204 protein-coding genes, 1 tRNA gene, 4 pseudogenes and 1 riboswitch (2 of these 210 only partly in view) are annotated in these 230686 nt (G+C 63.5%); of the genes and pseudogenes, 130 read left to right on the top strand and 79 right to left on the bottom strand.

Annotation, left to right across the window (positions count from 1 at the left end; all coding sequences use genetic code 11):
- The 3 genes from SBP01_RS13860 to SBP01_RS13850 form a co-directional block, all read left to right on the top strand.
- Positions 1 to 1592, top strand: the 3' portion of a protein-coding gene (locus SBP01_RS13860; RefSeq protein ID WP_320536170.1) for an acyltransferase family protein. Its footprint begins 475 nt before the window's first position; only the last 1592 of its 2067 coding nucleotides appear in the window; its start codon lies off the left edge, out of view; the stop codon is at positions 1590 to 1592.
- A 267-nt stretch (positions 1593 to 1859) separates the two neighbouring features.
- The gene (gene guaB / locus SBP01_RS13855; RefSeq protein WP_275212307.1) at positions 1860 to 3371 is read left to right on the top strand and encodes an IMP dehydrogenase; all 1512 of its coding nucleotides are present in this window, start codon (positions 1860 to 1862) and stop codon (positions 3369 to 3371) included.
- A gap of 74 nt (positions 3372 to 3445) precedes the next feature.
- The gene (locus tag SBP01_RS13850; RefSeq protein ID WP_320536169.1) at positions 3446 to 5287 is read left to right on the top strand and encodes an ABC transporter ATP-binding protein; all 1842 of its coding nucleotides are present in this window, start codon (positions 3446 to 3448) and stop codon (positions 5285 to 5287) included.
- 59 nt (positions 5288 to 5346) lie between these two features.
- On the opposite strand, the gene SBP01_RS13845 is transcribed toward SBP01_RS13850, so the two are convergent.
- On the bottom strand, positions 5347 to 5967 hold the full coding sequence (locus SBP01_RS13845) for a hypothetical protein (RefSeq protein WP_320536168.1): 621 nt from the start codon (positions 5965 to 5967) through the stop codon (positions 5347 to 5349).
- A 56-nt stretch (positions 5968 to 6023) separates the two neighbouring features.
- Here SBP01_RS13845 and SBP01_RS13840 point away from each other — a divergent pair, with 56 nt between their 5' ends.
- The 7 genes from SBP01_RS13840 (at position 6024) to SBP01_RS13810 (ending at position 16843) form a co-directional block, all read left to right on the top strand.
- Positions 6024 to 7160, top strand: coding sequence for a GuaB3 family IMP dehydrogenase-related protein (locus SBP01_RS13840; protein WP_320536167.1), 1137 nt, complete (start codon positions 6024 to 6026; stop codon positions 7158 to 7160).
- An 83-nt stretch (positions 7161 to 7243) separates the two neighbouring features.
- Positions 7244 to 8983 (top strand): glycerol-3-phosphate dehydrogenase/oxidase, encoded by a 1740-nt coding sequence (locus tag SBP01_RS13835; protein ID WP_320536166.1) that lies wholly within the window; start codon positions 7244 to 7246, stop codon positions 8981 to 8983.
- A gap of 42 nt (positions 8984 to 9025) precedes the next feature.
- Positions 9026 to 9514, top strand: a complete 489-nt coding sequence (locus tag SBP01_RS13830) for a PTS sugar transporter subunit IIA (RefSeq protein WP_275212313.1) — start codon at positions 9026 to 9028, stop codon at positions 9512 to 9514.
- A 54-nt stretch (positions 9515 to 9568) separates the two neighbouring features.
- Complete coding sequence (locus SBP01_RS13825) at positions 9569 to 10429, top strand: SURF1 family protein (RefSeq protein WP_320536165.1); 861 nt, start codon at positions 9569 to 9571, stop codon at positions 10427 to 10429.
- On the top strand, positions 10426 to 10926 hold the full coding sequence (locus SBP01_RS13820) for a DUF3817 domain-containing protein (protein WP_275212315.1): 501 nt from the start codon (positions 10426 to 10428) through the stop codon (positions 10924 to 10926). The genes SBP01_RS13825 and SBP01_RS13820 overlap by 4 nt, the downstream gene beginning before the upstream one ends.
- 101 nt (positions 10927 to 11027) lie before the next feature.
- Positions 11028 to 12617 (top strand): glutamine-hydrolyzing GMP synthase, encoded by a 1590-nt coding sequence (gene guaA / locus SBP01_RS13815; protein WP_275212316.1) that lies wholly within the window; start codon positions 11028 to 11030, stop codon positions 12615 to 12617.
- A gap of 128 nt (positions 12618 to 12745) precedes the next feature.
- A complete protein-coding gene (locus SBP01_RS13810; RefSeq protein WP_320536164.1) occupies positions 12746 to 16843 on the top strand; it encodes an AAA family ATPase in 4098 nt (1365 codons plus the stop codon).
- Positions 16844 to 16886: 43 nt separating this feature from the next.
- Here SBP01_RS13810 and SBP01_RS13805 read toward each other — a convergent pair whose 3' ends face one another.
- The 3 genes from SBP01_RS13805 to SBP01_RS13795 form a co-directional block, all read right to left on the bottom strand.
- Positions 16887 to 17633, bottom strand: a complete 747-nt coding sequence (locus SBP01_RS13805) for an RcpC/CpaB family pilus assembly protein (RefSeq protein WP_320536163.1) — start codon at positions 17631 to 17633, stop codon at positions 16887 to 16889.
- A 122-nt stretch (positions 17634 to 17755) separates the two neighbouring features.
- A complete protein-coding gene (locus SBP01_RS13800) occupies positions 17756 to 18028 on the bottom strand; it encodes an FmdB family zinc ribbon protein (protein WP_275212319.1) in 273 nt (90 codons plus the stop codon).
- A gap of 132 nt (positions 18029 to 18160) precedes the next feature.
- Positions 18161 to 18784, bottom strand: coding sequence for a 5-formyltetrahydrofolate cyclo-ligase (locus SBP01_RS13795; RefSeq protein ID WP_320536162.1), 624 nt, complete (start codon positions 18782 to 18784; stop codon positions 18161 to 18163).
- A gap of 100 nt (positions 18785 to 18884) precedes the next feature.
- Here SBP01_RS13795 and galU point away from each other — a divergent pair, with 100 nt between their 5' ends.
- The 5 genes from galU (at position 18885) to SBP01_RS13770 (ending at position 23240) form a co-directional block, all read left to right on the top strand.
- On the top strand, positions 18885 to 19790 hold the full coding sequence (gene galU, locus SBP01_RS13790; RefSeq protein ID WP_275212321.1) for a UTP--glucose-1-phosphate uridylyltransferase GalU: 906 nt from the start codon (positions 18885 to 18887) through the stop codon (positions 19788 to 19790).
- A gap of 5 nt (positions 19791 to 19795) precedes the next feature.
- Positions 19796 to 20413, top strand: coding sequence for a GNAT family protein (locus SBP01_RS13785; RefSeq protein ID WP_320536161.1), 618 nt, complete (start codon positions 19796 to 19798; stop codon positions 20411 to 20413).
- 108 nt (positions 20414 to 20521) lie between these two features.
- Complete coding sequence (locus tag SBP01_RS13780; protein ID WP_320536160.1) at positions 20522 to 21445, top strand: hypothetical protein; 924 nt, start codon at positions 20522 to 20524, stop codon at positions 21443 to 21445.
- 80 nt (positions 21446 to 21525) lie between these two features.
- A tRNA-Ala gene (locus tag SBP01_RS13775) sits at positions 21526 to 21598 on the top strand.
- Positions 21599 to 22787: 1189 nt separating this feature from the next.
- On the top strand, positions 22788 to 23240 hold the full coding sequence (locus SBP01_RS13770; RefSeq protein ID WP_320536159.1) for a hypothetical protein: 453 nt from the start codon (positions 22788 to 22790) through the stop codon (positions 23238 to 23240).
- 429 nt (positions 23241 to 23669) lie between these two features.
- Here SBP01_RS13770 and SBP01_RS13765 read toward each other — a convergent pair whose 3' ends face one another.
- The 3 genes from SBP01_RS13765 to SBP01_RS19820 form a co-directional block, all read right to left on the bottom strand.
- Positions 23670 to 24677: a site-specific integrase gene (locus SBP01_RS13765; RefSeq protein WP_320538351.1), complete on the bottom strand. Its 1008-nt coding sequence runs from the start codon at positions 24675 to 24677 to the stop codon at positions 23670 to 23672.
- A 170-nt stretch (positions 24678 to 24847) separates the two neighbouring features.
- Positions 24848 to 25063, bottom strand: a complete 216-nt coding sequence (locus SBP01_RS13760; protein ID WP_320536158.1) for a helix-turn-helix domain-containing protein — start codon at positions 25061 to 25063, stop codon at positions 24848 to 24850.
- Complete coding sequence (locus tag SBP01_RS19820; protein WP_414004304.1) at positions 25060 to 25368, bottom strand: winged helix-turn-helix domain-containing protein; 309 nt, start codon at positions 25366 to 25368, stop codon at positions 25060 to 25062. The genes SBP01_RS13760 and SBP01_RS19820 overlap by 4 nt, the downstream gene beginning before the upstream one ends.
- 109 nt (positions 25369 to 25477) lie before the next feature.
- On the opposite strand from SBP01_RS19820, the gene SBP01_RS13755 reads away from it, so the two are divergent.
- The gene (locus SBP01_RS13755) at positions 25478 to 25846 is read left to right on the top strand and encodes a hypothetical protein (RefSeq protein WP_320536157.1); all 369 of its coding nucleotides are present in this window, start codon (positions 25478 to 25480) and stop codon (positions 25844 to 25846) included.
- Between the two features lie 50 nt (positions 25847 to 25896).
- The gene (locus SBP01_RS13750) at positions 25897 to 26400 is read left to right on the top strand and encodes a hypothetical protein (protein WP_320536156.1); all 504 of its coding nucleotides are present in this window, start codon (positions 25897 to 25899) and stop codon (positions 26398 to 26400) included.
- Here SBP01_RS13750 and SBP01_RS13745 read toward each other — a convergent pair.
- A complete protein-coding gene (locus SBP01_RS13745) occupies positions 26354 to 26677 on the bottom strand; it encodes an ArsR/SmtB family transcription factor (RefSeq protein ID WP_320536155.1) in 324 nt (107 codons plus the stop codon). The genes SBP01_RS13750 and SBP01_RS13745 overlap by 47 nt on opposite strands.
- A gap of 281 nt (positions 26678 to 26958) precedes the next feature.
- On the opposite strand from SBP01_RS13745, the gene SBP01_RS13740 reads away from it, so the two are divergent.
- The 13 genes from SBP01_RS13740 to SBP01_RS13680 all read left to right on the top strand — a co-directional run bounded on the left by SBP01_RS13740 (position 26959) and on the right by SBP01_RS13680 (position 41822).
- Positions 26959 to 27768, top strand: coding sequence for a hypothetical protein (locus tag SBP01_RS13740; protein ID WP_320536154.1), 810 nt, complete (start codon positions 26959 to 26961; stop codon positions 27766 to 27768).
- A 115-nt stretch (positions 27769 to 27883) separates the two neighbouring features.
- Positions 27884 to 28543, top strand: coding sequence for a hypothetical protein (locus tag SBP01_RS13735; RefSeq protein ID WP_320536153.1), 660 nt, complete (start codon positions 27884 to 27886; stop codon positions 28541 to 28543).
- The gene (locus tag SBP01_RS13730; RefSeq protein ID WP_320536152.1) at positions 28543 to 29655 is read left to right on the top strand and encodes a C40 family peptidase; all 1113 of its coding nucleotides are present in this window, start codon (positions 28543 to 28545) and stop codon (positions 29653 to 29655) included. Before SBP01_RS13735 ends, SBP01_RS13730 begins: the two co-directional genes overlap by 1 nt.
- Before the next feature lie 219 nt (positions 29656 to 29874).
- Entirely contained in the window at positions 29875 to 31983 is a 2109-nt protein-coding gene (locus SBP01_RS13725; RefSeq protein WP_320536151.1) for an AAA family ATPase, read from the top strand.
- Positions 31984 to 32565: 582 nt separating this feature from the next.
- A complete protein-coding gene (locus SBP01_RS13720) occupies positions 32566 to 32853 on the top strand; it encodes a hypothetical protein (protein WP_320536150.1) in 288 nt (95 codons plus the stop codon).
- A gap of 63 nt (positions 32854 to 32916) precedes the next feature.
- The gene (locus SBP01_RS13715) at positions 32917 to 34266 is read left to right on the top strand and encodes a type IV secretion system protein (protein ID WP_320536149.1); all 1350 of its coding nucleotides are present in this window, start codon (positions 32917 to 32919) and stop codon (positions 34264 to 34266) included.
- Positions 34259 to 35740 carry an SCO6880 family protein gene (locus tag SBP01_RS13710; protein WP_320536148.1) on the top strand — a complete coding sequence of 494 codons (1482 nt, stop codon included), beginning with the start codon at positions 34259 to 34261 and terminating at the stop codon, positions 35738 to 35740. Before SBP01_RS13715 ends, SBP01_RS13710 begins: the two co-directional genes overlap by 8 nt.
- A 119-nt stretch (positions 35741 to 35859) precedes the next feature.
- A complete protein-coding gene (locus SBP01_RS13705) occupies positions 35860 to 37194 on the top strand; it encodes an ATP-binding protein (protein WP_320536147.1) in 1335 nt (444 codons plus the stop codon).
- A gap of 7 nt (positions 37195 to 37201) precedes the next feature.
- Entirely contained in the window at positions 37202 to 39010 is a 1809-nt protein-coding gene (locus tag SBP01_RS13700; protein WP_320536146.1) for a type IV secretory system conjugative DNA transfer family protein, read from the top strand.
- Positions 38997 to 39506 (top strand): hypothetical protein, encoded by a 510-nt coding sequence (locus SBP01_RS13695; RefSeq protein WP_320536145.1) that lies wholly within the window; start codon positions 38997 to 38999, stop codon positions 39504 to 39506. The genes SBP01_RS13700 and SBP01_RS13695 overlap by 14 nt, the downstream gene beginning before the upstream one ends.
- A gap of 85 nt (positions 39507 to 39591) precedes the next feature.
- The gene (locus SBP01_RS13690; RefSeq protein ID WP_320536144.1) at positions 39592 to 40758 is read left to right on the top strand and encodes an ArdC-like ssDNA-binding domain-containing protein; all 1167 of its coding nucleotides are present in this window, start codon (positions 39592 to 39594) and stop codon (positions 40756 to 40758) included.
- 60 nt (positions 40759 to 40818) lie between these two features.
- Complete coding sequence (locus tag SBP01_RS13685) at positions 40819 to 41331, top strand: single-stranded DNA-binding protein (protein WP_320536143.1); 513 nt, start codon at positions 40819 to 40821, stop codon at positions 41329 to 41331.
- Positions 41332 to 41477: 146 nt separating this feature from the next.
- Positions 41478 to 41822, top strand: coding sequence for a hypothetical protein (locus SBP01_RS13680; RefSeq protein ID WP_320536142.1), 345 nt, complete (start codon positions 41478 to 41480; stop codon positions 41820 to 41822).
- Positions 41823 to 41856: 34 nt separating this feature from the next.
- Here SBP01_RS13680 and SBP01_RS13675 read toward each other — a convergent pair whose 3' ends face one another.
- The 7 genes from SBP01_RS13675 to SBP01_RS13645 form a co-directional block, all read right to left on the bottom strand.
- Entirely contained in the window at positions 41857 to 43989 is a 2133-nt protein-coding gene (locus SBP01_RS13675; protein ID WP_320536141.1) for a DEAD/DEAH box helicase, read from the bottom strand.
- The gene (gene brxD, locus SBP01_RS13670; protein ID WP_320536140.1) at positions 43986 to 45338 is read right to left on the bottom strand and encodes a BREX system ATP-binding protein BrxD; all 1353 of its coding nucleotides are present in this window, start codon (positions 45336 to 45338) and stop codon (positions 43986 to 43988) included. Before brxD ends, SBP01_RS13675 begins: the two co-directional genes overlap by 4 nt.
- The gene (gene pglZ, locus SBP01_RS13665; protein ID WP_320536139.1) at positions 45331 to 48087 is read right to left on the bottom strand and encodes a BREX-2 system phosphatase PglZ; all 2757 of its coding nucleotides are present in this window, start codon (positions 48085 to 48087) and stop codon (positions 45331 to 45333) included. Before pglZ ends, brxD begins: the two co-directional genes overlap by 8 nt.
- On the bottom strand, positions 48084 to 51863 hold the full coding sequence (locus tag SBP01_RS13660) for a DUF6079 family protein (protein ID WP_320536138.1): 3780 nt from the start codon (positions 51861 to 51863) through the stop codon (positions 48084 to 48086). Before SBP01_RS13660 ends, pglZ begins: the two co-directional genes overlap by 4 nt.
- On the bottom strand, positions 51860 to 55417 hold the full coding sequence (gene pglX, locus SBP01_RS13655) for a BREX-2 system adenine-specific DNA-methyltransferase PglX (RefSeq protein WP_320536137.1): 3558 nt from the start codon (positions 55415 to 55417) through the stop codon (positions 51860 to 51862). Before pglX ends, SBP01_RS13660 begins: the two co-directional genes overlap by 4 nt.
- Complete coding sequence (pglW, locus tag SBP01_RS13650) at positions 55414 to 59634, bottom strand: BREX system serine/threonine kinase PglW (protein WP_320536136.1); 4221 nt, start codon at positions 59632 to 59634, stop codon at positions 55414 to 55416. The genes pglX and pglW overlap by 4 nt, the downstream gene beginning before the upstream one ends.
- 131 nt (positions 59635 to 59765) lie before the next feature.
- Positions 59766 to 60086 (bottom strand): hypothetical protein, encoded by a 321-nt coding sequence (locus SBP01_RS13645; protein WP_320536135.1) that lies wholly within the window; start codon positions 60084 to 60086, stop codon positions 59766 to 59768.
- Between the two features lie 413 nt (positions 60087 to 60499).
- On the opposite strand from SBP01_RS13645, the gene SBP01_RS13640 reads away from it, so the two are divergent.
- On the top strand, positions 60500 to 61282 hold the full coding sequence (locus tag SBP01_RS13640) for a hypothetical protein (protein ID WP_320536134.1): 783 nt from the start codon (positions 60500 to 60502) through the stop codon (positions 61280 to 61282).
- A 111-nt stretch (positions 61283 to 61393) separates the two neighbouring features.
- Here the strand turns inward: SBP01_RS13640 and SBP01_RS13635 are convergent, their stop codons facing one another.
- The 3 genes from SBP01_RS13635 to SBP01_RS13625 all read right to left on the bottom strand — a co-directional run bounded on the left by SBP01_RS13635 (position 61394) and on the right by SBP01_RS13625 (position 68162).
- A complete protein-coding gene (locus SBP01_RS13635; RefSeq protein ID WP_320536133.1) occupies positions 61394 to 61909 on the bottom strand; it encodes a hypothetical protein in 516 nt (171 codons plus the stop codon).
- Between the two features lie 20 nt (positions 61910 to 61929).
- Entirely contained in the window at positions 61930 to 65505 is a 3576-nt protein-coding gene (gene mobF, locus SBP01_RS13630) for a MobF family relaxase (protein ID WP_320536132.1), read from the bottom strand.
- Positions 65506 to 66230: 725 nt separating this feature from the next.
- Complete coding sequence (locus tag SBP01_RS13625) at positions 66231 to 68162, bottom strand: DUF262 domain-containing protein (RefSeq protein ID WP_320536131.1); 1932 nt, start codon at positions 68160 to 68162, stop codon at positions 66231 to 66233.
- A 407-nt stretch (positions 68163 to 68569) separates the two neighbouring features.
- Here SBP01_RS13625 and SBP01_RS13620 point away from each other — a divergent pair, with 407 nt between their 5' ends.
- From SBP01_RS13620 to SBP01_RS13605, 4 genes are read left to right on the top strand one after another with little or no spacing between them, the layout of a single operon-like run.
- On the top strand, positions 68570 to 69130 hold the full coding sequence (locus tag SBP01_RS13620) for a hypothetical protein (protein ID WP_320536130.1): 561 nt from the start codon (positions 68570 to 68572) through the stop codon (positions 69128 to 69130).
- Complete coding sequence (locus tag SBP01_RS13615) at positions 69127 to 70155, top strand: hypothetical protein (protein ID WP_320536129.1); 1029 nt, start codon at positions 69127 to 69129, stop codon at positions 70153 to 70155. The genes SBP01_RS13620 and SBP01_RS13615 overlap by 4 nt, the downstream gene beginning before the upstream one ends.
- Complete coding sequence (locus SBP01_RS13610) at positions 70152 to 70601, top strand: hypothetical protein (protein ID WP_320536128.1); 450 nt, start codon at positions 70152 to 70154, stop codon at positions 70599 to 70601. Before SBP01_RS13615 ends, SBP01_RS13610 begins: the two co-directional genes overlap by 4 nt.
- A complete protein-coding gene (locus SBP01_RS13605; RefSeq protein WP_320536127.1) occupies positions 70594 to 71778 on the top strand; it encodes an alpha/beta hydrolase in 1185 nt (394 codons plus the stop codon). The genes SBP01_RS13610 and SBP01_RS13605 overlap by 8 nt, the downstream gene beginning before the upstream one ends.
- Positions 71779 to 71787: 9 nt before the next feature.
- On the opposite strand, the gene SBP01_RS13600 is transcribed toward SBP01_RS13605, so the two are convergent.
- Both SBP01_RS13600 and SBP01_RS13595 read right to left on the bottom strand, forming a co-directional pair.
- On the bottom strand, positions 71788 to 72816 hold the full coding sequence (locus SBP01_RS13600) for a DUF4192 domain-containing protein (RefSeq protein WP_320536126.1): 1029 nt from the start codon (positions 72814 to 72816) through the stop codon (positions 71788 to 71790).
- A 967-nt stretch (positions 72817 to 73783) separates the two neighbouring features.
- Positions 73784 to 74068: a hypothetical protein gene (locus tag SBP01_RS13595; RefSeq protein WP_320536125.1), complete on the bottom strand. Its 285-nt coding sequence runs from the start codon at positions 74066 to 74068 to the stop codon at positions 73784 to 73786.
- 233 nt (positions 74069 to 74301) lie between these two features.
- On the opposite strand from SBP01_RS13595, the gene SBP01_RS13590 reads away from it, so the two are divergent.
- The 6 genes and pseudogenes from SBP01_RS13590 to SBP01_RS19815 all read left to right on the top strand — a co-directional run bounded on the left by SBP01_RS13590 (position 74302) and on the right by SBP01_RS19815 (position 79022).
- Entirely contained in the window at positions 74302 to 74619 is a 318-nt protein-coding gene (locus tag SBP01_RS13590) for a hypothetical protein (protein ID WP_320536124.1), read from the top strand.
- A 179-nt stretch (positions 74620 to 74798) separates the two neighbouring features.
- Entirely contained in the window at positions 74799 to 75569 is a 771-nt protein-coding gene (locus SBP01_RS13585; protein ID WP_320536123.1) for a glucose 1-dehydrogenase, read from the top strand.
- A gap of 722 nt (positions 75570 to 76291) precedes the next feature.
- Complete coding sequence (locus tag SBP01_RS13580; protein WP_320536122.1) at positions 76292 to 76564, top strand: SDR family oxidoreductase; 273 nt, start codon at positions 76292 to 76294, stop codon at positions 76562 to 76564.
- Positions 76565 to 76650: 86 nt separating this feature from the next.
- A protein-coding gene (locus tag SBP01_RS13575) for an IS5 family transposase (protein WP_275216659.1) occupies positions 76651 to 77533 on the top strand; the annotation gives its coding sequence in 2 pieces (ribosomal slippage) (positions 76651 to 77013 and positions 77015 to 77533; 882 coding nt in all).
- A 293-nt stretch (positions 77534 to 77826) separates the two neighbouring features.
- A pseudogene (locus tag SBP01_RS13570) lies at positions 77827 to 78638 on the top strand (ATP-binding protein).
- Between the two features lie 273 nt (positions 78639 to 78911).
- Positions 78912 to 79022 carry an IS3 family transposase gene (locus SBP01_RS19815; RefSeq protein ID WP_414004231.1) on the top strand — a complete coding sequence of 37 codons (111 nt, stop codon included), beginning with the start codon at positions 78912 to 78914 and terminating at the stop codon, positions 79020 to 79022.
- 152 nt (positions 79023 to 79174) lie between these two features.
- Here the strand turns inward: SBP01_RS19815 and SBP01_RS13560 are convergent, their stop codons facing one another.
- Positions 79175 to 79933: an SDR family NAD(P)-dependent oxidoreductase gene (locus tag SBP01_RS13560; protein ID WP_320536120.1), complete on the bottom strand. Its 759-nt coding sequence runs from the start codon at positions 79931 to 79933 to the stop codon at positions 79175 to 79177.
- Position 79934: 1 nt separating this feature from the next.
- Positions 79935 to 80741, bottom strand: coding sequence for an alpha/beta hydrolase (locus tag SBP01_RS13555; protein WP_320536119.1), 807 nt, complete (start codon positions 80739 to 80741; stop codon positions 79935 to 79937).
- Positions 80742 to 82091: 1350 nt separating this feature from the next.
- Between SBP01_RS13555 and SBP01_RS13550 the strand changes: the two genes are divergently transcribed.
- Together SBP01_RS13550 and SBP01_RS13545 are read left to right on the top strand one after the other, a co-directional pair.
- Positions 82092 to 82640 carry an IS110 family transposase gene (locus SBP01_RS13550; protein WP_320538350.1) on the top strand — a complete coding sequence of 183 codons (549 nt, stop codon included), beginning with the start codon at positions 82092 to 82094 and terminating at the stop codon, positions 82638 to 82640.
- A 187-nt stretch (positions 82641 to 82827) separates the two neighbouring features.
- Positions 82828 to 83034 carry a hypothetical protein gene (locus tag SBP01_RS13545; protein WP_320536118.1) on the top strand — a complete coding sequence of 69 codons (207 nt, stop codon included), beginning with the start codon at positions 82828 to 82830 and terminating at the stop codon, positions 83032 to 83034.
- Here the strand turns inward: SBP01_RS13545 and SBP01_RS13540 are convergent.
- Positions 83031 to 84209: an LLM class flavin-dependent oxidoreductase gene (locus SBP01_RS13540; RefSeq protein ID WP_320536117.1), complete on the bottom strand. Its 1179-nt coding sequence runs from the start codon at positions 84207 to 84209 to the stop codon at positions 83031 to 83033. The two genes, SBP01_RS13545 and SBP01_RS13540, sit on opposite strands and share 4 nt — an antisense overlap.
- A gap of 496 nt (positions 84210 to 84705) precedes the next feature.
- On the opposite strand from SBP01_RS13540, the gene SBP01_RS13535 reads away from it, so the two are divergent.
- The 4 genes from SBP01_RS13535 (at position 84706) to SBP01_RS13520 (ending at position 90568) form a co-directional block, all read left to right on the top strand.
- On the top strand, positions 84706 to 85908 hold the full coding sequence (locus SBP01_RS13535; RefSeq protein ID WP_320536116.1) for a substrate-binding domain-containing protein: 1203 nt from the start codon (positions 84706 to 84708) through the stop codon (positions 85906 to 85908).
- Between the two features lie 140 nt (positions 85909 to 86048).
- On the top strand, positions 86049 to 88562 hold the full coding sequence (locus SBP01_RS13530; RefSeq protein ID WP_320536115.1) for an ATP-binding cassette domain-containing protein: 2514 nt from the start codon (positions 86049 to 86051) through the stop codon (positions 88560 to 88562).
- A gap of 12 nt (positions 88563 to 88574) precedes the next feature.
- Positions 88575 to 89615, top strand: coding sequence for an ABC transporter permease (locus tag SBP01_RS13525; protein WP_320536114.1), 1041 nt, complete (start codon positions 88575 to 88577; stop codon positions 89613 to 89615).
- A 62-nt stretch (positions 89616 to 89677) separates the two neighbouring features.
- Positions 89678 to 90568 carry an SDR family NAD(P)-dependent oxidoreductase gene (locus SBP01_RS13520; protein WP_320536113.1) on the top strand — a complete coding sequence of 297 codons (891 nt, stop codon included), beginning with the start codon at positions 89678 to 89680 and terminating at the stop codon, positions 90566 to 90568.
- 11 nt (positions 90569 to 90579) lie between these two features.
- Here the strand turns inward: SBP01_RS13520 and SBP01_RS13515 are convergent, their stop codons facing one another.
- Entirely contained in the window at positions 90580 to 90705 is a 126-nt protein-coding gene (locus SBP01_RS13515; protein WP_320536112.1) for a hypothetical protein, read from the bottom strand.
- A 144-nt stretch (positions 90706 to 90849) separates the two neighbouring features.
- Between SBP01_RS13515 and SBP01_RS13510 the strand changes: the two genes are divergently transcribed.
- Positions 90850 to 91722 carry an SDR family NAD(P)-dependent oxidoreductase gene (locus SBP01_RS13510; protein WP_320536111.1) on the top strand — a complete coding sequence of 291 codons (873 nt, stop codon included), beginning with the start codon at positions 90850 to 90852 and terminating at the stop codon, positions 91720 to 91722.
- Between the two features lie 180 nt (positions 91723 to 91902).
- The gene (locus SBP01_RS13505) at positions 91903 to 92700 is read left to right on the top strand and encodes an enoyl-CoA hydratase/isomerase family protein (RefSeq protein WP_320536110.1); all 798 of its coding nucleotides are present in this window, start codon (positions 91903 to 91905) and stop codon (positions 92698 to 92700) included.
- Positions 92701 to 92915: 215 nt separating this feature from the next.
- Here SBP01_RS13505 and SBP01_RS13500 read toward each other — a convergent pair whose 3' ends face one another.
- A complete protein-coding gene (locus SBP01_RS13500) occupies positions 92916 to 93227 on the bottom strand; it encodes a hypothetical protein (RefSeq protein WP_320536109.1) in 312 nt (103 codons plus the stop codon).
- Between the two features lie 120 nt (positions 93228 to 93347).
- On the opposite strand from SBP01_RS13500, the gene SBP01_RS13495 reads away from it, so the two are divergent.
- A protein-coding gene (locus SBP01_RS13495; RefSeq protein ID WP_320536108.1) for an IS3 family transposase occupies positions 93348 to 94501 on the top strand; the annotation gives its coding sequence in 2 pieces (ribosomal slippage) (positions 93348 to 93627 and positions 93627 to 94501; 1155 coding nt in all).
- A 142-nt stretch (positions 94502 to 94643) separates the two neighbouring features.
- Here the strand turns inward: SBP01_RS13495 and SBP01_RS13490 are convergent.
- From SBP01_RS13490 to SBP01_RS13475, 4 genes are all read right to left on the bottom strand, one after another.
- Positions 94644 to 95390 (bottom strand): SDR family NAD(P)-dependent oxidoreductase, encoded by a 747-nt coding sequence (locus tag SBP01_RS13490; protein WP_320536107.1) that lies wholly within the window; start codon positions 95388 to 95390, stop codon positions 94644 to 94646.
- Positions 95391 to 95574: 184 nt separating this feature from the next.
- Positions 95575 to 95832, bottom strand: coding sequence for a hypothetical protein (locus tag SBP01_RS13485; protein WP_320536106.1), 258 nt, complete (start codon positions 95830 to 95832; stop codon positions 95575 to 95577).
- A 214-nt stretch (positions 95833 to 96046) separates the two neighbouring features.
- On the bottom strand, positions 96047 to 97234 hold the full coding sequence (locus tag SBP01_RS13480; protein WP_320536105.1) for an NADH:flavin oxidoreductase/NADH oxidase: 1188 nt from the start codon (positions 97232 to 97234) through the stop codon (positions 96047 to 96049).
- Positions 97235 to 97781: 547 nt separating this feature from the next.
- Positions 97782 to 98096: a hypothetical protein gene (locus SBP01_RS13475; protein ID WP_320536104.1), complete on the bottom strand. Its 315-nt coding sequence runs from the start codon at positions 98094 to 98096 to the stop codon at positions 97782 to 97784.
- A 285-nt stretch (positions 98097 to 98381) separates the two neighbouring features.
- Here SBP01_RS13475 and SBP01_RS13470 point away from each other — a divergent pair, with 285 nt between their 5' ends.
- The 6 genes and pseudogenes from SBP01_RS13470 (at position 98382) to SBP01_RS13455 (ending at position 102706) form a co-directional block, all read left to right on the top strand.
- Complete coding sequence (locus SBP01_RS13470) at positions 98382 to 99611, top strand: acetyl-CoA C-acyltransferase (RefSeq protein WP_320536103.1); 1230 nt, start codon at positions 98382 to 98384, stop codon at positions 99609 to 99611.
- Positions 99608 to 100399, top strand: a complete 792-nt coding sequence (locus SBP01_RS13465) for an enoyl-CoA hydratase/isomerase family protein (protein WP_320538349.1) — start codon at positions 99608 to 99610, stop codon at positions 100397 to 100399. The genes SBP01_RS13470 and SBP01_RS13465 overlap by 4 nt, the downstream gene beginning before the upstream one ends.
- Positions 100396 to 101268, top strand: a complete 873-nt coding sequence (locus SBP01_RS13460; protein WP_320536102.1) for a 3-hydroxyacyl-CoA dehydrogenase family protein — start codon at positions 100396 to 100398, stop codon at positions 101266 to 101268. The genes SBP01_RS13465 and SBP01_RS13460 overlap by 4 nt, the downstream gene beginning before the upstream one ends.
- Before the next feature lie 77 nt (positions 101269 to 101345).
- A pseudogene (locus SBP01_RS19810) lies at positions 101346 to 101614 on the top strand (acyl-CoA thioesterase); the annotation flags it as partial.
- 178 nt (positions 101615 to 101792) lie between these two features.
- Complete coding sequence (locus SBP01_RS19805; protein WP_414004230.1) at positions 101793 to 102230, top strand: acyl-CoA thioesterase; 438 nt, start codon at positions 101793 to 101795, stop codon at positions 102228 to 102230.
- 41 nt (positions 102231 to 102271) lie between these two features.
- Positions 102272 to 102706, top strand: a complete 435-nt coding sequence (locus SBP01_RS13455; RefSeq protein ID WP_320536101.1) for an enoyl-CoA hydratase-related protein — start codon at positions 102272 to 102274, stop codon at positions 102704 to 102706.
- 405 nt (positions 102707 to 103111) lie between these two features.
- On the opposite strand, the gene SBP01_RS13450 is transcribed toward SBP01_RS13455, so the two are convergent.
- Genes SBP01_RS13450 through SBP01_RS13430 form a run of 5 tightly spaced genes read right to left on the bottom strand, consistent with a single transcriptional unit; the run spans position 103112 to position 108270 of the window.
- Positions 103112 to 104038: a cyclase family protein gene (locus tag SBP01_RS13450; protein ID WP_320536100.1), complete on the bottom strand. Its 927-nt coding sequence runs from the start codon at positions 104036 to 104038 to the stop codon at positions 103112 to 103114.
- Positions 104038 to 104862: an enoyl-CoA hydratase-related protein gene (locus tag SBP01_RS13445; protein ID WP_320536099.1), complete on the bottom strand. Its 825-nt coding sequence runs from the start codon at positions 104860 to 104862 to the stop codon at positions 104038 to 104040. The genes SBP01_RS13450 and SBP01_RS13445 overlap by 1 nt, the downstream gene beginning before the upstream one ends.
- Before the next feature lies 1 nt (position 104863).
- Entirely contained in the window at positions 104864 to 106336 is a 1473-nt protein-coding gene (locus tag SBP01_RS13440; RefSeq protein ID WP_320536098.1) for a hypothetical protein, read from the bottom strand.
- A gap of 55 nt (positions 106337 to 106391) precedes the next feature.
- Entirely contained in the window at positions 106392 to 107741 is a 1350-nt protein-coding gene (locus tag SBP01_RS13435) for an acetyl/propionyl/methylcrotonyl-CoA carboxylase subunit alpha (protein ID WP_320536097.1), read from the bottom strand.
- Between the two features lie 4 nt (positions 107742 to 107745).
- Positions 107746 to 108270, bottom strand: a complete 525-nt coding sequence (locus SBP01_RS13430) for an acetyl-CoA carboxylase biotin carboxyl carrier protein (RefSeq protein ID WP_320536096.1) — start codon at positions 108268 to 108270, stop codon at positions 107746 to 107748.
- Positions 108271 to 108598: 328 nt separating this feature from the next.
- Between SBP01_RS13430 and SBP01_RS13425 the strand changes: the two genes are divergently transcribed.
- Genes SBP01_RS13425 through SBP01_RS13415 form a run of 3 tightly spaced genes read left to right on the top strand, consistent with a single transcriptional unit; the run spans position 108599 to position 110636 of the window.
- A complete protein-coding gene (locus SBP01_RS13425) occupies positions 108599 to 109291 on the top strand; it encodes a 3-oxoacid CoA-transferase subunit A (RefSeq protein ID WP_320536095.1) in 693 nt (230 codons plus the stop codon).
- Entirely contained in the window at positions 109292 to 109951 is a 660-nt protein-coding gene (locus SBP01_RS13420; RefSeq protein WP_320536094.1) for a 3-oxoacid CoA-transferase subunit B, read from the top strand. It begins immediately after the preceding gene.
- Between the two features lie 43 nt (positions 109952 to 109994).
- The gene (locus SBP01_RS13415; RefSeq protein ID WP_320536093.1) at positions 109995 to 110636 is read left to right on the top strand and encodes a TetR/AcrR family transcriptional regulator; all 642 of its coding nucleotides are present in this window, start codon (positions 109995 to 109997) and stop codon (positions 110634 to 110636) included.
- 274 nt (positions 110637 to 110910) lie between these two features.
- Here the strand turns inward: SBP01_RS13415 and SBP01_RS13410 are convergent, their stop codons facing one another.
- Positions 110911 to 112140: an MFS transporter gene (locus tag SBP01_RS13410; RefSeq protein ID WP_320536092.1), complete on the bottom strand. Its 1230-nt coding sequence runs from the start codon at positions 112138 to 112140 to the stop codon at positions 110911 to 110913.
- A 235-nt stretch (positions 112141 to 112375) separates the two neighbouring features.
- On the opposite strand from SBP01_RS13410, the gene SBP01_RS13405 reads away from it, so the two are divergent.
- The 7 genes from SBP01_RS13405 (at position 112376) to SBP01_RS13375 (ending at position 119433) form a co-directional block, all read left to right on the top strand.
- Positions 112376 to 113203, top strand: a complete 828-nt coding sequence (locus SBP01_RS13405; RefSeq protein WP_320536091.1) for a cyclase family protein — start codon at positions 112376 to 112378, stop codon at positions 113201 to 113203.
- 95 nt (positions 113204 to 113298) lie between these two features.
- The gene (locus SBP01_RS13400) at positions 113299 to 114426 is read left to right on the top strand and encodes an acyl-CoA dehydrogenase family protein (protein WP_320536090.1); all 1128 of its coding nucleotides are present in this window, start codon (positions 113299 to 113301) and stop codon (positions 114424 to 114426) included.
- A gap of 2 nt (positions 114427 to 114428) precedes the next feature.
- Positions 114429 to 115313, top strand: coding sequence for an acyl-CoA dehydrogenase family protein (locus tag SBP01_RS13395; protein ID WP_320536089.1), 885 nt, complete (start codon positions 114429 to 114431; stop codon positions 115311 to 115313).
- Complete coding sequence (locus tag SBP01_RS13390; protein WP_320536088.1) at positions 115306 to 116502, top strand: acetyl-CoA C-acetyltransferase; 1197 nt, start codon at positions 115306 to 115308, stop codon at positions 116500 to 116502. The genes SBP01_RS13395 and SBP01_RS13390 overlap by 8 nt, the downstream gene beginning before the upstream one ends.
- A 204-nt stretch (positions 116503 to 116706) precedes the next feature.
- Positions 116707 to 117477, top strand: coding sequence for an electron transfer flavoprotein subunit beta/FixA family protein (locus tag SBP01_RS13385; protein ID WP_320536087.1), 771 nt, complete (start codon positions 116707 to 116709; stop codon positions 117475 to 117477).
- Positions 117478 to 117495: 18 nt separating this feature from the next.
- Positions 117496 to 118482, top strand: a complete 987-nt coding sequence (locus tag SBP01_RS13380) for an electron transfer flavoprotein subunit alpha/FixB family protein (protein ID WP_320536086.1) — start codon at positions 117496 to 117498, stop codon at positions 118480 to 118482.
- A gap of 12 nt (positions 118483 to 118494) precedes the next feature.
- On the top strand, positions 118495 to 119433 hold the full coding sequence (locus tag SBP01_RS13375; protein ID WP_414004229.1) for a cytochrome b/b6 domain-containing protein: 939 nt from the start codon (positions 118495 to 118497) through the stop codon (positions 119431 to 119433).
- 366 nt (positions 119434 to 119799) lie between these two features.
- On the opposite strand, the gene SBP01_RS13370 is transcribed toward SBP01_RS13375, so the two are convergent.
- The 3 genes from SBP01_RS13370 to SBP01_RS13360 all read right to left on the bottom strand — a co-directional run bounded on the left by SBP01_RS13370 (position 119800) and on the right by SBP01_RS13360 (position 123259).
- The gene (locus SBP01_RS13370; protein WP_320536084.1) at positions 119800 to 120519 is read right to left on the bottom strand and encodes an EthD domain-containing protein; all 720 of its coding nucleotides are present in this window, start codon (positions 120517 to 120519) and stop codon (positions 119800 to 119802) included.
- Positions 120520 to 120793: 274 nt separating this feature from the next.
- Positions 120794 to 121738 (bottom strand): SDR family NAD(P)-dependent oxidoreductase, encoded by a 945-nt coding sequence (locus tag SBP01_RS13365; protein ID WP_320536083.1) that lies wholly within the window; start codon positions 121736 to 121738, stop codon positions 120794 to 120796.
- A 333-nt stretch (positions 121739 to 122071) separates the two neighbouring features.
- Positions 122072 to 123259 carry a flavin reductase gene (locus SBP01_RS13360; RefSeq protein WP_320536082.1) on the bottom strand — a complete coding sequence of 396 codons (1188 nt, stop codon included), beginning with the start codon at positions 123257 to 123259 and terminating at the stop codon, positions 122072 to 122074.
- A gap of 498 nt (positions 123260 to 123757) precedes the next feature.
- Here SBP01_RS13360 and SBP01_RS13355 point away from each other — a divergent pair, with 498 nt between their 5' ends.
- From SBP01_RS13355 to SBP01_RS19790, 8 genes are all read left to right on the top strand, one after another.
- Positions 123758 to 124828, top strand: a complete 1071-nt coding sequence (locus SBP01_RS13355; protein WP_320536081.1) for an LLM class flavin-dependent oxidoreductase — start codon at positions 123758 to 123760, stop codon at positions 124826 to 124828.
- A gap of 47 nt (positions 124829 to 124875) precedes the next feature.
- Complete coding sequence (locus tag SBP01_RS13350) at positions 124876 to 125247, top strand: nuclear transport factor 2 family protein (protein ID WP_320536080.1); 372 nt, start codon at positions 124876 to 124878, stop codon at positions 125245 to 125247.
- A gap of 683 nt (positions 125248 to 125930) precedes the next feature.
- Positions 125931 to 126287, top strand: a complete 357-nt coding sequence (locus tag SBP01_RS13345) for an SDR family oxidoreductase (protein WP_320536079.1) — start codon at positions 125931 to 125933, stop codon at positions 126285 to 126287.
- Complete coding sequence (locus tag SBP01_RS19800; protein ID WP_414004303.1) at positions 126284 to 126577, top strand: SDR family oxidoreductase; 294 nt, start codon at positions 126284 to 126286, stop codon at positions 126575 to 126577. Before SBP01_RS13345 ends, SBP01_RS19800 begins: the two co-directional genes overlap by 4 nt.
- A gap of 408 nt (positions 126578 to 126985) precedes the next feature.
- Positions 126986 to 127609, top strand: coding sequence for a hypothetical protein (locus SBP01_RS13340; RefSeq protein ID WP_320536078.1), 624 nt, complete (start codon positions 126986 to 126988; stop codon positions 127607 to 127609).
- A gap of 590 nt (positions 127610 to 128199) precedes the next feature.
- Positions 128200 to 128409 (top strand): dodecin, encoded by a 210-nt coding sequence (locus tag SBP01_RS13335; protein WP_320536077.1) that lies wholly within the window; start codon positions 128200 to 128202, stop codon positions 128407 to 128409.
- Positions 128410 to 128725: 316 nt separating this feature from the next.
- On the top strand, positions 128726 to 128992 hold the full coding sequence (locus SBP01_RS19795; RefSeq protein WP_414004228.1) for a transposase: 267 nt from the start codon (positions 128726 to 128728) through the stop codon (positions 128990 to 128992).
- Positions 128965 to 129132 carry a transposase gene (locus SBP01_RS19790; protein WP_414004227.1) on the top strand — a complete coding sequence of 56 codons (168 nt, stop codon included), beginning with the start codon at positions 128965 to 128967 and terminating at the stop codon, positions 129130 to 129132. Before SBP01_RS19795 ends, SBP01_RS19790 begins: the two co-directional genes overlap by 28 nt.
- A 1241-nt stretch (positions 129133 to 130373) precedes the next feature.
- Here SBP01_RS19790 and SBP01_RS13325 read toward each other — a convergent pair.
- A complete protein-coding gene (locus tag SBP01_RS13325) occupies positions 130374 to 131483 on the bottom strand; it encodes a cytochrome P450 (protein WP_320536075.1) in 1110 nt (369 codons plus the stop codon).
- Positions 131484 to 131815: 332 nt separating this feature from the next.
- Here SBP01_RS13325 and SBP01_RS13320 point away from each other — a divergent pair, with 332 nt between their 5' ends.
- Positions 131816 to 132397 carry a hypothetical protein gene (locus SBP01_RS13320; protein ID WP_320536074.1) on the top strand — a complete coding sequence of 194 codons (582 nt, stop codon included), beginning with the start codon at positions 131816 to 131818 and terminating at the stop codon, positions 132395 to 132397.
- Positions 132398 to 132559: 162 nt separating this feature from the next.
- Positions 132560 to 134155, top strand: a complete 1596-nt coding sequence (locus SBP01_RS13315) for an ABC-F family ATP-binding cassette domain-containing protein (protein ID WP_320536073.1) — start codon at positions 132560 to 132562, stop codon at positions 134153 to 134155.
- Positions 134156 to 134167: 12 nt separating this feature from the next.
- On the opposite strand, the gene corA is transcribed toward SBP01_RS13315, so the two are convergent.
- Positions 134168 to 135163, bottom strand: coding sequence for a magnesium/cobalt transporter CorA (gene corA / locus SBP01_RS13310; RefSeq protein WP_320536072.1), 996 nt, complete (start codon positions 135161 to 135163; stop codon positions 134168 to 134170).
- Positions 135160 to 135690, bottom strand: a complete 531-nt coding sequence (locus tag SBP01_RS13305) for an Lrp/AsnC family transcriptional regulator (RefSeq protein WP_320536071.1) — start codon at positions 135688 to 135690, stop codon at positions 135160 to 135162. Before SBP01_RS13305 ends, corA begins: the two co-directional genes overlap by 4 nt.
- 152 nt (positions 135691 to 135842) lie before the next feature.
- Between SBP01_RS13305 and SBP01_RS13300 the strand changes: the two are divergent.
- Positions 135843 to 137072 (top strand): annotated as a pseudogene (locus SBP01_RS13300) (MFS transporter); the annotation flags it as partial.
- 24 nt (positions 137073 to 137096) lie between these two features.
- Here SBP01_RS13300 and SBP01_RS13295 read toward each other — a convergent pair.
- Positions 137097 to 137600, bottom strand: coding sequence for an Lrp/AsnC family transcriptional regulator (locus tag SBP01_RS13295; RefSeq protein WP_320536070.1), 504 nt, complete (start codon positions 137598 to 137600; stop codon positions 137097 to 137099).
- A 160-nt stretch (positions 137601 to 137760) separates the two neighbouring features.
- A complete protein-coding gene (locus SBP01_RS13290) occupies positions 137761 to 139029 on the bottom strand; it encodes an MFS transporter (RefSeq protein ID WP_320536069.1) in 1269 nt (422 codons plus the stop codon).
- A 101-nt stretch (positions 139030 to 139130) separates the two neighbouring features.
- Here SBP01_RS13290 and SBP01_RS13285 point away from each other — a divergent pair, with 101 nt between their 5' ends.
- Together SBP01_RS13285 and SBP01_RS13280 are read left to right on the top strand one after the other, a co-directional pair.
- The gene (locus SBP01_RS13285; RefSeq protein ID WP_320536068.1) at positions 139131 to 140117 is read left to right on the top strand and encodes a LysR substrate-binding domain-containing protein; all 987 of its coding nucleotides are present in this window, start codon (positions 139131 to 139133) and stop codon (positions 140115 to 140117) included.
- 137 nt (positions 140118 to 140254) lie between these two features.
- Positions 140255 to 141148, top strand: coding sequence for an N-acetylglucosamine kinase (locus SBP01_RS13280; RefSeq protein ID WP_320538348.1), 894 nt, complete (start codon positions 140255 to 140257; stop codon positions 141146 to 141148).
- Between the two features lie 39 nt (positions 141149 to 141187).
- On the opposite strand, the gene SBP01_RS13275 is transcribed toward SBP01_RS13280, so the two are convergent.
- Positions 141188 to 142216: a pirin family protein gene (locus tag SBP01_RS13275; protein WP_320536067.1), complete on the bottom strand. Its 1029-nt coding sequence runs from the start codon at positions 142214 to 142216 to the stop codon at positions 141188 to 141190.
- Between the two features lie 248 nt (positions 142217 to 142464).
- Here SBP01_RS13275 and SBP01_RS13270 point away from each other — a divergent pair, with 248 nt between their 5' ends.
- The 6 genes from SBP01_RS13270 to SBP01_RS13245 all read left to right on the top strand — a co-directional run bounded on the left by SBP01_RS13270 (position 142465) and on the right by SBP01_RS13245 (position 148232).
- Positions 142465 to 143565 (top strand): ABC transporter ATP-binding protein, encoded by a 1101-nt coding sequence (locus SBP01_RS13270; protein ID WP_275212334.1) that lies wholly within the window; start codon positions 142465 to 142467, stop codon positions 143563 to 143565.
- Entirely contained in the window at positions 143565 to 144275 is a 711-nt protein-coding gene (locus tag SBP01_RS13265; RefSeq protein ID WP_320536066.1) for an ABC transporter permease, read from the top strand. The genes SBP01_RS13270 and SBP01_RS13265 overlap by 1 nt, the downstream gene beginning before the upstream one ends.
- The gene (locus SBP01_RS13260) at positions 144272 to 145024 is read left to right on the top strand and encodes an ABC transporter permease (RefSeq protein ID WP_320536065.1); all 753 of its coding nucleotides are present in this window, start codon (positions 144272 to 144274) and stop codon (positions 145022 to 145024) included. The genes SBP01_RS13265 and SBP01_RS13260 overlap by 4 nt, the downstream gene beginning before the upstream one ends.
- Positions 145014 to 145973: an ABC transporter substrate-binding protein gene (locus SBP01_RS13255; RefSeq protein ID WP_320536064.1), complete on the top strand. Its 960-nt coding sequence runs from the start codon at positions 145014 to 145016 to the stop codon at positions 145971 to 145973. The genes SBP01_RS13260 and SBP01_RS13255 overlap by 11 nt, the downstream gene beginning before the upstream one ends.
- A gap of 134 nt (positions 145974 to 146107) precedes the next feature.
- The gene (locus SBP01_RS13250) at positions 146108 to 147328 is read left to right on the top strand and encodes a pyridoxal phosphate-dependent aminotransferase (protein ID WP_275212338.1); all 1221 of its coding nucleotides are present in this window, start codon (positions 146108 to 146110) and stop codon (positions 147326 to 147328) included.
- 49 nt (positions 147329 to 147377) lie between these two features.
- Positions 147378 to 148232, top strand: a complete 855-nt coding sequence (locus tag SBP01_RS13245; protein ID WP_275212339.1) for a polyphosphate kinase 2 family protein — start codon at positions 147378 to 147380, stop codon at positions 148230 to 148232.
- Here SBP01_RS13245 and SBP01_RS13240 read toward each other — a convergent pair.
- Both SBP01_RS13240 and xseA read right to left on the bottom strand, forming a co-directional pair.
- Positions 148229 to 148447 (bottom strand): exodeoxyribonuclease VII small subunit, encoded by a 219-nt coding sequence (locus tag SBP01_RS13240; protein WP_275212340.1) that lies wholly within the window; start codon positions 148445 to 148447, stop codon positions 148229 to 148231. The genes SBP01_RS13245 and SBP01_RS13240 overlap by 4 nt on opposite strands.
- Positions 148428 to 149753: an exodeoxyribonuclease VII large subunit gene (xseA, locus tag SBP01_RS13235; RefSeq protein ID WP_320536063.1), complete on the bottom strand. Its 1326-nt coding sequence runs from the start codon at positions 149751 to 149753 to the stop codon at positions 148428 to 148430. Before xseA ends, SBP01_RS13240 begins: the two co-directional genes overlap by 20 nt.
- Before the next feature lie 194 nt (positions 149754 to 149947).
- Between xseA and SBP01_RS13230 the strand changes: the two genes are divergently transcribed.
- The gene (locus tag SBP01_RS13230) at positions 149948 to 150799 is read left to right on the top strand and encodes a hypothetical protein (protein WP_320536062.1); all 852 of its coding nucleotides are present in this window, start codon (positions 149948 to 149950) and stop codon (positions 150797 to 150799) included.
- A 9-nt stretch (positions 150800 to 150808) separates the two neighbouring features.
- Positions 150809 to 151885 (top strand): 4-hydroxy-3-methylbut-2-enyl diphosphate reductase, encoded by a 1077-nt coding sequence (locus tag SBP01_RS13225; RefSeq protein WP_275212343.1) that lies wholly within the window; start codon positions 150809 to 150811, stop codon positions 151883 to 151885.
- A 115-nt stretch (positions 151886 to 152000) separates the two neighbouring features.
- Here SBP01_RS13225 and SBP01_RS13220 read toward each other — a convergent pair whose 3' ends face one another.
- Positions 152001 to 153230, bottom strand: coding sequence for a DNA recombination protein RmuC (locus tag SBP01_RS13220; RefSeq protein ID WP_320536061.1), 1230 nt, complete (start codon positions 153228 to 153230; stop codon positions 152001 to 152003).
- A 129-nt stretch (positions 153231 to 153359) separates the two neighbouring features.
- Here SBP01_RS13220 and ychF point away from each other — a divergent pair, with 129 nt between their 5' ends.
- Complete coding sequence (ychF, locus tag SBP01_RS13215) at positions 153360 to 154445, top strand: redox-regulated ATPase YchF (RefSeq protein ID WP_275212345.1); 1086 nt, start codon at positions 153360 to 153362, stop codon at positions 154443 to 154445.
- Between the two features lie 99 nt (positions 154446 to 154544).
- Here ychF and SBP01_RS13210 read toward each other — a convergent pair whose 3' ends face one another.
- Positions 154545 to 155129 carry a DapH/DapD/GlmU-related protein gene (locus SBP01_RS13210; protein ID WP_320536060.1) on the bottom strand — a complete coding sequence of 195 codons (585 nt, stop codon included), beginning with the start codon at positions 155127 to 155129 and terminating at the stop codon, positions 154545 to 154547.
- Positions 155130 to 155233: 104 nt separating this feature from the next.
- Between SBP01_RS13210 and SBP01_RS13205 the strand changes: the two genes are divergently transcribed.
- Together SBP01_RS13205 and SBP01_RS13200 are read left to right on the top strand one after the other, a co-directional pair.
- Complete coding sequence (locus SBP01_RS13205; protein ID WP_320536059.1) at positions 155234 to 155887, top strand: SDR family NAD(P)-dependent oxidoreductase; 654 nt, start codon at positions 155234 to 155236, stop codon at positions 155885 to 155887.
- Between the two features lie 20 nt (positions 155888 to 155907).
- On the top strand, positions 155908 to 156258 hold the full coding sequence (locus tag SBP01_RS13200; RefSeq protein WP_320536058.1) for a DUF1877 family protein: 351 nt from the start codon (positions 155908 to 155910) through the stop codon (positions 156256 to 156258).
- Between the two features lie 56 nt (positions 156259 to 156314).
- Here SBP01_RS13200 and SBP01_RS13195 read toward each other — a convergent pair whose 3' ends face one another.
- The gene (locus tag SBP01_RS13195; RefSeq protein WP_320536057.1) at positions 156315 to 157355 is read right to left on the bottom strand and encodes an LLM class flavin-dependent oxidoreductase; all 1041 of its coding nucleotides are present in this window, start codon (positions 157353 to 157355) and stop codon (positions 156315 to 156317) included.
- Between the two features lie 172 nt (positions 157356 to 157527).
- Here SBP01_RS13195 and SBP01_RS13190 point away from each other — a divergent pair, with 172 nt between their 5' ends.
- The 5 genes from SBP01_RS13190 to SBP01_RS13170 all read left to right on the top strand — a co-directional run bounded on the left by SBP01_RS13190 (position 157528) and on the right by SBP01_RS13170 (position 164953).
- Positions 157528 to 159285, top strand: coding sequence for an ABC transporter family substrate-binding protein (locus tag SBP01_RS13190; protein WP_320536056.1), 1758 nt, complete (start codon positions 157528 to 157530; stop codon positions 159283 to 159285).
- Positions 159286 to 159560: 275 nt separating this feature from the next.
- A complete protein-coding gene (locus tag SBP01_RS13185) occupies positions 159561 to 161246 on the top strand; it encodes a peptide ABC transporter substrate-binding protein (RefSeq protein ID WP_275212351.1) in 1686 nt (561 codons plus the stop codon).
- Between the two features lie 125 nt (positions 161247 to 161371).
- Entirely contained in the window at positions 161372 to 162301 is a 930-nt protein-coding gene (locus SBP01_RS13180; protein ID WP_275212352.1) for an ABC transporter permease, read from the top strand.
- Complete coding sequence (locus SBP01_RS13175) at positions 162291 to 163235, top strand: ABC transporter permease (protein WP_275212353.1); 945 nt, start codon at positions 162291 to 162293, stop codon at positions 163233 to 163235. The genes SBP01_RS13180 and SBP01_RS13175 overlap by 11 nt, the downstream gene beginning before the upstream one ends.
- Positions 163236 to 163246: 11 nt before the next feature.
- The gene (locus tag SBP01_RS13170; protein ID WP_320536055.1) at positions 163247 to 164953 is read left to right on the top strand and encodes an ABC transporter ATP-binding protein; all 1707 of its coding nucleotides are present in this window, start codon (positions 163247 to 163249) and stop codon (positions 164951 to 164953) included.
- 78 nt (positions 164954 to 165031) lie between these two features.
- Here SBP01_RS13170 and SBP01_RS13165 read toward each other — a convergent pair whose 3' ends face one another.
- On the bottom strand, positions 165032 to 165868 hold the full coding sequence (locus SBP01_RS13165) for an SGNH/GDSL hydrolase family protein (RefSeq protein ID WP_320536054.1): 837 nt from the start codon (positions 165866 to 165868) through the stop codon (positions 165032 to 165034).
- A 370-nt stretch (positions 165869 to 166238) separates the two neighbouring features.
- Here SBP01_RS13165 and typA point away from each other — a divergent pair, with 370 nt between their 5' ends.
- Complete coding sequence (gene typA / locus SBP01_RS13160) at positions 166239 to 168167, top strand: translational GTPase TypA (protein ID WP_320536053.1); 1929 nt, start codon at positions 166239 to 166241, stop codon at positions 168165 to 168167.
- Between the two features lie 101 nt (positions 168168 to 168268).
- Here typA and SBP01_RS13155 read toward each other — a convergent pair whose 3' ends face one another.
- Complete coding sequence (locus tag SBP01_RS13155; protein WP_320536052.1) at positions 168269 to 168514, bottom strand: hypothetical protein; 246 nt, start codon at positions 168512 to 168514, stop codon at positions 168269 to 168271.
- A 135-nt stretch (positions 168515 to 168649) separates the two neighbouring features.
- Between SBP01_RS13155 and fdxA the strand changes: the two genes are divergently transcribed.
- From fdxA to SBP01_RS13140, 3 genes are all read left to right on the top strand, one after another.
- Complete coding sequence (fdxA, locus tag SBP01_RS13150) at positions 168650 to 168976, top strand: ferredoxin (protein WP_190989300.1); 327 nt, start codon at positions 168650 to 168652, stop codon at positions 168974 to 168976.
- Positions 168977 to 168990: 14 nt separating this feature from the next.
- Entirely contained in the window at positions 168991 to 170139 is a 1149-nt protein-coding gene (gene dapC, locus SBP01_RS13145) for a succinyldiaminopimelate transaminase (RefSeq protein ID WP_320536051.1), read from the top strand.
- 228 nt (positions 170140 to 170367) lie between these two features.
- Positions 170368 to 171651: a citrate synthase gene (locus tag SBP01_RS13140; RefSeq protein WP_275212360.1), complete on the top strand. Its 1284-nt coding sequence runs from the start codon at positions 170368 to 170370 to the stop codon at positions 171649 to 171651.
- A 141-nt stretch (positions 171652 to 171792) separates the two neighbouring features.
- On the opposite strand, the gene galE is transcribed toward SBP01_RS13140, so the two are convergent.
- Positions 171793 to 172806 carry a UDP-glucose 4-epimerase GalE gene (gene galE / locus SBP01_RS13135; RefSeq protein ID WP_320536050.1) on the bottom strand — a complete coding sequence of 338 codons (1014 nt, stop codon included), beginning with the start codon at positions 172804 to 172806 and terminating at the stop codon, positions 171793 to 171795.
- 64 nt (positions 172807 to 172870) lie between these two features.
- Between galE and SBP01_RS13130 the strand changes: the two genes are divergently transcribed.
- Complete coding sequence (locus tag SBP01_RS13130; RefSeq protein ID WP_320536049.1) at positions 172871 to 173482, top strand: TetR/AcrR family transcriptional regulator; 612 nt, start codon at positions 172871 to 172873, stop codon at positions 173480 to 173482.
- Between the two features lie 91 nt (positions 173483 to 173573).
- Positions 173574 to 174185: a hypothetical protein gene (locus tag SBP01_RS13125; protein ID WP_275212363.1), complete on the top strand. Its 612-nt coding sequence runs from the start codon at positions 173574 to 173576 to the stop codon at positions 174183 to 174185.
- Between the two features lie 22 nt (positions 174186 to 174207).
- On the opposite strand, the pseudogene SBP01_RS13120 reads toward SBP01_RS13125, so the two are convergent.
- Positions 174208 to 174330: pseudogene (locus SBP01_RS13120) on the bottom strand (transcriptional regulator); the annotation flags it as partial.
- 150 nt (positions 174331 to 174480) lie between these two features.
- Here SBP01_RS13120 and SBP01_RS13115 point away from each other — a divergent pair.
- Entirely contained in the window at positions 174481 to 175854 is a 1374-nt protein-coding gene (locus tag SBP01_RS13115) for an NAD(P)-binding protein (RefSeq protein WP_320536048.1), read from the top strand.
- An 8-nt stretch (positions 175855 to 175862) separates the two neighbouring features.
- Here SBP01_RS13115 and SBP01_RS13110 read toward each other — a convergent pair whose 3' ends face one another.
- Together SBP01_RS13110 and dapD are read right to left on the bottom strand one after the other, a co-directional pair.
- The gene (locus SBP01_RS13110; RefSeq protein WP_275212365.1) at positions 175863 to 176693 is read right to left on the bottom strand and encodes a hypothetical protein; all 831 of its coding nucleotides are present in this window, start codon (positions 176691 to 176693) and stop codon (positions 175863 to 175865) included.
- Between the two features lie 25 nt (positions 176694 to 176718).
- The gene (gene dapD, locus SBP01_RS13105; protein ID WP_275212366.1) at positions 176719 to 177747 is read right to left on the bottom strand and encodes a 2,3,4,5-tetrahydropyridine-2,6-dicarboxylate N-succinyltransferase; all 1029 of its coding nucleotides are present in this window, start codon (positions 177745 to 177747) and stop codon (positions 176719 to 176721) included.
- A gap of 50 nt (positions 177748 to 177797) precedes the next feature.
- Here dapD and dapE point away from each other — a divergent pair, with 50 nt between their 5' ends.
- Entirely contained in the window at positions 177798 to 178934 is a 1137-nt protein-coding gene (dapE, locus tag SBP01_RS13100) for a succinyl-diaminopimelate desuccinylase (protein WP_275212367.1), read from the top strand.
- Positions 178935 to 179019: 85 nt separating this feature from the next.
- On the opposite strand, the gene SBP01_RS13095 is transcribed toward dapE, so the two are convergent.
- The 4 genes from SBP01_RS13095 to SBP01_RS13080 form a co-directional block, all read right to left on the bottom strand.
- The gene (locus tag SBP01_RS13095) at positions 179020 to 179859 is read right to left on the bottom strand and encodes an amino acid ABC transporter permease (RefSeq protein WP_275212368.1); all 840 of its coding nucleotides are present in this window, start codon (positions 179857 to 179859) and stop codon (positions 179020 to 179022) included.
- A complete protein-coding gene (locus SBP01_RS13090) occupies positions 179856 to 180506 on the bottom strand; it encodes an amino acid ABC transporter permease (protein WP_275212369.1) in 651 nt (216 codons plus the stop codon). The genes SBP01_RS13095 and SBP01_RS13090 overlap by 4 nt, the downstream gene beginning before the upstream one ends.
- 113 nt (positions 180507 to 180619) lie before the next feature.
- Complete coding sequence (locus SBP01_RS13085) at positions 180620 to 181507, bottom strand: glutamate ABC transporter substrate-binding protein (RefSeq protein WP_275212370.1); 888 nt, start codon at positions 181505 to 181507, stop codon at positions 180620 to 180622.
- A gap of 74 nt (positions 181508 to 181581) precedes the next feature.
- Positions 181582 to 182337, bottom strand: coding sequence for an amino acid ABC transporter ATP-binding protein (locus tag SBP01_RS13080; RefSeq protein WP_275212371.1), 756 nt, complete (start codon positions 182335 to 182337; stop codon positions 181582 to 181584).
- Positions 182338 to 182453: 116 nt separating this feature from the next.
- Between SBP01_RS13080 and SBP01_RS13075 the strand changes: the two genes are divergently transcribed.
- From SBP01_RS13075 to SBP01_RS13060, 4 genes are all read left to right on the top strand, one after another.
- Positions 182454 to 183239 (top strand): TIGR00730 family Rossman fold protein, encoded by a 786-nt coding sequence (locus SBP01_RS13075; RefSeq protein WP_275212372.1) that lies wholly within the window; start codon positions 182454 to 182456, stop codon positions 183237 to 183239.
- 23 nt (positions 183240 to 183262) lie between these two features.
- A complete protein-coding gene (locus SBP01_RS13070) occupies positions 183263 to 183673 on the top strand; it encodes a DivIVA domain-containing protein (protein WP_320536047.1) in 411 nt (136 codons plus the stop codon).
- Positions 183670 to 184917 carry a hypothetical protein gene (locus SBP01_RS13065; protein ID WP_414004226.1) on the top strand — a complete coding sequence of 416 codons (1248 nt, stop codon included), beginning with the start codon at positions 183670 to 183672 and terminating at the stop codon, positions 184915 to 184917. The genes SBP01_RS13070 and SBP01_RS13065 overlap by 4 nt, the downstream gene beginning before the upstream one ends.
- Before the next feature lie 233 nt (positions 184918 to 185150).
- Positions 185151 to 185318 (top strand): DUF3117 domain-containing protein, encoded by a 168-nt coding sequence (locus tag SBP01_RS13060; protein ID WP_009357720.1) that lies wholly within the window; start codon positions 185151 to 185153, stop codon positions 185316 to 185318.
- A 108-nt stretch (positions 185319 to 185426) separates the two neighbouring features.
- On the opposite strand, the gene SBP01_RS13055 is transcribed toward SBP01_RS13060, so the two are convergent.
- Positions 185427 to 186059 (bottom strand): O-methyltransferase, encoded by a 633-nt coding sequence (locus SBP01_RS13055; protein ID WP_320536046.1) that lies wholly within the window; start codon positions 186057 to 186059, stop codon positions 185427 to 185429.
- 228 nt (positions 186060 to 186287) lie between these two features.
- On the opposite strand from SBP01_RS13055, the gene sigE reads away from it, so the two are divergent.
- The 3 genes from sigE (at position 186288) to SBP01_RS13040 (ending at position 188233) form a co-directional block, all read left to right on the top strand.
- On the top strand, positions 186288 to 186902 hold the full coding sequence (gene sigE, locus SBP01_RS13050; protein ID WP_275212376.1) for an RNA polymerase sigma factor SigE: 615 nt from the start codon (positions 186288 to 186290) through the stop codon (positions 186900 to 186902).
- Between the two features lie 8 nt (positions 186903 to 186910).
- Entirely contained in the window at positions 186911 to 187756 is an 846-nt protein-coding gene (locus SBP01_RS13045; protein WP_320536045.1) for an anti-sigma factor, read from the top strand.
- 69 nt (positions 187757 to 187825) lie between these two features.
- A complete protein-coding gene (locus tag SBP01_RS13040; RefSeq protein WP_320536044.1) occupies positions 187826 to 188233 on the top strand; it encodes a Sec-independent protein translocase TatB in 408 nt (135 codons plus the stop codon).
- Between the two features lie 20 nt (positions 188234 to 188253).
- Here SBP01_RS13040 and SBP01_RS13035 read toward each other — a convergent pair whose 3' ends face one another.
- From SBP01_RS13035 to SBP01_RS13025, 3 genes are all read right to left on the bottom strand, one after another.
- Positions 188254 to 189381 (bottom strand): Mrp/NBP35 family ATP-binding protein, encoded by a 1128-nt coding sequence (locus SBP01_RS13035; RefSeq protein WP_320536043.1) that lies wholly within the window; start codon positions 189379 to 189381, stop codon positions 188254 to 188256.
- A gap of 11 nt (positions 189382 to 189392) precedes the next feature.
- The gene (locus SBP01_RS13030) at positions 189393 to 190046 is read right to left on the bottom strand and encodes a DUF1003 domain-containing protein (RefSeq protein WP_414004302.1); all 654 of its coding nucleotides are present in this window, start codon (positions 190044 to 190046) and stop codon (positions 189393 to 189395) included.
- A 109-nt stretch (positions 190047 to 190155) separates the two neighbouring features.
- Positions 190156 to 191439: a magnesium transporter MgtE N-terminal domain-containing protein gene (locus SBP01_RS13025; protein WP_275212381.1), complete on the bottom strand. Its 1284-nt coding sequence runs from the start codon at positions 191437 to 191439 to the stop codon at positions 190156 to 190158.
- 76 nt (positions 191440 to 191515) lie between these two features.
- On the opposite strand from SBP01_RS13025, the gene SBP01_RS13020 reads away from it, so the two are divergent.
- The gene (locus SBP01_RS13020; RefSeq protein ID WP_275212382.1) at positions 191516 to 192436 is read left to right on the top strand and encodes a general stress protein; all 921 of its coding nucleotides are present in this window, start codon (positions 191516 to 191518) and stop codon (positions 192434 to 192436) included.
- Between the two features lie 193 nt (positions 192437 to 192629).
- Here the strand turns inward: SBP01_RS13020 and SBP01_RS13015 are convergent, their stop codons facing one another.
- From SBP01_RS13015 to SBP01_RS13000, 4 genes are all read right to left on the bottom strand, one after another.
- The gene (locus tag SBP01_RS13015) at positions 192630 to 193463 is read right to left on the bottom strand and encodes a carbohydrate ABC transporter permease (RefSeq protein ID WP_275212486.1); all 834 of its coding nucleotides are present in this window, start codon (positions 193461 to 193463) and stop codon (positions 192630 to 192632) included.
- Between the two features lie 80 nt (positions 193464 to 193543).
- On the bottom strand, positions 193544 to 194530 hold the full coding sequence (locus SBP01_RS13010) for a carbohydrate ABC transporter permease (protein WP_275212383.1): 987 nt from the start codon (positions 194528 to 194530) through the stop codon (positions 193544 to 193546).
- A 33-nt stretch (positions 194531 to 194563) separates the two neighbouring features.
- Positions 194564 to 195934 carry an ABC transporter substrate-binding protein gene (locus SBP01_RS13005; RefSeq protein WP_414004225.1) on the bottom strand — a complete coding sequence of 457 codons (1371 nt, stop codon included), beginning with the start codon at positions 195932 to 195934 and terminating at the stop codon, positions 194564 to 194566.
- Positions 195935 to 196126: 192 nt separating this feature from the next.
- The gene (locus SBP01_RS13000) at positions 196127 to 197722 is read right to left on the bottom strand and encodes an aminopeptidase P family protein (protein ID WP_320536041.1); all 1596 of its coding nucleotides are present in this window, start codon (positions 197720 to 197722) and stop codon (positions 196127 to 196129) included.
- Positions 197723 to 197804: 82 nt separating this feature from the next.
- Between SBP01_RS13000 and SBP01_RS12995 the strand changes: the two genes are divergently transcribed.
- Positions 197805 to 198680 carry a PHP domain-containing protein gene (locus SBP01_RS12995; protein ID WP_320536040.1) on the top strand — a complete coding sequence of 292 codons (876 nt, stop codon included), beginning with the start codon at positions 197805 to 197807 and terminating at the stop codon, positions 198678 to 198680.
- A 48-nt stretch (positions 198681 to 198728) separates the two neighbouring features.
- Here the strand turns inward: SBP01_RS12995 and SBP01_RS12990 are convergent, their stop codons facing one another.
- From SBP01_RS12990 to SBP01_RS12975, 4 genes are all read right to left on the bottom strand, one after another.
- Positions 198729 to 199601, bottom strand: a complete 873-nt coding sequence (locus tag SBP01_RS12990) for a DNA-methyltransferase (RefSeq protein ID WP_275212387.1) — start codon at positions 199599 to 199601, stop codon at positions 198729 to 198731.
- 8 nt (positions 199602 to 199609) lie between these two features.
- The gene (locus SBP01_RS12985) at positions 199610 to 201304 is read right to left on the bottom strand and encodes a DEAD/DEAH box helicase (RefSeq protein WP_320536039.1); all 1695 of its coding nucleotides are present in this window, start codon (positions 201302 to 201304) and stop codon (positions 199610 to 199612) included.
- Positions 201305 to 201594: 290 nt separating this feature from the next.
- Positions 201595 to 203097 (bottom strand): RNB domain-containing ribonuclease, encoded by a 1503-nt coding sequence (locus tag SBP01_RS12980; RefSeq protein WP_320536038.1) that lies wholly within the window; start codon positions 203095 to 203097, stop codon positions 201595 to 201597.
- A 105-nt stretch (positions 203098 to 203202) separates the two neighbouring features.
- A complete protein-coding gene (locus SBP01_RS12975) occupies positions 203203 to 203970 on the bottom strand; it encodes a thiamine phosphate synthase (protein WP_320536037.1) in 768 nt (255 codons plus the stop codon).
- 27 nt (positions 203971 to 203997) lie between these two features.
- A riboswitch (TPP riboswitch) is annotated at positions 203998 to 204117 on the top strand.
- A gap of 52 nt (positions 204118 to 204169) precedes the next feature.
- Here SBP01_RS12975 and thiO point away from each other — a divergent pair.
- Genes thiO through SBP01_RS12955 form a run of 4 tightly spaced genes read left to right on the top strand, consistent with a single transcriptional unit; the run spans position 204170 to position 207216 of the window.
- A complete protein-coding gene (gene thiO, locus SBP01_RS12970) occupies positions 204170 to 205435 on the top strand; it encodes a glycine oxidase ThiO (RefSeq protein ID WP_320538346.1) in 1266 nt (421 codons plus the stop codon).
- Entirely contained in the window at positions 205432 to 205668 is a 237-nt protein-coding gene (gene thiS / locus SBP01_RS12965) for a sulfur carrier protein ThiS (protein WP_275212391.1), read from the top strand. Before thiO ends, thiS begins: the two co-directional genes overlap by 4 nt.
- Before the next feature lie 4 nt (positions 205669 to 205672).
- Positions 205673 to 206479 carry a thiazole synthase gene (locus tag SBP01_RS12960; RefSeq protein WP_275212392.1) on the top strand — a complete coding sequence of 269 codons (807 nt, stop codon included), beginning with the start codon at positions 205673 to 205675 and terminating at the stop codon, positions 206477 to 206479.
- A gap of 59 nt (positions 206480 to 206538) precedes the next feature.
- Entirely contained in the window at positions 206539 to 207216 is a 678-nt protein-coding gene (locus SBP01_RS12955; protein WP_320536036.1) for a 4a-hydroxytetrahydrobiopterin dehydratase, read from the top strand.
- A 32-nt stretch (positions 207217 to 207248) separates the two neighbouring features.
- Here the strand turns inward: SBP01_RS12955 and SBP01_RS12950 are convergent, their stop codons facing one another.
- The 3 genes from SBP01_RS12950 to SBP01_RS12940 form a co-directional block, all read right to left on the bottom strand.
- On the bottom strand, positions 207249 to 207551 hold the full coding sequence (locus tag SBP01_RS12950) for a hypothetical protein (protein ID WP_320536035.1): 303 nt from the start codon (positions 207549 to 207551) through the stop codon (positions 207249 to 207251).
- Positions 207552 to 207622: 71 nt separating this feature from the next.
- Positions 207623 to 207847 carry a DUF3107 domain-containing protein gene (locus SBP01_RS12945; protein ID WP_056343932.1) on the bottom strand — a complete coding sequence of 75 codons (225 nt, stop codon included), beginning with the start codon at positions 207845 to 207847 and terminating at the stop codon, positions 207623 to 207625.
- Positions 207848 to 207898: 51 nt separating this feature from the next.
- Positions 207899 to 208564 (bottom strand): TetR/AcrR family transcriptional regulator, encoded by a 666-nt coding sequence (locus tag SBP01_RS12940; RefSeq protein WP_320536034.1) that lies wholly within the window; start codon positions 208562 to 208564, stop codon positions 207899 to 207901.
- Positions 208565 to 208649: 85 nt separating this feature from the next.
- Between SBP01_RS12940 and moeB the strand changes: the two genes are divergently transcribed.
- Positions 208650 to 209849 (top strand): molybdopterin-synthase adenylyltransferase MoeB, encoded by a 1200-nt coding sequence (gene moeB / locus SBP01_RS12935; RefSeq protein ID WP_320536033.1) that lies wholly within the window; start codon positions 208650 to 208652, stop codon positions 209847 to 209849.
- 123 nt (positions 209850 to 209972) lie between these two features.
- On the opposite strand, the gene SBP01_RS12930 is transcribed toward moeB, so the two are convergent.
- Complete coding sequence (locus tag SBP01_RS12930; protein ID WP_320536032.1) at positions 209973 to 211301, bottom strand: glutamyl-tRNA reductase; 1329 nt, start codon at positions 211299 to 211301, stop codon at positions 209973 to 209975.
- Between the two features lie 159 nt (positions 211302 to 211460).
- On the opposite strand from SBP01_RS12930, the gene hemE reads away from it, so the two are divergent.
- From hemE to hemL, 10 genes are all read left to right on the top strand, one after another.
- Positions 211461 to 212579 (top strand): uroporphyrinogen decarboxylase, encoded by a 1119-nt coding sequence (gene hemE, locus SBP01_RS12925; RefSeq protein WP_275212398.1) that lies wholly within the window; start codon positions 211461 to 211463, stop codon positions 212577 to 212579.
- 4 nt (positions 212580 to 212583) lie between these two features.
- Positions 212584 to 214038, top strand: a complete 1455-nt coding sequence (locus SBP01_RS12920; protein WP_320536031.1) for a protoporphyrinogen/coproporphyrinogen oxidase — start codon at positions 212584 to 212586, stop codon at positions 214036 to 214038.
- Between the two features lie 749 nt (positions 214039 to 214787).
- Complete coding sequence (locus SBP01_RS12915) at positions 214788 to 215099, top strand: hypothetical protein (RefSeq protein ID WP_275212400.1); 312 nt, start codon at positions 214788 to 214790, stop codon at positions 215097 to 215099.
- Between the two features lie 89 nt (positions 215100 to 215188).
- The gene (hemQ, locus tag SBP01_RS12910; protein ID WP_320536030.1) at positions 215189 to 215890 is read left to right on the top strand and encodes a hydrogen peroxide-dependent heme synthase; all 702 of its coding nucleotides are present in this window, start codon (positions 215189 to 215191) and stop codon (positions 215888 to 215890) included.
- Entirely contained in the window at positions 215887 to 217152 is a 1266-nt protein-coding gene (locus SBP01_RS12905) for a ferrochelatase (protein WP_320536029.1), read from the top strand. The genes hemQ and SBP01_RS12905 overlap by 4 nt, the downstream gene beginning before the upstream one ends.
- Positions 217149 to 218132: a hydroxymethylbilane synthase gene (gene hemC, locus SBP01_RS12900; RefSeq protein ID WP_320536028.1), complete on the top strand. Its 984-nt coding sequence runs from the start codon at positions 217149 to 217151 to the stop codon at positions 218130 to 218132. Before SBP01_RS12905 ends, hemC begins: the two co-directional genes overlap by 4 nt.
- On the top strand, positions 218119 to 219006 hold the full coding sequence (locus tag SBP01_RS12895) for a uroporphyrinogen-III synthase (RefSeq protein WP_320536027.1): 888 nt from the start codon (positions 218119 to 218121) through the stop codon (positions 219004 to 219006). The genes hemC and SBP01_RS12895 overlap by 14 nt, the downstream gene beginning before the upstream one ends.
- Positions 219003 to 219983, top strand: a complete 981-nt coding sequence (hemB, locus tag SBP01_RS12890) for a porphobilinogen synthase (protein ID WP_320536026.1) — start codon at positions 219003 to 219005, stop codon at positions 219981 to 219983. The genes SBP01_RS12895 and hemB overlap by 4 nt, the downstream gene beginning before the upstream one ends.
- Before the next feature lie 42 nt (positions 219984 to 220025).
- Positions 220026 to 221141: an LLM class flavin-dependent oxidoreductase gene (locus tag SBP01_RS12885; protein ID WP_320536025.1), complete on the top strand. Its 1116-nt coding sequence runs from the start codon at positions 220026 to 220028 to the stop codon at positions 221139 to 221141.
- Between the two features lie 99 nt (positions 221142 to 221240).
- Positions 221241 to 222560, top strand: coding sequence for a glutamate-1-semialdehyde 2,1-aminomutase (hemL, locus tag SBP01_RS12880; RefSeq protein ID WP_275212407.1), 1320 nt, complete (start codon positions 221241 to 221243; stop codon positions 222558 to 222560).
- 116 nt (positions 222561 to 222676) lie between these two features.
- Here hemL and SBP01_RS12875 read toward each other — a convergent pair whose 3' ends face one another.
- The 4 genes from SBP01_RS12875 to SBP01_RS12860 form a co-directional block, all read right to left on the bottom strand.
- Positions 222677 to 223414, bottom strand: coding sequence for an amino acid ABC transporter ATP-binding protein (locus SBP01_RS12875; RefSeq protein WP_275212408.1), 738 nt, complete (start codon positions 223412 to 223414; stop codon positions 222677 to 222679).
- Positions 223411 to 224106, bottom strand: a complete 696-nt coding sequence (locus tag SBP01_RS12870; RefSeq protein WP_414004301.1) for an amino acid ABC transporter permease — start codon at positions 224104 to 224106, stop codon at positions 223411 to 223413. The genes SBP01_RS12875 and SBP01_RS12870 overlap by 4 nt, the downstream gene beginning before the upstream one ends.
- An 82-nt stretch (positions 224107 to 224188) precedes the next feature.
- On the bottom strand, positions 224189 to 225139 hold the full coding sequence (locus tag SBP01_RS12865) for an ABC transporter substrate-binding protein (RefSeq protein WP_275212410.1): 951 nt from the start codon (positions 225137 to 225139) through the stop codon (positions 224189 to 224191).
- 306 nt (positions 225140 to 225445) lie between these two features.
- Positions 225446 to 226156 (bottom strand): 3'-5' exonuclease, encoded by a 711-nt coding sequence (locus SBP01_RS12860; protein WP_320536024.1) that lies wholly within the window; start codon positions 226154 to 226156, stop codon positions 225446 to 225448.
- Positions 226157 to 226219: 63 nt separating this feature from the next.
- Here SBP01_RS12860 and SBP01_RS12855 point away from each other — a divergent pair, with 63 nt between their 5' ends.
- The 3 genes from SBP01_RS12855 to SBP01_RS12845 form a co-directional block, all read left to right on the top strand.
- Positions 226220 to 226636, top strand: coding sequence for an MGMT family protein (locus SBP01_RS12855; protein ID WP_275212412.1), 417 nt, complete (start codon positions 226220 to 226222; stop codon positions 226634 to 226636).
- Between the two features lie 134 nt (positions 226637 to 226770).
- Positions 226771 to 230001 (top strand): ATP-dependent DNA helicase, encoded by a 3231-nt coding sequence (locus SBP01_RS12850; protein ID WP_320538345.1) that lies wholly within the window; start codon positions 226771 to 226773, stop codon positions 229999 to 230001.
- On the top strand, positions 229998 to 230686 hold the start of the coding sequence (locus SBP01_RS12845; protein WP_320536023.1) for an ATP-dependent DNA helicase. 2836 nt of this gene lie beyond the right edge of the window; only the first 689 of its 3525 coding nucleotides appear in the window; the start codon lies at positions 229998 to 230000; its stop codon lies off the right edge, out of view. The genes SBP01_RS12850 and SBP01_RS12845 overlap by 4 nt, the downstream gene beginning before the upstream one ends.

Genomic DNA, 230686 nt, shown 5'->3' with positions numbered 1-230686 from the left:
CCATCCAGGGGCAGGTCTTTATCCTGTGGCCGCTCGTTTTCGCCGGGTCCGCCGTGGTGTGGCGGCTCCTCCGCCGGCGGTTCAACACCAGCTACCGCGCCGTCCTGGCCTGTGCGTTCGCAGCCATCCTTGCCGCCTCGCTCACGTTCTCGATTGACCAGACCGCCACAAACCAGGCCTACGCCTACTTCGACACCCGGACCCGGCTGTGGGAATTTGCCCTGGGCTCCCTTCTCGCGCTGGGCCTGCCCCTGCTGAACCCCGGCAGGATGCTCCGCCTGGTCCTCGGCTGGGCAGGGCTTGCAGCCATGGTCTCCTGCGGGCTGGTCCTGACCGTGGACCGGGCCTTTCCCGGGTTCGTGGCACTCTGGCCCACGATCGCCGCGGCAGCGATCATCGTGGCCGGCCAGAGCGGCAGCCGCTTCGGCGTGGACCGCCTCCTGAGCTGGAAGCCGCTGGTTTCGCTGGGCGATAACTCCTATGCCCTCTACCTGTGGCACTGGCCGGTCCTGGTACTGGCCCTGGCGGCCACCGGCGTCGAGTCACCCAACCTCAGCCAGGGCGGGGCGATTATCGGGGCATCCGTGATCCTGGCCGTCCTGACCACCCGCTTTGTCGAAAAGCCGCTCCGCGAGTGGCGCTGGCCGCAGGTGCGCAGCTGGCGCACCGCCGTCGTTATCGCTGCCTGCTGCGCCGTCCTGGCCGGCCCCGTTGCGGTCTGGCAGACAACCCTCACCTCCGAGGAAGCCGCCACCGCAGCGCAGCCCCGGGAGCTGGCACCCGGCGCTGCCCAGCTCGCGCCGGGGAACGGCGGAACGCCTGCGCCGGCGGCACGAATTATTCCTGCCCCCGCGGCCCTGGACAATGACTGGGCCGGGATCCATGAGCCCTGTGCCGGCATGAATGCGACGCCGGACCCGGTGCTGGAAGGCTGCCGGCAGGCGGTGCCGCCCGGTGAAATCTCCAAGCGGATCGTGGTGCTGGGGGACTCGCACGCCCAGCAATACCTCGCTGCCCTGGCTCCCATTGCGGAAGCCCGCGGCTGGGAGCTGGTCACACTGCTCATGCCCGCCTGCCGCTTCGGGGCGGAGTCAGAAACCCGGAACGCCGAATGCAACGCCTACAACCGCGCCAGCACGGCGTACGTGCTCGAACACCGGCCCGATGCCGTCTTTACGGTGGCCACCCTGACCCATGAGGAGGCGCCGTTCGAAACCGAGGTCCCCGCCTATCTCGACGGAATCCAGCCGATCGCCGATGCCGGCATCGAGATCGTCGGAATCCGGGACAACCCCCGGTTCACCTTCAGCATGCCCGAGTGCGTTCAGCGCTACTCGGCGGACGCCCCGGCGTGCAACCCGCCGCTGAGCGAGTCCCTGGTGGATCCCTCGCCGCTGGAGGGCTACCGCGGCAAAGTGGACGGCCTGCACCTGATGGACCTGAGCGATTTCATCTGCGCCGGCGGCAGCTGCCCGGCAGTGGTGGGGAACGTGTACGTCTACAAGGACGACAACCATCTGAGCCGGACGTACGTTGAAAGCATGACTCCCATGTTTGAGGAACGCCTGCTGGCAGCCACAGGCTGGACCTGACACGCCGGCTGGGCCCACGCCCGCCGGGTTCCCTGGCCGAGCTTGCGAGGGCAGCGGGCGGGCCGAGAGTGCCCTTGCTCACAATGCGCTCCCGGAATAGGGGGATCGGCTGCGAGGTTCTAATATTTACTCAAAGCTTTGCGCATGGCTTCCGTGCACGAGGCAGAAACTTATTAGGCCCCTGCACCGACCAGTCCCGTAATGACGGGCTGGTCATTAGCTGCAACCCCTACCCGAGAACCCAAGACCAAGGTAAGAGGCGCACTCATGACCCAGCCCGAGCACAACCCCTTCGGCTTCATCGGCCTGACCTACGACGACGTCCTGCTCCTGCCGGGTCATACGGACGTCATCCCCTCCGAAGCGGACACGTCCTCGCGGATCTCCAAGCGGATCTCCGTCCGCACGCCGCTGCTGTCCGCCGCCATGGACACCGTCACCGAATCGCGGATGGCCATCGCCATGGCCCGCCAGGGCGGCCTGGGCGTCATCCACCGCAACCTTTCCATCCAGGACCAGGCCGACCAGGTGGACCGGGTCAAGCGCAGCGAGTCCGGGATGATCACCAACCCGCTGACCATCGGACCCGAAGCGACCCTCGCCGAGTTGGGCGAGATCTGCTCCCACTACCGGGTGTCCGGCCTTCCCGTGGTGGACGAGGGGATGCGCCTGCTGGGCATTGTCACGAACCGCGACACCCGTTTTGTGCCGGAGGCGGACTTCCCGCTCCGGATGGTGAGCGACGTCATGACCAAGATGCCGCTGGTCACCGGGCACGTCGGCATCAGCCGCGAAGAGGCCTCGCACAAACTGGCCACGAACAAGATCGAGAAACTGCCGCTCGTTGACGAGCAGGGCCGGCTGAAGGGCCTGATCACCACCAAGGACTTCACCAAGGCCGAGCAGTACCCGCTGGCCACCAAGGATGACGAGGGCCGGCTGCGCGTTGGTGCCGCCATCGGGTTCTTCGGTGACGGCTGGGAACGTGCCATGGCGCTGATCGACGCCGGCGTGGACGCCCTGTTCGTGGACACGGCCAACGGCCACTCGCAGGGTGTGCTGGACATGATCCGCCGCCTTAAGTCTGATCCCGTGGCAGCCCATGTGGACATCATCGGCGGCCAGGCGGCCACCCGTGAAGGAGCGCAGGCGCTGATCGACGCCGGTGCCGATGGCATCAAGGTGGGCGTCGGTCCGGGCTCCATCTGCACCACCCGCGTGGTGGCCGGCGTGGGCGTCCCGCAGATCACCGCCATCTACGAATCCGCCAAGGCAGCCATCCCTGCCGGGGTTCCCCTGATCGCCGACGGCGGCCTGCAGTACTCGGGCGACATCGGCAAGGCGCTGGTCGCCGGAGCCGACACCGTGATGCTGGGGTCCCTCCTCGCCGGCTGCGACGAGTCCCCGGGTGACCTGATCTTCGTCAACGGCAAGCAGTTCAAGCTCTACCGCGGCATGGGTTCCCTCGGAGCCATGCAGACCCGGGGCCAGAACACGTCCTACTCCAAGGACCGCTATTTCCAGGCGGACGTCTCCGGTGACGACAAGCTGATCCCCGAAGGAATCGAAGGCCGGGTGGCCTACCGCGGCCCGCTCGCTTCGGTGGCCTACCAGCTGGTGGGCGGCCTCCGCCAGACCATGTTCTACACCGGTGCACCCACCGTCCCGGAACTGAAGGCGCGTGGCAAGTTCGTCCGGATCACGGCGGCCGGCCTGAAGGAATCCCACCCGCACGACATCCAGATGACGGTGGAAGCGCCGAACTACGGCACGCGCTAAGGTTCACCAAAAGAGGCCGCGGGGGCAGAGCCCCCGCGGCCTTTTGCGTCCATGCGCGGGATTAGGCTAAATCCATGGCCGAACTCCTTCCCGCGCGTGAGCCGAAGCGCAAACTCGCCCTGCGGCCGTACGCCCGGGCCGTGGCGCAGGTGCTGCGCGTCAGCTTCCGCGCCTCGCCCGCCGCCGTCGTCATGAAGGTTGTGGGCTCGCTGATCTCCGCGACGCTGCCGCTGGTGACCACCTACTTCGCCGCGCTGACCACCACGGCCCTGGCAGCCGCCTACGCCGGCAACGCCGCGGCGGGCCAGCAGGCCATCGTCTACGTCATCATCACCGCAGCCCTGGGCCTGTTTTGGGGCGCATTCAGCAGCGTGGACCGCTACATCCAGCAGCTGATGAGCTTCAAAGTGGGCGCCATCGTGGGTGACCAGATGTACGAGCGCTTCCTGGCCCTGGAGTTCTGGCGCTACGACGACAAGGAGACCGTGGACCTGTACGACCGCGCCAAGCGGTTCTCCGACTCCTACGCCCGGGTCCTGGACCGGATCGCCGCCATCTTCACCCAGCTCGTTTCGGTGATCCTTGCCGTGGGTGCCCTGCTGCTGGTCAGTTGGTGGATCGCCGTCATTGTCCTGGTGGCCATCGTGCCCAGCGTCTACCTGCAGTTCAGGCTGTCCCGGGAACAGATCGCGCACTGGAACACCCAGGTGGATTCGCGCCGGCAGCGCCGGATGATCGAAACCAACCTGCTCCGGCCGCAGCACATCGCCGAGATGCGGCTGTACGGGATCGTGGGCTACCTCATGGACCTCCGCTCCCGGCTGCGGGACGCTGACGAGCGCCGCCGCCTCGACTTCCAAAGGCGCTACATCCCTAAACAGCTCGCCGCCGACGCGCTGCAGTACGGCGCCGAGGTGGTCTCGCTGATCTGGGTGGTGGGGCAGATCATCGCCCGGGCGCAGCCGGTGGGCCAGTTCCTGTACGTCCAGCAGATTGTCAGCCGGGCCCTGTCCACGGCCAACAACCTGGTGTCGTCGCTGAGTTCCATCGACGAGGACCTGGCGAACCTCAAAGATTATGAACTGTTCATGGCACTTCCGGTCCACTCCGGCCACGCCCCGCCGCTGCTGCAGTCGCCCGGGGTTGTGGAGCTGAGGGACATCCGCTTTACCTACACGGGCAGCGACCTCGAGGTGATCCGGGGGATCAGCATGACCATCCGGGAGGGACAGCACGTTGCCATCGTGGGGGAGAACGGTGCAGGAAAGTCCACGCTGATCCGGATCCTGGCCGGGCTGTACGCCCCGGACTCCGGGCAGGTATTGCTCGACGGCGTGGACCTCGCCGCCGTCGACGTCACCTCCTGGCACCGCCACCTGGCGGTGCTGAGCCAGGAGTTCCTGAAGTATGAGTTTGCAACCGCAGCGGACAACATCCGCTTCGGCGATGTCGACTCGCCGCGGGATGACGTCCGGATCCGCCGGGCCGCGGCCGACGCCGAAGCGCTGGACTTCATCAACAAGCTGCCCAACGGCCTGGACAACCACGTCAGCAACTGGATGGAGGATCCGCGCGGGCGGAAGGGCAGCGGACTTTCCGGCGGCCAGTGGCAGCGGCTCGCGATGGCCCGGAACTTCTACCGGAACGCCGAGTTCATGGTGATGGACGAACCCACCTCAGCCATTGACGCCCTCGCGGAGCACAGGATCTTCACCCGGCTGTTCGCCGAACGGAGCAGCACCATCATCGCCATCAGCCACCGGCTTGCCACCATTGAGAAGGCTGACATCGTCTACATGCTCGAGGACGGGCAGATCGTGGAACAGGGCACCCACAAGGAACTGGTTGCCCTGCGTGGCCGCTACTTCAGGATGTTCGAGTCGCAGCTGAGCCTGGACCCTCAAAGCGGGCCGTAACCCGGGTTGCCGTGAGGTTCGCGCCGCGTGGGCAGATCCCCTCCACGGCGGTACGGGGCTCAGGGTCCGGCTGTGGGCGCGTCCACCACGGTGGTGCGGACCCTCGCCAGGCTGGGCCGGGCGGGAACGCTGCTGAAGCCGAAGGTCACCGGAGGCGTGATCGGGGCCAACTCCCCGGCGTGCACCCCGTTCCAACGCACGACGGCGGACCTGATGTGGTGCAGGTCGCTCACCCCGTAATACTCCAGCCGGCCGCTTCCGGCGGTTCCCGAGGTCCGGGCCCCGGGACTGAGCAACCCGGCAACGGGGCTGATTGCCTGCAGCCAGACGGTGTCCACGGCAAGGCGCCGTGGAACTGCCTGCAGCGCCCTCCCCAGGACGGTCCTGCGGCCCACCCCGGCACTCAGCTGCAGCGGGCCGGCGTCCACCGTGATGCGCTGGTCTGCGAACACCGCGTTCACCTCCACCACCTGCACCGAATCAAAGCTGTACGTGGCGGCGATGAAGCTGGCCACTTCCCGGGTGGGGGCCAGCAGCAGGCGGTGCCCGGACGGATGCTGGACCATAACGTCGGCGAAGGACCCGAACGGTGACTGCTGCCAGAGGCCCACAACGGCCCGCAGCCCTGACCCGGTGCCAAGGCCGGCGATGTGCCCGTCGAAGATCCAGCGCTTACCCATCCCCAGCATCGTAGCCCCGGCCATGGATAACGCCGGGGCTGGGATAACCTAGAGCAGTGACTTACGAGATCGAGATCGGCCGTGGCAAGCGTGGGCGTCGTGCCTACTCCCTGGATGACATTGCGATCGTCCCTAACCGTCGTACCCGCGACCCCAAGGACGTGTCTGTCTCCTGGCAGATCGATGCGTACAAGTTCGAGATGCCCGTCATCGCGGCGCCGATGGATTCGGCGATGTCCCCGGAGACGGCCATCGCCCTGGGCCGCCTGGGCGGTCTGGGTGTCCTGGACCTTGAGGGCCTGTGGACCCGCTACGAGGACCCGCAGTCCATCCTGGATGAGATCGCCGCCCTCGAGGACGAGGTCAACAGCCCCGCCGTGACCGGCCGCATGCAGGAGCTGTACCGCGCCCCCATCCAGCCTGAACTCATCACCTCCCGCCTCGCCGAGATCCGCGCCGCCGGAGTGACCGTGGCCGGATCCCTGACGCCCCAGCGCACCCAGGAACACTACAAAACCGTGGTGGCCGCCGGCGTCGACATCTTTGTGATCCGCGGAACCACGGTGTCAGCCGAACACGTCTCCAAGGACCATGAACCGCTGAACCTCAAGCAGTTCATCTATGAACTCGACGTCCCGGTGATTGTGGGCGGCGCGGCCGGCTACACGCCCGCGCTGCACCTGATGCGCACCGGCGCCGCCGGTGTCCTGGTCGGCTTCGGCGGCGGGGCCACCGCCACCACGCGCCGCGCGCTGGGCATCCACTCACCCATGGCATCCGCCATTTCCGACGTCGCGGCCGCCCGCCGTGACTACATGGACGAATCCGGCGGACGCTACGTCCATGTCATCGCCGACGGCGGCATGGGCACCTCGGGTGACATCGTCAAGGCCATCGCCATGGGCGCCGACGCCGTGATGCTCGGCAGCGCCCTCGCGAGGGCCGAGGAAGCCCCCGGCAAGGGCTGGCACTGGGGCCAGGAGGCCCACCACCTGGAACTGCCGCGCGGGGACCGGGCCAATGTGGGCACTGTCGGGTCGCTCGAAGAGGTGCTTTTCGGCCCGGGCCACCACACCAACGGCACGTCCAACCTGATCGGAGCCCTGCGGCGGTCAATGGCTACCACCGGGTACTCGGACCTCAAGGAATTCCAGCGCGTCGACGTCGTGGTCTCCCCGTACGCCGGTAACTAAGGGCCCTCAAACGCCTGCCCAACTGCGCGGCAACGAAGTAGTGTGGGGTTACTACCGGCAGCAGCGGCAAGGGGAGGCGTTCCATGAACAGTGTTCCAAACGAAGGCGGTGCCCTGGGGCCCGAGGCCCGGGAGGCATCGATTGCCCGGCTGAGGGCCACAACCGAACCGGGCAACGAACTGGACATCCTCATTGTCGGCGGCGGGATCGTCGGCACCGGCTCGGCCCTGGACGCGGTGACCCGTGGACTGAGCGTGGGCATCGTGGAGGCCAACGACTGGGCGGCCGGCACGTCCTCGCGGTCGTCCAAGCTGATCCACGGCGGCCTGCGCTACCTGGAGATGCTGGACTTCGGGCTGGTCAAGGAAGCCCTGCAGGAGCGCGGCCTGCTGCTTTCGGAGCTCGCCCCGCACCTGGCGCGCCCGGTGCCGTTCCTGTACCCGCTGACCAAACCCTTCCTCGAGCGTCCCTATGTGGGGGCAGGCATTGCCCTGTATGACCTGATGTCCGTCTCCAACGGGCACCGCCGGGGTGTGCCCTTCCACAAGCACCTCAGCAGGCGCGGTACCCTCCGGGCGGCGCCAAGCCTCAAAAAGGATGCCTTTGTGGGGTCCATCCGCTACTACGACGGCCAGGTGGACGACGCAAAGTACTGCGCCAACCTGATCCGGACGGCGGCCCACTACGGCGCCCACGCGGTGAACCAGATGGCCGTGGTTGATTTCCTCCGGGAGGGCGAACGCGTGGTGGGGGCCAAGGTGGTCAACCACGAGGACGGTTCGCAGTTCGACATCCGCGCCAAGCAGGTCATCAATGCCACCGGTGTGTGGACTGACGAAACCCAGGCCATGGTCACCGACCGCGGACAGTTGAAGGTCCGGGCTTCCAAGGGCATTCACCTTGTGGTGCCCCGCGACCGCTTCCAGTCCACTGTTGGCCTGATCCTGCGGACCGAAAAATCGGTACTCTTTGTGATCCCGTGGGGCCGGCACTGGATCATCGGCACCACCGATACCGACTGGCACCTGGACAAGGCCCACCCGGCAGCATCCAGCAAGGACATCGACTACATCCTCGAACACGTCAACAAGGTGCTGAAGCGCCCGCTGACCCGGGAAGACGTCGAAGGCGTCTACGCCGGCCTGCGCCCCCTGCTAGCCGGTGAAAACGACTCCACCGCCAAACTCTCCCGTGAACACGTGGTGGCCCACCCCGTGCCCGGCCTGGTGGTGGTGGCCGGCGGCAAATGGACCACCTACCGGGTGATGGCCAAGGACGCAGTGGACGAGGCCACCCGGACCATGGACGAGCGCGTCCCGCCGAGCTGCACCGAAACCATCCCGCTGCTGGGGGCGAGCGGCTTCAAAGCCGCCTGGAACCGCAGGAGCAGGACAGCCGAGGAATACGGCGTCCACGTGGCCAGGGTGGAGCACCTGCTCAACCGCTACGGCTCCATGACCCCCGAAGTGCTCGCCATCATCAAGGAACGGCCCGAACTCGCCGAGCCGCTGCCCGGCGCAGACGACTACCTGCAGGCGGAGGCTGTCTACGCGGCAACCCACGAAGGTGCCCGGCACGTCCATGACGTCCTGACCCGGCGGACCCGCATTTCCATCGAAGCGTGGGACCGCGGCGTGTCCGCGGTGCCCGTAGTCGCTAAACTGATGGGCGAAGTCCTTGGCTGGAGCGATGCGCAGCGCGAAAGCGAAATTAAGCACTACATCGCCCGTGTTGAGGCTGAAAGGCTGAGCCAGCAGCAGCCGGATGACGAATCAGCCGACGCCGCCCGACTCGGTGTGGAGGACATCGTCCCGTTGCGCTGACATGCCGTTAGCCCGCTTCTGACCTGACCGAAGGAACACGCCTTGGCCGAACCACTTGACCGGTATGATGCCGATCTGACCACCTCCGAACTGGTGATTTTGGAGTTGGAGGCAAAGGACAAGGCAGACGCTGCGGCTCAACTCGCGGAACGACTTTACGCGGCCGGCCGGATCACGGACCTGCAGGGCTTTCTGGAGCACGTCAACGCCCGGGAACACCAGCTCGCCACCGGCCTGCCGGGCGGAATCGGGCTCCCGCACGCGCGCAGCGAGTACGTCTCGCGGACGTCCATCGCCGTCGGCATCACCAAGTACGGCCACGCGCTGGACTTCGGCGCCGCCGACGGCCCTGCCACCGTCATCCTGCTGATCGCCACCCCGGCCAGTTCCTTCTCCGATCACCTCGAAGTGCTGGCCACCCTGGCGCGTTCGTTGTCGAAGGAGTCCTTCCGGGAGTCCCTGCGGCGGGCCTACGACGCCGAAGTCATCGCCGAGCTGATCAACTCGAGCCTGGTGTTCTTCGACCATTAGGGCGGGAACCTGCCCGTTTAGCTGTTCTACAGCGGAACGAAGTACGGTTAAGGGGTGTGGAAAACAGCCCTTAAGCCCCGATGGATCGCAGGCCTGGTGTTTGCGATCGTCGTCTCCGGGGTGTTTGTCCTGCTCAGCCAGTGGCAGTTCGGCCGATCCGTGCAACCCGAGGTTCCGGTCAGCCCGGCCACTGAAGAAACCAAGGCGCTCACGGAGACCCTTGAGCCCGGACACTTCTTCCCGGGGTCCGTCTCCGACCAAATGGTTTCAGCAGAGGGCACCTACGACCCCGCGAAACAGGTCCTGGTTCCGGGGCGCCTCAAGGACGGAAAGACCGGCTACTGGGTGGTTTCCGCCTTCGCCGTGAAGGGCGCCCCGGTTCTCACCGGTGTGGCTGCCTCCCCCCAGATGTGGATTCCGGTGGCCCGCGGCTGGGTGTCCGATCCGAAGGATGCCGTGGCGCCGCCGCCGGGGACAGTCGACCTGACCGGACGGCTCATTCCCTCCGAATCGCCGCTGCCGGAGACCGCGCCGGAAGCAGGACACGCCTCCGCCGTTTCGGTCGCCGAACTCATCAACTACTGGGACGTCAGCAGCTACCCGGGATTTGTCGCCGCCACCGCCGAAATGGTGGACGGGACCGACGTGAGCGCGGCGGCGGTCAGCGGAGATCTGAAGCCCCTGAACATCGGCCCGCAGCCGCCAGCCCAAAAGGTCAACTGGCTCAACCTCTTCTACTCCCTGGAGTGGGTGGTGTTCGCCGGGTTCGCGCTGTTTATCTGGTGGCGGCTGGTGAAGGATGACTACCGCCGGGGCCTCGAAGAGGACCTCGACGACGACGCCCACGACGATGCGCCGCCTACGCCGCCCAGCTCCGCAACTTCTGAACAGCTCCAACAAAAGGTAAAGCCATGATTGAACCGAAACCGGCCGTCCAGCAGGGTTCTGCCCAGGGTAAGCCCAAGAAGCGCCGCTTCGGCGGTACCGAAGCCCAGATCCGTTCCGCGCTGAAATTTTACAAGGTCATGGCCTACCTGACCGGCGGGATGCTGCTCCTGCTGTGCGCTGAACTGATCGCACGCTACGCGTTTGGCCAGTACCTCTTCGCGGGCGGAACGAACGCCGTCACCGGGCAGCCCTTCGGATTCGGTTTTGCCGAAGCCGACCCCCAAGGCGTGGTGGGTGGATTCAACCTTTCCGTCGCTGTGCTGATCGTGCATGGCTGGATGTACGTGGTGTACCTGATCTCCAACTTCCGGTTGTGGACGCTGATGCGCTGGCCGTTCCTGAAGCTCATCCTGTTGGCGTTGGGTGGTGTGGTCCCGTTCCTGTCCTTCTTCGTGGAGAAGAAGTTCCACGCCGAGGTCGAAGCGGAGCTCGCCGCGCACCCGCAGGCGGCCCAGCGGTACTGACGCGCCGCGGCGGCAGGTGAGTCCCGCCGTCGTACGTTCCTTCCGTCACACCACCGGCCATGAATGTGCGGCGGGGCAACTGCGCAAAGTAGGCTAGGACGGTGACTACTCCCTCTGCACCCCAGACTTCCCAGAAGCCGGTGCTGGTTGTTGACTACGGTGCCCAGTACGCGCAGCTGATTGCCCGCCGCGTCCGGGAAGCGAACGTGTATTCGGAAGTGGTTCCGCATACCTACAGCACCGAGCAGCTCCTGGCCAAAAACCCCGCTGCCATCATTCTCTCGGGTGGCCCGTCCAGCGTGTACGCGGACGGTGCCCCGTCCGTCGGCGCCGATCTCTTTGAGGCCGGGGTTCCCGTGTTCGGCATCTGCTACGGCTTCCAGGCCATGGCCAACGCCCTGGGCGGCAAGGTGGATAAGACCGGCCTGCGCGAGTACGGCTCCACCCAGACCACCATCCTCGGCGAAGGCCGCTCCGTGCTCGAGGGGATGCCGCAGCACCAGAACACCTGGATGAGCCACGGCGACTCCGTGCACACCGCCCCTGAAGGCTTCGAAGTGCTGGCGACGACGGCGGGCGCCGAAGTTGCCGCGTTCGCCAACGAGGAAAAGGGCCTGTACGGCGTGCAGTGGCACCCGGAGGTGAAGCACTCGGCCTACGGCCAGCAGGTGCTGGAGAACTTCCTGTTCAAGGGCGCCAAGCTCGAGCCCAACTGGACCACGGGGAACATCCTCGAAGAGCAGGTGGACCGGATCCGTCAGCAGATCGGCGACGCCCGGGTCATCTGCGGCCTCTCCGGCGGCGTTGATTCCGCGGTCGCCGCCGCGCTCGTCCAGCGGGCCGTCGGCGACCAGCTCACGTGCGTCTTCGTGGACCACGGACTGCTGCGTGAAGGCGAAGCCGAACAGGTGGAGCGCGACTTCGTGGCCGCCACCGGCGTGAAGCTGTACGTGGCCAATGAGCAGGAGCGTTTTCAGGACGCCCTGACCGGTGTCAGCGACCCCGAAACCAAGCGCAAAATCATCGGCCGCGAGTTCATCCGCGCGTTCGAGGAAGCCGAACTGGCCATCATCGCCGAAGCGGCGGCCCACGGCGAGAAGATCAAGTTCCTGGTCCAGGGCACGCTGTACCCGGACGTCGTCGAATCAGGCGGCGGCGAAGGTGCAGCCAACATCAAGAGCCACCACAACGTGGGCGGCCTTCCCGAGGACCTGCAGTTCGAACTCGTGGAACCGCTGCGCGCACTCTTCAAGGACGAGGTCCGTGCCGTGGGGGCCCAGCTGGGGCTCCCGCAGGAAATCGTGGGACGCCAGCCGTTCCCCGGGCCCGGCCTCGCCATCCGCATTGTCGGCGAGGTCACCAAGGAACGCCTGGACCTGCTGCGCAAGGCGGACGCCATTGCCCGCGCCGAACTCACCGCAGCCGGCCTGGACAACGAGGTATGGCAGATGCCGGTGGTCCTGCTCGCCGATGTCCGCAGCGTTGGGGTCATGGGCGACGGCCGGACCTACGGCCACCCGATTGTCCTCCGCCCGGTGTCCTCCGAGGACGCCATGACGGCCGACTGGTCCCGCCTGCCGTACGATCTCCTGGCCCGGATCTCCAACCGGATCACCAACGAGGTGGAAGGCGTGAACCGGGTGGTGCTGGACGTGACCAGCAAGCCGCCGGGAACCATCGAGTGGGAATAACAGTGTGAGTGGCCGGTCTCCGTCAGCGGAGGCCGGCCATTGCTCTTATCCGTTCAAATCCCCTAATTTGGCCTGACCCCGTGTTGCGGTCTCTCATCCCGGCTCCTTTTGCGGCTACGCTCGAATCTATGCCGGTATGGTCCAGGGCGTCACGTGTAAACGCAGAAAAGAAGGCAGTAGTGTCAGTTGGTCAAGGCCACCCGGAGGGTTCTGAGGAGCTCGGAAAATGGCTGTCCGGGCTTAAACCCGTCACCGGGGCAGACACCATGCTGCGTTTCACCAAGACCCCGGAAGGCTCCATTGACCTGACCCACGCCCACCCCTCGGGGCTGGCGCAGCTGATGGCGGGCCGCCGCACCCGGCTGTCCACCCTGATCCGGGACCAGCAGCAGTACGTGGTGGCGGCCCGGGCCTCGCGGAATATCCGCTCAAAAATCTTTGAACTCGCAAACGACCGCGGGATCGACGCCGGGTATTTCTCCGCCGGCACTGTGGTGTGGACATCCGCCGTCGGAGGCAAGCCGCAGCGGATTTCCGCCCCGGTCATGCTCACAGCGATTTCGCTCACGGTCCGTCCCGGCGAGGACGATTACGAGCTGCAGCTCACGGAGCAGGCCCACATCAACCCGGCCCTGGTCCGGCACCTGAAGAACATTCACGGGATCGTGTTCGACGTCAATGCCGTCACCCGCCTCGCCTACAGCACCGCCCGCTTCGATCCGCAGCCGGTCCTGGACCGGCTGGCCACGCTGATCAGGCCCATCCACGGTGCCGAAGCCCAGCACAACCTGCTCGTCTCCACCTTTGCCGATCTGTCCGGCAACCTCGATGACCCCTGGATCAACGACGGCAACCCGCTGATCACTGCCCTGGCCAAGGCCGGCGGCGGCGAAGTGGTGGATGTCGAGGAACCGGACCCTTCGCGCTTTCCGAGCGTGGACGACCGCCACCCCGGCGACGAACTCCTGCTCCTTGACGCCGACCCGGACCAGCAGTACGTCATCGACGCTGCGCGGGCCGGTGACTCGCTGGTGGTCAGCACCCCGCCGGGCACGGGCCAGACCCAAACCGCGATCAACACCATCGGCGCACTCGTGGACGCGGGACGGTCAGTCCTGGTGGTCGGGGACCGCCGTGCCAGCCTGAACGAAGTATCCGGACAGCTGGAAGCCCTGGGCCTGGAGTCCATCCTCTTCCAGCTTTCCGGCACCGCCACACCCCAGCAGCTCAAGGCCCAGCTGGTGCGCGCCATTGTGCGCAACGAGAAATCTCTCGAGCCGCAGCTGGGAAACCTGCACAAGACCCTCACCGAACACCGCCACGCCCTGATGGACCATGTGGCCTCCCTGCACAACGTCCGCCAGCGCTGGGGCTGCTCGCCGTACCAGGCCATGCAGTCGCTCGCCGAACTGACCTCCATCCATCCGGCCCCGGCAACCACGGTGCGGCTCAAGCGCAGCGTGCTGGACAGCATCCGCGACCGCAACGAACTGGCCGGCCGGCTCCGGCGGGCAGCCGAGCTTGGCAGCTTCAGCCGGGCGTCCACCACCAGTCCATGGCACGGTGCCAGGCTCCTCACCCGCAAAGAGACCGAGGAAGCGCAGGACCTGGCCCGCTCCGTCGCGAAGAACCTTCCGGTCCTCCGCGACCGGATGCACAGCGTGGCCGAGCACGCCGAGATCCGGCTGGGCAGTTCTTTTGCGGAATGGGGCGAGCAGCTCGAACTGCTGGTGGCGGTCCGCGAAAGCCTGGACAAGTTCACGCCCGACATCTTCGACCGGCCCGTCCATGACCTGATCTCGGCCACCGCCACCTCGGCCTGGCGCCGCGAGCGGAACATTGATATGGCGTCCATGCAGCGGTCCCGCCTGCGCCGGGTCGCCAAGGAGTACGTGCGGCCCGGTGTCCACATCGCTGACCTCCACAGTTCACTGGTGCTGGTCCAGGAACAGCGGGCGCTGTGGTCCGGCTACGCCACGACCCAGCGCCACCCGGCCGTTCCCTCAGGCCTCGCCGAAATGAACGTTCTGTACCGGTCACTGGACCGCGAGCTGACTGAACTGGGGGAGGCCCTCCGGCACACCCCGGCCGGCGGCTCGCTGGCCACTGCCCGCTATGAGGAACTCATGGAGCGGCTTGAGCGGCTGGTAGCGGACACCGACACGCTGAAGACCCTGCCCGAGCGCACCCTGCTGGTGGAAAACATGCGTGAGCATGGCCTGGGTGAACTCCTCTCCGACCTGGCGGACCGGGAAGTTCCGGCGGAGTCCGTGGCCGCCGAGCTTGAACTTGCCTGGTGGCAGTCGGCCCTGGAAGCCATGATCAGCGGCGATGATTACCTGGCCATGTCCGACGGCGACGCCCTCCGCCAGCTGGAGGCCGAATACCGGCTCGCGGACAACGCCCACATTGCCAGCGGTGCCGCGCGCCTGCGCTGGGACCTTTCCGAGCGGTGGAGCGCCGCGTTGGCGGAGCACCCGCGCCAGGCCCAGCTGCTCCGCAGCCTGCTCAAGGACGGCCGCGTGACACTGGCCGCCCTGACCGCCCAGGCGCCGGACCTCGTACCGATGCTGGTTCCGGTCTGGTCGGTCAGCCCGTACCTGATGACCGGTCTCCTGCCGGCTGAGCAGCGCTTTGATGCCGTGGTCATCCTGGACGCGGAAGCCACATCGCTGCAGGCCGTCCTGCCATCCATTGCCCGCGCCAAGCAGGTGATTGCCTTCGGCGATGCCAAGATTGCCAGCCCCCGGACCTTTACCGTGGGCGTGGAGCGCCTGGCCGCCGGCGAAGCCGCCCACCAGCGGGTGGAAAGTGCCTACACCGCCCTCTCGGCCGTGCTGCCGGTGTGGCGCCTGAATTTTGTCTACCGTGCCGTCGATGAGGACCTGGTCCTTCAGCTGAGCAAGAATTTCTACGACGACGGTCTCCGCCGGCTGCCCGAGGGCCAGGCTGCCACCGGCCTGGACCGGGCGCTGACGGTTGAGTACCTGCCCGACGGGACGGGACTGCCGAGTGCCGATCACGAGGGCGTGGAGTCCGTGGTGGCCGAGGTCAACCGTGTGGTGCAACTGGTTTTTGAGCACGCACGGCTGCGTTCCCGCACGTCCCTGGCCGTGGTGACCGCAAGCCTCCGGCACGCGGCGCGGATTGGCGAGTCCATCCGGTTGCAGCTTCCCAACCACCCCACACTTGCCGGGTTCTTTGGCGGCGGGGCGGAGTCGTTCCGCGTGGTTGACCTGGAGCGGGCCCAGGGCCTGGTCCGCGACCACATCATCTTCTCGCCCGGCTTCGGCCGGACGCCCCATGGGCGGGCGCTGCATAATTTCGGTCCGCTTTCCGCTGAGGGCGGCCGGGAAAAATTTGCCCTCGCCATGACACGCGCCCGCCGGTCGATCCACGTCCTGACCTGCTTCCAGCCCGAAGACCTGGACCACACGCGGCTTTCGCACGGCGCCGTGGAACTCTACGAGCTGCTGAACCGCGAAATTGCCGGGAAGACAGACCTGGGCACCCCGGCGTCCCGGGCTGCCGCCAGCGAACAGGCCCTCGGCGCTGACCCGCTGGTGGCCGACCTCGGTGACCGGCTGCGGGCCCGCGGCGCACGCGTGTGGCATCAGTACGACGGCGTCATCGATGTGGTGGCGGCGGCTGACCCGCTGAGCACCATGGGTCAGGACGACGCGGATATCCCGTGGCCGGTGGCGATCGAATCCGACGGCACGGAACAGTACCGCACCATGAGTGTGCGCGAGCGGAGCCGTCTCCGTCCGCAGTTGCTCGAACGGATGGGCTGGCGGTACATGCCGCTGTGGACCATCGAGGTCTTCACCGACCCGTCCACCTGCGCTGACCGGATTGCCGGCTACCTGGGACTCGAAAATGTCCTGCCCCCGGGACGGGGCACCGCCTCGGGTGGTTTCTTTGACGAGGACCTGGACTCGCGCCCGGCGGGAACGGCCGGAGATGATAGGAACGATGACCAGGCCCCACGCCTGGAGAGGGAGGCTGTTGTGACCCCGCAGGACCACGGCCAGGACAACACCGAAGACGGCGGCCAGCCGGACAACAACGGCGACGGCCAAGCCGCGCCCGTTGACCCGAAGGCCGGTACCGGGGGAATCCTGCCGAACAAGGCGGCTGAGGACGATCCCCGGAATTGGGGAGACGGCGCCGAAGACGATCATGACTCGTGGCTCAAGGAGAACAAACCGCCGCACTGGGGCTAACCGCGCCAGGTTGCCTGCGGGCCGCGCTGCGCCGCTCACCGCGTCACCCTCCGGCGGCGGGAGGTCCGACGAGGACAAAGAACAGCTTGCCCTGGGTGGACGCGCCGGCCAGGCGGGCGGCCTGTTCCGGGGCGGCCGCCACCACGATCAGCCCGTCCGTTTCAGCGGTCCCGAGCCATTGACCTGTCTTTCCGCCCTGCCCCGATGTCCAGAGGACCGGCACAGAGGAAGCGAGTACTTCGGACGGGGAGTTCTGGTCGTAGCCGTTGGCTCCGGTCAGCACCACGTTGACCAGCTGCCCGGGAGACACCAGCTGGATCGAGGAAGGGTCTGCCATCCTCAGCGGCACGGCGGCGGCACCTGCCGCTGTTCCGGTAAGGAGTCCCGGGCCCAGCAGCTGGGAATCCGTCAGCAGCTGCCCTTTGCGCAGGGGCGCCGCCAGCTGTTTGCCTGTCGCTTCGCCTGGCACGGTGATTGACCCGTCACTCACCAGCTGCGGGGGAATGCGCACAGACGCCAGATCGGCTGCTGCCAGGGCGGTGCCGGCGGGCAGGTCCCGCGCGGCCGCCAGCGTCGTGGCCGTGTCTGCGGGCGGGGGCGTGAGCTGATGGACGGTGATCCCGGCGGCAGCGCACAGCAGGAGGGCGATGGCGAGACGCCGGTTCCGGCTCAGCCACGACAGGAATCTGCGGCGGCCGGGGCGGCGGGTGACTCCGGCCGCCGGCGGGCGGCGTACCGGGCGGACGGCGGATGCGGCTCCGCGTCCCGGACGAAAGAGAGTGGCTGGCATGGCACCCACGCTATGGTCCCGCGACGGCGGGGCACAGGAGCGAAGATGCCTATGTGGATAACTTGGCTGCCGGCGTCGAACGCGGTGCCAAGGTGACTAACGAAGCGCGGTGATGACTACGTTCAGCTGGCTGCGGCTGCGGTTGCGGCGGCCGGGGCCGGTGCAGCTGCCGGGGCAGGCGCTGCCGCAGGAGCTGCAGAAACGGTGCTTCCCTTGGCGTCGCGGGAGTCCGTCCGGTAGAAGCCGGAGCCCTTGAACACCACACCGACGCTATTGAACTTCTTGCGCAAGGCACCCTGGCACTCCGGGCATGACGTCAGGGTGCTGTCGGTAAACGACTGGAAAACGTCGAAGGCGTGGCCGCAATCCTTGCAGGCGTAGGCATAAGTGGGCACTGGTGATCCTCCTCTTGGGCAAACGAGAGGTCCTGCGCTGCCTTGAACGGGCGGGCCGTCCATTAGCAGTCTCAGGGCCTGAGTGCTAATTCTATCACCCCCGGCGGGGAGCTCCTTAGCACGGCGCCGGAGCTATTCAGGAGGGGGCGACAACCGAACCAGTCCGGACGGGGTCAAGGCAACGGGTACTTTGCGGTCGAACGCTTCGGCGGGGATGGTTCCGGCCGGCAGGACTTCAGTATCGAAGACGATGGCCGCCAGCGGGATCTCCAACCCTTCGCTGGCCAGTGAGCCGAGCAGGACGTCGTAGTAGCCGCCGCCCTGGCCGATCCTGTTCCCGCTCAGATCCAGTGCCGTGGCAGGCATCAGGAGGCCGGACACGGAAGCCATGATGGCCAGGCCATGCCGGGGGCCGGCGGGTTCCAGGACAGGGGCAAAGCGGCTGCGGACGAACTCTGTTTCCGGCGTCCACTGCGTCCAACTCAGCTGGCGCCCCGGTTCGCAAACCGGGAGCAGGACCGTGTGTCCGCGGCGGTGGAGTTCGCTGATAAGCGGCAGGGTGGGCGGCTCAGGCACCACGCCCAAATAGGCGCAAAAGGTCGACGGCGCAGCACCTGCCAGCTGCTCGGCCCAGGTTGCGCCGTGGACGGCGATGGCGGCGCCGGCGGCATCCCGCTGGCCCGAGGGCGTGGCCGTGCGCTGCGCCCGGTGGCGTGCCCGGATGCTTTCCTTGACGGCCCTGTCGTGCTCGGACATAGGGTCACCTCTTCCGCGTTGCAGATGTGCCGTCTGCCGGATGCAGGGCACGGGCGGGCAGGAATTATTGAATGGTCTGCCCCTCCGTTAGATTAGTCCAGTGACTACCTCTCAGCAGACTGTACGCAAGGCCGTAATCCCCGCAGCGGGTCTCGGCACCCGGTTCCTGCCGGCCACCAAAGCGATGCCCAAGGAAATGCTTCCGGTGGTGGACAAGCCGGCCATCCAGTACGTGGTTGAAGAGGCTGTCAACGTTGGACTGAACGACATCCTGATGATCACCGGGCGCAACAAACGCGCCCTGGAGGATCACTTCGACAGGGTTCCCTCGTTGGAGGACACGCTGGAAGCCAAAGGCGATATGGCCAAGCTTGAGTCCATTCAGGCCGCCAGCAACCTTGGCGATATCCACTACGTCCGGCAGGGTGACCCCAACGGGCTGGGCCATGCGGTGCTTCGTGCAAGGCAGCACGTCGGCAACGAACCGTTCGCCGTCCTCCTGGGCGATGACCTGATCGATGCCCGGGATGATCTGCTCAGCACCATGATCGAAGTGCAGGCCAAAACCGGCGGATCCGTGGTGGCCCTCATTGAGGTGGAGCCCTCCCAGATCAGTGCCTACGGCTGCGCCGACGTCCAGGCGATTGACGGTGAAGGCTACGTCCGGATCAACAAGCTCGTCGAAAAGCCGGACGTGGACGAGGCTCCATCGAACCTGGCCGTCATTGGCCGCTACGTCCTCCACCCCGAAGTTTTTGACGTGCTGGAACGCACGGGCCCGGGCCGCGGCGGCGAAATCCAGCTGACGGACGCGCTGCAGGAACTGGCCGCCGGCGAAGGCGAAGGCTACGGCGTTTACGGCGTGGTGTTCCGCGGCCGCCGTTACGACACCGGGGACAAGCTCAGCTACCTTAAGGCCTGCGTTCAGCTTGCCATTGACAGCGAAGACCTCGGCCCCGGCCTTCGGGAATGGCTGCCGGGCTTCGCTGCCGGTCTCGCTAAGTAACTGCCGTGCGTCCCGGTCCGATCTGGCCGACCACGCTGGAGTGTGGTGACCTGGTCCTGCGCCCCATCAGGTACCGGGACAAGCGGGAATGGACCGAGGTGAGGTCACGCAACCGGAAGTGGCTGGAGCCCTGGGAGGCTTCCAATCCCGCTCCCGGCGGCCGTCTCCCGGACTACCGGCAGATGGTCAGGTCGCTGAAGATCCAGGCGGCCCAGGGCACCGCCTTGCCGTTCCTGATCACCGAACGCACGCCACGGTCCGCAGCGCCGGCAATCGTTGGCCAGCTGACGGTGTCCTCCATTGTGTGGGGTTCGGCCATGATGGCCACCCTGGGGTACTGGGTTGACCAGGCACGGGCGGGGCATGGCATCGCGCCCACCGCAGTCGCGTTGGCCACCGACCATTGTTTCCAGGTCCTCGGACTGCACCGGATGGAGATCAACATCCGCCCGGAGAACGGCCCCAGCCTGCGGGTGGTGGAAAAGCTTGGCTTCCGCGACGAGGGTTACCGGCCCAGGTTCCTGCACATTAACGGGGCATGGGCTGACCACCGGTCGTTCGCGTTGACGGCGGAAGAAGTACCTGAAGGGCTGCTCAACCGGTGGCTGGCATCCCGGGCCTGACCTGCCAAGGCTCTTCCCGGGTCATAAATCCATTGATTTGCCACGTTGCCCGCGACACACCGAGCCTAATGCGGGAGGCGCTGGCGGAATGCTCATACGGTTTTGATTGTGGACATCCCCCTAAGCAGCTCCGTGATCCTTGTGGTTGCCGTTGTGCTCTGGATCGTATGGGTTGCGCCTTACGTCCTGCGGAACCGGCGGCACCAGGCCCACGCCGCTGCCGAGTTTTTCGCAGATGTTCCAGCTATTGAATCATCCGACCCACGAGCCGGGATGGTCATGAATATCGCCGCCCCGCAGGAGAAAGCCATGGATATCAGGAAGAGCCCCGAAACCGTAGCCGCGCCATCCGGCAGTGCAACGACGGGCGCGTTCCGGATCCGATACGGCCGCACCGCACTTGCCCTCGCCGGTGTGGTTGGGCTGCTGACAGCTTTCATTTCCACCGTGCTGCTCCTCTTCGGGCTGGGAACCGCCCTGCTGCCGGTCGCGGGGATGGCAACCACCGTCGTCGCTGTGGCGCTGCTGCGTTTCCTCGCCGTGCGGGACCGCAAAGCCAAAGTGCAGGCCGCCTTCCGCTCGACCATGAGCGCCCCGGTCCGGGCCCGGGAGGCGGTCTCCGACGCGCCGGACGAGCCACGCCCGGCTGTCCAGCCGGAAAGCCCGCTGTTCGATGCCGAGGCCCACGCGCCTGCGCCGAAACCGCTGACAGCGATGGAGCTCAGGGAAGCCGCCCTCGCCGTGGCTGTCGCCGCGGGAGACGCCAGCGCCGGCGGAGCCGTTAAGCCTGAGCCGGTCGAAACCACCTGGGAACCCGTCGATGTGCCCAAGCCTGTCTATGTGGAGGCCGCAAAGGCTGAGCGTCCTGCTCCCGAACCGCTTGACCTTCCGGAAGCGCCCAAGGCCGTGGGAAAGCCGTCCCTGAAGCAGGGAACCCCCGCTGTTCCGCCCGTGCCGTCAGCCAAGCCGCTCACCAAGGCCCAGAGCGCCCTCAGCAACCTCGACGACGTCCTGCAGCGCCGCCGCGCCTGATCTCAATTGGCAATGCGAAAGGAATATTTGTAGCCTAAGTTCACCGGTACCGTTGCTCCTCCCGGGAGACGGACTGTTCCGGGGCTATAGCTCAGTTGGTAGAGCGCTTCGTTCGCATCGAAGAGGTCAGGAGTTCGAATCTCCTTAGCTCCACATTAGAAGCCCTTTCACCTGCGGAAACGTTGGGTTGGAGGGCTTTTTTCTTGCCCGTTTTCGGGAACAGCCGACGATTACCCGACGTTTTGCGGCTAGAAGCTGTATTGGAGGCGAGGTTGACCGTGGGGGCGCAGCTTCGTTCCTGACCTTCACTGTGCCGCAGCGAGAAGTGCAGGGCTGGCCTGCCGCAACACCCATGACCGCGGACGGAGCCGGCTCCTTGCAATGGAGCTAGCAGAGGGGGCGTTTGTGCCTTCTATTCGGACAAGCCATAGTGGGTACTCGGTACGAGTGCGCATGAGACGGCGCACGAATATTGACTGTTCGGCAAGGAAAGCTCGCTGAGAAAAACCCTTGCGCTAGGTTCAGCGACAGCGCCGGACTGGACATACTTCAATAACACTAAATGAAAACTCTGCTGGAGACCGGAGATGGGTCTTCGGCAGACGTTCACGCGCCTAAAGGCTACTTACTTGGCCGCTTAATCGCGAACAGGAGGACATTGTAGGCCTCGACCACAACGGCCGGACAGGCGTAGCGTGGCATACATGGCTTCAGTTGAATTGCGACGCGCGCTAGAAGAGTGTGTCCAGATCCTCCGTCCTGGAGTTCCGCTGGATGATGTTCGTACGTTTGTAGAGGGTATTGCTAACGGCTTCATCCCGGACGGCACGGCGAGCCTTGACGTGCATACGGGGGAAACAGAGACAGCAATCTCGGACGAAATCGAGACAGCTCATTGGTCAACACGTCGCTAGGTCGGGGCTGAGCTCGGACCGACGCCCCGCGCGGTGAGGGAGGAAATAGACTTGTCGCATCTGCCCTTCAAACACTCGCCCGTGTGGGTTCCAATTTGGATGGCAGGTGGAAGCCTGGGGTTCGCGGCCTGTATATGGGGTCTTGGCGCCGCCTTTTTTGGCCCCGCCGTGGCTTGGGACATACTGGCCGGAATAGCTTCGCCTACCACGGAGGCCGCCAAGGCCGCGACCCCTGTGGCTTGGGCCATTTCAATATCCGGCTACGTTGTCGTTCCTGCCGTCATCGGCTTGATTGTCGCTGGGTTCACGGACATCGCCATGAAAAGCAGGCTGGCTCCGCTCGAGCAGCGCTTGGAAGAGGCGAAGGATATTTTGCAGCCGCCCGCGGGTGTTCTGCCCGCTACCGGGCCGACCCAGGAGGGAACCCGGTGACTGCTTGGAATAGTCTCAGCGTGCAAGAGTATGGGGATGTCAGGGCGCTCATAGAAGAAGTAGCCAACACCAGAGGGACTCATCCAAGGAATGTTTGGCGTGAACTTCACAAGATTCTCTCCAGCGCTCCCGAGTTGGCTCACCTGCCAGAAGAAGATATTTCGGCCAGAGTTATTGTGGTGGCTCGCAGGACCTTGTCCGAATGGCCTGTGGCGAAGCAGGTCGCGTCGGCGGCCATTTCTCGGGTGTGTCATGAGCATGGGTTGGAGCGAAAATCTGTAGTTCTTCGTGGGGTCCACCCTGATGGAAATGGCAGCCACAGGGTTGAGATCGAAAGCACTGATCGCATCTTTACACTCACCTACGAACAACTCGACGGTTTTCTGCGCCTAAAGCAGTTTTCGTATACACCCTTGGCTCCGCGGGATAAGCCTATTCGCGGTCATTAGGTTTGGTCAGGTGAATTCTGTCGCGAAGCGCGCGTTTCTCGGGCTGTTGCACCACACCATCTTAGAACCCGGCGGCAGAGGCGACTTTAGACAAATGGGCAGGGGATGGCTTTCCTTTCGCGAAAGCGCAATGTCTCAAAGCGCCCCAGGCTGAGAGATATACCCGAAGATGGCTAAGCCGTCGCCAACTGAAGTCAGCTTGAGGTTTTGAATGGGATTCCCGAGGGCTAACGAACATTCCGAAAATACAAAGCCAGTGCCTACGCAATGGAGATTCGCAACCTTGTCCCGTATGCGCTGTAAGAATCCCCGGATAGCGGAAGTCACTGATCAAATTCTCAGCCATGTGCTCCCGGGCCAGTTGTCTCGACAACTACCTCGGGGCGGGCTGGAGGCCGTATGGTCCCGATTCGGGGATATGGAGATGAATCAAGCCGACGGTTCCTGGCTCCCGAATCGCTCGAGGGCATCGGTGAGATCGGGGGATTCCGCGGCTTTCGCGATGTAGTGCTTTTCTGTGATGGCTGTACCCGAGTGACCGAGCTGTGCCGCGGCGTGCTTTGAGCTGTACTCCTGGTCAATCAGCGTGGCAACGGATTTCCGGAAGACGTGTGGAGTTACCCAATCAAAGGTGGACCCCGCCCGGGCGTCCCGCCATTGCCTGCGGAAATTGTGTGGGCTGCGCACGGTTCCTGTGGAAGACGGGAACAACATGTCTTCGGGCTTGGGCTGCTCGGCTGCTTGCTTGCGGCGGAGTGTTTGCACAGCAAAAGGTGGCACCTTCATCGTGCGGAAGCCGGCCTTTGTCTTCGGATGGTCTTGCCGGTAGGCGCCGCGGCCTTTCTCCATGACGACAGTTCCCGAGATGGTGATGGTCGGTGGCTCTGCTTGAAGATCAATGTCCTGCCAACGGATGGCGAGCACCTCGCCTATCCGGGCACCCGTGGCAAGGAAGATGTCGAGAACGTCCAGTAGATCTGAGGCGCGCGGGCGTCCTTGGTGTGTGGGATCCTCCTGCCACCGGCCAATGACAGTTCGGAGCTTCTGAACGTCTTTGACCGATAGAGCTTTGACGTCCTTCTTTGCGAGCTTGATGGGTCCGACATCGCGGACTGGATTGCTGTGCAGTGCATCGTGGCGGACGGCTAATCCAATAATTCCGGTGAGGACTATTTTTGAGTGCCGGGCCGTGGCTGGATGATCGATGGCAACGTTTTTCAAGAACCGGTCGAGCCTGCCGGTCGTAAGTTCGTTGAGCCGCAGGCCCGAGAGGGCAGGTGAGATGACTCGTTTGTACGTGTCCTTGTAGCCATCGATGGTCCGGCGGCCAGCCCGGCCGCTGCTTTCGATTTCGGCGAACCAAAGTGCGCTGAGCTCAGAAAGCCGCATGCTCCGGGAAATCTCGGATTGGACCGGAGTTTGACGGTCCTTCAGCATGGTCACCAGGGCGCGCTCTGCGCCGGCCCCGGTGTCACCCCAAGCTTCCGCGGCACGTGTCATGCCGTCAGTATCCCGGTATCTGGCTGTGGCTCGCCACCGGCCGCTTGGGAGTTTCTGACGGCGGATCTTGCCCCATGTGCCGAGCGGCAACGGAGGTCTTGGTGACATCAAGCCTCCAGGCGCGAGGACAGCCAGGAATCGTAGTCGGCCCGGCTGATTCGCAAATGCCTACCGATTCGGTAGGCGCGGGGGCCGAGGTGCTTGACCCGCCATTGGTAGAACGTCTGCTCTGGAATCTGTAGCTGGGTGCAGATGTCCTTCGGGGTCAGCCATTGCTCGTCGGCAGGGTCAGCGGTGCTGCTGCTTTCGGGGGTGGTGGTCATGAGGTTCTCCGTCCTAGTTGTGGGCCAAAGGGCAAGATCTGTTCATGGTTAATGGAAACAGGGCCTTGGGGCGGCATGACGGACACGTGGAATCCGGCCGCCAGTGCTCCGACATAGCGCTGCACGTGTTCTGGGGAAGCGCTGAACTTAGCCGATGAGTGTTGCACCAGCCCGGCGTCCCGAAGCAAGTGGAGGTGCCGGCGGACGTTCGACGGCGACGTGTGGAGATTGGTGCCGATGGTGCCACAGCTCGAGGGACCGTTCCTCAGCAGGAAACGGACGATTCGGCTTCGCGTTTTGTTCATCAAGATGCTCGACATGGAGACCATAACCTGAGGAAAAGAAGAATTGCTTGTAGACGGGTCTACACATGCAGGGTACTCCCGTTGGGTGTCATGTTGGAAGAGTGCGGCCTTGGAAATGATCCTCACAGGACGCGAGGAGTTTGCCATGCAAGATCACCCACAGATCAAGGCCTTTGCCGAAGCGGCTTTGGCTCTCCGAGCCGAACGGTACTGGCACTACGGCTCGCCAGACGAGCGAGTCGAATTTCTGCGGGCCCTTGGAGATGTGCTGACCGAGGTCTCATACCACCTGGACGCGAATGCCGTGGTGCCGCCGGCGGTCCTGGAGGTGTGGCAGGATGCGGCGGTTCCAGGGATCCGGGACCTACCACTGCCGCCGTCGGCCGCGTCAGTTCTGATGTCTTGTCTTGACCGTCGGATTGAGGAACTGATTGCCGCGCCGGAAGACTCACGGAATACTGGGGCGGAGGGAGGCTGAAGCGCCTGGCGGAGCCGTCGGCCCCGAAACTGCTGATCGAGGGGTAGACGATGCGGACTGACGAGACGGGGCGTGGCGACACGTTGTCTCCCCAGGCCCAGCTAGCTCGTCGCCTGAATTTGCTGCTAGACGTCGTCGTTGCTGAACGCGGAAGGCCCGTGACGTTCCGGGAAGTACAGGCCGAGCTCGAGGCTAAGGGCATCAAGTTGTCCCGCGCGCGGTGGTTCTACATGAAAGAGGGGACTGGACGTCTAGTCAGCGATCCGGTGCTATTGGGTGGGCTGTGCAACATCTTCAACGTGGACCCCTCCTACTTGACCGGTGCCGACGCCGAACTGCCCGAGCGGATCGATTCGCAGCTCGAGTTCGTGAAGTCCCTCCGTGCGGCCCGGGTGAAGTCTTTCGCCGCGCGTGCATTGGGTGACGTATCGCCAGAGACGTTGAAAGCCATTTCTGAATACCTCAACAGAGACATTGGACGCCATCCGGGAGCGGAAGCGGCTGCAGTCAGTCCTCCAGAAGATACTGAAGATGAGCCGCCAACAGCTCCTTGATCCTTGCCGAGTTAGCTGAATACCGCGGCGACCGGCCATGCCGCCGGCCCGGTTCCACATCCACCACGATGGCGCCAGACTCCTCCAGCGCAAGAAGGTGTTTCGCTACGCTTGGCTCGCCGGCACTCACTGCTTCCACGATGTCTCCGCGGGTGGCCGGACCGTGCGCTGAAAGATAACGCAGGATCTCATTGCGGGACCTGTTGCCGAAGGTCGCGACGGCAGCTTCGACGTCGGCCGACCATGCGGCGTCGTGAGGTTGCGTAATCCTGGGCATGCCACCATTCTTGCCGAACGCCGATCGAAAAGTAAGACCCGGAACCTTGACGATACTTTAACTATCCTTGACAATAGTTTGCATAGCCTTCGTGTAGTCGTGGTTGGCGCCCTGTGGGTGGCCACTTTTAGCTGTCAGCAATGCTGACCGCGGACATATTGAAATCGCGAGTTGAAGCGGTGAAGACCATGCGAGTCGAAGCCCGGGCGAATCAAGCCCAACAAGAACAAGTCAACCAAGGAATCATAGATATTTACCTGCGCGTTGCCCCAGAGCCCGCCATGCGTTCCATCCCGGTCGATCAGATCATGGTGGCCGTGGACGGCGTGCAGCGCTACGTCGTCTCGCACCTGTCGCGCATCGGGCGTGCGTGCGATGTGGACGACGTCATGCAGGACATCCGCGTGGCCGTCTGGGATGGAGTGACACGAGGTCATTACCGGCAGCTACCCGGGGTACCGTTCGGTGCGTGGGTCCAGGGCGTGTGCGCGAACGTATGCGCGGCCCACATCCGCCGGGAGATGACCCACCAGACGCTACCGCTGCTCCTGGAGCCAGAGGCTGATGATTGTCTGTCACTCGACGCTGTGACGCTGCTTGGTATGGACCGTGGGGCTGATCGAAGCGCTGAGAAGTTTGCTGACCAGCAGTGGGCGCGAACCATTATCGAACTGACCCGTGAGAGCGTTCCTGGGGGAGTGTGGGAACTCGCCGTTGACAGTCTCACCGGGCCGCGGCAGTACGGTCCGCCGTCGCCGCAGGACCGCCGGCGGTGGCACGCGGCGACGGTGGTCCGTCAGACGGCGAGGACTGTTCAAAACGCTCTGGAGGTTGATCATGCCCGCATCCGGAACATCCGGGATGTCTGCGAGCAAGCAGCAGAGTGCTTGCCTACGCCGGTGCTCCGCCGCACGGCGGCAACGATAGTTCGTCCAGACGTCCGCGGCCCGGAACGAACCAGGGCCGTGGCGGCACTGGCCGCCGAGCTTCGCGTCACGGAGCGCTATGTGGCCGTCCAGATCGGCTTTGCCCGGCGGCTGTATCAAACCTCGTGGAGGATTCTCCGGGCCGGAATGCGTTCAGCTCGCTGAGTCACGTCCTTATCGCCCGTTCATGACATGAACGGGCGTGGAGCGTGGAAAAGTGTTCTCTTTGAAAAATGCACTGGCGAGTCTGGGTCGACGCAGGCGATGGTGGTTTCTGGCAATGGTCATGTTGGAAGTGGCCGTGGCGTTGTGGACTCTTGCACGGCCACCATCCGGGCCCGCAGCCGAGTCGGTTGCGTCGCCGTCGAGCGGACCGGCCGGAGATAGTCCGGTTACGTCGACCCCGAGCCCGGAACGGGAAACCCCGACGGCGGCTCCGGCCATTTCGGGGCCCGTTCCGGATGGTGCCCCGCGCACCACCGACTTCCGGCAGCTCGCTTCCGCGGCAGCAACGGCGATTTATTCGTGGGACACCCGATCGGCGTCGTACTCGGAGGTTTACTCGCGGGTCCGGGCCTGGTGGCACGTGCTGCCGGATGGCTCCAATCCGCTGGCGGTGCTGGTGCAGGAGTTCGAAGCGACAGGCGTCAACGCTGGATCATTTGCGTCCTTGGCCAGCCAGCAGGCATACCGCTCGGCCAGCGTCGAGTCGTTGACGTGCGACGCCGAGCTGGCAAAGGTGCGCGAGCAGCCGGCTCCCTGGGAGGGGCTTCATGTGTGCACCGTCTCCCTTCAGGTTCTGGAACAGTCGACGGCAACCCGAAACTCGTACACAGCCTCTGTCAGCGTGATGGTGAACTGCCCGCCAGCCTCTACGGCACCGAGGGATCGCTGTGCCATGGTCGCCTTCTACGCTTCGCCTAGCAGGATCGTGTACTGATGCCTGCCGCTGTTGTGCTCGCGGGGCTTGCTAGGCGACGGGCTATTTGGCGGGCAATGCTGGCGGCGCTCTCAGCGCTGTTTCTGGCGGGTGCTCTTGCGTTCTGCGCCGCGGTGCCGGTGCTCGAGGCCAGTTCAGCAAAAGCCGCGTCTGTCTGCTCACCGACGTCCTTGGGTGGTCCGCCAGCCGGGAGTGCCCCCGCTACGGTTGTCCGCGCCGGCAGTCAGCCTTCCCTGAATCTGACCGCCCGACAAACGGCTGTGGCGCAGGACTATATATCGATCGGGAAGCAGCTGGGAGTACCTCGGGATGGCCGGATCATCGCGCTCATGATGGCTCTCCAAGAATCCAGTCTGAGGGTCCTGGCCAACGCGAACGTGCCTGCTTCGCTGAGTTACCCGCATGACGGTGTCGGTAGCGACCACGATTCACTTGGCAGCGCCCAACAGCGCCCGGCCGCGGGATGGGGGACCATTGAGCAACTGATGGATTCCACCTACATCGTGCGGGCCTTCTACGGCGGCCCCAATGGCCCCAACCACGGGAGTCCAAGGGGGCTGCTTGATATCCGTGGCTGGCAGTCGATGACCAAAGGCCAAGCTGCCCAAGCGGTCCAAGTGTCCGCTTTCCCGGAGCTGTATGCGCGCTGGGAGACTGAAGCGACGGCCATCGTTGATGCTCTCGATGACGGGTCGGCACCGGTTCTGTGCAGGGGAGCGCCGAACCTCGCGCCGGTGATCCCACACCTCGCAGGTCTGAGTGAGATCCGCAAAGACATCTTGCGGTTTACCCTGGAAGGCGTTGGCGGCACGTACGTATGGGGCGGCACCGCATTCAAAGCATGGGACTGCTCCGGCTACGTTCAGTGGATCTATCGGCAAGCCGGCATCGACCTTCCGCGTGTGGAGCAATGGCGCGTCGGTGTGAGAACTGACAATCCCCAGCCAGGAGACCTGGTCGTCCAGAATGCCCAGGGGCCGAACAATTGGGGACACGTTGGCATCTTTGCCGGGGACGGAATGATGTGGAGTGCGCTCAATCCTTCGGTGGGGACGCTGCTGCATCCCATAGCTTGGAATTCGGACACGGCGTACTTTGATCTCTTGCGCTAAGAACGTAACTTACGAGAGTGGCCACGATGGCGACGGGTCCGACGGTTTTCTGCTTGTCGTGAAGAGAACTTAGGGTTGCCGAGAACGCTGGTTACGAAGGCTCGCCACGGTGCGATCCGTGACGAGCCTTTCCTAGCGAAGACTCAGCTAGGATAGGTCGGTTCGCGCTGGGATCAAACTACGATGTGCTGGTCCATTGCCTAAATTTAGGGAGTAGCTATGCCTCTTGATGCCAGTGGATACCAAATTCTCGGTGCTTCAATTTTCGGGCCTGAACCGTTGTCCGGTATCCATCTTGATGTACGACCTGGGTCAACCTTCCTGTACGGAAAGAACGGCACCGGGAAGACTCGACTCCTTGATCAGCTCACCAAAGCACTTGAAGGGGCGGGCCAGCCCAAAAACGGATCGTGGCCGCGGTCTCTAATCCACACCTCTGTTGAAGTTCGACCGGCGACTGGCGACGACGACTTTGTGTCCGCACTCTACGAGTTGCTCGACGTTCCAAAAGAACTTCAAACGGACGATGTTCATCGCGAGGAGTTCCAAACGGCACTCCTTGAAAGAGTCAATCTCTGGGAAGCACTTGACCTCGACGACGCCTTGGCCTTGATCGAGTATCCCGAGCTCAGAACGAGCCAAGGATTCCACCTTTCTCTCATGCCCTCAGGGACCTCCGGATCGGGCCGATGGACCGTTTATTTGTCGGCGATCTTGGGCGCCGATGACATACAGAAGCTTGCGATGTATGGCGCCGCCCTCAGCGAAGCTAGGCGTGCGATGCTTGAGGGCACCTCGCTCGATGAGCAGTCTTCCGTTCAGCGGTTGCCCTTTAAGTTGGCACAGGCAGATGAGTGGTACACCGAGCCGTTCGAAATTCTCCGGGGGGATGGCCGACCGGTTTACTCGCCCACCGGGGCCTCACCGCTGGAAAATTGGCCGCCTAACGTCCCAGTGCCCTTGGCTGCAATCGGCTCCATTTCAAGAGGTCCTGCCCAAGTATTCGTCAACTCGCTGCCACTGGACGTGATCCAGGAGAAGACGCTGTCACTGGTTTCCAGAAGCCAGTGGAAAGCCCCGATCGTGGAAGCCACAGCGGGATCTGAAATGGTGCTGGCAGAAAGTGTTCAGCAGGCCGTCGCACTGGCTGAGACAGAAACGAACCGGATCCTGGATGTGTTGGCTGACTTTCCATTCTGGCTGAAATTCGACACTCGGAGTCCGTCGGACTGGTTCGCTGGCAAACCGCCACGGTGGGTTGCCGTCGCTCGTCATGACCAGGCAACAAAAATGCTGTTGGACGATCTCTCGTTCAGCCAACAAAAGTGGGTCCGGTTCGCGTTGAGCCTATACCTCAGCAAGTCTGACCGTAACAAGCCCCGATTGGTCGTCGTGGACGAACCGGAGCAAGGGCTGCACAGGCAGCTCGAGTCTCGAATCTCCCTCGGGCTTCACCGACTCGTAGCAGAATTCGATGACGTCGCTGTCGTCGGCGCGACTCACTCGCCTGCGTTTTTGGATCCGCGTCTAGGGTCTCACCTACTTCATCTGACTCTGACTGGACTCGGTGGGACTGAGGTGTCCGACCTGGAAGTCGGTCATCTCAGCCTCGATGAAGAATCCAGGCGCCTTGGTGTCGCGCCCAGTGATCTTCTCGCGATGACGAGGGTCGCCCTCGTTGTGGAGGGCACCCATGACCAAATTGTGTTGGAGCAATGTCTATCGGAGGACTTGCACGCGTCCGGAGCTAGGGTTTTCGTGATGCGCGGGACGGATCACGCCGCTGCACTACCCGATATGCAGTTTCTGTTCGACGCTCTGGAGGCGCCTATTGTGGTGGTCTTCGACAATGTCATCCAGGAGAGGGTACTGCCGATCTGGCAGCGAGCTGTTAATGCTTTTCAAGCTAACGATTCCCGGCTAGCTGAGCGAACCATATCGGAACTCGAATCGAATTCGGCAACGAAGGAAGAACGCGCCTTGGCTGAGCTTGGCAGACGCGCCATTCGAGTTGGCAGGCTCAGCCGAATCACTCCCTTTGGGCTTAGGCAGGCAGACATCCTCGATTACTTGGCGCCAAGTCATTTCGGCTTGGAAGACGGCGATTGGCAGACGTACAAGGCCGCATTCAGGGCTCGAAAACGGCTCGGTGAGTCGTTCAAAGATTTCCTTCGACGTGAATATAGGGCCAAGATCAATATTGACGCCGTTCGGCACGCAGCGAAGACCATGGTTGCATTGCCTGGCGATTTAGCGCAGCTTGGCGACTTGATACGGCAGCTCGGGTATCTTGGGGCAATCGACGACCTGGAAACCGCTGTAAACTGACGCCGTACTCTGATCGCCCACGGCGCAGGCAGCCGCCTGTGTCAGGGCCCCGCTGTATGAGCCTTCTTGGGCGCTTTGGGCGCTTTGGGCGCATCGCAGGGCTTGGCCTACCATCTGGGAATGACGATCAGACTGGACGAAGACGGCAACCTCTACTCGATGAATGATTGCTACAGCTGTGACAATGAGGGACCTCACTACTCTTCCTTCGTCGTCAAAGGCAGACCTGCTTTTCAGTGTGCCCGGTGCATGGGCCCGGTCAGCGACAATTCGCCGGTTCCGTCCTCATGGCTACCCGGAAATGCAGGTTAGGGGCGTACTCCCGAAAAACGACTGGACCTTTAGCCTCTATATGGACTGACCATTGCGCCGCCGATGATCGCCAATTCCTCGGTAGGGGGACCAAAGCGCAACTCGGCGATCTGCCCGTTCGACCCTGTAGACCTCCCCTGATCGTAGATCCGGCAGAGAGCCTCCACTTGTAAAGCATCCCGGCAGGTCATGTCGTCCCGCCCCGCAGCCTCCATGAAGTCGTGAACCCAAACCCCTCACGCCCTTCAAAGACAACAAATGGAGCGCCCAATGCTGATGGCAGCCGTAGACCCCGGAATCACCCCCAACGCGAGCTTTCCCTTTCTTGAATCGCTGAAGCAGGTCGGCGGCGGCATTCTGGTCGGCGCATTCATAGTGATCGCGATCGTCGCCATAGTAGGTGCTGCAATGCTTCTGGCAGGGAAGCTGAGCCAATCGTCGCGGCTGGCGTCCGGGGGCGGCATGATCCTGCTCTGGACCGGCCCAGTTGCAGCAATTCTCGGCGGCATCAACGGCTACATTCTCTGGTCCCAGACAGCGTTCAATCTCGGATTTTAGGCCTCGCCTGTCATGCCAGTCCAATGTGATCTGAATGGATGGTGGCCGCCCGGGTGCGGTCTCGTGTCCCAGGCCAACGACGGTGTTCAAAGTTCCATCACGTCGTTCTTCGCGAACATTCTGCAGAACGTCGCCGCCTGGATCTGGTCGTTCATCACGGGCGCCTTCAGCGTCTCCAATGTAGATGATTCGCAATGGACCGCCATCGAAGGGCTGACGAGCTGGTGGGTCGTCGTCATGCTCACGCCGCTCGTCGTCGTCATGATCCTCCAACTGCTCTCCGCGCTCATCAGCCAGCAGCCCCGCCGCCTGGTGCGTGCGCTGGCGGGCGGCGCCTCCGCTATCCCCATGGTCGCGGGCGCCGTCTACCTGGTACGCCAGCTCACCAAGGTCAGCGATGAGGCGTCGACGGCGCTGCTCGGCTCCCTGGGTACGGACCCCTACGTGCTGTTCATGCGGCTCTTCGGCTTCGAGAAAGCTCCCGCCGGCTCTGGCCGGGAGTGGAACGTCGTGGCACTGGCTCCCGGGTCCACTGGCGGCCCAGCTGGGGCGGTCGTCGTCACCGCCTTGGCCGTCATCGTGGTCTGGGCCCTGGCCTTCATTCTGATGTGCTCTATGATCTTCCGGTCGTTCGCGCTCATCGTGCTGGCCGCCGTCGCCCCGGTGGCGCTGATGCTCATGCCATGGGAGAAGACGAAGTCGCTGACGCGCCGGTGGTTAGAGGTCGTGGTCGCTCTACTCTTGGCCAAGCCGCTGGCCGCGACAGTGCTCGCGGTGGCCATCAAACTCTTTGCCGAGTCGAAGTCGTTTGCCGGTTTGGCCGCGGGGACGGTCGGGATGGCTCTGGCGTGCGCCGCGCCCATGATGGCGCTGCGCCTTGTGAGCTTTGCCGGTGGCGAGCTGGCGGCAGCCGCGCAGACCGCGGGCGGCGGCCACGTGCTGTCCCGGAGTTCTAGCTTCGCTGCCCGGCAGATCAGCCGGCAGACGGGCGGCCGCTTCACGCTGGCTGCGCTGGCCAGCCGCTCAGCCATGAACCGCCCCATCCAGTCCAGCAGGCCGGTATTCCCCACCAGGACGCTGCCGCCCCGTGTACCGCTGCCCGGGATCGGGACAGGCCCGACGCCGTCGCAGACTTCCGGCGGTGGAGGCACCGCTGTGATGCTCGACGCCGGGCCGTCGCCTTCGGGCGCCATGTCGCCGCATGCGCAGAAAGAGCAAGAGACAACGCGACCGAATGCGCGCACGTCGCCAAGCGGACCGGTGACCGGCGCGAATCTCGAGCCCGCACGGCCGCCGTCGCCCCAGTCCGCAACTGATCCCACAGCCGTTCCTGCAGCGGCGCCGCCAGTGCGGCCGCTGAAGCCGCGGCAACCAATCGTTCAACCACCCAAGGATGGTGATTCCCGTGTCTGACAACTCTCGGGCCCTGGAGGCAGTCAAATTCCCCAGGTATGAGCGGCGCGGCATGTTCATGGGTCTGAAGTGGTACCAACTGCTCTTCCTCGCTGGAGGTGTCCTGGTGGCCAGCACGGCATCGGCGGTCAGCGGCCCTGCCGGCCTTTTCGCCTCGGGACCGATGTGGCTGGCACTGCTACTCCTTGGGTTGCTGCAGTACTCACGGATTCCCTACCCGGTGTGGGCCAGCCACGCTGCGCTGTTCTTCGTCAGGATGGCCACGAAACAGACCCGCTTTCTGGTTAGGACTGAGCGGGCTGCCCTGGCCGGGCGACTGGCGCTGCCCGGCGGATTGGGGAACCTGGAGGTGCGCCGGACGTCCCGCGGCGAGGCGTTCATCGTGGACGCCCGCGGCAGGGAGGCCATCGCCGTGTTGCGGTGCAGTACAAGATCATTCGCCCTGTTGGACTCTGACGACAAGGCGTGGGCTGTGCAGTCATGGTCTCGAGTGCAGGCAGGCTTGGCTCAGCGCAGCAGTGTCGCGAGAATCGCCGTGCAGGATTACACGGTTCCGTACCCCTCGTCGGCGCTGCGCGACTTCTATGACCGGACCGTCACGAACGCGGACCGCGATGGGGAACTCAACTGGGGTCAGCGAGCTTACGAGGACCTGATCTCCGCAGCTGGCTCGGCGATGAGCCATGATCTCTTGCTTACCCTTGTTGTGGACACTGCCAAGGCCCGACGGCGGATCCGGGAGAGCGGCGGGGGACTGGTCGGCGTCGAACGTGTCCTGCGGCTGGAGGTCGAGGCCATGACCACCGCGCTGGGCACTCACAATGTCAGGGTGGAGGAGTGGCTGCCCGAGGCGGGCATCCTCGACGTCGTCCGTGGTGCCTTCGATCCCGCCGCTGTTCCGGACGGCGTTTCGGCCCCTGACCACCAGAACGACAGCGACCCGAAGGTTCAATTCCGCCCGGCGGGACCAATGGCTGTCGAGGAGCACTGGGCCTATCTGCGCACGGACACGGGCTTTCATCAAACCTTCTGGATCGCCGAGTGGCCCAGGCAGAAAGTCTTCCCTGGATTCTTGCATCCGCTGATCTATGTCGGCGATTTTCGCCACACGGTGACCGAGGTGATCCGGGCCGTACCCACAATTGAGGCACTGCGGGACATCCGATCCGCCCAGGAAGCCCACGAAACCAGGCGACGCATCAACACCCGCTTCGACAGGCCACTCACCCGGGAGCAACGGGCCGAGGAGGAAGAAGTTGCCCAGCGGGAGGAAGAGATCGTCGCCGGCCACGGGGACGTCCGGCCTGCTGCGTATGTCACGATCACGGCGTCCACCCTGGAAGATTTGGCCCGGCACAGGCAGGAACTGGAATCGGCTGCGGCAGGAGCCTTCGTCGAACTGCGGCTGCTATCCGGGCAGCAATGGGCCGCTTTCGTCGCTGGCGCGCTTCCGTTCGGGAGGGGGCTTCGATGACACGAGCACGTCAATCGGTTCAGTTCGTGCCGACCGGTGGAACCAGACAGGAGCGGAAGGAACGACGCCGGCGCTCGGCCGCCGGAGACAGCCAACCGTGGGAGGACGCGCTCCACACGTTGCAAGAGAGAGCAGAATCTGCGCTCGACAGGAACGAAATCGGCGACTGGGGGAGCCGCGAACCCAACTCCCTTCGCGGTCCGCACCGTCTGCGCCCGGCACCGCACCGGGCGTCCACCATGACCTTCGCCGCTGCTTACCCCTTCATAACCGAATCAGGCCTGGGCCACGAAGGAACTTACATTGGCACGGACGTGTTCGGGTCTGGGGCCTTTACCTACGATCCGTGGATTCTCTACGACAAGGGCGTCCTCAGCGGTCCGTCGATCGTCGTTATCGGCACGGTGGGGACTGGGAAGTCCATGTGTGGAAAATCGCTGGTGGCTCGGTCGATCACGCTGGGTCGGAAGGCCGCCGTCGCATCCGATCCCAAGGGTGAGTGGGTCGCCGTCGCCAATGCCGTGGGCGGCAAGGTCATTTCCGTTGGCCCGGGCCGGTCCGCCCGTGTTAACCCCCTCGACGCGGGACCACGCTCCAGCGCCCTTGGCGAGGCGCAATGGCAGGCCGTGGTCCGTCAACGCCGCCGCTATCTGTTGGTGGGACTGGTCTCCCTGATGCGGCAAGGGATGCCGCTAAGCCCCGTCGAGCACACAGCCCTGGACATGGCTCTTATGGAGACCGTTGCCGAGAACTCGAATCCCACGCTGCCTATGGTGCTGGACCACCTACTGAACCCGTCCAAGGAAACCATCGGGCTGGTCGGTAAGGACGGGGGACAGGCAGTCAGCCATTCCCTGCGCCGCACAGTCTCCGGTGATCTGGAGGGAATGTTTGACGCTCCTTCCACCGTTTCGTTCGATGCCGAAGCGCCCATGATGGTTATGGACACGTCCGCGCTGATCGGTGCGTCGGAGCAGGCCCTATCGCTTGCGGCGGCCTGCGGCGCCACGTGGCTCGAGGCCGCCGTCACGAATCCCGACGGCGGCAAACGGCTGGTGGTCTACGACGAAGGCTGGCGAATGTTGGCAGACCCGTACATGCTCGCCAAGATGAGCGAGCAATGGCGCCTTGCTCGTACTTACGGCATCGCCAACCTGCTGATCATGCACAAAGTCGCCGACCTCAACGAAATCGGCGACAGTACCAGCGGTCACCGCCAAAAGGCCCTTGGCCTGCTGACCGAAGCAGACACCAGAATTATCTACCGTCAAAAGCACGACGCCATGCGCTTGACCAAAGAAGCCCTCGGGCTGACGGAGGCTGAGTGCGAGCACGTAGAGAACCTCCCCAAAGGCGTCGGACTCTGGAAGGTCGGGAACCGCTCTTTCATCGTGGCCAACAGAGTCACCACCGACGAACTGGCAGTCTTCGGCACCGACGACCGGATGATCTGAGCCAGGCATGAACCGGCGAAGCACTGACAGTCCATTGGTCACAGCCGGCCTGATTGCGGTAGCCAGCTATGTCTGTCTCTGCGCATTCGTCCAAGCAGTCGCCCAAACCCTGACGCTCTGGCGCTGCGGCGGCAGTCCGCCGTCGCCCTTCAACCCGGCCGCCGCCGTCGGACTCATCATCGGCAGGATCGACTTGATCGTCCGGCAACCACAGGGATGCGATGTCGGCGCCGGCAGCGTCGGGTGGGTGGTCGGCCCTGCGCTGATTCTGGTCGCGGCGCTCGCCGTCGGCTGCTACCTGCTGTGGATGCGGTGGAAGCAATCCGGTGCGTGGCTGCGCCAGGACATCCTGAAGCGTGAGGGGATCGCCCAGCGCGCGGAAATCCTCCAAGATTTCGGAGCCAGAGCCGTCCGGAAACGCGGAAAATATACGCGCCCAGGCTTGGTCAAGCCCCAGATTCAGGACGTGGCGTGGACCCTGGGCCGTTCGCGCGGGGTCACGATCCATGTCTCCACGGAGGAGTCGATGGTAATTCAGGGCGCCCCGCGCTCGGGTAAGGGCCTCTACGTGGTCATCAATGCCATCCTCGATGCGCCCGGGGCAGTGGTCACTACTTCCACCCGAGCCGACAACCTTGTAGTCACCATGACGGCACGCGCCAGTGGCGGTAGACCCGTCACCGTGTTCGACCCGCAGGGCATGTCGGGGCTCCCGTCAACGCTTCGCTGGTCTCCGGTGCGAGGCTGCCAGGACCCTGACATCGCCACCCGCCGTGCGCTCGTCATCACCGCCGACACGGAGATGAAGGGCGAAAACGCCGCGTGGCAAAAGCGCTCGCTGATCATCCTGCAATGCCTTCTCCATGCTGCGGCGTTGTCCGGGGAAGGCGTCCGCGCGTTTCGCCGCTGGTCCTCCAGCCCCGTCTTGGCACGCGAGGCGCTAGATGTGCTCAGCCGGCCTAGCGCTGCACTGGGATGGCAGGCCGATCTGATGGGAATCCTGGAGGACGACCCCAGGAACACGTCCAACTCATGGATTGGAGTCTCGGCCGCCGTCGCGCCGCTGTCATCCCCGCGGGTGCTTGCCGCGCTCGACCCCGAGGATGAGGCGGTGGAGTTCGACCCAAAAACATTCATCCGAGATCGCGGCACCCTGTATCTGATCGGCACCCGCGCCGGAGCAGCCGCCGCGGGGCCTTACCTCTCGGCGTTGATCGACGACATCGACAATGCCGCTCGCGAGATGGCCTTCATCGCACCCGGAGGGCGGCTGGATCCACCGTTGTCCTTGATCCTGGACGAGATTGCCAACCTGGCCCCATGGCCTGGGCTGCCCATCGCACTCTCTGACGGTGGTGGCATCGGCATTTCAACCCTTGTGGTCCTACAGTCCCTGTCCCAGGCCAGGACGGGTTGGTCCATCGATGAGGCCGCCACCATCTGGGATTCGGCCATCATCAAGGTGATTTTCGGTGGAGGTTCCGACGAACGCGACCTTCGGTCGCTGGCCGGACTCCTGGGAGAGCGGAGCCTGACCCTGAACACCCGTTCCTGGTCCGCGCAAGGCCGGCAGGACGGCGAACAGATCAGGGAGAGCCCAGTCCTGCCGCTGCATGAGATCCGGCGCCTACCGGTCGGCACAGCGCTCATGCTGGGGCGCCGCACGCGTCCCATCCTGTTGGATCTGCGGGAATGGCACAAACGAAAGGACGCGGCCGAACTCGGGCGCTCAAAGCTTGAGCTCGAACGGGCCTTGGCCGATGGCCACCGTTCGCGGCAGCAAGCAATCGAGGAGGTCAGCGATGGTCAGCCATGACGACGTCGAACGCTTTGAGATCCCCTCGGCCGGAACGGACGACGACGATTTGACTGCTGAACTCTTCCGTACCGCATTCCGGCCACCGGCCCGGGTAACTGGTGTGACATATCGCTGGCGGGAAATGACGGACGCCCAGGCTGGGAAAGTTTGGAGCGCCCTGGCTATCTGGGTCAGATGGCTTGTCGCCACGTACCAACTGACGACGTCGGTGGTCCCGGATTGCTGGTGGCGGCACTCCGAGATAGTGGCTGAGCTGTATGCCCTGCAGCGGGCGGAACTGGCTTCCTACGCCAGCGACGATCCGGGATTTGGGCCGCTGGCCTTTCACGAAAGGCTGCCACACGCCGTCGAGCGTTTGCGGATGCATACCCGGACTGTCGGCTGCGTCGGCCTGCAAGCGCACAAGGAACCGTTGGTGAGAATCCTGCGGCACGACGACGCGGACTTCGTTGAGTGGCAGGCTGCTTCGCACCAACTCGGGATCGAGTTCTGAGTCATGGTGTTCTCGCTCGCACGGACATGAACAGGTATCCCCAACGAATTCCTGCTGGAACCGAGAAGTATGGAGGGCGGCTGCCGTGGCCCCTGAAACTGAAGACTTATCGAGCGATGTGGCGGCAGTAACTGCGCCTGCCCTGACTGACCCCGGCAATGTCCGCATGACACCGGAAGAGCGCATCGCCGCACTGACGAATGGTCTCCATACGATCCTCGAGCAGGCCGTTGAATCGCCATCGCACTGGCAGGTGCTGCTGGACGCTTCGGCAACGCTTTGGCGCTACTCAGGTGGCAACGTGGCACTGCTCATGATGCAGATGGCCCAGCGCGGCACCGAGGAGCCCACCCTGGTTGCCGGGTACAAGGAGTGGGAACGCCACGGCCGCACGGTGCTGAAGGGTGAGCACGCGCTCTGGGTGATCGCGCCCCGCACTTCACGAGTCCAACAGGTGACGCTTCCTGACGGCACGCGGCAACAGGTTCCTCTCGGCGAGAAGCTGCCGCGCGGTGCTGTCGACGATGGAAAGAAGACGATCATCGTAGGTTGGCGTGGTCAGGCGGTCTTTGACGTCTCGCAGACACGAGGAACCCCGCTGCTGGTACCCGGCACCACCGACGGACCGGAGGCGGACGCCGCTGAGCTCTGGCGGTCCCTCTCAGAAGTGGCGAGCCGGCACGGCTTCAGGGTCGACGTCACGCATGCCCAGTACGGGCTGACCAGCGGCTTTACCGATTTCACGCAGCGCCGGATCCAGGTCGGTGCCTGGCTGGACTCTGAAGAGCGTTCGGCGGTCCTTGCCCACGAGCTTGGGCATGTGCTCCTTCACGGGCCAAACGACGAGGTCGGGCGGTTGTATGGCAGCAGTGCGGACCATCGCGGGCTTGCCGAAATCGAGGCGGAATCTGTCGCCTATACAGTGCTGAGGGCCCATGGGATCGACCGTGGGGAGCAATCGGCGCTGTACCTGTTGGGATGGGCAGACTCTGTAATCCATACGCAGCGTTCCGCATTCGATCAGGACATGTACAGCTCGCACCCAACGTCTCGGGTGGATGTAGCCAAGTCGGTCCTCGGGCGTGTCACCGGAGCTAGCAAAGGAATCCTCGAAATCACTCACCCGCCGGGATTCGGCGGCAAGATTTCCGCTGTTGACGCCGATCCGGGGATGAGTCCATCGGCGGTGGCATATGCGGACTTCGGGCAGCCCACACCGTCCGCGGGCGGGCCAGTGATGGCCGGTCCATAAGGACGCCGCAACTGTCTGTTCGGTGGGAGAGCCCCGCCTGCTAAGGAAAGGGAAAGAACAATGAGCACTAAGATCCCGGTCAGCATTGCCGGCAACCTCGTAGCCGATCCCGAACTGAGTTTCGGCGAGAGCGGAGTTGCTCACGCCAAGCTGCGCGTCGCAGTGAACCAGCGCATCCAGGGAGCCGACGGCACCTGGCACGACGGCGAAGCGGTCTTCCACAACGTCTCGGCATTCCGTGCGCTGGCCGAGAACACGGCGAGCTCCCTGAAGAAGGGCGACGCGGTCACTATCACGGGGGAGCTGGAGTTCCGTTCGTATGAGAAAGACGGCGAACGACGCGAAGCCCGCCGCATCGTCGCCGACACACTCGGCCCGGACCTGCGTTTCGGCACGGCGGTCTACCAGCGTGCTTCGCACGTCGCGGCTGCGGGGCCGGACGCGGAGGTTTCCGCTGGTCCCGAAGGGCCCGTGGCAGCAGAGGCTGCTGGACCGGCGTACAACATCACCACAAGGAGCCCGGTGGCGGTGCACCCTTTCGGGGCAGGGGCGGGGAATGAAATGAGCTACTGAGCTTCAGGTTCAGGTTCACCGCAAAGTGTCGTCAACCGAGTGCTTCCGAGTCCACCTTCACCACGGTAGTGACACTAGCCGGGGCACTGACACCGGGAGTGTCGGTAATGTTTCCGTGGAAGAGCTAATCCACATGGGGGAACGAAATGACTGCAACGCCGACCTGCAAGCCGTGGTGTACCGACCACCAAACCGTGGGCGAAGACGCCTGCTACACGCGTTACGTGATTTACGACAACGGCGAAGTAGGAAAATCGGAGCCGGCCGAAGGATCCATGGCCGCTCAACTAAGGGCCGTTGGCGGATTTCCCGGAGAAATTTCCTGGATAGCTTTCGTCGCCAGTCAGGATGAAGAAGACGAGCACCCGGTAATGGACCTCCAGTTTTACGAGGCCGGCGCAGACGAGGCAAATTGCACGTTGCCCCTGAATGCGAGCGTGCTGACGGAACTCCGTTCGAGTCTGGGATCCATACTCAGTAAATTTTCATAGGGCGAGTGCGCGGATGAGCACAGCGATGCGTTGACTAAACGGTGACCACGGATCTGGCTGATACTTCTACAGCTCCCACGTGGTCGCTGTTCCGTTCGGCGAGGGTGGATAGTGCCAACGAATTAGGCAGAAGTTCCGCAAACTTCAGCGTTCTGAGTGCGCGGTCGTCCACCTGTGGGAGCAGGCTCGGCGGATCGTCCTTGAGCAAGAGCCCGATCTGCTGTTTGGCCTTCGACAGAGCAGGAGCGGTGGTGTCCCCACGCAGCCCGATCTGCCAGTTGTTGAAGGCCCGCGATTCATCCAGCAATTCGGGCGCAACCTCCATGAGGCCAGCGGCCAGGACTGCATTGGCACGAGCTCCAGCCCATGTCCACCAGCGAAGCCTCCCATTCGGCTCACGGGTCATGACGGTGGAATCGCCGGAAACCCGGTGTGCATATTCGTCGCGCAGCTCGCCCATCTTGGTCACAGCTCTTTTGGATAGCAGCACGCTGGCGGGAGTTGCACCGAGCAGCACCCGCCGAGTTGCATCGCTCAGGGCATAGGACTCGGGCTGCGGCATGCTTGACCATTTGGAATCTGCGGCGTTTGCGGATGGCTCAACGTAGGCGCGGTGGCGCTTCCAATCAACGTAGTTCACCTGCCAGGCTCTGCCTCCGAGCGTAAGCAGCCTGGGACCGTCAACTTTGCGCTGCAGCACCATCGGGTCCACGGAGCCGATTTCCTCGCGGCCGTGCAGAATTGCTACCTGCGGGTCCGCTGTGAACACCGCCATTAGGTCCCGGTAGTGGATGCCCCCGTACTTCCGCTCAGCTTCGGGACCCATGAAGAGCATCCCCTGGTCCGAATCGAGGTGTCCAGTTTCCACCAGCCCTGTTGCGATCGCTTGCCACTCGAGTGCAGAGGCGAGCCCGAGCCCAGAGAACCACTCGTCCCAATTATTGGCCCCGATTCGCCGTTCCTGGAGTGTCAGCCCCAAGAGTTGTTGTGCTGCCACGTGCAAAGGAGTCGGCGGAGGAATGACAGGCTCCACATAGCCCTCAGACCAGAGCAACAGCAGGCCACAGGCGCGAAGGAACTGCGCGTCGTCCGTGGACAGAAACAGCATGTTCCGCTCGGTTCCCGGTCGGCGGCCGGTCCGGCCGAGCCGCTGCAATACTGACGCCACGGTGCGCGGTGCACCGATCTGGACGACCCTATCGAGGTCGCCCACGTCGATGCCGAGTTCCAGGGTCGAGGTGGACACAATCACGCAGTTTCGGGCTTGGGAGAATGCGGATTCGGCTTGCCTGCGGGCATCCACGGACAAGGAGGAATGGGAGACGAAAGTCTCCACCTCGAGGTCGCGCAGCCCGAGCGACACCTTTTCCACCGTTCGTCGCGAATCGGCGAAGACGAGCCGTTTCTCGCCGCGATGCAGCGCCGCTATCACTTTGGCTGCATTTAGGTCGCTGCCTACGAAATCGAGCTGCATCTCCGGCACGGCCGGAGAGCCGCCGTCCGGGACGATTACAGAGGCGGGTATCTCCGAGATTCGATTGCTGCCTTGCAGCCAAGTCAAGAGCTCCGGGGCGTTGCCTACCGTCGCGGACAGTCCGATCCGTTGCAGCGGATGACCAGCCAGCTTGGAGATGCGTTCGACAACCCCCAGCAGGTGCCAACCCCGATCGTCACCGGCAAAGGCATGAATCTCATCGACGACGATGGCACGTACATCTGCAAAGAGTTGTCGCGGATCCGCCAGGGTGGAGACCAGCATGGACTCAAGCGATTCCGGGGTGGTCAGCAGTATGTCCGGACGCTCGAGGACCTGGCGTTTGCGGGTGCCTGCAGTGGTGTCGCCGTGCCTGACCGCCGCGGTGCGCCCCAGCCAACCGGCGTAGGAATTGATCCGAGGCTCCAGGTTGTTCAGCAACGCGCGCAGGGGACACACGTAAAGCACAGAGGTCCCTGTCCACGCCTCCTCAGCCATACGGGTCAGCAGCGGAAACAACGCTGCCTCGGTCTTACCGCCGGCAGTGGGAGCCAGGAGCAGGCAATCGTTGCCGCCCAGTACGGGACCAATGGACTCCGACTGCAACGGCCGCAGGCCGTCCCATCCCAGCGTGTTGGCGATGTGGTGCTGGACCACCGTGTGGAGTGCGTCGAACCCCGCGAGCTGGGTCATAGGTTGAGTTCGACGTCGTCCGCGGTCGTCGCGTACCCGCCGGCCACTCCCACGGTGCCGCCAACGGCGTTGCGCTCCTCGGGGCTTAGGTCCTCGCGGGCGAGGGTCAAGGCGTAGTGCTGACGCGGGTCGAAGTCAGCGAACTGGTCAACACGGTCCAACACGTCACCGATGAGCTTCTTCAGGAAGATCCTAGGCGCGATGCCCACCTTGCCGCCCAGACCACCGGTCACCGCGCCGGCCAGATCAGAGACGTAGGGATCGTCAACGAGCTGGCGGATACGGTCAGGAGAGTCGGCGCCGAGAAGGTAAAGGTCCCGTACCTTGATGCCCAAAGCTTCGAGGGCTTCACGGTCGAAGCCGGCCAAACGGATCTGTACGGCCCGGGGGTTGTCGAAGCGCGAATCGGTGCCGAAATCCGTCGCCAGACGCTGTGCCAGGGGCGCCAAGCGGGGCACCCCCGATGGCCCGGTGAAGAATGCCGGTGTTCCGGTCAGCACCAGATACAAGCCCGGGAACCGACCGGAATCCACTTCATCCATGAGCTGGCGCAGCGCGTTGAGGGCTTTGTCCCGCACATCCGATCGCATCCGTTGCAGGGTCTCGACCTCGTCCAAAACCACCAGCAGGCCGGGATGCCCGGCGTCTCGCAGAATCAGCAGCAGACCCTGCAGGAATCCCAGGGCGCCGAAGTGGTCAAGATCGCCGCGGATTCCGGCCCCGCGCTTGGCCGAAGCGCCCACATGGGGCTGGCCACCGAGCCATGCGGCAAGCCCGTCTGCAACAGCAGCATCTCCAGCAGCTACGGCTGCTCGGTAACCGCGGAGTGCCTGGGCGAAGGCAGGGGTCTTGGCACTCACCTCTGCCAAACGCCGGTCCAGCAACACATCCGCGGCGGCCGCCAAGTCATCCGCAGAAGCGGTGGCCAGCGCGGGGTCTGCGGCGATGGCGTCGTCCTCGAGCGTGAACAGCCAGGCATCCAGGACGGAACGGAACGCGCTGGGCGCCACCGAGGCGGTGCGCAGCGATTCGGTAATCCGCCGGTAGACAGTCTCTAGCTTGTGCAACGGCGTCTCGGTCTCGGAAATCTGCACTTCGGCGGCGGCGAAACCCTTTCTGAGGGCTTTCTCCGCAAGATGGCGGGTGTAGAACGTCTTACCCGTGCCGTACTCACCGCGGACTGCCTTGACCAGGGCACCACTACCCGCGACCGACTCGAGTTCCTCGTCGACGGCGCGCTGGAAACGATCCAGACCGACGGCGAGCAGGTCGAGTCCGTTGGAAGGAACCGTGCCGCGCCGCAGGGCGTCGATCACTTCACGGCGCCTGCGCGGCGAGACTTCAGCCACGATCTGTCACCCCGAACTGTTCACGAAGCAGGCGTGCATCCAGGACCAGCATGGAACCGTCGACACGCAACACCCCGTAGCCTTCGACGTTGAGCAGCTTCTGCAGTTGAGCCACCGCCCCATCCATGCGCGTGGGGGCTACCTGAAGGACGACGGCGGCCGTCTCCTTGACCAGCCGCGTCCCTGGCGCAGCGGCCAAGGCATCCAGCAGCCTAGCCACTTGGCTATCGTCGACGGCAAGTCGGCCGGCGATCGCTTTCTGCGCCTTGAACATTCCAGAAGATACGACGACGGCGCCGATCCCCGGCGCGGTGGGTACCGGGTCGGGGGAGTCCAGGATGTCGAGCATTGATGGGGTGTTGTCCTTGGCTGTCTTCGTCAGTCCGGCACGGGGGCTCGCCGGGCTCGCCACAGCGCCGCTGGCAGCGATCGACCACCACAGCGGTTCCTGGGACGGCGCCAGCTTCCACCCGTCGGGGACGTTATCGCCGGGAACCAAGACAACGACCGGAACCACTACCTCGGCGGGGGAAGCGCCTCCGTGGTATCCGGCCTTGATCGGTCCGTAGCGCAGGGTTTCGTCGACGGCGAGCACTGCGCTGCCGCCTTCGGCTAGGACACGGCGGCCCTGGACCAGCACCTCGTCGTCACCGGCGGGGGTTTCCGGTGTCCGGGACCGTGCGCTGCTCGTTTCACCAAACGCGCGCAGCTCCCCGCGGCGGCGCTCCACGATGTGCCCGTGATCGGACGTCATGACCACGGTGCGTCCGGCCGCCATGGCAGCGGATAGCAATGGTCGCAGGTGCCGGATGGTGTCAGGAGTCCATGTGGTTCCGGCCGGGTCGCTCTTGTCTAGGGCGTCGTCGATGGTGTTCAGAACGCAGGCCACGAGTTGTGTCTGCGGGTCGGCGATGGCCACGGAAATGTCGTCCTGCAGAGCCAATCCTGGACGAGACGAGTCCAGGGGGGCCTTGTGGAAGAGCACGGACCGGGCCATCCCGCCGGCGTTCGCCATCGCGGCGAAGCCCGACAATTCACGGGACTGTCCGCCAGAGGTCAGTTCGCCGCTGAATAGGGATGCGCGGCTGAGGTTCGTGAGTGTCGGCAGTACGGCCACGGCAGACCCGCGACGTTCGGCGGCAGCGGGGATGGCTTCGGACCAGCCCTCGTTGCCGTGCAGCACGGTGGAGGTTAGCTCCGTGGCGGTGGCGGCGCTCATGCCGTCGAGGACTAGCAGCAGGGTGTTTTTCGTCCGCGCCAGCGGCAGCACCACCGAAGGCAGTAACCGCTCCAGGTGCCAGACCTGGTCTCCGGCGCCGTCCAAACAGCCCGTCGTCCGGCCCTCGTCCGAGGCGACTGACGCGGCCAGCAGGCGTGCGAAGGCCCGGTCGTGGCCATGGCGTCGTTGCTCCGTAAGTCGCAAGACTGCGCCGAGACCTTCACCCAAAAGCTGGTCGCTGACGCCGCCCACCGCGTCGTTATACGCGGCATCGACCCATGCATGGTCGCGGGCTTGCAGTTGCACCGCGGCGGCGAAACTGTCCGGCAGCACGTCATCGCGGCTGAGCCAGCGGGCCAGCCGGACGGCGGCACGGAACGGATCCACTCGGGGATCCCGGGCGTTCCCTCGTATCGGATAGGCCAGGCGATGGGCTTCCACCCTCGACCAAGCCTCCTCCACGACGTTGATCCCTGACGATGGGAAGGATCGGAGCGATTCCGCGAGCCGGTGCAGCGACGCGGTGAGCCCGGCGGGCAGCAGCTGAGAATCGCTTGCCAAGCTGGCTGCCTGGATTTTGCCCAGCAACCGGTCAGCGGCCTGCAGCGAGGCATGACCTTCCAGCCAGCGCGCGGGATCGTCCAGCTGAGCTTCTACAACGTTGCTCGCAACCTTGCCCAGCGCCGCCAGCATGGGTGGGGTGACCGTTTCGACGGAACCAGTCCACAGGTGTTCGAGACGGGCCATTGCCAGCTGGGTGAGCTGCTGCTCCTGGGGTGTCCGTCCGGCCGTACCGGTCAGCACATTGAGCGCAATTCCGATCGGGACCGCCTCGGCGGCCCTGCCGGAGAGGAGCAACCGCAGCAGCGGTGTGCCCGCCCGCCCCGCACGGTCGGTCAGCCACTGGAGGACGGCGTCAGCGAGTTCAGCACCGCCGAATTCGCGCAGGTCCGCCATGCGGTCCGCGGCATCGGATCTCGTGGTCCAGTCCAGAACGCTGAGGGCGTCCACCGGACCGCGCGGCAGTGCCAGCTGCCGCTCCGCAACGGAGCCGAAGGCATGATCTATGGTCAATACAGCACCCGGGGCGACGGGCCACCCTTCGTCAGGAGTGATGCGCAATAAGCCCTGCGCCACTGGCAACCGTTGCTTCAGCGTGGATAACGCGCGGTCGATCCGGTCGGCGCCGAAACGCTCCTTAAGGGCCTCCCAGGCCCCGGGCGTCTGGAGCCTTTGATGGGCGAAATGCCCCAGGATACCGGCACCCAGGTCTTCCTCCGGCCGGTCGGTCAGGATCACGAGCCATTCCCCAGCGGGACGGTTGCGCAAAGCATCTCGTATGGCCAACGAAGAGACGCAGGGCAGAACGTGGACGGGTTCCCCGGAATCCGCGAAGCGTCGTTCAGCGCCGGGGTCCGGGACGGCACGGAGGCCGATCACTCGCTGGGTGCCGTGCTTGCGGGCAGCGGAGACTAGAGAACGGACGACGGCGGTGCTTATCGTGCCGGCGGCGGTCGCCTGCGCGCTCACTCGACGATCCTCCACTGCACTTCAATTCGTCTCCCGGGGTTTTCCCGCAGGAACTTTTGGAGCTCGCCCACCGCGGTATTGGCATTGGCGGTGCGCCAGTGGCCGCCGGGGTGGTTATCCACGGGCGGGTCAGTCTTTGGAAGCGTGACATCGTCGGGTTTAGTCGGTTCTGGAACGACTACCGGAGGAGTGTCGATAGGATTCGGCTCAACAACCCGGGGCGGAGCCGGCACAGGTGCGCTGGCGAGCCAATCAAATATCGCATCTTCGGCGGTCTTGAGAGCCTTCGCGCATGCGTAGGCGTGCTCATGTCCGTTCAGAGCAGTGGTGAGATTGTCGAGGATGTCTTGCGCGGCATCCGCGCGTTCACTCTGGCCAGCGGCGGCCTCGCGGACAGGCGTCAGCCGGTTCCATGAGAATGCCGCCAGGGCCGCGACAACGTCCTTGGCGCGAATCACGGATGCCGAAGCTTCCTCCGGCGTAGCGCGGAGGTCCAGTCCGGCGAGGGTCTTGATCAGTGTGACGCCATTTTGGTGCTGCAAGGCACCAAGGGCCTTCGCAATCCCGCGGGCGAGCACTAAACGGTTGCCCCCATCTGTTTTGAGCCGCGTGGCGGCAGACTCCAACGCATTGACCAGCGCGTCCGCGTCGACGACGCGCGTGCGGGCAAACGTGCGCGTTGCCTCAGCAAGGGAGGCAACCGCGGCAGGGGTGCGGTACTTGGGGGACTCGATCGCGAACACGCGACCCGCGGTGGCGCGGGCCACCTCCCACTCCTGTTCCGTCGGCATGGGCTGCGGTCGCAGTTCCATGCTTGGCTGGAGCGATCCCGGCGAAGGAGCGGCTGGCAGTGCACCGCCGTGGTTGAACCAGGCGCGCTGGCGCAGTAGACCCCACGCAATCACTATTAGGTCGGAGACTTCATTGCGCAGCCCATGGGCCGGTTCGACCCCGTCGATGATCTCGCGCAATTTTGAAACCGTGACGGCATCGTCGTTGTCGATGCCCGCACGCGAGAGACCTTGCTCAAGCGCGGTGCCCCAGGGACCGAAACGTCCGTCCCCAAAGAGGAAGTGCGTTTCCCCCGCGAGCCCGACCTCGAGCGGGTTGGCGATCCGGCGGACTGTCCGTGCGTCTCCGGGGTAAGGGGCGCGGCCCTCCGGTTCGGCGGCCGCGGCTTCGAGAGCGGCGGCTACGGCCTTGAGGTCGGCAACTCTGAGCTCGGTGTCCTCAGGCTCGAAGCGCGGGTGGCCCGGGTAGGAGGATTCGAACGCACGGTTCACCAGCTGCTTGAAGCCTGCCCCGAGGGTGGCCCCGACCGGGGGCTGGGGAACGTATTCGGGGTCCAGGGAGTACAGGACCTCCACGTGCGCGGGATCCTCGAGCAGGGCGCCGGGGGCGGGGGTCGCTGCTCCATAAGCCTGCTGGATGATACGTAGCAGTCCCTCGCGCAGGGCGGCTTGCTGAGATTCGAGGATGCCGCGGGCCTGTTGGCGGTCGACCTCACTGAGGTGATTGGCGTGGCTGTTCCACCGGTCTCCGGTGCCCTCCAAAAGCCAGTCCAACACTACGAGTCGACGCAGGTCGCGCATGGATTCCGCGGAGAGGAAACGCGGCAACCAGACGACTGTTCGCGAGGTGAAATTGCGGGCGCGCAAATTCTCGATTCGCTCAATGTCTTCGGTGGCGGTGTGCTGCTGTTCATCGAAGGGGTGGTCGATGACGAAGCGCCAAGCGCCAGCCCCGGCGCGGAAATGCTCATCCGTGAGCCAGCCTGCGTCGCGCACGTTGCCGAAGACCAGTTCGACCTCGCGCTTGGAGCCACGCCACACGACGGGATGCCGGTAGGCGTTCCAGGCGTCGGGGTTGCCGAGTTCCAGGCCGAGCCCTTCGGCGACCAGCTTGCGAATCAGTTCGCGTTGACGCCCGGGGTTGTCCTCGCCCTTGGCTTTTTCGACGATTGATTCGTAGTCCACGTTGGACAGCTGGACCCGGATGATAGGGTTCAGCGGTTCGGAGCCCACATGGATTTCGGGAACTTCGCGGGACCAATTTTTCACCTTGGCCAGCACGATGTTGGCCTCGCCTCCGGGCAGCGGGGACGCGATCGAACCATGGTTGAGTGACGCGAGCCGGGTCGCAGTCAGGGCCTTCAGGGCGGGTACGTTGGGGGCGACAGCGGAGAGCAGCAGTGTTTTGGCGAGCCGGTCATCCGCGCGGAATGCGGAGGTCAGCCGGGACGGATTCTGCAGGTCGGAGGCGGCAAGGTGGTGGGTGGAGAGAATCTTGGGCAGCAGCTTGTCCTGGTACAGCTGGGTGGCGGAGCGGAAGAGCGCCGCGGCCTGGGCGTCCAAGGCGGCCCCGGCCTGACCCTTAACGATGTAATCGAAGCTGTCCCCAACGGGGATGACTTCCTGGATGCTCATAGTGTTCCGGCGGTCAACCAACATCTGCTGCATGACCTTCAGTGCGGTGCGGTCGCGCTGCATGACGCTGGCCAGGGAACGCAAGGTGGACACCAAGGCCGGGGCGAACGGGTAGGTGAGCCGGAAGGCTTTCTCATCCGAACCACGGTGCTGGTCATCAGAGTTGACCCCGTCGAGCAGCACGTCCCAGACTTTCGGATTCCGGTCCAGCCGGGTGAAAGCATCGTCTACGGACTGCCTGGCAGTGTCGTCCTTTGGCCGCAGGAGGCGCTTGCTGGCCACGAACGGGAGGTTGTCATCGCCCAGTTCGATCTTTGCGAAGCGTCCCTCCTGGTGCCGGAATGCGGATTCGAGCGCCTCCTGCTGGACACCGTTGGCACCGGCGTCTGCGAACCACTTACGCAGGTCCATCTGCCTGGCCACAAAGGAGACCAGGGGCGCCTCGAGGCTGCCGTAGGAGCCCTCTACCAGTTTGGTCAGTTTCTGGGACTCGCGTCGGAAGAACTCGGGTTCGTGCATGCCGAAGGCGAGCCAGAGGACCAGCTCGTCGAGGAACAGGACGACGGCGTCGTAGCCGAGCGCTTTGGCGTGCGACGACATGGCGGCGAGGCCAGTGTCCAGGTCCACATACGCGCCGGAGCGAACAAACGCTTTGAAGTACGTCCCCACCAGGTCACTGACCAGCGACTGCCGCTCGACGCTCTGCACGGAGGCCGCGCGGGCAGCTTGGTAGCGGTCGAGGCTCCAGCCGCTGGAGCCGAGCAGGCCGGAGAACTCGTCGAACTCGTCGTCTGCCGGCTCGCCTCCAAGTCCCTGGAAGAAGGCGCTATCGCCGATCTGTAGTCTGAGGTTCTCGGCGTCCTCAAGGAGGGCGTCGGAGGCGAAGAGTGCCGGAAGGGAAGCGTCCGGGTGCGCGGCCTGGATATATCGGACGTACGCGTCAAAGATGACCTGTTCCATGGACTGGCCATCCAGGAAATGGAATGCCAACGGCAGTATGTTCCTGCCGGACAGGACAGCGTCGTGCCGGGCGACGGTCTCCTGGAGTTCAGCGACAGATCGGGCCTTTGGATCGTGGCGCAGCAGGGCGTGGAGCACAGCCATAAAGTGGGACTTACCCGAGCCGAAGGACCCGGTCAGAAATGACCCGCGGTTGATTCCTGTGGTCAGTGCATCGCACACCAGCCCCAGCCCGGAATCGAAAGCGTCGACGAGTGAGGGGGTGACCACGTAGTCGTCGAGGGCGTGCCGGGCACCGTCACCACTGACGGCGTCGGTGAGGCGGAGGACGTAGTCCTCGACGCCCGCGCGTTCGGGGATGTCGAAGACGTCGCGAAGCAGGATGGTCATGCGTTCTCCTTGATGGCGCGGCGGCCGCGCGTAGCCGGGGCGGGACGCCAGGCTTTCAGATCGGTGGTCGAGACATTGAGCTGGGTCATTCGTTCCTCCAGCTGGGCTGAACAGAAATCGGCCATGCTCATGCCGAAGGTCGGGTCGAGGTCGGCATGCCACTGCTTGACCCAGGGCAGCACTTCCGCCATGCCCGCCACGAGCGGAACCAGCTGGCTGTCATTGCCACCTTCGCTGATCCGTTCGTCCATGATGGTCGCGAGTACAAGGAACTGTTGGGCGTGGTCCCAGCCGGCCCAGCCCAAGAGCAGGGTCGGGTCGGTGGAACGTCCGGCGTCCGGGTACAGGATGAAGCGTTCCTTGGGTACGTCAAGCTTCCCGCGAGCCTGCCACCAGGAAGCCTTCCGGAAATCGGCGGTGGCGTACTTGGGCGGCACTGGGATCCTACCCACGTCCTCCCCGCTGTCCTCGCGGCGCTGCAGCTCCCACGTTTCCTCCCACGTTTCGCGCTTCCGCAGGCCGGAGTCCTTGAGCCGCTGTGCAGCGAGGTAGGGGACCGCCTCGTCCGTCAACAGCCTGGTGAGGGCCTTGGCGACGTCGACGTCGACAGTTCCGTCCCATATCGCCAGGACGCTCACCAAGTCTGCGTCGCGGGAAACCACGTCAGCGACCTGTGAGATGCTGCGAGCGACCGGGCGGTCGTGTGCATCAAACCAGTACGAGCGGTCCTCGAGTCTGTCCAGGAGCCAGCCACGCAGGGCCTGTTCCTGCTGCTTGTCCCACGGCTCGGTTGCCCACCGTCGTTTGAATTCGGGCTTCTCGAGCAGACGGATGCTCGGATTGGCCTCGATGGCGTCGAGCCGACGTTGGACGAGTGCCCGATAGTCCTGTGGCCATTCGGCGGGGATTTCGGTTACCGGTGTGGAGCCGTGGCGGGTGAACCACGCGGATGAAGTGGTGCCGCTGGTGATCTGTCGTGCCAGCACGATTTCGAAGGCCCGCTGTCCGAGCTCGATCTCGGGCAGCGATTCACTCTTGTACGTAAAGTCCTCATCGAGCAGTCCATAGAGACGGTACGTCTCCCAGTCCAGTTCCTCCTGCGCCGCCACCATCTGACCAAGCAGGTTCTGGGCGAACTTCCGGGCATCCGACAGCGCAGAAGCTGTCGGTGTGGCGCTGTCCAAAACGGAGGCGGGAGACGCTGCGGCCAAGGATCGCCCGAGTGCGTCGAGGTGGCGACCCCGGTTCAGCGGGAGCGATGAAGGCATTGGGAAGTCCTGCAACGTTGTGCCCGTGAACTCATATCGAGGTTCCCACGACTCGTCACCGATGCCGCCGCCAATACCGCCATTTCCCTTGTTGTGGCTGTTCTGCTTGAGCCAGAAACAAGCGGATGAGGAATTGAGCACGCCCAGCAGGGCGAGGTGTTCGTCTTCGGACGCGCCCTCCGGCAGCTTGATGACCGGGGCGGATTGTTTGAAGACCTTCCCACCCCGGTCGAGTACAAAGTGGTTGTGCGTGGCGACGAATGCGAAAGTGATCGACAGGGGCGTCCGCATTTTCGACGAGTAGCACTCGAGGTGGTCGTACCAAGGCCGTTTTCTGTCGGCCAAGGATTGCCCAAAAATGACGCGTTGAGACAAAACCGAGCGCAATGGCCACAAGCAACTCTTTACGACAGGGTGCGTCTCAGGAATCCAGGATGGTTTGAAAACATCGTCGTACGGCCACCATATGAGGGCTCCGCCTGTGAGACCGTAATCTCTAACGTTTTCCCCAACGACAATGCTGCGTACCTGATCAAGCTGGCCGAGTGACCTAGCACGTGAGTCGGTTGTGAACCAGCCATCGTCCTCGCCGACCACGGTCGTCCGACCAATGCTGACGGACCAGTCGGACAGGCGAGCTCTGTTCTTGTTTAGTTCAGTCAAGAGACTAGAAGCACCTCCACCACTAAGGCTCCACGGATGAGTTGCCAGTCGCTGTCGATCGAGGTCAGTGACAGAGATCCATTGGTCGCCGTAGCCAGGCTGATCGAGGCGATCGGCGATCGCCCGCCAGACTAGGCCGGTGGCGGGGTTCTCCGGCCGCCCTGGCTCGCCCTGCACTCCAAGAACGGCGCGGACGGTTTGGCTGGCGGGTCGCTGGTGCTTGCCGATCAGGATGACGGTCGGCGTGCCGTGGCCGGGGATGTAGGCACCCGAAGTGTCGACGACCAGGCGCAGATCTTGACGGGTGAGGTACTCCTCGATGATCTTGGACCCGAACTCGCGCTTCATGAAGGAATTTGAGGTAATCTGCCCGGTCCATCCCGCGGGCTGTGAATCGGTACCGTGTTTCGCCAGACCAAAGAAGCGCTCCATGAACGGCACGGTCAGGGCATACGTTCCCTTGCACGTCTCGTATAGGTTGCGGTACGCGGCATTTAGGGTCTTGTCTTTGACTGTGATGTAGGGCGGGTTCCCGACCACTACATCGTATTGGCCCGGCTTTAGGATGCGCTTGAGCTGCTCAAGGTCTTCGGTGGCATAGGCGAATCCGGACAGCTCCGCATCGGCGTCGAAGCCTTCGAACCGGAACTCGCGCTGCACTTGGCCGTGCAACAGCGAGTCGCCGGCGGCGACGTGGAAGCTGAAGTCGGGGGCGCGTTCCAGGTCCAGCTCTCCCGTGGCCTGGAGCGCGGCGATAGTGAGCCGGAAGCGTGCGATGGCCACTGCGAACGGGTTCAGGTCCACGCCGTGGATCGCGTTGAGGGCCTTCTGAACCCGATCGCGGGCTTCCAAGTTAGGGGCCTTGCTTCTCCATTCGTCCAGCAGCCGCTGGAATCCGCCCAGCAAGAAGTGCCCGGACCCGCAGGTTGGGTCGATTAGCTTGAACCCTTCCAGCGGGCGCTCGGCGAGCGCCGGGGTGAGCGTCTGGTCGAGGATGAACTCCTCGACAAATACGGGGGTCTGAAGGAGCGCGAACGTTTTCTTCGCGTACTCGGAGAGATCCTGATAGAGGTCGCCGAGGAAGCGGGTGGAGAGCCCGCTGTCCTGGAAGTCGTAGAGCGGGACGCCGGCTTCGTCGGTGGCGCGCCAAAAATCCAGGATTTCCTTCGCCATGGCGCCGGACGGGGAGACCTGCCAGAGGGCAGCGTGTTCGTCCACCAGTGCCACGGTGGACGGGAAGGAGCGCAGGTGGGTGATGCCTTCCAGGATCCATTCGCGCCAGGTGTTTTCCGGGTGGGCGCGGAAGTAGGCGGTTTCGGCGTCGAATGCTTCCTGCCGGCGGGCGCCGGGACCGGCGATCCAGACCTTGGAGAGCAGCGCGTTGTCTTCGCAGAAGCGCAGGAACACCGTGGTCAGGACCCAGCCGACAGCGGCCTGTGTGATGCGGTCGTCGCGCCATGTCACCCACGCGGAAGAGGTGCGTTCGGCGCGCAGCGCGTCGGTGTGCTCGGACTGCCACTTAGCCTTGAGCCCCGGATCTTCCTCGAGCCTGGTGCGCAGGTCGTCTTCGACCCGGAGCACAAGCTTCTGCAGTTTGGGGGTGAGGTCCTTGCCAATGGTCATAGGGTGGCTCCTTCGACGGCTGCCGGGATGAGGTTTGTAGGGGCGTCGATCCAAGCGGTGTCGACACGGAGATATTGGTTGGGGGAGGTCTGGACCGAGACGCCGTCGAGCAGTGGCCCCCGGCTCGCGCCGACCTGCGGCAGGATCACCCATACTGCCTGGCCGCGGCCGGTGGCCAGGTCGCTCCAGTGCCGGAGGATGTCCGTGTGTCCGTAGCGGGCCAGTGGGGAAGCCTCGACGATGACGACCGGCCGGACTTCCTGTCCCGTATCTACGGCGGCCGCACTTATGGCAGCCTCGACCACCGGGACGGCCCGCTTGACGGCTGCCGCCACACCGCGGGTGGCCCGGTCGTTTTCCGGCTGCGCGTCGGCACGAACCAGTGCTTCCCAGGACGGGAACCCTGCCTCCAGGCTCAGGGACTTCAATTCGTCCAGCAGCAGGGCGGTTACATCGATCCGCTGGGCGTGAAATTCCGTTTCCAGCCGCACGGCCAGCGTGTCGCAAAGGTCGGCTCGGGCTCCCAAAGCCAGGAAGGACCGCTGGGTAATGCTGTCGCGAAGCTTTGACTCCGGGGTGGCTTCGTTGGCGAACAGGCCGCCGGTGTGCGTTCCCGTAGCCAGACGGGAGGAACTGCCCGGGGACGGCTCCGCGATGGTGGGGGTGCCGTAGGTCCCGGATGCGGGGTCATGGGTCAGATCCAGGCCGGCCTCACGGAGCAGCTCGGCAAGACGCCCAGACGTCGGAAGAGCCGGTACGGCGGGGAAGCGGACGCGGACGCGGTCAACGATTTCGCGGGGCGAGAGGCGCTGCGGGCCCGCCACACCGCGCAGTGCCAGCCCCAGCGCTTCGATCTGAGACAGGTCCCTATCGTGCAGTTCGCCGCTACCGGACGCTGCCGCTTGGCGGGACAACCCGGCGGCCAGACGCGCCAGCCGAACCCGGTCGCGCAGCAAAGGGTCCTCGATGCCCGCGGCGTCGAGGAGCGCGGACAGCCGCTGGTGGACGCGTTCGGCGGGAACTACGGCGGGCTGCGCCGTCGACTCGGCGAGCAGTGAGTCGGCTTCGCGACCCAGTCGTTCCGCCGCATCCAGCAGTGGTGTCTCACGAGCGATCAGCATTACGTTGCCGTCCCGGCGGCGCAGCTCCAGTGGTTCGTCGTTGGAGTCCGCGCGCTTGAGGGCGCGCTGGCGGTCCACGACAATCCGTAGCAGGCCCCGCGCGATGCGTTCATTCTCGCCGGTGCGCTCGGACTCGACCGTGGTCTGGGACAGCACCTCCATGGCGAGTTCGTCGATGGTGGCGGCCCCACCGAGCGCGTTCAGGCGCTGGTTAACCACAGCGGAAAGGTGGAGGAGGAAGCCCAGGACCGGTTTGTCCTCGGCCCAGGCAGTCTGGAGTTTCCCGACGAGCTGGTTGGCGCCCGCGGCGGTGACCGGGTTCGGCAGATGCGCGCCCAGTTGTGCCTGGGTGGCAAAGGCGTCCACGTCGCCGTACGTTCCGAGGATCAGGCCGGCGGCTGCGCGGGACTGTACGGCTTTCCGTGTGCCGGCGGCCTCGACGAGACGTTCGGCGAGGGCAAGGACTGAGGGGAGCGGGGCAGTGCCCGGTGTTCCGTGCTTGGCCTTTTCGCCGAATTTCTCCCGCCACGCCAGAGCCCGGGTGGAAACCTCGCGTTTGGTGGCATGGGCGACCCCCCGCAGGGCGTTCAGCCGGACCGGATCAACCGCCGTGAGTTCCCCGACGGTGCTGACGCCAAGCGGTTCCAGCGCGGAGAGGGCGCGAGCAGACAGGCCGGACTGCTCCAGTGGGGTGGCCGGTGTTGCTACGGCTGCGAGTTCGTCCGAGTTCTCCGGGGCGGTGGTGGCATCCGTCGGGAACGCAGCCCGCCAGTTCTCCAGCATCTCCGTAGCGGTGTCGTAGCGTCGCTTGGCATCGCGAGCCAGCGCCGTGCGGAAGAAGGAGACGAGGCGTGGGGCAATGGCCCGGTCGAAGTCGTGGGCATCGATGCTGACTTCGTCCGGCACGGACGCGGGGTTGGCCAGCGGATCACCGTAGAACGGCGTGTGGCCGGTTGCCATTTCGAACAGCACGACGGCGGCCGAGTATCGTTCCGCGGCCGAATCGAAACGGCTCCGGAGACCGCCGAGGAACGGATCCAGATATGGAGGGGTCCCGGCAGCAATGTCCGACGCCGCAGCCCGGGACAGGGAGAAGTCGAAGAGCACGAGGTGTTTGCCACTGCGCTCCGCACGAACGCCCAGGTTGCCCGGCTTGATGTCCCGGTGATCAACACCATCTTTGTCCAGCTGGACGAGTGCCTCCAGCAGGTCCCGACCCAGCCGTTCCAACAGGTCCAGCGAAAGGCGTTTACGCTCCCGCAGCAGCTCGCTGAGCGTTTGATCGCCGGCGCTCTCCAACAACAGCGCCGAGCGGTCGCCCAAGGGAAGGGGCCCGTCGAGGATCTTGACCAGGCGTGGGCCGGAGAGTGCACGCAATACCGCGGCCTCTTCGTGGAGCCGCTGTGCCGCCTTTGAGTCCACCGCAACCTTCAGGACCCGATGGGCGCCGGCGTCGTCCGCGTCTGTGACCAGCAGCCCGACGGCAGTCGAACCGCGCCCGAGCCGGCGAAGGACAGTAAATCGTCCGTCAGCCAAAACCATGCCAGGAGCAGCGTCGACGGCGTCGACGTCCGCACTGGCCACGGCGGAGGGCGCTGAAGAGTCGAACAATGCGTCCAGGAACTTACCGACGCCGTCGAACCGCTCGCCGGGGGCAGGCCTCGTGGCACCCAGCACGGCTTCGCGAATGCTCGGCGAGATCGAGGGCAGCTCGAGGGACAGGTCCAGGCCACGCTGGTTCCTCAGCCGCTCCGCAAGGACGAGCGACGAATCAGCGGGACGCTGCGCCGCGAGGATGAAGTAAGCCAGGGCGCCAAGAGAAAAGACGTCCACCCGGATACGATCTGCTGATTCCGGCTGCCAGCGCCCCTCTGGGGCTTCAAAGGCTTCGGTCAGCCATGCGTCTGCCTGATTGGGGTCCGGCCTGCGGTCCAGCAGTGAAGTGACGCCGTCGGCGGCGTGGCCGGTGAGGACCTGTCCCGATGCCAAGCCAGCACTTTGCCAGTCGCCGATAAGGACCTTGGGCTGTCCGTGAACCGTCTTGACCCAGACGGCCTTCGGACTCAGACCACGGTGGACCACCTGGTTGCGGTGCGCGTAGTCGAGGGCTTCTGCCAGCTGACGGATGATTGACAAGCGCTGATCGAGGGGCAGCCCGTTAGGCTGCCCGGCGAGCCAGAGGTCGAGACGTTGCATGCCATCGGAATGGTCGTAAACCAATCCGACACCGAGTTCAGAGTCGACCAGGTCTCGGGGTCGCAAGAGGCCGTCGTGGGAGAGCCGGCTCATGAGACGGAACTCGTGTTCGGCGATCTTGTAGTTTCGGCTCGCTACGGACTGCGAAGTTCCCGGGGGCGTGATCTGGAAACGGATGCGGACCGTTTCCTGCTTGGAGACCTTGTGATAGCCGCTCCAGTCTTGCCAGCCCGGGCCCTCGTCAAGGGCCCCATCCGCGATGATCCACGAACCGGCCTCACGTTCACGGCGCTGGACCAAGCCGATGCGAGCCATGAGGTCTACGAGGATAGCTTCTTGGTTCTGGCCGATGGCAGCATTGGCACGTGGTTCCTGGCTGATGAGGTCGCTGATGCCGGGAACATGGCTGACAGCTTCCGCTTCATCGAGTCCATAGAGACCGAGGGACGAGGACGGCGGGAGTTCGCTGACAAACCTTGGGTGGTGAAGGAAGACTGCCTGACTGACGAAGGGGACAAGGCCGCGCACCTCGTCGAATCCAATGCCCTTTTCGCGTGCCCAATCAGCGAGGGCGTCTTTGAGCTTTGAAGCTAGGTACTGGGCCTTGCGCCGGGCTAGCAGAAGCGGAGATGGTTCCGCGCGGCGGCCATCACGGAGCCACTGCGTATCGTTGCCGGTCAGCCGGCCGGAATAGTACTTGAGCTCGAGAAGGTGCAGGCCTCCACGACCGAGCAACAGAGCGTCGACTTCGTGCCAGCCACCGCGGCCGTCCCTGAACTCGAAGTTGCTCCACACCCGGTAGGGGCTCTGCGCCGGGATCTTGCTCTTGAGGTAGGCCAGGCCCTCGATCTCATGCGAGAACTGCGAATCGCTTACTTCGATCCAGCGGTCTTGCTCCACACCAGTTCCCCCATGAGACATGCTTCCCTACATATAGACACCACTGGCTTACATTACCAACGTTTCGGAGGCGTGTTTCGGGTCTGCCGCGCCCTGTGCCGGCGAGTTTTGGGCTTCGGGTCGGGCGGAGCCTACAGCTTGTCGATCCAGGTGTCCTCTTCACGGTTGTCCCACGCTGAGCCCGACGTGGCTGCCTGGGTTCGGCCCCATCCTTCAATGCGTGCCAACACCTGGCGCACGTCGCGTGAATACAGTTCCCTGATGTTGGAGATCTTCCGGACCACGCAGCTCTGAATGACCTCTTGGCGTTCGGCCATGTCGGCGATTCCCGCGGCGTTGAAGGCGTTGCGAATGATCGCGATCTGCTCCGGAGTGATCGTAGGATCTTGGATCACCATTGGCGCTGACTCCTGCGACGGCAAGTCGAAGAGTCCCGGTTCGTCATGTGTCATTTGGGTGCGTGGTCCTTGGTGTGATTCGGAGGGAAGAACCATTTTATCGGGGAACGGCCAGCCGTTTTTATATGCCGCTGCCGTTTGCAATTATTCGGCGGGCACAAAGAGCCAGGGGCTGACAGAGGCTCAGATAGCCACTCCAGGAACACAATTCCTCGGACGCCCAGCGGCAGTGGACAAACCGCAATAAATCCATTCAGTTACGCATGACAGCTCTGTCATGGACGGAATGCGCAGCCAGACGTCAGTGATTCTTGAAGGTTTGCTGGGTTAGTTGCCAGGCCTCGTGCACCAGTCGCGTCAGGATGTGTCCAAAACTTGGAGTTCTTCGGTCCATGCATTTGCGAGAATGCTCATTTGCACGAGTGCCGCCAATCTACTGGGGCGCCCGGAAGTGCGACACTGTGCGCATGAGCAAACCGAACAGCCCACGAGGGGCAGACAGCCACAAGACGCCACCCCAACTCGTAGTCGCCATCGGCACCTGTCTCATTGCAGCCCAAGTTGTCATCCTTGCGGGGTTTATTATGTTGCCCTCGCTCGGCGCGGTACATCAGTCGTTCTGGTCAGGCTTGATCGGCAGCTTCGTCGGCAGTGTCGTCGCGTTCGTCCTCGCGGCGCTCCTGTGGCGAATCGAACGTCATGTCTTGGTTGAGGAGCGGATCCAGGACAGGCGGGACTTGCGACGCGAAGAGCAGTACCGCGGCGACAAACGCGCGCTCCGGGACTGTCTTGCCGCGCTGGGCAACCTTCGGGCCTTGAATTACCACATGGTCAATGAAGGCGAGTTCGACACTGCCCGTGACGAGTACTTGATGGATCTGAAAATCAAGGAAGCCGCGGCTTTGATCGGTGACGACGAGCTGCGAGAGGAAGCACACTTCATCACGCGGCTCGTGGAGGACGACGGGCACTTGGACTACATGATTAGCCCGAAGTTCCAACGGTTCTACCTAGCCAATGACTGGCTCGTCCGCCTGATATCGCTCGACTTGGATGCCAGTCCCACTAGTGCACGGCCGAAAAGCTACGACTCACTGATTGCGGGCCTCGAAGAGTACGACAAGGAGCGAAGGCGGCAGTGGGAAGAAATCGATCTAAGGGAGGAGGAGGAACGAAAACGCCTCCAGCGCGAGAAGCATGAGAAAGAACCCGCGGAGACTGGGACGTCGGAGACCGTTACCGCTACGTGAGCCTGCGAAGGGAACCCACGAAGCTGCTCTTCATTGAACGCACAGAAATGTCGACATGTAGAGGTCATTCGCGGCTTCGCGGTATGAGTTAGCCTCGACCGTTCGACTGGCCTAGCCAGGGGCCCAGGCGAGGCAATCTGAAGCCCGTATGTAGTACGTGGCTGGCCACGGCGCCCCGGGGAATACTTGGATCGGGTCTGGTGAGATCAGCAGAACGGAGCCGGGCCAGATTGGTTCGTTCAACGCTTCGAGCCAGGCGCGTTGGATGTGATCGAAGCGGTTCCAATTGATGGTGATCCAGGAGCCCGTGGGCTCGAGAGCATCAACGCTCAGGACGGTGACCTCTGTCGTGGTCCCGCGCGTTCGCTTCAGGTCACTGAGACGCTTCCGCTTTTCATTTGCGGCTGCCGTCCAAGAGCGAAGTCGACGGGCACGGGCGAACCAGATCGCGCCGAGTGCAGCAGCAAGAATGACGGTCGCCAAAATTGCCAGAACCCGGAACATTGCGGACTGCCCGTAGACGGTCACAGAGCCAACAAGGTAGATGACGCAGGTGAGCGTGGCCACGCTGCTCAGTATCAGCGCAGGTGTCGCAAGCTTCGGCTCCAGAACCGGGTTTTTGTCCATGAATTGCCCCTCTACGCAGTTTAGAGTTGCCAGCCGACATTGATAAGACGTTCTTCCGAGGTGTGCACATCGCCGCGCCATTCCGGGGTCGCCAGCTTGGTGTAGGAGGCCAGAGCAGCCCGATCAACGAGGCGTTCGACATTCGCCCGCTGCTCCTGTTGTCCCCATTCACGGGCGGCGGGAACTGGTCCCAAGGGAAGGGACGAATCGTCGATGCCCCATCTGTCCCTGTAGAGGGCGGCTTGGCAGATGACCCTTGTTGCGTCCTCGGGCAGGGCATTGGGACCCAAGGTCTCCAAAAGGTTCCGCTTCCATTCGGTGTCCTGCATAATCGCCGCTCTCGTGACGTGGTCCATCCTGCTCTGGATGCGGCTCTGTACCTGATTGATCAGGGCAGCGAGATCGGTGCGCGTGGTTTGAATTGGCTCCATCAAGGCATCAAATCCGTCTGTGGGCATGCCGGACAAGAACTGCCGGAGCTGTGTAGGGACGACTGCAGCTAGGTCTAGGTCTCTTGCGCCAGCGTTCCTTACCAAAGCGCCTAGCACGAGCCGTTGTGTGCTCGGGCGGCTGACTCCAACGGAGCGCCGCCAGACTGCGATGGCTGCACCCCAAGACGGTGATTGCCGAAGCTCTGAGGCCCTTCCGGGTGCGTGAGCATCGAGGAACCGTGCCAAGTCCTCCGCCGCTGCGATTTGCGCGAGGTAGTCGTACTCCGCAGAGAGCCGCTCCATGTTGTCTGCTTTGCGCCGCTCCTCGTCGCGGACTTCGTGGGCAGTCCGTTCGGCGCCTTCGGCGGCAAGGACTTCGCCCAGGATCTGGCGCCAGGAAGCCCGCAACGCGGGATCCAATGGCTCGTCGTCGAGCGGGTCGTTTTCGCTAACGTAAGCGCGGTTTCCCGCACGACCCCGGGTCATGCTCACATACAGCAGTTCGCGCGTGAGCCGGCCCTGCGTCACCACGGTGTGTCCGGTGTCCACGGTGATGCCCTGCGAACGGTGCGCCGTCGTCGCATAACCCAGCTCAACCGAGGACTCAACATAGTCGCGATGCAGCGTGACTATCGCGCCGGTATCCCGTCGAACAGCGGTCAGCGAGCCGTTGAGACCGCCTGTACGGACGACGTCGAGCATCGTCCCGTTCCGGATGAAATCGCCGCCGCTATCCGTAATGTGGCGGTTATTCCGGCGGGCAATGACCGTGTCCCCGGTCCCGGCCCGCAATCCGTCGCTAAGAGGAATGGTGTGTTCCGCGTCCACGGCACCTTGGATAGCGCGGTCGGCCTGGGCACGCTCGTTGAGCATGCTGACTGTCTCGTTGTCGGCCGCGATGAGGATGGACGAGCGGCCGGCACTGATGTCTGTCTGCCAGTTCGAGTAGGCATGGTCCACCATGTCGAGGTAGCTGCCGTGGTGGATCCGTCGGTGAGCTTCATACTCAGCGATTGCTCCGACGTCTCCCTCCCGAAGCTTCAGTGATGCGTCCTGTTCCCACGCCTGTTCGAAGCGCCAGATGGTGCGCAACCGCACGGATTTGTTCTCCCGGTCCAGCCATCCGAGGATGCCACCGGCGTCGATGGCGTCCAGCTGCGCAGGGTCTCCCACCAGGAGGACCTTGGCCCCGGCATCCCTGGCTTGCTGCACCAACGCAGACAACTGGAGCGTGGACACCATGGATGCTTCGTCGACGACGACGAGCTGGTTCGGTTGGAAGCGCCACCTGTTCTGCTCGGCCGCCAGGCGTGTGGCTTCCTGGGAGAAGCGGGTGGAGTGTGGACTTCTGCCAGCGGCCTGCCCGCTGAGATGCTGCCCAGTGGCGAAGAACCGCGCAGCCCTGTTGCCAGCGCCCTGGCCGACCGACTCGTACAACCACTTGGCCACGTTCTCTGTGGACATTGCCAACTCCCGGCCCAGCACTTCCGCGCTCGCCGCCGCTGGCGCCAACCCGATGACGGTCCCGACGCCGAACTCCGTTTCCCAAGCGTCTTTGACCGCGCCCAGGGTGGTGGTCTTGCCGGTTCCTGCGGGGCCGACAACGGCGTCAAGTCGGTTGCCGCTAAGGAGGACTTCGGCAGCTGCGGCGCGCTGGTCACCGTGCAGCTCGAAGCGACTCAGGTGTTTGTAGCGGGCGAGTGAGTTCATGGCGACGGTCGCGCTCACGGCCGGTCCGCCGTCGTCGTTCCTTGCCTCCATCACGATGTCCTCATTGGCGAGGGTCGCCGCGTCCGTGTAGAGGCGGGCGCCGTGGAAGTCGAAGACGCTATGATCCGCGAACGTGAAGTCGGGCTGTGCGTCAGCCGGGACTGTGTAGCGGTAGTCGTTGAGGGGGACGGACTGGCTTTCTGCGGCGGTGGCGACGGCGTCGATCATGGCTTTGCGGTCCTGCGGTGCATGGCAGCGGATGTCGGCGCAGACGCGCTCGGCTTCGGCGAGGAGGTTCCACCGGTTCCAGGTGGCGCGTTTGGCGGCGACGCGCTCGCGGGTCAGCGAGCCGACGGCGTCGATCCAGTTGGCGGTGAAGTCACCGGTGCGGAAGGGGGCTGTGCGGGAGCGGCGGATGGTGTTGGCGAGTACGTCGCGGGGTTCGAAGCCTTTGGCGGCCGCGCGTGCTTTCCAATGGGCGGAGAGTTGGTGCAGCGGGACGGCTGTTTCCGTTTTCGCTGTCCGGGTGGAAAGGGTTGCTTGCTGGCGGAGCTTGATGGTGGTCGTGGCGGTTGGGGGAGTGCCGTGGCTTGCCGTCCATTCGGCGACGAGACGGTCGGCTTCCAGATCGATGAGGCGGGACCGGTTGGAGAATTCGCGGATCAGTGCGTCGTCGACGCCGGTGAGTTGCTGGGTGGGGTTGTGAGTGTTGGTGGCGGGTTCGCGGATGTCCGTGTCCGTGCCGAGATTCCGGCGGAGGGCATCGAAGAGGAGGCCGTTGTAGTGCTCGCTGGCAGCGACCGCGGCCTTGTATAGCGTGCGCGAGTCCAGGGTGACCCAGGCGCCGTCGGTGCGCTGGACCCGGTTGGCGATGACCGTATGCGTGTGGAGCTGCGGATCTCCGGCGCGGGACTCCCAATGGTCGAACGCAGCGGCGATGGCCCCCTGGGTGCCGAGGTGGGCGACGCCGTTTCGCCCAGCCCTTGTGTGGATGACGTTCTCTTCGAGCCATTCCAGGGTGGCCTTGATTGCCTGGTGGTGGGTCTCCAGGATCTGGTCCTGGATGCTCCGGGGGCAGAGGGCCCAGAGGACTGACACGGATTTTGGGACACTGAAGGTGAGATCGAAGCCGACGACGGCGTGGCGCGTGTTTGCTTGTCCGTGGCTGTTTTGGACGACAGTGGGTTGGCCGTGGGGGCGGCCCAGGGGAGCACCGGTGTCCGGGTGGGTGGCGTGGTCGAAGACGGCCTTGGCATCGGTTTCGGTGACTTTGTCTTCGGTGCTGCGGTTGATGCCTGGCAGGCCTTGGCCGAGCCAGCGGCCCTGCGGCGTTCCCGCCTTCATGTAGTAAGTGGTGGCGTCCGCGGGCGTGACCGTCAGATCGTCCATCATGGTGGTTTTGAACAGGTACTTCAGGCCGGACTGGGCCGATAGCCTGGCGATGGACATTGTCATGGCTGCGCGGCTTGGGGGTTGCGGCTGGCGGACGACCAGCCGCGACGGCGGAAGAGCGCTTTGGTGGCGTTGTCGAGGTCGACGCCGGTGGCCTGGGAGTGCGCCAGGAGCCAGCCGGCGAGATGGAGCAGGTCCTTCGCGTCTGCTTGCTGGACTGTGTGGAGGCGAACGAAGTCGGCGCGGAGGCTCCTGATGGTTGTCCTCTGGTCAGCGTTCTCGGCTTCGAGGCGGTCGATGTCGGTTGCTTGGGAACGGAGCTGGCCGCGAACGGAGTCCAGTGCCTGGTTACCAGCGGGGCCCGGGGCTGTCGGGGCATTCGTTGAGTTTGCGTCTTGGGGCGGGACCTGGCCGGGGAGGGGTTGACGTCGTCGGGACGTTTGGCGCCGCCGTCGGCGGTCACGCTGTCTGTTGGCGCAGCGCGTGGAACAGAACCGTTGCGACGTGCGCGACGGTACGAAACGTGCTCGACATTCTTCGCAAGTTTTCCCGCTCACGACCGTTCATCAGCGCAGAGCCATCCCGCGACATGACTGGACGTGAGCCGGCGCTCACGGTGACGGCCTTGGATGCCAGAGGTGTGAAGCGACTGGTGGTGCAGGATTGGGCATAGCAAGAGCTGGCCCTAATGGAACGGTTTGAAGCGGGCTGAAGGATGGGGGAGCCCTATTCGCGAGCCTTAGAGCAGCCGTGTCCAAATTCGGGTCAGCGCAAAGTAATTGAACTGACTACGCCAGAGTTTCCGCCGGTTCGTCCATTGCAAGCTCGGGCGTTTGCGTGGGAGATGCTCCGGAGGTAGTGGTAGCCGAAACCGGCCAAATGCGCTGGACGATCTCGCCCAGCAATTCGTGACGTTCGATCAGTTCTTGGGGACCGAAGGATTCCAAAGGCCGGAGATTGAGGCTCTCTTCCCTGATGAAGTCGGCGAAGTCCTTCTTGCTCTTGTACGTGTCAGCCCGCAACGTTTCATTCCAGTACAGGCTGTTGGCATAGGTACTAAGCTTGGCCGCGTACGGCTCGTTATTGCTGGAGATGTTGTCGCGACCGCGTAGGAGGAGGATTCCCCCCAAACGGCCTCGTTCCGCGTCGAATCGTTCCTCATCATCACCATAGAGGGAGCGGTTGCCGTCGTTATAGGACAAAATGTGTTCGATGTGGAAACCTGTCTTGTAGCCGGTCTTGGTAACCAGGTCCTCGAATGGATGCTTCATTTCCTTTTTCATGCCACCGGCGATGTACTTCTCGACCCGTGCAAAGAAGTACCTTGTGAACCGGCTGCCCAGTCGATCCACCGTCATCGTATTGAAAAGCTGGCGATTGAAGGCTCCAGGGTGCTCAATCCCGCGGCGCAGGGCGATTTCCGCCTGGAGGTGTTGTTCGAAGATACCGGGAATGTCGGCTGCGTTTTGACCATGGAGATCGGCAGCAATAAGGAACAACCGGTCTAGAAACTCGTTGGAACTGTATGCGCCTTGGAGCCGAAGAAGAGTTGACAACTTGTCAGTGCCGTCACCGACGGCTGCAATCTTTGCGTCTTCTTCGGGGTCATCGATCGAGCACGCGGCCAACACCAAAGAGACCTGCGAATCAAGCTTATTGATCACTGCGCCGTTGAAGTAAATGCCTTCGTACCCCGCAGTCTCCACCCTCGTGAGGAATTGGACCCTGAGAAACAGTTGGGAATAGTAGGCGAAGTCTTCGAGCAAGAATCTCTTGACGGCAATCGGGTCGTGCTCGAGTTTCAGCACCTGATTCATTTCGTGAGTGAACATTTCACGGTGGTAGTCACCGTCGAACCGCCGCCCAGCGCTACGTGTCGCCGCGAAGCGGCCCTTCAGCCACGTACGAAAGAAGTCGTCGGGGACATCATCGCCGTAGGACGAGAGTTCCTCTATGCGGGAGTCCCACAATTCGTTCAATGCCAGTTGCGAAATCTCCAGTTTGTCGACCTGTCCCAGCAGCTTGCCTTTGAGGATCTCATGAGGCTTGAGCCGGACTCCGCGGTCGTTGATGACTTCGAATACCATTGGGACGTCCGTCGAGCCTACTTCGAGGTTCACAAGGACAAGGCGCTTCAGGAAATAGACCGAGAAGGTCTCGAACCGACGCGATTCGGACAGAGTGTCCTCGAGATAGGCGTCGATTAGACGGTAGTTGTCCACCATGTTAACGGCTGTCACACCAGAATCGGTGTCGATCTCGTCTGCCGGCGTACCCGAATAGAGGGCCCGCAACACACCGAGATGATCTTCATGATTCATCCAGAAGTTCAGCCCGTCACCAGAGTGCCCGACAATTTTGCTTTCGATCCAGCTTCGCCGTTCGGAATCAAATTTGCTGGCAAGGTGATAGAGCTTTATCAGAATGAGTGTCAGGGTGGTAAGTCGCTGCTGCCCATCAACCACGAAGACGCGCCCGTCAATTGTGTTCGTGACATAAGTATTGAGGTAGTACCACGGATAGCGTTCAGTGACGTTTGAGACAGAGGGCTCGAGGGCTGCGTACTTCTTCCACAACTCGTTAAACGGAAAGAACACGTCATCCAGGAGGCGTTGGACGGGTATCTCGCTCCATTTGTAGCTGCGCTGGTAGAAGTCGATATGGAAGACCGTCTGAGAGAATGTACGGTCCAGATTTTCTTTCTCAGGCTGCAATTCCACAGCTACCGCCCCCACTGATCCGAACGACAGGTTGCTGTCGTCGTTGACTGTTATTGTGCCTAACAATACTGGCCGCCTCCGCTAATCCATGATGTGTGTGGCCCCGCTACCGTTGCGTGTTACGCGCGTAGCCCTCAGATCTTAGGCGGTGACTCCCGCGAGCCGGGCTTGGACCGCCCACCGATCGACATTTGCGCGGGGGTATAGCGGCCGGATATCACGTCCCTTTCACGCGCGGCCAGTCTGGATGAGACCCGAATGGTCGGTATCCCGTGCTCTTGTCCATGCTCAAACCGGCAACCATTCCGGCACCGATCATTGGGTGACTGCCTGGAGAGGAGGCAGGCGGGGTCGGCTTCGAGGGCGAGTTCCACGGATTGAATCCATGTGCTCTGGACATGTCCAGAGTGCAAGCGTTCAATAAGAAAGTAAGCAATCATCGCCTGTCCAGGGGGCCGGGCTTATTGATGGGGATTCCGATGGACGGCTCAGCTTCCGCCAAATATTCGCCGGCGCGATCCGCTGCAGAAGGCTTCCTGGCACTCAATCTGCCGAGCCGTCTTTCGTTGGAGCGGCTGATATCGATTGTTGAGAACCTCCGGCATCGGCGGATTGAGATCGACGTTTCCGAGTCCTTGAGCGGGGGATCGGTCTGCGGGTTGTGGTTGTCCACGGACAGCACGGAGGTCATTCTGCACGCGCCGACGCCGTCGGCACTCCACCGGCAGCAGTTCATCCTTCACGAACTGGGCCATATGGTGCTCCGACATGATGAGCTGGTGGTGTCCTCAAACTATGCGGAGACGTTATTTCCCAACTTGTCCGGCGAGCAGGTGTCGCGGATCCTGGGGCGGAGTGACTTTCTGGACCATATCGAGGCCGCTGCCGAAACCTTGGCGGATCTCTTTGCTGCCGCCATCCGGGACAGCAGCCTCGAGCCACGGTCGTTTGAACGGATCTTCGGATGATTCAGGAAATTGCCGCAGCCGTGATCTGGTGTCTGGCGCTGTGCCTCGTGCCGGATCTGAGGCGGCGTAAAGACAAGAGCATCCTCGTGGCAGCCGTAACCATCGCCACGGCACTCACGCTCAACGTCGACCGGATCTACGTCGCGGGGGACCGAGTACTCGGGAGCCGCAATCTCCTGGACCTCATAGCCAATATCTTCATGGTTATCGGTATCTACTTCCTCTCCCGTGCGATCCTCCGCGCCGCCGATGTCAGCGAAACGGGGGACGCGCACAATAGGGCAGGGCTTTGGGTGCTCGCAGCTGTGGTTGGGGCCCTCATCGTCAGCTTCAGCCTGGTTGATGCTTCGCGGACTTCGACCGCCTTCATGAGGGATTTTGGAGGCCAGTGGCCGGCGGCGGCATACTCGGGTGTCCAGTTCCTCTACATCGGCGTGGTGGTGGCCATCACCGGCATTACCTGTTTCAGGTTCCGCGGCGAGATGGCGAGGCCGTACTTCCGCGTTGCTTTTATGTTGATCGGTCTGGGCTGCGCTTTGGCTGTAGTGATGGTCCTTGCCGTGTTGGGGATGGACGTACTACATCTCATGGGGGACCTTGAGGCCATGACGCGTCTCTCCTACATCTACGACTCCGCGCTTGTGGGCGCCATGGTTTTCCTCTGCGCGGGCTTGGCCTTGCCGCCCGTCGCACGTCGGCTGGAGCGCAGGTCTGATGCCCGTGCCGCGGCTGTCCTCGTCGAACGACTGGCTGGGCTTTGGGAACGAAGCACGTCGAGTCGATCCGAGATCCGCCTGGATTCGGCTCAAACTGCGATCGACCGCCACGATGCCCCGAGGCGCCGGCTGCACAGGATGTTGGTCGAGATCCAGGACGCGCTGTTCGTGGACCCTCACCTTGCCCGCTCGCTGAGTCTGAATGATCTGGATGTTCTCCGAGAAGCGGAGCAGCATCTCGGTGCGCGGTTGGCAGTGCCCGGACATCGAGGACCGTGGTTGTCGCGGAAAGGGGACACGACTCCGTGACCGACAGCGAAGCTGGGTTCCCCGAACAGCCGCAGGCGAAACTCGCGCGGAAGCTAAATCTCCTTCTGGATCTTTTTGAGGCCCAGGGTTCAGAGCCCCTGACTTATCCTCAGATCAGCAAGCACATGTCTGACCGCGGAACGCCGTTGTCCCGCTCCCGCTGGGCCTACATGCGTGCCGGCGACAGTTCCATGGCGACGGACCCGCAGCTCCTGCAGAACCTCGCCGAATTCTTCGGCGTTGACCCCAAATACCTATTGGACGACGACGGCGACGTGCCCGACTTGGTGGACGCGCAGCTGCAGCTACTGCGGACACTTCGGGAAAACCGCGTGAGAAACTTTGCTGCAAGGCAACTACAGGGGATTTCTCCGGAGACACTACAGCGCCTGCGCAAAGCCATCGACGAACGCCTGAATTCTCCCGAGGACGACGCCGATGCGTAGTGCCGCTGCAGCTGCCGCCACAGGCTGTGGCATTGTGGGCGCTGCGTCCCTTCTCGCCGCGGCCTACTTTGCCCGGCAAGTGGTGGTGCCCAAAACGGAGCGGAAGGAGGACCTGCAAATCCGTCGTGTGTTCCACGACGACGACGCAACGCTGATGGTGGAGTTGCCGGTATCGGCACGGACGACGGCCCCAGGCCGCTACAGCATCTGGTTTTCCAACGGCACAGGGCATGCCTGCATTGGGGAGGTCGTGTCCTCTGACGATGTTGCGGGGACGGTAACGCGACTCGTTGAGCGGGTCGACTCCGGGGATCTCAGGACTGCCAGGGCCGGCATTTGGAGCGGATACGTCTATCCGACGCCGGAACCATTAGGGCTGCCCTACTCCGAGGTTCAGATTCCCGTAGATAACGGCATGGCGCCCGCCTGGAAGTTCACACCGACGCAACCGTCCGGAGACTCTTCTACATGGGCCATCCATATCCATGGCTTGGGCGGATCGAAAGCCGGCGCTCTCCGCGGCGTGCCCGTTGCGAACCGGCTGGGATACACATCCTTGGTTGTGTCACTCCGCAACGACCGCGATTCCCCTGCATCGTCGGACGGCCGGTATCACCTGGGGCAGACCGAATGGCATGACGTTGAAGCTGCCGTATCGTATGCCGCGGGGCAAGGTGCACGCCGCATTGTTCTTTTCGGCTGGTCCCTCGGTGCCTCAATTGCCCTTCAATTGGCGGCCTCGTCAGAGTTTCGGGACCTCATTTCCCGGCTCGTGCTCAATGCCCCCGTTATCGACTGGAATAGCACGCTGGTGGCCAATGCCCGGTCCAGCATGCTCCCCGGTTGGGTTGCCCGGCTTGGACTACAGATGCTTGAGTCATCCGGAACGCGCTGGATCACAGGCCTGGACGCTCCCTTGAACTTTCCGTCCCTGGACTTCTTAGCCCGGGCGAACGAACTCAGTGTCCCCCTTCTTGTCATCCACAACGAAGGGGACCGTTCGACACCGTTTGCGATTTCGCGGGAGTTCGTCAGCCGGCGCCCGCAGCTGGCAACGCTGCTGACTTTCCCGTCCGCGGAGCACACGCAGGAGTGGAATGCAGACCCGGAGGGGTGGGACGCGGCTGTGGAGAACTGGCTCCGGAACGCCCCGCCGTCGTCGTCCGTATCCCTGTGACTGCGGGGCTTATGACGCTTCGAGTCCCCGATCCCGGTAGGCAGTGCCTTTGTCCATGCTCCAGCCGGCGACCATTCCGGTTCCGATCATTTGGTCGCTGAGCCTGGCGAGGCGATAGTTGGGGTCGGCTTCGAGGGCGAGTTCCAGGAACTGGTGGGCCTTGCTGCCTCTGCCTTCCCACCAGTTGATGAAAGCGATCGCAGTCAGGGACGGAGCAGAGTGAACTGTGGCACTGTGCGTGTAAGCGTGGACCAGTAATTGCTCAGCCCACTCGACCCGGGACCACTGCGGCTTGCCGTGTGTTTGGGCCAGGAGAATTCGGTCCATGGGTTCGTCGATTCCGGGGATGTCGGCCATGAGTTGGTCGCGGATCGCGGGGAACTGGAGGTTCGCGATCAGTCTGATGGTCTGCTCGTCGTCCGGGTATGTCTTCGCTTCGAGCATTTCTGTCCAGAGCGTCCTGGCCTGCGCCATCGCGTCCCAGTGGCTCATGCCTTGAATTGCTGCGACACGGTTCTCAACGGCATCAAGGGTCTGGGATTCTTTGGTCGATGCTGGCAGCAGGATGCGGTTAGTGGGTTCGATGGTGCTGCCGCGGTAGACGAATTCGGCGTTGATCTGGCTGGATTGGGTGGCACTCAAGGGGAGCCGGACGCCATTCTCAGGATCGCCGTCGTACTGTGACACCGTCTGGTCTCCGACGAGGAGTCCTTCCCTGATGGTGAGTCCTCGCTCGGCTAGGGCGCCCGTGAGCGCAGCGATCGTTGCCGCGTGTGGCTTGTGGTCGCCATTCATGGGCTCCGAGGTGTAGACGGCGAAGAGCACACCTTCGGCGCTGGTGTCGTGGCTGAGGTATCCGGCCACCATCTTTGCGTAGCTGATTTCAGTGTCTGGCTTCGGCAAGTCTACGCGGAGAGTTGCTCCTACCTGGTTGTCGGCGAGAGTGATGCAGACAAGGCTTTCTTGGGGCCAAAACCCCAAGGTGTGACCAATGAAACTGAGAACGTCGGCCGGGGTTTTGATGGTGAGCGGTTGCATCGTCCTTCTCCTTCATCGACTGGCGGGCACCGGATGTGTCTGTCAGATTGGTGCGTCTTTCTGATAGCGGAGTCACCGCTGGGTACGAGGGGCCGGAGTGCAACTTGGAGAACCGGGAGTGGGCCAAGATTCCGTGAGGAAATAAGGGACGGAGCGCCCACCGAAATCTTGGCCCGCTCCCGGCGCACCGCGCCCTGGTTGCGGGGAGGACCCGCCCAGCGATGATGGGGATCAGAATGACCAACAGCGAAGTTGCTTTCTGGTTGTTCATTGGGTCGGGGGAGTGGGGCGGCATGACACCGTCGAATCTAGGGGGATTCGTCTGGAATTTGTTAAGCGAGGCTTAGCCGGATTGGCTCGCGAGGGCGACTTTCGCATGTTCGCGCGACGAACTTGGCTCTGAATACAGGAGCGCGGCGCAGCACCCTCATGTCCTGCATTGATCCTGGGCGGAATAGGGATGCCCTGCGATCAGCCTGCGCGGACTGGGCCTGCCGAACTGTGACATCGAGAAGCTGAACGGCTCTGTCGAACACCCGACCATGCGCCTAAAGGAGACGCCCATATCCTGCCAGGTGTCGCGCAGCCGCCAGGGACGAGCCAGGGGTCAGGCCGCGGTCTAAGAGTTGGTCTACCCCTCGTCAGAAAACAAGAATCTAACCCTAATCGGATGACCCCTGGCCATCTGCCTGAGGTCTGGCTGGGGTGTAGATCAATCTGACCGGGTAGGGCTTCGAAGAGCTCCCGTCCGTGCCCGCCAGTAGCCATCTATGATCGGGAGACCGCAAGTTTCTGCGGAAAGCGGCCAAGGAGCACCGAGCGAAAGCCATCACCCAGGTAAAGGGCCAGCCAAAGCCAAAAACGCTAGGTAGCATGTGCCGTTTTGTTGGGTGACCTGAGGGAAACGCTGCGCCTCTGTAGCGGACCGGGTATTCACCATGCCCCAGCAGACGGAGGTCTCGCTCCGTCAGCCGTCGTCCCTGCGTGCGAGAACCCTCTGGTTGTCCAGCTTGGTGATCCAGAGATCGTAGCCGTCGGCTCTGGTCAGAAGCCTGCGCTCCTGCACGCCCTGACGCGAAATCCAAACGATGCCCCCGTCGACCGTGGCCGCGTCTATGACGCCGGTGCGCAGCAGCTGCCGCCCCATGCACACGTCAACCTCACAGCCCACCAGAAACTGCCAATCCTCAACGAGTTGCGTTTTAGCCTCGAATGCTTCCCGAAGAGCAGTCTCAATGATTCCCTCGTTCAAGTCGGACTCCTTGCCCCTGCCTCGTTGCAACAACGGTCGGTACCAGATCGCGAACAGTCTACCAAGCGTTTGTATGACATGCTACTATCGGCTCACGTATAAATTCTTCCCGTATCACATGCAGGTGACCATTCCCGGTGGTGCTGCTGGTCCTATAAAGCAAGGATTGCCGCCGAGGAGCGCTGTCATTTCCTAGTCATTACGTTCAACGACCTAACCCTAAGGATGCCCTGATGATTATCTCTTTGGATACCTCGCTTCCAGATACTGAACCGATCCTCGTCGAGCCAGATAACTTCCGAGCGTTGAAAGCAGTCGTCATGGGTGATTCGGCTTCCACATTTGCGACCTCTGATCGTGCCGGAGAGCTCGGCCGCTGGGAGGGGGACCACCTGTGGGTCAGTCCTGAAAAGATACTTCGCTGGGCTTCGGTGGTTAGGGAACCGGATGAAGCTTGGCGCGGGGACTTCAAGCAGATGCTTTCCTACGCTTACAAGTCAGGCTGGGTCGATGAGGGGGGCAATATCCGTGTGCATGTCGAATATGTCTAGCATTTCCCCCAGCAGCGCCAGCAGCCCCAGCAGGCACAGCGGACATGGCGTAAAGCAGGGCATCTCAGCGGAATTAGAAGTACCCGGCACAATCTGCCAGTCCCAATCCTCGTTAGATGAGGTAAGCGAACGACGACGCCATATGCCCGTTCATCTGCAATCGAGCGATGTGGGCCGCCATGGCGAAGCTTAAGGACTTTTCCGTGTTGATCACTGGAGGTGCAGGTGAAATCGGCGCTGCCACAGCAGCCGCATATCTTTATGCCGGAGCTCGCGTGACTCTTGTCGACATCGACGAAGGAGCGCTCCAGGATACACGTGCCACACTTTCCTCGGCCGGAGACCTGGAAACGATTTGCGCTGATGTTAGCGTCGAGAAGGATGTAGCCGAATACGTACAGCGCACGCTCAATCGAATGGGAAGGATAGATGTTTTTTTCAATAACGCAGGGCTCGAAGGGACCGTCGCCCCTTTGATTGAAACAGAGGTCACCGCGTTTGACCGCATCATGGCAGTCAACGTCCGGGGTGCCTTTCTTGGCTTGAAATATGTCTTACCGCCCATGATTGATGCGGGCCGCGGCAGTATCATCAACACTTCCTCCACTGCCGGCCTAAGCGGAAGCCCAGGCGTGGTCTCGTACGTCGCCTCGAAGCACGCGCTAGTGGGATTGACAAAAGTGGCTGCTTTAGAAGCTGCGCCGTTTGGTGTACGGGTTAATTCCATTCATCCCTCTCCCGTGGACACTCGCATGATGAGGGCTTTGGAAGTAGGGTTCAACCCGGGCAACGCGGACGCCGCCCATTCGTCAATATCTGCGACCATCCCTCTCGGTCACTACGCCACCCCCCGTGACGTTGCCAATCTAGTTCTTTTCCTAGGCTCCGATGACAGCTCCTTCATTACAGGGGCGCAATACCGCATCGACGGAGGCCGGGGCGCCTCCTAGCGACTAACACCGGAAAATCCACAGCCACTCATATCCGGCCCATGCCTGCCACGTTTCCCCAGGACGCGTCCCCGAACTGGTCACCGCGCCAAGTTCCTGGCGCTGAATGGGTGGTCCGTTCAAAGTGGCGCAGGTTTTTCTTCAACTGAAGCGGCTGCCCAAGGGAGGCTCTCACCGGGTTCGATCCGGGCATCATCGCCGAGAGCCTGAACAGGCCGTGCTGCGCTATGCGTTTCTCGACGACGGCAAGCAGGGACGTTCCGATGCCGGGCCGCCCTAGTCAGGCAGGGTTGGATTGCCAAGAATTCAGTTCTGGTCCTGCGCGGAGCGGCCACGGCCGCGCCGGGCCCTGCTCTTCCTGCACTGTCACCACCGCATGTCCTTTTCGCACGAAGCGAGGACTTCAGTTGCCAGCGGTCGGAAGAGTGTCTTGACACATACGGCCCAGGCCACCACAATAAAGCAGACGATTGTTAGATTTGGCCCGGGTTGCTCATCGTTCAAAGCAGCACAATTGCAGGTCGACATGTTTCAGGCACCCTTCCTTCCACCGACCAGGACTCTAAAGGATGTGTTCAAATGGGCCGTGGACTAGGCAATGACCGCCGATCAGGCTGGCTTCACCGAGTACTGGATCGGGGAGCATGCCATGCAGGCGTGGGAGTCGATTCCCAACCCTGAACGGCACTGCAGCCGAACACGGCATCAACAAACTTTGTTGCATGCGCACACTCGACGGCCGTATCGGGTCCATGCCTGTATCAACTCTTACCCCTCTGGCTGCTGCAGCGTTCGCCGATCCGGAGGTCAAGGCCAAGGCCGAGTCTGCACAACCCATAGGACGACTGGGGGAGCCGCATGAAATCGCAGAGATGACGGCGTGGTTGCTTTCGGACGCTTCATCATTCGCCATTGGGTCAGCGTTTTACGTTGACGGCGGCGTAACACGCGGCCTGATTGTTAGGCCCGGGCAGCGCCTGATTGCAATCAACTAGTGCTGAGGTCGCGGTTCCTTCCGGCTTGCACCGAACTAGGGCGTGTCTCCCAAATAGGCTGACCGCCGGCTGGAAAACTTGGGTGCGTGTCTCGTTTCCAAGTCTTTACCGATGATCAGTGGGCCCGCGTTGAGCCGTTGCTGCCCAGTTCCGACGGCCAGCGCGGTCGCCCGTTCCGGAACCACCGCCAAGTCGTGGAGGGCATCGCTTACCGGTACCGGTGCGGGATTGCCTGGCGGGACCTTCCCGCAGAGTTCGGTCCGTGGCAGACGGTGTGGAAGCGGCACCGCCGATACGCGTCTGACGGGACGTGGGACCGGATCCACTCCGTGCTGCTGACCGAAGCCGACGCCGATGGGGAGATCGACTGGACTGTATCGGTGGACTCAACGATCAACCGCGCCCATCAGCACGGAACCAACCTTCCCCGCAACACAGGGGGATCCGCCGAATTACAAGAAACTCTGGGCCGAGCCTGAGGATCACGCAGTTGGGCGTTCCCGGGGCGGCTTGAGCACGAAGATCCACCACGCCTGCGACGGGAAAGGCAGGCCTCTGGCGTTCATCATTGGACCAGGCCAAGGTTCGGACTCACGCTTGTTCCCGCACGTCATCGACGCCATCAACGTCCCGCGCGCCGGGACGGGACGGGCCCGGACCCGCCCCGACGCGGTGATGGGCGACAAAGCCTACTCTTCCAGGGCCAACCGCTCACTCCTGCGGGCCCGGAAGATCAAGGCAGTCATTCCCGAACCCAGAGACCAGATCGCCAACCGCAAACGCAAAGGCGCACGCGGTGGCCGACCCGTGGACTTCGACAGCGAGGCCTACAAAGGCAGGTCCGTCGTCGAGCAGTCCTTCAACATTTTCAAGCAATGGCGCAGCATCGCCACCCGATACGACAAGCTCGCCATCACCTACCGCTCCGGGGTCGCCCTCTACTCCGTCCTCATCTGGCTACGCCAATAAGGAGACACGCCCTAACCGCGACCCTCAGTATCGCACTCGCCGCCAAGTTTCGAACGGCGTCAGCGAGTCCGGTGCCCCCCTTGCCGGCATAAAAGATTGCAGACCTTTTTAGAACGCAGGCGGTGGATAGCTATGAGGCGAAGATGGAACGAGAGCCGAGCAAAACCTCGCCGCTCGGGTCTTCTTGGTCCCATAGGGCTGCAGATGATACTCATGCACCAATTCCCGGATGTCATCATGGGTAAAACCGTGCCTAACGAATGTCACGGTCGGCTCCTTCAATCAAAACGTGAATGACTCACAACCAGCCTGACGTAGAGGGCCAAGCCCGCGAAATGGTTCACTTTTCGACCAGCGCTGACAGCCTGGACACGGAAACCAAACGCAAGCTCCGGGAGATGAACGCGGGCGAGCTGCTGGAGGCCATAGATACCCAAGACGAGACGCTGAGCATCAGCCTGCCGTTCGAAGATCGTCTCCGGCTGGTCGTTGATGACGCCTACGCGTCGTTCACCCATGCCAAAGTCACCGGCCTGATCCGGCGGGCGGGGCTGCGCTACCCGAATGCTGACCTGCGCCGCATCGACCTCCTTGACGAGCGGGGTCTTGACCGGCCGCTGCTGAGCCAGCTCGGCACCTGCTCGTTCGTGGCCCGGCAGGAGAACGTTGTCTTCCAAGGGTTCACCGGGTCGGGGAAGTGTTACCTGGGATGCGCGATTGCTAAACGCGCCTGCGAACACCGCGTCCGCGCGCATTATGTCCGCATGCCCGACCTCGAGGAAGCCTGGGTCGCCGCCCAAGACACCCTTGGCGGATCCGGCAAGTTCCTGCGCAAGTATGCGGCATTCACCCTGCTGGTCATTGATGAGTGGCTGCTGGATCGGCCCACGGAATCGATGCGGACCATGCTGCTGGAACTGATGGAACGCCGCTACGGGAGACGTCAACAGTGTTCTGCACCCAGTATTCGCAGAAGGACTGGCATCAGCGGCTCGGCTCCGGCGTTCACGCCGACGCGATCATGGACCGGATCATCTACAACACGATCTGGGTAGAGACAGGCAGCTACAACATGCGCGAGCACGCAGCGCCCGCAACCGCCTAGCAACCGTCACGGAGGGCGTCAGCGTCGTTAGGCCATGCGACCGCTGGCGATCTCTCGCACGAACCCCGGCGCTGAACCGCACGAACAAGTGGCGCTCAAAGCTTCAAATACTCACTTGCCAACTACATCGCCCGATCACTGCTCGAAGCCGGCGGAATCAGGCCCCGGTTACACCCTCAAATTTCGTCACCATCAAGAATACGAAGCGACACGAGATCACCGGGTACACAGACCCATAGTGTCGGAGGCAATCTGCCAAATTTCTTCGGACGCATGAAGGAAGAAATCTTCCATCACGCCCGGTTAATCAGCAAAGACGCGCTGGAAACAGCACTGCAAGAGTACATCCGCTGGTATAACAACGAAAGGTCTCTACAAAGCTAGAGGGCCTGAGCCCGGTGCAATAGGGGTCAGGCCCTCGCTAGCTATAGGCGCTTACTTAACAAATCCACTTAAGGGACCAGTTCAAACCGGCACAAGAGCCGTTTACCTATGACACTTCTCAACCGAACCTATGTCAGCGTACAGCCGAGTGCTTACTTAGCCGTGTAACCGCCATCTACGGGCAGGTATGCGCCAGTAATAAAGGAGGCTGCTGGGGAAACCATATACGCGACAGCGTCCGCGATCTCGTCCGACTTCGCGATTCGACCGATCGGGTGCCGGCCCTCGACCTCATGGCGCACCTCGGCTGGCTGGTCAGCAAGACGACCGACGAGCATTGGCGTCTCAACATATCCTGGGCCGATAGCGTTAACCCGGATCTTGGCGGGCGCATAATCGAGCGCCGCAGCCTTCGTAAGGCCAACTACTCCGTGCTTACTCGCCACATATGCACCGGCTCCACGAGTTGCGACTACACCCATGACAGATGAAATGTTAACAATTGATCCGCCCCCGGATTTCTTCATCTGCTTCGCCTCCGCAGACACTGACAAGAACACCCCATCAAGGTTGACGGCCATGATACGGCGCCATTCTTCGAGCCCAATATCTCCGATTAGGCTTGAATCCCGGTTTCCGGTTCCGGCATTGTTGACTGCGAAATCAAGTCTGCCGAAGTGCTCAACCGTACGCTGAACCATTCTGAGACAATCCTGCTCGCTAGTGACGTCGGCCTGAACGGCGAGTACACAATCCCCGAGTTCATCTGCTAGCTGTTGAGCATGCTCGAGGGTGTAATCCGCGATCACTATGGAATGCCCCAACTCGGCTAAGCGTCGGACGCAGGCCTCTCCGATACCAGAGGCACCGCCTGTGACGACCCCAATGAGCTGCCCATCAAGACTCACCATGCTACTTGTCCTTATTGAACTCTGTGGTGACCTCATCAACAAACATGCGCGCCGCGGCATTCACTTGCTCTGCATGAGAGAGGTTAATTGCGTGGGGTCCGTTTTCGATGAGCACAGTCCCCCGCGAGTCTGGGACATGATCGCCAACGTATTGGGCAAGCTCGAGCGGGGTAGATACATCTGAAAGGCCATGGATGACGAGAGTCGGCGCCTTCACGCTATGCAACTGATCCTGCACCCCTTCAGCATCGTAAAGCGCGTAAGTCGCGTCATTGAGCTGCTTAGCGGTCATCGTGCTCCAGTAGTGCATCCAGAAGTCTTCATCGACGCCTTCGCCAAGAATCAGCCACCGAAGAAAGTCCTTCGTCTCTTCGGTGAGCCCGGCGTCAGCCCATTTGGTGATCTTTTCCTTGAAGGCTGCGACTGCATCGCCCGAGAGTCCGCTAGCGTGAGTCGAGCACTGGATCAGCCCGATCAAACGGTCCGGGTACCGGATCGCCGCACGCAGCGCTAGGAGACCACCCTGGCTGAATCCGAAATGGATGAACTTGTCGATTCCAAGATGGTCGGCGAGAGCAATGAGATCGTCAGCCGAATCATAATAAGTGAAGTCTCCTTCCCACACTGTCTTTCCGTGGGCCCGCTCGTCCCAAGTAATGCAGCGGTGATCCTTCGAGAATTCCTCGAGCTGCGGCCCGAACATGTCAAGAGTCATAAAGAGTCCGTGGCTGAAGATAATCGGGACACCTGAACCGCCAGTGTCCTCGTAATAAATTTCCGGCCCATTTTCGATCTTAAATGACGGCATTGTCTCTCCTTGGAATCCACAGTAGGTGCTGGGTTCAGCCACACAACCAAACGGTCGTTTGTTGACTATAATCAACCTGATCCCAGCAGTCAATAGCGCGACCCTAGGTTACTCGCGTAATGGGGGTGCGTACCTCATCTGGCATCGACGAGTGGTTACTTGATCGGCCTACGGAATCGATGCGGATGATGCTGCTGGAGTTGATGGAGCGCCGTTACGGCGAGACGTCGACGGTGTTCTGCACCCCGTATCAGCAGAAGGACTGGCATCACCCGCCTCGTTGCCTGCGTCCACGCCGACGCCATCATGGACCGCATCATCCACAACACCACCTGGGTCGACACCGGCACCCTACAACATGAGGGAGCAGAACGCCCTGGCCAGTGCCTAACGATGAGGTCGAGGGCCAATGGCTCCCAAGCACACCACCACTGGCTCTCTTCCGCACGATCGGTGGCTCTGAAGCGCAAGATTGGGTGGCTCTCAAGGCATCAAATACTCACGCCGCCAAGCTGGCTGACTGTTCCGATCACATGGTTCAGCGCTGGGTCGCTGAAGGTGATGCCGGGCGGCCCCTGCCCCGGACGGGGTGACTGATGCTTGGCTGCCCAAGACCGAGGACTGGGTTGATCAGTCCCACGGTCAGATCTGCGCCTCGACGTCCTTAACAGCCGGCCAGGGATCCGGTGTCCAAGGACGGGGTGGAGAGCGCGGTCAAAATCGCAAGGTCGACCCTCGTGCCGAAGGAAGCGAACTGCTGCCGCGAGATTTCGTCCTTCGAAGACTTGGAACATGGTGAACGCGCAGGAGCACACCGTGAACGCAAGATTCGCGACGGCCAGGTCGCGATCCGCCGACCCAGGGCGCCCGGGCGGTCACCGTCGAAGGGACCCGGGACATACTCGGGCTCCGGCTGGCGGGCACGGTGAGGGTGCGAAGTACTGACTGAGGGTGCTGATCGAGACTAAGAATCGCAGCCTCACCGACTGCTGCATCGTTGCCTGCGACGAGCTCAAGGGGTTGCCGGACGCCGTCGCGACGGCGTGCCACAGACCTTCGTGCAGACCTTCTCTGTTCATAATAGTGAGGGCGGGACGGTCCCGTCGGCCACCTGCACCGTCGCAGGGAGAACCTATGCAGACGCGCATCCTTCGAGGACCCCGTGCAGAGCCGTTCCCCCGCGGTGATGGCAGACCGTGAACCAGCCTGCGGGAGCCGCGACACCTGTAGTGGTGATCGCGGAGATAAGGTTCTGGCGCGGGAAGCCAACGCACCCGGTGAACCACAGGTGGTGTCTCCGTAGGAAAGGCCACCGACCATGGCTCATCTTCGAAACGCCGAAAGACCGGCATTTTCGCCGGTATCGACTGGGGCGGATCATTCCACCAGCTCTGCCTCGTTGACGCGGACGGCAATACCATCCTTCAGAAGCGGTTCCAGCACACCGTCACCGGCCTCGGGGAGCTCCAGGCGGCTATGACCAGACACCCCGGCCAGGTCCGGGTCGCCATTGAACGCTCCGAAGGGGTGCTGGTGGAACGGCTGCAGCAGGCCGGGCCGGAGATCTACTGTGTTTCCCCGGAAATCTCGGCCAGGGCCCGGGAGCGCTACCGGTTGGCCACGAGTAAATCCGACGCATTCGTCCTGGCCGACACGCTGCGCCATGAACATGCCCACTGGCGGCCGCTTTCCACCCCGTCCGCCCTGCTGGCGCGGATCAGGGCCCTGAGTCGGGACCGGGAACGGCTGATCATCACCCAGCGCAACACCGAGAACCGGCTCAGTGCCGTCATGGAGTCCGATAACCCTGCCGTGCTGCACCTGTCTCCAGTTTGGACCGGGACATCTCGCCGGCGTTCATCGAGCAATACCCGGCACCGGAACAGGTCCGCCGGCTGACCGTCAGGACCATGGCGCTGTTCTGCGCACGCCGGCACTACTCCGGACGCACCAGCCCCGAAACTCTCACGGAACGGATCCGGCCCCATATGCTCGCCGGCAGCGCCGGGACCAAGGAAGGCAAAGCCCTTACCGCGAAGCTGTTTGCCGCCCAGTTAAGGATGCTTAACAGCCATATCAGAGGCTCATGAACTCCGAACTCGCCAACCTGCTTCAGGACCACCCCGACACCGCTGTTTTTACAAGCTTCCCGAGCATCGGCGACACCGGCGCGGCCGCACTCATGGCCGGCATGCAATTGTCGTTGCAATTACTAACTCAGCCTGGTGACAGCATCAGGGGCCCTCCCGAAATCCCTTCGGAAGGAGCCCCTGATTCTGTCACAGGCTACTAGCCCATAGCAGTGACACTCTTGTCCAAGCCGAGCTGATCCACGACCAGCTGCTGGGCCTCCCAGGTAATGTCCGCACCAACACCACCGTCGTTCATGACCATGTCATATGACTTCAGGGGCTGCTCGATCGTGCCATCGAAATAGGGCATGACTTCCTGAGCAAACAGACGGTGACTGCGCAAGGTTGCATCGTGGTCTGCCCAGTCCACCCCCATCAGCAAATAAGTGCCAAAGCCGCCTGTCTTGTCCAAGAGCCTCCGGATCTGAGCACGGGCCATCTCAGGCGTGCCAACGATCGCGGCGCCGCTCTCATTAAAAATCTTCACGGCGGTTTCAACGTCATGGTAGTCGAGTCCCTGAGCCTGCTTATGAATATTCGCACGGTAGGTCTCGGTAGACGGCATACCCCAACGAATCTCTTCGATAGCCTGTTCCAGGGTCGGCGCCAAGTGCATTGGTCCCATGAGCCGCCACTTTGAACGCTCCGGTGCGGGTTGATTGAATTCAACCGCCGTCTTTTCCATCAGTGCCCACTGCTTATCGAGGACCTTGAAACCGGCAGGGTCGGTCGCGGCCACGGAGATGATGTTGGCGCCGTTCTTGCCGGCCGCATACGGAGCATTTGGAGAAATTACGCTCACGATTTGAACATCGAAGTTGTTGTAAGGCAGCAGCTGGAGTTCAGCGTTCTCAAGGGTGAACCAGTCCGTCTTGTGGGTGACAACCTCACCCTTCAGAAGCCGGATGATGCAGCTCAGCGATTCCTCCATCATCAGACGGTGCTGCTTAACATCAGTACCCATCATCGTCGCGTCCTGCACGAGCTGTCCTGGCGCCACACCAAGGTGCACACGGCCCCGGGTCTGGTGGGAGAGCTGAACGATACGAGAAGCGACCTGGAACGGGTGGTGCCACGGAAGCGATACCGCGCCCGTGCCAAACTTTATACGCTTAGTCCGCTCCGCTGCCGCCGCGATTAGTAGCATTGGGTCATCTACAAGCTCGATCCCGCCTGAATGGTGCTCCCCGACCCAGGCCTCGTCAAAGCCGAGGCGATCCATCTGCTCAATGATCTCGAGATCCTGCTGGATGGAAAGGGTCGGATTGATGCCGGGCTTGTGGTATGGACCGATGAAGATGCCGAACTTGAGCTTGTCCTTCTTACTGAACTCCATGAATCAATTCCTTACCTCTTTGTGAAGAATCACTTGTACTGAACTATGTGCCGTTCGTGTGTTCGGAGCGACCTGACTCAGTGCCGTTGCGAATGAGCTCGCGGCACTATGTGACTTACCATATAGCCTACCGTGCGTTTGGTCGAATGTAGACTCAGCTTTTTTAGCTGATTGAGGCTGGGCCTCGGCCTGCCATGGGCACACTGGAAGCCTTTCGAGGCCTCCGTACCTATCAATAATCGCGAGTACAGGTCAGCGAGGATCGTTGCGGGGACCACACAAACCTGCGTCAGGCCAGTGGTGCGAAGCTCGTTGTGGTGGCTACCAAAAATGCCGCAGAAAATCTTTTCTCCCAGTGGTGATATGCGAGTAAATCGTCAACTCGAGATCAAGTGATGGGGCGAATCATCCAAACGACTGGTTGACAAGACGGGAGGTTGCAGTGTTCACTGGCCACCAGATACGCACCGGTATCGACGCTCCACCCAGTCGGAGCGTGGATGAACTATCCATGCGCTACGGAAGCGCATTGAGTTATAGTGAGGCAATTTCAATGAGGAAATTAATCAGAATCGGTACTGTAGCGACAGTATTTGGACTCGGCGTATCGCTCGTTGCGTGCGCTCCCGCTACGACCGCCGACGGAACTGCAGCAAAGCAGGGTGACAACTCCTACGCGACCACGGGTGTAGCTACGACCTTTAAGTCCGCTAAAGAGCTTGTCGATTCGTTTGACACGTCTAAGCTTTGTGGCGACAAAAAACTTGTGATCGCACATCCCCGAGGACTCGGGGTGGGCTGGCTCCTCACCCAGGATGCCATTCTCAAGGATCACCTTGCTAAGTTCTGCCCGAACGTCACTTTGACGACGACTGACGCGCAAGCAGATCCCGCCAAGGCAAACTCAGATCTCAACTCACTCGTTGCGCAGGGCGTAGACGGTGTCGTCATCGATCCCCTGTTCGGCGAGGCTATGCTCCCAGCGATGCAGGCCGTTAAAGATGCGGGTATCCCGATCGTGACCTACGTATCCTCGTCTGGCGCGACAACTGGTAAGGAAGTTACGGCTGTTGGTGAGGTCTACACAAAGGGCAATGGAGTGCTCTGGGCAGAATTCATGAATCGGGCACTTAAGGGTAAAGGGACCATTGTCTTCCTCGGGGGCGGCCCCGGACAGCCTTCCAGTATCTCCAACATGGAGGCGATTAGGGAGAACCTCAAGCAATACCCCGGTTTGTCCCTCGTTGAGGAGGAATTCCAACCAATTAGCAATGACGCCGCACAAGCACGCACCGTGATGTCTGCCCTCCTCGCAAAGCACGGGCGCATCGACGGCGTGATTGCTGATAACGGTGGAGTCGTTAATACGGTCTTGGAAGCTTATGACGCGTCAGGATTCAAACCGCCTGCGCTTGCCGTTTCCGCTGCAACAAACGGGCTGAACTGTGGATGGGATAAGCGTCGAGATTTTCCTTACTTCTCGACTGATGGTAACCACATGGGTTCAATATCGTCGCTACGCCGTGTGCTTGCGGAGATCAACGGTGTCAAGTTCGACCAGTCACTCACAGTTGCCCCGTGGGCAGTCGTTGACACCCTAACCCCAGGAATGGAACCGACGTGCGATGCTTCCGCCTCGCCTGACGTCGACTGGACGACTTCTCTCTCGGACACAAAGGTTAAGCAGTTGTTCGGATAGCCCCGAACATAACCAAAAGTTAGCCATATTACTGATACATCCAACTCTGCATCCCCTTACTAAAGAAGTGCTTGTAAAGAAGCAGGGGCCCCTGCTTCTTTACAACGCTTCTAGTTGCCATACGAAAGGTCGCCCCCGCTATGTCTGTTGCTGGGATATCAACCGACACCGAAACTTCAAAGATTGCGCTCTCCCTAAAAGGAATTACGAAAGACTTTCCGGGTGTGCGCGCGCTGGACAATGTAAATCTTGAGGTCCGTACCGGTGAGGTTCACGGTGTTGTTGGGGAAAATGGTGCCGGTAAATCAACGTTGATGGCAATCACTTCGGGTGCGCTTCAATCAGATTTAGGTACGGTCACAATTCTCGACGAGAGGCTCGACGAGGCCGATCCTCAGGCTGCGCGTAAACGGGGCATAGCGATTGTCCGCCAGGAGCCGGCACTCATGCCTGACCTGACCGTAGCGGAGAACCTATACCTCGGCGTCACGACGGAGTTTCGTCCACCAGTGCCCGCACTGATGGCTTGGGCGGAACGGGTACTCTCGACGTGGGGGGAAACCTCGATCGATGTCCGGGACCGAGTCGAGCAACTGGGTCCCCAAAATCGTTTCATTGTGGATATTTGTCGCGCGCTTGCACAGAAACCGCGCGTGTTGATTCTCGACGAACCGACCGAGCATCTCGTAGCCGAAGAAGTCGGGGTGCTCTTCCACCACATTCGCCGGTTGGTTGCAAAAGGCACAGCCGTCGTTTACATCTCGCATCGCCTCAACGAGGTGAAGGAGATCGCCGACCGCATCACGGTGTTGCGCAATGGCAAGAGCATCGGCACTCATAAGGCTGCTGATCTCACTGAGGATCAAATTGTGCAGCTTATCATTGGCCGCGAGCTCGATGTGTTTTTCCCAGAAAAAATCGCCTTTCAAGGCGGTGACGACGCTCCCCTCCTAAGCATTTCAAATCTGTCGAATCTAAACCTTAACCAGGTGTCACTCGAAGTTAAGCGCGGCGACGTCATCGGACTCGCTGGTATCGAGGGCAACGGACAAAAGAACCTGCTTCGCGTGCTGGCAGGTCTTGAGAACGCAAGCGGTTCGGTCTCGGTCGGGGGGAAGAAACTACGACTTAACGACCAGCACTCCTCTACGGTCAACGGAATCACCTATCTGACTGGTGATCGCCATAATGAAGGGGTGCTATCTGGGCTCTCGGTGGCCGAGAATACGGTCTTCCGCAACTTACGGTCACTGAGCCAGCGCGGCTGGGCCCGGGAAAAGACACTCCGGAAACATGCCGTGCAGGTGATTCGAGACTTCAATGTAAAGACGCCGTCGCTTGATACACCGATCGAGGCTCTCTCCGGGGGAAATCAACAGAAGGCTCTGCTCGGTAGCGCTCTTGCAAATGAGCCGACCATTTTCCTCGTTGAAGAACCCACGCAGGGTGTTGACGTGGGTGCAAAAAGCGAGATTTACCAGCTACTCCGGGACGCGGCGGCGCGAGGTGCCATAGTCATCATCCACTCCTCCAGCGCACTGGAGTTGGAGGGCGTTGCAGACCGTGTCCTGGTCATGTCTCGAGGGCATGTCATCAACGAGCTTGTCGACGATGAGATCACGGAAGAGGCAATCACCGGATCAGCGCTCAAGGCGGATACCCAACGGGTTCGTGTCGAGCAGAACCAGAGAAGACGCTCGGGATGGCTTGCTGGAGACACCGCCCCAGTTGCTGTCGTCGGCGGACTGATCATGCTGCTGACACTCATCAGCTTCATCGCTAACTCCCGATTTCTTGGAGCGACGAACTTATCTGGAATCCTGATTCTCACAGCCCCTCTGGCACTCATCGCGATGGGCCAACTGTTCGTTCTCCTGACTGGAGGTATAGACCTCTCAATTGGACCCTTGATGGGCTTGGTGCCGGTCATTGCTTCGTTCTATCTAGTGGATGGTGTGACAGGGCCCTCGCAGGCGACGGGCTGGCTATACATGCTTCTGGCAGCGATAGTCGTCGGAGCGATCAACTGGGGCTTCATTGACTTGCTCAAGATGAACCCCATCATTGCGACCCTTATCACCTATATTGCAATACAGGCCGTATCCTTTACGTTACGCCCGACTCGCGGGGGTCGGATCAGTTCCGCGGTAACGGACCCTCTGAAAGCAACAATCGGGTTTATTCCCTTGGCATTCATTGCGGCTCTTATCATGGCGCTTATCCTGGGCTACTTCCTCAAGTACTCCCGCCCGGGCATTGCTCTCCGTGCGGTAGGTTCATTTGAAGAGTCTGCGCGCGTGAACGGTCTTAATCCAAAGGCAACTCGGTTCGCGGCCTATCTGTCTTCAAGCCTTCTGGCTTCACTAGCAGGCGTGCTCTTGATGTCTCAGAACGGAACCGGTGACCCGCAAGCAGGTATTTCATACACCTTGCTTGGCATCACAGCTGCGGTCCTCGGAGGGGCAAGCTTGTTTGGTGGGAGGGGCTCCTTCTTGGGTGTGATCCTCGGCGCGATTCTTATCAATGTTGTGAACGCGATGTCCGTCTTCCTTGGACTCACACCTGACTGGCAGTACTACCTCATCGGTGCCATGACTATCGCATCAGTCGCACTGTATTCAATTGCTCGCAAAAAAGCAGCGGTCGGCCATTAAGGACTAAAAGTCATGACACTCAATCAAATTAAGTCACCCCCGGAAGAGCGGTTTGGCAATCGTGTAGAGAGCCAGCCGAGTGGAAGCGTCTGGCAGCGGATGGGGAGCAAGCAATGGACGCCGGTCGTCATTGCAACCGTTCTGGTGTTCGTGGCATCCGCAATAATCGCACCCAGGTCTTTGCTTCAAGCTTCACTGCTCGCAATGATTGTGCCGACCGCGGTACTCGCTGTGGCAGCGATCGGTCAGACACTCGTGGTACAGCAGAAGGGGATTGATCTGGCAGCACCCGGATATATAACCTTGGCGGCGACCATTACCGTATTCGCCCCAGAAAGACTGGGGACATCGGGTGCCGTCTCAGTTGGATTGGCACTGGTCGTTTCCATTTTGGCTGGGTTGCTCAACGGGTTTTTCATCGCGAAGCTCAACGTCACGCCAATCATCTCTTCGCTTGCACTGAATTCGCTTCTATTGGGTGGGATGTGGACCGTTTCAGCAGGAAGCGCCTTCAATGCGCCCTCGGAATTAACCTGGTTCGCCAAGAATTCCTTGCTAGGGCTGCCACTTATCGTTTGGCTCGCAGTATTGCTGGTTGCCGCGACCGCAATCTTCATGTCGAAGTCCTCGACTGGACGCAGGTTTGTGGGTGTGGGTGCAAACCCATCTACAGCGCGAGCGACGGGCGTCAAGGTTGACCGCTATATCGCTGGCAGTTATGTGGCCTCGGGGTTCTTCGCGGGACTTGCCGGAGTGCTACTCGTCGCCTACCTAGGCAAGTCATCTATTTCGATCGGAACACCCTATCTTTTCCCTATTATCACCGCCGTGATTGTGGGCGGAGCGGTGCTCTCAGGAGGGCGCGGCAGCGTGGTTTCCTCAGCTATCGCCGCCCTCTTCCTTTCTCAGGTTGTGCAGATGGTGCTGACCCTCGGGGCACCCGAGTCGGTCAGGCTTCTGGTTAATGCCATTGCGATAGCAATCGCATCAACGGTAAGAGTGGTGCCTTGGGGAAATGTATTTCGCAGAAAGAATAAAACAGGGACTAATTGATCTTTGACGTATACCCGTGTGCTGCGCGAAAGGCACATACCCGAAACAGAAAGTTGGAACCCATGACCAAATTACTGGCTAATAAGGTCGCCGTCGTTACCGGGGGCACGAGCGGCATCGGTCTCGCGGCTGTGCAACACTTCGTAGCTGAAGGCGCCAGCGTGATAATTGCAGATATTCAAGACAAGCTCGGAGACCAGATCTCTCAGGATCTCGGCGAGCAGGCGGCCTATCTTCATGTGAATGTCACGCAGGAATCAGATGTCGCAGCCGCTGTCGATTTCGCTGTCGAGACGTATGGCAAGCTCGATATCTTCTTCAACAACGCTGGGGCGCAAGGTGATCCCTCGCCCATTATGGAGATCGAATCTGAAGGCGCAGGCCGGACGTTTGAACTCCTGAGCACCTCCGTGCTTTTGGGACATAAGTACGCGGCTCGGCAATTCGTGAAGCAGGGCACTGGCGGTTCAATCATCTCGACTGCTAGTTCAGCCGGGCTCGAGGGTGGCTGGAGCAGCGTTGGGTACACCGCCGCCAAACACGCTGTAGTCGGGGTCGTACGGCAGGCCGCTGCCGAATTGGCTCGACAAGGAATTCGGTCGAATGCTATTGCTCCCGGCGTAGTGATGACGCCGATCATGGCGAAAAGCTACGGTGTTCCTCTCGACCAGGCGGAGGAGTTCGCGGAGTTTCTTGCGGAACGGCTCGGGGGCACCATGCCCTCAGGGCGGGTTGGATTTGCGCCAGACATAGCGAAGGTTGCCGTCTTTCTTGCATCTGATCTCTCAGCCCATGTAAATGGCGTGACCATCCCGGTGGACGGTGGCGCAACAGCCGTTACCCTTAGCTCGTTCGGGCAAGACATCGGTCTGTACGTCGAGCAGTACTGGAGCCAGGCCGGGCTTCGTGGAGGCTCGCGGGAGGCCACGTCCGGGGTGAAGGAGAAGACCTAACAAAACCCGGCCTAGGTCCAGACGTAGGCAAAGTCCGCCACCCAAACAGTGTTTGCCGCCTTGATGTCCCAACGGCGGTTGACCCGGTCCGGGTGACGGGACGCTTCCTTGTCCTTCCAGGACGTCCTGCCTCTCACGGCACCGACTAGACCTGAGCCCTACTGCTGCTACTTGATTCGGCTGGTCATGATTCATTCTCCCCTGAGAACGGAGCCTCGACCAGACAGAGTATGGACAACTGCAACACCGTGCAAGAACTAGACATGAGAACAGGAAAAGCAATGACCCTACGTTTCGATAACCGAACCATCATCATCACTGGTGCCGGTAGCGGCCTTGGTGAAGTGTATGCAAGGCTGCTCGCTAGCCGCGGAGCCGCCGTCGTGATCGTCGATCTTGGCGAAAATGCCGAAAAGGTAGCCGCATCGATTGGTGCAGATGGCGGAAAGGCCGTCTCCGTCATTGGGAGCGTGTCGGATCAAACCACCGCGAAAGCTGCTGTAGATGCAGCGCTATCAAATTACGGCAGTCTTGATGGCCTTATCAATAATGCGGGCGTTGGTTGGGAGCGTCCGTTCATGGAGGACAGCATGGAGGACCTTCGCCTCCTGATGGACGTCCACTACTTCGGGACAGTCAATATGACTCGCGCTGTTTGGCCTGTAATGGAGAAGGCTGGCTATGGTCGCATTCTCAACATAACCTCGGCAAACATTTTTGGGATGGAAGGCTGGGCGGGATACGCTGCAGCGAAGGCCGCGAATTTTAGCCTCGGTCGTTCTCTCGCGCTTGAAGGAAGGGCATCTGGCATTAAGGTAAACAACTTGGCGCCTGCTGCGCTTACCCCGATGCTTGTCGATAACGTCAAGCAGCCAGAAATTTTAGCATCAGTTCAGTTCGCAAAACCGGAGCTAGTTGGCCCAGCTGCTGCATATCTGGTGCATGAATCGGTACCGTTCACTGGTCACACGTTGTTCTCTGCCGCGGGGCTTGTCGCCGACATTCTTATAGGAACCACGCAAGGGCAGACTGATCCTGACCTTACGATCGAAAAGGTCGCGGAGTTCGTAACCGGAACCGAAATGCACGAGAACCTCAAGATCCAGAAGAGCACGATTGAACAGACCACCGAAGGCCTGGTGACGACTAAGTAGCGAGGCTCTGCCAGAGAAGAGTTTCTGAGCTGCGGGTTGTTCGCATAGCCGCGAACAACCCGCAACACCTTCATGGTTGACCTGACGATGAGACGCACGCAACTAATACCCGGAGGACGAAAATGAACTGGCCCGACTCGATTTCAATATCGAATGATTCGGTAGCGTTAGGAGATCAAGATGGATTTCTGGTCGCTAAACACTGACGGGAGCGGAATTGTCACAGCGACGTTCTCGAACTCACCAAGCGGCTATTGCACGGATGCGGCGGTAAGCGAACTGGAGGCGCTCACGCTCGCGTGGAGCGGAGATCAAATTGCGGGGCTGATCCTCAGCGGTCGAGGGAACGGGTCCTTCATCACCCATTTCTCCCCTGACGAAATCCGCGCAGGAATCGAAGGCACCGATGTTCTCGCGATGCTAGGCCCGGCGCGCAACGATCGCGTTAATCGACTGTTCAATCTGATCTCCGCTGCGCCGTACCCAGTTGTTTGCGCACTCAACGGCGACACCATGGGTTTTGGCTACGAGCTAGCGTTGGCGTGCGATATTCGCATTGGTGAGAAGGGTGAGTTCCTCTACGGGCTTCCCGAGACCCGGCTGGGTATTGTCCCCGGGTCCGGCGGCATGCAGCGACTGAGTCGGCTTATCGGTTACGACCGTGCACTCAGCCTCGTGCTGAGTGGCTCAGTCGTCGCGCCCCAGAGGGCGTTGGAACTTGGCATGATCACGGAACTCGCGGATAACGCCCTTGAGAGATCCCGCGCACTCATTGGAGAAATGCTCCGTAATAACAGGCTTGCAGTGGTCTCCGCGAAGCGCGCGATGCAAGCCGGTCGCGAGGCGCCGCTGGGCGTTGCACTGGATCTCGATTCCGGAGCGAGCCTGCGAGTGAAGTTCGGCTCGAAGGCGGTAACCGTGCTCGACAGCTATCTCAGATTGCCCCTTTCTGAGCGCAGGACCTTTCTCGCTGGCTGAGTGAGAAAGGTGCGCGTCGGAGAGGAGGCATGTCATTGATTTGTCTCGGCATAGTTGAGTCTCTTTCCAAAGATCCGAGTTGAGTGGCCCTTCGCAGATGAGCGTGGTTGGGGCGGCCTGTAGCCCCTCTTCTTTGTTGCCCCCGGAGGCCCGGCCAATCCTAGTTCTTTCTCAAGCGGAGTGCGCAAAAAAATGTTGCATCTTTTGACTTTTACTTAGAACCACAGCCGGAGACGGAATCGAAATCTATCTCCCAGAACTTTTTCGAGTTCATCTCGGAGGCGAACCCCTTCCAGGTCAAAGTGTTTGCGGCGTTCCTCACTCCCAAACATCCCTGTCTCTTCATTCGCATGTTCGTTGAAGAATTTCGCCCAGGCCACAAAATCCTCGTACAGAGCCTCTGGTAGTTCGCTCTTCCAATCAGGAACATCTTCTAGCGCCCAGAATATGGTGGACATCGGCCAGGTGTACCCGTAATCGACGTCGATAAGGATCTCGGGTCGAGGATCTTGTGAAGGCGTGGCCACAATACGACTCTATCCTCAGCAGCCGGGCTGGCCGACGGGTATGAGGTTATGATTGGGGCTGCCCCCGGTTTTGTTGACTCCTTGACCTAGCGAGCTTGTGCTCGTGGAAGGATGTTGACCATGCCCACGGCTTATGGGGCGGAGTTCCGCCAGGATGTTATTGATGTGGCCCGCAAGGGCGAGGCGCCGCTGGCGCAGATTGCTAAGGATTTCGGGCTTTCGGTCACGACGTTGAAGCGCTGGATTGCAATCGCCGAACGTAAGGAATCCGGGGCCGCCCCGGCGGCGACGGAGTCGGCCGAGATGCGGGAGCTGAAGAAGCGTAACCGCCTGTTGGAGCAGGAGAATGAGATTCTGCGCCGGGCTGCTGCCTATCTGGCCAGGGACATCAACCCAAAAAGATTTACCCGCTGGTCACGGAGCTTGCCGCCGACGGTGTTCCCGTGGCGGTGACCTGCAGGGTGTTGAAGATCAGCAAGCAAGGCTATTACCGGTGGAGGGCCAGCCCGGTGACGGAACGCGACTGGATCGATGCGCACCTCGTCAACGCCGCCCTGGACATCCACGCCGACGACCCTGCATTCGGGTACCGGTTCATCGCCGACGAACTCCCGGAGAAGGGCATCACGGCGGGTGAGAACAGGGTCCAGCGCTTATGTAGGGACCACGGCATCTGGTCGGTGTTCTCGAAGAAGCGTGGCCTGAACCGCAGACCCGGGCCGCCGGTCCACGACGACCTGGTCGAGCGGGATTTCACCGCCGCGGCGCCGAACGAGCTGTGGCTGACGGACATCACCGAGCACCCAACGGCCGAGGGCAAGCTCTACCTCTGCGCGGTGAAGGACATCTATTCCGGGAGGATCGTCGGCTACTCGATGGACTCGCGGATGAAGTCCTCGCTTGCCGTCGCCGCTTTCATCCAGCCTGCCGGTCTGCCCATCGCTACCTCCAGAATCGAGGCGTTGCGACGACCGGTTGAATCCGTCCAGTTCCGGTCACGCCGGTTCGTCGAGTCCCTCCGGCACCACGGGCTCACCGGATCGATGGGCAGGGTCGGGGCGCGCGCGGACAACGCCGCGATGGAATCGTTCTTCTCGCTGCTGCAGAAGAACGTCCTGGACCGTCAACGGTGGCTCACCAGGCAGGAACTCCGGCTGGCCATCACAACCTGGATCGAGAGAACCTACCATCGCCGGCGACGGCAAAGAAGGCTGGGCAAACTCACGCCCATCGAATATGAAACAATCAACCGGACCGCGCTCACAGCGGCCTAAGACCCCGAGTCAACGGAAGCCGGGGCAGTCCCTCCTTTCCTAGCCCTGTAAGGGCGGTGTGATCGTGCGGGCGGCAGTAGCCCCGTGCCAAGCGGCACGCATTTCTCGCTTTAGTGCAGAGGTCCCGGATTTTCTCGCCTCGTCACAGTGTGAGTCCGCCGTCGATCGTTATTACCTGACCCTGGACCATGGTGAAGCGAGGGTCGACCATCAGCTCGACAATGTTCGCGATGTCGTCGAACGCAAGGCCGCGGCCGGACGGATTGAGGGCAATTTGATCCGCGAGGCGCGTTTTCCAGGTATCGGGAAACATTTGGCGGCGGGCCTCGGTCTCGAGCGGGCCAGGAGAAATGCTGTTTACTCGCACGCCGCGGCCTGCCAGCTCCGTTGCAAGGTAACGCATCATGTGCTCTCCAAGGGCCTTGGGTCCGCCCAGAGCACCGTAGTCCTTAAGCGCGCGCTCGGACCCCTTGCTTGTGACGTAGATGATGCTTGAGCCAGGCCGAAGGAGGGGAAGGGCTTCACGAGCGACATGCACGATTGACGTGCCGTTTCGTGCAATCGCACCGTTGAGTTCTTCTCCGGGAATGTCGATCGTTCTGCCCGAGATGGCAGTTGCTGCTGCGTGCACAATGACGTCCAAGTGGTCTGTGTGCTGCCGAATACGATCGATGATCATGCGGATGTCACCTAGTGAGCCCATGTCCGCTTTTAGCAGGTGTGCAGATGCGCCTCGCTGCCTGATCTTTTCTGCGGCCTCGCTGGCTGCATCGTCATTGGAGTGATATGCGATGAAGACATCGGATCCGGGCTTAGCGAGCCGCTCGGCAATCGCCCGACCGATCCCACTTGACCCACCGGTAACTAGTATCGACAACGTGGCTCTCATTCGCTGATAGGGAGGCAAGAGCTCTGCGCTAGCCTGTGATTATTTGATTTCTTGAACAAACGATTGCAGGACTCAATAAGATGTGCCCATCTGGCGGAGGTACCGTTCGACTTGTCGTCGCAGCGATCAGGGAGCCCCCGCGCCGCCGTCGACGCGGTACTGGGCAGCCGTAATGAAATTGCTTTCATCGCGTGAGCATTTGGCTCAAGGCTTCGTGCCATGCACTGTCGGGTTCGTTAGCGACGGAAGCCAAACGCACCAGCTCTTGGGGTTTGACCCAGACATGATCCCCGTCCCAACGGCCTAGCTCTTTGTTGCGTTCAGAGACAGCAAAGGTTGCTGGTGTAGAGTTCGCGATTACGATCTTGAGTTCGCGAAAGTTGCCAGGATCAATCAGGAGCGGCTCGCGATTCGCCAGGGAGGCGTCAAAGGAGATGATCATTAAGGGTGGTCCTCATTGGGTTGGATGGGAAGCGCTGTCCTGCAAAAGAACAACGCCTGCACTCGCATGATTCAGGCGCTGGGGCCGGAACTGCCGCTTCGTCGGGCCGGCTGCTCGGCTGAATAGCCTCGTGGGCGACCTTCGAGCAGTCCGTGCGTGTTGTCGAGGGGAGAATTTCGATCGCCACTTCGTAAAAATATGAGCGAAAGGGCGCTTACGGTGACAGACTCTCCCGTAGTCCGGGGATCACGTCAGAAGTGTGCGTAGATGGCAGGAATTTCTCCATACCTTGGTTGCGGTAATGGAACCAGAATGCCTGTCGCTTCGGAAGCATACTGAATTCAGGGTCGGCACTAAGCTTGTGCGCCGCATCTATTGGCCAGTGGGGGTTGTAAATAGCCTCCCTCGCGATGCCAATGGTGTCGGCCATGCCTTCCGCGATGAGGTGCTCGGCGTGGTGTGCGTGGACGATCAATCCGACGGCGTTGGTCATGATCATGGCCTCCTTCCTCACGGTCGCCGCGAGCGAAGCCTGATAAGCGTATGCGCTGCGGCGGTCCGTTCCGACGTGCTTGCTGATTCCTCCCATCGAGCAGTCGATCATATCGACGCCCAGGGCCTTCAGCCGCCGGGCCAGCGTGACAGTATCCCCTATGGACCAGTTGGATCCATCAACGCAGGAGAGTCGTACCAGCAACGGCTTGGACTGAGGAAGGACGCTGCGCACGCCTTCGACGATTTCTTCAAGGAAACGGGCTCGGTTTTCGAAGCTTCCCCCATACTCATCAGTGCGGAGATTGGTCGCTTCCGACAGGAACAAATGGATGAGGTATCCGTGAGCTGCATGCAACTCGAGTACTTCGTAGCCGGCTTTGTCTGCCCTGGAGGCTGCCGACACAAAGGCCTCGACTATCCGGCGGATATCTGCCTTGGTCATTTCACGAGGCAACGGGTGCCCGGGTGCAATCGCTAGCGGTGTCACGCTTGGAGCTATCCTGTCCCATTCGTGCGGATCCAGGCCCTCCATTTCCTCCATACTCAGCGGTTCGCTGCCGTCCCATGGGGCCCGTTCCATTACCTTCCGTCCGGGATGCATCAACTGAATGCCAGGCACTGAACCATTGCGTTTGATAAGTTGCACGATGCGCTTGAGGCCAGGAATAAACTCGTCATCCCAGATGCCCAAGTCGCCCGGCGTTCCTCTGCCGCGCTTATCGACCGTGGTGCCCTCCTGCATTACGAGACCGGGGCCGCCTTCGGCGAGTTGTCCGTAGTGCATCAGATGGTAATCAGTTGCGTGACCCTTCTCTCCGCAGTACTGCCACATAGGTGAGATGACGATTCTGTTTTTCAGCGTTACGTCGCGGAGCTGGACGGGGGTAAAGAGCATACTGGGGGACAAATCTATCTCCTCGGTGAGTGATTTCTGGCTTGTAGGTGTGCATGGCCTTGCGGTAGACCACCGTCTGTGTCGGAGACTCATCCTGACCTAGACCCGAATCTGAAAGAGTTGGCACGATAACGTGACAGTAGGTGGTGAACTGCCGTCGTGACATGCATCTCATGGTCGCAAGTTGCAGCTAACCAGTCAAGCGTTTGGTTGGGAGTCTATTTTTTTGACGACTCGCTCGAGAGTGCATACCTTGACTACCAATCAAACGTTTGGGTATCGTGAGCACGCCTCGACACCAAGGACGGTCGAGACAGTGCCCACCGTAGAAATTCCCAATGGTCCACGATCAGTTACACCGCCACCGGCGGTGACCGCAAGTTTCTGCGGAACGCGGCCAAGGAGCACCGAGCGAAAGCCATCACCCGGGTAAAGGGCCAGCCAAAGCCAAAAACGCTAGGTAGCATGTGCCGTTTTGTTGGGTGACCTGAGGGAAGCGCTGCGCCTCTGTAGCGGACCGGGTATTCACCATGCCCCAGCAGACGGAGGTCTCGCTCCGTCAGCCGTCGTCCCTGCGTGCGAGAACCCTCTGGTTGTCCAGTTTGGTGACCCAGAGATCGTAGCCGTCGGCTCTGGTCAGAAGCCTGCGCTCATGGACGCCTTGGCGGGAAAGCCATACGATGTTCCCGTCATCCGTAGCTGCGTCTATAGCGCCGGTGCGCAGCAGGCATCGTCCCCGCCGGACATCGACCTCACATCCCACCAGGAACTGCCAATCCTCCGCGAGTTCTGTTTTAGCCTCAGCCATGGATCCCCGCCATGGCACAGTCTCAATCGCTGCCTCGTTCATATCGAACTCCTGCTCCTGCTCCATGGCAACAACTCAACAACCTTGGGTACTGATTGACGAGTCTACCAAGCGTTTGTATGACATGCTAGGCTCGGTTTACTAGTCGATGGCCTGCTGCTTCTGATCTCCGGCTGCCTTGCCAATGCGGTGAACGTTCCAGCAATCCGACATTGGTGGTCCAGCGACTGGCTCTCTGATTGGCCTGGAGGCGAGTCCTGGAGGCTTTTTGCCGCGCAGCCGTAGGTGGCGGACATCTGGGGGAGTGGCCGTTGACAAAACAATGTTGTTTATCGCGTGAAGGGTGTTTCCATGGTGTCAGCTACCGCAGGACCGCAGGCTTTCCTTGTTGGAGGTGTCCGCACCCCGGTGGGGCGGTACGGCGGGGCGTTGTCCTCGGTCCGGCCGGACGATTTGGCGGCGCTGGTGATCCGGGAGTTGGTGGCCCGTGCGGGGCTGGATCCCGACAGCATCGATGAGGTGATCCTGGGCAACGCCAACGGCGCGGGTGAGGAGAACCGGAATGTGGCCCGGATGGCTACCCTCCTGGCAGGGCTGCCCCTCCATATCCCCGGGATCACGGTCAATAGGCTGTGTGCCTCCGGGCTGAGCGCCATCATCCAGGCCAGTCAGATGATCAAGTCCGGCGCCGCGGACATCGTGATCGCCGGCGGGGTGGAGTCCATGAGCCGAGCCCCCTGGGTCCAGGAAAAGCCCGCCACGGCGTTCGCGAAGCCGGGACAGATTTTCGATACCTCCATCGGTTGGCGGTTCGCCAACCCCAAGTTCCAGAAGGGTGAGCTGGCCAGAGACGGCAAGATGACCTACTCGATGCCCGAAACCGCCGAGGAAGTGGCCCGGGTGGACGGCATCACCCGTGAGGACGCCGACGCGTTCGCGGTCCGCTCCCACGAACGGTCCCTCGCCGCCATCGCCGCGGGACGGTTCGCCGACGAGATCGTGCCCGTGACCGTGAAGACCCGCAAATCCGAGACCGTCGTGGACACCGATGAGGGCCCGCGTGCCGGGACCACCCTGGAGGTCCTCGCCGGCTTACGCCCGGTGGTCTCCGGCGGTTCGGTGGTCACGGCCGGCAATTCCTCCACCCTCAACGACGGTGCGTCCGCGATCATCGTCGCGTCCGAGGCCGCCATTGAACGGCTGGGCCTGACACCCCGGGCCCGGATCATTGACGGTGCTTCGGCCGGCTGCGAACCCGAGATCATGGGCATCGGCCCGGTCCCTGCCACCCAGAAAGTACTCAAGCGCAGCGGCATGAGCGGGGGCGACCTGGGCGTCGTCGAACTCAACGAAGCCTTCGCCACCCAGTCGCTTGCCACCATGCGGCGGCTTGGCCTGGATCCGGAGATCGTGAATAACGACGGCGGCGCCATCAGCCTGGGGCATCCCCTCGGTTCCAGCGGATCACGGATCGCCATCACCCTCCTGGGACGGATGGAACGTGAGGACGCCAAATTCGGCCTCGCCACCATGTGCATCGGCGTGGGCCAGGGCACTGCGATGCTGCTGGAGCGCGTATAGTGTCCGCCCCGGACCTCGCCACCGAACATTTCAGCACCCTCCTGGTCGAAGAACGTGAGGACCGCGTGGTGGTCCTCCTCAACCGGCCGGACGTCCGTAACGCCATCGACCAGCAGATGGTGGATGAACTGCACGTGGTCTGCGCCGCGCTGGAACAGAACCCCAAAATCCTGGTCATCGCCGGCGTGGACGGTGTTTTCGCCTCCGGTGCGGACATCGCCCAGCTGCGCGAGCGGCGCCGGGACGACGCGCTGCAGGGCATCAACTCCACCATTTTCGTGCGGATCGCGAAGCTGCCGATGCCCGTCATCGCGGCGCTGGACGGCTACTGCCTCGGCGGCGGGGCCGAGCTCGCCTGCGCTGCGGACTTCCGGATCGGTACGCCCAGCGTCCGGATCGGCAACCCCGAGACCGGACTGGGCATCCTGGCAGCGTCCGGGGCAACCTGGCGGCTCAGGGAACTGGTGGGCGAACCGCTTGCCAAGCAGCTCCTACTCGCCGGCCTGGTGCTCCGGGCAGAGGATGCACTGGCTGCCAACCTGATCACGGAGATCCATGAGGCGCCGGAGCTGATGGACGCTGCCCACAACCTGGCGGACCGGATCGGCCGCCAGGACCCGCTGGCGGTGAGGATCACCAAGTCCGTGTTCCACGCCCCGGCGGAGGCCCACCCGCTGATCGATCAGCTTGCGCAGGGCATTCTCTTCGAATCCAAGGCCAAATTCGACCGGATGCAAAAGTTCCTCGACAAAAAATCCGACAAGACCACTGGAAAGAAGAACTCATGAACAACACCTTCCCTCCTTCCGGCCTGCCCGCCTTGGTGGGCGTCCTTGGCGGCGGCCGAATGGGCGCGGGCATTGCCCATGCCTTTCTGACAAAAGGCGCTGACGTGCGAATAGTGGAACGCGACGAGGAAGCCGCTTCCGCCGCACGGCAACGCGTCACCGAGGCCGTGGAAAAATCTGCTGCCCGCGGAACCCTCGGGTCGTCGACAGCTGATGTGCTGTCCAGGCTCAGCGTCTCAACGGAGTATTCCTCCTTTGCAGGGTGCAGCCTGGTGATCGAGGCAGTTCCGGAGGACCTTCAACTAAAAGTGCCCGCCCTCCTGGCGGTAGAAGAGCAGTTGGGGGACAACGCCTATCTCGCATCCAACACCTCATCCTTGTCAGTCGACACTTTGGCAGCAGAGCTCAACCGACCGGGAAACTTCCTAGGCATGCACTTTTTCAACCCCGTACCAGCGTCAGCCCTCATCGAAGTGGTTCTGGGCAAGAAGACATCTGCTGAATTGGCAGCCACAGCAAAGGGCTGGGTGGAAGCACTAGGCAAGACTCCCGTTGTCGTTCATGACGCCCCGGGTTTTGCCTCCTCGCGCCTGGGTGTAGCCGTTGCACTGGAGGCCATGCGCATGGTGGAAGAGGGTGTTGCATCTGCCGAGGACATCGATGCAGCAATGGTGCTGGGCTATAAACACGATACCGGGCCGCTCCGGACCACGGACATCGTAGGCCTTGACGTCAGGCTGGGCATCGCGGAATACCTTCAATCCATGCTCGGTGAACGCTTCCGTCCACCTCAGATTTTGGTGGACAAAGTGGCGCGGGGTGAGATTGGGCGAAAGGCTGGCAGGGGCTTCTTCGATTGGGCCTCCTGATTGGTCCGTAAGCCCGCCTGGAGGCCAGCGCCGATCCGGTCGACAGGCATCGCGCTGATGGATGAATTCGAGAATGGATGGACTCAGTGAGTAGTTGTTTGTATCACTTGGTCACAGTGCAGTCGACGCCTTGCGATCCGGATGTCTTTGTCGGCAACGTGGTGCCTGGACGATACGGCAAAATTTTCGGCGGACAACTTTTGGGGCAATCGGTAATGGCGGCATCGGCTACCGTGGACCCCCGGCGCGTTGCCCACTCGCTACATGCCAACTTTGTTCGGCGGGTGATCCCGCTGATCCCGTCCAGTACCGTGTCGAGCGGCTCCGTGATGGCCGATCCTTCTCGGTGCGGGCGATCAGAGCCTGGCAAGGTGACCGCCTCCTGATGACAGAAATCATGTCATTTCATGAGGCCGGCAAAGGCCTGAATCACTCAATGTCGCACGATGACTTGTATCCGGCACCTGAGGATCTGGAGACCTACGCCGCCAGGGCCGGGCTAACAGACCCTGCAGTGGAAAACCTTGCACACCGCGACATACATAGAGTTGCGGCCCGTCGCCGCCGATGGGCCGCAACACGCAAAGGGAGACTATGGGCAGGCGGTTTGGCTTCGTGCCCGGGAGCCCGTAAGGGACCTTTCAGCCACTCAGGCAGCCGTGCACCGGGCAGTACTGGCTCTAGCCAGCGACTTCACCCTTCTGGAACCAGTCGTCCACCACCACGACCTGTCGCTCTCGACGCCTGACGTAGCCATTGCCAGCCTGGATCACTCCCTGTGGTGGCACTCGGACGGACAGCTCGATGACTGGATTCTGTACGTGCAGGAGAGCCCTTGGCCTGGCCGAGGGCGTGGGTTCGCCTGCGGACGACTCTTTAGCATGGACGGACGTCTACTGGCCTCGGTGGCGCAGGAGGGGCTTGTACGCGTACCTGCTGGGGTGGCATCCGATGAAGGCTAAGAGCCGCGCTAAGGTTATTGTCGCTCGGTCCCGTCCTGCTCATGACCCTGAACCGTCCCGAGGTGCTGAATGCAGTCGATGGGGAGCTGAGTGACCAACTCGGAAGTGCGCTGACCCGCCTGGAAGAGCCGAGCAAGCTGCGAGCGGGAGTTAAGAAGGGTTCGGGAAGGGCCTTCTGCGCGGGCCTTGATATGAAAGCGGTTGCTAACGGGGCGGCCGTTGAAGCAACGAGGCATCCCGAATGGGGTTTCGCCGGCATCGCCGAACGTCAGCTTAGGAAGCCATTGATTGCAGCAGTGAACGGCGACGCCGTGGGCGGCGGCTTTGAGATCGTTCTCGCCTGTGACCTTGCCATCACCGTGCCCTCAGCACGGTTCGCTCTGCCAGAGGTTAGGCATGGTCTCATCGCCGCCGGGGCGGTATTTTTCGGGTGTCGCAACAGCTCCCGGGCAAGATCGCTTCAGAACCGCTTCTGACTGGGCGAATCTTTCAGGCGTCCGGGCCGCGCGGTGAGGTCTGGCCAACGGGGTCGTTCCTGAGGCAGTCGTAGGGGAAGCTCTTCGGATGGCAGGGCTCATCGCGGCAAACGGTCCGCTCGCCGTGCAAACAACCAAGGGTATCCACCAGGCCGCCGCTGAGACCTCTGCCGCAGGGATACGCGGCAGCGGTTCCCGCGATCGCGAGGCATCCAAAGTTTTTCGCGCCGTGGGATGCCAGCGAGGCATCACCGCGTTCGTACGAGGTAGTCAGGCAACCTTCACCGGAACCCGACAGATATTCCGACACCTGAATCGTGCGTCCGCACGCCTGTACTCGCCATCAAACTGACTCCATGCGGGCGTTCCCCCTGGGGAAGCCCGCATTGAGTTCATTTCGGCCATTCAGAGGATGGCCAGCGCATTTGCTGTTGAACTTGCTGCCCCGTAAAGGTTCAGGGGCGCTGCGACGAACAGGAAATCGAACCGGCCGCGTGCATGACATGCTTCGGCCAACTTGTCCATGTCGAGCAGTTCCCCGAGGGCGTATCCGAGACCGGGGATCAGCTTGCGGTGCAGTGAGCCGTTTTTGGGATTCCCAGGGGCGCTCTCGACTGCAGGATTATCAGCCATGACTGCTGCAATTTGCGAGTTCCACAGGAAGCGGACCATATCGTCCGTCGAGGCAATTCCCGCGAATTCGTCACCTGCTGACGTCAGGTTTTCTCTGCGGATCTGTCGCGCCCGATATTCGGCAACCCAACCAAAACGCAGACAGAGGATGTCTCCCGGCTCGAGGGTGACATTTTGGGCTTCCAGGATGCTCGTTAATTCCTCGACTCCGAGGGTCCGCTCCTCGAAGGGGTTCCACTCCTGGCCGTAGTGCCCACGGACGTCCACCAGAACCCCGCGGCCAACGATAGCCCGTTGCGCCCAATGGTGCATGCCGAGCGCATCGCGTGCTTCATCATGGTCGGTGATGCCGCCATAGAACCCGTATTCCCGGGCTCTAACGTGCAGCAGTCCATCCAGCTGGGAACTGGATTGAGGATTGAACTGATCGAGTTCATCCTCAAATATGTTTCGTCCGGTTTCACTTACTGTATGGACGGTCGGCCGCCTGCCAAACAAGGGCGGGTCAAGGAGGTCACTCTCAAGAGAGAGGGATAAAACCTGGCCGCTGGCTACCGATTGTGCGGCCTCCCGGACGGCCGTGTCAGCAAGCAGATCCAGGGTTCCAAGTGATCCGTCGAGCTTGCCCCATGAGGTGCGGATACCCAGCGGGGCAAGGAGCGGAAGATCGTCGTATTGGCAGAACTCTGCTTCGGTCATTACAGTCCCACTTCGTTGAAGTGCGAGATGGCACCTTTGAGGCCGCGTTCTTTGATCGATGCCTGCAGCTTCTGGATTTCGGGGGTCAGATGCAACAGGGCGTCCGTTTCGGCTCCCATTCGGCTGATCGCGATAAGCCCCTGCAATTCGGCCACCCGGTTCACGGCCTCCTTCTTCAATTTTAGGATGGAGGCCGGCGTGCGGCTAATTGAGACTGCCAGGTCACGTACGTACTCGTCAAGCTGGTCGGAGGGCACAGCTTCGGTTGCCCATCCCCATTGCGCCGCTGTCCGGCCGTCAATTCGGTGGCCAGCGTCAAAGGACATGAGTTTTGCGCGTTTAGGCCCGACAAGTGTGGCCCAGATTGGAGAAATGAACCCCCCGCCAATCGGTAGGGCTGGGGAAGCGGCGATGACTGCGTCTTCGGCCACGATAGTGATATCGCTGAAGATGCACAGTTGCGTGCCGCCTGCCATGCAGTACCCGTGAACCTGTGTGATGACCGGAAGTGGGTGGCGCCATATCTTGGTGAAAATTTCGATGTTGCGGAGCTGCCGATCACGGTCCTCAACGGCGCTGCGCTCATCGGCGTAGCCTATTTCTTTCGAGTCGGAGCCTGCATCGTAGCCTGCCGAGAAAGCCCTGCCGGCACCCTTGATCACTACTGCCCGGTGCTCGACGCCGGCAAGGTAGTCGAAGGCGGCGTCGAGCTCGTCAAGGAGCTTGTCGTTGAGTGCATTGAGCCGCTCTGGCCGGTTTAGAGTGATTTGCGCGACGTGGCCTTCCAGTTCCAGGACGATCGCGGAGTAAGTGGGAAAGGTCATGCTATATCGTGCCCTTCTTGCGGAGGTTGAGGCTGAAGGGGGGAGTCTCGAGTGAAAGGGACGTAGCGCGGCTCTTCTCGGCGACAAGATCGACAATGTTGGCGACCATTGCGTCTGCTGCACGGCGTGGGTCTTTGCGGACCGGTCCCCGTGCCAGGGTCTTGTCAACCTCATCCTTGGAGTTCATGAACCGAAGGAGAAGTTCTTCATCGGAGATGCCGGAAGGGAAATTGCTTCGGATTTCGCTGAGGCTGGGGTTGGGGCGTTCCCATTTTTCGGCAATTTCGCGGGCACGAGGTGAGGATAGGATGCGGTCCTTGACGTCCTGGTTAACCGGGCCATAGATCGGGCCGTAGTGGCCAAGGAGATAGTGAACGACTTCGTCGGGGCTCATGCTGTAGGGGTCCCCGGTAATGATGTTAAGGACTGCCTGGATTCCGACGAACTGTGAGAAGGGTGTCGCCATGATCGGCTCGCCGAAGTCGATTCGCACTCGGGGGATTTCAGCGAGGACTTCAGGGAACCGGTCTGTCATGCCGTGCTGTCCAAGCTGGCGCAGGAGGGTTCCGGTCATTCCTCCAGGCAGCTGGTGATCATATACCCGGGGGTCGTACTCGGCTGGGACACCGAGCAGGTGGCCACCTTCCTCCGCGGTGCGGGTGAAGTGATCTGCGACCGGCGCAAACTTGCTCTTGTCGAGCGAATGGGTGTGGCCCATGTGTTCGATGATGTTGACCATGGCCTCGGTGGAGGGCAGTGAGACGCCGTTGGCCATGGGCCGCGAAGCGGTGTGAAGAACGTTGATGCCGGCCTCGACGCCAATGATGTAGTTGTGCAGGGCCTGGCCCGTGCTGGCATGGAAGTGTAGTTCGAGAGTCGCGTCCCCGACGGCTTTCTTCAGCGCTGGAAGCAGGGTTTTAGCCCGGTCCGGGGTGAGGATTCCGGGAGCGTCTTCCAGCTCGACGGTTGAGACACCGTTCCAGGACGCCATTTCACGTGCCTTGTCAGCGAAGAAATCATCGCCGTGAACACTGGTCAGCCCGTACATAACGGTAGGAACAGCTTCCCCGCCTTCAGCGACCACCACGTCAACGAGCCGCTTCATCGTGGGCATATCGTAGGCCACATCGTAAAGCCAGAAGCTGGTAACCCCGTGCTTGATCAGGGTCTTGACCCAGAGATCGATGATGGATTCCGGTGCGTGGGCGAACCCCATGACGCTGTAAGTGCGCATGCCGGCCCTGAGGGTGTTCCCCGGAAGTCCCGCGACGAGGAAATCAGTGGTATCCCATGGGTCGTCAAAATAGTCCCGGGTCAGGACGGTGAACATCCCAGGCCCGGTCAGGTCAATGGTTTTGAAGCCGGTGGAGGCCAGATGGGGGAGGGCACCTGCGGCCTCGAAGGCCCGCATGCGCAGACCCCATAGGCTCTGTTGACCGTCCCGCAGGGTCTGGTCGACGAAATCGATGTGCATATTGGTCCAATCAGGGTGCGGTCCCGGGCGGAGAGGCTCTGCGGGGGAGGAGGAACTAGTTGCTGGCCAGGAATGACTCTTCGAGCCATTTGGTGGTAATCGGTTCGGTTCGGAACCGGGTGTCGTTCATAATTTCGAGCTGGAGGGCGAGGGTCGTTGAGATCCCCACCGCCCGCGACTTGCGGAGGACGTTGGCCATTTTGTCGATGGCTTCCTCGCGGGTCCGGCCGTGGACGATGATCTTGGCGATCAGTGAGTCATAAAACGGGGAGACAGTTGCTCCGTCCTGCATGTACGTATCTACCCGCACCCCGGTCCCGGAAGGGACTGTCCACTCAGTAACGAGTCCCGGTGATGGAAGGAATCCATTTCGGGGGTCCTCAGCGTTAATCCGGCACTCGATGGCGTGACCCTGGATTTGGACATCGTCCTGCATAAACGACAACGGCTCCCCCCGGGCGATGCGGATCTGCTCGCGAATAATGTCGATACCAGTCACGGCCTCGCTCACAGGGTGTTCGACCTGGACGCGCGCGTTCACCTCAAGGAAGACGAAGGTATCGCGCTGGACGTCAACGAGAAACTCACATGTGGCAGCGCCGCGATAATCCAAAGCCTTAGCTAGGGAAACCGCCGCGCTCCTGATGCGCTCTACGAGAGCGTCGGGCAGGCCGGCGCTGGGAGCTTCCTCGATAATCTTTTGGTAGCGGCGCTGCGCGGAACAATCGCGCTCTCCGAGGTGGCACACGTTGCCATGGGCATCAGCGAGCAGCTGCACCTCGATGTGCCGCGCCTTCTCAATGTAGGGCTCGAGGTAGACGGTGCCGTCACCGAAGGCCTTCTCCGCTTCGGTGCTCGAGCGGATGAACCCTTCGCGCAGATCTTGAGGGCCGCGCACAATGGTCATGCCGCGACCACCGCCACCGGCGGATGCCTTCAGCAAAAGGGGATAGGCATCAAGGGCATCGGCAGCCCGAATGGCCTCGGCCAGGTCCGTCAAGCCGGGCGTGCCTTTTCCGGTGGGGATCCCAACAGATTCAGCGGCGGCCCGGGCCAGCAGTTTGTCGCCGGATTCCCGCATCACCGATGCCGGCGGACCGATAAAGGTAATTCCATTCTCTTCGCAGGCGTCGACGAGGGTTGCGCGTTCGGACAGGAAGCCATAGCCGGGGTGAATGGCGTCGCAATCACTGTTCAGCGCGGCCTGGATGATACGGGGCACCGAAAGGTAACTCTCGGATGCGGCGCCAGGTCCTATGACCACCACCTGATCAGCCAGTCGGGCTGCGAGCGAATTCCTGTCAGCATCGGAAACCGCCAGGACGCTCTCCATTCCTTCGTCAAAACAGGCGCGGATGATCCGGACCGCAATTTCACCGCGATTGGCAACGAGGATTCTGCGCATCGGTCTAGCCCGCGTCCGGACGGATGCTAAACAGGGGGCTGCCGAACTGGACAGCGTCTCCGGCCTTTGCGTGAACTGCCGTGATGACTCCGGACGTTCCCGCAGCTACGTGAGACATGAGCTTCATGATCTCGACGATGCAGACTACGTCATTCTCAGCCACGGTGCTGCCGATTTCGACAAAGGGAGGAGCGCCTGGCTCAGGAGCACTCCAGAACACTCCAACCGTAGGGGACGTTACCAGCACGTCTGTTTCAGCTGACGACGGAGCCTGGGACGCCGGTATTGCGGCTGGGGCAGCAGGTGCCGCCGGGGCGGCGGGCGCCGGAACAGCGGGAACGGGGGATGACAACGCCGGCGGCTCGCCGGCGGCAACCACAGAATCGACCGGAGCCGGAGGCTGCGTCGCGTGCATGCCGTTGCGGGCAACGGCAATCTTGACGTCCCCCACGACAACCGTGGCCTCGTCCCAATCCGACTCCTGCAGAGCCTTGACGATGCTGTTTATGTCACCTGGCGAGATTGTCATTCAAATGTCTCCTACTTCTCTGTAGTCTTTTGCGTGATCAGGTGCTTCCGTGGGCGGGCGCGCAGACCGGCGTCACGCAGGCCGTTCGCAAGACCTGTGGGCTGGAAAATCTTTATCAAACAATCGATTGGTGGTTTCGAGGCTACCCCCTGTCAACTTGCGGGTCAATCATTCCCCGCCCATTTTCATCCCCATCACCGAAACCCCTACCATCCAAATGTTTGTTTGATACAGTGGAGGACAAGTTAAGTGCCTGACACGCCACGGGTTCTTAAGAGCGATCTGGGCGTGGGGAACAGAAACAGGCCGTGGCCACGAAGGAGTGCCCGTGATAAACAAAGAAGTGACCAGCGCAGAAGCCGCTGTGGCTGGGATTGGCGATGGCGCCACAGTGATGGTCGGTGGCTTCGGCCCCCCCGGGCAGCCTGTGGAACTCATCGAAGCTCTCCTCGAGACAGGAGCCCGGGACCTCACCATTATCAACAACAACGCCGGAGCCGGCGGCGATGCGATCGCGAAGTTGTTCGCAGCCAAGCGGGTAGCAAAAGTCATTTGCTCTTTCCCGAAGGCTATCGGCTCCACTGTCTTTGACGAGCTGTACCTGGCCAAACAAATAGAGCTTGAACTGGTCCCCCAGGGAACCCTTGCCGAAAGAATCCGTGCTGCCGGGGCCGGGATCGCAGCCTTTTACACCCAAACAGGCTATGGCACTGAGCTTGCCGAAGGTAAGCCAGTCCAGCGCTTCGACGGCAAATCGTATGTCCTGGAGGAAGCTCTCCACGCCGATTTTGCTCTCGTACGGGCTTTCAAGGCTGACCGCTGGGGGAATTTGATCTACCGCAAAACTGCCCGGAACTTTGGCCCCCTCATGGTGGCAGCAGCAAAAACTTCCATCGTCGAGGTCAATGAGATAGTTCCGCTTGGAGGCATCGACCCCGAGATCGTTGTAACTCCGGGAATATATGTGGATCGTCTGTTTCAGGTGCCGGCAAGCGGCCAACTCAGTAAGGGAATTGCATAAATGACACTTTCACGCCAGCAGATCGCGGCACGGGTAGCTTTGGATATACCGGACGGCTCCTACGTGAATCTGGGCATCGGGGTACCCACCCTCGTAGCCGACTTCCTTCCCGATGACCGCGAAATCATCCTTCATACCGAAAACGGTTTGCTCGGTATGGGTCCGGCAGCAGCTGGCAATGAGGTGGATGAAGACCTGATCAATGCCGGGAAGATCTACGTGACCGAGGTCCCCGGGTCGTCCTACTTCCACCACGCCGACTCATTCGCCATGATGCGAGGGGGGCACCTCGACTACTGCGTTCTGGGGGCTTTTCAAGTTTCTGTGCGGGGAGATCTCGCCAACTGGCGGACCAACTCACCCACTGCAATCCCAGGAGTAGGCGGCGCCATGGATCTGGCCATGGGAGCCAAGCATGTTTACGTTGTGATGGACCTTCTGACGAAATCCGGTGAGAGCAAGCTGGTCACGGCCTGCGACTACCCGCTGACCGGTGCAGAGTGCGTCGAGCGCGTATATACCGATCATGCCCTCTTTGAACTCGGCGAGGACGGGGTTCGAGTCCTGGATCTTTATGTCGATATGTCCATCCGGGACTTGGAAGCACTGGTCGGCATTCCACTTCTGGATGCAACCGCCGCAAGTATCATGTCAACCTAACAACCGGTAGAATCTGGGTACGCACAGCGAAGGGACAAAGACCATGGCCAAAACTGCCACGGCTAAAACTGCCACGAGCAGTCCGGCGTCGGACGGGATGCGCCGCAACCGTGACGCAAACGTCATGGCGGCCGCCGTTGAGGTGATGTCAGAGCGCGGCTACGCAGCAACCACCATTCAGGAGGTTGCCGATCGTGTCGGGGTCCTGAAGGGAAGCTTGTACCACTACTTCAGCTCCAAGGAAGAGCTGCTGTTCCGGATCCTCGAGGAGTCACACCAGCAGAATGCTGAGATCGTCGCGCGGGTCAAGGCATCGGAGTCGAGCGCACTCGAGGAGCTGCTGGAGTACCTGAAGCAGTCAGCTGCCTGGCACTTGGCCAACGTCGAACGCGCCAACATTTTCTTCACCGAGAGCCGACACCTCACCGGAGCCCGCCGTGAGAAAGCGCGCCAAGACAGCAGGAACTACCTTCACTACATTCAGGAGCTCCTGGAAAAAGCCCGCACCGAGGGTGACGTCCGCGAAGACATCGATGTCAGGCTCGTCACGCGTTTCGTACTGGGCGCCCTGAACAATGTTCGCACCTGGCCGCCGAGATCAGGGAGCCAGATCCCGGCCGAGGATGCCGTCCAGGCGTTTACTGAGATGATCAAGAGTTCGATCCTCCCTCCCCGCAGTACCTAGATGTAAGCGCCGTGCCGTCGCAGCGTCTGCTGCTGGCAGCTACGAGGGTTCTTGCCCATCCCGCCGTCTCCTCTTGTGGCGGGGACCTTGTCCCCGGTCGCCCATTATTCTTGCGCCGAACCCTTGTGGGATGGCGGCAGGAAACTGTCCCCTGGCGGCCGGCGGAATTCGTAACAACTCATCCCTTGTGTCCGAACAAAGCTGGCTATGCCCACATACCCGAAGCAGACCCGTCGGCAAGAACGCATGTGTTCGATAGTCACCGGGGTTTTCTTCAGCCGCTCTTCGAAAGCCGGCGACCTGGCACCATACGCAGTTGGGCTATGCCGCCACCCAGAGCAAGCATGCCGATAGCGAATGCATAAATGATGGTTGCTGTAGCCAGACCCAGAGCGTCGGCCAAGCCACCGGTCAGAGCAACGGGAAGCCCGAAGGCCAGATAGCTCACGACGTACAAGGCTGAGAAGACTTGCACACGTTGTCGTTCCGGTACGCGCGAAACGACCAGCCTGAAGGCCGCTGCATTCCCTGCACCGAACCCTGATGCAGTCAGAAGCGTCGCTGCTGCGAAGAGCGGAAAATCGCTGAAGAGCACCGATGCCGCCAAGGCCAAAGCGCCGCTAGCCATCAATAAGGCACCCCACACAGCTGAGGTGCGCGGACGCATACGCCCACAGAATGCCCCCGCCCCGGCGGCAACAAGACAGAACAGACCTGTGGCCAGTCCACCCATCATGGCAACCTGCCCGCCCAAAGTCGCACGAACGATGACGGGTACCAGACTTAAGTAAAGTGCGCCCAGCATCCAGCCGGAGATCACCAATGGAGCGGCCCGGACAAATTCCGCGCGGGCACACAGCGGAACCGCAACGGACGGGAGCATCGATCTCCATGCCCCTGCGGCTCTTGCTTGAGCCTCTGGCAGCCATACGCACACGACCGCTACCCCGAAGAGCAGGAAGGTATAGGACCCGAAAACGACCGGGGCTGGAGCCGTCGGCAAGGTCAGGGCCACGGCGGCGCCGATAGCCCCAAGTGCTGACCCCAACTGTGGTGCCAGGGCCGCTATGGTAGGCCCCACCGAAGATCTGGAAGAAGGCGCAAAGCGGACTATGCCAGCTCCCAAGGCACTGATGACGGCTCCGGTGGCGGCTCCCTGAACGCCGCGGGCAGCTATGACCGCTCCAATTGAATCCGCAAAACACAGAACGAGCATGGATATGGCGGTTCCGGTGAATCCGAGAACGAGAACCGGTCTGACCCCTACATGGTTCGCGAGACTGCCGGCACACAGTAATGCGAGCAACAGGGTCACTGCATAGATGGAAAAGGCAGCCGTCAGCAGCCCGGAAGGGAACTCCCAGTCCTGCTGCATCCGGTCATAAAGAGGCGTGGGGGCCGCTGCCGCGGCAAATGCGGCGACGCTCCCCAAGACGTAGACGACAAACGAGACACCGGGAGAAAGCCCACGCGGAACCAGCTTCGCGGTCAGCGCGTGGACCACTGGGCGCCCCCGCAGAACTCGGCAATAGGTATGCTGGACATCAAACGAACCTATCAAACGTATGGTAGATTCACAAGGTCCTGCGGCCGCGATGGTCGATTCACCCGCCTGAATACCTACCAAACGCTTGACTGGTTTGAATCGTGGCTGAAGACTTGACGGACATGCCTGGGTCACCACACTGTTGCCGGTAGCTGCTTCGCATCATTACGTATTCACTGCAACGAAAGGAATTATGTTGACTAACTGGTCCGGCGGCTTCGCCGAAATGGAGATTGACATCCAAATCCAGGGACGGGTCCGGGTCTTCGACCTGGCCGTGAAACTGGAAAACGGCATGGCCCGCCATCCGCACCACCCGCCCTACTCGTTTGCCATGGCAAAGACACATGGCGGCCACGGATACCAGGGCGGCGTGTCAGCGGCTATGGAAATGATCTCCATGGGAGCCCATGTGGGCACACACGTTGACGCCCTGGGTCACGTCTCCAAGGACGGCAAAGTGTACGGCGAAAGAAGCGTTGCTACGGGGCCGGACGGCAATGCGGGCCTGGATGTTGGAAGCATTGAGGAAACCTTGCCCATGATTGGGAGGGGCCATCTGGTCAATCTGCCGAAACTGTTCGGCAGGGACCTTACGCCCTCCGACGGTATCGGAGCAGAGGTCTTTGAGCGCTGGTTCGCGGATAAGCCGGCACCCCAGAAGGGATCAATCGTCCTCGTGCGGACGGGTTGGATGAAATACTGGCACGACCCGGAACGCTACATCGGCCTGTCGACAGGATTGCCCGGAGTAACTCTGGACGGTGCTCAATGGCTAAGCCGGCGGGGTATCACCGCCACGGGTTCTGACACCATGAATTACGAGCACAAACCTGATTCAAAGATCATCAACCTTCCCGTGCACGTTCATAACCTGGTGGAGAACGGAATTCCCATCATGGAATCCATGGACCTCGAGGCTTTGGGTGAGGCGGGAATCACCGACTTCACCTTCCTCGCGGTCCCGCTGAGGATAGGCGGGGGGACCGGCTCTCCGGTCCGCCCCCTGGCAATCGTTTAAGCCACCCAGGATGAAGACCAAAGCCTTCCGCTCACCACGCCGCTATGGTAGCGTAAGCAACCAATCGTTTGGTTAGTTCTAACGACAAGGAAGTCATGCCGACAGAAACTGAAACTGCATCGCGGAAGGGCTTCGCTGAGGCCGCCCGTCAATGGCTGGAAGAGAACGTCCCGGAACGCTGGCGCACACACCGCAGCGTCATGACCGAAGAGGAGGGCTACGAGATCCGCCGTGAGTGGGACCGGCAGTTGCACCGCGGAGGGTACGCTGGCCTCTCGCTGCCCAAGGAGTTCGGTGGTCAGGGACTCGACGTAGCCGAAGAAGTGATCTTCGCGGACCTTGCCGGCAGAGCCCAGGCTCCTGACGGACTGGCGCGTATCGGCCGGATTCTTACCGCGCCCACCCTTGTCGCTCACGGGACGCAATACCAGCTCGGGCGCTTCCTTCCCAAGATCCTCAACGGTGACGAAGTGTGGTGCCAGGGATTTTCGGAGCCGGATGCCGGCTCCGACCTTGCAGGTGTCCGGTGCCGTGCGGTCAAAGTGGACGGCGGATACGCTGTCACTGGCCGGAAAATATGGACCAGCTTCGCCAGTGTCGCCGACCGTTGCCTGCTATTGGCCCAGACCGACCCGGCAGCTGCCCGTCACAAGAACCTGACCATGTTCCTGCTGGATATGAAGCAGCCCGGGGTTTCCATCAGCGGGATCCGGCAGTCATCAGGACTGACGCACTTCGCCGAGGTCCAGTTTGACAATGTGTTTGTGGCCGACGAGGACAGGGTTGCCGGTGAAGGCGACGGGTGGAAGGTCGCCATGACCGTTCTCGCCAACGAGCGTGGCGGCGTGGAAGCCGCGAGCCGCTACGTGGAGATCCGCGCTGACATGGATAGCCTCCAGCGGGCCATCGGTCATCTGCCTGAGTACCAGCGGCAGCTCGAAGACTACGACTCCCGCGTCGAGCTCATTCGGTGGCAGGTCATGAAATCGATCGACTACGACAAGGATTCCGCGGAGTTCCTCAAGGCCGCTTCCGTGCTGAAGCTTTGGTGGAGCGAACTGTGGCAACAGATCGCCGAACTAGGACTCGAAACAGCCGACGCCACCAACGTCGAACACTGGCGGCTGCAGTACCTCGAGACACGGGCAGCCTCCATCTACTCCGGCAGCTCGGAAATTCAACGAAACATCATTAGCGAGAGAATTCTGGGGCTGCCACGATGAGCATGGTTAAAACAGCTGCCGGCGAAATCGGTATCGCCGTCGCCGAGGCGATTCGCGATGCGATGACAAAGGCTACGGCCGGCGCCACCATCGCCACGTACATTGAAGGAAAGCCCCCGGTTGCCTGGGAGGTCCTCGGAGACGCTGGGTGGGATCTGGCTGGCGTCATTGAGGACGAGGACTCCACCAGCCTCAGAGACCTCGTTGAGATTGCCGGGGCGTGGGGCGAGACCCTCATTCAGCTTCCACTGGTAACGAGCCTGGCGGTGAAACGGCATTCAGTAGCCGCGGCCGAAGCGGAGGGTCCGGTGACGCTGAGCGTTCCGGTGCGCACCTTGCCAAACGGAACGGGCTTCGTGCCTTTCGGCCAGGTCCCCGGTATCTCAATCATTGATTCAGTCGCCGATGGTTCCCCTGTCCGCGCCTTTGAGGGGGGAAACCCGCTGGACTTCGCACCCAGCTTGCTTGCGGCGTCATCCCCGGGAACGACAAGTCTGAGCGCGGAAGCACGCCGCGAGCTTGCCGTCATCTGGGCCGCTGAGGCGGCCGGCCGGGCAGCGAAGGTGCTTCAGGAGGCTATTGAATTCACAAAACAGCGGCAACAGTTCGGCAAGCCTGTTGGCAGCTTCCAGGCCGTCAAGCACCACTTGGCCAATGCACACATCGCTGCTGAAGTGGCGCAGACCGCGGCCATCTGGGCCAGTCTTGACGACGCCAGCACGCGGCAGGCCGTCGCACAGTCCTTCGCCCAGAGCTTGAAGTCCGTCCAGCTCTCCATCCAGACCTACGGCGGCCTGGGCTTTACCTGGGAAATGGGCCTGCATTTCTCACTTCGGCACATCACAACGCTGCGGGAACTCGCTGCAGGAGTCCTGAACGATGCCTGAAGCCGTCATTGTTTCCGCCGCACGGTCACCTATAGGTCGGGCATTCAAGGGCTCCTTGACCCAAGTCCGCCCCGATGACCTGGCCGCGCATATCCTTCGCAGTGCCCTGGACAAGGTTCCCGCCCTGAACCCGGCATTGATCGAGGACATCCTCGTCGGCTGCGGCCTTCCCGGTGGCGAGCAAGGCTTTAATATCGCACGTGCGGTTGCTGTGCTGCTTGGCCTGGACGGGGTCCCCGGTGCGACAGTCAACCGCTTCTGCGCATCCAGTCTGCAAACGACACGAATGGCATTCCATGCAATCCGGGCGGGAGAAGCCGATGTGATGGTCTCCGCCGGCGTCGAAAGCGTCTCCCGGTTGACTCCCGGGAATCCTGATTCCGAGGCAGCGAGGAACCCCCTCCTAACCGGCCAAGGAATGAGGCAGGACGGCATCTGGCAAGATCCTCGGGACCAGCGCCGCAGCCCCAATCTCTACATGGACATGGGAACAACCGCTGAAAATGTCGCGAGCATGTACGGGGTGACCCGTGAGCATATGGACGAATTCGCCTACTGGTCCCAGCGCAAGGCAGAGGCCAGCAGAGTCGCAGGATTCTGGGAAAAGGACATAACGCAGGTCCCGCTTCCGGGCGGCACCCTCCTTGCAAAGGACGACGCTCCCCGGCCCAGCACGACCCTGGAAGGCCTGGCCGCGCTTGCCCCGATCTTCCGCGAAGATGGACTAGTTACCGCAGGAAACGCGTGCGGCATCAACGACGGTGCAGCAGCTCTGGTACTGATGAGCGACACCAAAGCCAGAGAGCTCGGTATCGTTCCCTTGGCCAGGATCGTCTCCACAGCCGCCTCCGGACTGTCTCCGGAGATCATGGGACTCGGTCCTGTCGAGGCCTCCCGTAAGGCCTTGGCGTTGGCAGGGATGACAATCAACGACATCGACCAGTTCGAGCTGAATGAAGCCTTTGCTGCGCAGGTGCTTCCATCCCAACGCGAACTTGGGATTCCCGACGAAAAGCTGAACGTCAACGGTGGTGCCATCGCACTCGGTCACCCCTACGGCATGACCGGGGCCAGGATCACAACAACGCTGATGAATTCGCTCGTTGCCCGCGACCAGCAGTTCGGTCTTGAAACTATGTGCGTCGCCGGCGGCATGGGGATGGCCATGGTCATCGAACGGCTGTCCTAAGCCCATCAGCATCAGGCTCGCCAGTCGGCGCACCATTGTGTGCCAGCCATCCCCGAACGCTGAATCTACCAAACGGATGGTTGACTAAATGGTGTCCCTGCTGCTTTACTGGTTAGACGAAGCATTGAGACTTCGGGATACCTGCCCGGCGGCTGTCAACAGCCTGAAGGGGCTGCAATCTTCGAGCATAGAAAGGCGGGGACGATGAAGATCCTTGTTCTTGTGAAAGAAGTACCGGACACCTGGGGTGAGCGGAAGTTGGATCCTGCCAGCGGCAGGGTTGACCGGGAGTCCGTCGATCCCGTGCTGGATGAGATTGGCGAACGCGCGATCGAGGCGGCGCTCACTATCAAGGGATCGGACAAGTCGACGGAGGTCATAGTCGTGTCAATGAGCCCGTCCTCCGCGTCCAAGTCGTTGCGCAAGGGGCTGGCCATGGGCGCCACCTCAGCCATTCACTTGGCAGACGAGGCCCTGCGCGGCGCTGACATGCTGCTGACCGCCGAAGCGCTGTCCGTTCTCATCCAGAATGAGGGCTTCGACCTCGTTATTGCCGGTAACGAATCCACCGATGGCAGGGGAGGCATGATCCCAGCCATGGTTGCTGAACACCTCGGTGTTCCCCACGTGACGTTCCTGGAATCCATCGAAATATCCGGGAACCGGGTGTCGGGTGTTCGAGGCGCAGACAGTGGCATGGTGGAGGTCTCAGCGAATCTTCCCGCCGTGGCATCAATTACGGAACGGTTGCCCGATCCAAGATTCCCGAACTTTAAGGGAATTCTGAGTGCAAAAAAGAAGCCCTACACGACAGTTACCCTCGCCGAACTCGGCGTCGATGCCGCACGTCCCGTTTCTTCTGTCATCGTCTCATCCCGTGAACGGCCGGCACGCAGCGGCGGCATCAAGATCGTCGACTCCGGCAACGCCGGCCGCGACCTCGCCGAATTTCTGGCACAGAACCGCCTGCTCTAGGTCCTAAGGAGAACCACCATGTCCCACATTTTGATTCTGGCCGACATCTCTCCCTCGGGGGACGTCCGCGGAGACACGCAAGCACTGATTTCAGCGGCCGCCCAATGGGGAATTCCCGTGGCAGTGGCTACCGTACCGCCAGGCGCCGGGGAGGCAGTGGCAACAAAGCTGGGTGCCCTTGGAGCCGAGAAGGTCTTCATTGCCGAAAATGAACACGCCCACACCGCCTTGACCGCACCCCAACTTGAAGGCCTGACGCAAGCGGCACACCAGTTCGACCCGCAAGCGATTCTGCTCTCACACACTCACGACGGTCAGGATATCGCTGGCCGGGCTGCGGTTCGCCTCGGCGCTGCTGTCAATGCCGATGTCGTTGCGATCACGAAGAGCGACAACGCTTTCACGACGACTCATTCGGTCTTTGGAGGATCTTTCGTTGTGGAGGCCTCTGCAAACGGTGGCGCTCCGATGATCATCACAGTCCGCCCGGGCGCCTTCGAAGCCTCCGCTGTGACCGCTGTGGCCCCGGAGGTGACAACGGCATCCGTGAGCGTTGATCCAGCCGGAGCTGCCGCGCTGGGCAACGTGCACGCCACGGGAGAGACCTCAAGTCGGCCCGACCTTCGGACTGCAAAAAAGGTCGTCTCCGGCGGTAAGGGCCTGGGCTCCAAGGATGACTTCGTCCTCGTCGAACAGCTGGCCGACGCGCTTGGCGCAGCCGTGGGTTCCTCGCGCGCTGCCGTTGATGCCGGCTATGCACCCCAGACTCGACAGGTGGGACAGACGGGCATCACTGTTTCGCCCGACCTCTACATCGCACTTGGGATCTCTGGCGCAATCCAGCACCGGGCCGGGATGCAGACCTCGAAAGTCATTGTCGCCGTCGATAAGGACCAGGATGCGCCGATCTTTGATATCGCCGACTACGGCGTGGTGGGGGATGTCTTCACGATCGTGCCCCAGCTTATTCAAGCAATCGGCGAACGCCAGAGACAACAAGTCTAGACAGGCAGCCTCATGCTCTGGCCCGTAAAGAAAGACACTCAAATGACGAAGAGCAAGTGGTTTCCTCTTGTCTGGATCATCCCCGCCGCGGTGCTCACATTGGCCGCACTCGTGCTGGTTGCGCGGCTCGTAAGAGACTTTCCCGCGGTCCAGGACTTCCTCAGGACTTATCCCGGCGAGACACCGTTGCCGGCCGGATCGCCTGTCGGGATCCCCGCCTGGCTAAATTGGCAGCACTTCCTCAACGCATTCTTCCTTGTCCTCATCATCAAGTCCGGGTGGCGCGTGCGAACGGTCACCCGCCCCCCTGCCTATTGGACCCGTAACAACAAGGGGTTCATACGGACCAAGAACCCGCCGACGAAGATCTCGCTTGACCTTTGGCTCCATCTCACCGTCGACATCCTGTGGCTGCTGAACGGACTGGTCTTTTCTGTACTTTTGGCCGTCAGCGGCCACTGGGTCCGGCTGGTGCCGACCAGCTGGGAAGCGTTTCCCAACGCACTGTCGGCCGCGCTGCAGTACCTTTCCCTGGACTGGCCCACGGAGAACGGCTGGGTCAACTACAACAGTCTCCAAATGCTGGCCTACTTCACCATTGTGTTTCTGGCTGCCCCCCTCGCCGCCCTGACAGGCGTGCGGATGTCCCCGCTGTGGCCAAAGAGCACGGAAAAGCTCAACAGGGCCTACCCAATCGAACTTGCACGGGCCGTCCACCTTCCAGTCATGTTCTTCTTCGTCGGCTTTGTGATCGTGCATGTTGCCCTGGTTCTTACGACAGGGGCGCTGCGAAACCTCAATCACATGTACGCTGCGGAGTCCTCCGCGTCGTCCTGGCTTGGCTTTTGGCTCTTCGCCGCGTCTGTAGTCATCATGGCGATTGCATGGGTAGGTTCGCGGCCGCTCATCCTTCGCCCCATTGCCAATCTCACGGGCAAAGTCAGCAGGTAGCGTGTAGTGCCAGGGCAGGGCCCTGGCGCTCTACATTCGAGACCGAACAACGAAGAAGGAGCCGGTCGACTCAGAATCATAGGCTCTTTGTCACCAAAGTCGCTTGCGGGATCCCACGCCATTTCGATGCCAGACTCCGGCTCATTAATCGCCCACCGATTGTCACGCAGGCCTTTGGCGGTCCCAGTGTGCAGTGTCGGGCTCAAATTAGCCACCCGCTCCAGCAGGCACTCCTCCGCTCTTTGACTATACAGGCAGGCTGCGGGCCCTGCGGTAAAAATGCCTCGATCGGGCGTCAGCAGACCGGGGCAGACGACCATGCATGGAGAGGCCGGCAACAAACGGACGACGGCCGCCAACATCTGCTCATGCTATTTCGGTTGGCTTACCGTCGCGAAAGAACACGTACTCACGAGATACGAACGATGAGGAGGCCTCCTCTGAAAACATCCGACGACGAACGACGGACGCAGGGCCCGAGGTCAGTTCCGAACCCCAGGCCATCATCGCTTGGCGAGTCGCAAACCAGACTTCTTCAACACAGATGAAGGATTCTAGGATGCTGGTTTGGGTCCCGTCCATGCTGGCTAGCGGGCTGGTGACGAAACCGACCGTCCAGCCGGCCACCTGGGCGGCCAAAAGCCGATTTCCGCCGGCTTCGGGCAGGTAATGCTGCAGGTACTCAAAGCGGATCTCCTCCGTACCGAGGCCGGAACCAGGAGCCGATAGCATGACCACCTTGTGGGCTCCGTGACCTTGCGTGAGTTGAACCTGATCAACAGCGAAGGCCACGCTGATTTGCCTGTTCAAGAACTTTTGTTCGTCGGGCAGGATTCGGTCGCGAAACTGCGGTGTCTCCGAGAAGCTGGGCGGGACTTCGGCCGTTGCGGGAGCCAGGACCTGGGCGAGTCCCGCATAGCTGAAAGGCCCGCCCCAGGGTCCCTGTGCGTGCACATGATCCTGGGAATAGTGAATGCGATAGCGGCCGTACCCTGGGGTCCTTGCTACGAGCGGACCATGCCGGCGCAGCCAATACTCTTCGAACTCGTTCCGACTCAACCCTTCACGCGGCGAAAGCAACGCCATTCTGCAGCACTCCAAAATAGGGATCCTTCCTTCGGCACGTCGGATTCGGTGACATTTTCTGATCAGGCTCTGCCGGAGTCAGAGAGGTCGAGCGGGCGAGCGGGATGGGCACGAACGTCTGATATCGGGCGCATCCATCCGCTTGCAGAATGCGGCGTCCAGCGTCGAGCGTCGAGCGTCCAGCGTCGATGGAGCAGTGGAGCGGCCCTGCGGAGAGCCCCGGGGCACAGTGGTGGTCGCGGGTATCGGGGGCGGTTGGAGGGACGTGAGGCACTCAGATGATCGGTTTAGAAGAGAACGGATTTTCGGTGACTGGCGTCCCGCTTCCTCGGGCGTCGGCCACGACGAGCCCCATCGGAGCAGACTCCGTTTCGTCCCAAATCTTAGGGAAGCTCTCGATGATCGTCTCAGGTGAAACGGAGGCGTCCAGTTGAACCCCTCGGGTTTGCGTGACGTAAATGCGGCTGACATGCCCTCCTGCTGCGCCGATGACCTCACCGGTGAAGGGTACGGAACGGTGAGCCAAGGCGACCACCACTGGTGCAACCCGGTCAGGCTGGAAGTCATCCTCGAGCATCTTCCGCCGTTCCGGCGAAACGTCAGGGGCGCGCGAGTACAGCGGGGTCCACGCCGTGGGGGAGATGGCGTTGACCTTGATGCCGTGGGATTGTCCTTCAACCGCGAGAGCGCGTGTCAAACCGTATACGCCCCCTTTGCTGGCCGCATATGCAGCACCCTGTGGGTCACCAAAGAAGGCGGCACGCGATACGGTATTTACCACTCGGCCATAATTTTGGTCGCAGAAGTGGGGCCATGCGGCCTGAGTGATATGCCAGGTGGATTCGAACTGTATCGCGAGCATCTCGCGGTACTCCTCCAGGGGATAGTTTTCGAAATGCTGGAAGTGAACGATGCCGGCGTTGTTGATGAGAATATCGATCCTGCCAAAGGCTTCCAACGCGGACTCGATCACCGAAGCGGCTCCGGTTTGCGTGCCGATGTCAGCGGTATTCGCCACAGCGGAACCACCCTTGAGGCATATCGCTTCGGCCGCAATCTCTGCTACCGGACGTTCGCTCTCAGTCCCTAAACGTATCCGGTTGTTCACAACTACTTGTGCCCCTCGTGCCGCGAGCAGGTCGGCATAGGCACGGCCCAGGCCGCGGGCGCCGCCTGTGACGACAGCGACCTGACCGTCGAGTCGAACATCGTTTTTCATGAGTCTCTTTCCCATATGAGGACCTTTGTACTTACGGACTGTGCAAGTTGCCCGCCGGGTACATCGTTCATTCATTTACTCGGAGACACCGCGGACCGGACCCGAATCGGAAGCATGCGTCTTGAGAGAGGGGAACGTCGGGCTTCGAGCCCGAGTTGCGCTTATGAGCGGCGGGCAGCGGGGAGGCCATCAGATTGGCAGCGTAAGCGCTATCAACTCCCTGCTGGGGAGGGGCTGGCTGCTGCTGGTCATCGGCCCACAGATGGTGACTGGGGCCGTGGGTCCAGTGCCCGCGGTGCCGTGCGCAAGGTGTCTAGACCACGCGCCAGGACGTCATTCGAAACCCGGTGCACCTGAACTGAGCTTGGCAGTAACGGCTTGCGCGCCCTCGACGAGGCGGTCCCGATAGCGGGCGATTTCCCGACCGGACAGCCGGTTGGGCAGCTGGTACAAGCTGAGCATAAGCACCACGTCCCCGTCGGCGCCGAACACGGGCGCACTGATGTATCGAACCCGGTACTCTTCGTCGTCGCGAATGTCGGTCGGTTCGTACCCTTCCAGGTTCAGTGCCTGCACCGCCGCGAGGAGCTCATCGGTTTGTTCGCGCGTTGCACCCTTGAGGGGTAGGTCGTTGATCGCACGTTCGAATCGCACTTGCTCGTCGCTGCGCAAGACCACGGACCAGCCACGGGAACGGACCCGTTGGGTCATTTCTCGAATGCCGGCTTGGTCAAAATTACCGTTGCTCCGGGCGCTCCATTCCTTGATCTGTTCATCATCGCTCCACGCGATAATGGGCAATCCCAATGGAGCATTGAAGGGCATGCGCTGGCCAAGGCGTTGGTGGCTTGGAGCGTCCAGCGACCGAGCAACCGCGTTGCCCAAGAGGACAAGTTGCGTGCCGATCGCCGCCGAGGTGAAGCACTCTACGCCGAGGTCCTCAGCGATTGTCGACATCTCTTCCCGGGCCTGATCCACCAGTCGTAGCGGCTGGAGAAGGTCAGCTTCAGCGGGGGCTGTGAGGGAGATGGAAGCAAATCGGCCGTAGCCACCCTGGAAGAACAACAGCGGGGGCCGTGAATCGGCTGAATCAAGCTCCTTGACCGCGCCGATTACGATGTAGTGGTCGCCTGCCTCGTAGACCTCTACGATGTCGCACTCAATCCAGGCGATCGATCCCTGAATACGCGGGGTCTGGAACTCGGATTCCACCCAATCTATAGATGTGAACTTCTCGGCACCCTTTCGGGCGAGGCTCCGGCAAACAGACTCTTGGTGCGCGCCAAGGATATTGGCGCAGAAGTACCCTGCCTCCCGGATCTTGGGAAAAGTGGTCGACTTCTTGTCCGGCAAGAACGCCACGAGCGGTGGGTCTAGTGACACCGAGGTGAAGGTTCCCACTGTCATCCCAACGGGTTGCCCTTCTCTATCGAGCGAAGTAATTGAGGTCACTCCGGTCGGATAATTGCCCATTACCGATCGAAACCGAAGTGGGTCGATCGTTGCCACTGAATTTTCCATGACTCTAGTCCTCCTTGACTGAGATTGAACCTGATATAGAGGGGGCAGTTTCAGATGAAGAATTCTGTCGCGGCCTTATAGCCCGATTCACCTGATGGTTATTGCGACCGCCGGCAAGGTTTCGACTTCCACCAAACAATCGGTTGGAAGATTAGTGTATGTGGCGCGGGTCGTGACAGTCAATGCCCCATTCTGCCAGCCCTCCGGGGCCAGGAGTGTCGAGCTTCTGCTCGGAGCGGGAATTCAACGGTGCAGACCGTGTGGCTCCCCGCCCCGATGGGTAAGTGAGCTCGACGGACGGCACGAGGCCCCACCTTGGGTCGCGAACCAGGCGCCTACCGCAGCGTGCCAACCGCATGGATGCCGCGTCGCGCATGCTGCGGAGAGACCTCTAGCAGGCCGCGGCAGGCGCCTTGACACATGTGGCCCAAGCCACAACAATAAAACAGACGGTCGTTAGATTTGGTCCAAGTTACTCATTCGTTCAAAGGAGCTCAAATGCAGGTCGCCATGTTTCAGACTCCCTTCGTTCCACCGTCCCGAACGCCCAAGGAGGTGTTCAAGTGGGCCGTGGACCAGGCAGTGACCGCCGACCAGGCTGGCTTCAGCGAGTACTGGATCGGGGAGCACGCCATGCAGGCGTGGGAGTCGATTCCCAACCCTGAACTCGTCATTGCAGCGGCCGCTCTGGAAACCGAAGAGATCCGTCTTGGTCCCGGAGCGCATTTGCTGCCTTACCACCAGCCCGGAAGCCTGGCACTGCAGGTCTCCTTTTTGACCCATGTAACCGAGGGCCGTTACGTGCTCGGTGTCGGGGCAGGCGCCTACCCGGATGACGCAGCCATCCGCGGCATCACCGACATGTCCAAGAACCACGAGATGGAACTAGAGTCTCTTGAAATCATGGAAAAGATCTGGTCCGGAGAACCCTTCAACTACAAAGGAAAGTACTGGAGCGCGTCGGTGGCGGAAAACGATCCGAGCCACCCCCATCGTGACGTCCGGCCGTACGGAGGCAAAGTTGACATTGGAGTCACCGGACTGAGCGCCAAGTCCCCCTCCATCAAGTTCGCCGGGGAACGCGGCTTCATGCCGCTGTCCGTTTACGCCGGAGATGACTTTCTCAAGCAGCATTGGGCTACCTACAGCGAAGCTGCCGCGGGCGCCGGCAGGGATGCACACCGATCCATCCACCACGTTGTGCGCGACGTCTTCGTCGGCGAGACGGACGAGGAGGCCCGTAAGGCAGCCATTGAGGGCGGCATGGGCCAGGCATGGGCCGAGTACATCTTGCCGGTCTACAAGCGATTCGGAATCCTCGGCGGACTGATCAAGCACCCGGGAATGGATCCTCAGGACATCGACCTGGAGTACCTGGCGGACAACGTCTGGATTGTGGGATCGGTGGAGACTGTGACGGCAAAGATCAACGAATTCAACGAAGGCGTTGGCGGCTTCGGCGTTCTCATGCCATACAGCTATGACTACATGGACACCCCTGAAGTATGGAACAACTCCATGGAACTGCTGGGCAAGGAAGTCATGCCGAAGGTCAAAGACATCGCCTAGTACGGCCAGCAGTTCAAACCACATACAAATCAAAACTGGAGCACATCATGACCACATCAGCCACCGAAGTAGTTGAGCAGTACATTCGGGCCTACAACGATTTCGACTTCTCACAGCTCGAATCCCTCCTGGCCGAGGACGTGTACCTCACGCACCACAACCGCGGATTCGTTACCGAGGGCCGCGAAGCCACCATGAATCTGTACAAAGGAACACCGGACCTCATTCCCGACCGGGCACTCGTTGAGCGGACCGGTCTGATCGCAGACGGTGACCGCGTCGTTGTGCAGCACACTCTCACGGGAACAAACAAAGTCGACACCCCCTTCGGCCCGGCCGGGGCGAGCATCCGGATTGACCTCGCCACAGTCTTCACAGTTGTCGACGGCAAAGTCACCAAGTACGAAGACTACGGATAAGCCCAATAGCCATCCTGTTCGACGGCCGGATTGGGGACATCGAAGGTTCCGGGCACTGGTTGCAGTACCAGGCCCTTGGCGTCGTCGATGGAAGGCGCTCAGCACGCCTTCCATCGACGACATCGCTAGTGCCACTGTTTCATCCGGACTGGGCCCGATACAGCCGGACATGGCATTAAGACTGTTGCATGCAGCCGCATCTCTTGCAGCATCCAAATAAGTCTCAGGCAGCCCCCGACGGAGAACCCATGTTCACTCACACCCCGCACAAAGATGCCCGAAGCACTTCGGTTTCCAACTCAAACCCGGCAAACACGGTCGGTTGGCCCACCCTCGCCTGCCATCTGGAAGCGAGCCCATGGGCCGGCCTCTATGACGACAGTGATGAAGTGATCCACATTGCAGTGCGAGGCGATAACGCGACCCGAGCCACTTTCGCCCAACGAAGGGCCTGAGTGGCCCGTGGACGATGAAAATCGATCTGCTTGCTGGACGGTGGAGCCGCACTTTGGGCCGGATGCCGAAGTCAATATGTTTTGAAAGGAAGAAATGGATTTTAGTAACGGGTATGCGCGACTTGATCTCACAGGCAAGAGCATCATTGTCACGGGAGGAGGCAGCGGCATGGGCCAGGAAACTGCGCTTCTAATCGCCGCCGAGGCGCGCTCGTCACGGTCGTCGATGTGAACGAGCAGGGTGGAAAAGGAACCGTCGAGTCCATACAGCGGTCCGGCGGGACCGCGCAGTTCGCGCGGGCCGATATTACAGATGAGTTCGACGTGCAATCACTGGTTCAGGAGGCAAGTTCCGCATGCGGGAAGCTGGACGGAGCTTTCGACAACGCCGGCATTATCGGCCCGGGCGGACCCGTAGCGGACTTTTCGTACCAGGATTGGCAAAAGGTCCTCGACATCAACCTCAACGGCTTATTTCTTTGCTTGAAGTATGAGATCCCAGCAATACTTGCGGCAGGGGGAGGAGCCATCGTCAACACTTCGTCGACGGCCGGAGCAATCGCCTATCCGAACTTGCCCGCATAGGTGCGAGCAAGCACGCAGCAATCGGCCTCACGAGACAGGCTGCCCTGGAATACGACCGCGATGGCATCCGCATCAATGCGATCGTGCCGGGATCAACGCTGACCCCTCTGGCTGCCGCGGCCTTCGCCGATCCGGAGGTCAAGGCTAAAGCTGAGTCCGCACAACCCATCGGACGACTGGGGGAGCCGCATGAAATCGCAGAAATGGCGGCTTGGTTACTTTCGGATGCTTCATCATTCGCCATAGGTTCAGCGTTTTACATCGACGGTGGCGTAAACGCGGCCTGTTAGCACCCGGTTGAAATCGAGAAGTGCTGTCGCGGGTGTTCCAGGCGTGAGCGAATTCCGGCATTCCCTTTCAGGTGTAGAAGTTTGCATACCTTTTTTTGAACGTAGGCGGTGGACGGCTATGAGGCCACGATGGAAAGAGGGCCGGACAAAGGCCCGCCGCTCGGCTGAAGAGATTTTCGCGTTGCGCGACCAACGCCGTAGCGAGGCGCTTGCCCAGTGCATCAACGATGTGGTGCAGATTTATGGGCAGGGAGGAATAAGCCATGCGATGGTATCCGAGAGACTGGGAATTCCGCTTCCATTCCTGAACTGGAAATACCCTACCCGGGAGTCTCTGCTGGCTGTAGGACTGTCGACCAATGAGGATCCAAGCACAAAAATGGCTGGCGGCGTTTAATCGTGCCCTTTTTGAACAAACTCAGAAAATGGGCGCTGGAGTGCCCCGATTCTCCAGCCGTCGCTATCTGGTCCACAGGATCAAGCTGGTCCGAACTTGAAGCAGCCGCAGAAGCGATCGTTCCGGAAAATTCCCTGACAGTTCTAGAACGAAACAACGCAATCGTCTTCGTTGTGCGGTTTTGCGCCGCCGTTGCCGGGGAAAGGCAGTGCGTGGTCCTGGATCCAACATGGCCCCGCGATGTGATTGCCGAAATTATTCATCGGCTGTCCAGCATTGGTCCTGCTGAGGCTATCGACCTCGTTGATGGTGACCCCGAATCACGTTTCCTGATCAGCCTCACTTCAGGGACAACTTCATTTCAGAAGGCTGTCAGCCGGTCACGGGGGTCCTGGCAGCACTCCTTCGGAGCCTCCCAGGGTTTTTTCGGACCACTGTCAGAAGATATAACTCTTGCGCCCGGGTCTCTGGCAGCGGGCCTCAATCTCTTCGCACTTGCCGAATGCCTCTACAGCGGATCCGTTTTTCGGGCCCTTGACTCGTTCGACGTTGGTAAAGCACATGAGAACCCCGCGGATATGAAAACGTTCGACAGGGAGGGTATCCCGACACAGCGCCTTCGCAATCCACCTTAGTGGCCTGAAAGTAACATCTCGGCAAAGCACAACCGGAGACCGCTTTATTCTATTGTTAAAAAATGCATTTGTTATCCCTACAGACACCTCGTAAAAGAGCCGAGGACGTGGAAAGGTGGAATAAAGTATCGCCCCGGCCGAATGATGGACAATTAAGGCTTCAAAAAAACGAATGAGGAGTCACTATTGATTGCAACATTTGAGTTCTCCCGCAGCGTTCCTACTGAGCAGCGAACGACTGTGCAGCGGACAGGAATGGCCCGAGAATGCGAATTAGGCGTTGGCGCAGACCGCCAGGTCTGGGGTGCCCTGGTTCCCGCCCGGAGCGATTCAGAAGCGCTAGCACGCCAGGTCGACGAAGATGAGGACCCGGAACCTCGTGGTACGGGAGCAATGACTTGCTTTCCCTGGGAAGGGTATTACCAAGATGACCAGCTGTTCAGTCCAGCCCCGAGTCCGATGCTGGAGACGTTTCTATCTAGCCTCATGTTCGGCGAGTAGCCTCAGCGCGGTCTCCCTATAGAGATCGCTCTCATTCAGAGTTCCAAACGCTCCATCAGGGGCTGCCATATCAATCTAAGGGAGTACTCATGTCCAACCACACGTACAGCATTTCGGAAATTGCCGGCACCTCGGAAGCAGGTGTCGACGAAGCAGTCCGTAACGGCATTACGGAAGCATCCAAGACCTTGCGCAACCTGGACTGGTTTGAGGTCAAGGAAATCCGCGGACACCTCGAGGAGGGACAGATCAAGAATTGGCAAGTCACCATCAAACTGGGCTTCCGCTTGGAACGCTGACCAAACTGGGGGCGCCCGCGTCCCTGTGGGCGCCCCCACAATGATTTGTTCCGCGCCCCGTACGACATCGAGCCCGACACCGGGCTGATCACCGCCGGTGAGCTGACGAAGGCCTCCGGACCGGAGAACAGTGACGGAACCGTCGGTGCCCGGCTGATCGGCATGGACCCCACGATCGCCAACACCGGCGTGGACGTCCTGGCCGACTCAGCCTACGGTTCCGGGGAAATGCTCGCCGCTCTCGCCCGCACCGACCACACCCCCGTGATCAAACCATGGCCACTGCGCCCGGCCGTCGACGGCGGGTTCACCCTCGATGACTTCACCGTTGATGAGGCAGACGGCGACCTGTCCGAACAACCTCACCCGCGCCATTACGGCCAAACGGCGGGTTACGTTCGGCGTCGCCTGCGCCGGTTGTCCTTTCAGGGCCCGGTGCACCGCCTCCCCGCGGGGACGCAAACTCGTTCTCCACGAACACGACGCGCTGCAGCGCGAACACCGCCACCGCGCCACGGATCCGGACTTCCAGGACGACTACGCACGCACCGGCCGATGGTCGAACGGTCCATCGCCTGGCTAACCCGTGGCAACCGACGCGTTCGGCACCGCGGCATCAGCCGGAACAACGCCTGGCTGCAACTGCGAATCGCGGGACTGAACCTGCGACGACTCCTCAACCTCGGACTGACCACATATAAGGGATCATGGGCACTGGCATAATCCACCGCCCGGTCCCGGCCCAACGATAAATCCACTGGATCATGCCCCATATCAGGGGCAGAATAAAACCAAGCGGGTGGGATGACCCCGTTGTCGCACCCAAGGGTGCTGACCTAACACGCCGCTAGACGGCCCATTGGTGGCGTCCCGCCCGCCCCACACCGTCTTGTTCAGCAGTCTCCTAGCGGGGAAATCGCGGCGGGGAAATCGCGCTGTCCCTTGCTAGCAACGTTGCAGGCGAGCGGACCGAAGTATGCGCCCGTACGAACAGAGCGCCGCCAGCTGGCGTTGCCATCGGAGTTGGCGAAAGGCTCGGCTTCAGGGTCGTTCGGGCTTGGTCTCCGGCGCCGATGCCAAGCGACGACCCGATCCAGAGATCACTATGTGCACGTTTTCGGGCGATCTCACCAGCGCTCCGCCAACTAGCTGGAAGGAGTCGCCAAATCGTTTGGCAATTCGCCAACAAGACTGGCAAGCCACACACGTGGCCACTTGTGCGTACCTCCCCCGCCCAGTTTCGATCGCCGATATTGACGATTTCGTCAAGTAAGAGAAGTCCCGGCTCGGGAGGCAGTGTGGCGAACTGGATCGGATCCTGGACCTCGGACAGGCCGCACGCCACGGGGGACTGTTCGAGTCCCTCAAGAGTCAGCCGTCGGTCATTCGCTTGGCCGAACGTCTGCAATTGAACGACATAAGGGTTCGCAATTACTGATCGAGCGGAGGACTCTTCACAACGGGCAAGGACGCCGCTACAACCGCCAGCATTTCACCTGATCACCTTTTGCTCACCCCCAATCAACGACAAAGGACGAGTATTCATCAGCCAGCGTAGATCGCAGAACCCAAAATTACGGGCAACACCGCGCCTTCCCGTCCTACCGGTAGGCATACGGTCCTAAATTGGGGATCAACGGTCGGATTAAAGTTCGATCTTCGATGGTCAGTACCATCTGGGAGGAAGTCCGGGATACGGCACTCTCCTGAGTCACTCAGTCGTCCCCGGCCGGGGCAGTGTCTGCCACACGTCTACCCCACGGAAATGATGAAATACGGTGACATGTCAACGAATGCCCATCGCTCCAAAAACGCCTAGATTCAGCGGATTATCAACACAACGGAATGCCTTGGCAACCAATGAAATGCACTGTCCTCTGAGAAGAGGTCAGGAGTTCGAATCTCCTTAGCTCCACAATTCAGGCCGTTAAGGCCACTGCTCCGGACTCCTGCTTCCGTTGTGATCAGGCTTGCTGCCAATTCACCCGGAGCTCCTTCAGCCCGTAAACGATGCTGCTTTCCATGCGTTCCAGCCGGGCCTCAGGAACAAGGCTAAGTCCCGGCAGGCGGGACAGCAGGGCCGCCAGTGCGATCCGTGCTTCGAGCCGGGCCAGCGGTGCGCCGAGGCAAAAGTGAACCCCGTGGCCGAAGGCCAAATGCCTGTTCTGCCCGCGGTCGACGTCGAACTCGGCCGGACGCTCGAAGTGCCGCTCGTCGCGGTTGGCGGAGCCGATCCACGCCACGACCGGGGCGCCGGCGGGTATCACGTCCTCGCCCAGGGTAGCCTCCGCCACCGTCATGCGGTACATGGACTGGACCGGCGACCGAAAGCGCAGCACTTCTTCGATGGTCGGGGGAAGCAGCGCGGGCTCCCTCAGGAGGCGTTCGATGGTGCCGGGCTTCTCCGTGAGGCACAGGACGGCGTTGCCGATCAGGTTGGTGGTGGTCTCATTGCCGGCTACGAGCAGCAGAGCGCAGAAACCGAGCAGTTCGGGCACCGTCAGTTTCTGGCCATCAATCTCGGCGGACAGCAGGACGCTGATGAGGTCCTTGCCGGGCCGGCTGCGGCGCTGATCGATCAGGGCCAGGAAGTACTCCGTCATCTCGGTGTTGGCGGCGTAGTGCTCCTCCGTGGCCGACCCGGTCCGGGTCTGGCTGACGATCACATCGGACCAGTATTTGAAGCGCTCACGGTCCTTGGCCGGGATGCCCATGAGCTCGGAGATCACAATGACCGGCAACGGGTACGCCAATTCCTTTATCAGGTCCGCGCTGCCGCGGGCTTGAATTCCCTGAAGTAGTTCGTGCGTGAGCCCCTGGATACGGGGTGTCAGCGCATCCACTGCTTTGGGCGTGAAGGCCTGGGTCACCAGCGAGCGTAGCTGCCGGTGCCTTGGGGGATCGGTGACGATCAGGCTGGAGGCGAACAGCTGTCCGCTGCCCGATCCGTTGTCACCGCCCATGCGTGACGAGAAGGTCGCAAATTCGGACAGTACCCGCTGCACATCGTCATACCGGAAGACGTGCCAGCTTCCCGTTTGTTCGTCATGGAAGACGGGGGCTATTTTCCGCATTCGTTGGTAGTGCGGAAATGGGTCGAGCTGATCTTCAGTGGACTGGAGGAAGTCCATGGCCGGCCTCTCTGCGCGCCTGGGCTCCGTCGGCCAGGCAGACGCCGGGGTTTGTGCCGACTGAGCGTTGAACCCTGATTTTATCCAAAGCAGGCTCCGAGGTCATTAGCCTTCGGCAGGCCGCCGTCGGGGCGCCCCGGCCCGCTGACTCCGCCCCTCCGGAGGGACGCCAGTTCACAATATTGTTGCTGGCGGCCATTGGCGGGGCTATCTTGGAGCTATCCCCGGGGCCGTGCTGGGACGGCTGCCTGCGGCGGGTCTTGCAGAGGTATCTCATGAGTTACATCCCGGTCAGCCGACGCACCATCCGGCGGCACCGCGAATCCGAACGGTCCACCCGACGCCTGGTATTCGCCCTTTCCGTTGCCGCTGTGGTGGCCTGGCTGCTGTCCGTCGCGTCCTCCACCATGGTCCACGTGGACGGGCCGGCCGAAAGCATCGACCTCGTTGTCCACGACCTGTTCCTCGTTGTGGCTTTTGGCGCCATCATTCTGGTCGACTGGCACGGTTTCCTCTGGCTCATTGGCCGCCGGGACCTCGCGGAGATCATCCGGCTCGACGGGGCCGCAACACCCCTCATCTGGGGTGGTCTGGTTGGTTTGCTGGCCACCGGCGTGTTCCTGGGCCCGCACCTGGGCAACCCCCTGACCGAGGTCAAACTCGCGGCGATCCTGGTGCTCAGCCTGAACGGAATACTGCTGATCCCCCTCATGCGGAGGCTGGCCCGGTTGCCGGTCAAGGCAGCGTTCACGGACCTGAGTGCCGGTCAACGGGTGCATCTGGTGTCCTGCCTGATGATCTCCCAGCTGTGCTGGTGGACCGCAATCATCATTGGGTTCATCAACGCGGCCTCTTGAGGCCGGGGATTTCTCCGCCCGGGAGACCGCTAGGATCAGACAGGGTGCCTTGATCAACGTGAGCCTGCCGCACCGCCCCACACACCCACTGATTTGGCCGCGATCGTGAAACCGGCAGGGCGTTCCGTGCCCATCAGTCAGCATCTGAAGAGGACATCACCCATGAGTTTGATCCGGCTGAACGACGTCAACGTCAGTTTCGACAAAAGCCAAGTTCTCCGCGAAGCCTTCTTCAAGCTCGAGGCCGGAGACCGGGTGGGTCTGATCGGCAAGAACGGATCCGGCAAGTCCACCATCCTCAAACTGGTCCAGGGCCTGGTTGAACCGGACTCCGGCGCAGTCGCCGTCGAGTTGGGCACCAGGCTGGCGTACTTCTCCCAGTTCTCAGAGCTGAACGGTGAGTCCACCATTTCAGAGGTCCTTGACGGCCTGTTCGCGCACGTGAAGGCGATCGAAGCCGAGCTGGCCGGCATCGACGCCGCCATCGCCACCGATTCCTCCGATGCCGCCCGGCTGGATGAGCTGATCCACCGCCAGTCCGAGCTGTTTGAGGCCATGGACCACTTGGACGGCTGGGACTACCGGCGCAGCATCGATAAAGTCCTCACCACCCTCGGCTTCAGCGAACACCACCGCACCTGTGCCATCGACGAGCTCTCCGGCGGCTGGCGGAACCGGGCGGCGCTGGCGAAGATCCTGTTGGAGGCCCCGGACGTCCTGCTGCTGGATGAGCCGACCAACTACCTGGACGTTGCCGGCGTCGAATGGCTCGAAAGCTGGTTCAGGACGTTCAAGGGCGCGGCGATCATCGTCTCGCATGACCGGAAATTCCTGGACTCCGTTGTCACGCGGATCATCGAGGTGGAGAACTACCACCTCCACGAGTACCCGGGGAACTTCGCCGAATACGTGGTTGCCAAACAGTTCCGGCTCAAAAGCCTGGAGAGCCAGTTTGTTCACGAGTCGGAGCTGCTGGCCTTCGAGGCCGAGGGCATTTCGGACCGCCGCGAGGCTGCCAAGGCCGCTGGCAAGGGCCTGGCAAACCAGCTGGCCCGCATCAAGAAGTCCAGGGCGCCGCGGCCCGTGGACCAGATCATCACGGAGATCTACGGCGGTCTCTACGTCAAGGACGTTCTGTGCCGCGTGGAATCCCTGGGCAAGGCCTACGGCGGCAGGACGCTCTTCAGCGATCTGAGTTTTGAGATCGGCCGCGGCCACCGGATCGCCGTCATCGGAGCCAACGGCAGCGGCAAGACGACGCTGCTGCGGGCGCTCACGGGGGAGGAGCCGGCCGATGCCGGCACGGTGGCCTGGGCCAAGGGCGCGGGCATGGTTTCGTACAACCAGGTGCTTGAGGAGCTGGACGACGACGACACGGTCACCCACGCGGTGAACGCGATGCCGGACAGCCTGGCCCTGACGGCGACGAAAAAATCGGTCAACAGGTTCCTGGCGATGTTCCAGTTTTCCGAAGCCGACCTCAAGCAGAGAATCGGCAACCTCTCCGGCGGCCAGCGCGCCCGCGTGGCGATGGCCCAATGCCTGCTCTCCGGCGCCTCGGTGCTGCTCCTTGACGAGCCCACCAACCACCTTGACCTGTCCAGCACCCAGGTCATGGAGCGCGCCCTGCTGCACTTTCCGGGCGCCGTGGTGGTGGTCAGCCACGACCGTTTCTTCACGGACAAGATCGCCAACCGGAGGCTGGTGTTCAGCACGGCAGACTCCGGCCACGGGGCCGTTGACCTGCACGCGAGCTAATACCCGGCGCGGCTAAAGCCAGCCCTTCCTCTTGAAAATGGCGTACATCAGCGTTGCGGTGGCTGCCATGAGCACAATGGCCATGGGATAGCCGGCGGCCCAGTGAAGTTCGGGCATGTGGTCGAAGTTCATCCCGTACACCCCGGCCACGAACGACGGCGCGAAGAAAATGGCCGCCCACGATGAGATCTTCTTGACCTGTTCGTTCTGTTCGGCGCTCGCCTCGTTCTGCCGGTTGGCGGTCAGGGTTCCGTCCAGGGTGAGCGCGTTCTGCAGCAGGTCACGGAACGAATCCGCACGCGAGATCACCCGTTCCACGTGGTCCTCCACGTCCCGAAGGCTGTGTTGGAGTTCGGTGTTCACGCCGTACTTTTCGAAGCCCCGCCTGAGCTGCTGCATCATCTCCGGCAGGGGATGGATGGCGCGCTGGAACTGGATGACTTCGCGGGCCAGCTCGTAGATCCGGCGTGAGACGCTGCTGTCTCCGCTGAACAGCTGGTCTTCGATTTCGTCGATATCGTTTTCCAGGCCGGCCACCACCGGCGCGTAATCGTCCACCACCATGTCCAGCAGGGCATAAAGGACCGCTTCCGGGCCGTGCCGGAGCAGGTCCGGCCGGCCCTCCAGACGACGCCGCACCCGGCCCACCCCGGCCATTTCGGCATGGCGGATGGTCACCACGAAGTTCCGGCCGGTAAAGACGTGCAGTTCGCCGAACTCGACGGTCTCGGTGGAGTCCAGGTAGCGTGCCGGCCGAAGCACCGTAAACAGGTTGTCTTCGTACCGCTCCAGCTTGGGCCGCTGATGCGCCGAAACGGCATCCTCCACCGCTAAGGCATGCAACCCGAACTCGTCGGCCACGGCAGCCATTTCCTCGGCAGTGGGCCGGTACAGCCCGATCCAGGCCATCCCGCCGTGATGGGTGAGGGTTTCAAACGTCTGCTCCAGGCTTTGCGGCTCTGCACTGCGGAGGCCGTCAACATAGACGGCGTTATCAATAATGGTCACGTCAGGTCATCCATCCTGGGAATCTTAGCCTTGCCCGGCGCGGCCTGCGCCAGCCGGCTGATCAGGGGTTCGGTGCGGTAGGGGATATGGGTGTGGAGTGCCAGGACCGTTTCGGTGCGGATGACACCCTTGATGCGGAGGATCTGGCGGAGGGCGGATTGCAGGTTGTGGGTATCGGTGGCCACAACCCGGCACCACACATCGCCCCGGCCGGAAATTTCGTGGACCTCCAAAACCTGCGGCAGGAGCCGCAGCGAGCCCACCACTCCGTCCAGTTCCCGGTGGGTCACTTCGATCGTGACGAAAGCGACGACGTCGTACCCCACCGCCGCGAGATCAATCTCGCGGCCGCCGTCGTGCAGCACCCCCGCCCGCAGTAGGCGCCGGACGCGCGATTGAGCCGTGTTCCGTGCAATGCCCAGCAGTTCGCTGAGTTCCCCGATCTGGACGCGGGGATCACGAATGAGCTCCAGCAGTATTTTCAGGTCGGTTGAGTCGAGAGTATGCAAACCGTCACTTTCAGTCATGGCTGTTTCCACAAATTGCGTGTTTTGCTCAATTCAACCACGTACCGCGGCTCCATCCGGCAGCAATAGACCACAATTTTGGATATCCACGTACACCCCGGGGCGCATCCCACAAGGAACTCAAACTCCGGCAGATGCCAAGGCCACCCCTCATGACCGTCTTCAATGAACTCCGCATGCGCCCGTCCACAGCCGCGAGCCGGGGCTGGAACGCCTCCACCACCGCCCGGCTGGTCATGGCAGGAGCCGTGATCTCCCTGCTGCTGGTCGGTGCGAACCTGGCCACACCCCTCTACCCGCTGCTGCAGGCAAACCTGGGGCTCTCGCCGCTAGGGGTGACCGCCGCCTTTGCCAGCTACGTCCTGGCGCTGGTGGCCACGCTGATGCTGGCCGGGCACTGGTCCGATCATATTGGCAGGCGGGCCGCGCTTATCCTTGCTGTCCTGGCTGGACTGGCCGGCGGGTGGGTGTTCTCCCAGGCCGGGAACCTGCTGGCGTTGTCGGCCGGCCGGGCGCTGCAGGGTGTGGCTGTTGCGCTGGCCACCGGTGCCAGTGCTGCCGCCCTGCGGGAACTGCTCCCGTCCCGCCCCGAGTGGGCCTCCCGCTTCACCCTGCTGGCCACGGCCGGCGGCGTGGCGGCGGGTCCTGTCATCGGCGGCGTGCTGTCCCTGCTGCCCGGACCCACGACGGCACCCTACTACGTCCATTCGGTGGCGCTCGCCGGAATGCTCGTGCCCTTGGTCCTCCTGAACGCCCGGCCCGCCATTAAGCTTCCGGCCGGACCGAGGCCCATCCTGGTCCTGGCTCCGCGCCGGCCGTCGGTGTCCACTGAGGCGCGGGGTGCCTTCTGGCTCGCCGCCGCCGTCGGATTCCTCAGCTTTTCCGTTTTTGGTTTTTGTCTCTCCCTGGCACCGGGCTACTTCGCGCAGGCCCTGGACACCGGCTCCCGCCCGCTGATCGGTGCCCTGGCCGGTTTGACGCTTGGCGCCTCGGCGCTGAGCCAGCTGCTGGCAGCACGGGGACGCTTTGTGGTTCCGGCCGGCCTGGCGGTCCTGGGGATGGCCGTGCTGCTGCTGGCCACCGCCGCGGCCTGGCACAGCCTGTGGCTGCTGGTGGCGGCCAGTGTCTGTGCCGGGCTCGGTCAGGGCGTAGCCTTCCGGACCGTTTTCAACGATGTGGCCGCCAAAGTGGAGGTTTCGCAGCACGCCCAGGTGGTCAGCACTGTCTACGTCATCACCTACCTGGGCAGTGCCGTCCCGGTCATCGGGCTGGGCTGGGCCACCGCCGCGTTCGGCCTGGAGGCCGCAGTCATGGCGTTTGTGACCGTGTGCTGCGCTGCCGCAATGGCACTCGCCGTTGTGACTTTCCGGACCGCTCTGCAGCGGCAACGCCAGGAGCGGGAAGGGCTAGATCGGCAGCGGTCCGTGATTGCCCTGGATGTGCTCGAAGACGAGGGTCGTTTCGGTGTGGCCCACAACGGGGTCGGTGGCCAGGTTGTCCAGGACCCAGTCCCGCAGGTCCTCGGTGCTTCCGACGGCGATGTGCAGCAGGTAGTCCACGGACCCTGAGGTGTGGAAGGTTGAGAGCACTGCGGGCAGGTGGGGCACCCGCGCCGTAAAGCGGTCGATCTGATCCCGATCGTGTGCCCGGAGCCGGACTGCCACCAACGCCTGGACAGACCGGCCGATCGCAGAGAGGCTGAGCTTGGCTTCAAAGCCTTGGACGATCCCTCGCTCGGACAGCGCACGGGTCCGCATGAGGGCGGTGGAGGGGGCAATGCCCACCAGCTCGGCCAGCTGCTTGTTGGAGATCCTCGCATCGTCCACCAGGGCGGCGAGGAGCCGCTCATCAATGGCATCCAGTGGTTCGACGTGGCTTCCCGGCCGGATGTTTTTTGGGTTGGTGCTCATGGGATCTCCTCAAATGTCCTTGAGTTCATCCTAGACGTCCGATTCCGCCCGATCATCTTCGGTCAGAGCCGATTCCCGAACAATCGCCAGAGGTACGGGCGGTTTCGTGACAGATAGTTCTGCACGGGGCACGCCCCCGCCCGCCCGCGCCTTCCCCTGCTCACGGCCGTACCGGCGGGTTCAGCCGCGGATGCACCACGGCGACCGTCACTGCCGTTACGAACGTCATGGCCACGATGACAAGGGCCAGGGCTGTCCAGCCGAGCGATTGGAAGAGCAGTCCGCCGGACCAGCCGATGAGGCTTGAGCCAAGATAGTAGGCCAGGTTGTAGAGCGATGCTGCCTGCGCCCGGCCGGCGGTGGCGATGGTTCCGGTCCAGCCGGAGCCGATGCTGTGTGCCGCGAAAAACCCGCCGGTAAAAATCACCAGCCCGGCAAGGATGACGGCCAGCACCGGTGTGAGCGTCAGGGCAAGGCCCGCGGCCATCAGCCCAAGGCCTGCCAGCAGCACGCTCCGGCGGCCGAAACGGGCCGTCAGGCCGCCGGCCCACCGGGAAGTCACGGTCCCTGACAGGTAGGCGAGGAAGATGAAACTGATCAGGGTGGCCGGGAGCGCGAACGGCTCCGCGGACAGCCGGAAGCCCAGGTAGTTGTAAACCGCCACGAAGCCTCCCATCATCAGGAACGCCTGGACATAAAGCGCCAGCAGCCGGGGGTTCCGTAAGTGGCCCCCGAGCGTTGCCAGGGCGCCGCGAAGGCCCGCCTTTCTGGTGGCCGCGAACCCTTTGGCCCGGGGGATGAGGATCAGGAAGAGGACGGCGGCCACGGTTGCCAGCAAGGACACCGCCAGGGCCGCTGTCCGCCAGCCCCACACATCACCCACGGGGCCCGCAACCAGCCGGCCGGCGAGGCCGCCCAGGGTGGTGCCGGCAACGTAGCTTCCTGCCGCCACGGCCGCATGGGCGCGGTTCACCTCTTCATTCAAATAGGCGATCGCGATCGCCGGAATTCCGCCCAGGGCCATGCCTTCGAACAGCCGGAGGGCAAGCAGCATCCCGAAGGTGGGGGCCAGCGGCACCAGGAGCCCAAAGGCGGTGGCTGCCGAAATGCCCCAGGCCATCGCCTTGACCCGGCCGATCCTGTCCGCCAGGAAGGACCAAGGGATAACGGTGACAGCCAGCCCCACTGTCGCCAGTGAGATCGTCAGCGCTGCCTCGGCGGCCGTGACCTGCAGGTCCGCAGCCATGATTGGCAGCACGGCCTGGGTGGAGTAGAGCTGGGCAAAGGTGGCCACGCCCGCGAAGGCCAGCCCCGCGAGGATCTTGCCGTAGGCGGCGGAGCCTTTAGGGTGGCCCTGCCAAGCATTCCCCTGGGACCCGCTGCTTCCGGAGGGGGCGGGCGATCCGGGTGGGGTGGCAAGGTCTGGCATGAATCAAGGGTAGGGGTTACGGATTCATGCTTCCAATGCATGATCCAATTAGTATCAATAGCGAAGATGGAACGTTTACAGGCGCAGCGAAGGACGAACCCGTGCTCACCGATCATCAGCAACTCTCAAAGCTCCTGCCGCTGCTGCCCATCCTTGCGGAACTCGGACGCACGCAGCACGTCACGGAAACGGCCGAACTGCTCGGAGTACCCCAGTCAACGGTGAGCAGGGCGCTGTCCCGGGCCAGCGCCGTCGTCGGAACTGAACTGGTCATCCGGGACGGGCGGGGAGTGCGCCTCACGGCGGCCGCCACGACCCTGCTTCCCTATATCGACGCGGCACTGAGTGAATTCCAGGCCGGACTGGACCTGGTGCGGCACGAATCGGATGTGGTGCGGGGAAAGATTTCGCTGTCCTTCCAACACACGTTCGGCGAGGCCACGCTGCCCCTGCTCATCAGTGCCTTCCGCAGCCGGCACCCGGAGGCTGGTTTCATCCTGCGGCAGGGGGCCCGGGACGCCTGCCTCGCGGAACTCGCCGCAGGACAGGCGGATCTCGCCCTTACGGCGCCTGTGCCCGGCGCCAGCAGCAGCATCGCCTCGAGCGCCCTGTACCGCGAGCCCCTGCGGCTGGTGGTACACCACAGCCACCCGCTGGCAGGCCGCCGCAGTGTGGCGCTGCAGGACATCCGCACAGACCCGTTCGTGGCGCTTGAACCGGGGTATGGCATGCGCTCGCTCACCGACGCGCTTTTCCGTGAGGCGGGGTTCCGCCCCCGGATCGCGTTCGAAAGCCAGGACACGCACACAGCCCGCGGCCTGGTCTCCGCGGGTCTTGGGGTCAGCATCCTCCCGCCGGGCGGCCACGGGCCAGGGCGGCATGTCAGCCCGGAAACAGGAAACATGGGCTGGGTTGAGCTGCCGCTCGAGTCGGCCCTCGCCTACCGGGAGATCGGACTCGGCTGGCGCCGGCGGAAACCCGGACCGGACGCAGAACCGGATGCCGTCAAGTATTTCCGCGAACTGGTGCTGCAGGAAGGGCCGGAACTTCTGGCCGGCCTGGTGGCCGCGCGCTCGCAGGGCAGCTGAGGAAGGTCGGTTGGGACACGACGACGGCCCTTCAGTAGGCTGATGGGGTGACTGACACCGAGCACCCCCAGGCCGCGCCCTCCGGAAACCAGCCCGGAACCGGCGACGGAAACCAGCCCGGAACCGTAGCATCTTCCCTGACCCGGTCAGGAGCCATTATCGGCCTGGACATCGGCGGGACCAAGACCCGCGGCGTGCGCTTCGAGGACGGCGTGGCGGTGGCAGACCAGTCCGCGGGCAGCGCCAACGTCCAGAACGTCAGCCGTGAACAGGCCGCGCTGAACCTTGCGGACCTTTTCGCCCGGATCGGCGGCGGCGCCGTGGCCCAGGTATATGCGGGGGCCGGCGGAATCGACACCGACGACGACGCTGCCGCCCTCGCTGCGCTCATCGCGCCGCATGCCCCGGGCGCCAAAGTCACGGTGGTCCACGATTCGAGGCTGCTGCTCGCCGCCGGCCGTGCGAACTCCGGGGTTGCCGTGATTGCCGGAACCGGCTCCGCGGCCTGGGGCAGGAATGCGGCGGGGGAGGAAGCCCGCGCCGGCGGCTGGGGCTATCTGCTCGGCGACGAAGGCAGCGGCTACTGGCTGGGCCGTGAGGCCGTCAGGCACAGCCTGCGCCGCATGAACCAGGGGCTCCCGGCCGACCAGCTCACCACCGCCCTGCTTGCAGCCTGCGGTGTGGACCACCCCAACCGGCTCATCGCGCTCTTCCACTCACCGGAAACCGGCCGCCGGTTCTGGGCCCAACAGGCGCGCCTGGTGGTGGACGCCGCCGCGGCCGGCCATGAGGCCAGCCAGGCCCTGCTGGACCAGGCTGGCAAGGATTTGGCGGCGCTGGCCGCGCAGGCGCTCCGGAAGCTGGGAATCGAGGGCCCGGTGATCCTGGGCAGCGGGTTGGGCATGAACGTGGTCCCACTGCAGGTCGCCTTCCGGAAGTACCTTGCCGCGGCCGGCATTACCGAAGTCCGGGTACTGGACCAGGATCCGGTGTTCGGCGTTCTGCAGTTGGTGCGGGAACCCGCTTCGTGAGGGAACCCCGTCCGTGCGGGAACCCTGTCCGTAAGCCGGTCAGAATTCGTGGGAGCGCCGCCGCGGCGCGAGCCTGACTGCCGGCATCGGCGGAGCCGGGATGCGGCCGGCTTCTGCGCCGGCGTCGGGGCCGTGCCCCGGGACCAGGCCGTAGCGGGCCCCGCTGGCTTCTGCGTCGGGCAGGGCCGCCTGTGCCTCCCACTCTTCGCGGGCCTGCGCCACCTCGTCATGCGTGCGGCCCACGAAGTTCCACCACATCAGCAGTTCCTCCTGGAACGGTTTGCCCCCGATGAGCAGGAACCGTGTGCCGGGGCGGGCCTCAACGTCCAGCGCCTCCCGGCCGGCGCCCAAGTAGCCCAGCGGGCCCGGCAGGACCTGTTGGCCATCCAGCATCAGCCCGCCGTCGAGCACCAGGACAGCATGCTCAAAAGCAGTGTTGAGTGGCAGGACCGCGCGGCCATCGGACACTATGTCGGCTCCGACAATGGGGGAGTACATGGTGGCCGGTGATACGGCCCCGGCGAATTCGCCCACCATGACAGTGGCGGTGAACCCCGGCCCGGTTGCCGTGGGCAGATCGCGGTGCTGCTCGAACGCCGGTTCGCGGTGGCGGTCGCTGTCAGGAAGGGCAACCCAGAGCTGAAGTCCACGCTGCAGCGGCAGCAGCGCGCCGGCGTCGGGAGCCGGCAGAACCGCAAACTCGGAGTGGGAGACCCCCCTCCCCGCCGTCATGATGTTCAGTTCCCCGGGCCGGACCACCACATCGCTGCCCACGCTGTCCCGGTGCCGGATGTTCCCGGCGAGGGGCCAGGTGACTGTCTGCAGGCCGGTGTGCGGGTGGGGGAGCACGGACATGGCGGTGCGGTCCGGGCCGAAACTGTCCAGGAAGCACCAGGCGCCGATGGTGGGCAGGCCGCGCTGGGGGAGGGTCCGCTGAACGTTCATGGCCCGCACCCCACCCAACGGGACCTCACGCTGGGGCCAGAGTTGGAGGCAGGGGCCGGCCGTCCCGCCCGGTCCGGCGGGGGGACAGATTTCCTCTGTGGGTGCCACTTCCAGGTTCGTCACAGTCCCACTCTAGGTCCGGACGGGTCCCGTGTCAGGCACACGCCCGCGGAGGCACATCAACCTTTCCCAGGACCCATCCGGACAGGGCAGGGCAACGAATGAATGGTTACAGTAGGGATTCGCTTGCCCGGAATTGCCCGCGGATCTGGTTACGCGGGGAACTGATTGCGCTACGGTAAATATCAGCGAGCTTACGACCACCGCTTCACCGTCCGATGCCGTCCCAACAGAACGGGTAAAGTCCGGGAATGGACCCAGCCATGATCGAGTTCCAGAGCGTCACCAAGCAGTACGAGGGCGGGAATCCGGCCGTGGACAGCCTCACTATGTCCATCGACAAAGGATCCATCACCGTTTTTGTGGGACCCTCCGGCTGCGGCAAGACCACGTCCCTGCGAATGATCAACCGCATGGTGGAGCCCACCTCGGGCGTTATCACCGTGGACGGGCGTGACGTCACCACGGTTGCAGCCGCGGAATTACGCCGGTCCATGGGTTATGTGATGCAGTCCTCCGGCCTGATGCCCCACCGCTCCGTGCTGGATAACATCGCCACCGTGCCCCGCCTGAACGGTGTCTCCAAGGCGGAGGCCCGCAGGCGTGCCACGGAACTGCTCGACGTCGTCGGGCTGGCTTCATCGCTCGGCAAGCGGTATCCGTCCCAACTCTCCGGCGGCCAGCAGCAGCGCGTTGGCGTGGCCCGGGCGCTCGCCGCCGATCCGCCCATCCTCCTGATGGACGAGCCGTTCAGCGCCGTGGACCCGGTGGTCCGGGACGAACTGCAACAGGAGCTCCTGAGGCTGCAGCAGGACCTCGCCAAGACCATTGTCTTCGTGACCCACGACATTGACGAAGCCACCATTCTCGGCGACAAGGTGGCCGTGTTCGCCGTCGGCGGGAAGCTGGCACAGTACTCCACTCCCGAAGAGATTCTGCGTGCCCCGGCGAACGACTTTGTGGCCTCCTTTGTGGGACGGGACCGGGGCTTCCGCCACCTCGGGTTCACCACGTCCGACGCCGTGACCATCCATCGGGTGCCCACGCTGATAGTTCGCGGCGGCCAGTTCGACGGCGACCCTGCAGCCGTGACCGACTGGCAGCTTGTGGTGGATGAGGGCATGCGGCCCCTGGGCTGGGCGCGGCCGGGAACCAATACTGACCTGATCCCGGGAGGCTCCCTGTTCCATCCGGGCGAATCCTTGCGGCGGGCCCTGGACTCAGCGCTTTCCTCCCCGTCCGGCCAGGGCGTGGCCGTGGACGGTGAGGGCAGGGTCCTTGGTGCCATCAGGGCACAGGAAGTCCTGGAAGTCATCGAGGCGGCCCGGCAGGTAAGACAGGCTGCACTCTGATGGAGTGGTTTCTGGCGAACAGCGGAATGGTCCTGGAGAGGGCAGGGCAGCACCTCGTCCTCGCGCTGATCCCGATGGTCCTGGGGCTGGTCATTTCCATTCCCCTCGCCCAGCTGGCCCGGACCCATCCCGCGCTGAGATCCGTTGTGGTGACGGCCAGTTCACTGCTGTACACCATCCCGTCCCTTGCCCTGTTCATCATCCTGCCCTCCCTCCTGGCGACCCGGATCCTTGACCCGCTCAACGTCATTGTCGCGTTGACCCTTTATGCCGTGGCCCTGCTGGTGCGGGCGGCCCTTGACGCATTTGACTCCGTGGAGGAGGACCTCCGGCAGGCGGCCACCGCCATGGGCTACAAGCCCTGGCTCCGGTTCGTGCAGATCGATCTGCCGCTTTCCCTCCCGGTCATGTTTGCCGGGCTGCGCGTGGTGTCCGTCAGCAACATTTCCCTGGTGAGCGTCGCTGCCCTCCTGGGTGTGGGCAACCTGGGGATGCTGTTCACCGACGGACTGCAACGCAACTTCGTCACCGAGGTTGTGGTGGGAATCCTGGCCATCCTGGTGCTCGCGCTGCTGATGGACGCCGTGCTGGTGCTCCTTGAGAGGCTGCTCACCCCGTGGACCCGGGCCGCCAAAGTGGCCGGCCCCTCGGTGCCGGTCAGCGCACAGTACGTGGCCGACGCCACTGTGCATACAGGAGCCGCGCCATGAGCAACATCTTCACGGACACCATCGGCTGGCTCGCGGACCCGGTCCACTGGACCGGCAGCTCAGGAATCCCCGTCCGGCTGAGCGAACACCTCCAGTACAGTGCGCTGGTGCTCGTCATTGCGGCGGCGATCGCGGTCCCCACCGGGCTCTACATCGGGCACACCGGCCGCGGGCGGGTGGTGGCCGTTGCGGTGGCGGGTGCGCTGCGCGCCCTGCCGACCCTGGGCCTGCTGGTCCTCTTTGCCCTCCTTGCCGGAAGCAGCCTGATGCCCCCGGTCTGGGCCCTGGTGATCCTCACGGTCCCGCCCCTTCTCGCCGGCACCTACGCCGGGATCTCCAGCGTGGACAGGACCGTGGTGGATGCCGCACGGGCCATGGGCATGACCGAACTGCAGATCCTCTTCAAGGTGGAGGTGCCTAACGGACTGCAGGTGATGTTCGGCGGCATCCGCACCGCCGTCCTGCAGGTCATCGCCACGGTCTCCGTGGTGGCCTACCTGCCGCTGGGCGGTCTGGGCCGGTACCTGTTTGACGGGCTGGTCCTGCAGGACTTTCCCCGCATGCTTGCCGGCTCGCTGCTCATCGCCGGGCTGGCAATCGTTGTTGACCTGATCCTGGCCGCCGTGCAAAGAACCATTCTTTCGCCGGGCCTCAAAACCGATCCCCGCGGTAGCCGCACGGCCACCGCCGATCTCCCAGCTGCCGCGCCTGCGCCAGCTGCTGTTCAAGGAGGTACCTATGAAAGATAACGACCGGACAACCGTCACCCGCCGGGGACTGGCCGGCCTGGCCGCCGGCGTCGGCCTGGCCGTAGCGCTGACCGCGTGCGGCGGCGGCAACCCGCTGGCTGCGCCAAGCACCAGCGCTGCAAGCGGCGGCAGCGGAGGCGGGTCCCTGGTGGTGGGCTCGGCGGACTTCCCCGAGAGTCAGATCATTGCGGAAATCTACGCGGGCGCGCTCAACGCCGCCGGCGTGACTGCCAGCACCAAGCCGAACATCGGCTCCCGCGAAATTTACGTCAAGGCCGTCCAGGACGGCTCGGTGGACCTGGTGCCGGACTACACCGGCAACCTGCTGTCCTACTTTGACGCCTCGGCCCCGGAAGTTGCAGCGGACGACGTCTATAAAGCCCTGCCCGGCAAGCTCCCGGACGGACTGGCGGTCCTGGACGCGTCAAAGGCTGAAGACAAGGACGCCATGGTGGTCACCAAGGCCACCGCCGAGAAATACCAGCTGAAGTCCATCGAGGACCTGGCCAAGGTCTGTAAGGACCTGACCATGGGCGCGCCTGCCACCTTCGAGACCCGGCCCTACGGCTTCCCCGGCCTGAAGAAGAACTACGGCTGCGAAATGAAGGGGCTCAAGCCGTTCAGCGACGGTGGCGGCAACCTGACACTTCAGGCGCTGCTGACCGATGACGTCCAGGTGGCCGATATCTACACCACCACCCCGTCCATCGCGGACAACGACCTGGTGGTGCTGGACGACCCCAAGAACAACTTCAAAGCCCAGCAGGTCCTTCCCCTCTACAACAAGGCCAAGATGACAGACAAGGCCAAGGAAGCGCTGAACGGCGTGTCGAAGATCCTGACCACTGATGACCTGATCAACCTCAACCGGGCCGTCAGCGGGAGCCAGAAGCAGAACCCCAAGGATGCGGCGGCTTCCTGGCTGAAGGACAAAGGCATCGTGAAGTAACCTCTCACGTCCTGCGATGACCACGACGGCGGCTGCCGGACCCACAAGGTCCGGCAGCCGCCGTCGTTCGCGGGACGCGCAGGTGTGTCCGAGGTCTCAACGGAAGCACATCCTTCCTGTGGCATATTTGATGGATGGCAGAATTCAAGCAGTCCACCAAGCTTCGCAACGTCCTTTACGACATCCGTGGACCGATTCTCCTGGCCGCCCAGCAGATGGAGGCGGAGGGTCACCGCATCCTCAAGCTGAACATCGGAAACCCTGCGCCGTTTGGATTCGAAGCGCCGGACGCCATCCTAGTGGACATGATCCGCCACCTGCCGCATGCCCAGGGCTACAGCGACTCCCGCGGCATTTTCTCGGCCCGCACCGCCGTCTCGCAGTACTACCAGACCCGCGGCATCCAGAACATCCACGTTGACGACATCTACCTGGGCAACGGCGTCAGCGAGCTGATCACCATGTCCCTCATGGCGCTGCTCGACGTCGGCGATGAAGTGCTGATCCCGACGCCGGACTACCCGCTGTGGACCGCCTCCGTCGCCCTCGCCGGCGGCAAACCCGTGCACTACCTGTGCGATGAGGAATCCGGCTGGCAGCCCGACCTTGAGGACATGGAGGCCAAGATCACGCCCCGGACCAAGGGCATCGTGGTGATCAACCCCAACAATCCCACCGGTGCCGTGTACCCGGAGGAGACGCTGAAAAAGATCGTGGCCCTCGCCGAAAAACACGGGCTGGTGATCTTCGCCGACGAAATTTACGAGAAGATCCTGTACGAAGACGCCGTGCACATCAACCTGGCCGGCCTGACGGGGGACGACGTCCTCTGCCTTACCTTCAGCGGACTTTCCAAGGCCTACCGCGTGTGCGGCTACCGGGCCGGCTGGATGGCCATTTCCGGGCCCAAGAAGGATGCCGCAGACTACCTGGAGGGCATCAGCCTGCTGGCGAACATGCGCCTGTGCGCGAACGTTCCGGCCCAGCACGCCATCCAGACGGCCCTCGGCGGCTACCAGAGCATCAACGACCTGATCCTGCCCGGAGGCCGGCTGCTCGAGCAGCGCAACAAGGCCTACGACATGCTCAACGCCATTCCCGGGGTCAGCACGCAGCAGGCACGGGGGGCCATGTACCTCTTCCCGAAACTCGATCCCGAGGTCTACCACATCCGTGACGACGAGAAGTTCGTCCTGGATCTCCTCCGCGAGCAAAAAATCCTGGTCTCGCACGGCAGGGCGTTCAACTGGGTCCGCCCGGACCACTTCCGGATGGTGACCCTGCCGCTGGTGAAGGACCTCGAAGAGGCCATCAACCGCATGGGGGACTTCCTGAGCAGGTACAAAGGGAACTAGCCTGTGGTGACGCGCTTCTTGGCGCGCGGAACGATCGGAAGGGACCGCCGTGGCCGGAATCGTGGAATTTGAGAAGCATCCTGCCGACACGCTGAAGGTGGGGAAAGGTTTCTCCCTTGCCAAGGCTGACCCTGATGCGACCCCTGGGTACAGCGGAAACAAGGCCGACGGTGAGGCCCTGCTGGCCGATCTGGACGGAAAGCTCACGGCCTTGCAGGAAATGTTGTTTGCAGAGTCCCGGTTCGGCGGCAGGAAACGGATCCTCCTGGTGCTGCAGGCCATGGACACGGCCGGCAAGGGCGGGATCGTCAATCACGTCATGGCCACCATGGATCCGCAGGGCGTCCAGTTCAAGGCATTCAAGGCGCCCACCGAGGAGGAGAAGTCCTACGATTTCCTCTGGCGGATCGAGAAGGCCGTCCCCGCTGCTGGCATGGTGGGGATCTTCGACCGCTCCCACTATGAGGATGTCCTCATCCACAAGGTCCACAACTGGGTAACCCCTGAGGAACTCAAGCGCCGGTACCGTGCCATCAACGAGTTTGAGCGGCGGCAGACCGATGCGGGCACCACGGTCATCAAGGTGATGCTCAACATCAGCAAGGACGAACAGAAGGCCCGGCTCCTGGCCAGGCTTGACGACCCCGCCAAACACTGGAAGTACAGTGGCGGCGATCTGAAGGAACGCGCCTTCTGGCAGGACTACATGGACGCCTACCAGGCCGCCTTCGACGAGACCAGCAAGGATCACGCGCCCTGGTACGTGGTTCCAGCCAACAAGAAATGGTATGCGCGGATCGCGGTGCAGCAGTTGGTCCTCGCTGCGCTCAGCGACCTCCGGCTGGAATGGCCGAAAGCTGAGTTCGATGTCCCGATCGAACGGGAGCTGGTTGAACGCTCCTAGAGGGGCTGGTCGCGGGCGGCAGCGAGCCGCTTGCGTGCCCCTTCCAGCCACTCCTCGCAGCGTTTGGCCAGGGCTTCACCACGCTCCCACAGCGCCAGGGATTCCTCGAGGCTGGCACCGCCGGCCTCGAGCTTGCCCACCACCAGGACCAGCTGCTCGCGGGCTTCCTCGTAGCTGAGGGCGTCGATTTCCGGGTCAGGCTTTGTCTCGGGCATGTGTTTCTCCTTGTGTAAGTTCGCCGGTGGAGGTGGCGCCGAACCGGCCGTCGGCGACCCGCACGGACAATGCTGTCCCGCGGGGCGCCTCGGAAGGGTTGCGGACCACAGCATGGCCAGCGGCTTCCGTGGGCCGGGCCGGCCGGCCGTCGGCGAGTTCCACGACCGCGTAGCCGCGGTCGAGGGTCTTTTGCGGCGACAATGAGCGCACTTGGGCCTGCAGATGGATCAGCTGGTCAGTCGCCCGGACCACGGTTGAGCTGACGGCCGTCGACGACCGCCTCAGGAGCCGTTCGAGTTCCTCAGCGCGCACCGTGACCATGCCCTCGGGGCTGGCAAGGACCGGCCGGGAATGGAGTGACGCGAGCCGGTCCGTCTCGCGCTCCACCAGCCTGGCAATGCACCGCCGCAGGTATTCCCGCGCCTGCCGCACGCTGGCCAGTTCTTCGGCAACGTCAGGCACAATCCGCTTGGCGGCGTCGGTGGGTGTCGAGGCGCGAAGATCGGCGACGTCGTCGAGCAGGGGCCGGTCCGCCTCGTGGCCGATGGCACTGACGACCGGAGTGACCGCTGCGGCCACGGCGCGGATCAGTTCCTCGCTGTTGAACGGCAGCAGATCCTCCAGCGCCCCGCCGCCGCGGGCGATGACAATGACGTCCACGTCCTGGCGGCCGTCCAGCTCCCGAAGGGCACGGACGATCTGGGACACCGCGGTGTTGCCCTGGACGGCGACTTCGCGGATTTCGAATTCAACCGCCGGCCAGCGCAGGGCGGCATTTTGCAGGACGTCCTTCTTGGCGTCCGAGTCGCGCCCGGTGATCAGCCCGATCCTGTGCGGGAGCATCGGGAGCGGCTTCTTCCTTGAATCGGCAAAGAGCCCCTCGGCGGCGAGAGCCTGGCGAAGGCGTTCGATGCGGGCCAGGAGGTCGCCCAGGCCAACTGGCCGGATGTCCCGGACCTGCATGTTCAGGCGGCCGGTCTTGAGCCAGAACTCCGGTTTGAGCAGCGCCACCACGCGGGAGCCACGCTCCAGCGGCAGGTTCTGCCGGTCAAGGATCTTGGTCCAGACGGACGCAGGCAGCGAAACTTCCGCATCCACGTCCCGCAGCGTCAGGTAGGCGTTGCCTCCGCGGCGGTTCATTTCGATGACCTGGCCCTCCACCCAGGCTGCCGGCGCACGGTCGATATGGATCTTGAGTTTCTGGGAGAGCAGCTGCAGGGGCCACGGATTGTCCGGGGTGGTGTCGGCGGCGGTGGCGGGAAGAGTCGACGCGCCGGTGCCGGGAAGGGCAGCCTGTTCAGACATGTGCTGTGCCCCGGGGAGGTGTAGCTGGAGGCATGACAGGTCCTTTGTTCGCAAGTGCTGGTGCAGCTTATGGATAAGGTTGGTGGCGGCTGTCATTCAACCTTATCCATAAGCTTTACCACCCGGGGCTGACATCCCCTGTCCGGGGACCGGCCCTATGATGGCTTAGCCGCCCCAACCAGTAAGGACCCGTTTTGCGTACCTTTGTCTCGGCCGTCGCTGCCGTTCTTGGCCTTCTGCTGTCCGCCGTGGCAATCCCTGCGATCTGGGCCGACCGCAACATCGTCCAGGAGGATGGGTTCGTAGCGCTGGCGGCACCGCTCGGGCAGGACGCCGGGTTCCAGCAACGGCTGGCCGCCGCAACCGTGGGCACCATCGACACCGCCGCGGTACCGGACGCCCTTGCCGGTCTGGTCAAGCCGGTCCTTGAAGCAGCGGCAGGATCCCTGACAGGGCTGCCCGGTTACCCTGCGGCCTGGGAGGAAACCCTGCGCCGGAGCCACCGGCTCAGCTTCGCCGACCCGGCCGCATCGCCTCGCGAAGCGGACTCGTCGTCGTCGCTCACCTTGGACGTTGCACCCCTGGTGGCGCTGGCGACAGGGGAAATCTCCCGCGCAACCGGGCTGCCGCTGGATGCGCCCAAACAAACGCTGATCAAGGTTGGGCAGTCGGGCCAGCGCCAGCTGATCGCGGGCCTGACCGCGTACGCCCCGCTGGGTTATCCGATGGCCATCGGCGCTGGAATTGCGTTCGCCCTGGCCCTGGTGGCCGCCCGCCGCAAATGGACAGTGCTCGTCTGTGTGGGCTTCGGGGCCCTCGTGCTGGCGGGCCTGTGGACCCTCGGCTCCGCCGCGGCGCGCGACGCGGTGCTGCGGACAGCCAGCGGCAATGGCATCGCGGACATGTTCAAGAACGAGTTCGTGGGGGCTGCTTCCAATAGCTTCGGACCGTGGGTCACGGGAGCCCTCATTGCCGGCGGCGCGCTTCTCGTTGCAGGCCTTGTGACCAGGATCGCGTCGCCGGGGCGGCGACGGCCCAACCGGTAGCATGGAGGCATGACCTCCTCCGTTTCCCTTTCGATGCCAACTGTCCCGCGAAGGCGGCGCTCGCCTGAGGAAGTATCTGCCGCAGCGCCGGTATCAGGCCCCAAAAAGGTCCTGCTCGCAGCTCCCCGAGGCTATTGCGCCGGCGTGGACCGGGCAGTCATAGCGGTGGAAAAGGCCCTGGAGCACTACGGCCCGCCCGTGTATGTCCGCAAGCAGATAGTGCACAACGTCCACGTTGTAAGCTCGCTCGAGGCCCAGGGCGCCATCTTTGTGGACGAAACCGACGAAGTGCCCGAAGGCGCCCTCGTGATTTTTTCCGCCCATGGCGTGTCGCCCGCGGTGGTTCAGTCGGCCGAGGACCGCGGCCTGCGCACCATCGACGCCACCTGCCCTCTGGTGACCAAGGTCCATAAGGAAGCCGTCCGGTTCGCCAAGGATGACTTCGATATCCTCCTGATCGGCCACGACGGTCACGAGGAAGTTGAAGGTACGGCCGGCGAAGCCCCCGAACACATCCAAATCATCAACGGCCCGCACGAAGTGGACAAGGTCACCGTCCGGGATCCCGAAAAGGTCATCTGGCTCTCCCAGACCACGCTGAGCGTCGACGAGACGATGGAGACCGTGCGGCTGCTCAAGGAGCGCTTCCCCACGCTGCAGGATCCGCCCAGTGATGACATCTGCTACGCCACCACCAACCGCCAGGTGGCCATCAAGAAGATCTCGCCCCAGGCCGACCTGGTCATTGTGGTGGGATCGGCGAATTCGTCGAACTCGGTCCGGCTGGTAGAAGTCGCCCTGGAGTATGGCGCCAAAGCTTCCTACCGGGTGGACTTCGCCAATGAAGTGGACGAGGCCTGGTTCGAGGGGGTCGCGACCGTGGGTGTCACGTCCGGCGCTTCGGTTCCGGAGGTCCTGGTCACAGATGTCCTGCGCCTGCTCGCGGACTACGGCTACGGCTCGGTGGAGGAAGTGGTCACCGCCGAGGAAGACCTGCTGTTCTCCCTGCCCAAGGAACTCCGCGCAACCCTGAAGGAAGCCGGCGACGTCAGCCGCGCCCTCGGCGGACGCCGGTCACGCGACTGACATCCGCACCACCTGATAGCCCATTCGCGACTGGCATCCCGCAACTGACGGCAGCCATGTTTGCCCTCCGGTAATCGGGAGGCCAAGCCTGGCTGCCGTACTCCGGCTTCTGTTTTTAGGCTGCCTCGTCATCCTGCTGAAGTTCCGGGGCGGACAGCGACCGTGGCGTGACCTCCAACGCCGGTGGCGTCAGCAGCCCTGACTCATCCATCGCATTGAGTTTCCGTGCCGTGGGCAGGATGCGGGCCTCCAGGGTGCCGATCAGGGAGTTATAGCGGTCCACGGAAGACTTCAGTGAGGATCCGAGCTTTCCGACGTTGTCGCCCAGGGTTCCCATGCGTTCGTAGAGCTGGCGGGCAAGATCGAAAAGTTCGCGGGCGTTGTCCGTCAGCACATCCTGGCGCCAGGTGAAGGCCACCGATTTCAGCACGGCCAAAAGCGTGCTTGGTGAGGCGAGCACCACGTTCCGGGACAAGGCATGGTCCAGGAGCGTTGCGTCCGCGGTGAGCGCTGCCGCCAGAATCGATTCCGCCGGCAGGAAGCAGATCACCAGCTCGGGGGAGTTGCCGGGGATGTCCCAGTACTTTTTGCTGCTGAGCGCGTCCACGTGGGCCCGCAGGGCCTTGGCATGGGCGGCGAGCAGCGCCTGCTGGGAAACGGTACCCTGGGTTCCGCGGGCGTTGGCCGCGGACGGCTCCAAAGCGGATCCGGACCCCAGCTCCTGCGCTTCAAGATATGAGGACAGCGGCACCTTGGCGTCCACCACAAGCTGCTTTTCGCCTGGAAGCTGCACCACAAGGTCCGGCCTGATGGTCGAGTCGCCCCCTGCGCTGTGCACCTGCTCCAGGAAGTCGACGTGCTTGAGCATCCCCGAGGCCTCCACCACACGGCGAAGCTGCACTTCGCCCCACTGGCCGCGGGCACTGTTGGAACGGAGCGCCGACTCGAGGGCATGCGTGGAACGGATCAACTGGGCATCGGACAGCCGGGCCTCCTGCAGCTGCTGAGCCAGCTGGCCGTACTGTTCGAGGCGGTCCCGCTCCAGGAGAGCCACCTGCTGCTGCACGGCCGTCAGCTTTTCGGCCACCGGGGCCAGCGCACGGAGGACGTTGCCGTCCTGGCTGCGGGACTCACCCAGCTCACGGTTCTGTACGCTCAGAAGCCGCCGCTCGGCGTCGGCCGCTGCGAACTGCGCGTTGACCTCGGAAAGGCGCGCGGAGACGGCGTCGAAGTCTTCTTCCAGCGCCTGCGTACGCCGACGCAGGAGCAGGTAGGCACCAACGGCGCCGGCAACGGCACCGAGTAACAGCATCAACAGGGCAAGAATCACGGCTAAAGCATCCATAGCCTCACTGTGGCATGGCCCTCTGACATTTTCCGGAAGCGACGTATTCCGCTCGCAGTCCGCGCCGGTCCCCGGCGCGTTCGGCCCTGCCGGGGCCGAGGTGTGCCGCAACCGGTAGAATCAATACTCGTGGCTCTTACTATTGGCATCGTCGGACTGCCCAACGTCGGCAAATCAACCCTTTTCAACGCACTGACCCGCAACCAGGTGCTGGCGGCGAACTATCCGTTCGCCACCATCGAACCGAACGTGGGCGTCGTGAACCTGCCGGATCCCCGGCTCAAGCAGCTCGCGGAGATCTTCGGCTCCCAGCGGCTGCTGCCCGCGCCGGTGTCCTTCGTGGACATTGCCGGTATTGTCAAGGGCGCGTCCGAGGGCGAAGGCCTGGGCAACAAGTTCCTGGCCAACATCCGCGAGGCGGAGGCAATCGCCCAGGTGGTCCGCGTGTTCGATGACCCGGATGTCATCCACGTGGACGGCAAGGTGGATCCCCGCTCGGACATGGAGACCATCAACACGGAGCTGATCCTGGCTGACCTTCAGACGATCGAAAACGCCATTCCGCGGATCGAAAAAGAAGTCAAGATCAAGAAGCGGGACGCAGCCGAGCTCGCAGCCATCAAGGCGGCCCAGGCGGTCCTGGAACGCGGGGACACCATCTTCTCCTCGATCACCAGCGACAAACTGGAGATGGAGCACCTGAAGGAGCTCAGCCTCCTGACCGCCAAGCCCTTCATCTACGTCTTCAACGCAGACGAAGGCATCCTGGGCAGCCCGGAAAAGCAGGACGAGCTCCGCTCCCTGGTTGCACCGGCGGACGCAATTTTCCTCGACGCCAAGCTCGAGTCCGACCTCGTGGAGCTGGACGAAGAAGAGGCCCGCGAGATGCTGGAGATGAACGGGCAGGATGAGTCCGGCCTGGACCAGCTGGCCCGCGTCGGCTTCCACACCCTCGGCCTGCAGACCTACCTGACGGCTGGCCCCAAGGAAACCCGGGCCTGGACCATCCACCAGGGTGATACGGCCCCGCAGGCAGCCGGCGTGATCCATTCCGACTTCCAGCGCGGTTTCATCAAGGCTGAAGTGGTTTCGTTCGATGACCTCATCGAGGCCGGGTCCATGGCCGAAGCCAAGTCCCGCGGCAAGGTCCGGATCGAAGGCAAAGAGTACGTGATGGCCGACGGCGACGTGGTGGAGTTCCGGTTTAACGTCTAACGCTTCGCTTTGGCAGTACAACAACGCAGCTCAGTCATTTGAAGTCGACTGAGCTGCGTCGTTTATGTCTGCGTAATCGTCCCGGCCCAGTGCACGGAATCATCCCTCCGGCACCGTGCCGACCTGCTTCGCTGGCACGCCGACGACCACTGCCCCGGCTGGGACGTCCTTGGTGACGACCGCACCCGCGCCGACGACTGCCCCATCGCCAATGCTCACGCCCGGCAATACTGTCACGTTGGCCCCAAACCACACGCCCCGGCCGATTACAACGCGGGCCGGGTGCATATCGGCCCGCCTGCTCGGCAACATGTCATGGTTCAACGTTGTGATCACGGCGTTGTGGCCGATGAGGGATCCGTCGCCGATGTCGATGCCGCCTTGGTCCTGGAACCGGCAGCCGCTGTTGACGAACACATCCTCACCGAAACTAATGTTCTTGCCAAAGTCAGCGCTGAACGGTGGGAAGAGTTGCAAGGAATCGGGGACTTGGCTCCCGATCAGTTCACTCATCAGGGTCCTTACTTCAGCGGGGGAGTTGTAGCGCCCATTGAGAGTGGCGGTGACGCGCAGCGACACCTGACTCGCGGCCAGCATGGCCTCGTGGTGCGGCGAACCGCCGGGGATCGTCTCCCCGGCATTCAGCGCAGTCAGCAGGTCCTTGAGTCCTTGAATTTTGGCCATGGGCCCACGATAGCGCTTCGTTGCGTGGGGAGTACCGCATCCGTCCAGCCTCTGGAAACCGAGCCGCGCGGGGTTGCCTGCAGCGCGTGACCTAGGATCTACCCATGACGACTCTTCAGGGTGCGGTTGTTCTGGTGGTCGGCGCCACTGGCGGACTCGGTTCGCGCATAGCCGCTCAGCTGGAGAGTGCCGGCGCTATCGTCGCCCGGTCGTCAAAGTCTGCTGGGTACGATCTGCGCGAACCCTCGGTGATCCAGGAGGTGCTGGATGGCACAAATGCGCAGTACGGACGTCTCGACGGGCTAGTGGTTGCGTCCGGGGTCGTCGCCTTCGGCGCCGCATATGACCTTGAACCCGCCACGGTGGACGAACTTTTCGCTGTGAACACCATCAGTCCGATCCAGCTCATTACCCAGAGCCAGCCCTACCTCGCGGCCTCGGCACGTGAGGGCCGGGAGCCTTTTGTGGTCACACTGAGCGGCGTCGTTGCCGAGGCACCCGTGGCTGGTCTGGCGGCCTACTCGGCGTCGAAGGCTGGGCTTGCGTCCTTCGTCGCCGCAGCGGCACGCGAGTATCGCCGCGCAGGCATCCGAATCCTGGACGCCCGCCCAGGTCACACTCGTACCGCGCTCTCCGAGCATCCAATCGCCGGGTCAGCGCCGCGATTCGGAGCGGGGCTTGATCCGGACGTGGTTGCAGCCCGGATTATCACCGCGATCGTCGATGGCGAGAAGGATCTACCCAGCACCGCCTTCTAGGCTCAGCCCGCCGTAGGGCCATGCTGTACCTCGACAAAGCATGGCGGCATTTGCAGTGCCTCACTGCACCAGCGGAACCAGACGTGATCGCCCGCCCTGCCTATCGGATGTTCCAAGGCGCAGTGGTCATGAACGACATGGGCTGGCAGCCTTGGGTTCGGACATTCACCCCACCCGAGGTGGTGGCTGTCGCCAGTGACCTGGAAAATTTCACCGACGAGGATTTGGAGCTGCGCTGGCGGGAATCGCATTTCGTCGGTAGCGACCTTGATGGTGAGTTCGACTTTGTCGTGAGCTACCTTCGGCAAGCGCGAACCTTTATGGCGAACCTTGCTGCTGAGGGACGCGGCATGGTCTACCTGATCGGATGATGCTCTCCATGGCCTCTTCACGGGGCTTGCAGCGGCCGCGGGCAGTCGGGCAACGCCTACACAGTCGGGGACCACCCCAGGGCGGGGCCCAAGGTGGTGGCGATGTCGGTAAGGATCTGGACATAGTCCTCGTGGTCGAAGCTGAAAGGCAGCGCGAAGGCCACCTCGTCGACCTCCTGGAATCCCTCGTGTGCGTATAGCTGCTCGGCGATCTGATCACTGGTCCCCAGAAGGTCGGCGGCAAACAGCATCCCTCGTGGCCCCTGGGGCGTCAGGGTCCGGGGCGTCCGCTCCCCGACGTAGCGCTGGTATTTTTCGCGCTGCCCCGGCGAGGCCGAATCAGTGGGGATCACCACCAGGCCTTGCGAGACCCGGGCCGGGCCATGCGGCTGCGCTGACGCGGCGGCGGCTTCACGGTACGCACGGATCTGGGACTGCTGGATTCGGGCAAAGGCCGGCTCCTCATCCGGTTCGGGGAAAATCACGCTGCTGGAGAGCAGATTGAAGCCGTTGGCCCCGGCCCACACTGCCGATTTCCTGCTTGCCGCCCCATACCAGAGCCGTTCACGCAGGCCGGCGGAGTGCGGTTCCATACGGTTGGAGAACTCCTCGACAACACCCTGTTTGCCGGAGAATTCCCGGACCGGTTCACCGGCAATCAAACGCGCCAGCCGCTCCACCCGCGCATAGCTGAAGTCCTCCAGATCGGCGGTATGGGGATACAGTTCGTGCTTCACCGTCTCGAAGTGCATGGGTTCACCCACGCTCAGACCCGGATTGATTCGTCCGCGGGCGAGCAGGTCCACGGTGGCCAGGTCCTCCGCCAGCCGCAAGGGGTTTTCCCACCCCATCGGGGTTACTGCAGTTCCAAGCTCGATCCGGGAGGTGCGCTGGCTCGCCGCAGCCATGACGGCAATGGGGGAGGAGATGCCGAATTGCAGGTGGCGGTGGCGCAGCCAGGCGCTGTCGAACCCGAGCCGCTCACCCAGTTCGATGACCTGCAACGTGGATTCGTGGCCCGCGGCCGGGTTCGCCGGATCGAAAAGCCCGATCGTCAGGAAACCAAGCTTGCGCAGCGGGTGTGAAGACTGGGGCATGGGCGTCCTTCGGGATCGGCAGGGGGACTCATCCTCATCATATGCGGGGCGGCAGACCCGCTCCTGGGCGGGCTCCCGGAACCGTTAGAATTCAATGAAAACAAAGTGACTTACGGCGTGTGGCAAGAAAATACGTTCCGCTTCAACGTCCGGAACTGGCAAAGGAGGCGGCATGCCGCTGAGGCGTTTGATGCAGGTCATAACGGGGGCCGTTGCCGCGGTGCTGGTCATCTCAGGATGTTCCGCCTCCGGGGGAGCCCCGCCCGTGGTCGTGGGAGAGACCAAACGCGGCGGCAGCGTCACGGTGGCCGAGGTGAACGCGTTCACGTCCTTCAACCCGTTCAGTGCCGCAGGCAATACCGACATCAACACCAAGGTCGGCCAGATCACCCACTCCGGGTTCTACTACGTGGACAACAACGAAAAGGTGGTCCGCAACGAGAAGTTCGGCCGCTACGAGAAGGTGTCCGACAGGCCGCTAAAGGTCAAATACACCGTCAACGAGGGTGTGAAATGGTCCGACGGCGACCCCATAGATGCCGGTGACCTCCTGCTGGCGTGGGTCGCGGACTCAGGCTACTTCGACGACGCGAAGGCAGGGACCGGCACCACCTACTTCTCCGCCGCTGCTGACAGGACCGGCCTGGCGGGCACCGCATTCCCGGAGATCGGCAGCGACGGCCGTTCGATCACCCTCGAGTACCTGTCGCCGTACGCGGACTGGGAGGTGGCGTTCGACGTCGGCCTCCCGGCCCACGTGGTCGCCGCCAAGAGCGGCCTGAACGACGAAGGCGACCTCATCGCGCTGCTCAAGGACTCGCCCCGCGGAGACACCGACCGCCCCGCGGTGAACACCCGGCTTAAGCGTGTCAGCGATTTCTGGAACACCGGCTTCGACACCAAGGCGCTGCCCCCTGACCCCGCGATGTACCTCTCCAGCGGCCCGTACATTGTCCGGGACATGGTTCCGGACACCTCTGTCACTCTGGTGCGGAACAAGGACTACGTCTGGGGTGCTGAACCTTACCTGGATGAGATCACCGTGCGCTTTACCGGGGCTGCCCGTGCCGCCGCCGCGGCCCTCCGCGCCGGCCAGGCAGACATCATTGCCCCACAGCCCACTGCCGGGACCGAAGGACTCTTCGATGGGCTGGCCGCCCAGGGAAACACGGTGGAGAGGTACAACCAGTCCGGCTATGACCATCTCGATCTGAAGTTCTCCGGCCCGTTCGCGGAGAAGAGTGTCCGTGAGGCGTTCCTCAAGACCGTTCCGCGGCAGGAAATCGTCAAAGGCGTGGTGGGCGGCCCGGTGGATGATGCCAAGCCGCTGGATTCGCACGTGTTCCTTCCGGACCATCCCAAGTACGCCGACACTGTCAAGAACAACGGATCCGCTGACTACGCAAAAGTGGATATCCAGGGCGCGGCCGCGCAGCTCCGCGGGGCGGCCCCGACAATCCGGGTCCTGTACAACAAGGACAATCCCAACCGTGCACGGGCCTTTGCCCTGATTCGAGATTCGGCCAGGGCTGCCGGGTTCACCGTCGAAGACGCCGGCCTCGGAAGTTCTGATTGGGTGGCCGCCCTGAGCAAGGGGGCGTACGACGCCGCCATCCTGGGGTGGATCGGACCCGGCGTCGGTGTCAGCCGCGTCCCCCAGATCTTCAAGACCGGCGCAGGCAGCAACTTCACCGGGTTCTCCGACGCTGATGCGGACAAAACCATGGAGGAACTGGCTGCCACCACGGACCTGGCAAAACAGGACGAACTCCTGGCCAACGTGGACAAACGGATCTGGCAAAATGCCTATGGCCTGCCGCTTTACCAAACCACCGGAATGGTCGCCTACAGCAACCGTGTCACCGGCATTGTGCCCAGCTCCGGCCCGCTGGGCGTCTGGTGGAACGTGTGGGACTGGCGCCTGAAATAGTCCTGCCCAGGCGTGCCCAAGTCCGGACGGACCCGGCATGCACAGCCGATTTCGCCGTCGGTCCTACCAACGAGTAGCATGTGACTTGCGCAACTTCCGGGTGCAGGCTAGTTATCGGCGATTAACTGATTACGGTTTGGCAACGGTGTACCAGTATTTGGACTTTGTGCGGTTAGGCTACTCGTACATGGGCTGCGTCACAGTTTAAATCTGGGGCCGGCCTGCCGGGGAGCAAACGATCCCCTGAACATCTCCCACAACTCATAGGAGGCGGAATGCGTTTCACGCGCACTTCCAAAGCACTCGGCATGGTGGCGATCGCTGCCTTAGCCCTGACCGGCTGCGGCGCTGGAGGCGGCAGCAATGACGGTGCCAGCCAATCTGCCGGTGATCCCAACAAGGTCATCACCGCCTACAGCAACGAACCCCAGAACCCACTGCTGCCGGCCAACACGAACGAAGTTTATGGCGGCAGGGTCGTCGAGCTGCTCTTCGAAGGCCTCCGCAGCTACGACGCCGATGGCAAGCCGGTTAACGCCCTGGCAGAATCCATTGAGTCAAGTGACGCCCAGAACTGGACCATCAAGGTCAAGAAGGGCCACAAGTTCACCAACGGTGAAGCCATCACCGCGAAGACGTTTGTGGACTCCTGGAACTTCGCAGCGAACTCCAAGAACCTGCAGAACAACGGCTTCTTCTTCGAGTCCATCGCCGGCTATGAGGATGTCTCCGCCGTAAACACGGAAAAGGCGGCGGACGGCAAGACCACCACCACTCCGGCCCCGAAGGCCGAGACCATGTCCGGCCTGACGGCCACCGACGATTCGACCATCACGGTCAAGCTGGCCCAGCCTGAAGCTGACTGGTCCCTGCGTCTGGGTTACTCGGCCTTCTACCCGCTGCCCTCGGCAGCCCTGACCGACCCCAAGACCTACGGCGAGAACCCTGTTGGCAACGGACCGTACAAGCTCGAAAAAGCCGGTGCCTGGGTCCACGATCAGTCCATCTCGCTCGTCAAGAACGCTGACTACGAAGGCCCCCGCGGATCCAAGAACGGCGGCGTGACCTTCAAGTTCTACACCGATCCGGGCCCCGCATACACGGACCTGCAGTCCGACAACCTCGACGTCACCGACGTTCTGCCTTCCAACGCGCTGAAGACCTACACCTCGGACTTCCCGGACCGCAACTCCACCAAGCCCGTAGCCACCGACTCCACGCTGAACATCCCGGGCTACAACCCGAACTTCCAGGGTGAAGCCGGCAAGCTGCGCCGCCAGGCGCTGTCCTACGCCATCAACCGCGAGGAAATCGCGAAGGTGGTCTTCAACGGAACCCGAACCCCGGCCAAGGCGTTCGCCCCGCCGGTCATCGATGGTTTCAAGGCCGACCTGAAGGGCAGCGAAGTCCTTAAGTTTGACGCTGCCAAGGCCAAGGACCTGTGGGCCCAGGCCGACAAGATCCAGCCCTACGACGGCTCCAAGCCGCTCCAGATTGCCTCCAACACTGATGGCGGCAACAAGGAATGGATCGACGCTGTAGCCAACGGCTTCAAGAACAACCTCGGCATTCAGGCTGAAATCCAGCCGTTCGCCAAGTTCGCCGAAGTCCTGAACCTCCGCAAGTCCCAGCAGCTCCCCGGCCTGAGCCGCGCCGGCTGGCAGGGCGACTACCCATCGCTGTACAACTTCCTCGGACCGGTCTGGGCCACGGGAGCATCCTCCAACTACGAGAAGTACTCGAACCCCGAGTTCGACAAGCTGCTCAAGGAGGGCCTCGCCGCCAAGACCACCGATGAGGCGAACGCCAAGTTCAACCAGGCACAGGAAATCCTCTTCCAGGACCTCCCGGGTCTGCCCCTGTGGGACCAGGCACGGCCGATCGTGTGGAGCAACAACGTTACGAAGGCCGAGACCGGCTGGAATGGCGGCATTCTCTACTACAACATCACGGCCAAGTAGTCTCCAGGATCTAAACTTGCCGTCAGGCAAATGGGGGTCCGGCATCAGCCGGGCCCCCATTGTCCTGTACGGCAGGAAGGCACACATGAAACCCCCCACTTCTTTCCCCGAAGGCTGGTGATCCGGTGGTCCGCTTTATTCTGCGTCGGCTCCTCCAAGTGATCCCCGTCTTTATCGGCACCACGCTCCTGGTCTACTACATGGTCTTCGCCCTTCCCGGCGACCCCATCGCCGCGCTCTTCGGTGACCGCCAGCCCCCGCAGGCCGTCATTGATACCCTCCGCAGCCAGTACCACCTCGACCAGCCCTTCTGGGTCCAGTACGGCCTGTTCCTGAAGAACCTTTTCACCTTCAACCTGGGTAATGACTTCACCGGTCAGCCCATTGCGGCGAGCCTGGCACGGGTCTTTCCCGTGACGGCCATGCTCGCCGTCGAGGCGCTTGCCATCCAGGCCATCTTCGGCGTTGCCTTCGGTGTTTTCGCCGGCCTCCGCCGCGGCGGCTGGTTCGACTCCACCGTCCTGGTGGCTTCCCTCGTCGTCATCGCTGTGCCCACCTTTGTCCTCGGCTTTGTCTTCCAACTGGTTTTCGGTGTCCAGCTCGGCTGGGCCAAACCCACGGTCGGCGCCAACGCGGACTGGGGCAGCCTGCTGCTCCCCGCGGTGGTCCTGGGCCTGGTGTCATTTGCCTACGTGCTCCGCCTGACCCGCGCCTCGGTCAGCGAAAACATGAACGCCGACTACGTCCGGACAGCCACCGCAAAGGGCCTGTCCCGGCCGCGGGTTGTGATTGCCCACATCCTGCGCAACTCCTTGATACCGGTGGTGACCTACCTCGGCGCCAACCTCGGCGGCCTGATGGGCGGTGCCATCGTGACGGAGGGCATCTTCAACGTCCCCGGTGTGGGCAACAAGCTCTATCAAGCCGTACTGCGCAGCGAAGGGCCAACCATCGTCTCCATCGTCAGCGTCCTGGTGCTGGTCTTTGTGGTGGCCAACCTGCTCGTTGATCTCCTGTATGCCTGGCTAGACCCGAGGATCCGTTATGACCAGTAATAACAGCCACTTTGTGGCGCCCATCGACGAGACGCCGCTGCTTGCAACGGACGCCGTCAAAACCGACCAGGCACCGCTGAGCCTGTGGTCGGACGCATGGCGCAAACTCCGCCGCCGGCCGTTGTTCATCATCTCCTCGCTCCTGATCCTGGCACTGGTGGTCGTGGCGCTGTTCCCCGGACTCTTCTCCTCCGTTGCGCCAAACGACGGTTGCGAACTGGCGAACTCGGAAGGCGGTCCCACTGCGGGCCACCCGTTCGGCTTCACCTTCCAGGGCTGTGACATCTACTCCCGCGTCATCCACGGCACCCAGGCCTCCCTCTCGGTGGGTGTGCTTTCCGTCTTGTGCGTCCTTGTCATCGGTGTAACCATCGGTGCGATCGCCGGCTACTACGGCGGCTGGGTTGACGCAGTCCTGGCCCGCCTCGGGGACATCTTCTTCGCGCTTCCCCTGATCCTGGGTGCCCTGGTCATCACCCAGCTCCCGCTGTTCAGGGAAAACCGGAGCGTCTGGACGGTGGTGTTTGTGATCTCCCTGCTGGCGTGGCCACAAATGGCACGCATCACCCGCGGAGCCGTGATCGAGGTGCGCAACGCGGACTTCGTGACCGCGGCCCGCTCGTTGGGCGTTTCAAGGTTCGGCGCCCTGGTCCGGCACGTCCTGCCGAACGCGCTGGCACCGATCATTGTCCTGGCCACCCTGGAACTGGGCGTTTTCATTGTGGCCGAAGCCACCCTGTCCTTCCTGGGCATCGGCCTCCCGCAGGGCATCATGTCCTGGGGCAATGACATTGCGGGGGCCCAGGCATCCATCCGCACCCATCCGCAGATCATGCTCTACCCGGCAGCGGCCCTGTCCATTACCGTGTTGAGCTTCATCATGCTCGGAGATGCCGTCCGGGATGCGCTTGATCCGAAGAGCCGTCAGCGATGAGAGACAAAGAGATGCTTACTCCAGAAATCAACATCGACGAGGCCGTCCCCACCGGCGTAAAGCCGTTGCTGGAAATCCGCGACCTGGCCATTACGTTCAAGACCGGCGGCGGTGACGTCCAGGCGGTCCGCAACGCGCACCTGACCATCATGCCCGGTGAGACCGTGGCCATCGTGGGCGAATCAGGCTCCGGTAAATCCACGACGGCGCTGGCCGCCATCGGCCTCCTGCCCACCAACGGTGTGGTGTCCGGCGGGCAAATCCTCCTTGACGGGGAGGACATTGCGCATGCCTCCGAAAAGCGGATGATCGAACTGCGCGGCAATACGATCGGCATGGTCCCGCAGGACCCCATGTCCAACCTGAACCCGGTCTGGAAGATCGGCTACCAGGTCAAGGAAACCCTGAGGGCCAACGGGCGGCCCAGCGGCCCGGATGATATCGCCAAGGTGCTGTCCGAGGCGGGCCTGCCGGACGCCCACCGCCGGGCCAACCAGTACCCGCACGAGTTCTCCGGCGGCATGCGCCAGCGTGCGCTGATCGCCATCGGATTGTCCTGTCAGCCACGACTGCTGATAGCGGATGAGCCCACGTCTGCCCTGGACGTCACTGTCCAGCGGCAGATCCTGGACCACCTGGAAACCATGACGTCCGAGCTCGGCACGGCCGTCCTGCTTATCACGCACGATTTGGGACTGGCCGCCGAGCGGGCCGACAAGGTGGTGGTGATGTACCGGGGACAGGTTGTGGAGGCAGGTCCCTCACTGGAGCTGCTCCGCAACCCGCAGCACCCCTACACCAAGCGCCTGGTCGAATCCGCCCCTTCCTTGGCAAGCCGGCGCATCCAGGTCGCCAAGGAGCAGGGTGTGCAGGCGTCAGACCTGCTGGCGTCCGCCGCTGAGGCAGTGGCCGCGGACAACGTCCTGCAGATCCAGGACCTGCGCAGGGTCTACAAACTCCGCAGCGGCCTGGGGAAGTCCACGGACTTCGCCGCCGTGGACGGCGTGAGCTTCGACGTGAAGCGGGGAACCACCACTGCAATTGTGGGGGAGTCCGGCTCAGGCAAGTCCACAGTGGCCAGAATGGTCCTGCAGCTGGAAAAGCCCACCGAGGGCAGGATCCTCTTCGACGGCGTGGACACCTCCTTGCTCAAGGCAAAGGAACTGTTCAAGTTCCGCCGCCGCGTGCAGCCGATTTTCCAGGACCCCTACGGTTCGCTGGACCCGATGTACAACATCTTCAGGACCATCGAGGAGCCGCTCCGGGTACACAAGATAGGGGACGCCGCGAGCCGTGAAAAAAAGGTCCGCGAACTCCTGGACCAGGTGGCGTTGCCGCAGTCGACCATGCAGCGGTACCCGAACGAGCTCTCCGGGGGGCAGCGCCAGCGCATTGCCATCGCCCGGGCCCTCGCCCTGGACCCGGAAGTAATCATTTGCGACGAAGCCGTGTCGGCTTTGGACGTTCTGGTCCAGGCCCAGGTACTGAACCTCCTGGCCGACCTGCAGGCCAACCTGGGGCTCACCTATCTCTTCATTACCCACGACCTCGCAGTGGTCCGGCAGATAGCTGACCACGTGTGCGTGATGGAGAAGGGGAAGCTGGTGGAAACGGGTTCCACGGATGACGTCTTCGAATCGCCCCAGCAGGATTACACCAAGGCACTGCTCAACGCCATTCCCGGTGCGAAGCTGATGCTTCCGCCGGAAGTGGCCTAAAGGACAGTGGCCTAAACGGCAGCAGCCACGCAAGCAGGAGCCGGTGTCCGGAAGGACGCCGGCTCCTGCTTTTAACGCCTACAGCTGGAGGTTGAGTTTCCGAAGCTTGTCGCCGAGCAGCGTGCCCAGCGTCTTTCGGCCGGGGGCGTTCATGTGCACGGCATCCGCCAGGTCCTTCGTGAGGTTGTACTTGGTCAGCCAGTCACCCACGCTCACAAACGGTAGGCCGTGTCTGGCTGCCAGCGCCCCCAGGAGCGCATCTATCTGTGTCCTGCGCCCGCCCCCGTAGTTCGATCCGCGGGCCAAAGTGCCGATCATCGCGAGCCGGGTGCCCGGATACCGGTTCTTGAGGGCGCCGATCAGGCGGTCCGCATTGGCCACGATCTGCGCGTCGGTAGCGCCACGGGCTGCATCATTGCCGCCCCCCTGGATGACAACCAGGGCCGGGGTTCCATAAGGCAGCTTCCAGTCGCCCCGCTCCAGGGCATCAATGTAGTTGCCCGTCTTGCCATTGGCAGCCACAAAGCCGGTTCCGCCCAGGCCGCAAAAGTGGACCTTGTAGCCAACAGCGGCCAGGCCAAGCCGGGGCCAGCCGTCGGCGGGTTCGGATTGTGAGTCACCGATGAGGAGGGCGGTGTGCCTCAGGTCCGGGACAGCAACTTCGTCGCGCCCGCTGGCAGGATTGCGGATTACCGTACCGGGCGGAAGCGCTTCCGGATCAGCCCCGCGTGGAATGTATCCACTGGCGGCACCGCCGGCGGCGCCGGGCCCTGCGGCAAGAGCAGCCCCGGCGGGGGCAGGCGCCTTCGCGGCGGCGACAGGCCCGCCGGCGGCGACAGGCCCGCCGGCGGCGACAGGCCCGCCGGCCGCGATGGGCCCACCGGCGGTTGCCGTCGGAGCCGGTACCGTGGACACAGCGGAGGAAGTGGGGGGTGAAGGTGGCTGCCCGCAGCTGCAGAGGAGGACGCCGGCAGCGATTCCCGATGCGACTAAGCGGGTCAGAGCCGAGGCTTGAGGCATCAGTGGTTCTCCGGGCTTGAAGTATCACAGCAATAATGGGGCATCAAGTCACAAAAATCCAGTGACTTTGAGCACTGTCAGACGGTGGCTGGTAGAGATCACCCCGGTCCACCGGTATTGGGCCCTTGGTCGATTTTTAGGCGCCTTAGGCTGCAGCGTTTAGAATAATGGAAGGCGCCCTGTGTTAATGGGCCAATCCGTCGTGGACTCCGGTTGGAAATGCGGCGAAACAACAGCTGACTCACACTGAATCGAGCAATAACGCATGTCTGAAACCACCACCAACACTGCGGTAGCCACTGCATCACGCAGTGACCTGCGTAACGTCGCGATCGTGGCCCACGTTGACCACGGCAAGACCACACTGGTCGATGCCATGCTCAAGCAGACCAACTCCTTTGCCGAACACAACCACCTCGAAGACCGTGTGATGGACTCCGGTGACCTGGAACGCGAAAAGGGCATCACCATCCTCGCCAAGAACACCACGGTGGCCTACAACGGACCGTCCTCCAATGGTGAAACCATCACCATCAACGTGATCGACACCCCCGGCCACGCCGACTTCGGCGGCGAGGTGGAGCGCGGCCTGTCCATGGTGGACGGCGTTGTCCTCCTGGTTGACGCGTCCGAGGGCCCGCTGCCCCAGACCCGTTTCGTGCTCCGCAAGGCCCTGGCCGCGCACCTTCCGGTCATCCTGCTCGTCAACAAAACGGACCGCCCCGACTCCCGCATCGAGGAAGTCGTCCACGAGTCCATGGACCTCCTCCTGGGCCTCGCCTCTGACCTTGCGGATGAAGTTCCGGACCTGGACCTCGACAAGATCCTTAACGTCCCCGTTGTCTACGCAGCCGCCAAGGTAGGCCGCGCCTCCCTCGTGCAGCCCGCCGACGGCTCCGCCCCGGACAGCGAGAACCTGGAGCCGCTGTTCAAGGCCATCATCGAGCACATCCCGGCACCGACGTACAACCCTAATGGCGTGCTCCAGGCACACGTGACCAACCTTGACGCCTCCCCGTTCCTGGGCCGCCTCGCCCTGCTCCGCATCTACAACGGAACACTGCGCAAGGGCCAGACCGTTGCCTGGGCCCGCGCCAACGGCGAGCTCAAGAACGTTAAAATCACCGAACTGTTGGCTACCAAGGCACTGGACCGCGTTCCGGCTGAGTCCGCGGGCCCGGGCGAAATCGTCGCCGTCGCCGGTATCGAGGAAATCACCATCGGTGAGACCCTGACCGACGTCGACAACCCGCAGCCGCTGCCGCTGATCACCGTTGACGACCCGGCCATCTCGATGACCATCGGTATCAACACCTCGCCCCTGGCTGGCCGGGTCAAGGGCGCCAAGGTCACCGCCCGCCAGGTCAAGGACCGCCTCGACAAGGAACTGATCGGTAACGTCTCCCTCAAGGTTCTCCCCACCGAGCGCCCGGACGCCTGGGAAGTCCAGGGCCGTGGCGAGCTCGCGCTTGCCATCCTGGTTGAGCAGATGCGCCGTGAAGGCTTCGAACTGACCGTCGGCAAGCCGCAGGTTGTCACGAAGACCGTCGACGGCAAGATCCACGAGCCGATGGAACACATGACCATTGACGTACCGGAAGAGTACCTCGGTGCCGTCACCCAGCTGATGGCAGCCCGCAAGGGCCGCATGACCAACATGGCCAACCACGGCACCGGCTGGTGCCGCATGGAGTTCATCGTTCCGGCCCGTGGCCTGATCGGCTTCCGCACCAAATTCCTCACCGACACCCGCGGTGCCGGCATTGCTTCCTCCATCGCCGAGGGCTACGAGCCGTGGGCCGGCCCCATCGAGTACCGCACCAACGGTTCGATCGTGGCTGACCGCTCTGGCGTGGTTACCCCGTTCGCGATGATCAAGCTCCAGGAACGCATGTCATTCTTCGTGCAGCCCACCTCCGAGGTCTACGAAGGCATGATTGTTGGCGAAAACTCACGCGCCGATGACATGGACGTGAACATCACCAGGGAAAAGCAGCTCACCAACATGCGTGCTGCGTCCTCGGACACCTTCGAGAACATGACCCCGCCGCGCAACCTGACCCTCGAAGAGTCCCTCGAATTCGCCCGCGAAGACGAGTGCGTTGAGGTGACCCCGGACTCCATCCGTATCCGGAAGCTCATCCTGGACGCCAACGAACGCGCCAAGGCCAGCCGCGCGCGCGCCAAGTCCTAACCGAGTTTGTTGAAGCTGCCGGTACGGCAGGCGGGAAACCGCCGTCGTACCGGCAGCTTTTCTTTTGCCCGGATGCCGGTCCGGGGAGTGAATGCCGGAAGTCAGTGGCGGGCGCGGGACGCGCGCCGCTCAGGGGCGGGCGGGACCGCTTTCGCGGCGACCACGAGGTGCAGGGGGATCACGACGTCGGCCTGCCGCGTCCGGACGGTGCACTCGCCGTCGTCCGTGGTCACCAGGTGCCCCAGGGCGTCGGTGAGGCCGCCCTCGATCCGGTACCGCACCACAACCCTGGTTCCGGGCAGGGCGGCGGCCAGGAATTCCTGGGGCGTAGGCTGGGCGGGACTCACCAGTTCATACTAAGGCGGTCCGCTAGGTTCGCGGGAACCGGCCGGGAGATAATAAGCTCAGTAGTCAATAGTCCGGAGATTGCACCGGATTCAAGTGCCGGCGGTGGCCGGAACCAACGTGGAGAGGCAAGGGACGTGACGTACGTAATCGCGCAGCCGTGTGTAGATGTCAAAGACAAGGCATGTATTGAGGAGTGCCCGGTCGACTGCATCTACGAGGGTGAGCGTTCGCTGTACATCCACCCCGATGAGTGCGTCGATTGTGGTGCCTGCGAGCCTGTGTGTCCGGTGGAGGCCATCTACTACGAGGACGACACTCCCGAGGAATGGGCCGATTACTACAAGGCCAACGTCGAATTCTTCGATGACCTCGGGTCTCCCGGCGGGGCCGCGAAGATCGGCAACACGGGCAAGGACCACCCGATGATTGCCGCCCTGCCGCCGCAGAACCAAGACGCCTGAGCCGGGCCGCCCCGGTGACATCAGCGGTGAATACTTTTGGCCTGAGCCTGCCCGATTACCCGTGGGAGGCCATGGCGCCCTACCTCGCCAGGGCTTCGGAGCATCCCGGCGGGGCCGTCAATCTCTCCATTGGCACGCCGGTGGACCCGACGCCGGTGCTGATCCGCGAGGCGCTCAAAGCCGCCGCTGACGCTCCCGGGTACCCTACCGTGCACGGCACCGCCGGGCTGCGTGAAGCGATCGCGGCGTGGTTCCACCGCCGCCGCGGCGTTGCAGGACTGGACCCGAAGAACGTCATGCCCACGGTCGGGTCCAAGGAACTGGTGGCGTGGCTGCCGCTCCTGCTTGGACTGAAGCCGGGCGACGTTGTGGTCCGCCCCAAGGTTGCCTACCCCACCTATGACATCGGCGCTACGCTCGCGGGGGTCACCTCCGTAGCCACTGACACTCTGGATGAGCTCGACGCCGCCACCCGCGCCAGGGTGCGCCTCATCTGGGTCAACTCCCCGGGGAATCCCACCGGAAGCGTCCGGGACGTCGAATCGCTGAAGGCCTTGGTGTCCCAGGCCCGGGAACTGGGTGCCGTGGTGGCCTCCGATGAATGCTATGCCGAGCTCGGGTGGGGCTCATGGGATGCCCAGCGCGGCGGGGAACCTGTCCCCAGCGTCCTGGATCCGCGCGTCGCCGGCGGCTCCCACGATGGGCTCCTTGCGGTGTATTCGTTGAGCAAGCAATCCAACGTTGCCGGCTACCGGGCGGCTTTTGTGGCCGGGGATCCCGCCATCATGGCGAATCTCGTCAACAGCCGCAAGCATGCCGGCATGATCGTGCCCTACCCGGTGCAGGAAGCCATGCGCGTTGCCCTGGGTGACGATTCGCATGTCCAGGCCCAAAAGGATCTCTACCGCGGACGGCGCGAACGCCTGGTGCCCGCCCTGCAGCAGTTTGGGCTGGAGATCAAGGATTCCGACGCCGGGCTGTACCTGTGGTCCACGGCGGGGGAAGACACCTGGGACACCGTGGGCCGCCTCGCGGACCTGGGCATCGTGGTGGGTCCGGGTGTGTTTTACGGCGACGCCGGCACCGGTTTTGTGCGGGTGGCGCTCACCGGTACCGACGAACGCATCGACGCGGCCGTGGCCCGGCTGGCCCCGGGGCGGTAACAATCATGTGACTCGCGCCACAAAGGCGGCGTTTTGGGGGGATTTTGACGGCCGCCGATTAGTGCCACCCGACCATCGGGCGGTACTTTTTAAGTGACTATCAATGGTGGCTTTCTACAAGAAGGCAGCCCGGGTGTTGGATTTCCTGGATGAACAGGGACAGTGCCACGGCTCACCGGTTGGATCAAGCTTTCGACAGAGGCCCAAGCGCCTCATGAAGGGGACTCCATGACTGAGACCAACAGCGCAACCCTGCACCATGCAGGAGGCGAGCTCAAGCTCCCGCGCATCAAAGTTGTTGAAGGAAACGAAGGATACGACGTTTCCAAGCTGCTCAAGCAGACGGGCGCAGTCACCTTTGACCCCGGCTTCATGAACACGGCAGCAACCACCTCCGCTATTACCTACATTGATGGCGATGCGGGCATCCTGCGGTACCGCGGATACCCCATCGAGCAGCTGGCGCAGCACTCCAGCTTCCTCGAGGTCTCCTACCTGCTGATCTACGGCAACCTGCCCACCGCCACGGAGCTGGAAGCATTCGACCAGAAGATCCGCCGCCACACCCTGCTGCACGAAGAGCTCAAGGGATTCTTCAGCGGCTTCCCCCGCGACGCGCACCCCATGCCGGTGCTGTCCTCGGCCGTGTCCGCGCTGTCCACCTTCTACCAGGACTCCCTGGACCCGTTCAACGCCGAGCAGGTGGAACTCTCCACCATCCGCCTCATGGCCAAGATGCCGGTCATTGCCGCGTACGCGCACAAGAAGTCCATCGGCCAGCCCATGCTGTACCCGGACAACTCCCATAACCTCGTGGAGAACTTCATGCGCCTGAGCTTCGGCCTGCCGGCCGAACAGTATGAAGTGGACCCGGTCATCGCCAAGGCGCTGGACCTGCTGCTGATCCTGCACGCGGACCACGAACAGAACTGCTCCACCTCCACCGTGCGCCTGGTTGGCTCCTCCAACGCCAACCTCTTCGCTTCGGTGTCGGCCGGCATCAACGCCCTCTTCGGCCCCGCCCACGGCGGCGCCAACGAAGCAGTGCTCAAGATGCTCCGCCAGATCCAGGCCGACGGCACCAAGCCCGAGGACTACATGGAGAAGGTCAAGAACAAGGAGGACGGCGTCCGCCTCATGGGCTTCGGACACCGCGTCTACAAGAACTACGATCCGCGGGCCAGGATCGTCAAGGACACGGCACACGAGATCCTGACCAAGCTCGGCGGTAACGACGAGCTGCTGGAGATCGCCCTCCGCCTGGAAGAGAAGGCCCTGAACGATGACTACTTCATCCAGCGCAAGCTCTACCCCAACGTGGACTTCTACACCGGCCTGATCTACAAGGCCATGGGCTTCCCGGAGAAGATGTTCACCGTGCTGTTCGCCATCGGCCGCCTGCCGGGCTGGATCGCGCAGTGGCGTGAAATGATCACCGACCCGAACACCAAGATCGGCCGCCCGCGCCAGCTGTACATCGGCGAGCCGGAGCGTGACTACCCGGTCCGCTAAGCGCGCCACGGTCTGTGAACTGAGTACGACGGCGGCCGGTTACCTTCTCCGCGAAGGTGACCGGCCGCCGTCGTTCTCTCATCGGTTGCTCCGTAGGTGCCGTTTTCGGGGCTCAAAACGGCGATTACGGAGCAATCGATGCTAGGAGGAGTAGCCCTGCGGGTTGTTCTTCTGCCAGCGCCAGTGGTCCTCGCACATCTCGTCCACGGTCTTGGTGGTGGACCAGCTGAGGTCGGCCAGGGCGGAGGTGGCGTCCGCCCAGAACGCGGGAAGGTCGCCGGCCCGGCGCCCGGTGATCTCATAGGGGATCGGTTTCCCGACCGCCTTCTCGAAGGACCGCAGGACCTCCAGCACGGAGGAGCCCTTGCCTGAACCGAGGTTCCAGCGGAAGACTCCCGCGCGGTCCGCCACGTGGTTGAGGGCGGCGACGTGCCCTTCGGCGAGGTCGACGACGTGGATGTAGTCCCGCAGGCACGTTCCGTCAGGCGTGTCGTAGTCGCCGCCGAACACCATGAGCTTCTCGCGGCGGCCCACAGCCACCTGGGCGATGAAGGGCACCAGGTTGTTGGGGATGCCCTGGGGGTCCTCGCCGATGCGGCCGGACGGGTGCGCGCCCACCGGGTTGAAGTAGCGCAGCAGCGCGATGTGCCAGCGGCTGTCCGCGGCGCCAAGGTCCGACAGGACGTCCTCGATCTGCTCCTTGGTGCGGCCGTACGGGTTGTTGGCGCCGATCTCCATTTTTTCCACGTAGGGAATGGGGTTGTGCTCGCCGTAGACGGTGGCGGAGGAGCTGAAGACGATGGAGCGCACGTCATGGCGGTCCATGACCCTTATCAGGTTCAGCGTGCCCACGAGGTTGTTGTAGTAGTACTTCAGCGGTTCACGGACGGATTCGCCCACGGCCTTCAGGCCCGCGAAGTGAATGACGGCGTCGATCCGGTTGCTTGCGAAAACGCTGTCCACTGCTGCCTCGTCCACGAGATCCACGTTGTGGAAGTCCGCGGTCTTGCCGGTGAGTTCGGCGACGCGCCGCAGCGATTCCTCGCTGGAGTTCACCAGGTTGTCGATCACCACCACATCGTGACCGGCTTCCTGAAGGGACAAAACAGTGTGTGAACCGATATAGCCGGTGCCGCCTGTGACCAGAATTTTCATGCCCCCACGCTATCCCAATTCCGTCGATGAACGGATTACAGCACGGGCGTGCTAAATAGGAGTAGTGCCCAAAATTGTTGATGCCGAAGCCCGGCGCGCGGAAATTGTCGAAGCGGTCTTCAGGATCATCGCCGTGGACGGGCTGGAAAGGGCCTCCTTGCGGGAGGTGGCCGACGAAGCAGGCCTGGCCGTCGGGTCCGTCCGGCACTACTTCGCGGGCAGCGACGAACTGCTCCGCTTCTCCTTCGCTGCGGTGGTGGACCGGATCCTGGCAAGGCTTACGGCGGGACTGCCGGCGATGCTGGAGAGTGAACCCGGATCGGAGTCCCGGCGGGAGGCCGTTTTAACCCTGCTGGGTGAATTCCTGCCCCTTGACGAAGACCGCGCCGTGGATGCGTGCGTATGGATGGCCTTCAAAAACGCGGCCAGGATCCGGCCCGTGCTCGCGGCCGAAGCCGACCGCAGCCACCGCGAGGTGGCCGCCGTCGTCGGACAGGTGATCACGGCCCTGGTCCGCGGCGACGGTGAGGATGAGGACCGGCTCACGGTGGAAGCAGAGCGACTGCTGGCGACGCTCGACGGGCTGTGCATGCACGCCCTCCTCCAACCCGAATGGATGACTGCGCAGATGTGCCGTGATGTCCTTGACCGGCACGTGCGGAGCCTGGCCGGCTGACACTACCGTCCGCCGCCATCCGGAATAGACTGGGAGCCGGGGGAGCGGAGCGGCCGGAACCCGGCAGGGGCAGGCCAAAGGAGGAATTGGGATGAATCAAACAGGTGGTCCCGGCTGGCAGATCACAACGGACACCTCCGGACCCCTGATGATCGCGCTGTTTGTCCGCGATGCGGCAGGCCTGGACGGGGCGGGCCATCCCGCACTTTGTCACGCAGCCCCGAAGGTCCGGCAGGCCGACCATTCGCATCTGACTGCCGACGTGGGCGGGGTAAGTGCGCTGAAGACCGAGTGGGAAGCCTGGTGGGAGCAGCTGCTCAAGGCCCATCCGCAGACGGCGCCGGAACTCTCCCCGCCGGCATTTGAGGCCTTCGGCAACTCCCCGGCCCTCCAGCGTGTCCTGCAGGCGCACTTCGGGGCCGCCCTGACCTGGGCACGGGAACGCCGGAGCGAATACACCCGCCTGGAGGCGGAACGGGTGGCCAGTGGCACCGACCAGCTCCTGGGTGACATCGTGGACGACCGGCTGATGGAAGTTGGCCGGGAGGCGCGGGACTTCAACCTGACCATCATCGAATTGCCGCTGAACGAAGAGCGGGCCTGGTACCTGGAACCGGACAAGATCCTCATGAGCCACAACCTCATGTCACAGCCCGAGCTCTTCCGCAGCTACGTCCAGCCGGTGGTGGAAATCCTCGCTTAGGCTCGGCGCCCGGTCCGGCGGCCTGGCCCAGGTTCAGTGGTCCGGCCAGGTCGCACACGCAGGACTCCCCGGAGGGCTCGGCCTTCACGATGGAGAGCAGCCGCCGCCGGCCGGGATCCGCCAGCGCTTTGAACCGCAGCGCCTGCACGCCGCTTGAACCGTCATTCGCGTGTATTGACATGCATCGATATACTCGCTGTATCGACGAACGTCAATGAACCCAAGGGGACCACATGAGCATTCCGGCTGCCAAATAAGAGCCCCGCCCCCGCCAACGGAAGAAGCAGCGCGCACCATGGATTCACTTAAAAACCTTCCCATTGCCGTCATCGGTGCCGGACCCGTCGGTCTCGCCGCCGCGGCCCACCTGCTCGAACGCGGCCTCCAGCCGCTGATCTTCGAGGCCGGTCCGACGGCGGGGGCTGCCATTGAGCAGTGGCGCCACATCCGGCTGTTCTCACCGTGGCGGTTTAACCTCGACGCCGCCGCGGTCCGCCTGCTCGAGCCGACCGGATGGGTTCCGCCGCGGCCCACGGCCCTCCCGTACGGCGGGGAACTCATCGACAACTACCTCGCCCCGCTCGCCGCTATCCCGGCCATCGGTTCACGGCTGCAGACCGGTGCACGCGTCCTGGCCGTCACGCGCCAGGGCATGGACAAGACGCACACCCGCAACCGCGGGACCACCCCGTTCGTGGTCCGGGTCGAGCACCAGGACGGGCAAGTCCGGGACCACACGGTGGCCGGCGTCATCGACGCGTCCGGAACCTGGTCCACCCGCAATCCGCTCGGCACGTCGGGGCTTCCCGCCAGCGGCGAGGAGTCCGCCGCGGAGCGGATTGCCTCGCCCCTGCCGGACGTCACAGGCCGGGACCGCGGCACATTCGCGGGGCGCCGGGTCCTGGTTGTCGGGGCGGGGCACTCGGCCGCCAACACGCTGATCAACCTGGCCGGCCTGGCCCAGGAAGAACCTGACACGGCGATCGTGTGGGCCGTGCGCGGGCCCTCAGCCGAGAAGGTGTACGGCGGCGGAGACGCCGACGGACTGCCTGCCCGCGGCCAGCTCGGCTCCCGGCTCCGCCGCCTTGTCGAGGCCGGGACCATCGAACTGCACACCGGATTCGGCATCTCGGCGCTCAAATCCCTGGAGTCAGGCGTAAGTGTCGAATCCGTGGACGGACGTCGCCTGGACGTTGATGTCATCATCCCCTGCACCGGCTTCCGCCCGGACCTGGACATCCTGCGCGAACTGCGCCTGAGCCTGGACCCCGCCGTCGAGGCACCCACCGGGCTGGGCCCGCTGATCGACCCTGAATTCCACTCCTGCGGAACCGTCGCCCCGCACGGCGCGAAGCTGCTGGCCCATTTGGACAAAGACTTCTATATCGTGGGAATGAAGTCCTACGGCCGCGCGCCGACCTTCCTGCTGGCCACCGGCTACGAACAGGTCCGGTCGGTCGTGGCGGCCCTCGCCGGTGACCAGGCCGCAGCGGACACCGTCCACCTCGAACTGCCGGAGACCGGGGTGTGCTCCACTGACGGCGGCACCAGTTGCGACACTCCGGCAACCCCGGCGGCCACACAGGACGCCGGTTGCTGCTCCGCTCCGGAACCGGTGCTGGTCGGCTTCCCAACCGGCTTGGCACATGGCCGTTCCGGCAGCAACTGAGCGCTCTCCTACTTCGTGGGCGCTACGGTGATCCGGACCTGGCCGGCCGGGACGTCAGCCACCTGCCAGCCAGCCTGGTCCTTCCGGACCCAGCTATGGCCGGCAACATCGACGCGTGTCACGGCCAGGTCCTTGGCGTTTGCCACGGCCCACTGCGCCACGGACCAGGCCTCACTGCTGGCCGCGTCCACAACCAGCGACTTGCCCTCGACGGCGGTTTCCAGGGCACCGTAGGCCCGAGCGAGTTCCGCGTCCACCGTTTCGGGCTGACCTGGCTCCTGCGGGGCGCGCAGCGTGCACTGAAGTGCCGCCGGCGTCTGGCCGGATAGCGCAGACGCAAAGGACCGGCCCATCTCCTCGTGCTGGGCGTAGGCGTGGGGAAAGGCCGAGCGCTGCACGCGTTGCGCGGCGTCGGTAATGTCCAGGGACTCGTAGCCGGGAATTTTCACCAGCGCGTCGTAGAAGGCGTTGACCGCATAGTACGGATCCATGATCTGCTCTTCGGTTCCCCACCCCTGGGACGGGCGCTGCTGGAACAGCCCCCGGGAGTCGGGCCCGGCGAGGTCGCCGTGATCGATGTTGCGCAACTTGGATTCCTGCATCGCGGTAGCCAAGGCGATGCTGGCTGCCCGCGGCGGAAGGCCGCGCTGCACGGCGACGGCGGTAATCAGCGCTGCGTTGACCGTCTGGTCGGTGGCGAGCTCGGCGTGCTGCGTTCCGACGTCGGCCGTGCAGCGTTCCGCAACCAATGTCTCGGAACGCTGCACGACGGCCACCACCGTATAGATGCCCCCTGCCAGGAGTGCCAGGGCGAGCAGGAGTACCGTGGCGCGCCGCAAGCCACGGCCCCTGGTTAGCACCGTGTCAGTTGGCGTGGAGGGCGTCGTTCAGTTCCACCGTCTGCCCCTTGCGCGGCAGGGCTTCGACGGCGCCCGTGGTGGAGTTGCGGCGGAAGAGCAGGTTGGGGACGCCGGAGAGCTCTGCTGCCTTGACGATCTTGGTGGTGTCCTCGCCCACCTCGTCCTTGGGCCCCGGAACACGAACGCGGGTGCCGGCGGTCACGTAGAGGCCGGCTTCCACCACGGAGTCATCGCCAATGCTGATGCCGACGCCGGAATTGGCGCCCAGCAGGACACGCTCACCGACGGCGATCCGCTCCTTGCCACCGCCGGAGAGGGTCCCCATGATGGAGGCGCCGCCGCCCACGTCACTGCCGTCGCCGGTGACCACACCGGCGGAGATGCGGCCTTCAACCATGGAGGCGCCCAGGGTGCCGGCGTTGAAGTTTACGAAGCCTTCGTGCATTACGGTGGTGCCCTCCGCGAGGTGGGCACCCAGGCGGACACGGTCGGCGTCGGCGATCCGGACACCGGAGGGTACAACGTAGTCCACCATGCGCGGGAACTTGTCGATCCCGTAGACCGTCACGGCCCCGCGGCGGCGCAGCCTGGCGCGGGTCAGTTCAAAGCCCTCCACGGCGGCGGGGCCGAAGTTGGTCCAGACAACGTTGGGGAGCTTGCCGAAAATGCCGTCCAGGTTGATGGTGTTGGGCTGCACCAGCCGGTGCGAGAGCAGGTGCAGGCGGAGGTAGGCGTCCACGGTGTCCGCCGGTGCTTCATCAAGGTTGATCTGGGCGAAGACCACCTTCTGGTCGGTCCCGCGGTCCGCGTCGGTTCCCTCTTCGGCGAGCTGGAGGAGGGTTGCGTCCGCGTTCTCCACGGCACGCAGGCTGTCGGCCGCAATGCCCAGGGCCGGTGCAGGGAACCAGACATCCAGGACAGTGGCCTGTCCGCCGGCTGTGGCGATGGTCGCCAGGCCGAAGCCGTAAGCGGAGCGGTCTTCGGAGCTTGCATTCTGGTCTTCGGGCACGGCGGAAGTAGCGGTCTCAGTCATGCCCCCAGTCTAGCGAGAGCAGGGCGCGGGGTTCGAACTAGACTGGCAACGTGACTGCCGAAACCGCCCCTGAACCGACCACCGCTCCTTTAGACCTCAGCCAGGACGTTGCGGTGCTGACCGCCGCCCTGATGGACATCAACAGTGTGTCCGGGAACGAGAAGGACCTGGCGGACGCCGTTGACGTGGCGCTTCGGGCCATTCCGGAGCTCCGTGTGGTCCGCGACGGCGACTCGATTATTGCGCGCACGGAGCTGGGCCGGCCGGAACGCGTCATTCTTGCCGGGCACCTGGACACAGTGCCGCTGCCCACCACCCCCGGCGCGCGCGGCACGGTCCCGTCAACCTGGGATTCCGGCACTCCGGGGAAGGGCGTCCTCTACGGGCGTGGCGCCACGGACATGAAGGGCGGGGTTGCGGTGCAGCTCGCGCTTGCGGCCACCATGTTCGACGGCGGGGCCGTCCCAGGGCGGGACGTCACCTTTGTGTTTTATGACCATGAGGAAGTGGAAGCGGTCAAAAGCGGACTGGGGCGCCTGGTGCGCAACCATGGCGACCTCCTCGACGGCGACTTTGCCATCCTCCTGGAGCCGACGCACGGCACCGTGGAGGGCGGCTGCAACGGCACCAGCCGTTTCGAAGCCACGACGGTGGGGGAGGCGGCACATTCCGCACGTGCCTGGATGGGCAGCAACGCCATCCACGCCGCCGCCCCCATCCTTGCCCGGCTGGCAGCCTACGAACCGCAGACCATCAACGTGGACGGCCTCGACTACCGGGAAAGCCTCAACGCCGTCAAGATCAACGGCGGCACCGCGGGAAACGTCATTCCGGACCGGTGCGTGGTGGAGATCAACTACCGCTTCGCCCCGGACAAGTCTCCGGAGCAGGCTGAGGCCGTGGTCCGGGAGCTGCTGGCGGGGTTCGAGGTGGTGCGCACGGACGCTGCCGCGGGCGCGCGTCCCGGACTGAACCATCCGGCTGCCGCGTCCTTTGTGGCCGCGGTCGGAGCCGAGCCCAAGCCCAAATACGGTTGGACCGACGTCGCGCGTTTCAGTGAACTGGGGATCCCGGCGGTGAACTTTGGCCCCGGTGATCCGTTGCTGGCCCATAAGGATGAGGAACACGTCGACGCCGATGCCATCCGCGAGTGCCTCAGGGTGCTGCGGAGCTGGCTGGCGGAGTAGCTACCGCCTTAGACGCACATAGCGCGCACACAGAGGAGGGTCCGCAGCCAGTTGGCTGCGGACCCTCCTCTATGTGCGCGATGGGCTACTTGAGTTCCGGTGCAACGACGGCGGTGGGTGCCTTCGCCACACCGCCCGCGGTCTTGTTCGACCCGCGGCGCTCGATCCAGACCGCTATCCGGGAAACCGTGATGTTGATCGCGATATAGATTGCGGCGGCGACGAAAAAGATGGGGAACAGGAACGCGTTACCCAGGAAGTCCGCCATGACCTGCACGGCCCGGAGCAGTTCGCCGTAGGCCACGATGTAGCCCAGCGAGGTGTCCTTCAGGAGGACCACCAGCTGGGCAACCAGTGACGGCATCATGCGCCGGATAGCCTGGGGCAGCTCGATCAGCATCCGGGACTGGAAGCTGGTCAGGCCAATGGTCAGGCCTGCCTCCCGCTGGCCCTTGGGCAGCGACTGGATGCCTGCCCGGATGATCTCCGCGAAGATCGCGGCGTTGTAGAGGACCAGCCCGGCGATCACTGCGATGAACGAGCTGGTGCCGAACACCAGCAGGACGAACAGCATCATCAGGACAACGGGCATGCCACGCAGGAACTCCAGCACCACCCGGGTGGGGATCCGGATCCAGGCGACCAGGGAGATGCGCAGCAGGCACAGCATCAGGCCCAGCGGGAAAGCAATGACAGCCGCGATGGCGGCGGCGCTGAGGGTGGCCCCGATGCCGTTGCCAAGCAGTGTCCAGACATCAGCCCGGGTGAAGATGGCCCAGCGGCGGCCTTCGAAAATACCCTGCTGCGCGAGCGTCATGATGATGAAGGCCAACAGGCCCAGGATGATCACTGTTCCGATGATGGAACCGATGAGGGAGATCCGGCGGGCCTTCGGGCCCGGTACGTCGTAGAGGACTGAAGTCATCGGGCAATCGCCACCTTTCGTTCCACCGTGCTGGCAAGGATGCCCAGCGGGACGGTGAGCAGCAGATAGAAGAATGCCACGCCGAGCAGCACGGCCATGACCTGGTCACCGTTGGCGTTGGCCATCTGGCGGCCGTAGCCGAACAGTTCAAGCACGAAGAACGCACCGGCCACCGAGGAGTTCTTGACCAGGGCGATCAGGATGTTGATCAGCGGCGGGATCACGGTCCGAAGGGCTTGCGGCAGGATGATGAGCGAGAGGACCTGGCCGAACTTCATGCCGATGCTGCGAGCTGCCTCGGCCTGGCCGATGGGGACGCTGTTGACGCCCGAGCGGACGGCTTCGGCGATGAATGCCGCGGTGTAGGCACTGAGCGCGATGATGGCTGCGATCTCAAACTGCTCAAACTTAACGCCGAGGCGGGGGAGGACAATCGCTGCGAAGAAGAAGGCAATGGTCAGGGGTGTGTTGCGGAGGACTTCCACGTACACGGTGCTGAATCCGCGGAGGGCCGCTATGGGGGAGACCCGGGCAGCAGCCAGGAGTGTTCCGACAATGAGCGCGATGATCCCGGAGACGACAGAGAGGAAGAGGGTGCGCAGAAGGCCTTCCCAGTAGAGGGGGAGGTTGTGAATGATGACGTCCATAGGATCCTTCGGCTCTGGGCGTAGTGGGCGTAAACCAGGCTGGCACCTTCCGGGGCGTCCGCTGTGATGCGTACGCCCCGGAAACTGCGGAGGCTACAGGGTAGCGGTGCTGCCTAGTAACGGACGATGGCAGGAAGCTCAGGGGCGGTCTTGATGACCGAACCTGCGGTGGCTTCCCATGCCTTCTTGTAGGACCCGTCCTTGGCGAATGCCTCAAGCTGGTCGTCGATCCAGTTGCGGAACTCGGCGTCGTCCTTCTTCAGGCCGATGCCGTAGGGCTCCTTGGTGAAGGTCTCATCCGAGGCAAGCTTGAAGGCGTCCGGTTCCTTGTCCACAAAGCCGGCCAGGATCACGTTGTCCGTGGTGATGGCTTCAACCTGCTTGTTGCGCAGCGGCTCGAGGCAGGCGGAGTAGGTCGCTGCCGGAACGAGTTCGGCTCCGTACTTGTCGACGATGGTGGCGGCCGGGGTGGAGCCGGTCACGGAGCAAACCTTCTTGCCCTTGACATCTTCAGGCTTCTTGATGGTGTTGTTGTCCTTGTTGACCATGAGGGCCTGGCCGGCTTCGTAGTACGGGCCCGCAAAGCTGACAACCTGCTTGCGCTTGTCGTTGATGGTGTACGTGGCGATGACGAGGTCAACCTTGCCCTGTTCGATGAAGGGTTCGCGGTTGGCCGACACGGTCTCGGACCACTCGATCTTGTCCGCCGGGATACCCAGCTTGGCAGCAATGAGTTTGCCCATTTCCACGTCAAACCCAACGGGCTTTCCGTCCAGGCCGACCTGGCCGAAGAGGGGCTGATCGTACTTCGTGCCGATCTTGATGGTGCCTGCGCTGGAAAGCTTCGCCATGGTGGTGCCTGCGGCAAACGACGGCTTCTCGGCAACCGTCGGGTTGGTCGTTGTGCCGGGGGTAGAGCCGCCACATGCGCTCAGGGACAGTGCCAGGGCGGCGCTGGCCGCCACGAAGAACGACTTCCGGCGGGTCATAAATGCCATCATGACATTCCTTTCATTGGTGGGCCGCAAGTCGCGGCCCGGATGCGAGTTGGAGTGGGTAATGGGTGCTGGAAAAATCAGTGGGTGAGCAGCTTGGACAGGAAGTCCTTGGCGCGGTCGCTCTTCGGGTTGGTGAAGAATTCCTCTGGGGTGGCGTCCTCGACGATCTGGCCGTCGGCCATAAACACCACGCGGTCAGCAGCCTTCCGGGCGAAGCCCATTTCGTGCGTGACCACCACCATGGTCATGCCTTCCTTCGCCAACTGGATCATGACGTCCAGGACCTCGTTGATCATTTCGGGGTCCAGCGCCGAGGTGGGCTCATCGAAGAGCATGACCTTGGGCTTCATGGCCAGGGCGCGGGCAATGGCCACACGCTGCTGCTGGCCGCCCGAAAGCTGGGCCGGGAGCTTGGGCGCCTGGTGACCGACGCCCACGCGCTCCAACAGGGCCATGGCTTCCTTGTCCGCCTGCCCTTTGGCCACCCCTTTGACCTTGATGGGGCCCAGGGTCACGTTCTCAAGAATCGTCTTGTGCGCGAAAAGGTTGAAGGACTGGAAAACCATGCCGACGTCGGCGCGCAGCTGAGCCAGCTCCTTGCCTTCTTCCGGCAGCACTTTGCCGTCAATGCTGATGGTGCCGCCCTCAATCGTTTCCAGGCGGTTGATGGCACGGCACAGTGTGGACTTGCCCGAGCCTGAGGGCCCGATGACAACCACCACCTCGCCCTTCTTGACCTGAAGATTGATGTCCTTCAGAACGTGCAGCTGGCCATAATGCTTATTCACACCATTCAGGGAGACGAGCGCGTCGCCGGGCACATGAGTAGTCATAAGAAGAATCTAGCGAACAAAGACTGCTTATGACGGGAATCACGCCATGTTCCCGCGGAATCGTGATTCAAGAGATACCTGCCGCGGCAACGGGACGGGGGCACTAGCCTAGGGGGATGAGCATCAACGCAGATCCGGCAAAATCCACTCAGCCGCGCCGTAAGGGTCCCCTTGAACTGCGCCGCAAACAGGCAGCTGTGGAAATGTCCGATCAGCATTTGCTTGATACCAAGGGCGCAGGACAGTTCGTCCACTCTGATCCGTGGCGCGTCCTGCGGATCCAAAGCGAATTCGTGGAAGGTTTCGGAGCGCTCGCGGACCTGGGGCCGGCTGTCAGCGTGTTCGGTTCGGCGCGCACCAAACCCGGGAGCCCGTTCTATGAAATGGGTATGGCGGTGGGGCGTCACCTCGCGGCCGCCGGGGTAGCCGTCATCACCGGCGGAGGCCCGGGGTCCATGGAGGCGGCCAACCGCGGCACCGTGGAGGGGAACGGTGTGTCCGTTGGGCTGGGCATTGAACTGCCGTTCGAGCAGGGCCTGAACCAGTGGGTGGACCTCGGCATCAACTTCCGTTACTTCTTTGCCCGGAAGACCATGTTCGTCAAATATGCCCAGGGCTTCATCGTCCTGCCCGGTGGACTGGGGACCCTGGATGAACTTTTTGAGGCCATGGTCCTGGTCCAGACCCGGAAAGTGACGTCCTTCCCGATCGTGCTTCTGGGCGTGGACTTTTGGGGGCCGATGATCGAATGGATCCGCGGCACGCTGGTGGCCGAGGGCATGGTCTCGGAAAAGGACCTGGATCTGATCCAGGTGGTGGACGATCCCGCTGAAGCCGTGGACCTGGTGCTGCATGGCCCGGTTCCCACCCCCTCAAGCAACGGGGAACAGCGGCCCGAATAGTCCGTGGGCGGTGATCTGGCACGATGGGTGCTGTGAGTTTTTTCCTGGTTTTCATCGCCGTTGTGCTGGTCGGTGCCACGATTTGGGCCGGTGTCGGTGGTTCCCACAGCATCCTGGCCGGCTTCCGGCGCATCACCGGCCGGGATTCCAGCCCCGCACCTGCGGCCGACCCCCCGGGCGCGGAGCTGCTCTATGGCGGATTCGCCCAGCCCCCGGCCAACCTGCCGCCGGTGCTGCTGCCCGCGGACGCGGCACCGGCCGACGTCGATAACGTCCGGTTCTCCCTGGGCCTGCGGGGCTACCGGATGGATCAGGTGGACCAGGTCCTGGACGAACTGCGGGACCAACTGGCGTCCAAGGACGCCGAACTGGCGGAACTGCGGGCCCGGCTGCTCGATGCGGAACGGGCCGCTGCCCCGGAGGCCGGCGCTTGAGCGCTGACACGGGGGACAGGACGGGCCCGACGGCGGCGGTCGCTTCCCTGCGGGCCCGCGCCGCCGGTGCCATCGGGCGGTGGCCGTGGTGGCTCCAGGTAGCCGTCCTCTACGTCGCGGCCCGCCTGGTCAGTGCCTGCATTTTTGTTGCCGCTGCCCGGCATCAGGGGCCCAATCCCTGGCTACCCTCCAAACCTGATTACTGGAATTTCATCAACATTTGGGATGCGCGGTGGTACGGCCGGATCATCACTGACGGGTACCCCTCGTCGTTGCCCACCGATGCAGCGGGCAATGTGCAGGAAAACGCCTGGGCCTTCTACCCGCTCTTCCCCGCGCTGGGCCGGATGCTGTCAGAGGTGACCGGGGCCAGCCCGGCGGCGGGTCTGACGGTTGTGGCGATGCTCGCGGGCCTTGCGGCCGCCCTTGCCGTTTACTCCCTGTTCCGGCACAGGGCATCACATGGCACGGCCCTGTGGGGAACGGCGTTCTTCGCCACCTTTCCCGCCTCGGCCATCCTTCAGGTTCCGTACGCGGAACCGCTTACCATCCTCCTGCTGGCCATCACGCTGTTGCTGGTTATCCGGCAGCGTTACGGGTGGGCCATGCCGGCGGTGGTGCTCCTGTGCCTGTCCCGCCCCGTGGGCGTCCCGTTTGCGGTCATGCTGGGAGTACTCCTGATCGCCGGGGCCGCGGAACGGATCCGCAATGGCCCCGAGGGATCCCACAGCATCCGCGGGCTGGTGTCCCTTGCCGGGCTCACTGCCGTATGCGGCGCAGCGGCCCTCTCCTGGCCCGTCGCGGCATGGGTTGCCACCGGCGACATGGCCGCCTATACCAAGACTGAAACCGTTTGGCGCGGCCACAGCCTGGTGCCCTTCAAACCATGGTTCGATACCGGCGTGGACCTGTTCGGCCCGGTCCTGGGTATCCTGGCGCCGTTCGTTTTTGCGGGACTCTTTGCACTCCTGCTTTTCGCCCGGCCGGTGCTGCGGCTCGGCACGGAGCTGCGCTTGTGGTGCGCGTGCTACATGGGGTACCTCCTGGTATTCCTGGACCCCCAGACCAGTACATTCCGCATGCTGCTCCCGCTGTTTCCGCTGGCACTCGGGGCGGCGATGCTGTCCCGTTCGAAGGCGTACCGCGGCACCGTCCTGACCATGTTTGTCCTGCTCCAGGTCGTGTGGATTGTCTGGCTCTGGGCATGGGCGCCGCTTCCGGGTGGCGGCGATTATCCCCCGTGACGGTAAGCGGTCCCGCGCCCCGGGATCGGAGAATCCGACGCGGCCGTAAATGTCCATCGATTAGCTACGTGCGGGTAATTACAGGATAATAGGGAGTAAGCAGGGACAACAGGATTCAGAATGTTCAGCAATGGCGGCATCAGTACGGGCCGCCATAGCGGCTTGATTTGACCACGCGGACACAGCCCGCCCGGGCTGCTATGTCCTGGGACTAAATGGAGGGGAAATTCCTCATGGCGGCTATGAAACCACGCACGGGCGACGGCCCTATGGAAGTCACCAAGGAGGGCCGCAGCCTGATCATGCGCGTACCGCTCGAAGGCGGCGGACGGCTTGTGGTGGAACTCAACGCTGCTGAGGCGGCCAACCTTAAGGAATGCCTCGTGGGCGTTACCGAATAATTTCGGGACCGGTTGATCCCGTGGGGCGAGGGTCCGCAGCTACAGGCTGCGGGCCCTGTTCTGTTTTTTGACGGTGCGGTTTTTTGACGGTGCTGTTTTTTGACTGTTCTATCTCTTGACGGCGACCAGCAGGCCGTCGCCGGTAGGCAGCATGGCAGAGGCGAGGCGGTCGTCGTCGCGGATCGTTTTGCCCACCTGACGCAAAACCACGGTGTTGGCCTCGCGGGCGGCAGGGTTGGCGACGCGGTCCTTGTCCAGGGCGTCGTTGATGATCAGCAGCCCCCCGGTCTTCAGGAGCCGGACCGCCTGCTCCACGTACCCGGGCAGGCCGGGCTTGTCGGCGTCAATGAAGACCAGGTCATAGGCGGCATCGGTCAGGCGGGGCAGGACGTCGCCCGCCCTGCCGGAGATGGTCCGGGTGCGGTTCGCCGGGCTGCCGGCCTCCGAAAACGCCTCGCGGGCAGCCTTCAGGTGCTCCACATCAACGTCGATGGTGGTGAGCACCGCGTGCGGACCCAGGCCCCGCAGAATGCAGACACCGGAGACGCCCGCCCCTGTTCCGATTTCGACGGCGGTCTGGGCTTTGGACCCTGCAGCCAGCACCGTCAGGACAGCACCGACGCCGGTCCCGATCGGGGTCACCCCCAGCTCGAAGGACCGCTCCCTGGCACGCACCATGACTTCGTCCTCGGCGGGCAGATCTTCAGCATAGGACCAGCTCGTGGACTTGTCGGCGCTCATGGGGGATTCGCTTTCTAGGCGCAGGGGAGTGTTTAGTACAGCCTACTGTGTCCGGTGGTGCGGGCAGTGGAAGTAATCCTTTGCGCCGTCGGCTGAAGGGCTGCTCTGATCAGGAAATTCCCAGTCAACTTTGAAATGATGGAGATCCGCTCATCCGCGAGGTGATCGGCGCCGAACCAGAGATGTCAACAGTATCCGGGCGATAGCAATCCACGATGGGAGTGGACGATGTCAGCATCAGATGTGACACCTGTCCCTGCAACAGAACTTTCCGCCGCCTGGGTCAGGCCGACCTGGGAAGAAGTGGTGGCCAACCACTCCGCGAAGGTGTACCGGCTCGCGTACCGGCTGACCGGAAACAAGTTCGACGCCGAGGACCTCACCCAGGAAGTGTTCGTGCGCGTCTTCCGCTCCCTGGAGAACTTCAAGCCGGGAACCCTCGACGGCTGGCTGCACCGGATCACCACCAACCTGTTCCTGGACCAGGCACGCCGCAAGAGCCGGATCCGCTTCGATGCTCTGGGCGAGGATGCGGAGGCCCGGATCCCCGGGCGCGAGCCCGGTCCGGAGCAGAGCTTCGAGCTGAACAACCTGGACCTTGATGTTCAGGCCGCCCTGGAGGAGCTGCCGCCGGACTTCCGCGCCGCCGTCGTCCTGTGCGACTTGGAAGGCCTTTCCTATGATGAAGTGGCCGCGGCACTGGGAGTAAAGCTTGGCACCGTGCGTTCACGGATCCACCGGGGCCGGACCATGCTCCGCGAGAAACTGGCACACCGGGATCCCCGGCCGCAGCAGGGCCGGAAGCCAAAGCTGTCGCTGCCGCGCATCGCCAGCATCCTCTGATCGGCACCATGACGCCTCAGAACCCTTTTGGCCGCCGGCACCACCGCGGAGCAGAACACCTGCAGTGCTGCACGGAGTGCGCTGCGACCGTCCAGCGCGAACGTCAATACATCGAGCGGCTCCGTGAATCGGCCGTGCCCCCGGCCAGCGATGATCTGACAGCCCGCCTGCTGGCCCGGACCCACCTGCTCGCGGCCGCACCGGAACCTGCCCAGAGCCGGCACCCCGGAGTGCGGGCACTTGCCCTCGCCGCCGGCGGGACGGCTGCCGCGGCCGGGATTCTTGCCGTCGGCGCATTCGCGCTGGCAGGAGACACCCTACCCGCGGCGGGCGCGGCTATGAATGGCAGCCTGATGCAGCACGCCACCCAGCTGCCCGCCGACGGCAGGGCGCTCACGGCCCCGCAGCTGTCTGCGCTTCGTGCCGAAGGGTGGGTGTGCCCGGGGCTGGAGTCGCTGGGTTTCCGGATCCGCAGTGCCAACGCCGTCACACGCAACGGCATGCCGGCCGTGGAGCTGCACCTTTCGGACGGGCAGCACTACGCCACCGTGGTGGAACAGCACCCCACCGCTCCGCCCTCGTCCACCGGCGAATTTGAGGTGACCGGCACGGCTCCCTGGACGGCTACGTATGCCACGTCCGCGGGCACGTTCTCCGTGGAGTCCGACCTCCCCGCAGACCGCGCCGAGGCCACGCTCCCGGTGTTCCAGCGGCTCAGTTCAGTGGCGGCGGAAGGTGTTGAGGCCGACGCCGGCATCGCGCCAGGGGCGGCCTCCCCGGTTGTCGGTGAGGAATCGCCGGCGGCCAGGCTGGAACGGGGAATCCGCAAATTTGGAGAGATTTTGGCGGGGTAATGTTGGCACGTACCCGGCCCGGCGGACACGAATCGTCAGAGCGGCTTCGGAGAGGGTAATCTTCCTAACGTGTTTGGAATCAACGGCCCTGAGTTCTTTGTGCTCCTGATCATCGGCATCCTGGTGATCGGTCCCCAACGGCTGCCCGAATACACCCAGAAGCTGGCGAACCTGGTCAAGGAAGTCCGCCGGATGGCCTCCGGGGCCCGCGAGCAGATCAAAGAAGAAGTGGGGATCGACATCGACGATGTCGACTGGAAGAAGTACGATCCCCGGCAGTACGATCCGCGCCGCATCATCAAGGAAGCGCTGCTGGACGACGACACCAAACCCGTCAGCTCCGGGGCTCCCGCCGCTGTGGCCGCTGCCTCAGGCGCCGCGGTGGCTGCCGCAGGCCATGCACCGGCCCGGCCCCAACGCGTGGTCCAGACTTTGCCGCCGGGCGCAGCAGCTCCGTTCGACACCGAGGCCACGTAGCCGTTTCCCGGTGCGGCGGTTCAGCGCGGCTGCAGGCCTAGTTTCATGCCCGGCAGGCCCCGTGGTTTGGCGGCGAGCTTCCCCGCGATGGCGTTTAGGGCAACGGCCGCCGGCGTTTCCGGCCGGCCAAGCACAATCGGCTCACCGGCATCGCCGCCCTCACGCAGCAGGATGTCCAACGGGATCTGTCCCAGCAGCGGAACGTCGGTGCCCACCGTCGCAGTGAGCCGTTCGGCGAGGACCGCCCCGCCGCCGCTTCCAAACAGTTCCATCCTCCCGCCGTCGGGCATTTCCAGGTAGGACATGTTCTCGATGACGCCGGCCACCGACTGCCCCGTTTGGGTCGCGATGGCGCCCGCGCGCTCGGCGACGTCGGCTGCCGCGGCCTGGGGTGTTGTCACCACCAAAATCTCGGCCTTGGGCAGCAGCTGGGCCACTGAAATGGCGATGTCGCCGGTGCCGGGCGGGAGGTCCAGGAAGAGGGCGTCAAGGTCGCCGAAGTAGACGTCGGTGAGGAACTGCTCCAAGGCGCGGTGGAGCATGGGCCCCCGCCAGGCAACAGGCTGGTTGCCACTGACAAACATGCCGATGGAGATGACCTTCACGCCGTAAGCCACGGGGGGCAGGATCATGTCGTCCACACGGGTGGGCGGCTGGGTGATGCCCATGAGCCCCGGGACGGAAAAGCCGTAAACGTCCGCGTCCACAATGCCAACGCGGAGGCCCTGGGCAGCGAGGGAACACGCGAGATTGACGGTGAGGGAAGACTTGCCCACGCCGCCCTTTCCGCTGGCAACGGCGAAGACCTTCGTCAGCGACCCGGGCTCGTTAAACGGAATGCCGCGCTGGCTCCCGGCGCCGCGCAGTTGCTCCTTCAAGGCATCACGCTGAGCCTGGTTCATCACCTTCAGGTCAACCTCCACGGCCGTCACACCCGGCACGGCGGACAGCGCCCGTTCGGAGTCCGCCGTGATGGTGCCCCGCAGCGGGCAGCCGGCGATGGTGAGCAGCACAGCAAGTTTCACCCTGCCGCCGGCATCAACGTCCACCGATTCCACCATGCCCAGTTCCGTGATGGGACGGCGGAGCTCAGGATCGATGACGGTGGCCAGTGCAGCGTGGACTGCCTGCTCCAAGGTGTTGCTCATGCGGGCAGGGCTCAGCTTTCCGGGGTAGTGGTGTGCTTCGGGGCGGCCGGGACTTGCTCTGTGCTCCCGCCGGACGTGGCCCCGGTGGCGGCGTGGCCGGGTTTGGTCCGCGGCAGCTGCTGTGTGCGGGGGCCCCGCTGTTTGTCGCGTTTTTCCTTCAGCTTTTCCTTGACCTTGTCGCGGGGCGACTCGTGGCTGGCGGAGCCGGCGGGATCGTGGGTACGCAACTCCTCCTGCGCTTCGAGTAAGTCCTCCAGGAGCGATCGCAGCTCGGCGCGGACATAATCGCGCGTGGCCACTTCCCGCAGGGCGATGCGCAGCGAAGCGAGCTCGCGGGTGAGGTACTCGGTGTCCGACAGGTTGCGCTCCGCACGCTGCCGGTCCTGCTGGAGTGACACCCTGTCCCGGTCGTCCTGCCGGTTCTGGGCAAGCAGCAACAGGGGGGCGGCATAGGACGCCTGCAGGGACAGCATAAGCGTGAGCAACGTGTAGCCCAGCGCCTGCGAGTCAAACTGCCACTGTTCCGGCGCAAACGTGTTCCAGCCAAGCCAGACCACCACGAAGATTGTCATGTACACCAGGAACTGCGGCGTACCCATGAATCGGGCGAAGCCTTCGGTGGCATGGCCAAAGGCGTCAGGGTTGGGTGCGAATTTCGGCAGCATTCGCTGCCGGCCGCTCAACGGCGTATCCAGGCCGCCCTTGGCAGGAACTTTGGCGGAGCCGCGCTGAGTGGAGTTTTTTGGCTGGGTGAAATTCTTTGAGGGGCCGGTCTCAGCCAATGCGGCCTCCAAGTTTTCTTATCGGGGCTTCGCCATCATAGGCGCGCCAATCATCCGGCAACAGATGATCCAGGACGTCATCAACAGTCACCGCCCCCACGAGGCGGCCGTCGTCGTTGACCACGGGAAGGGAGTTCAGGTTGTAGGTTGCCAGGGTCCGGGCGACTTCACTGATGTGGGCCTGGTCGGACAGCGGCTCAAGGTTTTTATCCACCAGGTTCCCCAGCGGTTCAAACGGCGGGAACCGCAGGAGCTGCTGGATGTGAACCACCCCCAGGAAACGTCCGGTGGGCGTCTCCAGCGGTGGCCGGGCAATAAAGATCGATGAGGCCAGGGCGGGGGACAGCTCCTCGCGCCGGACGTGGGCGAGGGCTTCGGCCACCGTTGCCTCAGGGGGAAGGATGACCGGGACCGGCGTCATCAGGCCACCGGCGGTGTCTTCATCGTATTCGAGCAGACGCCGGACGTCCTCGGCGCCCTCGGGTTCCATCAGCTGCAGCAGCTGCTCCGCCTGGGCCGAAGGCAGCTCACCGAGAAGGTCTGCGGCGTCGTCCGGGTCCATCTCTTCCAGGACATCGGCTGCGCGCTGGAGGTCGAGGGCCGAAAGGATCTCCACCTGATCGTCCTCCGGGAGCTCCTGCAGGACATCGGCGAGCCGTTCGTCCTGGAGCTCGCTGGCCACCTCGAAGCGCCGCTTGTCGCTCATCTCCTGCAGCGCATCGGCAAAGTCCGCAGGTTTGAGGTCCTCATGGTTGGCCACGAACTGGGTGGCCGCCTGCGGTTCGGTCCGCGGACCCTGCAGGGCGTCAGCCCAGTCGATGATCATGGTCTCGTTGCGCCGCAGCCGGCTAAGCGGGGACAGCGAATGGCCGCGGCGGACGAAAAGTTTGCTGACGAACCAGTCACCGGAGCGGTGCTGGTCCATGGCGATGTCCTCGATGGTGGCATCGCCGCTGCCGTCCCGGAGGGTGACCCGGCGGTCAAACATTTCGGCGACCACCAGGGTCTCCGCGCCGCGCTGCTCAAAGCGGCGCAGGTTGACCAGCCCGGTACAGATGATCTGGGTCTGGTCGATCGAGGTAATACGGGTCATGGGAACAAAAACGCGCTTCTTGCCGGGAACTTCGACGACGATGCCCACCACATGCGGTGCGCCCCGGCTGCCGCGGGAGAGCACCACAACATCGCGCAGCCGGCCCAGGCGGTCGCCCAAGGGGTCGAAGACATCAAGACCCAGAAGGCGGGCCACAAAGACGCGCGAAAGATTTGTACTCACGCCTACAGGCTACCGAGTCTGCTCTCTTTTAGCTGAATTTCAGGCGGCACACATGCTGATGGGCAAGAATGGGTGTATGTCAAACATCTTTGGTGCTCCCAAGGCCGGTAGCCCTAACGGGCCCGACGACGCCCGCATGGTTCCGGTCGGTGACACCGTCGGCTCGTACACCTCCTATCTGGATGCCCAGAAAGCGGTGGACTACCTCGCAGACCAGCAGTTCCCGGTCCAGATGGTGTCCATCGTGGGTAACGAACTCAAAATGGTGGAGCGGGTCACCGGCCGCCTCAGCTACCCCCGGGTGGCGCTCTCCGGCGCACTCAGCGGTATGTGGTTCGGCCTGTTTGTCGGCGTCATGCTGTCCTTCTTCGCCCCGTCCGCCGGCTCCTTCTCCATCCTGGCGTCGGTGCTGATGGGCGCCGCCTTCTTTATGCTGTTCGGCATCGTCACCTACGCCATGCAAAGGGGCAAGCGCGACTTCACCTCGACCAGCCAGGTGGTGGCCACGAACTACGACGTTGTGGTGTCCGTGGAAGCCGCCCATGAGGCCCGCAGGCTCCTGCAGCAGTTGCCGATGACGCGCTCAGACGCAGCAGCCACCCCCTACAGCGGACCGGGTTACCACAATCCGCAGTATGGCCAGCCGGGCCAGCAGCAGCCGCAACAACACGGCCAGCAGGGTCAGGCGCACCAGCCGGGACAGGCCCCCGCCCGGCCCGCTGGCTGGAATGACCCCTACGGTCAGCAGGGTGCCGGCCACACGGCAGAACCCGGGCAGCCTGCGCCCGCCGAGGATGCGCAGCAGCCGGCCAAGGCTCCCGTTGCAGCCGTCCGCTACCCCGACCTTCCTGACGGCCGGCCCCAGTACGGGGTCCGCGTCAGCGATCAGCCGGCCGCGGGCAGTGCAGGTCCCGGCCAGCACACCGCCGGTGAGCCCCACGCCCGGAACAACGCCCCGGCGGAATCCCCGAAGGATTCAGGCGAGCCCACGCCGTAGACGGCCCACCCGGGCAGTCCGTGCGGGCCCGCACGTCAACAGAAGAACTCCGTCCCCACCCGGCGATCTGCCGAAGGGACGGAGTTCTTTTTTGCGTGCCCGGCTGGAGGTTTTGCCGGACCTTTTTCCGGGCGCCGCTGCCGCTATGTGACGCTGCGGGCTACTTGACGCTGCCGCTATGTGACGCTGCGGGCTACTTGACACTGCCTGCCGTCAGGCCGCCCACGAGGTACTTCTGGAACATAAAGTACAGCACCACCACAGGGACGGCGCACACCAGCGATGCGGCCATCATCTGCGAATACACGGGGATCGCTCCGCCTTCAACCGCCGAGGCGAAGACCTGCAGCGCCACGGCCGCGGTGTGGGTGTCCGGCCGGGTGAAGACCGACGCGAACAGGACATCGTTCCAGCCAAGCAGGAAGGCGAAGATTGCAGAAACGATGATTCCGGGCCAGCTGAGCGGAATGATGATCCGGAACAGGATTCCAAGGTTGGAAGCGCCGTCGATGCGTGCCGCCTCCTCCAGTTCCCGCGGAAGTCCGCGCAGGTAGGTGACCATGACCCAGGTGGAGAACGGCAGGGCGAAGGTCAGGTAGGCGATGAAGAGCCCCCAGAGTGTACCGATGACCGTTACACCCAGGTAGGTTCCCGCCGAGGAGAACAGCACAAACACGGGCAGAAGCATGAGGGTTCCGGGAATGGACTGCAGGCCCAGCAGGCCCCGCAGAACCGTCAGGCGGCCCCGGAATTCGAACCTGACCAGGACATAGGCTGTGCCGATAGCCATCAGGGCGGAAACCACGGCCGTGGCACCGGAAACGATCAGGCTGTTCCCGATGGCCTTCGCCAGGCCCACCGAATCCCAGATCTTGCTATAGCTGTCCAGCGAGAAACTGCTTGGCCAGAACTCACCGCTGGCCACCCCGACGTCCGTGTTCAGGGACGCGAGGAAGATGTACAGGATGGGGATCAGCACCAGGGCACACAGCAGGACCGTGATGATGATCAGCAGCGGCTTCGGCATCAGGCGTGTGACTTCCAGGGCGGCGTCACGGCGGATGGGCTGCTTGGACTGCCGTTCGATAGGGTTCGCTGCGTCGAGGGTCATTTCTTTCCTCCCTCGTGCACGTCAAGCCTGACTGCGCGCAGGTAGATGAAGAGGGGGATGGCGATCAGTATCAGTGACACGACAGCCATGGCGGCGCTGAGGCCAAACCGGAAGCTCTGGAAGCTGGTGACGTAAACCAGGATCGGTAGTACGTTCACGTCCGACGGGGCCGGCGCGCCAAACAGGACGTAGGGGAGCGTGAAGTTATTGATGTGGTTCAAGGTGGCCAGCAGGAAGGCGAGCGAGACCGGGCCCTTCAAGTAGGGAAAGATCACGTAGCGCAGCTTGGTCCACCAGAGCGCACCGTCAAGGGCCGAGGCTTCGTGAACTTCGTGGTCAACGGCCTGCAGCCCGGAGAGGGCAAGCAGGTAGATGAACGGCCACGCCGCCCAGATTTCCACCCACACCAGCGTCCAGTACGAGTTGGGGCCGTTGAGCCAGAGCCCGCCGCCCATGCCCATATTGGTCAGTGTCACGTTCACGATGCCGTCCGGTTGCAGCATGGTCCGCCACACGCTGGCCACCACGAAGGACGGCAGGACGTAGGGAATCAGGAAGACCGAACGCACCAGCGCGCGGCCGCGGTAGGCGTTCTGCGTGACGACGGCGGCAGCGACGCCCAGGGGGATGGTCACCAGGGTTGAGATGACCGCGAAGGAAACGGACAGCCAGATCGAGCGGAGCAGGTCGCTGCTGGTTGCCGCTTCAATGTAGTTGTGGATGCCGATGAATTCGGCACTGACCCAGCGCCGCAGGCTGTACTGGTCCAGGTCGATCACGGACATCCAGATGCCCATGGCCAGCGGGATGAGGATGACGACCGTCATCAGGAACCCGCCGGGAATCAGCAGCCACAGCGGCCGGTTCTTTTCGCTGAGTGCCTTCCGGCGCTTTCCCCCGGGTGTGGAGCCGCCGGGTCCGGCGGCCGGCCCGGCCGCCGGACTGCTGTCCGACGGCCGGGGCTCGGTGACGCTGCTTGCCATGTTCCGTAACCTTCCGCAGTTCTCCGGTCGGCTTTACTTCTTGGCCCGGTCCAATGCCGTCTGCGACTTGGCCTGTTCGTCCTTGAGCCGCTGGGCGAGGTTGGCATCGCTGACGGCACCGGCGGACAGATCCGGAATGGACTGAACCACCACGTTGGTCAGCGAGAGCTGGACGTCGCCCCAGGCGCCACTGAAGGGAGTGGCCACGGACTTCGCACCGGAGTCGAGGGCAGGAGCGATCATTTCGTTGCTGGCGAGTTCCTTCGCCGCGTCGGCGTTGGCAGGAAGCTGGCCGAAGACCTTGAAGTAGTTGAGCTGGACATCCTTCTCGGTGATCATCTTGATGAACGCGAAGGCGAGGTCCTTCTGCTTCGAGTAGTCCGCCACCACAAGGTTGTCACCGGAAAGAATGCTGGCCGCCGGCTTGCCCCCGGAGGGGTTGGAGGTGGCGCCCGGCGGAACGGTGGGCATCAGGGCGTACTTGTACTTGCCCTTGACCGCGGAGGCGTCCAACGCGGGAATGGACAACGGGGAGGTCATAGGGAAGTAGGCGGCCTTGCCTGCTGCGAATGCTGCCAGTGCCTGCGGGTTGGCCCAGCCAACCGCGGCAGGGTCAACCACTTTGTCCTTGGTCACCCAGCCGAAGTAGGTCTCATAGGCCTTCTTGGTGATGGGATCGTCAAGGCGGACCTTGTTGCCGTCAATGATGGGATTGCCGGCCTGGATGGACATTGCCCAGATGTACTTCCAGGGATCGAAGTTGTCCTTGTAGGCCACGGCCACGCCGTACTGATCGCCCTTGGTGAGTTTCTTGGCCTGTTCGGCGAATTCGTCCCAGGTGGTGGCCGGCTTCTCGATGCCGGCGGCCGCCAGCAGTTCGGTGTTGTAGGCCATCACGAACGGCCGGCTCACGAAGGGGATGCCGATCTGGTTGTCCTTGTCGGGGCCGGAAATGCCCAAAGCCGCGGGAACGAACTTATCCTTGCCGCCAAGCTGGTTCCATTCGTTGTCACCGAGCTTGACGAAGGCCCCGGTGGAGTAGGCCGTTGGAGTGAAGGTGGTGCCCAGGCCGTAAACGTCGGGACCCTGCCCTGACACCACGGAAGTCTGGATCCGGGTCATTTCGTCGTTGGCGGTGGCGAACGTCTCCCACTGGATGTCGGCCCCGGTTTCGGCCTTGAACTTGGTGCTCATCTCCTTGAACCAGGCCTGCTGCTCCTGGGGATACTGCGCGGTCACGTTCATCAGGACGTTGAGCGTTTTCCCGGTGCCATCCACCTTGCCGCCCGTACCCCCGGTGCTGGTGCCGCCTGACCCGCCTGAGCCGCCACACGCGGCGAGCATCAGGACGGAAATGGTCGCGGCGGCAACAGCACCCAGGCGACGTGGTTTGGACATACCCATGAGACTTCTCCTTTGAAGACATACGCTGCGGCAGAGACCCGAGATGTAGATCACAGTCTACGATTTTGTTTCTCCGCGGCTAGCGTATTCACCGAAGTCAACCTTTGGCAAGCGATTGCCAAAAACTGTTATCGGAGCTTCACCCGGCGCAGGGCAGCCCTCAACGCCGGGGGCGGGGGTTTGCGCATTGCCTCAGGCGGCGCCCCCGTGCCCGGCGTGCTCGACCTCGTTGTAGATGCCGGCCATCCAGGACTCGACGTCGGCAGCCTTCCGGGGGAGTTCGGCACTGAGGTTGACCGGACCATCGGCCGTCATCAGGATGTCGTCCTCGATCCGCACGCCGATCCCGCGGTATTCGGCCGGGATGGCGAGATCTTCGTTCTTGAAGTACAGGCCGGGCTCGATGGTGAAGACCATGCCTGCAGTGAGGATGCCATCGAGGTAAAGCTCGCGCTTGGCCTGGGCACAGTCGTGGACGTCCAGTCCCAGGTGGTGGCTGGTGCCGTGCGGCATCCAGCGGCGGTGCTGCTGGCCCTCGACGCTGATGGCTTCCTCCACACTGACCGGCAACAAGCCCCACTCGGCGAGCCGTTCGGCCAGAACCGTGGTGGCGGCGGTGTGGATGTCCCGGAACCTGGTGCCGGGCCGGGCGGCGGCGAACCCGGCATCGGCGGCGTCCAGGACAGCTTCATAGACCTTGCGCTGAATGTCCGTGAACGTGCCGTTGGCAGGCAGGGTCCGGGTGACATCGGCGGTGTACAGCGAGTCGGCTTCGACGCCGGCATCGAGGAGCAGCAGGTCGCCGGCATGAATGCTCCCCGTGTTGCGGTTCCAGTGCAGCACCGTGGCGTTGTTGCCTGCGGCGGCGATGGTGTCGTAGCCCAGTTCGTTGCCGACTTCGCGGGCCCGCGCGAAGAAGGCGCCTTCCACCACGCGTTCGCCGCGGGCGTGCGTCAGTGCCCGGGGGAGGGACTTGACCACTTCCACAAAACCTTCAACCGTGGCTGCCACGGCTGTCTTCATCTGTTCCACTTCCCAGTCATCCTTGAGGAGCCGGAGCTCGGACAGGGCCTCGGAGAGTTTTTCGTCCAGCGCGTCCAGGACGGCGAGGTCCAGGTTCTCCGGATCCTTGGCGGTGTTGTAACGGACCGTATCCACCAGCGCGTCGATGTTCTCATCCACCTTGCGGACCAGCCGGATGGAGATGCCGCCGATTTCGGGGGCGCCCACGTTCTTCGTGATCGCCGTTTCCAGCGCATCAATGTGTGCCGTGGGCAGGCCAAGCAGGGCCTCGAACTCGGCGAGCGTGGGGCGCGCACCGATCCAGAACTCACCGGACCGGGAGTCTGCGTAGAACTGTTCCGTATCCCGTCCCGCGAGCGGACGGAAGTAAAGGGTGGCACGGTGGTTCCCGCCGTCGTCGCCCGTTCCTTCCTCAACCGGTTCCAGGATCAGGACGGCGTCCGGCTCATGGTCCAGCCCGAGCCCGGTCAGGTGCGCGAAGCCGGAGTGCGGGCGGAAGCGGTAATCGCAGTCGTTGGACCGGACCTTCAGCGGGCCCGCAGGGATGACCAGGCGTTCGCCGTTGAACTGGTCCGAGATCGCCCTGCGCCTGGCCGCGGCGTAGTCGGCCACGGCGTCACGGGCAGGCAGTTCCTGGCCACTGGGCGCCCAGTTGCTCGCCATAAAGGTCTTAAAGGCATCGGAACTGGGCCGCTGTGAGCGGTTGTTGACGCGCTCATCGAGCGGCTGGGAAGCAGAGTTCTGGGTGTTTTCGGCATCGTTCACGGCACCATCGTCTCACCAGCACCCTGACATGCGCGAACAACGGAGCCGATCCCGGGCCCGCGCGGTCTACTAGGCTGGGCAGGTGAAGATTGACCTGCATGCGCACTCCAACGTTTCGGACGGCACGGAAGCCCCCGCGGACGTGATGGCCTCCGCTGCCCGGGCTGGCCTTGACGTCGTGGCCCTGACCGACCATGACTCCACGGACGGCTGGGAGGAAGCGTCGCGCGCGGCGCTGGAGCTCGGCGTGGCGCTGGTTCCGGGCATGGAAGTTTCCTGCCGCACGGAGCAGGGCATCAGTGTGCACCTGCTGAGTTACCTGCATGATCCCGCCCATCCCGGGCTGTTGGAGGAAATCACCAAGTCCAAGGACGCACGCCTCACGAGGGCCGAGCGCATGGTGACCCTCCTCGCCGAGGACTACCCGCTGAACTGGGACGATGTCATCCATCATGTGGCGCCGGGCGCCACCCTGGGGCGGCCGCACATCGCGGATGCCCTGGTGGCGGCGGGGGTGGTTTCGGACCGTTCGGAAGCGTTCACGTCCATCCTCACCTCCCGGTCGCGCTACTTTGTCCAGCACTACGCACCCGACCCGGCAGCCGCCGTCGAACTTGTCCGGGCGGCAGGCGGGGTCCCCGTCTTCGCCCATCCGGTGGCGTCCTCGCGCGGACGGATCGTGGGGGAGCGCACCTACCGGGACATGATCGACGCCGGCCTGGCGGGCCTGGAGATCAACCACCGCGACAACCCTGAAGAGGGACGTGAGTTCCTCCGGGGGCTGGCCGCCAGGCACGGACTGCTGATCACGGGGTCCTCCGACTACCACGGCACCGGCAAACCCAACCTGCTGGGGGAGAACCTCACGGCGCCCGACGTCCTGGCCCGCATCGAGGAGCTCGGCACGGGCACCGCCGTCGTCCGCCGTGAGAGCCCCGGTGCCCCGCACCCCAAGTAGGTAGCGCTAAGTGTCGTTTTGACGGTTCAAAACGACACTTACTGCTACCTAGTTGGGCGGGAACGACGTGAACTCGGCGTGGGCACCCAGCCGCTTGGCCATGACCTCTATGGCGGGCTGGTTCTGGTCCACGCACACGAACTTCCGGTCCAGCTTCGCCGCGACGGCGCCGAGTGTTCCGGAGCCGGCGAAGAAGTCCAGGCACCAGTCGCCGGGCCGGCTTGACGCGGCCACCACGCGGCGGATGAGGCCCTCGGGCTTCTGCGTGGGGTAGCCGGTTTTCTCCTTGCCCGTGGGGGAGACGATGGTGTGCCACCAGACGTCAGTGGGCAGCTTCCCGAGTTCCCGCTTGGCAGGCGTCACCAGGCCCGGCGCCATGTACGGCTCCCGGTCCACCTCGGCGCTGTTGAAGTGGTACTTGGACGGGTTCTTGACGTACACGAGGATGTTGTCGTGCTTGGTGGGCCAGCGGTATTTGGCGCGCGCGCCGTAGTCGTAGGCCCAGATGATCTCGTTCAGGAAGCACTCGCGCCCGAAGATGGCGTCCAGCATCACCTTGGCGTAGTGGACTTCCCGGTAATCCAGGTGCAGGTACAGCGTGCCGTCGTCTGCCAGCAGCCGCCACGCCTCCACCAGCCGGGGCTCCAGAAAGGCCCAGTAATCGCTGAACGCGTCATCGTACCGGTGCAGCGCCCCCTTGATGGTGTCGTAGGAGCGCCCCTTGAAGCCCACGCGGTCGCCGTCCCCGTCGGTGTTGAGCACCATCCGGGTTTCCTGGCGGGTCTGGGCCCTGCCCGTGTTGAACGGCGGGTCCACGTAAATGAGTGTGAAGGCGCCGTCCGGCAGCGACGGGAGGAACTCCGCGTTATCCGCGTGTACCACCAGGTTGCTGCCGTCCGGCGCCCAGACAGTGTCAGTCATCGAGGCTGTTAAGCCTCTGCGCTGCCGGGCTTGTCTGCTCCGGCCACTACTTCGCCGTTGCGGCGGCGGGTGCGTGTCCGGCTGCGCCGCGCACGGGGATCCACTTCGCCGGCTGCCGCAGCCGGGGCAGCGGGTTCGGCGGCAGGCCCGGTGGCGGCGGCCGTATCGGACGTACGACGGCGGCGCTCGCCTGAGCGGCTGCCCTCGCCTGAGCGTCCACCTTCGGAGCCGCCGCGGCGGCTGGAGTCGCGCCCGCCGGAACGGCCGGCGTCGCGCCCGCCGTCACGTCCTGCGTCCCGACCGCTGGCGCGGGTGTTCTTCTTGCCGGTTTCGCCCAGGTCCTCCAGGACTTCGGCATCCACGCCGGCGAGGGTGCGCTTGTTGCGGGGCAGCCTGCCCTTGGTGCCTTCGGGGATGTCCAGCTCTGCATACAGGTGCGGGGAGGAGGAATAGGTCTCCACGGGCTCAGGGTAGCTCAGGCCCAGCGCCTTGTTGATCAGGCCCCAGCGCGGCATGTCATCCCAGTCAACGAAGGTCACGGCCGTGCCCTTGTTGCCGGCGCGGCCGGTGCGGCCCACACGGTGGAGGTAGATTTTTTCGTCTTCAACGCACTGGTAGTTGATCACGTGCGTGACGTCATCCACGTCGATGCCGCGTGCGGCGACGTCGGTGGCCACGAGGACGTCCACCTTGTTGTTGCGGAAGGCCCGGAGCGCCTGTTCGCGGGCGCCCTGGCCGAGGTCCCCGTGGATGGCGGCGGCCGCGAAACCGCGGTCCACCAGTTCTTCGGCCACCTTCGCGGCGGTGCGCTTGGTCTTGGTGAAGATGATGGTGCGGCCGCGGCCCCGTGCCTGCAGGATGCGGGCAACAACTTCAACCTTGTCCATGCTGTGGGCACGGTAGATGAGCTGGCGGATGTCGCGCTTGGTGAGGCCTTCGTCTTCGGGGTCGGCCGCGCGGATGTGGGTGGGCTGCGTCATGTAGCGGCGGGCCATGGCGATGACCGGGCCGGGCATGGTGGCAGAGAACAGGAGCGTCTGGCGGACGGCCGGGGTGCCTGCGATCAGGGTTTCCACGTCCGGCAGGAAGCCCAGGTCCAGCATCTCGTCAGCTTCGTCGAGGATGACGATCTTGACGTTCTTCAGGCTCAGGTGCTTCTGCTTGTACAGGTCGATCAGGCGGCCGGGGGTTCCCACCACGATCTCGACGCCCTTCTGCAGGGCTTCCACCTGGGGCTCGTAGGCACGGCCGCCGTAGATGGTGGTGATGCGCGCGTTGCGCTTCAGCGACGCGGTCTGGAGGTCGTTCGCTACCTGGACGGCAAGCTCGCGGGTGGGCACGATGACCAGGGCCTGCGGTGCGCCGGGAACGGCAAGCTTGTCGAAACCGGCATCGTCCGGGCCCACGACGCGCTGCAGCGCCGGGATGCCGAAGCCAAGGGTCTTGCCCGTGCCGGTCTTGGCCTGGCCGATGATGTCATGGCCCGCGAGGGCCACCGGCAAGGTCATGGACTGGATGGGGAACGGGTGGGTGATCCCGGCGTCTGCCAGGGACTCGACGATGTCGGCGCGGACGTTGTAATCGGCGAAGGACTTCTCCGGGATTTCGTGCGGCTTCTCGTCGGAGATGATGGTCTCTTCAGGTTCCAGCGTTTCGGTGCCGGAATCGTCCGTCAGGAGCTGGTGGGTATGCAATTCACTCACAGGTGAGTTTCCTTATTCATTTGGGCGTGGGCGCTGCCTGCTCAACGGGCCGGCCACGTGGCCGCTCCGGAGCACGCTCGGGCGCGCAAGCTAATCCAGTGGAAGCCGATCGCGGGCTATCTAAATGCTGGCACTGGTGACCAGCGGGTCTGTCTCAAGATCGCGTAGGGGCGGGCTTGTTGAATTCAAAATCAAGGAAATCAACGACCGGGCATCCATTTCTACTTCTTCAGTCTAGCCGTACGGATGCCGAAACCCGGCTTTTGGCCCTTCAAGAAGGGGCAGGCTGCTCAAGCCAGGAGTTCGAAGTGGACCGTACGGGTGGTGATGTCGGAGGAGACCAGGCGCACCCGGACCTGCGTGCCGGATTCGAGGTCGCCCGCGCACCGCGCCGTCACGGCCGGCTCGGCGATCTGGATGATGCCTGAGGGACCGTTCCCGTTTTTGCCGTTGCCGTTCTTGCCGCCATTGCCGTTTTTGGCACCGTTCCCGTTCTCTTTCTGCGGCTTGGACCCGGAAATGACAATGGCATCAAATTCCTGGCCGATGTGGTTGACCAGGAGGGCCGCTTCCACGGTGTCCAGGGCCAGGCGCTCCATCCGGCTTGCCAACTGATCGGACGCGGCCATGATTTCCGGGAGGCTGGGCAAGGCTTCCCGCGCCCACTCGGGGACCGGCTTGCCGTTGCTGAGGGCTTCACAGATCACGAGGACAAACCTGTCGATGAGCCGCCGCAGGGGCGCCGTGGTGTGGGCATAGGCGGCGCCAATGGCGGATTGGATGGCGTTCTCGGGAACACTTCCATCAAAAGCCGTGTAGCTTGCGCCGCGGAAGAGCATCCCCGCGGAATAGAGGACGGCCAGTTGCCGGGGCTCGGTGGGGTCCAGGCTGCGAAGGTATTCGCCGTAGCTGATCTTTCCGTCCCACGGCTTGCCGAGTGCCACCGTCTGAAGCCGGAAATGCCGGAGGGAGCGTTCGTCCGGGGCGGGCATGGTCCGCAGGATGCCAACCTTTCCGGCCAGCATCATGTCCGCCGCCGCCATCCCGGTCATCAGCGAAATCTGCGCATTCCAATCCTCCACGGGAAGCTGGGGTGCCGCGGCAATCCGGTAGCCGCCGTCGGGCAGTTGAACGATTTCCTGCTCCGGCATGTTGAGGCTGGCCCCGCCGCGCTGCCGCTCCAGTTCAACCCGTTTGAGCCCCACTTCCTTCAGGAGCTGCAGCACCGGGCCGGCCGTTCCGGCGTCGATCTGGGCCTGGACACCCTTGTAGTCCAGCTTGGCCCGGCTGCGGATCGTGGCCCGCCGCACGGACACACTGTCGACATGGGCGTCGCCGTTGAGGCCGAATTCCCAGACAAACGCCGAGCACAGTTGGTCGGCCAGCAGGCTGCCCGCCTCTTCGCTGATGACCTCGGGGTGCAGCGGAATCCGGCCATCGGGGGCGTAGAACGTCTGACCGCGGCGTCGGGTTTCGGCGTCGAGGCTACCGCCGGGGCGGACGAAGGACGGCACGTCCGCGATGGCGTACAGGACGCGGTAGCCGGCGCTGGCCCGCTCAATGAACAGCGCCTGGTCCAGATCCGTGGACGATGCCGGATCGATGGTCAGGAATTCAACGTCCGTCAGGTCAGTGACCGGCAGCTGATGCGCTGCCACGGCAGCCTCGGCGTCGCGGACTGCTTCGGCCGGGTAGGGCCCGGGCAGTTCCAGCTCAGTCCGCAGTGCACTCAGGGCTGCCGCGAGAGCGTTGGTCTTCTCGTGGACGTTGGGAGCCAACCGATGATGGGACACAAAAGTCAGATTAGCCCGATTTCCGGGGATCGTGCACGCTCCGCCCCGCCGTGCGCCGGATTCCCGGAACCGGCCGGCTGATTCTGCGGAACCGGCAGGGAAATCTCAGGCGGTACCGGCATCCAGGGCGGCCAGGAGGGCCCTGGCAGCGGCAGCGGGATCAGCCGCCTCCGTGATGGCGCGGACCACAACGATCCTGCTGGCACCGGCCGCCACCACCTGTTCTACGTTCGTCAGGTCAATCCCGCCGATCGCGAACCACGGCACGGCACCCGGACCGGCCGCATCACCCGCGTCACCGGCATCACCGGCGTGGGCGGCGGCCTTGACCGCGTCTGCGGCGTAACGTACCAGGTCAAGGCCAACGGCGGCACGACCGGGTTTGGTGGGGGTGGCCCACACCGGTCCCACGCAGAAATAGTCAAGGCCGTCGTCGCCGGCCACCGAGGACGACAAGCGGATGGCGCCTTCCACCTGCTCAGTGGTGTGGGTGGAAAGCCCCACCACGGCGCCGGGCCCCAGCAGCGTGCGGGCGGAGGCCACGGGCAGGTCTTGCTGGCCAATGTGGAACACCGGGGCGCCCGAGAGCATGGCGATGTCGGCGCGGTCATTCACTGCCCAGAGCCGTCCATGCCGGGCGGCGGCCGCCTGAAGGACTGCCAGCAGGTCCAACTCCTCGGCGGCCTCGATGTCCTTGTCGCGGAGTTGGATGATGTCCACGCCGCCGGCGAACGCGGCGTCCACAAAATCGGCAAAGTCCCCGCGGTCCCGGCGCGCATCGGTGCACAAGTACAACCTGGCGCCGCGGGGCAATCCGCGGGACTCCTGGGCAGTGGGGCTGGGGAGGGCGCTGGGGCTGGAGGACACGTTCATGGAAACCACCATAGTTCCCCTAAACTGGGCGAGTACTGCGGGAGCCCGTTACAGCCGTCACAAAGCGGCCGGGCTGAGAGGGCGTCAGAGCCGACCGCTTGACCTGATCCGGCTAGTACCGGCGTAGGGAAGGAAACACATGGTCCCCCCATCCGGCGGCGCGTCCGCCAGCACATCCCATCCTGCCGTGGGCAGCTACATGAACGGGCCCGCCGTCCTGCACGCGGACGTGGCGGTGATCGGTGGCGGCGTCATCGGCCACAGCATCGCGTGGGAGGCGCGGGCCTCCGGCCGTTCCGCAGTGCTGATCGACGACCAACCAGGCTCCGGGGCCAGTTGGGCGGCCGCCGGCATGCTCGCCCCCGTCAGTGAGCTGCACTACCAGGAGGAAAGCCTCCTGGAGCTGATGCTCGAGTCCTCGCGTCTCTGGCCTGACTTCGCGGCAAACCTCGGCCGGGCCGGGGCGGGGGACTTTGGCTACCTGACGACGCCGACCCTCGCCGTGGGTGCCGACGCCGCGGACCGTCGGGCGCTGATGGACCTCCGGGCCGTCCAGGAGGCCAACGGACTGCTCGTCGAGCCGCTGACGGTGCGCGACGCGAGGGCAAAGGAACCACTTCTCAGTCCCGCGATTTCGTGTGCCCTGGACATTCCCGCGGACCATCAGGTGGACCCGCGCAGGCTGATCGCCTCGCTCCGGACAGTGCTGGCCGGCCACCAACCGGGCGCCGGGACCTTCGTGGACGGCGCCGTCAACGGTTTCGCGGTCGGTTCCCGGGCCACCGGACTCCTCTGGGAGGGGGACCGGGTTCGGGGCGTGGAACTGGCCAATGGCGGAACGGTCCGGGCGGGGGAGACGATCGTAGCCAACGGCCTTCAGGCCGCTGCCCTGGAGGGCCTGCCGGCCGGGGTGCAGCTGCCCCTGAGGCCCGTATTCGGCGACATACTGCGCCTGCGCGTTCCACAGCACCTGCGTCCATTAGTGACCTCCACGGTACGGGGCCTGGTCCACGGAGTACCCGTATACATCGTCCCCCGCCAGGACGGCACAGTGGTGATCGGTGCAACACAGCGGGAGGACGCACTGCCGGAAGCCGGAGATACTGCCGCGCCAGGAACGGCCGTCTCTGCAGGCGGCGTTTACCAACTGCTGCGTGACGCGCAGGTCCTGGTACCCGCCGTCGCCGAGCTGGAGCTCATCGAGTGCACCGCGCGGGCGCGTCCTGCAACACCGGACAACGCACCGCTGCTCGGCCGGGTCTCCGTTCCCGACGGCGGACACGTGCGGGGGCTGATTATTGCCACCGGTTTCTACCGGCACGGAGTGTTGCTGGCCCCGGCGGCGGCAGCCATCTGCCGGGAACTGCTGGATGGCCGGATCGATCCGCACCGGGCCGCCCTGGACCCGGCAAGGTTTAGCGGCCGGCACCATGAAACCCTTCAACCCACAAAGGAAACAGCATGAATATCACCCTCAACGGCGCGCCGCATGCCGTGCCCCGGGAAGCGTCCATCACCACACTCGTCACACAGATCACGGGCCGCACGATCGCGGCCAACGGCCAGGCCACGGACGGGCAGAAACTTGGCGTCGCCATTGCCCGCAACTCGGAAGTGGTGCCCCGCAGCCAGTGGTCCGCCACAGCGCTCGCGGACGGGGACACCATCGAACTGGTCACCGCAGTTCAGGGAGGCTAAGACCATGACAGATACAAGCACCACCGCCATCTCGCCGGACACCGACAAACTTGTCATCGACGGCGTCGAACTCGGCTCCCGCCTCATCATGGGCACCGGGGGCGCTCCCAGCCTGGACGGCCTGGGAGCCGCACTCCTGTCATCGGGAACGGAGCTCACCACCGTTGCCATGCGGCGGTATTCGCCTGCCGAGTCCGGGTCCCTCTTCCAGCTCCTCGTGGACCATGGAATCCGGGTACTGCCCAACACCGCCGGCTGCTTCACCGCGCGGGACGCCGTCATGACAGCTGAGCTGGCCCGCGAAGCCCTGGAAACGGACTGGGTGAAACTCGAGGTCATCGCGGACGAGCAGACGTTGCTGCCGGACGCCGTCGAGCTCGTTGACGCCACCGAACAGCTGGTGAACCGGGGCTTCAAGGTGTTCGCTTACACCAACGATGATCCCGTGCTGGCCCTGCGCCTTGAGAACCTGGGCGCCACCGCGGTGATGCCGCTCGGGGCGCCGATCGGGACGGGTCTGGGAATCCTCAATCCGCACAACATCGAACTGATCGTCTCGCGCGCTTCGGTGCCTGTGGTGCTCGACGCCGGAATCGGGACGGCATCCGATGCTGCGCTGGCCATGGAGCTGGGCTGTGACGCCGTCCTCCTTGCCACGGCCGTGACCCGGGCCCAGAACCCGGCGCTCATGGGGGAGGCCTTCAAACACGCCGTGATCGCCGGTAGGCTGGCGAAAGCGGCCGGCAGGATACCGCGCCGCGAGCACGCCCTGGCGTCATCGGCGATGGAAAACCGGGCCGAGTTCCTCTAAGTCCGGCACCGCAGGCCGGCCGCCGGCGCGGGCCCACGGAACAAGCCCAGGAGTCCGCTGTGGAAGGAACCCAAGACGTCCTCACCCGGGAAAAGCTTGATGCCGCCCTGGCCGTGCTGCCCGACTGGCGGTACCGGCTGGGCGGGCTCGTCACGGTCTATAAAGCGCCGACGGCGGCTGCCGCACTTGAGCTGATTGCCGCCGTCGGGCGTTTCGCAGAAGAACAGAACCACCATCCCGACCTCGACTGGCGCTACAACAGGGTGTTCATCCGCTATACCTCACACGATGCCGGCAGCGAGGTCACGGAGCGGGACACGGCGGCGGCCGCCGCTGCCAGCGAAGCCGCCGCCCGGGCGGGGGCAATTGCGCAGCCGGGGCTGTTCAGGACGGTGGAGTTGGGCATCGACACCGCGGACCCGGCAGAAATTGCCGAGGTCTGGAGGGTGGCGTTGGGGTACAAAAAAGGCCCCGGCGGCGACCTGGTGGACCCGTACGGCCGGGGGCCGTCCATCTGGTTCCAGGAAACGGCGACACCCAACAGCAGCAGGCTCCACGTTGACGTGCACTGGAGCCTGGCTGAATCGGGTCCGGTGCTGGAGAAGACCGCGGCCACGGGGGCCGTCATGAATCATGACCACGCACCCGACTGGGTGGTGGTTACGGACGCCCAGGGAAACCGGCTGTGCCTTTGCACGGAGGCCGGTCACCGGCCTGAGGCGTCTGCTGGTCCCTGAGGGACTGCCTGGCTAGGATTCCTCCAGCTTGCCTACAGCTTCAGGGCTTTGGTGAGCCGCTGGATGTCGTGCCGTTCGCGGGTCCGCCCCAGGTAGATGACAGCCCCGACAGCCGCCGCGGCGCCCAGGGCCATGGGCAGGATCCAGGGGATCCAGGTGAGGCCGGGCAGGTAGCCGAAGCCTGCCGCGATAAAGACGATCCAGCTGAGCGCACCCACAGTGACGGCCACGCCGGCGGGCAAAGCCATCCCGTACCTGGTATGGCGTTTGTCATTTGCCCAGACAATGAAGCCGGCGGCGGCGGTGACCAGGACAACGATGGTCAGCGAAAGCATGGGATCTCCCTCGGAATGAGTCGGGCCACCGCCAAGAGGTGGTGGCCCGACTGGGTGCTAAAACTCGTGGCTTAGAACTGGCCGAAGCCCACCTTGCGTGCTTCCTCGGCGCCGATCTCGACGTAACCCAGCGCGTTCCCCGGAACGATGATGATGCGTCCCTTGTCATCCTTGAGGCGAAGCTCGGTGCCCTTGGTGATGGCTTCTTCAACGACCGTAGCTACAGCGTCAGCGTCCTGTGCTGATTCGAGCACGATTTCGCGGCCAATGTTCTGAATGCCGATCTTAATTTCCAAAAGGGGGCCTCCCAGCCAATCAAAAGTTTCTTCGGGTCTCTTATTTGTAGTCTAGGTCTCTTTGGGAAAGCGCGAGATTCCGCGCCAAGCTAAACGATAAATGAGGTCGCTGGCCACATCGAGGTCCAGATTACCGTCTGTTTCAAGCCAGTAGCGCGCGCTGACCTGCGCCATTCCGGCCAGCCCGCGTCCCAGCAGCTGCGCCTCCAGATGCGGAAGTTTGGTGTCCTCCGCAATCACGCGGGCGACGGCGTCCGCAAAGGTTTTGTTGAAAGTCTCCAGCCGCGAGCTGACATCGGGATCATTGATGAGGTCCGATTCGAAGACGAGGCGGTGAGCCTGATCGTCGCTGGCAATAAAGCGGTAATAGGCCCGCATCACTGCCTGCACACGTTCGTCATTGTCCGTGGTGGAGTTCAGGGCGCCCAGCATCAGGTCCGTCAGGGACGTCAGGTGGGTGTCCAGCAATGCAAGGTAGAGCTCGCGTTTGGACGGAAAGTGCTGATACAGCACAGGTTTGCTCACATGGGCGGTCTCGGCGATCTCATCCATGGCGGCACCGTGGTAACCGTTGGCGACGAAGACCTCCTGCGCTGCCGCGAGGAGCTGCGCCCGCCGCTCGTCCCTCGGAAGCCGCGCAGACCGCTGGCCCCCGGTGCGTTGAGGTACGGGCGGTTCCCCGTTTGACGCCCGGTCAGCCTGTGCTTCATGCGCCACAGTGAGCCCTACTTTCCCTTGCCGTTACTTACACAATACTGCGCGGTAATATGACCAGGCGGTATCTTCCGGCATAGATTGAAGTATGGCTTCGACTTTGACCGCAAATGACTCGTCTGTATCGCTTATGCCGCTGGTGGAGCCCGCCGCGGAGCTGACGCCTGCCGAGGTGGAACGGTACTCGCGGCACCTCATCATCCCGGAAATAGGTTCGGTGGGGCAGCGGCGACTGAAGAACGCCAAAGTGCTGGTTATCGGTGCCGGCGGACTGGGCTCACCGGCCCTGCTGTATCTGGCGGCCGCGGGGGTGGGAACCCTGGGAATCATCGACGACGACGCCGTTGACCTGAGCAACCTGCAGCGGCAGGTGATCCACGGCGTCGCCGATGTGGGGCGGCCGAAGATCGAATCCGCCCGCGACGCCGTCGCCGCGCTGAACCCGCTGGTGGACGTGCGGCTCCATAACGTCCGGCTCGACGCCTCCAACGCCCTGGAATTCTTCGCCGACTATGACCTGATCCTGGACGGTGCGGACAACTTCGCCACCCGCTACCTGGTCAACGATGCCGCGGCGATTCTTGGCAAACCCTACGTGTGGGGGTCCATCTTCCGCTTTGACGGCCAGGTCAGCGTCTTCTGGGAGAAGCACGGCCCCACGTACCGCGACCTGTACCCTGAGGCCCCGCCCGCCGGGTCCGTGCCATCGTGCGGTGAGGGCGGCGTCTTCGGCATGCTCTGCGCCGCCGTGGGGTCCCTCATGGTGACGGAGGCAGTCAAACTGATTACCGGCGTCGGGCGTTCCCTGCTTGGCCGGGTGGCACTCTTCGATGCGCTGGGCGGCAGCTGGCGGGAGATCCGCGTGTCCAAGGATCCCGCCGCTGAGCCCATCACCGAACTGACCGACTATGAGGCCTTCTGCGGAATCACGCCGGCCGTTTCCGCAGACACGGAGCACACGGTCACGGCCACCCAGCTGGCCACCATGCTGGCTTCGCGCAAGGCGGGGCTGAAGGACTTCGAACTGGTGGACGTCAGGGAAACCGGCGAACACGACATTGTCCGTATCGACGGCTCCGTGCTGATTCCGCAGGGCAGGATCCTTGCGGGCGAGGCCTGGGCGGAACTGCCGCAGGACAAGGACATTGTGTTCCATTGCAAGGCGGGGACCAGGTCAGCGAACGTCCTGGCGGCTGCACGGAAGGCGGGGTACCAGCGGGTCAGCCATCTCGACGGCGGGATCCTGGCGTGGGTGCGGGACGTGGAGCCGGAAAAGCCCGTGTACTGAGCACCCCCTCGCAACGCTCTCTCACTTAATGTCGTTTAAACGACGACGCTCTCTCACTTTCTTCAAGAAAGTGAGAGAGCGTCGGTCTGAAAGCCGCATTAAGTGAGAGAGCGTTGCCCTGGGTCAGGCGGTTGCCGTGCCCGGCCGGGCGCTGCCTGCGTGGTCCACGGGGCACTCGGCCTGGGCCGCCGCGGCGGGCTGCTCCACGGTGATGCCGTAGAGGGTTTCCAGAGCCGACACGTAGTCGTCCTGCTGGCCGTTCGCCGCCAGCTCGCGGGCGCGGACCGTGGGAACGTGCAGAAGCTGCTTGACCATGCGGCGGAGCGCGAACTCCACTTCCTCGGCGGCGGCTGTGCAGCCGTGCCGGGCGCGGACCCGCTCCATCTCGGCATCAAGGACGTTCATGGTGTGCCGGCGCAGAGCAACGATGGCAGAGTCCACGGAGCGTGCTTCGCGTTCCTGTTCGAACGCCTGGGCGGCGCCGGACACGATGCTGCTGGCCTGACTCAAGGATTCGGCCTGTTCCTGCGGAGCGGCCAGGCGGACGGATTCCAGCGTGAGCAGTTCGACGCCGTCCAGTTGGCCCACTTCGGGGTCAAAGTCGTGGGTAAGGGCAAGGTCGATCGCGATCAGCGGCTGGGCGGACCCGGCACGGACCTGGGCCAGTTCAGCGGCCTCAACGCGGGTGTCCGAGCCGCTGCAACCGATCATCACATCGGCTGCGGCCACAGCGGACGGGAGCGTCTCCGCGTCCAGTGCTGTTCCGCCGCGGCTGGCGACGAAGGCTTCGGCGCGGCCTGATGAGGAGAAGACGGAGATGTTGGTGCAGCCGCGTTCGCGCAGGAGAGCCATGGTGGCGCCGGCGTAGGCACCCGTGCCGAACAGGACGACTTCTTTACCGGCCCAGTCGGGGTTCTCGGACAAATCGGTGGCAAGGTCCAGGGCCACGGAGACGATGGACAGGCCCCGTGATCCGAGGGCCGTCTGCGCGCCGACATCCTTGGCAGTTTTGGATGCGGCCTGGAACAGCCGGACCAGGCCGGCGCTGGCCGTGCCTCCGTGCTGGGCGTTGATGAGGGCTCTGCGGACCTGCCCGGCGATTTCACGCTCTCCGACGACGGCGGAATCGAGGCCCGCGCTGACTGCGAAGAGGTGCTGGCTGACTTCCGGGCCGGTGCGGGTGCTGAAGGAGCGGGACACCAGCTGTTCGTTGAGTCCGCTCAGTTCGCTGATCTCGGACACCAGGGCCGCCCTGGCGGCTTCAACGTCATCGGCGTTGGGGGCTTCACCGTAGATTTCATACCGGTTGCAGGTGGCAAGCACCACCGCACCCTTCACTGCCGGCGATCCGGAGAGTGCGGATGTTGCGATCTCTGAAGCACCGCTGCTCAGTTGAGCAACGGTCTCAAGATCGATGTCGGCGTGTGTAGCCACCAATGAGAAAAGAACCACAGCAGACCCATCATAGCTTTTTCGTGGTGCTGTAGAACAACCCGGGGGCGCAGTTCCCGGGCGTCCTGCCCGTGATTCCTGCCACGCTGCGGTGAATCCGCCCGCATGTGACAGATTGTGCGTTATCTTTTAGGCCCGTTTTTGGGCACAATCAAAGGCATGACTTCCAGCTCCGTCGCGTCAAACACCGCGTCCAATGCCCCGTCTCACGGTGGCGCCCTTGCCGACAGCCACCCGCTGATGGATGGCCGCACGGCCGATTCGCCGCTGATCACCGCCTACCGGGGCGGCAAGCCATCGCGGCGCCCCGTGTGGTTCATGCGCCAGGCCGGCCGCTCCCTTCCGGAATACCTGAAGGTTCGCGAAGGCGTGGCAATGCTCGATTCGTGCCTGCGGCCGGAACTCGCCTCCGAGATCACCCTGCAGCCCGTGCGGCGCCACGACGTGGACGCGGCCATTTTCTTCTCCGACATTGTCATCCCGCTGAAGCTCGCCGGCATCGGAGTGGACATTGTTCCCGGTGTGGGCCCGGTGCTGGACAAGCCGGTCCGCACGGCGGCCGACGTGGCAGCCCTGCCGCAGCTGACCTGGGAAGCGTTGGAGCCCATCCGCGAAGCGGTCCGCCTGACCGTGGCTGAACTGGGCAAAACTCCTCTGATCGGGTTCGCCGGCGCACCGTTCACGCTCGCCGCCTACATGGTTGAAGGCAAGCCCTCCCGGGACCACCTGGGCCCGCGGACCATGATGCACGCGGACCCGGAAACCTGGGCCGCGCTGGCCAATTGGGCGGCCGACGCCTCCGGACTCTTCCTCCGGGCGCAGCTCGAGGCCGGCGCCTCCGCCGCCCAGCTGTTCGACTCCTGGGCAGGGTCGCTGGGTCTGGCTGATTACACCAAACACGTGGCGCCGGCATCTGCCAGGGCCCTGGACCACGTCCGCCACCTGGGCGCACCCCTGATTCACTTCGGCACCGGCACGTCCGAACTGCTGGTGGCCATGCGTGACGTCGGCGTGGATGTGGTGGGCGTTGACTACCGCCTTCCTCTTGACGAAGCGAACCGCCGCCTCGGCGGAACCGTGCCGCTGCAGGGAAACATTGATCCCGCGCTGCTGTCTGCCCCGTGGGAAGTCCTCGAAGCCCACGTGCGGGAGGTCATCGCAGCCGGCTCCTCGGCCCCCGGCCACGTCCTCAACCTCGGCCACGGCGTGCCGCCCGAAACCGACGCCACGGTCCTCACCCGGGTGGTCGAACTCATTCACTCAATCTCCCCGGAGTAGGCAGGTGGGCAGCTCCTTGACGCCCGCCAGGACCGCCATCGTCCTGGGCGGCGGAGTCTCCGGCCTGTTGGCCGCGCGGGAGTTGGCCGCTGCAGGCCACGCCGTGACGGTCCTGGAAGCGGCAGACACCTGGGGTGGCTGCGTGGGCAGCCACGTGGTGGCTGGCCTGACCCTGGACAGCGGCGCGGAATCGTTCGCCACCCGCTCCACCGCGGTGGCTGACCTCGCCGCTGAGCTTGGGCTTGCCGGCCGGATTGTTGCGCCGCGCCCCGGCGGCGCATGGGTGCAGCTTCCCGACGGCCCCCGCGAACTGCCCAAGACCGGGGTCCTGGGCATTCCCGCCAACCCGTGGGACCCGGAGGTCCGGCGTTCCCTTGGCCTGGCGGGCTCCCTGCGGGCGTCCCTGGACAAGTACCTGCCGGCCAGGTTCGGTGCCGCCGCGGAGGTCACCAGCGTTTCGGCCCTGGTACGGGCACGGATGGGCCGCCGTGTGCTGGAGCGGCTCGTTGCCCCCGTGGTGGGGGGCGTGCACTCGGCGGATCCGGGGCTCCTCGATGTGGACATGGTGGCGCCGGGACTGCGCGCCGGGATCAAGGCCCACGGTTCCCTGGCAGCCGCGGTGGCTGCCCAGCGCCGCAATGCCGGCGGACCTTCCGCGGCGAAGGCAGGTTCCGCCGTCGCCGGTCTCGAATACGGAATGCACACCCTGGTCACGGCGCTGCTGAGCGACCTCCAGCAGCGTGGCGTTACCCTGCTCAGCGGCCACCCTGCCGCTGCAGTGGCGCGGACAGCAGGCGGCTGGCGCGTCACCGCCGGTGAGGAAGCGTACGACGGCGGCCTGCTGGTGGTGGCGCTTCCGGGCCCCGACGCCGTCGGGCTGCTTCAGGCGGCGGTCCCGGCCCTGGCAGGCAGGAGCCCGGAGCACGGGCCCGACGTCCGCCTTGTGACGCTGGTGGTGGACCTGCCCGAACTCGACCGCAGGCCGCGCGGCACGGGCGTCCTGGTAGCACCGCAGACCCCCGGCATCGAGGCCAAGGCACTGACCCACGCCACCGCGAAGTGGGACTGGCTGGCCGCTGCGGCCGGACCCGGTACCCACGTGCTTCGGCTCTCGTACGGGCGGCTGGAGCGTGCCGGCGACGGCACTGCCCCGGCAGACGCCACGCTGGATGCTGCCGCGCCGGCCACAGACCGGGATCTCCTGGCTACCGCGCTGCGGGATGCCTCCGCTCTTCTGGATGTGCCCGTGCAGGACAAGGACGTGGTTGGCTGGGACGTGGTGAGCTGGCAGGGAGCCCTGCCCTTCGCGGCCGTTGGCCACAAGGCGCGGGTGGCCGAGATCCGCAGTATCTGCTCGGCGGAAGAGGGGCTGGGCATTGTCGGAGGCTGGGTTGCCGGTAACGGACTCGCCGCTGTTGTGTTCGACACACGCAAAGAAGTCCGCGTGCTGGCTGGCTGACCATCGCTCCTGCTCAGCGGATTGCCGGCCCGGAGATAGCGCACCGAGGGCCAGAATATGGGTTTCCGCTCCGTCCGATCCGGTGACTAGGGTCGATACCTATGGTGATTTACAGGTCTCAGCTTTCCAGTTCCAGGACCGGTATCCATGGGGGACTTCGACGTGGCGCGGCGGGAGCTGCCCTCGGAGCGATACTGGTGTTTTCCGGCGGCATTCCGGCCTCGCAGGCGGCTGACGGCGCCGTTGCCGACGGCCAGAGTTCGCCGGGCAAATCCGCCCAGGCCAAGGGGCCGAAAGACGAGTCGGTGCTCGGCGGTGTGCTGAAGGACCTCCGGGGCGGTCCGGCAGGCCGTTCCCACGACCGCCCGTCGCCATCCGGACCACCGGTTTCCCCGAGCCCGGTCCCCAGCCCGGCACCCGCCCCCATCCCCACGGCACCCGCCGGCCCGGCACCCACGGCACCCGCCCGCCCCGCACCCGCCGACCCGGCCCGGCCATCGGACCCGGCCACCCAACCCCCGGCTCCCACTCCTGGGGCTCCCGGGCCGACGTCGCCCACGTCTCCCACCTCGCCGCCGGCTGTTCCACCAGCCGTTCCCGCACCAGGCGCCCCGTCCTCAGGCGCCCCGTCCACAGGCGCTGCTTCCCCAGGGGCTGCTTCCGCAGGGGCTGACGGGGCGCCGTCGGCCCCATCTTCAACGTCCGGGAATCCGCGAAACGAGTCTGCGGCCCACGGAGTACTCAAGGGAATGGGCGCCGGCACCCCCGCCGGTCCAGGGGCGCGGGGAACGGCGCAGCCTGGACCGGAGGGCCACGGCCTCCGGCAGTCCGACGCCGACGATGGCGCTGAACCCGCAACGGTCCAGACCTCAGCCGGCGCCCATGGCACTGGTTCCACGGTGGCCTCCGGCTACCCGAATCGTGCCGGGGCACCCGCGGCCCGGCATGACATGACGGCCGCCGGGCCTGCGGCGGAGACCACCAAGGTCTGGCTGGGCGTCGGCCTGGTGGGGTCGGCCGGGGCGGCCGGCCTCCTGCTTGCCAGGATCCGCAAGTTTTGAGCCGCGGCCGGTGTGAAATTGAGCACTTCTACGTCCTGTAGAACTCGCCCGTTTCGACTTGGGGGTAACTAACGGGCAAACTGGTAAGCATGAGCCACACTTCTGCCGAATCTGTCACTAAAACCGAAGAATCAGCCGAGCAGTTCTTCACCCTCTGGACGGTTTTCAAACGCTCAGAGCAGCTCGTGCGCAGCGCTGATGCTGCCAGCGACTTCGACGCGCTGCTCGCCCGCCTGGCGGAAGCCGGGGTGACCCACCGCGGCAGCTACGACGTCTCGGCAATGCGCGCCGACGCCGACATCATGGTGTGGCTCCACGGACCCAAGCCCGAAGACCTCCAGAAGGCCATCCGCGACATCCGCCGCAGCAAGCTTTTCGCCGGCACCGAGATCGTCTGGTCGGCCATGGGGGTGCACCGTGAGGCGGAATTCGCCAAGAACCACACCCCGGCCTACTCCCGCGGCGTTGCGCCGGCGGAATGGCTGTGCGTCTACCCGTTTGTGCGCTCCTACGAGTGGTACATCCTCCCGGAGGCGGAACGCGGCAAGATGCTCCGCGACCACGGCCTGCTGGGCCGGGACTTCCCGCAGGTCATCTCCAACACTGTTTCATCCTTCGCGCTGGGCGACTGGGAGTGGATCCTGGGCCTCGAGGCTCCGGAGCTGGTTGACCTCGTTGACCTGATGCGCCATTTGCGTTCCACTGAGGCACGCAACCATGTGCGCGAGGAAATCCCGTTCTACACCGGCCGCCGCATCACCTCGGCCGAGGTCGCAGAGGTTCTGGCATGACCGCCGCCGATCCCCAGCCGGGTCCTGCCGTGACCACCGTCAACGCGGTCACCGAAGCCGGCCGGATGGCGCCCAAGGAATATGACGCAGTCCTCCTGGCGTCCTTCGGCGGACCAGAGGGCCAGGAGGACGTCCTTCCCTTCCTCCGCAACGTCACCAGGGGCCGCGGCATCCCGGATGAGCGCCTTGAAGAGGTGTCCCATCATTACCGGGCCAATGGCGGCATCAGCCCCATCAACGAGCAGAACCGCCGGCTGAAGGCTGCCCTCGAAGGCGAGCTCGCGGCGCGGGGCATCAGCCTTCCGGTGCTGTGGGGCAACCGCAACTGGGACCCGTACCTTCCGCAGACCCTGCAGGACGCGTACGACGCCGGCCACCGCAAACTGCTCATGGTCACCACGAGTGCCTACTCCTGTTACTCCAGCTGCCGCCAGTACCGCGAGGACATCGGCGTCGCCCTGACGGAGACCGGGTTGGATGGCCGGTTGGAAGTGGACAAGGTACGCCAGTACTTCGACCACCCCGGCTTTGTGGAACCCTTCATTGAAGGAACCGCTGCAGGGCTTGCGGACGTCCGCGCCCAGCTGGCGGCTGCCGGCACCCCGGACGCCCCCGTGCACATTCTCTTTGCGACGCACTCCATCCCGACCCGTGATGCTGAAGCAGCCGGACGGTCCGAGGCTGAGCCGCGGGAGTTTGCGGAAGGCTCGGCCTACGTGGCCCAGCACCTGGCGACAGGCGCGGCGGTCATCGACAGGGTCAAGGCCGAGTCCGGCCTGACTGCGCCGTGGTCCCTCGTGTACCAGTCCCGTTCCGGCGCGCCGCACGTGCCGTGGCTGGAACCCGACATCAACGATGCCATTGAAGAGCTCGCGGGCCAGGGCATCAAGGGCGTCGTCATCGTCCCGCTGGGCTTCGTCAGCGACCATATGGAGGTGGTGTGGGACCTGGACACCGAAGCCATGGAAACCTGCCGCAACCTCGGACTCGCTGCAACACGCGTTCCGACGCCCGGTACCCACCGGAAGTTCGTGAACGGCCTGGTGGACCTGATTTCCGAACGGACGCGGACCAACAACATCAGCGACCGCCCTGCCATGACGGCCCTGGGGCCCTGGTACGACGTCTGCCGGCCCGGCTGTTGTGCCAACTTCCGCGGCGAAAAGCCGACCATTGCCGGAGCTGACACCACCGTGGGTATCGGGCATGACGAGTACCCGGCAGGCGTCGCCGGCACCGCCGGGGGAGAAGGCACGCTGTGACCGTTCGGATCGGAACCAGGGCCAGCAAACTCGCCCTGACCCAGACCCGGCAGACAGCTGACCAGCTGGCGGCCGTCGGCGGCTTCCCGGTGGAGCTGGTCCACATCACCACCGAGGGCGATGTCAAAACCGGATCCCTGTCCCAGATGGGCGGCACCGGAGTGTTTGTCGCGGCCCTGCGCGATGCGCTGCTGCAGGAATCCTGCGATGTTGCCGTGCACTCGCTCAAGGACCTACCGACTGGCGCCGCACTTGGCCTGACCATCGCGGCGACGCCCAGGCGGGTGGATGTCCGGGACGTGCTGTGTGCGCGCGATGGCCTGAAACTGGCCGATCTGCCGCAGGGGGCCAAGGTGGGCACCGGCTCGCCGCGCCGCGCAGCCCAGCTCCGTGCCGCCCGCCCGGACCTTGATGTGCTGGATATCCGCGGCAACGTGGACACGCGCCTGGGCCGGGTTCCCGGGCTGCCCGGCAATGCCGAAACCGCGCCGGGCGATCTTGACGCCGTTGTGCTGGCAGCCGCCGGGCTGGAACGCATCGGCCGCCTGGACACCGTCAGCGAATTCTTCGAGACGGACGTGATGCTGCCCGCGCCCGGGCAGGGTTCGTTGGCCATTGAATGCAGGACAGCCGACGCCCCGCGCACGGCCGGTTCCACCCAAGGCTCCCAGGGCGTCCTCGCCCAGGCCCTGGCCGCGCTCAATGATGAGGACACCCGCCTCGCCGTGACCGCCGAACGGGCAGTGCTGGCGCGGCTCGAAGCGGGCTGCGCCGCTCCAGTGGGCGCCTTCGCCTCCCGCAAAGGCAGCATGCTGTACCTCGAGGCGGCAGTGTGCGCCGTGGACGGGACGAAAATCGTCCGCGAAAAGAAGGCGACGGACGGCCTGACCGAGGTCGGTGCCACGCTGCTCGGCATCGAGGTGGCCGAGCTCCTGCTCGCTGCCGGTGCCGCGGAGATCGCGGACCTTGCCGCTTCCTGACGGTCCCGCCGGCGCGCTGGCCGGCTCGTTGGTTGGCCGGCGTGTCCTGATCACCCGGAGCGCCGACCGCGCCCGGCCGCTCGCCTCGCTGCTCAGCAGCCTGGGGGCCGAGCCCCTGGTCCTGCCGCTCATCGATTTCGAGCGGGCCACGGACCAGGCGGCGCTCAACGCGGCCCTTGATGACCTGGTGGCCGGAGCCTATGACTGGCTTGTCATCAGCAGCATCACCACGCTGCGCATGATCACGGAAAAGGCGGCTCAGCGGGGGAGCACCCCGGCCGCCCTGATACCCGCCGGTACACGGGTGGCCACCATCGGGCCGTCCTCCAGGCAGGCCCTCGAAGCCCTGGGCATTCCCGTGGCACTTGCCCCGGAGGATAACCAGTCCGCCGAAGGGCTGGTGGCGCTCTGGACCGCAAAACGGGAACGTGTGCTGCTGCCGCAGGCGGACATCGCCGCGCCGGGACTGCGCGAGGGCCTCGCCGCCGCAGGCGCCGACGTGACCTCCGTCATCGCTTACCACACCGTGGATTACCCGGCCCGTGCGGAACTGCGGCTGGCAGCCGACCTGCCCCCCGCCGTCGGCCGTTCCACCCGCGCAGCACCGCAGGAGCTCAGTCCGCCGCAGGCGAGGCGGGAACTCGACGCCGGCACCATCGACGCAGTGGTGGCGGCCTCACCCAGCGCAGCGCGCCGCATCGCCGCGACCCTGCTGCCGCTGGGCAGGTGCCGTTTCATCGCCATTGGGCGTCCGACGGCGGCAGAGGCCGCCGCACGTGGCATCCCCGTGGCTGCCACCGCCAAAGTACCTACCCCGGACGGGATTGCCGCCGCCCTGGGCGCTGTATTCGCTAACGAAGGGAACACCAGATGAGCTTTCCGAACCACCGCCCGCGCCGTCTCCGCACCACTCCGGCCATGCGCCGGCTCACCGCCGAGCACCGGCTGGCCCCGGCGGACCTGATCCTGCCGGCCTTCATCCGCGAGGGCCTCAGCGAACCCAGCCCCATCACGTCCATGCCCGGGGTGGTCCAGCACACCACCGAGTCACTTAAACGGGCGGCCGCCCAGGCTGTGGAACTCGGCATCGGGGGCATCATGCTCTTCGGCGTTCCGGCCGTGCGCGATGCCCGCGGCACCGCATCGCTGGATCCGGACGGAGTCCTCAACAAGGGCATCCGCGACATCCGGGCCGAGGTAGGCGATGACCTGGTGATCATGAGTGATCTCTGTTTGGACGAATTCACTGATCACGGCCACTGCGGAGTATTGGACGCCGAGGGCTACGTGGACAACGATGCCACTCTGGAAATTTATGGCCGGATGGGCGTTGCCCAGGCCGAGGCAGGGGCGCACGTTGTGGGCCCCTCAGGCATGATGGACGGCCAGGTGGCCGTCATCCGCCAGGCCCTTGAAGACGCAGGACACAAAAATACCGTCATCCTGGCTTATGCGGCCAAGTACGCCTCGCCCTTCTACGGCCCCTTCCGGGAGGCCGTGGACTCGCAGCTCACAGGCGATCGGCGGACCTACCAGATGGACTCCGCCAACCGCCGGGAAGCCATCCTTGAGGTGGAACTCGACCTTGAAGAGGGCGCCGACATGGTCATGGTCAAGCCGGCCATGAGCTACCTGGACATCCTGGCCGACGTTGCCGCCATGAGCCCGGTGCCGGTCTCCGCTTACCAGGTTTCGGGCGAGTACGCCATGATCGAGGCCGCGGCAGCGAATGGCTGGATCGACCGCCGGGGTGCGATTGTGGAGTCCGTCCTGAGCATTAAGCGCGCCGGCGCCAACACCGTCCTGACCTACTGGGCCGCCGAGCTTGCGGGCTGGCTCAAGGAATCCTGACCGGACGGGAATGTTTTCGGAGCATGCGAGGTTTGAATGCGTATGCATGAAAATAGCGCAGCTTCCGAAACTGTTCCCTTGCCCGCAAACCCCACCGCTCCCGTAGCGGCAGACACGATGCTGTTGGGCGTCAGCACGTTCGGCGACGTGGACCTGGACGCCGAGGGTGTCCCCAAGCACCATGCCCGGGTGCTGCGGCAGGTGGTGGAACAGGCCAAAGTAGCCGAGGCCGTCGGCCTCCACTCCTTTGGCGTGGGGGAGCACCACCGCAAAGACTTCGCCGTCAGCGCGCCGGACGTGGTGCTGGCAGCCATCGCCACAGCCACCGAAAACATCCGGCTCGGCAGTGCGGTGACGGTCCTGAGCTCGGACGATCCCATCCGCGTTTTCCAGCGCTTCGCCACGCTCGACGCCCTGTCCAACGGCCGCGCCGAAGTGATCCTGGGCCGCGGCTCCTTCACGGAGTCCTTCCCGCTCTTCGGCCAGGATCTTGCCGATTACGACATGCTGTTCGAGGAAAAGCTGGAGCTCTATGACCTCGTACGCTCCCAGAAGCCGGTGAACTGGGACGGCCGTACCCGGGCCGGCCTCCGCGGCCAGATGGTCTACCCGCACGTCGAAGGCCGCCTGCTGCCCACGTGGATCGGTGTGGGCGGCTCGCCCCAGTCCGTGGTCCGCACGGCGTCCTACGGCTACCCCATGGTCCTTGCCATCATCGGCGGCGAACCGGAGCGGTTCCGCCCCTACGCCGACCTGTACCGGCGGACCCTCGCCGAGCTCGGCAAGGAACCGCAGGCACTGTCCGTCCATTCTCCCGGCTACGTGGCCGACACCGACGAGCAGGCCCTCGAGGAGTACTACCCGCACTGGCTCGCCGTGCGGAACAAGCTCGGAGCCGAGCGCGGCTGGGGCCCGGCCGGGCGTGGCGAATTCGAAGCGGCGGCCGATGAGGACGGCGCTCTGTTCATCGGGTCACCCGAGACGGTGGCGGCGAAAGTGGTCCGGCTCAAGGGCACGCTGGGTGCGGACCGCTTTGAGATGAAATACAGCAGCGGCACGCTGCCCCACGAGCAGATGATGCGTTCGATCGAACTGTTCGGCTCCAAGGTTGCGCCTCTCGTCGCAGACAGGCTCGCGGACATGCTGGCCGGCAGCTGAGGCTTTGGTTCCGAGGTCGAAGCCAAAGCCGGACCTGATGCCGGAGCCCGCGCGTGGCGTGGGCTCCGGCCACCCTGACGGGGATGGGAGAATAGGGATATGACTCGTTCCGATGCCCTCTTTGCCCGTGCCCAGACCCTGATGCCCGGAGGCGTCAATTCGCCCGTCCGGGCTTTCGGCTCGGTGGGCGGGACACCGCGGTTCATGGTCTCTGCCAAGGGGCCGTACCTCACGGACGCCGACGGCACCGAGTACGTGGACCTGGTCTGCTCCTGGGGCCCGGCGCTTCTGGGCCATGCCCACCCTGCTGTCCTTGAAGCGGTCCATGCGGCCGTGGACCGGGGTCTATCGTTCGGCGCCTCGACCCCGGACGAGGCCAACCTGGCCGCCCTCGTCCAGGAACGCGTGCCGGCGGCCGAACGCGTCCGGATGGTCTCCACCGGCACCGAAGCCACCATGACGGCCGTCCGGCTGGCCCGTGGCTTTACCGGCCGGAACCTCATCATTAAGTTTGCCGGCTGCTACCACGGCCACCTCGACGGCCTGCTGGCTGCAGCCGGCTCCGGTGTGGCCACCCTGGCCCTGCCGGGCTCGGCCGGCGTTACCGAAGCCACCGCCGCCGAAACGCTGGTACTGCCCTACAACGACCTCGCCGCGGTGGAGGCTGCGTTCGCCGCACACGGACCCAGCATCGCCGCCGTCATCACCGAGGCCGCTCCCGCCAACATGGGCGTTGTCACCCCGGGGGAGGGCTTCAACCTGGGCCTGTCCCGCATCACCCGCGAACACGGTGCCCTCCTGATTGTGGACGAGGTCCTGACCGGTTTCCGCACCGGCTACTCCGGATACTGGGGCCTGACCGGCGGCGCTCCGGACGCTGCCGAACCCTGGACCCCGGACCTGCTCACCTTCGGCAAGGTCATCGGCGGTGGAATGCCGGCGGCGGCCCTTGCCGGACGTGCCGACGTGATGGACTACCTGGCGCCGCTGGGCCCCGTCTACCAGGCGGGCACACTCTCGGGAAACCCGGTTGCCATGGCAGCCGGCGTGGCCACCCTGACCCACGCCACCCATGACGTGTACTCGTTTGTGGACGTCCGCTCGCTGGAACTGTCCTCGGCCCTGTCCTCCGCCCTCGACAGTGAGGGAGTGGACCACTCCATCCAGTTCGCCGGAAACCTCTTCTCGGTGGCGTTTGGCACGTCCGCCAACGGCGTCCACAACTACGCGGATGCCCAGGCCCAGGAGACCTTCCGCTACGCGCCGTTCTTCCACTCCATGCTGGACTCCGGGGTCTACCTGCCGCCGTCCGTCTTCGAGGCCTGGTTCCTGTCCGCCGCCCACGACGACGCCGCCATGAACCGGATCTTCGACGCGCTGCCGGCCGCCGCGAAAGCCGCCGCAGCCGCACAGGCCTAGCGCCGCCGTCGGGCCCTGTTTCCGGGGTTAAGCCGAAAATCCCCGCCTCCCGGACGAATCCCCCCTTCATGCGAAGGGGAATTGTCCGGCAGGCGGGGATTTGCCGTTGGGGCCGGCTAGAGGACGTCCGAGAGGAAGCCCTTCAGTCGGTCCGTCCGCGGATCCGTGAACAGCTGTTCCGGCGGACCTGACTCAACCACCACGCCGGCATCCATGAACGTCACGGTATCTGAGACGTTGCGGGAGAAGCCCATCTCGTGGGTCACCACCACCATGGTCATGCCCCCCTTGGCGAGATCGGTCATGAGCGCCAGGACGCCCTTGACCAGCTCAGGGTCCAGCGCCGAAGTGGCCTCGTCAAAGAACATCACTTCAGGCTTCATGGCCAGTGCACGGGCGATGGCGACACGCTGCATCTGGCCGCCGGAAAGGTTGGCCGGACGCACATCCGCCTTGTGCTTGAGGCCCACCAGGTCCAACTGGCCGAGCGCTTCTTCCCTTGCCTTGTCCTTGGACATTCCGCGCAGCTTCCACAGCGCCAGCGAGACGTTCTCCACCACGGTCTTGTGGGGAAAGAGGTTGAACTGCTGGAAGACCATGCCGATCCGCCGCCGCAGTTCGTCCGGGTTGTCCTTGAGCACCGAACGCCCGTCCAGCAGGATGTCACCCTGATCGGGCTCGATGAGCCGGTTCATAACGCGCAGGAGCGTGGATTTGCCTGAGCCGGAAGGGCCGATGACCGAAGCCGTCGTGCCTTTCTCGACGTGCAGGTCGATGCCTCGCAGGACCTGGTTTGACCCGAAAGCCAGATGGATGTTCTGTGCCGTTAAAGTTCCGGAAACGAACTCGCTCATGCCTGGGCTCCCTTTCCGACGACGGCAGCTACCTCGTCCGGTTCTTTTTTCTCCGGCCGCCCTGAGCGCAGCCGGCGGTCAATCCAGTTCACGAAGTGTGTCAACGGGACAGTGAGCACCAGATAGAAAACGGCAGCTGCCACGTAGGGCGACAGGTTGCCGCTGTTGGATGCCGCATCCTTGCCGATCTGGAAGATTTCGCGTTCCGTCGCCAAGAGGCCGAGCATGAAGACCAGGGAGGATTCCTTGATCAGGGCAATGAACTGGTTGACAAGCGCCGGCAGGACCCGCCGGACACCCTGGGGCACCACAACCAGGCGCATGGCCGGCCCGTAGCCGAAGCCCAGGGCGCGGGTGGCCTCGAGCTGCCCCTTATCGACACTCTGGATTCCGGAGCGAAAGATCTCGCCGATGTAAGCGGCCGACATCAGGGACAAGGCCGCGATGGCCATCGGATACGGGCTGCTGGATCCGGTGATCTGACGGAAAATCGGTCCGAAGCCAAGCCCGATCACGAGGATGGTGAGGATGGGGGGCAACCCGCGCAGCACATCGGTGTAGATGCGCGCAATCCAGCGGGCGGCCGCATTCCGGGAGATCCCCATGAGGGCAAGCAGCATGCCAAGTGCCGTCCCGATGACGCCCGAGGTGACAGCCAGAACGAGCGTGTTCGGCAGCCCGACGGCGAACATCTTGGGCAGGACTTCGCCGATCGCCTTCCAGTCCAGGAAGGTATCAGAGAGCAGTTTGAAGATATCCACGGAATGCGCCGGCTTACTTGGCGGGAACCTGGACGGCCTTGCTGCCCGGCTTCCAGCCCTGTGGGGTCTGCTCGGCAGCCGTCGGGCGGTCCGTGTACCACTGGGCCGTGAGCTTGGTCCATGTGCCGTCAGCGATCACGGCGTCGAGGCCTGCATTAAGGGCATCGATCAGCGGCTGGTTGTCCTTGTTGACCGCATAGGCGGTGAAGTTCTGCGTGTTAACGACCTTTTCGGCGATCTTGGTGTTGTCGCCCTCCTTGACCTGGCCGGTGGCCTGCTGCGAGGGCGCGACCCAGGCGTCCACCTGGCCGCTCTTCACGTTGGCGTACACGGTGTTGTAATCCGGGAAACGGACCGGCTCAAGCTTGAGGGTGTTGGTGACGTAATCGTCCTGCACCGTGCCCTGGACAACGCCAATGCGGACGCCTTCCTTCAGGTCGGCGAAGCCCTTGACCTTGGCGTCGCTCTTGGTCACCACGGCCATGTAGCCGAAGTCGTAGCCGTTGGTGAAGCCAACGGTCTCGCGGCGCTTGTCCGTGGTGGAGATGGAGGAGGATCCGACGTCGAACTGCTTGTTCTTGACCTGGGACAGGAGCGCGGAGAAATCGGTGGACGCAAACTCCACCTTGAGGCCCAGCTTGTCGCCGATCGCCCGCAGGAGCTCGTTGTCGTAGCCGGTGAACTTGCCCGAGGGGTCAATGAAAATATTCGGCGGCGCGTCGGAGAGGGTGCCAACGCGGAGGGTGCCGTCGGTGATGAGGCCGAGTTTGGTCTTGTCGATCTTGTCGATCGGGGTGACATCGGCGGTGGTGTACTTGTCCAGCGTCTGCTGGTCGCTGCCTGCCAGGGCGTCCGTGGGGGTACCGCTGGGCTGGGCAGTGCCGGACCCGCAGGCGGCCAGGGAGACGGCCAGGGCCACCGCTACCGGAACGCTGGCCAGCCACTTCATGGCTTTAGTCTTCATGAGGAAGTCACTTTCATCTGAGTCATAAGTTCAACCGGGCCGAAGAGGCTGCACAGGGACGTCGGGAGCCTTGCTCCCAGGACGCCGATCGGCCGGGACGGGAATACCGCAGAAGATAATTATCTCATTCCCGGCTTTCTGCCGGTTCCACCGCACAAATCGAGTGAATCTTCGCGTTTCATCGAATATTACGCAGCGCAGGACAGCGCCTGTCCTTCACTTGAACGGACGTGGCCGCACGGACCGAATTGCCCGGGGGCGCGGTCCCCGCCCTGCCGTTTCCGTCGGAACGTGAGTTAGCTCTCGCTAGAAGTCACCCCGGCTGGCATCTTCCGGAGGAAGCACAGGCCATTCCCCTTCGATGACAGCAGTGGGTTTGGTCTTGCGCAGATAGTTCTGAAAGTCTGCCGCCTGGCTCACGGCCCAGTCCTTCTGCAGTTCGTGCAGCTGGCTGGCCGGCATCTTCAGCTTGGGGAATTTAACGGTCATCGCGTCCAGCATCCTGAGCGTGGCAAGGGCGTCCGCTGCCGAAGTGTGGGCGTTGTCCAGGTTGATGCCGTACTCCTCGCACAGAGCCGTCAGCGTGCGTTTGCCCTTGCGGTAACGGTCAACCTGCTTATTCATGATGTAGGGGTCCAGAACGGGAAACCGGGTGAGCTGGCGGACGCCGTAGCGGGCCGATTCCGCTGCCAGGACCGTAAAGTCGTAGCTGGCATTGAAGGCTATGACGGGGATTCCGGCGTCGAACAGTTCCTGCAGAACGGTGGCCAGCTCGGCTGTGACTTCGTGGGCAGCTCGCCCCTCACTGCGGGCCTGCTCGGTGGTAACACCATGGACCTCGCTCGCTTCAGCGGGAATCTCAACGCCCGGATCCGCAAGCCATTCGTGTTCCTTGATTACGTCCCCCTGATGGTCCACCACAGTCACGGAAGCTGTGACAATGCGCGCGGCACGCGAATTCCGTCCAGTGGTTTCAAGGTCGAAGGCGGCGCGGGGAAGGGTGTTCCAGGTGGTCATGCTTCAACGCTACCGGCCGGCACTGACAGGATCGGTCAGCGCCACTGCAGCTAGTCTGGATCCATGCGGATTGAGTACGTCGAGGCGGTGCTGGCCTTGGTTGAGCTTGTGCCGCCCGGGACCGCACTCGCGTACGGGGATGTGGCGGAATTGCTGGGATCCGGGGGGCCCCGCCAGGTTGGCCGCGTTATGAGCCACTACGGCAGCTCCGTCCCGTGGTGGCGGATCCTTAAGTCCAGCGGGCATGGTCCGGCTGGCCACGAAGCTGAAGCTCTCCGCCACTACCTGCTCGAGGGGACGCCGCTCCTGGGCCGCCCCGATGACTATCTTCGCACCGGCGAGGGCCGCTGGCGGGTTGACCTGACGGCTGCACGCTGGGCGCCGCGGGAGGACGAGTTCGACCGGATTGATGCGATTGCGGAGCACCTGGAGCGGCGGCTGCACAGATTGTCAGTGGCTGATGATGGAATGTCTGTGTGACCCTAACAATTCCCGATCTTGATCCGGCCGAGAACTCCGGCGGTGCGGCCAGCCCGGCTTCACCGCCGGAACACTCCGGCGGCACAGGCCTCAGGCTTCTCCCGCCGCGGCAGGTCCATGCCGAGCTTCCGGTCCTGTCCGCGGATCAGCGCGAAGCTGTGGAGGTGCCTCACGGTTCAGGACCGGTGCTGGTGCCCGGCGCACCCGGAACCGGAAAGTCCACGGTCCTGATCGAAGCTGCCGTCCGCCGTGCAGTGCAGGACGGCGTGGATCCGGAACGAATCCTGATCCTGGCACCGGGCCGCCTGGCGGCCGACTCACTCCGGGACCGGTTTACCGCACGGCTGGACAGGAGCCTGAGCACCACGCCGGCCCGCACCTGGTCTTCCTATGCTTTTGACCTGATCCGCCGGGCGAAGGCCGAGGGAATCCTTCCGCTCCCGCGTGCGCCGCGCCTGCTCTCGGGTCCGGAACAGGACCTCATCATCAAGGAGCTGCTGGAAGGCCACCGGCTGCCCGGCCTGGAGCTGTCCTGGCCTGCGGACCTGGAAACGGCATTGGAAACGCGGGGCTTCCGGCACGAAGTGCGCCTGCTCTTCGACCGAATCATCGAATCCGGCCGTACCGCAGCGGACCTTGCCGACCTGGGCCGTCAATGCGGCAGGCCGGACTGGCTTGCCGCAGCAGCGCTGTACTCGGAATACCGGGACGTCCTTGACCTGCGGATGCCCGAAGCCTTCGACCCCGCCGGCATCATCACCACGGCCCGGCAGATCTTCCAGGACGAGCCCGGGTTCCTGGCCGCCGAGCGCGAACGGCTGCAACTGATCCTGGTGGATGACGTGCAGGAAGCAAACCCCGCTGTTTACGAACTGCTCGCTGATATTGCCGGCGGCAAGGACTGCTTCGTAGCGTTCTCACCGGACACCGTGGTGCAGGGCTTCCGCGGTGCCAGGCCGGATCTGGTCGCCGACCTTCCGCAGTTGCTGGCAGGGGAGTCGGGCGTCCTGGAACGGCCGCTTTGGCACACCCACCGGCACACTCCCGCAATCGCCCAGGCCTGGCTCGGCGTGGCCGCCCGGATCTCGCAACGCGCAGGTGGGCAGCTGGCCCGCCGGCTCGAGCAGCCCGCACCCGCGGCAGGATCTGCGGACACCGGAACCGCCGTCGTCGGCACCCTCCCGACTCCCCCGGGAGGAGTAGAAGCGCACTTGATCCCTTCCCCGGTGCATGAGTTGCGCTACGTGGCCCAGCGCATCCTGGACCAGCACGTCAACCACGGCCGGGACCTCGCCGAGATCGCGGTGATTGTCCGAAACGGCGGCCAACTCAGCGAACTGCAGCGCTACCTTTCGGGGCAAGGGATCCCGGTCCGCGTGCCGGTGGCCGAGTCTGCGGTCCGCGACGAAGTGGCTGTGCGCCCCTTGCTGGACGCTTATGCCATTGCCCTTGACCCCTCCCTGCTGACCCCGGAGGCGGCCGTCGCGCTGCTGACATCCCGGATCGGGGGCGCTACCTCGATTGAACTGCGGCGCCTCAGGCAATCCCTCCGGCGCGAGGAACTGCAAGGCGGCGGGGGACGGACCAGTGATGCCCTGCTGGTCGAGGCACTCCTGGAACCCGGAGCGCTGCTGACCCTTGGAATGGAGGGCCGGTCAGCGCGCCGGACCGCCCGCATGATCCAAGCGGGGCAGCATGCTGCGTCCCAACCCGGTGCCAACGCCGAGTCAGTTCTCTGGGCGCTCTGGCACTCCACCGGGCTGGCCAACCAGTGGACGGAATCCGCCTTGTCCGGCGGATCCCACGGTGCGCGGGCCGATCGCGATCTCGACGCCATGATGGCGCTCTTCCATACTGCGGAGCGCTATGTGGACCAAATGCCTGGCGCGGGCCCTGAGCAGTTCCTCGAATATCTGCTCAACCAGGAACTGCCCATGGACACACTGGCGGCCCGTGCCCAGGTGGACGACGCCGTCGAGCTGATGACCCCGGCCAGTGCCGCAGGCCGCCAGTGGCCCGTGGTCATTGTGGCCGGACTGCAGGAGGGCGTATGGCCCAACACCAGGCTTCGCGGCGAGCTGCTGGGCAGCAGCCTGTTCGCTGACGCCGTGGAGCACGGGGTCAGCTATGCCCTGCAGCTGGATCCGCTCAGCAGGCTGCGGGAAATCCGCTACGACGAACTGCGCAGCTTTTCCACGGCGGTTTCGCGGGCGGAGCAGCTGCTGATCTGCACGGCCGTCTCCTCGGAGGATGACCAGCCCTCGTCCTTCCTCGACTACGTGGCACCCCTCGAACCTGGCCGCGAGGGCAGGGGATTCACCCAGGTGGAGCGGCCCATGACGCTGCGCGCCCTTGTGGCCGAGCTGCGGCAGTATGCGCAGCTGGACGGCAGGTTTGAGCCGGAGGCCGCCGAGGCTGCGAGGGTCCTCGCCGAACTGGCAACCGCGGAACCACCCGTGCCAGGCGCCCACCCGGACAGCTGGTGGGGGTTGCTGCCCCTCAGCACGGCGGAGCCGGTGGTCCCACCCGGCGGGACCGTCTATGTCTCGCCGTCGAAGGTCGAATCAGTGCAGAAGTCCCCGCTCGACTGGTTTGTGCAGGCCGCCGGAGGCGAAGCAGCCACGGATTTTGCCCGCAGCCTGGGAACACTGGTCCATGCCATCGCCCAGGACATGCCTGAGGCGTCGGGTGGCCAGTACGTGGCCGAACTCGTGCACCGGTGGCCCACGCTGGGCATGAAGGACAATTGGGAGGGCAAACTCGACTTCCAACGGGCCGAAACCATGGTGCGCAAGCTCGCCCAGTACGTCCTGGTGATGCGAAGCGAGGGCCGTAGCCTGCTGGGTGTTGAGCAGGACTTCGAGGTACGTCTGCCTGATCGGCCGCCGCTGCAGGCGGACGGCGGGGAGCCGCGAACTGCCATCCTCCGCGGCCAGGTTGACCGGCTGGAGATCGATAACGAGGGAAGGCTAGTGGTGGTGGACCTCAAGACGGGCAAACGGCAACCCGGCAAGACAGAGTTGTCACGCCACCCGCAACTGGGGGCCTACCAGGCGGCAGTTCTGGCCGGCGGTTTCGCGGACGCGTCCGGTCTGGACGCTGGCCGCCCGGCGGCGGAAGCGCCCGGCGGTGCCGTGCTGGCACAGTTGGGCACCAGCACCAAGAGCCCTGGAATCCAGCAGCAGGAACCGCTGGATCCGCAGGACAACTGGGCGCTGGACATGGTCAACGAGGCGGCGGTGCTGATGTCGGGCAACAGCTTCGAAGCCCGGCATGATCCGGCCAAGGGCAGCCACGGCGGCCACGGCTGCCGGCTTCCTGAGGTATGCCCGCTCTGTGTCCGAGGCAAGCAGGTCACTGAATGAACCGGCACCGGCCTCCCGAGCCCCTCTTCAGCCCGGAACAGCTGTCCGCGCTGCTGGGTGAAAAGAACACCCCCACGCCTGAGCAGTCCGCCATTATCTCGTCCCCGTTGGCCCCCCGGCTGGTGATCGCAGGTGCCGGATCCGGCAAAACCGCCACCATGGCCGACCGCGTAGTCTGGCTCGTCGCCAACGGCTGGGTCAGGCCCGAGGAAGTCCTCGGTGTCACGTTCACCAGGAAGGCGGCCGGTGAACTGGCCACCCGCATCCGCGCCAAGCTGGCGTCCCTGCAGCGGATTGCGGCCCAGGACACTGCGCATGCAGTGTTCCCGGAGGGCCTGCTCAGCAGCGACGCCCTTGAGCCGAAGGTGTCCACATACCATTCCTTCGCGAGCGGGATCGTCTCGGATTACGGGCTGCGGCTCGGGGTGGAACGCGACGTTGTGCTGCTCGGCGGCGCCCAGGCCTGGCAGCTGGCCAGTGAGGTGGTGGAAGCGTTCGACGGCGACTATCACCACTTCAGGGCGGCCAAGTCCACGTTGGTCAAGGCAGTGATCCAACTGGCAGGTGAGTGCGCCGAACACCTGCAGGACCCGGCCGACGTCGAGGCCTGGCTGATGGCACGCCTGGGGGAATTCGAGGCGCTGCCTTATGTCGCCGGTGCCGCGAAGAACGCGTCGCAGGCCGC

Source organism: Pseudarthrobacter sp. IC2-21 (genome assembly GCF_034048115.1).
GTDB classification, from domain to species: Bacteria; Actinomycetota; Actinomycetes; order Actinomycetales; family Micrococcaceae; genus Arthrobacter; species Arthrobacter naphthalenicus.
The sequence above is the reverse complement of the archived record's forward strand: the minus strand, read 5'-3'. Positions and strand labels throughout refer to the sequence as shown.

Excerpts from the sequence above, each read along its gene's own strand:
- SBP01_RS19795 (WP_414004228.1), top strand. The coding sequence starts at position 128,726 with ATGACTTCACCGTTGATGAGGCAGACGGCGACCTGTCCGAACAACCTC.
- SBP01_RS12860 (WP_320536024.1), bottom strand. The coding sequence starts at position 226,156 with ATGACCACCTGGAACACCCTTCCCCGCGCCGCCTTCGACCTTGAAACC.
- sigE (WP_275212376.1), top strand. The coding sequence starts at position 186,288 with ATGTCAGCATCAGATGTGACACCTGTCCCTGCAACAGAACTTTCCGCC.
- SBP01_RS13060 (WP_009357720.1), top strand. The coding sequence starts at position 185,151 with ATGGCGGCTATGAAACCACGCACGGGCGACGGCCCTATGGAAGTCACC.
- SBP01_RS13765 (WP_320538351.1), bottom strand. The coding sequence starts at position 24,677 with ATGCTGAAGGACCGTCAAACTCCGGTCCAATCCGAGATTTCCCGGAGC.
- SBP01_RS13270 (WP_275212334.1), top strand. The coding sequence starts at position 142,465 with ATGGACCCAGCCATGATCGAGTTCCAGAGCGTCACCAAGCAGTACGAG.
- SBP01_RS13740 (WP_320536154.1), top strand. The coding sequence starts at position 26,959 with ATGCGTTCCATCCCGGTCGATCAGATCATGGTGGCCGTGGACGGCGTG.
- SBP01_RS13010 (WP_275212383.1), bottom strand. The coding sequence starts at position 194,530 with ATGGCAAGCAGCGTCACCGAGCCCCGGCCGTCGGACAGCAGTCCGGCG.
- SBP01_RS12975 (WP_320536037.1), bottom strand. The coding sequence starts at position 203,970 with ATGAACGTGTCCTCCAGCCCCAGCGCCCTCCCCAGCCCCACTGCCCAG.
- SBP01_RS13725 (WP_320536151.1), top strand. The coding sequence starts at position 29,875 with ATGCCTCTTGATGCCAGTGGATACCAAATTCTCGGTGCTTCAATTTTC.
- SBP01_RS13260 (WP_320536065.1), top strand. The coding sequence starts at position 144,272 with ATGAGCAACATCTTCACGGACACCATCGGCTGGCTCGCGGACCCGGTC.
- SBP01_RS13170 (WP_320536055.1), top strand. The coding sequence starts at position 163,247 with ATGCTTACTCCAGAAATCAACATCGACGAGGCCGTCCCCACCGGCGTA.
- SBP01_RS13225 (WP_275212343.1), top strand. The coding sequence starts at position 150,809 with ATGACCTCCTCCGTTTCCCTTTCGATGCCAACTGTCCCGCGAAGGCGG.
- hemL (WP_275212407.1), top strand. The coding sequence starts at position 221,241 with ATGACTCGTTCCGATGCCCTCTTTGCCCGTGCCCAGACCCTGATGCCC.
- SBP01_RS13540 (WP_320536117.1), bottom strand. The coding sequence starts at position 84,209 with ATGGAGTTCAGTAAGAAGGACAAGCTCAAGTTCGGCATCTTCATCGGT.
- SBP01_RS13485 (WP_320536106.1), bottom strand. The coding sequence starts at position 95,832 with ATGATCATCTCCTTTGACGCCTCCCTGGCGAATCGCGAGCCGCTCCTG.
- SBP01_RS13305 (WP_320536071.1), bottom strand. The coding sequence starts at position 135,690 with ATGACTGAAAGTGACGGTTTGCATACTCTCGACTCAACCGACCTGAAA.
- SBP01_RS13820 (WP_275212315.1), top strand. The coding sequence starts at position 10,426 with ATGATTGAACCGAAACCGGCCGTCCAGCAGGGTTCTGCCCAGGGTAAG.
- SBP01_RS13640 (WP_320536134.1), top strand. The coding sequence starts at position 60,500 with ATGAGCAAACCGAACAGCCCACGAGGGGCAGACAGCCACAAGACGCCA.
- SBP01_RS13545 (WP_320536118.1), top strand. The coding sequence starts at position 82,828 with ATGAACTCCGAACTCGCCAACCTGCTTCAGGACCACCCCGACACCGCT.
- SBP01_RS13240 (WP_275212340.1), bottom strand. The coding sequence starts at position 148,447 with ATGCCCGAGACAAAGCCTGACCCGGAAATCGACGCCCTCAGCTACGAG.
- SBP01_RS13315 (WP_320536073.1), top strand. The coding sequence starts at position 132,560 with ATGAGTTTGATCCGGCTGAACGACGTCAACGTCAGTTTCGACAAAAGC.
- SBP01_RS13125 (WP_275212363.1), top strand. The coding sequence starts at position 173,574 with ATGAATCAAACAGGTGGTCCCGGCTGGCAGATCACAACGGACACCTCC.
- typA (WP_320536053.1), top strand. The coding sequence starts at position 166,239 with ATGTCTGAAACCACCACCAACACTGCGGTAGCCACTGCATCACGCAGT.
- thiS (WP_275212391.1), top strand. The coding sequence starts at position 205,432 with ATGAATATCACCCTCAACGGCGCGCCGCATGCCGTGCCCCGGGAAGCG.
- SBP01_RS12990 (WP_275212387.1), bottom strand. The coding sequence starts at position 199,601 with ATGACTGACACTGTCTGGGCGCCGGACGGCAGCAACCTGGTGGTACAC.
- SBP01_RS13080 (WP_275212371.1), bottom strand. The coding sequence starts at position 182,337 with ATGACTACTCATGTGCCCGGCGACGCGCTCGTCTCCCTGAATGGTGTG.
- SBP01_RS13795 (WP_320536162.1), bottom strand. The coding sequence starts at position 18,784 with ATGTCCGAGCACGACAGGGCCGTCAAGGAAAGCATCCGGGCACGCCAC.
- SBP01_RS13810 (WP_320536164.1), top strand. The coding sequence starts at position 12,746 with ATGCCGGTATGGTCCAGGGCGTCACGTGTAAACGCAGAAAAGAAGGCA.
- SBP01_RS12885 (WP_320536025.1), top strand. The coding sequence starts at position 220,026 with ATGCATGAAAATAGCGCAGCTTCCGAAACTGTTCCCTTGCCCGCAAAC.
- SBP01_RS13835 (WP_320536166.1), top strand. The coding sequence starts at position 7,244 with ATGAACAGTGTTCCAAACGAAGGCGGTGCCCTGGGGCCCGAGGCCCGG.
- SBP01_RS13660 (WP_320536138.1), bottom strand. The coding sequence starts at position 51,863 with ATGACCATCCTGCTTCGCGACGTCTTCGACATCCCCGAACGCGCGGGC.
- SBP01_RS13185 (WP_275212351.1), top strand. The coding sequence starts at position 159,561 with ATGCGTTTCACGCGCACTTCCAAAGCACTCGGCATGGTGGCGATCGCT.
- SBP01_RS12950 (WP_320536035.1), bottom strand. The coding sequence starts at position 207,551 with ATGCTTTCGCTGACCATCGTTGTCCTGGTCACCGCCGCCGCCGGCTTC.
- SBP01_RS13635 (WP_320536133.1), bottom strand. The coding sequence starts at position 61,909 with ATGGACAAAAACCCGGTTCTGGAGCCGAAGCTTGCGACACCTGCGCTG.
- SBP01_RS13530 (WP_320536115.1), top strand. The coding sequence starts at position 86,049 with ATGTCTGTTGCTGGGATATCAACCGACACCGAAACTTCAAAGATTGCG.
- SBP01_RS13475 (WP_320536104.1), bottom strand. The coding sequence starts at position 98,096 with ATGGAGCAGGAGCAGGAGTTCGATATGAACGAGGCAGCGATTGAGACT.
- SBP01_RS13415 (WP_320536093.1), top strand. The coding sequence starts at position 109,995 with ATGGCCAAAACTGCCACGGCTAAAACTGCCACGAGCAGTCCGGCGTCG.
- SBP01_RS13205 (WP_320536059.1), top strand. The coding sequence starts at position 155,234 with ATGACGACTCTTCAGGGTGCGGTTGTTCTGGTGGTCGGCGCCACTGGC.
- SBP01_RS12875 (WP_275212408.1), bottom strand. The coding sequence starts at position 223,414 with ATGAGCGAGTTCGTTTCCGGAACTTTAACGGCACAGAACATCCATCTG.
- SBP01_RS13085 (WP_275212370.1), bottom strand. The coding sequence starts at position 181,507 with ATGATGGCATTTATGACCCGCCGGAAGTCGTTCTTCGTGGCGGCCAGC.
- SBP01_RS13335 (WP_320536077.1), top strand. The coding sequence starts at position 128,200 with ATGTCCAACCACACGTACAGCATTTCGGAAATTGCCGGCACCTCGGAA.
- SBP01_RS13520 (WP_320536113.1), top strand. The coding sequence starts at position 89,678 with ATGACCAAATTACTGGCTAATAAGGTCGCCGTCGTTACCGGGGGCACG.
- SBP01_RS13750 (WP_320536156.1), top strand. The coding sequence starts at position 25,897 with ATGCGGACTGACGAGACGGGGCGTGGCGACACGTTGTCTCCCCAGGCC.
- SBP01_RS13365 (WP_320536083.1), bottom strand. The coding sequence starts at position 121,738 with ATGAAAAACGATGTTCGACTCGACGGTCAGGTCGCTGTCGTCACAGGC.
- SBP01_RS19820 (WP_414004304.1), bottom strand. The coding sequence starts at position 25,368 with ATGAACAAAACGCGAAGCCGAATCGTCCGTTTCCTGCTGAGGAACGGT.
- SBP01_RS12855 (WP_275212412.1), top strand. The coding sequence starts at position 226,220 with ATGCGGATTGAGTACGTCGAGGCGGTGCTGGCCTTGGTTGAGCTTGTG.
- moeB (WP_320536033.1), top strand. The coding sequence starts at position 208,650 with ATGGCTTCGACTTTGACCGCAAATGACTCGTCTGTATCGCTTATGCCG.
- SBP01_RS13190 (WP_320536056.1), top strand. The coding sequence starts at position 157,528 with ATGCCGCTGAGGCGTTTGATGCAGGTCATAACGGGGGCCGTTGCCGCG.
- SBP01_RS13195 (WP_320536057.1), bottom strand. The coding sequence starts at position 157,355 with ATGCCCCAGTCTTCACACCCGCTGCGCAAGCTTGGTTTCCTGACGATC.
- dapD (WP_275212366.1), bottom strand. The coding sequence starts at position 177,747 with ATGACTGAGACCGCTACTTCCGCCGTGCCCGAAGACCAGAATGCAAGC.
- SBP01_RS12915 (WP_275212400.1), top strand. The coding sequence starts at position 214,788 with ATGGGCGCCGGCACCCCCGCCGGTCCAGGGGCGCGGGGAACGGCGCAG.
- SBP01_RS13075 (WP_275212372.1), top strand. The coding sequence starts at position 182,454 with ATGAGCATCAACGCAGATCCGGCAAAATCCACTCAGCCGCGCCGTAAG.
- SBP01_RS13695 (WP_320536145.1), top strand. The coding sequence starts at position 38,997 with ATGGTCAGCCATGACGACGTCGAACGCTTTGAGATCCCCTCGGCCGGA.
- SBP01_RS19790 (WP_414004227.1), top strand. The coding sequence starts at position 128,965 with ATGGTCGAACGGTCCATCGCCTGGCTAACCCGTGGCAACCGACGCGTT.
- SBP01_RS13055 (WP_320536046.1), bottom strand. The coding sequence starts at position 186,059 with ATGAGCGCCGACAAGTCCACGAGCTGGTCCTATGCTGAAGATCTGCCC.
- SBP01_RS13845 (WP_320536168.1), bottom strand. The coding sequence starts at position 5,967 with ATGGGTAAGCGCTGGATCTTCGACGGGCACATCGCCGGCCTTGGCACC.
- SBP01_RS13685 (WP_320536143.1), top strand. The coding sequence starts at position 40,819 with ATGAGCACTAAGATCCCGGTCAGCATTGCCGGCAACCTCGTAGCCGAT.
- SBP01_RS13220 (WP_320536061.1), bottom strand. The coding sequence starts at position 153,230 with ATGGATGCTTTAGCCGTGATTCTTGCCCTGTTGATGCTGTTACTCGGT.
- mobF (WP_320536132.1), bottom strand. The coding sequence starts at position 65,505 with ATGACAATGTCCATCGCCAGGCTATCGGCCCAGTCCGGCCTGAAGTAC.
- SBP01_RS12870 (WP_414004301.1), bottom strand. The coding sequence starts at position 224,106 with ATGTTCGCCGTCGGGCTGCCGAACACGCTCGTTCTGGCTGTCACCTCG.
- SBP01_RS13030 (WP_414004302.1), bottom strand. The coding sequence starts at position 190,046 with ATGCTGCCGAAATTCGCACCCAACCCTGACGCCTTTGGCCATGCCACC.
- SBP01_RS13090 (WP_275212369.1), bottom strand. The coding sequence starts at position 180,506 with ATGGACGTCATCATTCACAACCTCCCCCTCTACTGGGAAGGCCTTCTG.
- SBP01_RS13035 (WP_320536043.1), bottom strand. The coding sequence starts at position 189,381 with ATGAGCAACACCTTGGAGCAGGCAGTCCACGCTGCACTGGCCACCGTC.
- SBP01_RS13385 (WP_320536087.1), top strand. The coding sequence starts at position 116,707 with ATGAAGATCCTTGTTCTTGTGAAAGAAGTACCGGACACCTGGGGTGAG.
- SBP01_RS13760 (WP_320536158.1), bottom strand. The coding sequence starts at position 25,063 with ATGACCACCACCCCCGAAAGCAGCAGCACCGCTGACCCTGCCGACGAG.
- SBP01_RS13325 (WP_320536075.1), bottom strand. The coding sequence starts at position 131,483 with ATGCGGAAAATAGCCCCCGTCTTCCATGACGAACAAACGGGAAGCTGG.
- SBP01_RS13505 (WP_320536110.1), top strand. The coding sequence starts at position 91,903 with ATGGATTTCTGGTCGCTAAACACTGACGGGAGCGGAATTGTCACAGCG.
- SBP01_RS13560 (WP_320536120.1), bottom strand. The coding sequence starts at position 79,933 with ATGGTGAGTCTTGATGGGCAGCTCATTGGGGTCGTCACAGGCGGTGCC.
- pglX (WP_320536137.1), bottom strand. The coding sequence starts at position 55,417 with ATGACCATTGGCAAGGACCTCACCCCCAAACTGCAGAAGCTTGTGCTC.
- SBP01_RS13525 (WP_320536114.1), top strand. The coding sequence starts at position 88,575 with ATGACACTCAATCAAATTAAGTCACCCCCGGAAGAGCGGTTTGGCAAT.
- SBP01_RS13850 (WP_320536169.1), top strand. The coding sequence starts at position 3,446 with ATGGCCGAACTCCTTCCCGCGCGTGAGCCGAAGCGCAAACTCGCCCTG.
- guaB (WP_275212307.1), top strand. The coding sequence starts at position 1,860 with ATGACCCAGCCCGAGCACAACCCCTTCGGCTTCATCGGCCTGACCTAC.
- SBP01_RS13070 (WP_320536047.1), top strand. The coding sequence starts at position 183,263 with ATGGGTGCTGTGAGTTTTTTCCTGGTTTTCATCGCCGTTGTGCTGGTC.
- thiO (WP_320538346.1), top strand. The coding sequence starts at position 204,170 with ATGAACGGGCCCGCCGTCCTGCACGCGGACGTGGCGGTGATCGGTGGC.
- SBP01_RS13355 (WP_320536081.1), top strand. The coding sequence starts at position 123,758 with ATGCAGGTCGCCATGTTTCAGACTCCCTTCGTTCCACCGTCCCGAACG.
- SBP01_RS13490 (WP_320536107.1), bottom strand. The coding sequence starts at position 95,390 with ATGAGAGCCACGTTGTCGATACTAGTTACCGGTGGGTCAAGTGGGATC.
- SBP01_RS13605 (WP_320536127.1), top strand. The coding sequence starts at position 70,594 with ATGCGTAGTGCCGCTGCAGCTGCCGCCACAGGCTGTGGCATTGTGGGC.
- SBP01_RS13420 (WP_320536094.1), top strand. The coding sequence starts at position 109,292 with ATGACACTTTCACGCCAGCAGATCGCGGCACGGGTAGCTTTGGATATA.
- SBP01_RS13370 (WP_320536084.1), bottom strand. The coding sequence starts at position 120,519 with ATGGCGTTGCTTTCGCCGCGTGAAGGGTTGAGTCGGAACGAGTTCGAA.
- SBP01_RS19815 (WP_414004231.1), top strand. The coding sequence starts at position 78,912 with ATGAAGGAAGAAATCTTCCATCACGCCCGGTTAATCAGCAAAGACGCG.
- SBP01_RS13600 (WP_320536126.1), bottom strand. The coding sequence starts at position 72,816 with ATGCAACCGCTCACCATCAAAACCCCGGCCGACGTTCTCAGTTTCATT.
- SBP01_RS13350 (WP_320536080.1), top strand. The coding sequence starts at position 124,876 with ATGACCACATCAGCCACCGAAGTAGTTGAGCAGTACATTCGGGCCTAC.
- SBP01_RS13450 (WP_320536100.1), bottom strand. The coding sequence starts at position 104,038 with ATGACCGAAGCAGAGTTCTGCCAATACGACGATCTTCCGCTCCTTGCC.
- SBP01_RS13265 (WP_320536066.1), top strand. The coding sequence starts at position 143,565 with ATGGAGTGGTTTCTGGCGAACAGCGGAATGGTCCTGGAGAGGGCAGGG.
- SBP01_RS13140 (WP_275212360.1), top strand. The coding sequence starts at position 170,368 with ATGACTGAGACCAACAGCGCAACCCTGCACCATGCAGGAGGCGAGCTC.
- SBP01_RS13015 (WP_275212486.1), bottom strand. The coding sequence starts at position 193,463 with ATGCCGAAGCCGCTGCTGATCATCATCACGGTCCTGCTGTGTGCCCTG.
- SBP01_RS13210 (WP_320536060.1), bottom strand. The coding sequence starts at position 155,129 with ATGGCCAAAATTCAAGGACTCAAGGACCTGCTGACTGCGCTGAATGCC.
- SBP01_RS13405 (WP_320536091.1), top strand. The coding sequence starts at position 112,376 with ATGTTGACTAACTGGTCCGGCGGCTTCGCCGAAATGGAGATTGACATC.
- SBP01_RS13615 (WP_320536129.1), top strand. The coding sequence starts at position 69,127 with ATGATTCAGGAAATTGCCGCAGCCGTGATCTGGTGTCTGGCGCTGTGC.
- SBP01_RS13455 (WP_320536101.1), top strand. The coding sequence starts at position 102,272 with ATGACCCTGAACCGTCCCGAGGTGCTGAATGCAGTCGATGGGGAGCTG.
- galE (WP_320536050.1), bottom strand. The coding sequence starts at position 172,806 with ATGAAAATTCTGGTCACAGGCGGCACCGGCTATATCGGTTCACACACT.
- SBP01_RS13320 (WP_320536074.1), top strand. The coding sequence starts at position 131,816 with ATGAGTTACATCCCGGTCAGCCGACGCACCATCCGGCGGCACCGCGAA.
- SBP01_RS13645 (WP_320536135.1), bottom strand. The coding sequence starts at position 60,086 with ATGACACATGACGAACCGGGACTCTTCGACTTGCCGTCGCAGGAGTCA.
- SBP01_RS12960 (WP_275212392.1), top strand. The coding sequence starts at position 205,673 with ATGACAGATACAAGCACCACCGCCATCTCGCCGGACACCGACAAACTT.
- SBP01_RS13290 (WP_320536069.1), bottom strand. The coding sequence starts at position 139,029 with ATGCCAGACCTTGCCACCCCACCCGGATCGCCCGCCCCCTCCGGAAGC.
- SBP01_RS13250 (WP_275212338.1), top strand. The coding sequence starts at position 146,108 with ATGGCAGAATTCAAGCAGTCCACCAAGCTTCGCAACGTCCTTTACGAC.
- SBP01_RS13255 (WP_320536064.1), top strand. The coding sequence starts at position 145,014 with ATGAAAGATAACGACCGGACAACCGTCACCCGCCGGGGACTGGCCGGC.
- SBP01_RS13555 (WP_320536119.1), bottom strand. The coding sequence starts at position 80,741 with ATGCCGTCATTTAAGATCGAAAATGGGCCGGAAATTTATTACGAGGAC.
- SBP01_RS13095 (WP_275212368.1), bottom strand. The coding sequence starts at position 179,859 with ATGACTTCAGTCCTCTACGACGTACCGGGCCCGAAGGCCCGCCGGATC.
- SBP01_RS13375 (WP_414004229.1), top strand. The coding sequence starts at position 118,495 with ATGCTCTGGCCCGTAAAGAAAGACACTCAAATGACGAAGAGCAAGTGG.
- SBP01_RS13720 (WP_320536150.1), top strand. The coding sequence starts at position 32,566 with ATGCTGATGGCAGCCGTAGACCCCGGAATCACCCCCAACGCGAGCTTT.
- SBP01_RS13580 (WP_320536122.1), top strand. The coding sequence starts at position 76,292 with ATGCGCACACTCGACGGCCGTATCGGGTCCATGCCTGTATCAACTCTT.
- SBP01_RS13510 (WP_320536111.1), top strand. The coding sequence starts at position 90,850 with ATGACCCTACGTTTCGATAACCGAACCATCATCATCACTGGTGCCGGT.
- SBP01_RS13430 (WP_320536096.1), bottom strand. The coding sequence starts at position 108,270 with ATGACAATCTCGCCAGGTGACATAAACAGCATCGTCAAGGCTCTGCAG.
- SBP01_RS13445 (WP_320536099.1), bottom strand. The coding sequence starts at position 104,862 with ATGACCTTTCCCACTTACTCCGCGATCGTCCTGGAACTGGAAGGCCAC.
- xseA (WP_320536063.1), bottom strand. The coding sequence starts at position 149,753 with ATGTCTGAACAGGCTGCCCTTCCCGGCACCGGCGCGTCGACTCTTCCC.
- hemB (WP_320536026.1), top strand. The coding sequence starts at position 219,003 with ATGAGCTTTCCGAACCACCGCCCGCGCCGTCTCCGCACCACTCCGGCC.
- SBP01_RS13005 (WP_414004225.1), bottom strand. The coding sequence starts at position 195,934 with ATGGGTATGTCCAAACCACGTCGCCTGGGTGCTGTTGCCGCCGCGACC.
- SBP01_RS13175 (WP_275212353.1), top strand. The coding sequence starts at position 162,291 with ATGACCAGTAATAACAGCCACTTTGTGGCGCCCATCGACGAGACGCCG.
- SBP01_RS13745 (WP_320536155.1), bottom strand. The coding sequence starts at position 26,677 with ATGCCCAGGATTACGCAACCTCACGACGCCGCATGGTCGGCCGACGTC.
- SBP01_RS13680 (WP_320536142.1), top strand. The coding sequence starts at position 41,478 with ATGACTGCAACGCCGACCTGCAAGCCGTGGTGTACCGACCACCAAACC.
- SBP01_RS13380 (WP_320536086.1), top strand. The coding sequence starts at position 117,496 with ATGTCCCACATTTTGATTCTGGCCGACATCTCTCCCTCGGGGGACGTC.
- SBP01_RS13805 (WP_320536163.1), bottom strand. The coding sequence starts at position 17,633 with ATGCCAGCCACTCTCTTTCGTCCGGGACGCGGAGCCGCATCCGCCGTC.
- SBP01_RS13700 (WP_320536146.1), top strand. The coding sequence starts at position 37,202 with ATGAACCGGCGAAGCACTGACAGTCCATTGGTCACAGCCGGCCTGATT.
- hemE (WP_275212398.1), top strand. The coding sequence starts at position 211,461 with ATGACTTCCAGCTCCGTCGCGTCAAACACCGCGTCCAATGCCCCGTCT.
- hemQ (WP_320536030.1), top strand. The coding sequence starts at position 215,189 with ATGAGCCACACTTCTGCCGAATCTGTCACTAAAACCGAAGAATCAGCC.
- SBP01_RS13115 (WP_320536048.1), top strand. The coding sequence starts at position 174,481 with ATGGATTCACTTAAAAACCTTCCCATTGCCGTCATCGGTGCCGGACCC.
- SBP01_RS13020 (WP_275212382.1), top strand. The coding sequence starts at position 191,516 with ATGTCAAACATCTTTGGTGCTCCCAAGGCCGGTAGCCCTAACGGGCCC.
- SBP01_RS13470 (WP_320536103.1), top strand. The coding sequence starts at position 98,382 with ATGGTGTCAGCTACCGCAGGACCGCAGGCTTTCCTTGTTGGAGGTGTC.
- SBP01_RS13360 (WP_320536082.1), bottom strand. The coding sequence starts at position 123,259 with ATGGAAAATTCAGTGGCAACGATCGACCCACTTCGGTTTCGATCGGTA.
- SBP01_RS13045 (WP_320536045.1), top strand. The coding sequence starts at position 186,911 with ATGACGCCTCAGAACCCTTTTGGCCGCCGGCACCACCGCGGAGCAGAA.
- SBP01_RS13395 (WP_320536089.1), top strand. The coding sequence starts at position 114,429 with ATGGTTAAAACAGCTGCCGGCGAAATCGGTATCGCCGTCGCCGAGGCG.
- SBP01_RS13440 (WP_320536098.1), bottom strand. The coding sequence starts at position 106,336 with ATGCACATCGATTTCGTCGACCAGACCCTGCGGGACGGTCAACAGAGC.
- SBP01_RS13590 (WP_320536124.1), top strand. The coding sequence starts at position 74,302 with ATGATTATCTCTTTGGATACCTCGCTTCCAGATACTGAACCGATCCTC.
- SBP01_RS13735 (WP_320536153.1), top strand. The coding sequence starts at position 27,884 with ATGGTCATGTTGGAAGTGGCCGTGGCGTTGTGGACTCTTGCACGGCCA.
- SBP01_RS13200 (WP_320536058.1), top strand. The coding sequence starts at position 155,908 with ATGCTGTACCTCGACAAAGCATGGCGGCATTTGCAGTGCCTCACTGCA.
- SBP01_RS12905 (WP_320536029.1), top strand. The coding sequence starts at position 215,887 with ATGACCGCCGCCGATCCCCAGCCGGGTCCTGCCGTGACCACCGTCAAC.
- SBP01_RS13585 (WP_320536123.1), top strand. The coding sequence starts at position 74,799 with ATGGCGAAGCTTAAGGACTTTTCCGTGTTGATCACTGGAGGTGCAGGT.
- SBP01_RS13675 (WP_320536141.1), bottom strand. The coding sequence starts at position 43,989 with ATGACCCAGCTCGCGGGGTTCGACGCACTCCACACGGTGGTCCAGCAC.
- SBP01_RS13295 (WP_320536070.1), bottom strand. The coding sequence starts at position 137,600 with ATGAGCACCAACCCAAAAAACATCCGGCCGGGAAGCCACGTCGAACCA.
- SBP01_RS12865 (WP_275212410.1), bottom strand. The coding sequence starts at position 225,139 with ATGAAGACTAAAGCCATGAAGTGGCTGGCCAGCGTTCCGGTAGCGGTG.
- SBP01_RS13400 (WP_320536090.1), top strand. The coding sequence starts at position 113,299 with ATGCCGACAGAAACTGAAACTGCATCGCGGAAGGGCTTCGCTGAGGCC.
- SBP01_RS13435 (WP_320536097.1), bottom strand. The coding sequence starts at position 107,741 with ATGCGCAGAATCCTCGTTGCCAATCGCGGTGAAATTGCGGTCCGGATC.
- SBP01_RS13390 (WP_320536088.1), top strand. The coding sequence starts at position 115,306 with ATGCCTGAAGCCGTCATTGTTTCCGCCGCACGGTCACCTATAGGTCGG.
- SBP01_RS13460 (WP_320536102.1), top strand. The coding sequence starts at position 100,396 with ATGAACAACACCTTCCCTCCTTCCGGCCTGCCCGCCTTGGTGGGCGTC.
- SBP01_RS13730 (WP_320536152.1), top strand. The coding sequence starts at position 28,543 with ATGCCTGCCGCTGTTGTGCTCGCGGGGCTTGCTAGGCGACGGGCTATT.